The following is a 230,686-nucleotide window of genomic DNA, read 5'->3' as shown; positions in this document are numbered from 1 at the left end:
CAGCGTCAGGGCATTTTAACCGCCCGCAGCGATTTCGCCCTGAACGTCGCGCCGTGGCACGTCAACGACACCATTTTCGCTAACGGCTACGCCTGGAACACGCTGACCGATGACAATAAATGGGTGCCGACGCTGGCGCAGGTCTCCACCCGCGCGGTATTTGGCCTCTGGGCGCTCTGGGACACGCCGTTTACCGATGCGCTGATGCGCACCACCCGGCTGCAGTACGATCCGGCGCGCGGCTGGTATGAAGGCCGCACCGAGGCGACCGGGGATTACAACCGCGCTATCACGCTCTCTACCAACGCCACGGTACTGGAAGCGCTGCTTTTCAAAACCCACATGAAGCCGCTGATCGACAGCAGAAATAGCGAGAACCGCCAGTTTTTCCGTCAGCAGCTGGCCGATCCGTTCCGTGTGCCGCAGCGCTGTCTGCCGGTCACCGCCCCGCTGGCCGAAGAATAAGGAGAAACTGATGCCGGAAAGCCTGTTACCCAAAGCGCTCGATTCCCTGCGCGCCGCGGTGCTGATGTATGACGCACAGGAGCGGCTGGTGGCGTATAACCAGCAGGTAGTCTGTTTCTACCCCGGAATGGAGCAGCGGATCCGCGTCGGCATGACGCTGACCGAGCTGGCGCAGGATTTTATCGCTTCCGCCTACATGACAGAGGATGACCGCAGCCGTCAGGCGATGATCGATAACCTGATAAGCCGCTGCCGGCTCGACAATCACAGTGAGATGCGGCGCATCGCTAACCGGCAGGTGTTTGTCCAGCATAACCGCACGCCTGAAGGCGGCATCGTCAGTCTGCATATTGACGTCTCGGGCTATACGCTGATTGACGCATCGCGGCGGCAGCTGCACGCCGACTTTGTGCTGGCGGCAGAATCGACCCAGATTGGCATCTGGGACTGGCAGCAGCAGCACGATCTGCTGCAGGTCAACGATGCGCTGCTCAATATGCTGGGCTATCCGCGTGAAACCTGGCACTACAGCGCCACTTTTCTCGATACGCTGCTGCACCCGGACGATCGCGAGCCGCTGCAGCAGCTGTTTGCCTCCGCCAGCAACAAACAGCTGCCGGTATTTGAACGGGAAATTCGCCTGCTGCACCGCAGCGGCAACTATCGCTGGATGCTGCTCTCCGGTCAGGTAGCCAGCGTCACGGTCAGCGGCGAGACGGAGCGCGTCATTGGCACGCTGCAGGATATTACCAAGCGCAAAGAGGCAGAGCAGCTCTCGCTGCAGGCGATTGCCGCTGCGCACGCGGCCAATGAAGCCAAAAGCGCGTTTCTGGCGAACATGAGCCATGAGATCCGCACGCCGATGAACGGCATTCTGGGGATGACCCAGCTCTGTCTCGACACCCGGCTGACTGCGGAGCAGCGCGAGTACATGACGCTGGTCTATCACTCAGCCCACACCCTGCTGCGCATCATTAACGATATTCTCGACTACTCCAAAATAGAGGCGGGAAAAATTGAGCTGGATGAAGAGCGGTTTGAGATCCGCCCGTTCCTGCACGCCGTGGCGCGGCCGCTGATGCCGGCCGCCAGCGAAAAAGCGCTGGAGCTGCTGATTAACGTCACCCCGGATGTTCCCGCCACCTTTCTCGCTGACACCGTACGCCTGCGCCAGATCCTGACCAATCTCATCAGCAACGCGCTGAAGTTTACCCATCAGGGCGAGGTTGAACTGGCCGTGACGCGCGATGCCACGCACAACCGGCTGCGCTTTCAGGTGCGCGACACCGGCATCGGTATTCCACCGGAGAAGCAGCAGCTTATATTTGAATCGTTCAGCCAGGCAGACACCTCGACCACCCGCAAATATGGCGGCACCGGGCTCGGGCTGACCATCTCTGCCCGGCTGGTGGAGCGGCTGGGCGGTTCGCTGACCGTACAGAGTGAACCGGGGCGCGGCAGCACGTTTACCTTCTCTCTGCCGTTGCCGGCAGAGACAGAGAGCGATCCGGTGCGGCATTCGCCGCGCCTGGCACCGTTACCGGTACTGGTGGTGGATGACAACGCCACTAACCGCCATCTGCTGAGCGACATGCTGCGCAATATGGGTCTGCGGCCCAGCCTCGCCGCCAGCGCCGCCGATGCGCTGGCGCTGCTGCAGGCGCAGCCGGACTTTCCGCTGATCCTGCTGGATGCGCAGATGCCCGATCGGGATGGCCTTGACCTGGCGCGGGAGATCCGGGCAAACCCGCAGCTGGCAACCAGTCAGATTATTATGCTCAGTTCAATGAGCCGGGCGATGGATGCAGAACAGCTGCGGCAGCTCGGCGTGAATAAGTTTCTGGCTAAACCGATCGATCAGCGTGAGCTCTATGACGCGCTGGCGGGTGCCTCCGGGCAGCGCCAGCCCGCCAGCAGTGCGGAAAGTGCGCCGGCCAGCCCCGTGGCCGACCCCGCCACGCAGGCGCTGCGCATTCTGCTTGCCGAGGACAATCTGGTGAATCAAAAGCTTGCCGCCCATTTCCTCACCCGGCTTGGTCATGAGTTCGCCATCGCCGGTAACGGGCTGGAGGCGCTGACGCTGCTGGAGCAGGATGGCTGGGACCTGGTGCTGATGGATCTGCAGATGCCGGAGCTGGATGGTGAAAAAGCGACGCGTCTGATCCGCGAACGTGAAGCCGCCGCATCGCCGCCCCGCCACCAGCGCATCATTGCCATGACGGCGCACGCGATGAAAGGCGACCAGGAGTACTGCCTGCAGAATGGCTTTGATGGCTACGTCGCCAAGCCGGTGAGCCAGGAGATGCTGCATCAGGAGATCAGCCGGGTCATGGCGCTGCCTGACCCGGCGGCAGGCGACACGCCTGCGCCAGCCGGCAACGCCGCCGCGCTGGCGCAGCAGCTTGGGCTGGACGCGACGCTGCTGCACGAACTGCTGCTGCTGTTTGCCGATTCGCTGACGGAGATCGAAACGCAGCTGCTGACCGCGCTGAGTGAAGGCGACTGGACGAGCGCGTCACGCCACTGCCACAAGCTGCGGGGCGAAGCCGCCATATTTGGATTCACAGACTTAACCCATACGCTGCAGGCCGCTGAAACGCAGATCCGCCGGGGTGACGCCATCGATGCCGCCCGGCTGCGCGCAAACCTGATACAAGAGTGTACGCAGGTGCGTCAGCAGCTGCGTGCCCTGCTGGAGGAGAAGTGATGCGTGGTTTACTGCCCCTGTTACTGATAGTCAGCCTGCCCGCTGCCGCGGCCAGTGAGGCGCCGGTCAGCTGGTCGCTGGCCGGCCAATGGCGCGTGCATGACGCAAATATCCCCGGCTTTGAGGGCTGGCGCGAAGCGGACAGCAAATGGCCGACGCTGCGCGTCCCCGCCAACTGGTATAGCGCCGGTCGCGATCATCAGGGCGCGCTCTGGTACCGCCATGAGTTCTCTCTGCCGTCGCTGCAGGCGGACCAGCAAGCAACGCTGGAGTTTGACGGGGTCGATTACCTGGCTGACGTCTGGCTCAACGGCCGGCGGCTGGCGCAGCATGAGGGATATTTCCAGCGCTTTGCTGTCGATCTCACTGACAGCCTGCGCCGCTACAACCGGCTGGCCGTGCGGGTCGACAGCCCGCGCGAGGCGACGCCGGGCACCTGGCCGCTGCACAAGAACCTGATGAAAGGGATCCTGAACCAGCACGATACGCGTCCCGGCGGGGCCTGGAGCGATCGCGGTCAGGAGGCGAACTCCGGCGGCATCTGGGCGCCGGTGCGGCTGCGCATCAGCCGGGGGGCAACGATCGATCGGCTGATCCTGCGTCCCGACTGGTCTCAGGGGCTGGCGCAGCCGCAGCTCTCTGCCGGGCTGCACTACCGCGCCCCGGTCGCGGCTGACGTCACGCTGACCCTGCGCGCCGCACCGGATAACTTTCCCGGCCAGGCGTTTGAGCTGCAGCAGCGCGTGCGGCTGGAGGCGACCGGCGATACGCCCGCGCATCTGCAGGTCACGCTGCCGATGCCGGCGGCGCGGCTGTGGTGGCCTGTGGGCTACGGCAAACCCCATCTTTATCAGGTCAGCGCCACGCTCCGTGACGATCGCGGCGTGATGGATCGGCGCAGCAGCCGCACCGGTCTGCGCAAGGTGGAGGCGCTGGAAAATAATCAGGGCTGGCGCATCAACGATCGGCGGGTCTTTGTTCGCGGCACCAATTACATCGGCTCGCCGTGGCTCAGCACCATGAACAAAGCGCGCTATCTGCGCGATTTTACGCTGGTGGAGAAGATGAACGCTAACGCTATCCGCGTGCATGGTCACGTGGCGGGCCGGGCGCTTTATGAGGCGGCTGATGAACGCGGTCTGCTGATCTGGCAGGATGTGCCGCTGCAGTGGGGGTATAATGACTCTGCCGCCTTTGCGGATAACGCGGTGGCGCAGACCCGCACCATGACCGCACAGTTTGGCAACTCGCCGGCTATCGTAGTCTGGGGCGGCCAGAACGAGCCGCCGTTTAACTCGCCGTGGATGGAGAAGCGCTTTCCCGACTGGCATAAAGATCTTAACCGCACCCTGACCCGGCGTGTGGCAGAGGCGCTGGCGGAAGATCGCAGCCGCATTGTGCATCCTTACTCTGCTGTGGAAGAGCACTACTGGGCAGGCTGGTATTTTGGCACGCTGAATAATCTGCTTGAGACGGCGAAAACGGCCACCGTCACGGAGTTCGGTGCGCAGGCGCTGCCCGATCTGGCCACCCTGAAGAGCATCATTCCGCGCCGCGAATGGTGGCCAGCCTCAACCGAACCCGGCGATCCGCTCTGGACGCGCTGGAAATATCACAATTTCCAGCCGATCCAGACGTTTAAAAACGCGGGCATCAGCCGGGGCAAGAACATCCATGACTTTATCAAAAACACCCAGCGCTATCAGGCGCAGCTGGTCGCCGTGGCTGCCGAGAGCTACCGGCGGCAGCGCTTCCAGCCGGTGACCGCGTTGTTTCAGTTTATGTTTGTGGAAACCTGGCCCTCAATCAACTGGGGCGTGGTGGATTACCTGCGTCAGCCGAAAGCGGGCTATTACGCCCTGCAGCGCGCCTACCAGCCGCTGCTGCCCTCTATCGATCCCCATACCCTGAACTGGCAGGCCGCCAGACCTGGCGCGCTGTCACTCTGGGTGATTAACGATCTGCCGCAGGCGTTTCCGGCGCTTACGCTGCGCTGGCGCGCCACTCAGCAGGGTCATCTGCTCGCGCGCGGTGAACGGCAGGTCGCGGCGGCGGCTGATACCGGCAGTAACGTGCTTGATGTGCCGCTCACCCCCGTCAGCGCTACTCCGCTGCGGGTGCAGACCTGGCTTATCGACGCACAGGGTAAAACGCTGGCAGAAAACCAGCTGGAGCTGGAGGTGGCACCCGCCGACGCCAGATAACTGCCCGCCCGGCACGGCAGCGGGCGTGGCGGTTTACTCATCGTTGGTAAAGCGACCGACGCGGGTGGCGCCGGCGAGCGCGTGACCTTTAAGCTGAGCGATCAGCGCATCATGCGTCAGCCCGGCCGGCAGCCTGTCCGGCGGCAGATCGGTGGCGATAATCACAAAGTTGTAGTGATGCATGCCGCTGCCCGCAGGCGGACAGGGTCCATAGTAGTGCGCCGTGCCTGGGCTGTTGGTGCCGCCGGTATAACCGGTTCCCCTGCTCAGCTCGCCGCGCGCAAACTGCTGCCGCTCCGCCGGAATGTTATAGGCGACCATATGCACCACGCCCAGCCCTTTCGCACCCACCGGATCGGTCATCAGCAGCGCAAAGCTGCGTGTGCCCGGCGGCGCATCGCGCCAGCTGAAGGCGGGTGAGAGGTTCTCGCCGCTGCACGCCGGATTGCCCGGTTTATTGCCGGCAAACGCCTTCTGCAGCATACCGCCATCCTGAAAATCGGGCGACTGCAGGGTAAATACCGGCGCGGCCAGCGCGCTGACCGGCAGCGCCAGCGCCAGTAACGCCATTTTTACGCTGTTCATAACAAGCTCCCGTAATAAATCGCTGAGCATCAAGTATATAACCTGTTCAGCCGCGCGCGGGCGACTACACTGCTAATCGCGCCCTCTTACCCGCAAGGAGTCCGGGATGTCTGTCCCACCGCTGTCGCACTTTCTACCCGCCACGCGCCTGTGGTTTACACAGACGTTCGATCAGGCGACGCCGGTTCAGCAGGCGGCCTGGGAGGCGATCGCCGGCGGCAGCCATACGCTGGTTGTGGCGCCGACCGGCTCCGGCAAAACGCTGGCGGCGTTTCTGCACGCCATCGATGCGCTGTTTCGCGAGCGCAGTCCGGATGCCGCCGTTGCGCACGAAGAAACCACGCGCGTGCTTTATATCTCGCCGGTTAAAGCGCTGGCCGCCGACGTGGCGCGCAACCTGCAGCTGCCGCTGGCGGGCGTCAGCGCATGTCGTCAGCAGCAGGGCGAGCCGGCCATCACGCTCCGTTGCGGGATCCGCAGCGGCGATACCCCGGCGCGCGAGCGGGCAGCGCTGCGCCGCCATCCGCCCGATATCTTAATCACCACGCCGGAGTCGCTCTATCTGCTGCTGACCTCGCAGGCGCGCGATACGCTGCGCGGCGTCACCAGCGTCATCGTTGATGAAATTCATGCGCTGGCGGGCAACAAACGCGGCGCCCATCTGGCCCTGTCGCTGGAGCGGCTCGATGCGCAGCTGGCCCGGCCGGCGCAGCGTATCGGGTTATCCGCAACGGTAAACCCGCCGGAGACCGTGGCGCGCTTTCTGGCCGGTCGCCGCCCGGTCACTCTCGTCAACCCGCCGCTGCCGCGCCCGCTGCAGCTCCGCGTCACGGTCCCGGTGCCGGATCTCACGGCTCCCCCGCCGCTGCCGGGGAGCGAAAGCGAAGCCGGCGCGCTCTGGCCGCATCTGGAAGCGGGAATACTGGCCGCGGTGCTGCGCCATCACACCACGCTGGTGTTTACCAATTCGCGCGCGCTGGCAGAGAAGCTGACGGCGCGCCTTAACGCCCGCTGGCAGCAGCAGCAGCGCGATGACGCTGCAGAGATTGCACGTGCGCACCACGGCTCCGTTGCCCGGGAGCAGCGCCTGCTGATCGAGAGCGCGCTGAAGAGCGGTGCGCTGCGCTGCGTGGTGGCCACCTCCAGCCTGGAACTGGGGATCGATATGGGCAGCGTCGGACAGGTGATTCAGGTCGGTACGCCGCCGTCGGTCGCCAGCGCCCTGCAGCGCACCGGACGCGCCGGACACCGGCCGGGCAGCACGCCGCAGGGGGAATTCTGGCCCCGATCGCGCAGCGATCTGCTGCAGACGGCGGTGATCGTCACGGCGATGCTGGCGGGCGAAACGGAGCCGCTGACCGTGCCGGAAAACCCGCTGGATATTCTTGCCCAGCAGACCATCGCTGCCGCCGCCATAGCGCCGCTGGAGGCTGGCCGCTGGTTTAAGCAAGTCACGCGCAGCGCGCCTTTTCTGACGCTGTCGCGGCACGATTACGATGCGGTGCTGGCGATGCTGACGGGACGCGACGACACTGACGCTTTCGCCCTGCTGCGCCCGCGGCTGATCCACGATCCGCAGACGGATCGCATCACGGCCCGGCCCGGCGCAAAGCTGCTGGCGATTATGCACGCCGGCGCCATTCCCGATCGCGGCAGCGTCAGCGTGATGCTGCCGGAGGGTGAGGCGCAGGCCGGTACCCGCCGCGTGGGCGAGCTGGATGAGGAGATGGTTTACGGCTCGCGCGTCAATGACATCGTGACGCTGGGAGCCACAACCTGGCGTATTCAGCAGATTATGCGCGACCGGGTGATTGTCACACCGGCACCGGGACGCACCGCACGGCTGCCGTTCTGGCAGGCGGATGCGCCCGGACGCGCCGCATCGCTCGGCGCGGCGCGCGGCCGCTATCTGCGTCAGGCCGCAAACGGCACGGCAGAAGACCCGGCGCTGGACGCGCACGCCCGGCGTAATCTGCAGACGCTGCTGCGTGAGCAACGGATGGCGACCGGACAGCTGCCGGACGATCGCACGCTGCTGATTGAGCGCTGTGCGGACGACAGCGGCGACTGGCGCATTATTCTGCACTCGCCGTGGGGCAGACGCGTACACGCGCCCTGGGCGCTGGCGCTGGCCGATCGGCTCGCGGAACAGCACGGCATAACGGCTGACGTGGTCGCCAGCGACGACGGCATTGTGACGCGTCTGCCGCCGCATGCCACATTTTCACTTTCCGACTGGCTGCAGTTTACGCCGGATGAGTTACAGCAGCGGGTCAGCCGCGCCGTCAGCGGATCGCCGCTGTTTGCCGCCCGCTTTCGCGAATGCGCCGCCCGCGCCCTGCTGCTGCCGGGTCAGCGTGCCGGGCAGCGCACCCCGCTCTGGCAGCAGCGGCTGCGCGCCGCAGAGCTGTTTGACGCCGTGCGGCCGTTCCCGGATTTTCCGCTGCTGCGGGAAACCGCGCGTGAATGCCTGCAGGATGTCTATGATCTGCCCGCGCTGCAGCAGCTGATGGCGCAGATCCGCGCCGGAGAGGTGCAGCTGCGCGAGATGACAACTGACGCGCCCTCGCCCTTCGCTGCCGCGCTGCTGACCAGCCATCTGGCTGACGCCGACCGCCGGGCGGTGCCGCAGGCTGAGCAGCTGGCCGCACTGCTGGCGCTGGATACGTCACTGCTCAGCGAGCTGATCGGGGCGCTGCCGCCAGAGCAGCTGCTGGACGCAAACGTCATTGCGCAGACGGAAGCGCTGCTGCAGCGCCTGACGCCAGCACGCCAGGCTACCGGCGAGGAAACGATGGTGGATCTGCTGCGCGAACTGGGGCCACTCAGCGCCGGAGAGATAGCCCGGCGCTACCGGGGCGCGTCGCCGCTGGCTGACGTACTGGAGACCCTGCAGCAGGCGGGCCGGATCCTGCTGGTTACGTCTGGTGCGCAGGCCTGTTTTGCGGTCGCAGAAGATGCCGCCCGCCTGCAGGCGCTCTCCGGTGGCGGCAGCGCAGTGCCGGAGAGCGCGGTTCGCCCGCTGCAGGGGCTGGTCAGCCGCTATCTGCAGACACACACGCTGGTAAGAGCCAGCCAGGTCGCCCGGCATTTTGGCCTCGACGCCGGCACGGCAGAGAGGCTGCTGGCGGAGACGCCGGGTGTCGTCAGAAGCGAACCCGCCTCCGGCGGGGTGCAGTGGATCGCCGCGCCGGTATTCCGGCGTCTGCGGCTGGCATCGCTGCAGGCGGCGCGTGAGGCGACCCAACCCGCTGCGCCGGCGGCATGGGTGCAGGCGCTGACGGAGCGCCACGCGCTTACCGCCCCGCTCAGCGGTACAGAGGGTCTGCGCCGGGTGATCGCGCAGCTGGCCGGCGTGGCCCTGCCTGCCGGGCTTTGGGAGAGCCAGATTTTTCCGGCGCGTATCGCTGATTACCAGCCCGCGCTGCTGGATGAACTGCTGGCGAGCGGCGAGGTGCTCTGGCGCGGCAGCCGCGCAGCCGGCACGCGACAGGAGCGGGTGGAACTCTGCCCGGCTAACGCCGCTGCCGCAATCATGACGCCACCGGCGGAGACGCAAACCGTGACGATGTCACCTCTGCAGCAGCGGATCGTGGCGCACCTGCAGCAGCACGGCAGCGCAACCTTCCGGCAGCTGCAGCTCGCCACCGAGAGCGACGCCGGTGATGGTGCGTCACCGGAAACCGACGCGGCGCTGTGGGATCTGGTGTGGCGTGGCTGGATCACGTCGCAGAGCTGGCAGCCGCTGCGGATGCCGCCGCTGCGCAGCAAACCGCGTCCGGCACGCCGTCGCCGCATGGCCGGACGCCATTTTGGCGCGGCACCCGGCGGCGCCGGGCGTCCGGCCCTGGCCGCCACCGTGACGCTGCCCGGCAGCTGGACGCTGCTGAATATCAGACCGGCGTCCGATACGGTGCGGGCGCTGGCGCTGGCCCGCGCCCTGCTGGACCGCAGCGGCGTGGCAACGCACGGCGCCGCCCGCAGCAGCGCGATCCCCGGTGGTTTTCCGGCGCTGCAGCCGGTGCTGCGCGCGATGGAGGATGCCGGACACCTGCTGCGCGGGCGCTTTGTCAGCGGCATGGGGGCCGCGCAGTTCGCTGAGCCGGCGCTGATTGAGCGTATCCGTCAGCTGCAGCGCGCGCCGTCCGCTGCGACGCTGGCGCTGGCTACGCTGGATCCGGCTAATCCGTTTGGCACCCTGCTGCCGTGGCCGCTGACCCTCTCCGGGACGAAACCGCTGCGGCGCAGCGGCAGCTGGGTGGTGCTGTTTCAGGGAGAGCCGCTGCTCTGGCTGCCGCCCGGCGGTAAACAGCTGCATACGTTTATGGCCGGTATATCGCCGGAGATCCTGCAGCAGGCGCTTGGCGCGCTAGCCGCGGCCCTCCGGCGCGAGCCGCGCCTGCGCTTTACGCTGGAGCAGATTGATGGTTCTCCGGCCAGCCAGTCGCCGCTGACGGCGCTGCTGAAACCGGCAGGCTTTGCGCGCGTACCGGGCGGCTACAGCTGGGATGGCTGAGCGCGCAGGCGCAGAGCGTGCTGCTGCAGGGCGGCGCGCTGGCCGGCGGTCGCCTCCGGCCACGCCAGCTGCGGAAACAGATAGAGCCGGACGCTGAACAAATGAAACAGCGGCGTAAACAGGCGTTCATCGTCCAGCGCCAGCGCTTCCAGCTGCAGCAGCAGCAGATCCAGCGTCTGCTGCAGTTCAGCGTGCGGGGCGCTCTGCAGCGACTTCAGCCGCTGCTTCAGAAAGCGTCCCAGCTCATAGAAAAACGCCCCGCTGTCGAGCAGGTAATTACCCAGCAGCACCCGATGCCGCGCATAGTAGTCGAAGCTGTTGACGCCCAGCCACACCTCATTAAGCAGCATACCGGCGCTGCTCATATCTGACTGCGGATCGAGACGCAGACGCGGCAGCACCATGTTGACCTTATCCAGCATCAGGCTGATAAAGCGCTGCCGGGCCGGCAGGGATGAGCCGTTGCGCTCAATCTCCTTAATAAAGCGCAGCAGCTCGCGCAGTCCGCGCCGCACCGCGCGCCGCGCACTCCACGACGGCCGCTTGTTGCGCATAATGGCCGTGGCGATCGCGGCAAACAGGACACCGGTCACCGAGGCGATGGCGTTATTCACCAGCAGCACCAGATCCGGCTTCAGATGGTGACCAAAACCGATCAGTCCCGGGATCTGAATCGCCACGCTCAGGCCAATCAGGTTGGTTGCCGGGCGGGCGATCGTCAGCGCCAGCATAATAAGCCCCGGCGCCATGCAGATTATCAGCGCCTCAAACGAGGTCGCCTGCGGCAGCAGCAGCGCGACATACACCAGGCTGATGCCAATGGCGATCAGCACGCCGCGCACGAACAGCTTCATCGAGGTGAGCGGCGTATCGAGGCTGGCGAAAAAAGAGCTCAGGATCGCCGCCATAACCGGGGCAGACGCACCGTCGCGCCACCCGCTTCCCATCCACAGCAGGCAGCTGCCAAAGGTGGCGCAGAAAGCGGTCAGCGCCGAAAGACGGATAAGCCCGCGATCAAAGAAGCGGTGGGTGCGTCTGCCGCGCGCCAGTGCGGTGTCACCCGACAAATCGCTCACCATGCCACTGACGCTCTGATACGCCCCGGCGATGCGCACAAAGTCGATCATGCGCTCCAGCAGACCGCTCAGCAGCAGGCAGTGTTCCACCGGCAGCTCGCCGGCGCGCCACGCCGCGTTGATCTGCGCCTGCCGGTGGGTCAGCTCCAGCTGAATGCCGATCACATCGCCCGGCGCCTCTCCGTCGCTGAGCCACTGCAGGAACTGCTGAAATCCCTGCGCCACATAGTCAGGCAGCAGGATATTGCGTGCGGCCAGGCGCTGCAGGCGCAGCTCGATGGCGGTCAGCGTCGGGATAAGATAGGAGAGATGCTGATACTGCGCGCTGACTAAGCGGATCAGCCGCCGGGCAGCGTCACCCTCATAGACGCAGTGGGTGATCAGAATTTCCACCTGCTGCGGTGCGGTAGCCATCTGCGTCAGGATCGCTTCCCGCTCGGGCGAGACGGCGCTAACCGGCCCGGAGAGCAGATCGTGACAGAGCCGGCGGCCGGTGAGATACCACTGCGTCACGCTCTGCTCCAGCAGGCTGCGCATGGAGACCGGAAACAGCAGGCCGTGTATCAGGCTGCTGCAGACAATGCCTAAGGTGATCTCTTCAATACGCGACAGCACCGTACTGGTAATGCCCCACGGCGTGTAAACTTCCGGAAACCCCATAATCGCCGCGCTGTAGCCCGCCAGCATAAACACATAGCTTTTGGGCGTCCGATCATGCAGTGAGAGCCAGAGACAGCCGCTGACCCAGAGTGAAATCACCAGGCTGAACAGCAGCGGATGCGCCACCGTCAGCGGAAAAATCAGAAAGATAAACAGGCCGCCCAGCAGCGTGCCGAGCAGACGAAACAGCGATTTAGAGATGGTCGAGGCGGAGTAGAGCTGCGAAGCGACAAACACCGTCGTCAGCGCCCAGGCGGGGCGATCCAGGTTAATCTCCAGCGCCAGCCAGAGCGCCAGAAACGCAGCGAGCGTGGTTTTTAAGGCAAAGAACAGAGCGGGTCGGGTAAGCCACGGCATGTCACAGGGACCAGAAGGCACTAAGTGCGGCGTATCCTGCCAGATTGCTGCCTGCGCTCACGCAGATAACTACGACAAATTGTTTCGTCATCAAAATTTATGCTGGATGATACGCCCCGCGTGTGCGGTTATCCGTTAACGCCGCTTATCGAAGCTGCCGGTGCCGCAGCGGCCAGCGTAGTGGCTGCACGGCACCGGAGGGAATCGTCCGGTTAACAGATAAAATGTGTCGGCGATCACATTTCTCAGCTGTGCGGCGGCTCCATAAAATTATTTTGTGCAGACCGCCGCCTGCACAGCCGTCAGTAGTGCACGATCGTCACCCAGTTGGCATCGCTGCCCACCGGCGCTTCACCGGTGCGCGTCAGCGCCCCGCTTTGCGGATCGATGCGGTAACTGCCAATCACCGCGCTCTTCTCGCCGCTGACCACCAGCCCGCGTCCGTCCGGGGTAATGGCAAACCCGCGCGGCTGCTTCTCCACCGGCCAGCTGCCCGCTAACGTCAGCGCCCCGCTCTCTGCATCTACCCGGTAGCCGCTCAGCGTACTGCTGGTGCGCTCGCTGACGTAGAGAAAGCGCCCGTCCGGCGTGAGATGAATATCGGCGGCCCAGATACGCGGCGTGGGATCGCTGTATCCCGGCGGCCGTTCGCGCCCCTCTGCCAGATGATAAGAGGCGGCAACGGCGCTGGGGAATTCAGCAACTTTTACCAGCGCCCCGTTCGCCTCACGCCGGAACTGCGTGATCACCCCGCCCATTTCGCCAATGTTATACAGAAAGCGCCCGTCTGCGGACATTACCGAGTGGCGCGGGCCGTTGTTTTTAGCCGTAGCGACATACCCGCCGCCGAGCGCGGCCAGCGTGCCGCTGTCGCTCAGCGTCAGCTGCAGCACGCGGTCGGTGCCGAGGTTGCCGACATACACCGTTTTGCCGGCTGGATCCGCAATGGCCGAGTGAGCGGCAGGCCCGGTGGCGTACCGGCTCACCGGCGGTGCGCTGAGTGTCGCTTCCGGCGTCAGCCGGTATACATCAACGACGTTACCATCATACGAGGCCGCCAGCAGAAAACGCCCCTGCGGCTCAGCGACGATCCAGGGATAACTGGCGGCGGCGGGCACCTGCTGCTTCTGCGTCAGGTCGCCGCTGCGGCGATCAATCACCCAGCTTGCCAGCTGCAGCGGCTTGCTGCGGATCGCCGCATAAAGATGGGTTTTATCGGTGCTGAGCGCCAGCGGCATCACCTTGCCGTCCGCCGGAGTATGGCCCAGCAGGTGCAGAGCGCCGTGCTGATCCAGACTGTAGCGCGCAATCGTGCCGTCGCCGGCTTCTGAAACATAGACGTAAGTCTGCGCCAGCAGCGGCGTACTGCCTGCCAGCGGCGCCAGCAGCAGCGCGGCGCGTAACGGTTTTATCATAACAATCTCCGGGTCAGGAAATGGCACATGCGAAGCAGCACGGTCCGGGGGGATCTGGCAATCGGTCGCTCTTATATAACACCCTTCCGCGAATGAGTGACAAACTATTGCGGCAGACCGGCCGCGCAATATCCGCTAACGGCAGTGCGCTTATCCTCAGCTACACTTGCCTCACCCGTTTGTCATAAGAGAGGTAACTATGTCGCAACACGCTGTATCAAACCAGGCCTGGCTGCTGGCTTCCCGTCCCGAGGGCGAACCGGTAAAAGAGAACTTCCGGCTGGTGGAACAACCGGTGCCGGAGATCAAAGAGGGTGAGATGCTGCTGCGCACGGTGTGGCTGTCGCTGGATCCCTATATGCGTGGCCGCATGGATGACGGTAAATCCTATGCGCCGCCGGCGGAACTCGACCAGCCGATGGTTGGCGGCACGGTGTGTCAGGTTGAGTCATCAAAGCACAGCGATTTTAAAGCGGGCGACTGGGTGCTGGCCCAGAGCGGCTGGCAGACCTATGCGGTTTCTGATGGCGAAGGCGTGGCAAAGCTCGGCGAGCTGGCTCACCCCTCCTGGGCGCTCGGCATTCTCGGCATGCCCGGTTTCACCGCCTATATGGGGCTGATGGACATTGGTCAGCCTAAAAAGGGCGAAACGCTGGTAGTGGCGGCGGCGACCGGTCCGGTCGGCGCGACCGTGGGCCAGCTGGGCAAGCTTAACGGCTGCCGCGTGGTGGGCGTCGCCGGGGGTGAAGAGAAGTGCCGCTATGCGATTGAAAAGCTCGGCTTCTCCGCCTGTATCAATCACCACAGTGATGACTTTGCCGACCAGCTGGCTGCGGCCTGCCCGGACGGTATCGATATCTATTACGAGAACGTCGGCGGTAAAGTGTTTGACGCGGTATTCCCGCTGCTGAACACCGCTGCCCGCGTTCCGGTCTGCGGCCTCGTCTCGGGCTACAGCAGCCGCGACCTGCCGTCGGGACCTGACCGCACGCCGCTGATCATGGCGGGGATCCTGAAACGCCGTATCCGCATGCAGGGCTTTATCATCTTCCAGGACTACGGCGACCGCTATCCTGAGTTTCTGAAAGCGATGACGCCGCTGGTTGAGCAGGAGAAGGTGCACTATCGCGAGCATGTGATTGAGGGGCTGGAGAATGCACCGCAGGCGTTCTTCGATATGCTCAATGGCAAAAACTTCGGTAAAACCGTGGTGAAAGTCAGCTGATACCTCCCGCCCGGGTGCCGCCACGGCACCCGGTTTTACCTCACGGCAATAACGGTAAAACGCACCGCTACCCGGCCTGCTACGCTCTCTCCCCCACAACAGGAGGCAGCATGAGTTCCATTATCGATCTTTTCGCTCAGCATAAGAGTGAGCGCAGCTATACCGATCAGCCCGTAGAGGATGCGGTACTTGAGCGAATTATTTCAGCGGCGTACTACGCGCCTACCTCGGTCAACTCCCAGCAGGTATCCGTCGTCGTCACCCGCGACGCCGCGCAGCGCCAGCAGATTGCCGCCATTGCCGGCGGGCAGCCGTGGATCGCGAAAGCGCCCGTGTTTCTGACCTTTGTCCTGGATATGCATAAGTCGCGCCTGGCGATAGAAGCCAGCGGCCGTGAGCAGATTGCGCAGCAGAGTATTGAAAGCGTGGTCTCCGGCGCCACCGATGTGGGCATTGCGCTGGGATCGGTCATGGCCGCCGCGCGGGCTGAGGGGCTGGGTATTGTGCCGATTGGCGGCATCCGCCGCGATCCGGAAGCGATGATCGCGCTGCTGGATCTGCCCGACTATACCTTCCCGGTTGCCGGGGTGGTCATCGGCCACGTCGACCAGCCTGCGCACCAGAAGCCGCGTCTGCCGCTGCCGACTTTCCGCCACGAAGAGCGTTATCAGCAGGCGGATCTGCCGCAGCATATCGCTGATTACAACGCGCAGCTGGTGCAGCACTGGCAAACTACCGGCCGCAGCGATGGCGAGAGCTGGAGCGACAGCGTCAGCGGCTACTACCAGCACATTTACTTCCCGCACGTGCTGGTGGCGCTCCATAAACAGGGGTTTGGCACCGATAAATAATCCGATCCGCCCGCAGGCCGGGCGGATAATCCGGGGCTTAACGCCCCTTTTTTTTGCGGCCGGGCTGGGTAAAGCGTTTGCGGTTCGCGCCCTGGCCCCCCGCTTTATCGCCCTGCTTTGCAGCCGCAGCGGGCGCTTTTTTCGCCGGTGACGCCGTTTTTTTCTTCGCCTGCGCCTGCCGGGTTTTAGTATCTTCTGATGACGAATCCTCAATCAGCTTAAACAGATCGATCAGTTCATCATCGGTCAGATCGCGCCACTCGCCGAGCGGAATCCCCTTCAGGCTGACGTTCATGATGCGCGTACGCTCAAGCTTCGTCACCTCATAGCCAAAGTGTTTGGTCATGCGGCGGATCTGGCGATTGAGCCCCTGCACCAGAATAATGCGGAACACAAACGTCGACTCTTTTTTAACTTTGCACTTTTTTGTTACCGTGCCCAGCATCGGCACGCCACCCGCCATGCCCGCGATAAATTCATCAGTGATCGGTTTATCAACCGTCACCACATACTCTTTTTCGTGGTTATTACCGGCGCGCAGAATTTTGTTAACCAGATCGCCGTGGTTGGTGAGGAAAATTAACCCCTGCGAATCTTTATCCAGCCGGCCGATAGGAAACACGCGCTTGCTGTGGTTCACAAAGTCGCCGATATTGTCGCGCTCACCCTCTTCCATGGTGGTAACAATGCCGGTGGGTTTGTTAAGCGCAATCAGCACCAGATCGTCGGCGTCACGCGGCTCAATCAGCTGGCCATTCACCCTGACCTCATCTCCGGCGTACACCTGAGCACCGACGGCGGCGCGTTTACCGTTAATAAATACGTTGCCCTGTTCGATATAGCGATCGGCATCGCGGCGCGAGCAGATTCCGCTCTCGCTGATGTATTTGTTCAGGCGGGTAGATAAGTCAGGCAGCATGGTTCCTCCGAAAAAAAACGGACTATACCTCAACTGCCGCCGTTGCGTAAGGCTGTCGCACCTTCCGCGTACGCGCATAAATCCCTGCAGACTGCAGGGTTGTTTAGCGTCAGACGCCAGGCGACAATCCCCGGCCACTGTTTCTGGCTTCTCACGGATTTTCTATGACACAACCGCAACCGGCGAGCCGACTGGCCTCGCTGCGCCTGTTTCTGGCCCGCTTCTGGCCACATCCCCTGCCCGTGGCGCGCAGACAGCGCCTGCTGGCCAGCCTCGGAGCCGGGCTGGGCCTTATGCTGACGAGTCTCATCAGCCACTGGATGCTGGGTGCGGTAAACCTGTGGTTTGTCGCGCCAATGGGAGCGTCTGCGGTGCTGCTGTTTGGCCTGCCCAATAGCCCGCTGGCGCAGCCGTGGTCGATTATTGGCGGTAACCTCGTTGCCGGCGTTATTGGCGTGACCACGGCACTGCTGATCCCGCAGCCGGCACTGGCGTGCGGAGTAGCCGCCTGTCTCGCTATTGCGGTGATGTTTCAGCTGCGCTGTCTGCACCCGCCCAGCGGCGCGGTGGCGCTGACGGCGATTCTCGGCGGCGGCAGCGTGGCGCAGCTCGGCTACCACTTTGTGCTGACGCCGGTGATGCTTAACTCTGTCTGCCTCGCGCTGCTGGCGATCGTATTTAATAACCTCGCCGGACGCCGCTATCCTCATCCGCTGGCGGCCGCCGAGGCGAAACCGCAGCCGGTGGCGATGCCGGTTCCGCTCACGCGCGACGACCTGCATCAGGCGCTGGAGAGCGGGCCCCTGCTGGATATTGATGAGGACGATCTGCAGCTGCTGCTGCAGCGCGCCGAAGAGATTGCAATCCGGCGCGTTCAGATACGCTAAAGCGCGCTTTAGCGCGCCTGTACCAGGCTCAGCACCGTGCGGATATTCTGCGCCGAGGTCGCGATGATATCGATGGCCCCGGTGCGCAGCGCCCCGAGTATCGCCATCGCCTTGGTATTCTCTGCGGCTATCGCGATCACGCACGGGATCCGGCGCAGCTCATCAATGCTCAGCCCGATCACGCGCTCATTCATGACCGTCTCCACCGCTTCACCGCGGGCGTTGAAAAAGTCATAGCCGGCAATATCACCGGTCACACCCTGATTAACGCTGGCGTCGATAATTTCACGCGGGGTAAACCAGCCCAGCTTCACCATGTAGCTGTTCTCATTCATATCCCCGATCCCCACCAGCGCCACATCCGCTTTACGCGCGCGATCCAGCGTCTCTTTTACCGTACCGTTCTGCATAAAGCTGTCGCGCAGCGCGCGGTTCTCCACGTAGGCGGGGGCATAGAGCGTTTCGCTGCTGCCGCCAAACTTCTTTGCCAGCCGGCGGCTGATGTGATCGGCGTTGATGGCGTCGCCCGGGCGGTGCGTGCCGCCAATACCGCTGATAAACAGGCAGTTGCGGTCGGGCACCTGACCCGGATGATCGGCCACCGCCGCCACGTTACGCCCCTGACCGACAGCGACGATAGCGTTATCTTTCAGCGTCTGCGCCAGATGGGCAGACACCAGCGCGGCTACCTGACGGCGCTGCTCGTCGCTGTCGGCGGAATCCAGCGCAATCAGCGCCCGCTGCAGGCGCGGAAAAGAGCGCTGCAGCTGCTGCTCCAGCCGTGTACTGAAAACCGGATGGTAGCGCACGCTGATTTCCACAATGCCCTCTTCGCGCGCGCGTTTAAGCAGTCGCCCGACCTTGATGCGCGAGATACCAAATTTACGCGCGATCTCCTCCTGCGTGATGGCATCCTGATAGTAGGCGACGGCAATCTCGGTCAGCAGCTCAGCATCCTGACCCGGCGTGGTATTCTCCATCTCTTCTCTGTCCTGTGTAACGCGGTCGTAAGCAGCCGTAAGTTATAGCACTCATCGCGGCCGCCCCGCTATGCTCTGCCACCGGCGAGCGCGCTGGCCTCTTCAATAATCTGCGCCAGCGCCTGCGGGTCGTGAGCAAAGCGGCCAAGAAACAGGCCATCCACATCACTGCCCAGCCGCTGGATCAGACCCGGTCCGGCGCTGCCGCCGTATATCACCTTCAGCGTAATACCGGCGGGCAGCGGCAGCGTCCGCAGCCCGGCGCAGACGGTACGAATATAGCTGTCGGGGGCCGGCTGCGGCGCGCCAATGGCCCACTGGGGTTCATAGGCAAACAGAATCTCGCCCCGCAGGCGATGCGCCGCCGCCTGCGCCAGCGCATCGTTAAGCTCTGCGGCACAGAGCGCAATCGCCTCCGCGGGCGTGCCCTGCTCCGACTCGCCAATACAGAGCACCGGCGTCAGCCCGTGCTGTAGCGATATCGCCACTTTGGCGGCAATCTGCGCCGCATCCTCGCGGAAGTGTCGCCGCCGCTCCGCATGACCGATTTCAGCCAGCGAACAGCCCAGCTCCTGCAGCATGCTGGCGCTGACTTCACCGGTCCAGGCGCCATTTTCCGCCTGGCAAACATCCTGTCCGCCAATGCGTACCGGCGTGCCCGCGAAGATCTCCGCTACGGCAGGGATCGCCGGATAGGCGGGCAGGATAAACAGGCCGACCCTGCCGCTTCTGATCGCCGGGTGATCGGCCAGGCTGGCGACCTCGCGGCACCACGCCAGCGTTTGCTGATAGCCAAAGTACATTTTGAGACTGACACCAAGTAAGCGTTGTGGCTGAGACATCATGCAGCTCCCGGTTATAGCGCGCCCTGACCCTGATGGTCATTTGTTCATATGAACAGTAAATGAATTAATGAACCTGTTTCAATGCGCGTTTAGAGGATCTGTGACCTGGCGCAAGGCCCTGTCGCGCCTTAAAACCTGCCACCTGACTCATCTATCGCGATCGCGCTCACAAAACCACCATATTACAAATGAACATGCATTGAACAAATGTTTAACCCTGTGGCACGCTGTGATCCACGCCTGGATGCAGGCCCTTTTTCTTTACCGGAGAACCGCTATGAAAACGATTGCAATCGGTGCTGATGATGCGGCTGTCGATCTGAAAAATATCATTAAGACGCTGCTGGAAACGCAGGGTTATACCGTGACAGATTTTACCAACGATGCTGATAACGCCCGCCCTATGTACCCGGATGTTGCCTGGGCGCTGGCGACCGCGATTCAGCGGCAGGAGTTTGCGCGCGGCATCCTGCTCTGCGGCACCGGTATTGGCGTAGCCATCGTGGCCAATAAAGTGCCCGGCGTGCGGGCAGCGCAGTGTCACGACACTTTCTCTGCCGAGCGGGCGCGTAAAAGCAATAATGCCCAGATCATGACGCTGGGCGCGCGCGTGGTGGGTCCGGAGCTGGCAAAAAATATTGTGAATGCGTGGCTGGCGGCGGAGTTTGAGGGGGGCGGTTCTGCGGCAAAAGTAGAAAAGATAGATTTTTACGAGCACGCGGCGCAGCGCTGATCGCCCCTTCTGCCCGGCGCGCGGGGTGTTCCGGACAGGGTGAGTGGCGCTCGCTTCAGATTGCGTAACTAATCAGGCAAGCGCAGCGCATGCTGCTACGCTTAAAGGCTGAGATTACCCTTACAAAATCTGGAGATATTATGAGCAGTGATAATCGCAAACCGACCACCACGGATGCGGGCATTCCGGTAGCCAGCGATGAACACTCCCTGTCGGTCGGGCCTGATGGTCCGCTGGTGCTGCACGATCACTATCTGATTGAACAGATGGCCAACTTTAACCGCGAGCGTATTCCGGAGCGTCAGCCCCATGCAAAAGGCAGCGGCGCATTTGGCCATTTTGAAGTGACAGAAGATGTCAGCCGCTATACCAAAGCCGCCGTTTTCCAGCCCGGGACCCGCACTGATGTGGTGATGCGCTTCTCCACCGTAGCCGGTGAACGCGGCAGCCCGGATACCTGGCGCGATCCGCGCGGCTTCTCTATCAAGTTTTACACCACCGAAGGCAACTACGACATGGTGGGCAATAACACGCCGGTGTTTTTTATCCGCGACCCGATGAAGTTTCAGCACTTTATCCGCTCGCAGAAGCGCCGGGCGGATAACAACCTGCGCGATAACGATATGCAGTGGGATTTCTGGACCCTCTCACCCGAATCTGCGCACCAGGTGACCTGGCTGATGGGCGACCGCGGCATTCCGAAAAGCTGGCGCCACATGAACGGCTACTCCAGCCATACCTATATGTGGGTTAACGCCGCTGGTGAAAAGTTCTGGGTGAAATATCATTTTAAAACCGATCAGGGCATTGAGTTCCTGACGCAGGAGAATGCCGACACGCTGGCCGGTCAGGATGGCGACTACCATACGCGCGACCTGTTTAATTCTATCAAAGAAGGCAATTTTCCGAGCTGGACGCTCTATATGCAGATCATGCCGTTTGCAGAAGCGGACAGCTACCGCTACAACCCGTTTGATCTGACCAAAGTCTGGCCGCACGACGACTATCCGCTGATCAAAGTCGGTAAACTGACGCTGGATCGCAACCCCACCGATAACCATGCCCAGATTGAACAGGCGGCGTTTGAGCCGAATAACCTGGTTCCCGGTATCGGCCTGAGCCCGGACAAAATGCTGATGGGCCGTATTTTCGCCTATGCAGATGCGCACCGTGCACGTCTTGGCGTTAACTATAAGCAGATCCCGGTGAACGCGCCGCAGGCGCCGGTCAACAGCTACAGCAAAGATGGTGCGATGCGCATTAATCCGGTCTCCGATCCGGTCTATGCGCCTAACTCCAAAGGTGGTCCGGTGGCCGATGGCGAGCGCTACCCTACCGATTCCACCTGGCAGTCGCAGGGCGATATGGTGCGTTCACCTTATACGCTGCGCAAAGATGACGATGATTTCGGCCAGGCGAATCAGCTGGTGAATAAAGTGATGGATGATGCCGCACGCGATCGTCTGGTAAACAACGTTGCCGGTCACCTGCTTAACGGCGTGGAGGAGCCGGTGCTGTCGCGCGCTTTCACCTACTGGCGTAATATCGACAAAACTATTGGCGATCGTATTGCGCAGAAAGTGCAGAGTGAACGTGCGAAAGCGTAATCTCTGATGCAGCGTCCCGCCGGGCGGCGGGACGCTGGTTAACCCTGGTGTGATACGTCCTTCTTTACTTCAGACGAAACGCCACCACGCTGTCGCCCGCTTTGGTGCCGAGCGATCCGTGCCCCCCCGCCGCGATTACTACATACTGCTTGCCATCTTTACCCATATAGGTTGACGGCGTGGCCTGTGCGCCTGCGCTGAGTTCGGTCTGCCACAACAGCTCGCCGGTGGTGCTGTCATAGGCGCGGAAGAAGTTATCTGCCGTAGCACCGTGGAACACCAGATCGCCAGCGGTCAGCAGCGGCCCACCGTGTGCCACCATCCCCATCGGGAATCCCAGCGGGAAGCGGCCTGGCAGGAAAGTGGTTTTCAGGTTCTTCGTGGTGCCGATACGACGCAGCCACTCCGTTTTCCCGGTTTTCAGATCAACCCCCACCAGGCGGCCCCACGGCGGTGCAATGCAGGGAATACCCAGACCCGACGCGAGCTGCTGAATGTGGATCGCATAGTCGCCGTGAAAGTTTTCATTCCAGTAAGGCTGACCATCTTTGGTGAACAGGCGCTCGGTCGCCGTCTGCGGCGTGCGCTTGATCAGATTATATTTATACGCCAGGCGTACCGGCGCAGCGATCAGCATCTGGCGCTCCGGATCGACCGCGACGGATCCCCAGTTAAAGACGCCAATATTGCCCGGGAACACCAGCGTGCCCGCCTCGGTAGCTGGCGTCCACGGATTGCCATCATAACGCAGACGATGAAAATCGATCCGGCAGGCGATCTGGTCAAACGGCGTAATGCCCCACATCGATTTTTCCGTCAGCGCCTGCGGAATAAAGTTCAGGCTGGAGACCGGCTGCGTGGCGGCAAATTTTTCGCCGGGAACGCCGCCTTCAGTCGAGACTTTCACTTCGTTCACCGGATAAACCGGCTGGCCGGTCAGACGATTCAGCACAAACAGGTTGCCGGTTTTGGTCGGCAGGATCACTACCGGCTGCTTCTGGCCCTGATAATCGATATCCAGCAGTGAAGGCTGTGACGGGTTATCGCGATCCCACAAATCGTGGTGCGAGCTCTGATAGCGCCACTTAAACGCACCGGTCTGCAGATCCAGCGCCACCAGCGTGTCGCGGAACTTCTCGGTGTTACTGTCAGCGTCGCGTTCAATCCCCACTTCATCCGGTGATGCATTACCAAAGGGAACGTAGACCAGGCCATTTTTGACATCGGCGCTCAGCGTTGCCCAGGCAACCGGCGTATCCTGCGGATAGCGCTTATCTGCGGCAATCGGCGCGGTCACATCCGGCGTGGCCGGATCGAAATTCCACACCAGGCGGCCACTCTGCGCGTCATAGGCACGAATGACGCCGGAAGGATTGCCTTTCTCAAAGCCGTTATCCATGACCGATCCACCCACGATCACCAGATTACCGGCCACCAGCGGAGCAGACGTCTGCATCAGCGCGTGCGGGCGGATCTCACCCATGTTTGCGCGCAGATCCACCACGCCATCGCGGCCAAAATCAGGGCAGCGCTTGCCGCTGTCGGCATCCAGCGCAATCAGGCGCGCATCGGTGGTGGCGTTGAAGATACGCTTACGGCAAAGCGCAGGCGCACTGCTGCTGGTTTGTGCAACCGGTGCGGCGTAGTAGCTGACGCCGCGGCATGTCTGATGCTGCTGAAGATAAGAGCGGTTTTTCTCCGGCGTATATTTCCATTTCACCGCCCCGCTTTCCGGATTGAGCGCGTGGACTTCATTATGCGGCGTGCAGAGATAGAGCATATCGTTGGCTTTCAGCGGCGTCGCCTCAAACGTATACTCGGTGGCATCGCTCTCCTGACGCATATCACCGGTATGATACTCCCAGGCGACTTCAAGGTTACTGACGTTCGCTTTGCTGATCTGTTTCAGCGCTGAGAAGCGTTGCCCCGCTGGCGTACCGCCATAGGCAGCCCACTCATTTTCTGCGCCAGGCTCGTTTACCGGCTCGCGTGCATTGGTGATGGTACCGGCCTGCGGCAGCGGATCGTAAAAACAGAGACCGATGACGACCAGCACCATAATCGCCACGGTGCCGCCGAGCAGCGGATGAAAACGGCGTTCGCCGCGGGTAAGCGGCCTGACAACCCACGGCATCGCCAGCCACAGGCCGATCACGCCAAACAGGTCGCCGCGCGGGATCCACTGCCACTTATCAAATCCCGCTTCCCAGACGATCCACGCCAGCGTGATCCACATCAGTACCGCATAGAGCGTCAGCGCACTGCGCTGTTTGCGGAACAGTAAAACAGCCGTCAGCAGTAATCCTGCCCCCATCATCGCGTAGAACGCGCTGCCTCCATTGAGTAACAGCTGACCACCCATATAGAGCAGCGCTATCGCCAGTATCGCCATTACGATACTGGTGAGTTTTGTTATCATGCCAATCCCTCAGTTTTGTTCATTAATTTATGCCGTTACGACATCGCAGCAATTCCAACAAAATATTAACTTATGTAAGCACTGTGTAAAAACCCGTGAGTTTATGTGTTGTCAGATCCGCTAATGAATCAAGCGTTGCTTAAGGCTTGCCGTCAGCGGCAGGCTCACCATGTGACTGAAATCACGTTTAATTTTGATAGATTTAATTAATCATTGCCGCAGCGATTGCGCACCTTTTGCTAACTCACTGGCATAACAGATGGCGTGAGCGCGTGCACGATAACAGGCCCGGCATCATAAAAATGATTACCGTCAGGCTCGCTGAATGGCTTAAATGAGGGGCAATAGGGCCTGCAGCACGCTTTGATGAAATTGATTAACGGGTCCGCGCAGCCGGTATACGAATTATCCTGGCGTAAATTGCCTGCTGCCATTTAATTTGCCGCTACGCCTGACAATTCTTCCGATTGGTTTTACGTTGAGCTGGGGTTTAATCATTAAATAATGCAGCGTGATTTCAGTTTGGGAATTTCCTCAGCCTCTGTTTTTTCAGGAAGAGTGATATAAATCACCTGACTGCTCTATAGCAGATCCGCAGATAAAAAGAAGGTTATTATGATCAGCGCAGATTCCCTTTATCGTAAAATACGGTTTCCATTTAAATTTACACACGCAGCGTTAAAATTCCCGGTTGCCCAGGCACATGCGCGGCAATATCAGGTGATGTCACCTGAACAGACGATCGATTTGCTGCTCAGTAACGACAGGTTATCCGTATGCCGGTATGGGGATGGAGAACTGGAGATGACACTGTTTAAAAATATTGGCTTTCAGTCATTTGATGAGCGTCTTTCTATCAGACTGAAAGAGATCATGCGGCGCGGTACGCGTGACGATAACCCCTGCCTGCTCTGCATGCCGGATGCTTTTCGCTCCACCCGCAATATGCGTTTTGGCTCAGCCCTGTTCTGGTTTTTTCATAAAGCCTTTTTCTTTCGCCGCTATGAGCCTTTATTAAAAAAAACGTATCAGTATGGAAATACTTCGGTGACGCGTCCTTATCATGATTATATTGATAAACAGCAGGCGACCCGCGTATTTGCTAAATTCAAACAGCTTTTTTACGACAAAAAAATATTGATCGTTGAAGGCAGCGGCACCCGGCTGGGTATCGGCAACGATTTAATGGACGGCGCACGCGAAATAAAGCGTATTACCACGCTAAACCGTAATGCATTTTCAGTCTATAACCAGCTCTATACCAGTGTGCTGGCGCATGCCCGCGAGTATGACTTAGTGCTGATTTCGCTGGGTCCGACGGCGACCGTGCTGGCTTACGATCTCAGTCAGCAGGGGATCCGCTGTATTGATACCGGGCATATCGATATTGAATATGAGTGGATGCGCAGTGCGGCGCGTACCAAAACGGAAATTGCGGGCAAGAATGTCAATGAAGCGGGCGTGTTGCTGAGCGACGATCAGCACGACACGGATGAGCACTATCGTGGTCAGATTTTACTGCATGTCGGATTACCTCAGGAGCCGATGGTGAATGGCGTGATCCTGCAGCAGCCCGTGGTGTAATTCTGCACCCTCAATGCACGCTTAAGCATCCAGTCTGGTGCAGCGCAGCAACCTTTACGTTTCCCGAAGCATAAAGTGCTTGCTGTTCTGCCCGGTTTTATCCCTCTTCGCGCTGATATGACCCGGCTCAGAGATTCTGGCATTACCTTTGCTTACTCATTCCTGTGTTCTTCACAGGAGTTATGCCATGAAAGCCTCTGCTGTCCGCTACCGTATCTTTTCATTATTGTTCCTTATTGCGCTGATTAATTACGTTGACCGCGGTGCACTCTCCTTCGCTGCGCAGGCCATTTCGCAGCAGTTCCATTTCAGTAAGGTCGAGCTGGGCGCCGTGCTGGGGTACTTTGGTTTTGGCTATCTGTTTGGCTCGCTCTGCGGCGGTTTTCTCGCCGACCGGTTTGGCACGCGCAAAGTGTGGCTGATGGCCGGCGTGCTCTGGTCGCTGCTGGAGATCGCCACGGCCTGGGCAGGTGAAATTGGCGTGGCGCTGTTTGGCGGCTCCGCCATCATGGGGTTCGCCGCGCTGCGCGTACTGTTTGGCTTTGCCGAGGGTCCTGCCTACGCGCTGATGAACAAGACAATTGCGCACTGGGCGCCGGATAATGAACGCGGCATGGCGCTGGGTATCGGCCTGCTGAGTACGCAGGTAGGCTCGCTGCTGACCGCCCCCATCGCGGTTGGCCTGCTGCTGCTGACCAACGACTGGCGCATGATGTTTATCCTGCTTGGCGTCTTTTCGCTGCTGGCGATGCTGCTGTTTGCCCGCTACTTCGCCGATACGCCGCAGCGGCATCCGGCGGCGAACGACGCTGAGCGTGCGCTTATTGTACAGGGGCAGCGTGCTGAAGCGCATGATGAGCGCCCGTTACCCTGGTGGCGCTTTTTCACCAGCCGCACGCTGGTGTGTAATGCGCTGGGCTATTTCAGTTTTCTCTATATCACCTTTACGCTGGTCACCTGGCTGCCAAAATATCTGCAGGATAATTTTCATTATGACCTGCACTCGCTCTGGTATATCGCCATGATCCCGTGGAGCGGAGCCTGTCTGACGGTGCTGCTCGGCGGACGCCTCGCCGATCGTTTGCTGGCGCGAACCGGAAATCTGCGGCTGGCCCGCAATGGCTTTGCGGCGATTACGCTCTGCGCCACCGCCTGCTGCTTTATGGCCATCCCGTTTGCCGGTTCGGCGGCCGCGATCATCGCCCTGATGACGCTGGGAAACGCACTCAATGCGCTGGTCAATAATGTTTACTGGTCGGTGGTTATAGACGTTACGCCAAAGGCGTCGGTGGGTGCATTCAGCGGGATGACGCTGGCAATTGCTAACCTGGCCGCCATTATTTCACCCATGCTGTGCGGCTGGCTGGCGGAGTATTACGGCTATAACGCCATGTTTACCGTGACTGCCGTTATCGCCTTTGTCAGTATGCTGGCCATGACATTGCTGCAGCCAGAGAAACGCCTGCAGCCAGCCCCCGCCGTTTCGTCAGCACCGGCCGCCAACGTCATTTTGTAGGGGCGCCATTTATGGCGCCCTGGCGTCCACCTTCACGGGCCGCCTGAGCGGCCACGAAAAAAGGCGGAGGGGTGAGCTCCGCCTTGTTTCAAGTTCCGGTCAGTGCGCCTGACCGGTCAGTTGCAAAAGGGCAACGATGATTTGCAGGATGATCCGGACGATGTCCAGGAGTAATCGTACAAGTTCCATCACTTTCCTTCTCCTCTGGCAGGAGCGCGCGCCGTTCAGCGGCCGGGGCCCTGACCCTACCCGCCGGCCGCCTGAGCACATCTGTGAGGAGCGCTGAGCGGCACTCATTGCTAAAGCCACAGGCCAGCACCACCTGGAACCTGCCGGGATTTGACTATCCGCGCCCCTGAGAGTCATCAGAAAGCAACGATACTCCGCCCGCACTCAACACTGTATAACCATACAGTAATTTCCTGAAACTTGAAATATTTCCCGTCACATTTTATGATTCGCTGTGTGAGGAGTGCTGAGCACCCCGTTCGCCGCGCGGTTACCCGCCGCTTAAGCGAACCAAAAAAAAGGATTTGGCTAACCAGCCAAATCCTTTTTTATTTTTACCGGTAAAAATTACTGCGCCGCGCTGATGCGCCAGATCGCATCCCCCGCATCGTCCGCTATCAGTACCCCACCCTGATTATCCGTTGCCAGTCCCACTGGCAGACCACGCACGTTCTTCTCATCGTCCGTCAGGAATCCGGTGACTACCGGCTGTGGCTTACCGACCGGCATGCCGTTTTCAAATTTAACCCATACTACTTTGTAGCCATTAAGCGGCGTCCGGTTCCAGCTGCCGTGCTCGCTGATAAACGCGCCGCCGCGATACTGCGGCATATTGTCCGCGCCGTAGAACAGCAGTCCGAGCGGTGCAACGTGCGAGCTCAGGGCGTAGTCCGGCTTGATCGCTTTCGCCACCATGTCAGGCCGCTGCGGCCGGACCCGGTCATCCACGTGCTGGCCAAAATAGCTCCAGGGCCAGCCGTAGAAGCCGTTATCCTGCACGGAGGTCATATAGTCAGGAACCAGATCGGACCCGATTTCATCGCGCTCATTCGCGATCGCCCACAGCTTGCCGCTCTGCGGCTCCCACTGCAGTCCGGTAGGATTGCGGATGCCGCTGGCGTAAATGCGGCTCGCCCCGCTGGCGGCATCCACCTCCCAGACCGCTGCGCGCTGATACTCCGCACCCAGTCCGTTTTCGGTGATGTTGCTGTTAGACCCGACGCCAACATAGAGTTTACTGCCATCCTGGCTGGCGAGCAGCGCCTTGGTCCAGTGATGGTTAAGCTCGCCACCCGGCAGCGCCGTGACCTCTTCCGGCGCGGTGCGGATCTCCGTCTGCCCGGTCTGATAAGGGAACTTCACCAGGCTGTCGGCATTGGCAACGTAGAGCGTGTTGCCAATCAGCTGCATACCAAAGGGCGCATTCAGGTTTTCGATAAAGAGATGCTGCTCCCATTTACCGTTAACGTTACGCAGCAGTGAGATACGGTTGCCGCCCGGCGCACCTTTGCCTGAGGATTTCTGCACAATGCCCATAATAAGCTGCTTCGGCGCCGTGACCGGATTTTTTACCCCGTTGGCCTCGGCCACCAGCACATCTCCGTTTGGCAGTACGTAGAGCTGGCGCGGGTGCATCAGCTTCGCCGGGATCCGCTCTATCTTCAGTCCGTCCGCCACCTTTGGCGTTTCGCCGGTTTTCCACGGCGTCCCTTCCGGTACCTGCATAGGCGGCATGAAAAAGTTCTGCGCTTTAGGCAGCTCGGGATTGGGTCCGGTCTGTTTTTGCGGATCGAGAGAAGATCCGCTGTCGCAGGCGCTCAGTAGCGCAGCAAGACTGACAGCACTTAGAATGCGCAGTTTCATGGACGACCTCCCGGGATACGGCGCGCGCGCAGCGCCAGCTGTACGTTGGCGATCAGCAGCAGCGCCACCACGATGGTCGACAGCGTGACGCCCATGGGCACCACCGCATACGCATCACGGCTATGGATAAAGGCGTTAACTATGGCCACCAGCACCGCCAGCAGCGAAAGCCAGAAATGCGTTTTCTCACCGGCAGTGACGCCGCGAAACAGATGAATCAGGCTGATAATTCGCGGCAGAATAGCCAGCAGCAGACCAAATACAATCAGCCAGCTGGCGGCTTTGGTCCACATCACCACAAAGGTCTGCAGATAGAGGATGTCAAACAGCCAGGCGGCAAAAAAAAAGCCCAGCGGCAGTGGCTCCAGCAAGGCATACAGCGTAATGCCGAACGCCGACTTTCCCGAGGTATGAAACATGGCACGCTCCCTTTAGAGTTTTCAGACGGCGGCGAGCCGACAAGCTTCGCGACGCCGCCAGAGAAATATTAGTAAAGATAAAGGGTAATGCGCAGAAAACCGGCAAAAAAGCTAACAGTGTGGCCGGTAGTGTGCCAGTTCGCGCGCATCGTGGCTGCAAAACAGCGCAACACCGCTTTGGGGCTGCAGCGAGAGTTCGCGCAGCCGCTGCTGATTAATACGCCACGCTTCGCGATCGCTGCACATTAGCCGCTGATAGGCGCGCAGGCCCGGCGTACAGTGCCGCTGGGTGTGATGCATCTCTCCGCGATAAAACCAGGCGTCTCCCCCATGCAGCAGCCAGCCACCGCCGTGGCGGATCGCCACGCCTGCGTGTCCGGCGGTGTGTCCCGGCAGCGGCACCAGCAGGATCTCATCGCTGAGATCGTCAATCGCTCTCACCGCATCAAACCCGAACCAGCGTTCACCCTCGCTGGCGTAGCCGCGCCAGCCATCGTGCGCGGTCCACTGCTGTGGCCGGAAGCGCTGACGCGCCAGCCAGCTCTGCTCACGTCCGCTGCGTACCGTATCAAGCTCACGCTGCAGAAGATGGATCCGCGCCGCCGGAAAATCACTAATGCCGCCTGCGTGATCAAAATCGAGATGGGTCAGAATAATATGACGCACATCTTCCGCCTGAAAACCCAGCAGCTGAATTTGCGCCAGCGCGCTCATCTGCTCACTGTAACGAATATTATTCAGCAGACGAAAAAAACCAGAGAGCCGGCGTTCCGGATAGCGCATATCATTAATTCCCAGTCCGGTATCCACCAGAATCAGGCCGTGGCGATCGCTTTCAATTAACAGACAATGACACACCAGTTCAGCAAAGGGACCCCGGCTGAAGCCATCAAACAGCGCCCCGCCCAGCGGGCACATGCAACCACAGTTCAGATGATGAATACGCATACTCTCCCTCACTGCGGCGCCCGAAAATATCCCGCCGCGATAATCATAAATTAGTCTGTTATTCAGGTATGCATCAGTTGCGGCATTATTGCAAAAATTTAATTGCTGCCTTAAATAAATCCAGCCGCAAAAAAATAAAATAACCGCAGCGCCGGGATAATTGTCCGGATAATTATTACTTTCCTGTTTTAAAGATTATTAATCAGCGCAAATTGAACCAGCTATTATTAAAAAAGGCGCCCGCAGGCGCCCTCTGTTATCCGCTGAACTGTTCAGCCCACCATAAACGCAGCAGCAGTCCCCAGCGGCTGCTCCAGCCGCTGGTGGTACTGACAACCCGGCCCTGATAGAGCACGATAAACGTCGGCGTGGCGGCGATTTGCCAGCGCTGGCCCAGCTCGCCGCGCGCGTCGTTAACGGCTAACCCCTGCAGGCCTTTTTTTGCCAGCCACCGGGTCACCTGCGTATCAGAACCCGAGCGCAGCGCCACGCTGACTACCGGCACGCCCTGCTGGCTGAGCTTCGCCACAACCGGCGTGGTCAGTTTGCAGACGCCGCACCAGCTGGCCCAGACGTAAACCAGCACCGGTTTCGATGCGCTCAGCCCGGCCAGGCTCTGCTCACCCTGCAGCGTAGTAAGCGGCTGCTGGGCCAGATCGGCAGGCAGCTGCGGCGCGCGCAGCCAGTCGACCGCCAGCATAATCAGCACGCCTGCCAGCAGCAGCCAGAGCGCTTCACGCAGCCAGCGCTTCAGCCGGCTCACGGTGCCGCCTTCAGCGCATCTTTCACAGCCGCCTCCAGCTGGGCATAAGGCACCGCACCGCTGATCAGCTGATTACCCACCAGCGTGGCCGGGGTTCCCTGCACGCCCAGCTGCTGCGCCAGCGTCAGGTTGTGATTAATGGTATCCAGGCTCGCTTTGCTCGGTGTCGACAGGCTGATACCGGTTTTTTTCAGCGCGGCGCTGATGCTGGCCTCGTCGTGATTGCCTTTTTTCGCCATCAGCTTTTCATGCAGCTTCAGAAAGTTTTTTGGCTGCTGCTCCCAGACCGTCAGCGCCAGCCGCGCTGAACTCAGCGAGCTTTCGGCACGATAAGGCAGCGGCTTAATGACCACCGCAACCTGCGGATGCGCTTTCAGCAGCGTGGTGATATCACCCTCAAATTTTTTGCAAAATACGCAGTTGTAATCGGTGAAGTAGACCAGCGTCAGCGCCGGTTTTTCAGCGCCGATGCGGGGTGAACCGGCATCGCTGAACAGCATGTCACGATTTTTTTCAACCATTTGCGCCACCACGTTCTGCTGCTGTCGCGCGGCTTCTTTATCAAAGGCATCAGCGGCCTCAGCCAGTATGGCGGGATTCTGTACCAGCGTTTCGCGGATCAGCGCTTTGATGCGCGCCTCCTGCTCCGGCGTAAAAGGAGCGGCAGCCAGTACCGGTGCGCTCAGCAGCAGCATTGCAAACAGAGATTTTTTCATTATTTTTTCGCCTTACTCAGTGTGGAAAGCACCGCGTCGCGACTCAGCAGCGGTGACAAAATCTGACCCTGCGGCAGCGCCGGGCCATAAATCTGATTAAACGGAATCGCCGCCCGATCGCGCTGGCGCAGAAAGTCGCCAATGGCGGGGTCGGGCTGTGTCCAGTCGCCGCGCAGCAGCACGATATCGTCAGCGCTCAGCGCGGCGCGAACGTCAGGCTGATTCAGCACCCGGGACTTATTGACCTTGCAGGTAATGCACCAGTCAGCGGTGATATCGACAAACACACGCCGGTTCTGCTGCAGCGCCGCGGCGATAGCCTGCTCTGACAGCGGCTGCCAGCGCAGTTCACCGGCATCCTCTGCCGGACGCATCAGCAGGAACAGCGCGCCCGCTACCGTCAGCGCGATGGCGACGGCGCCCGCCTGCTGCAGCGCGCGGCGGCGCAGCAGCCAGATTAGCAGCAGCAACAGCAGCGCGGCGGCCAGCAGGCCTGCTGCACCACTGCCCCAGTGCGGGATCAGCAGCGTAACCAGCCAGAGCGTCGCCAGCAGCATCAGAGTGCCCAGCAGCGTACGCAGATGCACCATCCAGCGTCCCGGACGCGGCAGCCAGCGTGCGACGCCCGGCAGCGCGGCCACCAGCAGCCACGGTACGCTCATGCCGATACCCAGCGCCGCAAACAGCAGCCAGAGCTGGGGCAGTGGCGCGGTCAGCGCATAGGCTACCGCCGTGCCGAGAAATGGCGCGCTGCAGGGCGTTGCCAGCAGAGTGGCAAACGCACCCTGCGCAAAATGCCCCGCTAATCCGTTCCCCTGGTGCGTGGCCAGCCGGGTGTTGAAGGCGGAGGGCAGACGGAAATGCAGCAGATCAAACAGACTGGCGCTGAACAGAAACATGACGCCGGTCATCAGCAGCAGGAATCCGCTGCTCTGGAACTGTATGCCCCAGCCCAGCGCCTGACCGCTCAGGCGCAGCGCGCTCATCAGGAGTGCCAGCAGCAAAAAGGAGAAGAGGATCCCGGCGCTGGAGGCCAGAAACTGCAGGCGCGTCTGGCGGCGCGTCTGACCCTGCTGCTGCACCAGACCGCTGAGCTTGATCGCCATGACCGGCAGCACGCAGGGCATCAGATTCAGCACCAGGCCGCCGAGCAGCGCCAGCAGCAGCACCGACCAGAGCGTCGCGCGCGTCCCGCCGCTCAGCAGGGGCTCTGCCTCAATAGTCACCTGGCTCTGCTGCGCCAGCCCCTTATCACCGATCACCAGCGACAGCTGGCGGCCGCGCAGGTCGGGTGCCGCATCGCCCCATTCATCGGTCACGGCCACGCGCGCGCTGAGCGTGTTGCCCTGCACGCTGATCACCGGTGCTGCCAGCATGCTGCCCGCCGGATAGTCAAAGAAGAGTTCCGGCGTGCTCCAGCCCGCCTGACGTACCGCGCGGATCTGCAGCTCACCGTTAACAAAACTGGCATTGAGCTGGTCAGTCAGGCCGGAGTCAGGCGGAACCTCTCCCATCGCGCGGGCAAAGTCGCGGTCAAACGCCGCCGCGGGCGGCCGGGTCAGATCGAGGCTGAACGGAAAATCCGTCAGGATACAGACGTCGCTGCACGTAGAGAGCGTCAGCGTGCCGGTAAGCGTATCGCTGCCCGGCGGGCGCTGCAGCACGATCGGCAGCGTGACAGTGCCTTTATAGCCCTGCGTGGTCAGCCCGCTGACGTCAAAGCGCGCCGGTACAGGCCAGAACCACTGAGCGCTAATGCCGGGCGTCTGCCAGGCGATGACGGGTGCCACGCCGCCTTCTCCCGGCGTGCGCCAGTAGGTTTTCCAGCCGGGTTCCAGATGAATATCCAGCAGCAGCCGGGTGTCGCCCGCCTGCGGCGCGGCGCGCAGGCGCACCTCAGCGTGGCTGTTTTGCGCGTTGCGCAGCCAGCCGGTATCCGCAGCCTGCGCACTCAGCACGCAGCCTGCCAGCAGGAGCAGCAGGCTCCTGATTAAAACAGTCATGATAAATTCTCCGGTAAATAACAGGGGGTACGCGAAACAGCGTGCGGTGTTATTCCCGGAAGACGCAGAGCGTAAGATGTCGCCGTCGCAGCGGCGGACGGTGCGACTGATGACGCCAGAAGAAAGAGAGGCGTTGCGGAACGGCAAGCGCGGCGACCAGCGCCATGACAAGCATCAGCAGCGGCAGCGCCGCATCAAAGACCGGCGTGCTGGCGCTGAGGGATTTTGCGCTCAGCGCACAGTGCTTGTCACTGCTGGCGGAGGCATCCTGCGCGCCGGACTCACTCAACACGGCAGAGACGGTAACAGGCTGAACGGGCATACTGAAGCTGCGCTGTACCAGACAAAATGCCAGCACCAGACAGGCGAGTGCCAGGATCCACGTTGCGCGTTGGGGCGATATCATCATGCCGCAGCCTCAGAGAAAAGTGCGGGCATTTTATGTAACGCCGCCGCAAACGCCAAGTTTTGCCGTGTAAACTTTTGTCGGGACAGGCAGCGGCGCCGGTGTGTACCGGTTTAGTGCCGGTTGATCAGCAGCCGCCAGCGCCGCCGCTGACGCACCAGCCGCCGGAAAAGCTGCTGCATGCGCGGCAGCGTCAGGGCAGAGACCGCCTCAGGCGTCAGGATCGCGCCGCCCGCTTCGCGCCGCAGCAGATCCTGCGCCACCTGCCGGTTAGCGTACGGCTGGCAGCGTTCCCGCAGCGTCTGCTGCCATGCGTGCAGCATTTCGGCATCACACTCGCTCAGCGCCGTCTTCATATCCAGCAGAAAGCGCCGGCAGTGGGCCAGCAGGCGTACCCAGTCGATATCGGGCGACTGCAGCGCAAACAGCAGTCCATCCACATCGGCGCAGCGCTCATAGCGCGCCGTGACCACGTAGCCTATCTGCTGATCCACGCGCAGCCGCTGAAAAAAGCGCGGCGCCAGAAACAGCCCCAGCGCCTGCAGCGCCGCCAGGCTGATATCATCCGGCGTCGTCAGAGGAATAAACAGCAGCAGCGCCTGGTCGCGCCCCTGGCAGGCGACGGGCGTAATGCCGCGCCGCAGCGGTGGCGGCGCAGAGGGCGCTGTCTGTTGCCTGAGGCTCGCCAGGCTCTGCGCGACGCAGTGATTCAGCTGCCGATCGTGCCCGCACCACGCCGCCTGCCAGCAGCGGGCTGCCGCCGGATACAGCAGCTGAGACGGCAGCGTCTGCAGCAGCTGGCGGATAACAATGGTCGCGGGTTCAGGCGGGTCGCCGGCCTCATCCGCTGCGCTCAGCTGCGCCGTGATGGCCGGCAGCAGCTGCCAGGCCACGGCGGCGTCGGCCGGAATATCCAGCAGCAGCTGCCAGATCCCCTGCTGCTGCTGCCAGACGCCACGCCCACCCAGATGACGCAGCTCTGCCAGCAGCGGCCGCAGACGCCGCTGACAGGCTATTCCTGCGTGGTCAGCAAGCGGCTGATAGCATGCCGGTCGCAGCAGCAGCGTCTCAGCAGGCTCAACCGGCAGCGCCTGCGGTAACGCGGCTGCGCTGCCGCAAAAACCTGCCGCGGCAGCCTGCAGGGCGCGCGGCGGAAACTGCCAGCGCACCGCCGCCGGTAAGTCACCGCAAAGCACGCTGCTGCTGCAGCGCAGCGTAAATCCCTGCGTGATGCAGGTCAGAGCATCGCTCAGCGGCTGCCGGGTCAGCAGGCGCAGCCGGCCAGCCTGCGTCAGCTGGCGGATCGCCAGGACAAGGTCAGGAGGCAGATCGGCCGCAGGCGCTTCTGCTGCCGCCCGCAGCCGCAGCTGACGCAGCGGCGTCTCAGCGCGGAAGTCGCGCTGCGCCAGCTGCAGATAGTGCTGATGCTGGCGCTGCGTATTGTGCTGCACGGCCTGCAGATGCTGCCAGACGCGCTGCTCTATATGTCGGGCCTGCGCAGGTGAGATCTTTGCTGCACTGAAGCGCAGCGCGAGCAGCGCGTGCCGGGTATCCTGCCACAGCCAGCTGACCTGCAGCGTGTCACACGCGTCCTCACTGCGCAGCTGATGCAGCAGGCCGCCTTCAGCCTCATCGAGCCAGTAGCTGCGCAGCAGAGTGACACTGTCACTAAGTGTGCGATCGAAGGGGGTTAAAAGCGTCAGCCAGAATGCGTTCTCACCCGGCAGCTCAAGCTGCGCGAGCGCATGGCTGTCGGGCTGCCGGGGCACCACCGGCAGCGCCGGTACCTCGCCGCCCGGCAGGCGATCAAAAGCTGCGGCCAGCGTTGCCAGCTCATCCAGCGACTGCGGCCCGGAGAGCCAGAGCTCCAGACTATTTGCCGTAAAGCGGGTCTGATGGAAGTGGCGCAGCGCACGCTGCAGCTCCGTGACGTTGTCACCAAAAGCCGCCCTGCTGCCGGCGCGAAAGCGCCTGAAGCGCCCGCCCAGCGCGTGCAGCAGCGCCGCCTCGCTCAGCGTCTCGCTGTGGCTCTGCAGCAGCTGATACTCAGCATCGATAACGGCGCACTCCTGGCGGATGGCGTCAGGCGCGAGGTTCGGGGCGATCAGCATATCCGCCAGCCGCGTAACGCCGCCTTCCAGCGCGGCGGCCGGCAGCTGAAAAAACCACGCGCTGCGGCTGAGCTGGGTGGTGGCGTTGACCTCGCCGCCCTGTTGCTGCACCCACGGCATCAGGCGCTGGCTGCCACTGAAGCGCGCGCTGTCGCAGAACAGCAGATGTTCGAGCAGATGCGCCAGTCCGGGCCAGCGATCGGGCTCATGCAGGCTGCCGGCCCCGACCTGCACCAGCGCCGCGGCTTCGCGGGCGTCAGGCTGGTGATAAAGGTGGCAGCGCAGGCCGCTGGCCAGCGTCAGGGTGCGCTGCATCATCAGAGACGCTGTTTGACAATCAGCGCAGAGTTGGCCCGGTTGCGGAACTGCAGCTGGGCAATTTTAATATCGCTGCAGTTTGCCTCACGCCGCGCCTCGAGGATCTGCCCGTGATGCGGCGATTTGCTGCAGACCGGATCGGTATTATCAGCGTTACCGGTCAGCATATACGCCTGACAGCGGCAGCCGCCGAAATCTTTCTCTTTCTCATCGCAGGAGCGGCACGGCTCCGGCATCCAGTCAAAGCCGCGGTAGCGGTTAAAACCAAACGAGTCATACCAGATCGACTGCAGGCTCTGCGTCAGTACGGAGGGAAATTCAACCGGCAGCTGGCGCGCGCTGTGACAGGGTAACGCGGTGCCTTCCGGGGTTACGCTGAGGAAGATTGAACCCCACCCGCCCATGCACGGCTTGGGACGCTCTTCATAATAGTCCGGCGTCACAAACAGCAGATTGGTCAGGTTGCCGCTCTCGCTCATGCGCGCCCGGTAGCGCGCCACCGTCTCTTCCGCGCGGGCGATCTGCTCGCGCGTCGGCAGCAGCCCCTCGCGGTTCAGGTGCGCCCAGCCGTAAAACTGGCAAGTTGCCAGCTCAACGTCATCGGCATCCAGCTCGATACAGAGGTCGATGATTTTATCGATCTGATCGATGTTATGGCGATGCAGTACAAAGTTCAGCACCATCGGATAGCCATGCTTTTTCACTGCCCGCGCCATCTCCAGCTTCTGCTGAAACGCTTTTTGCGAGCCAGCCAGCGCGGCGTTCAGCGTTTCATCGCTGGCCTGAAAGCTGATCTGAATATGGTCCAGACCGGCGTCCGCAAAGGCGTCGAGCTTTTTCTCTGTCAGGCCAATGCCGGAGGTGATCAGGTTGGTGTAAAAGCCAAGGTCGCGCGCGGCGCGGATCAGCTCGGGCAGATCTTTGCGTACCAGCGGCTCGCCGCCGGAGAAGCCGAGCTGTACGCTACCCATGGCACGCGCCTGGCTGAACACCTCAATCCACTGTTCGGTGGTCAGCTCTTTCTCCTGCTGCGCAAAATCGAGCGGATTAGAGCAGTAAGGACACTGCAGCGGGCAGCGATAGGTCAGCTCCGCCAGCAGCCAGAGCGGCGCATTGACGGCAGGTTTATTCGGGTTCACGACACTGGATCCATTTCTGTTCAACGGCTGACTGCAGGAAATCTTTCACGTCGTCGCCGACGCCGCCAGCCTCGGGAAAACGGGCGTCAAGCGTGCTGACGATCGCGGCCACATCCTGCTTACCGGTCACCAGCTCCAGGATGGCCGCTGCCGTTTCATTCAGTTTCGCCATGCCTTCCGGATAGAGCACGACGTGGCTCTGCTGCGCGGCTTCCCACTGCAGACGATAACCGCGCCGGAAAGCGGGGATCAGGGTATCTTTCATGCGCTTACACCAGTCTTGTTGTGTGCCAGGCCGCCCGATCGGTGACCGTATGATAAGGCGGACGCTGCAGCACATAGGCCATAGTCATGGCGTCAAGCATCGTCCAGAGAATATCGAGTTTAAACTGCAGGATCTCCAGCATGCGGTTCTGCTGTTCCGCCGTGGTAAAGCGCTCCAGCGCCAGCGCCAGCCCGTGCTCAACGTCGCGGTTAGCCTGGCTCAGGCGGCTGCGGAAGTAGAAATACCCCTCCTCTTTGATCCACGGATAGTGCTGCGGCCAGCTGTCGAGGCGCGACTGATGGATCTGCGGCGCAAACAGCTCGGTCAGGGAACTGCACGCCGCTTCCTGCCAGTCAGCGCGCCGGGCAAAATTGAGATAGGCGTCAACGGCAAACCGTACGCCGGGCAGCACGTGCTGCTCCGACAGCAGCGCCTCACGCGTCAGGCCTACTGCCTCACCCAGCTGCAGCCAGGCTTCAATGCCGCCATCGCCATCGTGACTGCCGTCGTGATCGAGAATGCGCTGTACCCACTTACGCCGCGTGGCCGGATCGGGGCAGTTGGCCATGATCGCGGCATCTTTCAGCGGAATGGTGGTCTGGTAATAGAAACGGTTTGCGACCCAGCCCTGGATCTGCTCGCGCGTTGCCTCACCGTTATGCATCGCTTTATGGTAAGGGTGATGAATATGGTAGTAAGCGCCTTTGGCGCGCAGCGCCTGTTCAAACGCCTCGGGGGTCAGAGCGTCGGTGATCACGATGCGGACTCCTGCAGATGGATCGCCATCCCGTCCTGGCTCACTTCAATGCCCTGCTGCGTCAGAAACTGGCGCTGCGGCGAGTGTTCGTCGAGGATCGGATTGGTGTTGTTAATATGAATAAGAATTTTGCGCTTTGCCGGCAGCGCGGCCAGTAGCGCCATCAGGCCCTGCTCTTCAGCCAGTGCCAGATGGCCCATCGCACGCCCGGTATTTTTGCCGACGCCGGTGGTCAGCAGTTCATCATCCTGCCAGACGGTGCCGTCAATCAGCAGGCAGTCCGCTTTCTGCAGCCACGGCATGATCACCCCATCCGGTTCGCCCAGACCCGGCGCATAGAGCAGCGTCTGTCCGCTGGCGCGGTTTTCTATAAACAGCGCCACGTTGTGCCCCGGCAGCGGCCGGTCGCGGTACGGAGAGTAAGGGGGGGCGTTGCTGAGAATCGGGATCGCAGTAAACTGCAGATCGGGACAGACCGCCACGCTGAACGGCTCAAGCGGCGTCAGCGCATGATGCTTCAGGCCGCCGTTCCAGTGCTGCAACATGGTAAAGACAGGAAAACCGCTGGTAAGGTCGGCATGCACTTCAGGGGTGCACCATACCTGATGCGGACAGCCTTCGCGCAGGCTGAGCAGCCCGGTGGTGTGGTCAATCTGACTGTCGGTCAGAATAATACTGCCGATCGCGGTGCCGCGCAGCACCCCTTTTTTCACCAGCTCAGGCGTCTGCGCAATCTGCTGACTGATATCAGGCGAGGCGTTGCATAACACCCAATTTTCTCCGTCATCACTGACGATAATTGAGGACTGGGTGCGCGCCTGCGCCTGAATGGTGCCGTTACGCAGACCGCTGCAGTTGGCGCAGTTACAGTTCCACTGCGGAAAGCCACCGCCTGCCGCTGAACCGAGAACTTTAATAAACATGTGAAAGACCGAAGCAGAAAAAGAGAATGCCCGCACGAGCGGCGGGCAGAGAGTCTTAGCGGTTGGAGATGTACAGTGTCACTTCCAGGCCCAGACGCAGGTCAACAAACTCAGGTTTTTTCCACATAGTGTTCTTCCTCATCAATGAAAACGCAGAGCAGGCTCTGCCATAAATGCCGCTGGCGACTGCAGGCAGTACACCAGGCGCGGCGATGTTGCGCCAATGTCGCGCGGAGATCAACCCTGATTCATCAGGGAAACGCGGTTCAGGCCTGCCAGATCTGACGCAGCACGCGCTGCCAGTTGCCCCACGCGAGCTGTTCAGTCAATGCCTGATCATAGCCGAGACTTTGCAATAGCGCATAGAGCCGCGGTAAACCGGTAACATCTTTTAACGTCGCCGGTACGCTGATGCCGTCAAAATCCGATCCCAGCGCCACGTGATCGCGGCCCATAATAGCGATCAGATGCGCGGCGTGTTTAACAATTTCCGTCAGCGCGGTGCTGTCATCGCGTTTTCCGTCACTGCGCAGGAAGGCGTTGCCGAAATTTATCCCCACCACGCCGCCGCTGTCGCGAATGGCGCGCAGCTGATCGTCAGTCAGATTGCGCGGCTGTGCGCAGAGCGCGTGCGCGTTGGAGTGCGTGGCGACCAGCGGCAGCGTGCTGAGCCGCGCCGTCTGCCAGAAGGCTTTTTCATTCATATGCGAGAGATCGATAACCATACGCTGCTGACAGGCCAGCGTAATCAGCTGCTCCCCCTCCTCCGTCAGCCCGTCACCGCTGTCGGGCGATCCGGGAAACGCGCCGGTGACGCCGTGACCAAAGCGGTTAGGCAGATTCCAGAATGGCCCGATGCTGCGTACGCCAGCCTGATAAAACGCCTGCAGATCTGCGCCGGCACCGTCGAAACCGTCGGCGCCTTCGATATGCGCCACCAGCGCCAGTACGCCATCGCGCCGGCAGGCGGCAATCTCCTCCGCGTTCAGGCAGAGCCGGGCGCGTCCGCCTGATTCCGCCGCCAGCGTTTTCAGAATCGCGAGCTGCTGCCAGAGAATGGTGAGCGGCGGCAGCTGCTCCCCGGCGCGCTCAGGCGCCACCTCGCTGAGATAGCCAGCCGGGGGCACAAACAGCGCAAACAGCCCGCCGCCAAAGCCGCCCTGCTGCATGCGCGGAAAGTCGAGATGCCCGGTTTCTGTACCGGAGAAAAATGCGCGCGCCGGATCGTCGCGATGATGCAGCCAGAGCCGCAGTAACAGGTCGTTGTGACCGTCGAACGTAATAAATGACATAGCCTGCCTGAGCCGGAAACCGTGCCGCTATGCTACGCGCCCGCACCGCTTTCGCCAACCTGTCCGTTTTGCACGCGTGGTTGTCCGCTACGCGCAGGCGGGCAGCGATCCACCTGCGCCACACTACAGGCTCTGCTAAAGGAGACGACGATGCTGACTCACCCTGCTGATAAATATTACCCGACCCCTGTGCTGCCGCTGGCCGATCGCCAGTGGCCGTCGCGCCAGCTCACTCACGCGCCGCGCTGGCTCTCAACGGATCTGCGCGACGGCAACCAGGCGCTGGCGGTGCCGATGGACAGCGCCCGCAAGCTGGCGTTCTGGCAGCTGCTGCTGCGCTGCGGCTTCAGCGAAATTGAGGTGGCCTTTCCTGCCGCATCGCAGACCGACTATGCGTTTGTGCGGGAACTGATCGAGAAAGATCACATTCCGCCCCATGTCACCATTCAGGTGCTCACCCAGGCGCGCAGCGATCTGATCGATCGCACGTTCGACGCGCTGACGGGCGTCCAGCAGGCGATTGTTCATCTCTACAACGCCACCGCCCCGCTGTTTCGCGAGCGTGTGTTCTGCCAGAGCAAAGCGGAGATTGTCGCCCTGGCGTGCAGCGCCGCCCGCCAGATCCGCGACCGCTGTGCCGCGCAGCCTGATACGGCGTGGACGTTTCAGTATTCACCGGAAACGTTCTGCTTTACCGAGCCGGACTTTGCGCTGGAGATTTGTGAAGCGCTAGCGGCGATCTGGCAGCCTGGCCCGCAGCGACCGATGATTATCAACCTGCCCGCCACGGTGGAAGTGAACACCCCTAACGTCTACGCCGATCAGATTGAATACTTCTGCCGCCACTTTAGCCAGCGTGCGGCGGTGACCATCAGCGTACATCCGCACAACGATCGCGGTACCGGCACCGCCTGCGCCGAGCTGGCGCTACTGGCGGGGGCCGATCGCGTCGAGGGCTGCCTGTTTGGCAACGGCGAGCGCACCGGCAACGTTGATCTGGTGACGCTGGCGCTGAATCTCTACACCCAGGGCGTGGCGCCGGGGCTTGATTTCAGCGATATGCAGCAGGTGATTGAGACGGTGACGGCGTGTAATCAGCTGCCGCTGCATCCGCGCCACCCTTATGCCGGTGAGCTGGTCTTTACCGCCTTTTCCGGCTCCCATCAGGACGCCATCCGCAAAGGCTTTACCGAACGTGCAGCGCGGCAGGAAACCCGCTGGCAGATCCCCTACCTGCCGCTCGATCCGCGCGACATTGGCTGCAGCTATGAAGCGGTGATCCGGGTCAACAGCCAGTCGGGCAAAGGCGGCAGTGCCTGGCTGCTGGAACAGAACCACGGACTGCAGCTGCCGCGCGCGCTACAGCAGGATTTCAGCCAGCGGGTGCAGCAGCAGACTGACACGAACGGCGGCGAGATGACGCATCATGCCCTCTGGCAGCTGTTCTGCCACCACTACGGCCTGACGCAGCCGGCGCGCCAGCTTGACACGGCGGAGAGCCAGAGTGACGAACGGACAACGTGTATCCGCCTGCAGTTTACGACGGCATCGGGCGGGCGCATGCTGAATGGCAGCGGTAACGGCCTGCTTTCCGCCGCCGTCAGCGCGCTGCAGCAGCACTACGGGCGCGCAATCGCCATTGAGGATTACCATGAACATACGCTGGGTAAACGCAGCGACAGTCGCTCGGTTGCCTATATCTGCTGTACTGACGCAAACGGCAAACGCGCCTGGGGGGTGGGAATCGACAGTGACGTAACGCGCGCCTCGCTGCAGGCGCTGCTCAATGCGGCGAACGCCTTTCTGCCGGCGGAAAGTAGCCCGCCGGTGAAACGCCCAGCACGCGGCGAAACATCGCGCTGAACGCACCCGGACTCTCGTAGCCGAGATCCAGCGCCACCCGCAACACGCTCTCTCCCTGCGCCAGCCGCATCAGCGCCTGGCTCAGCCGGGCGCGCCGCAGCCAGTCGCCAAAGCGCAGTCCGGTTTCGCGGCTGAAATGGCGCGACAGCGTGCGCTCTGCCACGCAGAGTTCCGCCGCGGCCTGCGTCAGCGTCCACGGCTCTCCGGCGTTCTGCTGGATCCGGGTACAGAGCGCCAGCAGGCGCGGGCTTTGCGGCATCGGCAGGTCAAACGGCAGCACATTCATCACCCTGATCTCATCGAGGATCAGCTCATAAATGCGTTCGCTGCGGCTGCCGGGAGAGTAGCCCTCCGGCAGCGACAGCGCGCTCACGATCAGTTCACGCAGCAGCGCGGAGATCTGCACCACCTGACAGCTGGCCGGCAGATCAGCGCGCGCCAGCGGATCGATAAACAGCGTGCGGGCAGCGACCTGGCCGCCCGTCTGCAGCGCATGCCGCGTGCCGGCTGGCAGCCAGACCCCGCGGCTGGGCGGCACCATCCAGCTGCCGTGCGCCGTCTCCACCCGTATCACGCCGCTCAGAGTATGGATCAGCTGCGCACAGGTGTGATAGTGCCACGGCTCGCGGGCACCGTGCGCGTAATCGTGCGCAAAGGGTATCAGCGGGCGCCGGGAAAAATCGAAGCTTATCTGTTTACTCATCTCCGCGCTTCAGCCAGGCGTAGACGGAGGCCAGATCCTGTTCGCCGTAGCCCGCCTCCACCGCCTGCTGCCAGAGCTGCGCAATGTTCTCCAGCGCCGGCAGCCGGGTCTCTCCCGCCGCCTCCAGCGCCAGTTTCGCATCCTTCAGTGCCCAGGTAAGCTGCATCTGCGGGGTGTAGTCGTCGCTGGCAATCGCGCCGAGTTTGACCTTCGCGTAGGGGGCCGCCAGCGGACCGCCCTCCAGCACCTGCCACAGATCGTCAGTGCTGAAACCAAACTGCTCTGCCAGCCGCGTGCTCTCGGCCAGGCTCTGCATCAGGCCAATCAGCCAGCTGTTCACCACCAGCTTCATGCGCGAGCTGGCGCCCGCCTCGCCCAGCCACTGCGTGCCTTTGCCGATCGCGGCAAACACCTGTTCTGCATCCTCAGCCCGCGTGCGGTCACCGCTGGCCAGCACCAGAATCTGGGCGTTTTCCGCCGGCGCTTTGGTGCCGGAGACCGGCGCATCAATAACGTTGATATCGGGACGCGCCGCGGCGATCTGTGCGATCAGCGCGTCGGTTGCCGCGACGCCAATGGTGCCCATCTGTACCAGAGTGGCATTCTGCTTCAGCACCGGCGCGATGCGCGCCGCCACGTCGCGGGTGGTATCTCCATCGGCCAGCATCGTGATCACCACATCCGCCTGCGCAGCAGCAGCTTCCGCGCTGCCGCTCAGCTGCAGGCCTGCCGCCTCCAGATCTTCTCCTTTAGACCGGGTACGATTCCAGCCCTGCACGCGAAACCCTTTTTTCAGTAAGCTGGCGGCGAACGCATGGCCCATCGCTCCCAGACCCAGTACGGCTACAACCGGTTGCTGACGCATTTTCTCTCCTGATGATGTAAGCACTTCTCTTTACAGTGACAGAAAGCGTAGTACGCAGCCAGAGGTGCGTGGCGCGACGATAACGTTTTCATCATACCGGCCACGATCCGCGCGGTTTTTTACGCTTTTCAATCAAATGACATAACCGGTAACATACCGCTCACTGAGCTTTTCTGATTTCTCTCTTTTTCTGACGGTTTTGATTATGAATATTGCTTTACTGCGTCAGGCGCTGCTGCTGCCGGCGCTCCTGCCGCTGCCGCTGCTCGCCGCAGATAACGCAGAGCGTACGCTGGTGGTCAGCGCGGCACCCGCGGCCAGCGGCCTCTCTGAACTCGATACGCCCGCTGCGGTAAGCGTCGTGAGCGGCGAGGATATGCGCCGGGCCGCGCCGCGCGTCAATCTGTCAGAGAACCTCGCCAGCGTGCCTGGCCTGCAGATCCTCAACCGGCAGAACTACGCCCAGGATCTGCAGCTCTCGGTGCGCGGCTTTGGCTCGCGCTCAACGTTTGGCGTACGCGGCGTTCGTCTTTACGTCGACGGTATCCCCGCTACCATGCCGGACGGCCAGGGGCAGACATCGAATATCGATATCAGCTCGGTGGCGCACGTGGACGTGCTGCGCGGCCCCTTTTCAGCGCTCTATGGCAACGCATCAGGCGGCGTGATTAACGTTGAAACCGCCAGCGGCGAACAGCCCCCTGTGCTGGAAGCGGGCAGCTGGTACGGCAGCTTTGGCAGCTGGCGCAACAGCATAAAGGCCAGCGGTGCGACGGGAGACGGCACGCAGCCGGGCGACGTCAGCTACACCCTTTCCGCTTCACGGTTTACCACCCACGGTTATCGCGACCACAGCGCCGCACAGAAAAACCTCGGTAACGCAAAGCTCGGCGTGCGCATTGATGAGGTGAGTACCCTGACGCTGCTGTTTAACAGCGTGCATCTGGAGGCGCAGGATCCGGGCGGCCTGACCGACGCACAGTGGCGCGATAATCCGCGTCAGGTTGCCAGTAATGTCTCTCTCTATGACGCCCGCAAAAGCGTGGATCAGACCCAGGCGGGCGTGCGCTATCAGCGCGAGATGAGCGAGCATGACGACCTGAGCCTGATGCTCTGGGCCGGCGAGCGTGAAACCACGCAGTATCAGTCCATTCCGGTTGTGGCGCAGAACAGACCCGGTCATCCCGGCGGCGTGATTGCGCTGACGCGCCACTATCAGGGTATCGATACGCGCTGGACCCATCGCGACGCGCTGTTCAGCGTGCCGGTGACGCTGACCGGCGGTCTCGACTATGAGACCATGACGGAAAAGCGCAAGGGCTACCGCAACTTTACCCCGGACGGCACGCTGGGCGTGCAGGGCGAGCGCCGCCGCGATGAGCGCAACCGGATCTGGAACCTCGATCCCTATTTACAAAGCGCCTGGCAGCTGACGGACGCGTGGTCGCTGGATGCGGGCGTGCGCTTCAGCACGGTCAACTTTACCTCGGACGATCGCTACGTTACCGAAAGCGATCCCGACGACAGCGGCAGCCGTCGCTATCACCGCTGGCTGCCGGCCGCCGCGCTGAATTACGCTATCGATTCGGGCTGGAACGCTTACCTCTCCGCCGGACGCGGCTTCGAGACCCCCACGCTGAATGAGCTCTCCTATCGCACCCGCGGTACCAGCGGCCTGAACCTGGATCTGCAGCCCGCCACCAGCGAGACGCTGGAACTCGGCACGAAAAAACGCCTCGGCAACGGCCTGCTCAGCGCCGCGCTGTTTCAGACCGATACCCGCAATGAGATTGTTTCAGCCGGCAGCTATGAAGGACGCTCAACCTTTAAAAACGCCGGTGAGACGCGCCGCCGCGGCCTGGAGCTGGCGTTCGATCAGCAGATTAGCTATGACTGGCAGCTGAAAGCGGCGTGGACGCTGCTGGACGCCCGTTACCGCAGTAACGCCTGCGGTGACGAGAGCTGTCGCGGCCATCGTATTCCGGGCATTGCGCGTAACATGGCCTATGCAGGCATAGCGTATGCGCCGGAACAGGGCTTTTACGCCGGGGCTGACGTGCGCTATCTGAGCGATATTGCGGCCAATGACGAGAACAGCGTGCGGGCACCCGCCTACACGCTGGCCGGTCTGAACAGCGGCTACAAGTGGCACATCAGCGACTGGACGCTGGATCTGTTTGGCCGCGTGGATAACCTGCTGGATCGCCACTATATCGGCTCGGTGATTGTGAATGAGAGCAACGGACGCTACTACGAACCGGCGCCGGGTCGTAATTACAGCGCCGGTCTTAATGTAAGCTACACCTTTAACTGACCGCCCGGTGCCTAAATCAGGCACCGGCAGGCCTTACTCCGCCAGCAGCGCCAGTACCTCTGCGGTGCTGCCGGTCTCACCCAGACGCGGAAAAATGCGCGTGACGCTGTTTTCATGCGTGTGCGCATCGAGGCAGGTCATGGCGTCGGTGGCCAGCGTCACGTTATAGCCGAGCGCATACGCCTCGCGCGCGGTCGACTCTACGCCAATGCTGGTGGCAATGCCGCACACCACCACCTGCGTGACGCCGCGCTGCTGCAGCTGCGCGTGCAGGTCGGTCTGATGAAATGCACCCCAGGTTTTTTTCGTGATGCAGATGTCATCCGCTTGCGGCTGCATCTCCGGCACCAGATCTGCCCAGTCGGCAGGTAAATCAGCGTCATGGCGCGGCATCTCATTGCGCCCCGGCGCGCCGCCCGCGACGTTAACCCGTACGACCGGCAGACTGCGCGCGTGAAACGCGCCAGCCAGCTCACCGGCGCGCGCAATCACGTCGTCAGCGCTCAGCGGTGCCACCGGCAGACGGACAATGCCGTGCTGCAGGTCAATGATAATCAGGGCGGTGTGTGCATCAAGCGTGGTTAGTGCCATGGGGACTCCTCGTCAGTTCGTTAGCAGAGAGATAGTGTATCAGACTGTGGAAACGCAGCGGCGTGGCGAGCGGATTCGCGTAACTGTGCGGTTTATCGGCGGCAAACTGATACGCCTCACCCGCCCGCAGCCGCTGCGCGCCCTGCTCCAGGCCCAGCAGCAGCTCGCCCTCCAGCACCACCACCTGTTCAATGACCCCGGCCTCGTGGGCAGAGGAGCTGCTCTGCGCGCCGCCGGCGAGCGTCACCTCAAGCAGATCAACCCCTACCCGGCTATCAAACGGCAGCAGCGGGCGAACCTGCATCTGTGCGCTGGCCTCGCTGAATACCGTGGTGCTGGCGGAGTGTGGCGCGCTGCCGTGGATAAAGCGGGAGAATGGCACGTTGAAGCCGGTCACGATCTTCCACAGCGTAGCTACCGTGGGGCTCGATTCGCCGCGCTCAATCTGTCCCAGCATCGCTTTACTGACGCCGGTACGGGCGGCCGCCAGCGTCAGGCTCCAGCCCCGCTCCTGACGCAGCTGCTTCAGCGTCTGGCCTAACTCGTGTTGCAGATTATCCATATCGTCTCCTGAAAGCGTACCCTCCAGTGTATCACTTGTCGCGGCAGGGCACGCGTGCCACAATGTGCGTTATAACGCACAACAGGACGTTTTCTATGCATCTGGCTGACACCCGCTCTCTCCCGTTTATTCCGCTGCTGGTCGCCGGTTTTGTCGCCGTGCTGGTCGGCTACAGCAGCAGCGCTGCCATTATCTGGCAGGCGGCGCAGGCGGCGGGAGCCACACCGGCGCAGACCGCCGGCTGGTTTACCATGCTGGGGCTGGCGATGGGGGTGGCCACGCTGGCGCTCTCGCTGCGCACCCGCCTGCCGGTTATTGCGGCCTGGTCAACGCCGGGTGCAGCGCTGCTGGCGACCAGCGTGGAGGGGCTGAACCTGAATGAAGTCATCGGGGTGTTTGTGGCGGTTAACCTGCTGATCCTGCTGAGCGGCGTAACCGGGATATTTGCCCGGCTGATGCGCTTTATTCCGCCCGCGCTCGCGGCGGCGATGCTGGCGGGTATTTTACTGCGCTACGGCATCGGCACCTTTACCGGCCTGGAAAGCAACGCCGTGCTGTGCGGCACCATGTGCCTGGTCTGGCTACTCTGTCGCCGCTGGCTGCCGCGCTACGCCATTATTCTGGCGCTGATCGCCGGGGCGGGCGTCACACTGCTTCAGCAAAGCGTGATCCTGCCGCCGGACTCCTTCAGCTTTGCCCTGCCGGCATTTGTGATGCCGCACTTTACGCTTGCCGCTCTGACCGGCGTCGCGCTGCCCTGTTTTCTTATCACCATGGCCTCACAGAATGCGCCCGGTATCGCCACGCTGCAGGCGCACGGCTATCAGCCGCCGGTCTCCATGCTGACCAGCTGGACCGGGGCCATCGCGCTGCTCTGCTCGCCGTTTGGCGGCTTTTCGGTCTGCGTGGGGGCGATCTCAGCCGCTATCTGTATGGGCGATGAGGTCGACCCCGATCCGGCGCGCCGCTGGATCGCCGCCGTCTGCGCCGGGGGGTTCTATCTGCTGGCCGGGCTGTGCGGCGCGCTGATTGCAGCGCTGCTCGGCGCGCTGCCCGCCGTGCTGATTGCGACGCTGGCGGGTCTTGCGCTGCTTAATACCCTCGCCGGCAGTTTGCAGCGCGCGCTGCAGGAGCCGGATCAGCGCGACAGCGCCATTATTACCGTGATGATCACCGCCAGCGGCATCTCTCTGGCCGGTATCGGCTCCGCCTTCTGGGGCATGGCGGGCGGCGTGCTGGTCCATCTGCTGCTGACCGCTCGTCGCCGCGGTTAATCCGTAACCACTTCATACCGGAGCCGGGGAAAAACAGCCTGTTTACCCCCTCTTTTCGCGCCTTTGATTTTCCGTATTTGGCTTAAGATCACTTTTACGCCATCAATACACGATGTTTTGCACGTGACCTCCATCGATAAGGGCCAACGAGTGGCAAAAACTTTTCTGCGCAGCGGCAAGCTGGATTCAGTACTGGCTCTGGGTGAGAGCGGCCAGCCGGTATGGATCTCCGCGCTGCAAATTCGCGAAACGCTGCGGCTGCGTCATCAGGATGCGCTCGCCAGCTGTCTCGCTATTCCGCAAGCCAGCGACAGCGGCGATCGCCTTGACTGGTACGCCCCGCACGCGGGTAAGGTCAAATCCTGGCTCGCCGCCAGCGACAGCGAGCGGCGCCGGGCGCTGGAGCTGCTGACGCAGTACCAGCAGGCGCTGCAGGCGCTGAGCGAACGCGCGCGCGCGGCGGACAAGCCGGCGCTGCGTCTGTTTGGTGCGCTGCTGGGCAAAAGCTTTCAGTTTCCCGATCAGCAATATGTCTATCTGGTTGATGCTAAACCGGTGATCACCTTCTGGGGCTTTGTGGATCCGCTGGCGCGCACGCGCGATGACGCCCTTGCCTGCCTGCGCGACACGCTGGAGCTGACGCTGCCGGCACTGGTAGCAGAACCTGAGCCCTCCGTCATACCGGAGCCGGTGCGTACTGAACCGGTTGCTGAGCCTGAACCAGAAACTAAACCTGAACCTGAAGCCGTTACGGCGTCTGAGCCGGTATCGCCTGAGGCACCGCCGGTGGCAGAACCGGCAGCGCCCGCTCCGGTCCGCCGCCCGTCCCGCCTGCGCCCGCTTGCCCTGCTGCTGCCGGCGGCGGCAGTAGCCGCGGGCGTCACGCTCTGGATGCAGCGCAGCGAAACGCCTGCGCCCGCGGCTGACCTGACGGCAGCCGTAGCCCCCGCCCCGGTCAGCGCGCCGGTTCTGCCCGGCGTACTGGTCAAAGCTGCGACGCTCTCCGCGACGCTGCCGCAGCGTATGGCTGCGGCTCCCGCGGCACCGGCGGACGCCGCACCGCCAGAAATTGTGGCGGAACATACCGAAGCGGCAAAGGCGGATGACCTGGTTATGACCACGGATGACGCCCGCCTCGGCTCGGTGAAATTTATCGACGGCACCTGGCGCGTGACGCTGCGGCAGACCAACCTGCCTACCGGCAAACCACCCAGCCTGCGTTATAAAATCCGCAACGGCAAAGGCACCGCCTGGATCAGTCAGGGCGATAATATTCGCTGTAAAGCGGATATCACCGCTGCGATGACCAGCGCCGGAACCATGGTGGTACGCAGCCGCTATACCGCCAGCTGCAGCGACAAGTCGCGCTATCGCATGCCGGAGCTGATATGCAAAGCGGGCGACGGTATTGCCAGCTGTAACGCACAGTATGGGGCTGAACAGGCCTTCCCGTTGACGATTAAGCGTGAGAGTAAGTAACCATGTTGGCTCCTCTGATTGATGACAAACAGAAAATCACGCTGATTGAAGCGAGCGGCGTGCAGTTTCTCGACTTTGGTCTGCGCCTGCCTTCTGCTCAGGCGCGCCGCCAGTTTGTGCGCCAGACCGCCAACGGTCCGCTGCTGCGCCTGCACGTGGATGGCAATAACGGTAAATTCCTGCTCTACCCGGAGGAGGGAGGCGCGGCCGAGGTCGTACGCCCGGAGTCGGATGTCGCCCTGACCGACTCCCTCGCCCTGCTGGCTAATCAGTGGCTGCCACTGCCGGTGCTGCGCTGCACCAGCGGTCGCCGCTTTATCGGCGGTCCCGATAACTGGGCGCGCGCCCGCCTTGCGCCGCTCAGCGAACCGGATGCAGCGGGCCATACGCACCGCATTACCCTCGCCTTTGACACCCGGCTGGTAACGGAAGCAGAAGGCGGTGAACAGCTCGGCCTGAGCGCGGCCGACGCGCAGAACGGCGTGAGTTTTGCGCTGGCGTGGCACAACTATGAGCTGGGCGAGTTTCTTGACCTGACCTGGGTCGACGGCTGGCTGCGTGAGACCTTTGTGCAGCGGGCGGTCGCGCTGGAATCGCGCGGGGAGCTGGCGCTGACGCAGGCGCTGCGCGAGTTTGAGTATCAGGCGCATTATCTCAATCTGCTGGAGCTGCTGGGTGAGCAGCTCGATCTGGCGGAGATCGCTATTCAGGCGGCGTCGCTGCAAACCCCGGCGGTCAGTGTGGATCTCATTCTCGATGTCGGCAACTCGCATACCTGCGGCATTCTGGTGGAGGATCACCCGGAAGAGAGCAACGGCCTGCGTCAGACGTATGAGATGCAGCTGCGCGATTTATCGCAGCCGCACCGCGTGTATAACGAACTGTTCGACAGCCGGCTGGAGTTCGCAGAGGCGAGCTTTGGCAAAGCGAGTTTCTCACTGCAGAGCGGGCGCGATAACGCATTTATGTGGCCTTCGCTGACCCGCGTGGGGCGCGAAGCGAGCCGTCTGGCGCTGCAGCGCGCCGGCACGGAAGGCAGCACCGGTATCTCCAGCCCGCGTCGTTATCTGTGGGATGAGGCGCGCTATCAGCCAGGCTGGCGCTTTAACGCTGGCGGTCAGAGCGAAGAGGCGCAGGCTATTGCGCTGCCCTTTACGCTGATGATCAACGATGAGGGAGAGCCGCTGCAGGCGCTGCCGGAAGAGGATCGCCTGCCGGTGTTTTCCGCCAGCTACAGCCGCAGCGCGCTGATGACCTTTATGCTCTGCGAGCTGCTGGCGCAGGCGATGATGCAGATGAACAGCGTTGCACAGCGCCAGCGCATGCCGCAGAGCCAGGCGCCGCGCCAGCTGCGGCATGTGATCCTGACGCTGCCCTCCGCGATGCCCAAGCCGGAGCGGGAGATATTTCGCCGCCGCATGCAGGAGGCGCTCGCCCTGGTGTGGCAGGCGGAGGGCTGGGACACAGCGCCCGCGCACCGCCCGCTGCCGGATGTGCAGATGGAGTGGGACGAAGCCACCTGCGGCCAGATGGTGTGGCTGTTTAATGAAACGCAGGTGAACTTTGCCGGGCGGGCGGAAGATTTTTTCAGCAGTATGGCGCGCCCCGATCGCCCGCGTGAGAGCGATGAGCTGCCGGGCAAAAGCCTGCGCATCGCCTCAATCGACATCGGCGGTGGCACCACCGACCTCGCGATCACCCAGTACCGGCTGGATGATGGCCAGGGCAATAATGTGAAAATTACGCCGCGCCTGCTGTTTCGCGAAGGCTTTAAGGTTGCCGGCGATGATATTCTGCTGGATGTGATCCAGCTCTGGATCCTGCCGGCGCTGCAGCAGAGTCTGCAAAAAGCGGGCGTCACCCTGCCCGAGCCGCTGATGCAGAAGCTGTTTGGCCACGACAGCCGGATGGATGGACAGGCGACGCTGCGTCAGCAGGTTACGCTGCAGCTGTTTATCCCGCTGGCGCAGGCGGTGCTGGAGCGGTATGAGAACTGGGATCCGCTCGACAGCCACAGCGAGATCAACGCGCTGTTTGGCGAACTGGTGCCGCAGCAGCCGGCAGGCGCGGTGCTGGCGTTTGTGAATGGCGAAATTCAGCGCACGCTGGGCAGCGAGAGCCGGTTTGATCTGCTGCAGGTGCCGCTGGTGGTCAGTATGGCGCAGCTGCACGGCGAATTTTTGCAGCACCGTATGGCTATTATCCCGGCGCTGCGCGCCATGTGCGAAGTGGTGTCGCTCTATCAGTGTGATGTTCTGCTGCTGACCGGCCGGCCGTCGCGTTTCCCCGGTATCCAGGCGCTGGTGCGTCACCTGCAGCCGCTGCCGGGCAGCCGTATTCTGTCGCTGGAGGGGTATCACACCAGCGACTGGTATCCGTTTAATAAACAGGGACGTATCGATAACCCGAAATCAACCGCGGCGGTGGGCGCGATGCTCTGCCTGCTGGCGCTCGATCTGCGTCTCAGCAGCTTCTGGTTCCGCGCCGGTGATTTTGAGCCCTATTCGACCATTCGCTATCTTGGCGTTCTGGATGAAAATGCCACGCTCAGCGATGATAATCTCTGCTACAGCGAAATCGATCTCGACAGCAGCAGTTTTGCCCTGGATCGCAAAAGCAGCTTTCGCATTCGCGGCAACGTCTGCCTCGGTTTTCGTCAGCTGGAGAACGACCGCTGGCCGGCGTCGCCGCTCTACAGCCTGAGCATTACCGACCCGCAGCTGGCGCGCAAAGTCGCGGGCGAAAGCGTGCTGCGTATTAAGCTGGCAGCAGAGCCGGGACCAGATAATAACGGGCCGGAGCGGCTGATCCTCAGCGACGCGCGGCTGGATGATGGCACGCGGGTGCCGCTGGAGCAGCTGAGCCTGAAGCTTAATACACTTTCCGGCAGCGGCAATGCCAACGCGCAATACTGGATTGACAGCGGGAGCGTCTGTAAACGATGAGAACGACCAGAAAAACCACCGCCACCCCGGCTAAGCGACTGAGCCTGCTGCGGGAAACGCTGGACAGCGCGCTCGGCTGGATCGATGCCCAGCAGCCGCACTCGCCGCGCCTGGCGCTGGAAGCAGATACGCTGCGCCTGCAGCTGCGCCGCGCGCGCGCTGAGAGCCAGGCGCTGGCGCTGCAGCTGGCGCGTCCGGTTACGCTGGCGCTGTTTGGTCAGTCGCAGGCGGGTAAAGCCTGGCTGCTGAGTGAGATGGTGGGCGACGCGCAGGGTCAGTTGATGACCCGATTCAGCGACAAAGTGCTCAACTATTTTCAGCATATCAATCCCGGTAATCTCGATTTCGCTGCGGCCACGCGCTTTAGTCACCAGCGTGAAGCGACCTCCGGCACGTGGCCGGTTGAGCTGACCCTGCTTAATGAAGCGGAGCTGATCCGATTGCTGCTCGCCAGCGCCCGCATTGAGCGTGACGGCGCGGATATCCGCACCATTGAGACCACGCTGCAGCGCCTGCAGCGTCACCGCCAGAGCGAGCCACAGCCCGGCGCAGAGAGCGACGCGCTCATCACCCTGTGGGGATGGAGCCGCCGTCATCATCGTCACGCGGAAGCGCTGGATCGCCATTTCTGGCCCCAGGCCGCCGAGCTGGCACCCTGGCTGAGCGTTGACGATCGCGTACAGCTTTATGCCCTGCTCTGGCCCGGTCAGCCCGCCCTGAGCGACACGCTGCGTCCGCTGCTGCACCTGCTTCAGCAGCTGCGCCACGCGCCGCGCGTGCTGGCGCCGCTCTCGCTGCTGGTAGATGATGCGCAGCTGCCGGCTGAAAAGCTGATCGGTCACGACGCCGATCTGCAGGAGATGATTGAGGTCTGTCCGGTGGTAGCCAACCGCAGCGGTAAGCCACAGCGGGTCGCGCTCGGCGAGCTGGCGCTGCTGACGCTGGAGCTGACCATACCGCTCAGTTCCACGCCGCGTCAGGCGCTCTATGATGAGGCGGACATGCTGGATCTGCCTGCCCCCGGCATGCTTCCCGATCGCCAGCTGCAGGAGGAGCAGGCACAATTGCGTCTGCGCGATCCGCTGCGTGCGCAGCTGCTGGAGCAGAAGCGTGCCCTGCTGCCCGGTTTTTACGCCACGCGCCAGGGCATTGACCTGATGCTGATCTGCACCGCTGCCAGCCAGCGCCACGACGCCGATCCCGCCGCCAGCGCGCTGCGCGAGTGGCAGATGCAGCAGAGCGTAAGCAGCGGCAGCGAAAAACCGCGTCTGATCTGGGCGATAACCCCTTACGATGCGCGCTATCAGGCGCAGCAGATCAATGTCGACGAGGCGGTGCAGCGTCAGATTGGCCAGCCGGGTCAGAGCTGGGGCTCAATGCTGGCGCAGGATCGCGCAGGCGTCGATCGCATGAGCAGCTGGCTGCAGGAAGAGATGCAGCCCGAGGCGCGTCGCGACCATCTGGCGCTGCTGACGGGCGCGCTGCAGCAGAAAGTCGCGGCCCGGCTGCAGCCGTGGACAGAAGCCAGCGCCTCGCCCGAGCAGGCGCTGCGTAAACAGACCATCGCCGATACGCTGCTGAAATGTCTGCAGCACCGCACCGGCCTGCACGGTGAGCTGCTGGAGCGGCTGCAGCCGTCGCGTGATGCCGTGCGCCAGCTCTGGCTGAGTCAGAGCAGCGGCGCGGTAACGGCGCACAGCGGCAAGCCCGCTGCGGAGCAAAGCTATTTTGGTATCGGCTTTGAGTTCGATCTGTTCAGCGACGCGCCCGCTCCCGCCGGCGAGCCGCAGCATACGAGCGTCCGCAGCGAGCAGCAGTTTCCGCAGCAGGTTCTGACGCTGTGGCTGGCGCATCTGCGCCAGCTGCCTGAGAACCGCAGCCTGCTGACGCTGCTGAACGTCGACAAGCCCACCATGGAGCTGCTGACCGAGGAGCTGATTGCGGCCAGTTTTCGTCTTAAGCTGCTGGCAAGGCTGCAGAGTGCGCTGAATGAGCCGGACAGCAGCACGCATGAAGCACGCACCGATCGTCAGGTTTCGCGCGCCATGACGGTGCTGGGTGATTTTGTCGCCTGGCTCGGTTTTTTACAGCGTCCGGAGAGCGAGCGCCCTGAAAGTCGCGTAAACCGGGGGCAGACGATTTTTTCCCGTCCGCCCGCGCCGAGCGTCAGCTTCTCGTCAGGCCAGCGCCTGACGCGCCTGACGGCTGCGCCCGCTAATCATACGGCGTTCTACATCTATGACTGGCTGGTCGGACTCAACCAGCTGATTGTGGAGAATAATGGTTATACGGGCGGCAGCGATCTGCCCGCCGGCGCGCGGCAGACGCTGTCGGTGCTGCTGCTGCCGCTGCACGCCTGATCAGCGCCAGACCAGGCGCAGCTCGCCCTCCAGCAGCTGCGCCGCCTCCTCAAGCAGCGCCAGTACCGGCGCAAACTCCGCCTGCTGCGCGGCCTGCTCTGCATGTATCAGGCAGATCGTTGCCGGCAGCGCCATGCCGCCGGTCAGCCAGTCCCACAGCGCGTCCAGATTTGCGCCGACAGCAGCAGGCGCACCGCTCTGCGCATTCAGCGCCTGATAAAACGCCGCGCGGTCGCGCAGCGTGGCGAAGTCGATATCTATAGTCAGCACGCTCAGTGCACCTTTCTGAAACTGCGATAGTGATCGCGGGTGAGGTAGATCAGCCCGTCGGAGGAGTAGATCAGACGGTCAGCGCCGCGGCGCCCGCAGCGATAATTGACGTCCGCCTCATACCACTGCCGTCCCGCCTGACGCGGCAGCTGCTGTTCGCGATTGCTGAAGCGGTCACCGCCGATGGCGCGTCCTGGCAGAACCTCGCACAGATTGCCTTTATCCGGCTCCCAGCCCTGACGGCGCGCGGCCGCTTTGGTCAGGTAAAAATCGGGTAGACGCTGATGCTGCACCAGCCAGTCCGCAACGCGTTCAGCCTGCGTCAGCGCATCAATGGTGGCAGAAGAAGAAGCCGTGGCGTGGCCAGTCGTGGGATCGGCAGGCGGAGTGCTAACCTGTGGCCGCAGCGCGGTCCAGCAAACAATGACGATCGCCAGCAGGCTGATCCAGCGTAATATTGACATCGCGACACCCCTGAAAAAAGGAGGTCAGCATAGCAGATTCAGGCGGGAAATTGACGCGGGCCAGCGTGGCTGGCCCTGGCGGAGAACTTACTGCATGGCACCGGGTGCATGTGAAGCGTGACGACGCCACGCGCCGGGCGCTACGCCATACTGGCGCTTAAAGCTGCGGTTAAACGACTGCTGTGAATCAAAACCCAGCGAAATCGCTACGTTCAGAATAGGCTCGTTAGTCGTGGTGAGCCGGTCCGCTGATTTTTTCAGCTTTTTCGCCCGGATATATTCGCCCAGCGGATAACCGGTGTGCTCTTTGAACATACGCTGCAGGTGCCATTTGGAGTAGCCCGCCCGGTCAGCCACGGTATCAAGATCCAGCCGTGCTTCGATATTGTTATCGATCCAGTCAATCAGATCGTGCATAAACGCGTCGCTCATCATCCCATTCTCTCCCGTCGCCGTTACGAACAGTATCAGTATCAGTATCAGTTGCAGTTACACTTTAAGGGTGACTGACTATCGCACTTAATGCAAGTTTTATTATTACATTAAATGCCGCACATAAAGCAGGGTTTTTCTCTCTGCGCTGAGCGCCCGTCAGACCGCACATAAAGTGTATCAGATATTCTTGCAGATGCACTTCGCCGCGACCTACACTCCTCCCGATTAATGCAATCGTTAAAGTTGCATATTTTTACGTCGTCTTTCGTGCTTCATCAACGTGGAATAACAATAATGTCCGGAAAAAAAGACAGGGTTCGTCAGGCTATTAGCCTGGCAGGCATAGCGCTGCTGGCAGGTTTGCTGGCGGGTTGCGATCGCGGCGTGGCGCAAAACGCCCCGCCGCCGCCGCCGGAGGTGAGTGCGGCACAGGTGATCCGGCAGCAGGTCAGCGAATGGGATAACTTCAATGGCCGGATCGAGGCGGTCGAGAGCGTTCAGCTGCGCCCGCGCGTTTCCGGCTATATCGACCGGGTAAACTATCGCGAAGGCGATGAGGTTAAAAAAGATCAGGTGCTGTTCACCATTGATGACCGCAGCTATCGTGCCGCGCTGGCACAGGCTGAAGCGCAGCTCGCCGGCGCGCGGACGCAGGCGGCGCTGGCGCGCAGTGAATCGGATCGTACCGATAAGCTGATCAACAGCCAGGTGGTATCCCGCGAGATCTGGCAGCAGCGTCGTTCGGCCACGCAGCAGGCGCAGGCGAGCGTGCAGGCGGCGCAGGCGGCGGTTGATATGGCCCGCCTCAACCTGAGTTTTACCCGCGTGACCGCCCCGATTAATGGCCGCGCCAGCCGCGCGCTAATCACCGCCGGCAATCTGGTCACCGCAGGCGACAGCGCCAGCGTACTGACCACGCTGGTTTCCCAGGATCGGATGTATGTCTGGTTTGATGTCGATGAGGCGACATTTCTGCACTATCAGCAGCTGGCGCGCCAGGGCGAACAGCGCGGTGCCCTGCCGCTGCAGGTTTCCCTGACCGGCGAACACGGCTATCCGCATCGCGGCACGGTGGATTTTCTGGATAACCAGCTTACTGCCAGTACCGGCACCATTCGCATGCGCGCGCTGCTCGATAACCCGCAGCGCGAACTGACGCCGGGGCTGTTTGCCCGCGTCCGGCTGCCGGGTCGTGCCGATTTCACCGCGCTGCTGATTGATGACAAGGCGATTCTCACCGATCAGGACCGCCGCTATGTCTACATTGTTGATGCCGAAGGCAAAGCGCAGCGGCGCGATATCCAGCCTGGCGATCTCTCTGGCGGACTGCGTATTGTTCAGCAGGGTCTGCAGCCAGGCGATCGCGTGATCGTAAACGGTCTGCAAAAAGTCTTTATGCCCGGCATGCCGGTACAGGCTCACTCAGTCGCGATGCGCCCCGCTCCTTAACCGAGACCCTACTCTATGGATTTCTCTCGTTTTTTTATCGACCGTCCCATTTTTGCGGCGGTGCTGTCGATACTGATTTTTGCCACCGGGTTAATTGCGATCCCGCTGCTGCCAATCAGCGAATATCCGGATGTGGTGCCGCCCAGCGTGCAGGTACGCGCCGAATATCCTGGCGCTAACCCAAAAGCGATCGCGGATTCCGTGGCGACCCCGCTGGAAGAGGCGATCAACGGCGTTGAAAATATGATGTACATGAAGTCGGTGGCCGGCTCCGATGGCGTACTGGTCACTACCGTGACCTTCCGCCCCGGCACCGATCCCGATCGGGCGCAGGTACAGGTGCAGAACCGCGTGGCGCAGGCTGAGGCGCGTCTGCCGGAAGCGGTACGCCAGCTGGGGCTGACCACCCAGAAAATGTCGCCCACGCTGACGCTGGTTGTGCATCTTTTCTCCCCGCACGGCAAGTATGATTCGCTCTACCTGCGCAACTACGCCACCCTGAAGGTGAAAGATGAGCTGGCACGCCTCCCCGGCGTCGGCCAGATTCAGATCTTCGGCGCGGGTGAGTATGCGATGCGCGTCTGGCTCGATCCCAACAAAGTCGCCGCGCGCGGCATGACGGCCGCAGAGGTGATTACCGCCATGCGTGAGCAGAACGTACAGGTCTCCGCCGGACAGCTTGGCGCGGAACCGAACCGCAAAGCCAGCGATTTCCTGCTCTCTATCAATACCCAGGGTCTGCTGGAGAGCGAAGAGCAGTTTGGTGACATTATCCTGAAAAGCACGGCTGACGGCTCTCTGGTACGGCTGCGCGACGTGGCGCGCATTGAGATAGGCTCCGGCAGCTACGCCCTGCGCTCTCAGCTGAATAACAAGGATGCGGTCGGCATCGGTATTTTCCAGGCGCCGGGCGCGAACGCTATCGATCTCTCCGACGCGGTGCGGGCCAAAATGAACGAGCTGGCCACGCGCTTCCCGGAGGATGTGCAGTGGGCTGCACCTTACGATCCCACGGTGTTTGTTCGCGACTCTATTCACGCCGTGGTGCAGACGCTGTTTGAAGCCATTGCGCTGGTTGTCCTGGTTGTGATCCTGTTTCTCCAGACCTGGCGCGCGTCGATTATTCCGCTGCTGGCGGTACCAGTTTCCGTGGTTGGCACCTTTAGCGTGCTCTGGCTGCTGGGTTTCTCACTCAATACGCTCAGCCTCTTCGGGCTGGTGCTGGCTATCGGCATCGTGGTGGATGACGCCATCGTGGTGGTTGAGAACGTTGAGCGCAATATCGAACAGGGTCTGACGCCGGTGGCCGCCGCGCACCAGGCGATGCGCGAGGTGTCCGGTCCGATTATCGCCATTGCGCTGGTGCTCTGCGCGGTGTTTGTGCCGATGGCGTTTCTCTCCGGCGTGACCGGGCAGTTCTATAAGCAGTTTGCCGTGACCATCGCTATCTCGACGGTGATCTCCGCCATTAACTCGCTGACGCTCTCGCCGGCGCTGGCGGCTAAACTGCTGAAAGCCCATGACGCGCCTAAAGATCTGCCTGGCCGGCTGATTGACCGCCTGTTTGGCTGGCTGTTTCGCCCGTTCAACCGTTTTTTCCAGCGCAGTGCAACAGGCTATGAATCCCTGGTAGGCACCACGCTGCGCCGGCGCGGCGCGGTGTTTGCGGTTTATCTGCTGCTGCTTGCCGGCGCAGGCCTGCTGTTTCACAGCGTGCCGGGCGGTTTTATTCCCACGCAGGATAAGCTCTATCTGATTGGCGGCGTAAAAATGCCGGAAGGCGCTTCGCTGGCGCGCACCGATGCGGTGATCCGCGAGATGAGCGAGATTGGCATGCATACTGACGGCGTCGCCTATGCGGTTGCGTTTCCCGGCCTGAACGCGCTGCAGTTTACCAATACGCCTAACGCCGGCACAGTGTTTTTTGGCCTGAAACCGTTCAGCGAACGGACGCGCAGCGCGGCAGAGATCAACGCGGAGCTGAATGCAAAAATTGCTAAGATTCAGCAGGGCTTTGGCTTCTCAATTATGCCACCGCCGATTCTGGGTCTGGGCCAGGGATCGGGGTATTCGCTTTATGTGCAGGATCGCGGTGGCCTCGGCTACGGCGCACTGCAGGAGGCTATTAACACCCTCTCCGGTGCCGTGATGCAGACGCCGGGCATGATGTTTCCGATCTCCTCCTATCAGGCCAATGTCCCGCAGCTGGATGTGCAGGTCGATCGCGACAAAGCCCGTGCACAGGGCGTGGCGTTACCCGATCTCTTTACCACGCTGCAGGTCTATCTCGGCTCCGCCTACGTGAACGATTTTAATAAATTTGGCCGTACCTGGCGCGTGATGGCGCAGGCGGACGGCGATTTCCGTGACAGCGTTGAGGATATTACTTCGTTGCGTACCCGTAATGACCGGGGCGAAATGGTGCCGGTCGGCAGCATGGTGCATGTCGCCACCACCTACGGCCCCGATCCGGTGATCCGCTACAACGGCTATCCCGCTGCGGATCTGATTGGCGATGCCGATCCGCGCGTGCTCTCTTCCGCGCAGGCGATGACGCAGCTGGAGATGATGTCAGAGCAGATGCTGCCCAACGGTATGAATATCGAATGGACTGACCTGAGCTATCAGCAGGCGACCCAGGGCAACAGCGCACTGATCGTTTTCCCGGTTGCGGTCCTGCTGGCGTTTCTGGTACTGGCAGCGCTCTATGAGAGCTGGACGCTGCCGCTGGCGGTGATCCTGATTGTCCCGGTCACCATGCTTTCCGCGCTGGCGGGCGTCTGGCTGACCGGCGGTGATAATAACGTGTTTGTCCAGGTCGGGCTGGTGGTGCTGATGGGGCTGGCGTGCAAAAACGCTATTCTGATTGTGGAGTTTGCACGTGAGCTGGAGATGCAGGGTAAAAGCGTGACCGCTGCCGCGCTGGAGGCGTGTCGTCTGCGCCTGCGGCCGATTGTGATGACCTCGATTGCCTTTATCGCCGGTACGGTTCCGCTGATTCTGGGTGAAGGGGCTGGCGCAGAAGTGCGCGGTGTGACCGGTATAACCGTGTTTGCCGGGATGCTTGGCGTGACCCTGTTTGGCCTGTTCCTGACGCCGGTGTTCTACGTTACGCTGCGCAAGCTGGTAACGCGCCGCACGCGTGCGGAAAGCGCAACGTCACTTTAAAAGCGGTACAAATGGAAAAGCCCGGCTGAAGCCGGGCTTTTTATATCCTCTTGACCGTCGGACGCGCATGCAGTGCCGGTATCAACGGGTTTTCTGGCAGAGTCCGGCGGGTTCAGCGTCCGGCAGCGGTTCGCAATTGCTGGTATCGTTGCTTTTCAGTTCGTTCAGCGCATCCGCCACGGTGCGCGTCTCCAGCACTTTCAGCGATGCTTCCTCCGCCTCCTGAGCAATCGATTTGAAATACCAGCAGAGGTTGGCGCTGACCAGGCAGCGCGGTGCAACATCCGGCCGCGACGCCCACAGTTTTTTGTCTTCAATGACTGACGTATAGATATCGCGTAGCGTGATCTCTGCTGCGGGCCGGCCCAGGTGAATGGAGCCGGTGCGACCCAGCGTCGAAACAATAATGCCGTCGCGCGTCAGCGGAACCATCAGCTTACGAATAAAGCTGGGATTCGCCTCCAGACCATACGCCAGAATAGCGCTGGTCGAGCGTTTTCCCAGTTGCTCCGCCATCGCGACGCTTAAAACCATCTGCAGAGCTGTCGGGAAGCGATAATCTAACATTTCAATATCCTGAGTTGCGGCTTATCTTTTTGTTTTTATAGCGCGTCAATGAGTGAACAATGAGCAATAAATATAACAAACACTGTTGCTTTTTAGAAGCAACCCCAACCGCACAGGGCACGGATTCCCCATCTGCGGCCCGGTTAGCGCACAAGCTGCTTAGTTTTGCACGGACGACGCCTGCGCCGGTAACTGCTGCTTAAGCAGCGCCACCAGCACAACGTTTATACCCGCCAGCCCACACAGTACCCAGAGAGTCACGTCAGCGCCGGCATGCGCCGCCAGCCAGCCCCCCGCCAGTGGCGTCAGCGCCTGTCCGATCAGCGCCGGGCGCGCCATACGACCGGTGATAACGGCATACTGTTCCGGTCTGACAACGGCCAGCGGCAGCGTACCGCGCACGATGGCCCGCAAACCGTTTCCTGCGCCATAGAGCACCATAGCGATCAGCGCCATTGCCGGAAACAGCGCCAGCAGCAGCAGCCCTGCTGCCACCAGTCCCACAGAGAACAGCGCGGTCCATATGGGATGACTACGTTTAAACATTACATCCAGAAGCCGCGATCCAATCTGACAGGGACCGAGAACGGCACTCAGCGCCAGCGCTGCGCTCAGCGAATAGCCCCCGGACTGAAGCAGCGTAATAAGCTGAACCGAGATGGCGGTCATAATAACCGAAGCGAGGGTAAAAATGGCGCACAGCAGCCAGAAAAGTCGCGGCGAGAGCGCGCTCTGCAGAGTGTCAGAGATCGCGCCGGTCCGGCCTCCCCTGCTCCCGGTTTGCGTGACCGGCGCCGGCAGCGCATAGCGGTAGGCGGGAAAGACCAGCAGAGTAAGCAGCGCAGCAATGATGAAACAGGCATCACGCCAGCCGGCGAGCGCAATCAGCCATGCCGTTCCCGGCCAGACCAGCGTGGTGCATAAGCCCGAAATCAGCGTCACGCCGGTGATAGCGCTGCGCGCCTGTCCGCCATAGAGCGTGCCGAGCGTTGCAAACAGCGCATCGTAAAGGCTCATTGCCATTCCTGTGCCAATCAGCAGCCAGGCGGCAAAAAACCAGCCAGGCTGGTAGCTCATCCCCATCACCACCAGCCCTGACGCCATTACCACACCGCCGCCTGCCAGTATCAGCGGCCCGTAACCACGGGCAATCAGTCGTCCGCTGAGTGGCGCCAGCAAGCCGGAGACCAGAATACCAAGCGACAGCGCCCCATAAACCCACTGCTGAGACCAGCCGGTTTCAGCGATAATCGGAGCGGCCATCACCGCCATCAGGTAGAACGACCCGCCCCAGGAAAGGATCTGAACCGCACCCAGCGTAATAATGGCGGGTATCGCGGGTTTTGAATGATAGTGCACGGACGCTTTCCGTATCAGATAAAGCATTGTTATATCATGGATATTCTGCAGGCTGAACCTTCTTCTTGTCAGGCCATTATTGGTCTCCGGGGCTGATCCTGGTAAAACTTAAATTTTAAAAGTTTGTTGTAACTAAACTGGGAGCTTGTCAGCGGCGCAGGCACAGGTACATTAAGTATGTTGTAACAAAGGAGAAGATTATGGCTCGCTACGATTTAGTCGCTGATTTACATGAGTGCGTTAACACGCTGGAACAGCGCCTTGGTGCGCTGCGCACCAGCATTGAGCAGCAGCCGCTGCTGGTGGCGCGCGTGTTCAGCCTGCCGGCAATTGAAAAAGGTCACGAACATGATGAGATTGACAAAATAGCGGTGACGCAGCATCTGGGTAAGAGCGCGCGCGAAATGGCCCTCACCCACTACTGCCGGCTGTTTATGCAGCATCAGTCAGAAAAGATCAGTACCAAAGCGGCCGTGCGGCTGCCGGGAGCAATCTGTATTGAGGCGGACGAGCAGGCCGCTGAGCAGATCGCGCAGCAGGTCAGCGAAATCAACGCGCTTAAACAGCGGCTGGAGCAGCTCATCACCGTAGAGTCCGGCTTGCCGAGCGAGGCCCGCTTTGAATTTGTGCATCAGCATCTGCGCGGGCTGATTACGCTGAACGCCTATCGCAGCGTGCCCCTGCTCAATGCGCCGGATACGCTGCGCTTTGGCTGGGCGAACAAAAACATCATTAAAAATCTGACGCGGGAAGCCGTTATTGAGCAGCTGGAACGCAGCCTGAAAGCGAATCGCGCTCAGGCTCCCTGGACGCGGGAGCAGTGGGCAGAAAAAGTTCAGCTGGAGCTGGAACTGGTGCGATCGCTGCCCGCAGGCGCAAAGCTGAAAATCAAGCGGCCGGTTAAAGTGCAGCCTATTGCCCGCGTCTGGCGCGCCAGTGAAAAGAAACAGACGCAGCTGGCCTGCCCCTCTCCGCTGCTGGTGCTGTGTCGTGATAAAACCCAGGTGCCGGTGCTGGGCGAACTGCTGGATTATGATGCAGAGAATATCGCCCACCGCTATAAGCCGCTGGCGCAGCCGCTGCATCTGATCATCCCGCGCCTGCACCTCTGGAGCGACCGCCTCGCCTGATGAAGCGGCCGCCACCTGCAGGATTACGCTTTCATGCTGCCAACCATCTCTTCCGGGCGCACCCAGGCATCAAACTGCGCCTCATCGAGATAACCGAGCTGCAGCGCGGCTGCTTTAAGCGTCAGCCCCTCTTTATGGGCCTTTTTGGCAATTTCGGCTGCTTTATCATAGCCAATGTGCGTGTTCAGCGCGGTCACCAGCATCAGCGACTCATTCAGCAGCTGATCGATACGCTCCCGCACCGGTTCAATACCGGTTGCACAGTGATGATTAAAGCTGTCCATGCCGTCGGCCAGCAGCCGCACCGACTGCAGGAAGTTATGGATGACCATAGGACGGAATACGTTCAGCTCAAAGTTGCCGGACGCGCCGCCCATATTGATCGCTACGTCGTTACCCAGCACCTGACAGCAGAGCATGGTCATCGCCTCGCACTGGGTCGGATTGACTTTGCCCGGCATAATGGAGCTGCCCGGCTCATTTTCCGGGATACTGATTTCGCCGATGCCGCAGCGCGGGCCGGATGAGAGCCAGCGGACGTCGTTGGCAATTTTCATCAGCGACGCCGCCAGACCTTTCAGCGCGCCGTGCGCGTGCACCAGCGCATCGCAGGTCGCCAGCGCTTCAAATTTATTGGGTGCGGTGATGAACGGCTGACCGGTCAGCGCGGCCAGCGCCTGCGCCACGCGGACGGCATATTCAGGATGCGTATTCAGGCCGGTGCCTACGGCGGTGCCGCCCAGCGCCAGCTCGGTCAGATGGGGAATGCTGTTTTCAACGTGCTTCAGATTATGCTCCAGCATCGCCACCCAGCCTGAGATCTCCTGTCCCAGCGTCAGCGGCGTGGCATCCTGCAGGTGCGTACGGCCAATTTTCACAATATCACTGAATGCATCCGCTTTACCGGCCAGCGTGGTTTTCAGCACCTCCAGCTGCGGAATGAGCTGCTCGCGCAGTGCCGTAACGGCCGCCACGTGCATAGCGGTAGGAAAAACGTCGTTAGAGCTCTGGCTTTTATTGACATCATCATTAGGGTGCACCAGCCGCGCCATACCGCGCTCGCCGCCGAGGATCTCGCTCGCGCGGTTAGCCAGGACTTCATTCATATTCATATTGGTCTGCGTGCCGGAGCCGGTCTGCCAGATCGCCAGCGGAAACTGATCGGCGTGCTGGTTTGCCAGCACTTCATCCGCCGCGCGGATAATTGCTGTCGCGCGATCGTCCGGCAGCAGCTGCAGATCGCGGTTAACCTCTGCCGCTGCCCGCTTGGTCTGCGCCAGCGCGCGGACCAGCTCAACCGGCATTTTCTCGGTTGAGATACGAAAATGCTCCAGCGAGCGTTGCGTCTGTGCGCCCCAGAGTTTATCTGCCGGCACATCAACAGGACCCATTGAATCTTTTTCAGTGCGACTGGCTGCCATAGCCCTCTTCTCCTTTCTCAGTAGTGAAAGCAATCCCCGGGCGCGGCCTCTTACCGCCCCGCTTCAGGCCGGATTGTTATCCGAATCAATAAAACAGTATGCGGGCACATCGCGTTTCCTGCACACAGGTCGCGCTAATTGCTGAAATTTTCTGCTTTACTGGGCAATAACTGTTCAGCTGAGGGCGCAACATGCATAAATTGAACAACTCACTGCAGTACTACGACTGGGGCAGCACAACGGCGTTAACGGAACTTTATGGTATTGCCGATCCGCAGGGCCGGCCGCTGGCAGAGCTGTGGATGGGCGCGCATCCGAAAAGCCCGTCCACGCTGATTGTTGACGGCCGGCACGCCTCGCTGCGCGATTTCATTGCGCGCGATCCGGTCGCCATGCTGGGAAGCGCCGTTGCCGACCGGTTCGGTGAACTGCCGTTTCTGTTCAAAGTGCTCTGCGCGGCGAAAGCGCTCTCGGTGCAGGCGCATCCCGATAAGCGCGCAGCTGCCGCCGGTTTTGCCCGTGAAAATGCAGCCGGCATTGCGGTGGATGCGCCGCAGCGCAGCTATAAAGATGCCAGCCATAAACCGGAACTGCTCTATGCGCTGACCCCTTTTCAGGCGCTGAACGGCTTCCGCGAGCGGCCCGAAATGGTATCGCTGCTGAGCGCAGTAGCGGGCGCCCATCCGCAAATCGGGCACTTTATTGAGCAGGCCAGCCCGGACGCCCTTGCCCGCCTGTTTGCCACGCTGTTCTCGCTGCAGGGGGATGAAAAAAGGCGCGCGCTGGCGATCCTCTGTTCAGCGGCTGCGGCACACGATGAGGAGCCGTGGCTGACTGTGCGGCAGCTGGCGGCTGATTACCCGGATGATAACGGCCTGTTTGCACCACTGCTGCTTAACCTGCTGCTGCTGCAGCCCGGCGAAGCGATGTTTCTCTCTGCCGGCACGCCGCACGCTTACCTGCAGGGCACTGCACTCGAGGTCATGGCTAACTCAGATAATGTGCTGCGCGCCGGCCTGACGCCAAAATTTATCGATATGCCGGAGCTGCTGGCTAACCTGAACTTTACCCCCCGCGCCGCCGATACGCTGCGGCTGCAGCCTGAGCGCGATGCGCAGGCGCTCTGTTTCCCGGTGCCGGTTAATGATTTTTCCTTTGCCATCCACCTGCTTTCTGCCGTAGCGCAGCCGCTGGCACCGGCCAGCGCCGCCCTGCTGTTCTGTATTGAGGGAGAAGCGCGGCTCGCCAGCGCGGATAGCCAGCTTGTCCTGCAGCCAGGCGAATCCTGTTTTGTCGCCGCCAGCGAGCCCCCGGTTGCGGCCTCAGGCAGCGGACGCCTGGCGCGCGTCTTCAGTATGCTTACTGCAGACGGCTGACGCTGCGCGCGTTAACTGCTATTCTTTCAGACTATTACTTTAAACGCCTGCGGGCGTTTTTCTTCACCCGGCGCGTCACCCCGACGGGACGCGGACGCAAGGATAAGGATGACTCAGCGATGAAAAAGACTCAGGTTGCAGCAGGTGTGATTGTCGCGCTCGGTGTGGTTTGGACCGGCGCAGCGTGGTTTACCGGCAAGCAGATTGAGAGCCACAAGGATGAGATGCTGCAACAGGCCAACAGCCAGATTAACGCCTGGTCCCCCAACAGCCGCCTGACGCTGAGCTATCAGGACTATCAGCGCGGCCTGTTCAGCAGCAGCACGAAACTGGTTGTGCAGGCGAGCTCCCAAACGGTGGATAATCCGCTGCTTAAGCCGGGCCAGACCATTGTGCTGAATGAGACCATCGATCACGGTCCTTTCCCGTTTGCGCAACTGAAGCGCGGTAATATTCTGCCCGCGATGGCCTCGGTGCATTCCGAGCTTGCCAATACCGATGCGGTGAAAAAGCTGTTCGCGCTGACCGACGGTAAATCACTGGTTGCCGCCGATACGCGCATTGGCTACAGCGGGGCTACCGACACTGCACTGACGCTGCTGCCGGTGGATTACAGCAACGCGCAGACCGGTGACCGGCTGGCCACCAACGGCGGCAAGCTCGACGTCAGCGCCGACAGCAAAGGCGATAAAGTCAGTCTGAAAGGTGAGTTCTCCAGCATCGCCGTCACCAGTAAAAACCAGCTGGAGCAGCCGGTGCTGTTTACGCTTAACGGTCTGGCGCTGGGCGGTGATACTCACCTGAGTCCGGAAGGCGTGCGCGTGGGCGATCAGACCATCACGCTGGATAAACTGGAAGCCAGCATCAACGGCCAGCAGGGAATGACGCTGCAGAAAATTGACGGCAAATCCTCTTTTGATAATAAAGAGGGCAAGATTGGCGGCACTATCGATTATAAAGTGGGCGATATCAACCTGCAGCAGCAGCCGTTTGGTGAAGCGCGTCTGGCGATGAAGTTTTCGCAGTTTGATGCCCAGGCGGTGAAAACCTTCTCCGACACCTACAACGCGCAGATGCAGGATCTGCTGCGCCAGCCGGGTGTTGCCGACGATCCGATTCGCTATCAGGCCAGCGTGCAGACCATTCTGCGTAACAATCTGCCGCTGCTGCTGAAAGGTGCGCCGGCGGTCAGCATTGCCCCGCTGAGCTGGAAAAATGATAAGGGTGAGAGCACGTTCAACCTGAATATCGGCTTCAACGATCCGGCCGCCGTCAGCGGCGAGGCGCAGAGCCTGGGTGCCGCGGTAGATCGCATGCTGAAAACGCTGGATGGCAAACTGAATATCAATATGCCGATGGCGACAGAAGCGATGCGTCATGTCGGCCTGGCCGAAGGATATCAGGGCGATGATGCGCAGAAGCTGGCGGATCAGCAGGTCAAAGGCGTGGCTGCGATGGGCCAGATGTTCCGTCTGACGCAGCAGCAGGATAATAACATTGTGACCAGCCTGCAGTATGCAAACGGGCAGGTAACGATGAACGGCGACAAGATGTCACTGGAGCAGTTCCTCTCCCGCTATATGCTGGGTATGCCAACCAGTGAAGGCATGCCGCAGTAACCGGCACTGTGCGCCGCTTCATCCTGCGGGAAGAAGCGGCGCTTTACCGCTTTAATATTCACCATCTGCACCCTGCTTTGCGCAAATCGCTGGCGCAGTTGCGCAAGATATTTTTATAATGCTCTGCACTTTATTCCTGACAAGCGAGTGCGCCATGATCGACCAGCAGCTTCCTCTTACCGATATTCACCGCCACCTTGATGGCAATATCCGCGCCCAAACTATTCTCGATCTCGGCCGCCAGTTTAATCTCTCTCTGCCCGCCAGCTCTCTTGACGCGCTGCGTCCCCACGTGCAGGTCACCGCGAACGAGCCCGATCTGGTGAGTTTTCTGCAAAAGCTCGACTGGGGCGTCAAAGTGCTGGGCGATCTTGACGCCTGCCGCCGCATTGCGCTGGAAAATGTCGAAGATGCGGCGCGTGCCGGTATTCACTATGCAGAACTGCGCTTCTCGCCGGGCTATATGGCGATGACCCATAACCTGCCGGTGGCGGGCGTGACAGAAGCGGTGATTGACGGCGTACGCGCAGGCGTGAAGCAGTACGGTGTGGATGTTAATCTGATTGGCATTATGAGCCGCACCTTTGGCGAAGAGGCGTGCCTGCGCGAGCTGGAAGGATTGCTGGCCCATCGCGACGGTATCACCGCCGTGGATCTGGCCGGCGATGAGCTGGGCTTCCCCGGCAGTGAGTTCCTGAGCCACTTCAACCGGGCGCGTGACGCTGGCTTCCGTATTACCGTACACGCCGGCGAAGCGGCGGGTCCGGAGAGTATCTGGCAGGCGATTCGTGAACTGGGCGCGGAGCGTATCGGTCACGGCGTTAAAGCGATAGAGGATCGTGCGCTGATGGATTTCCTGGCTGAGCAGCGCATCGGCATCGAATCCTGCCTGACCTCAAACATTCAGACCAGCACCGTCTCCTCGCTGGAGAAACACCCGCTGAAAGCGTTTCTGCAGCATGGCATTCTGGCCACGCTGAATACTGACGATCCGGCGGTTCAGGGCGTGGAGCTGGCGCATGAATATGAGGTGGCGGCCCCTGCAGCCGGCCTCTCTGCGGCAGAGATCCGCCAGGCGCAGGAGAATGGCGTGGCGATTGCGTTTCTGAGCGAAGCGGAGAAAACGGCGCTGCGCCAGCGCGTAGCGGGCTAAGGCTGAACACGCGCCGCCGCTGGGCGGCGCGCAACATCAGCGTGGTGACATCGTCTGACGCTTCTCTGCAGACTGCAGACCCAGCTCAATCAGCTCCATGACCTGTATCGCCTCTTCAGCCCGCACCGGGTTCTGCCCCGTGCCGGCTATCGCATCGCGGATTGCCGCATAGTAGGCCGGATAGTTACCCGGCTGCGTCAGCAGCTCCTGCTCCACCAGCATATCGCCTTCTGCCAGCGTCAGCGTGCCGTTACGCATGTCGTAGCCCCACTCCTGCTGCGGCGGTCTGGCACCCGATTTCAGACGATCCTCCTGCGGATCGAGGCCATACTTTACGTAGCTGCCACGCGTGCCGTGTACCACAAAGCGCGGTGACTCTGCTGCCACCAGCATGCTGGCGTGTAGCACCACGCGACGCGTCGGATAGGTCAGCACCGCATGAAAGTAGTCAGTGGTTTGCGCGCCAGGGCGCAGCTCTGCCATGTCCACGTTGATCGCCACCGGCATGCCAAACAGCTGCAGCGCCTGATCCAGCACGTGCGGGCCGAGGTCAAACCAGATACCGCTGCCCGGTCCTTTCATTTCGCGCCAGCGCTGGCGCACTTCCGGGCGGAAGCGGTCAAAATGCGACTCCAGATAGCGTACCTCGCCCAGCGTGCCCTCGCCGAGCAGCGTTTTTAGCGTCAGAAAATCGCTGTCCCAGCGGCGGTTATGGAAGACCGACAGCAGCAGCCCTTTCGATTTTGCCAGCTGATCAAGCTCACGCGCCTGCGAGAGCGTGACGGTAAAAGGCTTGTCGACGACCACATGCTTGCCGGCATTCAGGGCCGCTTTGGCCAGCGGAAAGTGGGTGTCATTGGGGGTGGGGATCACAATCAGCTGCAGGGTGGGATCGTCCAGCAGCGCCTGCGGATCGGCAAAGACCTGTACAGAGGGCCAGTCAGCGTGCACTTTACCGGCATCGCTGCTGGAGATCGCTGCCAGTTCCATTTCAGCTGTTCCGGCGATTAAAGGGGCATGAAAGGTTTTACTGGCAAAGCCATAGCCTATCAGGCCGACACGTAGTTTATCGCTCATTCTCACTCCTTTTGTCATATACCCGACTGATTTAAGACGAATCAGCCGGTGAGAACAAGGCGGAATCAGCTGAAAGAGATCGCCCGGCCGGGTTCCGGCCAGTTCTGCTGTGCTTCAAGCGCGTCGTGCGCATCCTGGCTGCGGCGGCGAAAATCACTCGGGCTGACGCCTGTGCGTTTGCGAAACACGCGTGAAAAGTAGAGCTGATCGTCATAGCCCACTTCCCGCCCCACGGAGGCGATAGGCTCCTGCGTGGTCTGCAGCAGCAGCTTGGCGCGGATCACCCGCTGGTCTTCTCGCCAGCGCAGCAGATTAATGCCCATCTGTTCGCGAAACAGATGCGCCAGCCGCGAAGGAGATAAACAGACATGCCGTGCCACCTCCTCAATTTTGACTTCGCTGGCAAGATGGTTGGTCACGTACTGGCAGGCTTCAATTACGCGCGGATCGCGAATCTGCTGATGGCTGCGCGGATCCTCTTCCACCGCGCGCAGCAGCAGACGTTCCAGCAGGTTCATGGCCAGCTCTTCAGCAAAGCGGCGACCGGAATTGTGGGTCTGCTCAATACTGGCAAACAGGCGATCAAACTCGCCGCATAACGCTTCAGTCAGGCGCAGCCGGCCCACGCCCTGCTTCTGCTCCTGCCACTCCAGCCAGTCAATCCAGTAGGCGCGCGGCCGGAAATAGACCCAGCGATGGTGCCAGCACGGGCTGTCGGGCGACCGTCCATAATAATGGGGTGTTTTCGGCTGAAACAGCAGCAGATCGCCCGGCTCACAGTCAAAGGCGGATTCGCCGTCAAAAACCCGGCCTTTACCGCGAATGGTGAGGTTAAGAATATAGCCCTTCATCCCCAGCGGGCGGTCGATAAAAAAATCGAGCGGCTCCTGCGCGTTAATCGGCGTGAGTCCCGCGACCAGCCAGGCGTTAAACGGATAGCCCGGCAGCAGGGGGTTCTGTTGTTCACTGGGGGGTTCGCGATGGTACATAGTGCCCTCACTCTCTGCATGACGCGCGGCGCAACACCCGTTGCGCCGACGGAATCAAACGGCTCTGTTTTTCTGTTTGTAGCGATCGAAAATCACTGCGGCTAACAGTATCAGACCACGCACGACATACTGTGAGAATGGCGAGATATTCAGTAAATTCATCGCATTCTCTACGGTACCCAGGATCAGAACCCCCGCCACCACATATGAAATTTTACCGATGCCGCCTTTCAGCGAGACGCCGCCCAGCACGCAGGCAGAGATCACAATCAGCTCATAGCCCAGCGAGGTCATGGGCTGACCGCTGGTCATGCGCGAGGCCAGAATAATGCCCGCCGCCGCTGAAACCAGCCCGGAAAGGATAAAGATAATGATGCGGGTCCGCACCACCGGCACGCCGGCCAGCCGGGCGGCTTCTTCATTGCCGCCAATCGCCAGCGTGTTGCGGCCAAAGGTGGTTTTATTCAGCAGGAAGCCAAACGCGATCATGGTGGCAATCGTGAGCCAGATAGGCGCCGGCACGCCGAGCCAGTTGGCATAGCCCAGCGCAAAAAAGCGCTCATCTTCAATCCCTACCGCTTTACCGTCAGAGAAGATATAGGCCAGGCCGCGCACAATCTGCATCGTTGCCAGCGTGGTGATCAGGGCATTAATTTTCAGCCGGGCGATAACAAATCCGTTAACAAAACCGGTTGCCATGCCAAGCAGCAGCCCGGCAGCCACGCCAATCCACAGGCTTTCGGTCATGTTGATCACCACCGCCGTCACTACGCCGGCGCAGGCGATAACCGAGGCGATGGAGAGATCAAAGTCGCCCGATGCCAGGCAGAACAGCATGCCGCAGGCCACCATGCCGGACATCGACATCGCCAGGCCCAGCCCTTTCATATTGATAAAGGTGCCGAAGTTCGGCACAAAAATGGCGCAGACAATAAACAGCAGTGCAAAAACCACCAGCATGCCGAAATTATCCCAGATACGCCCCAGCTGCAGGCCGCTGCGCTGCACCGGTGGCGTGTTGGAAGTGGTAGATGAAGCCATTGTTGCTCTCCTGTACATCAGGCCACGGCGGCCGTTTGAGGGGTTTTCGGCATCGCCAGACTGAGCGTCAGCTGTTCGGTTGCCGTGTCGTGCGTCAGTTCTCCGGCAATTTCACCTTCGCGCATGACAATAATGCGGTCGGCGAGGCCCATGACTTCGGGCAGATCGCTCGATGCAAACAGCACCGCAATCCCTTTGCCTGCCAGTTGATAAATCAGGTTGTAGATCTCATGTTTTGCGCCAACGTCAATACCGCGCGTCGGCTCATCCAGCATGATCACGTTCATCTCTTCTGAGAGCCAGCGGCCCAGAATGGCCTTTTGCTGGTTGCCACCGGAGAGATTCATGATCAGCTGGTGCGGGCCAGGCGTTTTGATATTGAGCGAACGGATGTGGCTTTCTGCATTTTTTGCCTCCCAGCCGGGCCTGATCAGGCAACCCGCCGTGAGGTTATGCCGCCGCGCGCTGATATTGATGTTCTCCCGCACGGAGTGCACCGGAATGATGCCTTCCGCTTTACGATCTTCGGGACAGAGCATAATGCCCGCCCGGATAGCGTCGATCGGCTGACGGATCGCGAGCGGCCTGCCATCAAGTGAAACCGTGCCGCTACGCAGCTGCGTGGCGCCAAACAGCCCTTTCATCAGCTCGCTGCGTCCGGCGCCCACCAGACCAAACAGTCCTACAATTTCTCCGGCGCGCACGCTGAACGAAATGGGCATGCGCACCCCTTTCGCCTCGACCTGGTCGAGCTGAAGACGCACGGCGCCCAGCTCGCGGGGCGCATAGCCATAGATGTCACCCAGGTTGCGCCCGACCATCGCCTCGACCAGATCGTCATGATGGGTATTGGGCATATCCGTAAAGGTGCGCACATAGCGGCCATCTTTAAACACGGTAATCGCATCGCTCAGGGCAAAAATCTCCTCCATGCGGTGCGATACATAAAGCACCACCCGTCCTTCAGCGCGCAGCTGACGGATAACGCGAAACAGATGCTCAATTTCACGGGCTGAGAGTGAGCTGGTCGGCTCATCAAAGGCGATAATGCGGGCATTGCGCGCCAGCGCCTTGGCGATCTCCACCATCTGCCACTGACCCAGCGACAGATATTTCAGCGGCATGTCGGGATCGATATCCATCCCGAGATTTTTCAGCTGCAGGCCCGCTTCGTAGCGCAGCAGCTTGCGGTTTACCAGGCCGCGTTTATGCGGCAGCTGGCCGAGATAGATATTCTCTGCCACGCTCATTTCCGGCACCAGGTGTAGCTCCTGGTAGATAATGGCCACGCCGGCATCCAGCGCCTCAACCGTATTACTGAAGCGCTTCGCCTCGCCTTTGATGCGGATTTCACCGCTCGTGGGCTGGTAGCTGCCGCTGAGAATTTTCAGCAGCGTCGATTTTCCCGCGCCGTTTTCGCCCATCAGCGCGTGCACCTCACCGGCGCGGCACTCAAAACCGATATCCTGCAGGGCTTTTACGCCAGGAAAGGTTTTGCTGATGCCATGAAAAGAGAGAAATGCCTGATCGGTCTCCATGGATACTCCTGATAGTGCCTGTCGGATTTCAGGTGCGCATAAATGCGCACCCTGTGCGTTACATCAATCCTTTCTTCGCCAGTTCGGTTTTGAAGTTATCGCGGGTGATCAGCACCACATCTGTCACCTCAGTAAATCTGGCGGGCTCTTCGCCTTTAGTGACCCAGTTGTAGAGCATCTGGCTGCTCTTATAACCGTGAACGTCCGGGCTGGGCAGCAGCGAACCATAGAAACCGGTCGCAGAGCCTTTAGAGAGTTCGCTGATCGCATCCACGCCGTTGATGCCGATACCGATCACATCTGCTGCTTTAAAGCCCTGACCTTCTGTGGCGCGCACGCCGCCCAGCACGGTGTTATCGTTCATACCGACAATCAGCCAGTGTTTGACTTCCGGGTGCTGCACCAGCAGGGAGTTACCGGCATCAAACGCGCCGGGGATATCGTTGGATTTGGTAGGAACCTGATAAATCTGCTTCTCAGGGAAGCCTGCTGCTTTAATGGCCGCCATAGAGCCGCCGGTACGACGACGCGCCGTATCCAGCTCGTTAGCAGTGATCGCCATTACCGCGGTCTCTTTAACGTCCCAGCCGCGCTTCTGCATCTCTTTATAGAGTTCCTGACCCTGGCGCTCGCCGATCTTCGTTGCCGCCATCATCACCAGCGGAACGGTATCCATCGGCTTGCCTTTCGCTGTGACAAACTGGTCATCTACCGCGATCACTTTCAGATCGTAGCTGCGCGCTTTTGCCATAATGGCCGAACCGAGTTTGGGATCGGGGGTGCAGATGACAAAACCTTTTGCGCCGCTGGCCGCCAGGCTGTCGATGGCGTTAAGCGTTTTTTCACCATCCGGTACAGCAATTTTAATCACTTCAAAACCCAGATCTTTGCCCGCTTTATCGGCAAATTTCCATTCGGTCTGGAACCACGGCTCCTCTGGCTGTTTAACGAGAAAACCGAGCTTCATCGTCTCGGCGATAGCGGAATGTGACATAACCGCGGCGAGGCTGACGGCCGCCAGCGCTTTAGTGAATTTATGCATGATGCTCTCCGGCACAATGGTGTTTTATCGCTGTTATTAACGTTTTTGTGTAAACGCTACCATCTGAATTCTGCTTTCGTGTACAGCGCAAAATCAGCGCGTTAGCTCAAGAGTTGCTGAAAGGCTGTGCAAACGCTGGGCTAGTTGTAGCGAGAAACGCGGCGCAAAATGTAGAGCGGTATCACATAGCAAAACGAAGGCAAAAATATCCATATATTCAGCAAAATTAACCGGTGTCTGACTTTTGCGGCCGATCACACAACCTGTCCGATGACAGAAAAGTACATATTCTCAGCCGCTGATGACTAACGGCTTATGGCATTGCCTCGCAGGATAGAACCCAGATAACTCACACAGGAGAATCCCGATGGGTGCTGGCGCCATAACAATTGGGCTGGATTTTGGCAGTGACTCAGTGCGTGCGCTGGCGGTTGACTGCCACAGCGGCAAAGAGCTGGAAAAAGCGGTGGTCAACTATCCGCGCTGGGCGCAGGGCCAGTTCTGCGACGCGCACGCCAACCGGTTTCGTCATCATCCGCAGGACTATATCGATGCGCTGGAGCAGGCGCTGGTCAGCGTGATTCAGGCGTTAACACCCGCGCAGCGCGCAGCGGTTGCCGGGATCGGCGTGGATACAACCGGATCAACACCGGCCCCTGTCGATCGCAACGGCAATGTACTGGCGCTGCGTCCGGAGTTTGCGGCGAATCCCAACGCCATGTTTGTGTTGTGGAAAGATCACACCGCGATTGAGGAAGCTGAAGAGATCACCCGTCTCTGCCACAGCGGGCGCTTTACCGACTACACCCGCTATATCGGCGGCATTTACTCATCTGAATGGTTCTGGGCCAAAATCTTACACGTCTCGCGGGAGGATGCTGCCGTGCGGGAGGCGGCGGTCTCCTGGGTTGAACTCTGCGACTGGGTGCCGGCGCTGCTAAGCGGTACGACCGCCCCCGATAAGCTGCGCCGCGGGCGCTGCGCCGCCGGGCATAAATCGCTCTGGCATCCGGAGTGGCAGGGTCTGCCGGACGTGGCCTTTCTCAACGCGCTTGATCCGATGCTGACAGAACAGCTCGACTCGCCGCTGTTTACCGATACCTGGACCGCTGACCTGCCGGTTGGCACGCTGAGCGCTGAATGGGCTGCCCGCCTTGGGTTATCTGAACAGGTGGTCATCTCTGGCGGCGCCTTTGACTGCCATATGGGTGCGGTTGGTGCCGGTGCTCAGCCCTATACGCTGGTTAAAGTCATCGGTACATCGACCTGCGATATTCTGATTGCAGACAGCGAAACCGTCGGCGATCGTGCTATCCGGGGCATCTGCGGCCAGGTTGACGGCAGCGTCGTTCCCGGCGCCATTGGCTGTGAAGCGGGCCAGTCTGCTTTTGGCGATATCTACGCCTGGTTCAGCCGCCTGCTCGGCTGGCCTCTGCAGCAGGCTGCGCAGCGCCACCCTGAGCTGCAGCCGCAGCTGGCTGCGCTGCAGCAGGATCTGATCCGCGAACTCACCGAAGCGTGGGCCGCTAATCCGCAGCTCGATCATCTGCCGGTGGTGCTGGACTGGTTTAACGGACGCCGCACCCCGGATGCAAACCAGCGGCTAAAAGGTGTGATCACCGATCTCAACCTGGGCACCGATGCGCCGGCTTTGTTTGGCGGTCTGATCGCCGCCACCGCTTTTGGTGCGCGGGCGATTATGGAGTGTTTTGAACAGCAGGCGATCCCGGTAAAGAGCATCCTGACGCTGGGGGGAATTGCCCGCAAGTCCCCTGCCATTATGCAGGCGTGTTGCGATGTGATGAACCGCCCGCTGGATATTGTCGCCTCAGACGAGTGCTGCGCGCTGGGCGCGGCAATTTTTGCGGCCGTGGCGGCGGAAGTCTATCCCGATGTACCTGCCGCGCAGCAGGTGATGGCCAGCCCGGTTGCCGTCACGCTGCAGCCCGACGCACAGCGCGTAGCGGCATATGAGCAGCTCTATCAACGTTATCAAAACTGGTGTGAGGCAGCTGAACCGCAGTACGCGCCGCGCACCCTATCCGCACAGTAAAGGAGTGGTTTAATGGAACAGCATAACGCACAGCAGGTGTGGTTTGTTATCGGTACACAGCACCTCTACGGCGCGGAAACGTTGCGCCAGGTGGAAGAGCACGCCCGTCAGGTGATGGAAGGACTTAATCAGGCTGGCACGCTGCCGGTGCCGCTGGTGCTGCAGCCGCTGGTCAAATCGCCGGATGAAGCGCTGGCGCTCTGCCGGGCAGCGAATCACGACAATCAGTGCGTCGGCATCATCACCTGGCTGCACACGTTTTCGCCGGCAAAAATGTGGATCGGCGGATTGAGCGTGCTGAATAAACCACTGCTGCAGTTTCATACTCAGTTCAACGCAGAGATCCCGTGGGACAGCATGGATATGGATTTTATGAACCTGAACCAGACCGCACACGGCGGCCGCGAGTTCGGTTTCATCGGCGCCCGCATGGGACTGCAGCACAACGTCATCACCGGCCACTGGCAGGATCGCACCAGCCAGCAGCGTATCGGCCGCTGGATCAACGCGGCGCTGGCAAAACAGGCAAGCCAGCAGCTTAAGGTTGCCCGCTTTGGCGATAATATGCGGGAAGTTGCCGTAACCGAAGGCGACAAAGTTGCCGCACAGATCCAGTTTGGCTACGCCGTTAACGGCTGGGGCGTGGGCGATCTGGTTGAGGTGATCAATGGCGTCAGCGACGGTGACGTCAGCGCGCTGATCGATGAGTATGAAAGTCAGTATCTCTTCAGCGAGGCGGCAGCCGTTAACGGCGACAAGCGGCAGAACGTGCTGGACGCAGCGCGCATTGAGCTGGGCCTGAAGCGCTTCCTGGAGGATGAAGGATGTAAAGCGTTCACGACCAACTTCCAGACGCTGCACGGTATGACGCAGCTGCCGGGACTGGCGGTGCAGCGTCTGATGGGCCAGGGCTATGGCTTTGCCGGCGAAGGTGACTGGAAAACCGCAGCGCTGCTGCACATTCTCAAAGTGCAGGCGGGCGCACGTGCCGGCGGCACCTCCTTTATGGAGGATTACACGTATCACTTCTCTCCGGGCAACGATCTGGTACTGGGTTCGCACATGCTGGAAGTCTGCCCTTCCATTGCCAAAGAGGAGAAGCCGCTGATTGACGTCCAGTTCCTGGGAATTGGCGGTAAAGCCGATCCGGCGCGTCTGATTTTCTCAACGCCTGCCGGACGCGCGATCAATGCCAGCGTAATTGATCTTGGCGATCGTTTCCGCCTGCTGGTTAACGTAGTGGATGCGATTGAACAGCCTGAACCGCTGCCGAAGCTGCCGGTTGCCCGCGCGCTGTGGCGCGCCCAGCCGTCGCTGGCAACTGCGTCAGAAGCGTGGATCCTCGGCGGCGGTGCGCACCATACGGTATTCAGTCAGGCGCTGGATCTGGAGGATATGTATCTCTACGGCGAACTGAACGGAATTGAAGTGATGGTGATCGATGAAGAAACCCGCCTGCCTGCGTTTAAGGATGCGCTGCGCTGGAACGAAGTTTATTACCGTTTAGCCCGCTGATTCCGATTACTGATCCAACGCTAAGCCGCGCATCGTCGCGGCTTTTTAATGCCTGAAATTCCCGGTTTAAAACCGGCCAGGGAGCCGATCTCGGCCAGGGGCGCATGAATGCGCCCCCCTACGGGGAGAATGGTGATGCTGTGCTGTAGGGGCGGCATTTATGCCGCCCTGGTTGCAGCGGATACCTGATGTGTAAAGATTGGGCTCTGGCAACGAGCGAGAATGCTGGCAGGCCGGTGAAGCCCGGGGCGAAGAGCAAAGCGTCCGCGCCAGGGATGGCGCGGACGATCGGCAGGACGCCGGGTTCCTTTGCGATCGCCCCGGGCTTTACTGACCGTGGTAGTCGGCCAGGGGGCGTATAGCCCGGGAGCCGATCTCGGCCAGGGGCGCATTAATGCGCCCCCTACGAGGCAGAATGGTACTGAATGCGCCCCCTACGAGGAAGAATGGTGCTAAATGCTTCCCCTACGGGGTGAGGCGTTTTACCGGGGCGTTTTGCTGGCGATCCCACATTACGGTTAACATGCGCTGCAGCGCGATAAAAGCAAACAGCAGGATGCCGATAGCAATCTTGGTCCACCACGAACTTAGCGTGCCGTCGAAATTAATCCACGTCTGGATCAGTCCCTGAATCAGTACCCCAAACAGCGTGCCGAGCACGGTGCCAACGCCGCCGGACAGCAGCGTACCGCCAATCACTACCGAAGCAATCGCATCCAGCTCTACGCCCAGCCCGGCCAGCGCGTATCCGGCGGAGGTATAAATAGAGAACACAATACCGGCCAGGGTCGCCAGCGTCGTAGAGAGCATATACACCTTAATGGTCGTCGCGCGGGTCGAAACACCCATCAGCTGCGCCGAGGTAAGATTGCCGCCAATGGCATATACCTGATTTCCGAACCGGGTACGGTGCGCCAGAATAATCCCTCCTGCGACCACCACCAGCATAATTACCGCCAGCAGGCTCAGCCGCCCGCCGCCGGGGATTTTCCAGGCCAGGCCTGACAGCGTGGCGTAAAGAGGATGATCAATCGGAATAGAATTCTCTGACACCAGGTAACTGCAGCCGCGCAGAAAAAACATCCCTGCCAGCGTAATAATAAACGCCGGGATCTTCAGCGCATCAATCAGCCAGCCCATCATGGCGCCAAACAGCGCCCCCAGCGCAAGAATCAAGGCAAACGCCAGCAGCGGATCAAGGTGGAAATCACCGATAATGCGGGCCAGAAACACGCCGGTAAAGGCGATTACCGCGCCAACGGAGAGGTCGATCCCGCCGGACAAAATCACAAAGGTCATGCCTACGGCGATAATGCCAAGAAAAGCGTTATCCGTCAGAATATTGCAGATAACCCGTGTTGATGCGAAGCCCGGAAACTGGCTCAGACAGAACAGATACCCCGCCACAAACACCAGCAGCGTAATCATCAATGGCAAATGACGCTTTATCATTTTGAACGCCTCCCCTTCAGCATGGCGATAAACCGCGGCGACTGCAGCAGCAGCACGCACATCACAACCACCGCTTTCACCACCTGGTTCAGTTCCGGCGGGAACCCTGACAACAGGATCCCGGTATTCATCGACTGGATAATCAGTGCGCCAATCAGCGACAGCACCAGATTAAAGCGACCGCCCATCAGCGAGGCTCCGCCAATCACCACGGCCAGAATGGCATCCAGCTCCAGCCACAGGCCGGCGTTATTGGCGTCAGCACCCCGGATATCAGCCGCGACAATCAGCCCGGCCACCGCTGCACATAAGCCGCTAATCACATAGGTCGACATCACCACCAGCCAGCCGTTAACGCCTGCGTTACGCGCCGCGCGCAGGTTGATACCTACCGCTTCGATAAACAGGCCCAGCGCTGTTTTGCGCGTCAGCAGCCAGACAGCCAGCGCCACCAGCAGCGTGATCCACACCGGCACCGGCAACCAGAGCAGCGAACCGCTGCCAAACCACGCCAGGCTTTCGCTGTTAAACGTCACGATCTGCCCCTGCGTAATCAGCTGCGCTACGCCCCGCCCCGCCACCATCAGAATCAGCGTGGCCACAAACGGCTGAATTTTCAGCAGTGCCACCAGTATCCCATTCCACAGGCCACATAGCAGACCGGTGCCGAGCGTTGCCAGCACAATCACGCCCAGGCTATGTCCGGCAACGGTCAGCGTGGCTGCGGTTGCGCCCGCAATAGCCATTACCGCGCCCACAGAGAGATCGATCCCGCCGGTAGCGATGACCAGCGTCATGCCCACGGCGAGCAGCGCTACCGGCGCGGCGCGGTTCAGAATATCGATCGGGCTGCCAAACAGACGACCATCCTGAATATGAATGGCAAAAAAGTTATTCGCCACCAGGCTGTCAATCAGCAGCACCAGAATCAGTGCCACAAGCTGTGGCATACCCGGAGGCAGCTTCAGCTTACGTCTTTCAGGTTTTGACTGTGTCATAGACGATTCAGGCATGTTGTGCACCTCCCTCGGCGATCGCGTTCACAATGGACGCCACGGAGAGCTGCTCGAGTGGGATTTCAGCCACCTGCTTCAGATCGCGCATAATCAGGACGCGATCGGCGTAGCCAACCAGCTCTTCCAGTTCAGAAGAGATGACCAGCAGCGCCAGACCATCCGCGCAGAGCGACTCGATCAAACGAATAATCTCAGCGTGCGCACCGACATCGATGCCGCGCGTTGGCTCATCCAGGATCAGAAACTGCGGTTTGGTCACCAGCCAGCGCGACAGCAGCACCTTCTGCTGATTGCCGCCTGACAGCAACTCGATCGGCTGGTCGGCATGCGGCGTACGGATGCCGAGGCTTTTAATGAAACGTTCGGCAATCGCCTGCTGCTCGCGACGCTTAATCGGACGCAGCCAGCCGCGCTGCGCCTGCAGCGCCAGAATAATATTCTCACGCACGGAAGCCGCACCAATAATGCCATCCGTTTTGCGATCTTCAGGACAGAATCCCATACCCAGGCGGGATGCCTGCGCCGGCGTGCGAATAGTCTGCAGCTTGCCTTTAATACGCGCGGTGCCGCGATCGGCACGCCGGATGCCAAACAGCACCTCTGCGGTTTCAGTACGGCCTGAACCCAGCAGACCCGCCAGACCCACCACCTCGCCTGGCCTGACCTGCAGGCTGAAAGGCTCAATGGTGCCTTTCCTGCCATAATCCTCAAACGCCACTACCGGCTGATCGCTGCGCAGGGTGCTGCCCTGTCGCTGCAGCGCGGTCTCCAGCAGCTCGCGCCCCAGCATCAGTTTAATCAGCTCTATCTGTGGTAGCGAAGCGGTATCACGCGTGGCGATAAACTGGCCGTTGCGTAATACGGTAATGCGGTCGGTAATACGATACACCTGGTCAAGAAAGTGGGTTACAAAGATCAGACTCATGCCTCTGGCACGCAGCTGCGCCATGAGCGTAAACAGCATCTCTACTTCACTGGCGTCCAGACTGGCCGTAGGCTCATCCAGAATCAGTATCTGTGCCGACAAATCGACCGCGCGGCAGATAGCGATAATCTGCTGCATGGCGACAGAGTAATGTCCGAGCGGGCGCGTCACATCCAGCGCAAAGCCGTAATTGCGCATCAGTGTATCCGCATCACGGTTCATTTTCCGGCGATCGACCATGCCAAAGCGCTTTGGCTCACGGCCGATATAGAGGTTATCTGCTACCGACATATTTGGCAGCAGGTTAACTTCCTGATAGACCGTACCGATCCCGGCGCGCTGCGCATCCGCCGTACTGTGGGGCGTGATTGCTTCTCCGTTAAGGGTGATGCTACCGGCATCGCGTGAATAGACGCCGGTCAGCACTTTAATCAGCGTTGATTTGCCGGCGCCGTTTTCACCCAGCAGCGCCATAATCTCGCCTTTGCGGATAGTGAATGACACATTATCCAGCGCTTTTACGCCGGGAAATCCTTTACTGATGCCGCTCAGCGTGAGCAGCGGTGTATCATCAATGGTGCTCATCAGGCTCTACCTCGCTGATGTCAGCAGAGCCGCCCCGCAGGGCGGCTGCGGGGATCAGTAACCCATGTTTTTCTTTTTATCGAGTTCTGTCTGGGCATCCGCCGGCAGGAAGAGCTTCGACTCCGTTTTAATGATTTTAGGCGGCATGGTGCCATCTTTCTTAAACTTCTCCAGCGCATCAAACGCCGGGCCAGCCATATCCGGCGTCAGCTCGACGTTGGCATTTGCCTCACCGGCCAGCATCGCTTTATAGATATCCGGTACGCCATCGATTGAACCAGTCAGAATATCTTTGCCCGGCTTCAGGCCCGCTTCTTTTATCGCCTGAATGGCACCGATTGCCATATCATCATTGTGGGCATAGACCATGCAGATGTTTTTGCCGTTATTTTCAGCTTTAATAAAGCTCTCCATCACCTCTTTACCTTTACTGCGGGTAAAGTCACCAGACTGGGAACGGATCACCTTAATGTTGTTATGTCCGGCTATCGCTTCGGCAAACCCTTTTTTACGATCGATGGCCACACTGGCGCCGACCGTTCCCTGCAGCTCTACGACGTTACACTGCTTGTCGCCCACGGTTTTCACCAGCCAGTCGCCAATCAGCTTGCCTTCCAGCACGTTGTCCGCCGTCACCACAGCCATATAGAGAGATTTGTCCTTAACAACAATGGCGCGATCCAGCAGGAAAACCGGAATTTTGGCATCTTTTGCTTCTTCAAGTACCGGTTCCCAGCCGGTCTGCACCACCGGCGCGATGAAGATGGCGTCCACCCCCTGAGCAATAAACGAACGTACTGCTTTAATCTGGTTTTCCTGCTTCTGCTGACCATCAGCAATTTTCAGCGTAATGCCGCGCTTTTTAGCCTCGCTTTTTGCGACGCTGGTTTCGGCAGCACGCCAGCCCGATTCTGAACCAACCTGCGAGAATCCCACTGTCATATCAGCGGCCAGCACCGGCGTGCTGAGCGCGGCGCTTACCATGGCGGTCAGGAGTAAACGTTTCCACATAGTTTTCATTCCTCTGAAGGGAGTGTGTAGTCGGGGTACAAACGCAGATTAAGCCTGACGTAATTCAGGTAAAACTAGCGCGACATAACTCACAAAACAGAATGATTTAAAGGGGTTACGCCTAAATAGCATCATCAGCTCGCGGCAGGTTTATGGATAAAACAGCTGAGTTTTAATATCCGAAGGGGCAAATAACTGTAATAAACAGAACTGGTTAGATTTGAACGGGCTGGAAGCGATTACAACCGCTGCGTAAAGAATGGTTATGCTGTTGTTCATAAAGCAATAAGCAATTTTGTGATAACCCGCACACTCTATCAGCGGCTACGCTGGCTTAATTATTTTATTTTGCATTTAAGACTTAATTACCGGCGAAAAATAAATGCAAAAAATGTTGCCGTTATCATCTGTTAGATTTTCTCACAGCATCGGAAATAAGGTGTCTGTGAAATAGATGTTTGGCTGTTATACCCCGAAACATCCCTCAAAAAATCGCTGCTGATGAAGTAATTACTCCACCTGGTCTGAATTTTAAATTTTTTTAACACCGATATATAGACAGCAGCAGCGCGCTCCCTATACTTGAGCCTTCTTTCGTTCTTTCTGTTCAATGGCAATCATGACTGCGCTGGATTACCTGCTAAAATTTCGCAAAGTGAATAATCTTGAGAGTCTGGAAAAACTCTACGATCATCTCAACTATTCGCTGACTGATGATAACGACATCATCAATATGTATCGTGCTGCCGATCATCGCCGCGCTGAACTGGTCTCTGGTGGCCGATTATACGATCTGGGCTGCGTGCCTAAATCAGTGTGGCGCTATGTGGTTTAATTATGTCTGAATCTGTTCACTCACCGCGCATTGGGGGCTGGCTGTTACTGCCGCTGGCCTGGCTGATTATGACCATGCTAACCAGCGCGCTGGTTGTCGCGCTTTATCTGCGCCCCCTGTTTGACAGCGAGCTGCGTACCACGCTGTTTTCACACGCTAATCTGCTGTTATCACAGTGGCTGGTCTCCCTGCTGACGGCCGCTGCGGTCTGGCTCTACAGCATCTGGGTATGCTGGATATTCTGCAGACGTTCGCGACGCCTGCCACGGCACTACACCATCTGGCTGCTGATGACCGTCGTGCTGGCGCTGAAAACCTTTGCGTTCACGCCGGTTGCAGACGGCAAAGCGCTGCAGACCCTGCTTCTGACGCTGCTGGCCGCGGCCCTGTTTGTGCCCTACTTTAAGCGCTCCCGACGGGTTAAACAGACCTTCACCGCTCTGTAATGATGCGTTATTCGTCAGGAATTTAATTCTGCGTGCTCTCAGAGCTGCTCTCGCCGGGGTAAAGGTTGAGATGTAGCTCTCATTTCCGGATAATAAACGCCTTTAGGCTTCCCGGGTTAAACCATGACCGATTACTTGCTTCTCTTTGTTGGCACAGTGCTGGTGAACAACTTCGTGTTGGTCAAATTCCTCGGCCTTTGCCCGTTCATGGGCGTGTCAAAAAAACTGGAAACGGCCATTGGCATGGGGCTTGCCACTACGTTTGTTATCACGCTCGCTTCGGTGTGCGCGTGGCTGGTTAACCATCTGATTCTGATCCCGCTGGATCTGGTTTATCTGCGTACGATGGCCTACATCCTGGTAATTGCCGTAGTGGTGCAGTTCACAGAAATGGTGGTGCGGAAAACCAGTCCGTCACTCTACCGGCTGCTGGGGATCTTCCTGCCGCTGATCACCACCAACTGTGCGGTACTGGGTGTGCCATTACTGAGCGTCAATCTCAACCATACGTTTCTGCAGGCTGCGCTCTATGGCTTTAGCGCCTCGCTGGGTTTTTCACTGGTGATGGTGCTGTTTGCCGGCATGCGTGAACGTCTGGTGCTGGCTAACGTGCCGGCACCGTTCAAAGGTAACTCTATCGCCCTGATCACCGCTGGCCTGATGGCGCTGGCGTTTATGGGCTTTACCGGTCTGGTGAAATTCTGATATGACCGCTATCTGGATAGCAATCGCTGTACTCAGCGCGCTGGGGCTGATTTTTGGTGGCCTGCTCGGCTACGCTTCGCGCCGTTTTGAAGTTGAAGAAGACCCTATTGTCGAACAGATTGATGCCGTACTGCCACAAAGCCAGTGCGGTCAGTGCGGCTACCCCGGATGTCGTCCCTATGCGGATGCTGTCGGCAACAACGGGGAAGCGATTAACAAGTGCGCCCCGGGTGGCGAGCAGACCATGCTCAGGCTGGCGGAGCTGCTGAACGTTGAGCCGCAGCCACTCGATGGCGGTGCCGAAATCCTTACGCCGGTACGCACCGTGGCGTGGATCGACGAAGAGAACTGTATCGGCTGCACCAAGTGCATTCAGGCGTGTCCGGTGGATGCGATCGTCGGCGCCACGCGCGCCATGCATACCGTGCTCAGCGACGTCTGCACGGGCTGCGACCTGTGTGTGGCTCCCTGCCCGACTGACTGCATTGAAATGCGCCCGGTCGCCACCACTCCAGCAAGCTGGAAGTGGGATCTCAACACCATTCCTGTAAAAGTGATCCCGGCAGAACATCATGCTTAATCTGTTAAATCTGTTTCGCAAAGAGAAGCTGTGGGATTTTCAGGGCGGTATTCATCCGCCGGAAATGAAAACACAGTCTAACGGTATGCCGCTGAGCACGCTGCCGCTGCCTGAACAGTTTGTTATTCCCCTGAAACAGCATATTGGCCATGAAGGTGAGATCTGCGTCTCGCCAGGCGATCGCGTGCTGCGCGGCCAGCCGCTCACCTTTGGCAGCGGACGCATGCTGCCGGTACACGCGCCAACCTCAGGCACTATAGAGGCTATCGCGCCACATATGACGGCGCACCCGTCCGGGCTCTCAGAGCTGTGCATTTTCCTGCGCGCTGACGGTGAAGATCGCTGGATTGAACGTGATGCGCAGCCCGACTACCGTGCGCTGAGCCGGGAAGAGGTTATCCGACGCATTCACAGCGCCGGCGTAGCGGGCCTGGGCGGCGCCGGGTTCCCCACCGCCACTAAACTGCGTGGCGGCCTGCAGGGTGTCAAAACGTTAATCATCAATGCCGCAGAGTGCGAGCCTTATATCACCGCTGACGATCGGCTGATGCAGGATTACGCCGCTGAAGTGCTGGAAGGCTGCCGGATCCTTGCCTGGGTACTGCAGGCGGAACGCGTTCTGGTGGGTATTGAAGATAACAAACCTGAAGCGATAGCTGCCCTGAAACAGGCGCTGCGCGGCGAGCGCGATATTGAGATCCGGGTTATCCCGACAAAATATCCCTCTGGCGGGGCCAAACAGCTGACCAAAATCCTGACCGGGCGGGAAGTGCCGCACGGCGGACGCTCAACCGATATTGGTGTGCTGATGCAGAACGTCGGCACCGCCTGGGCGGTTAAGCGTGCGATCGTTGATGGTGAACCCATCACCGAGCGCGTGGTCACGCTGACCGGCGACGCGATTGCGCAACCGCGCAACGTCTGGGGGCGTCTTGGCACCCCGGTGAGTCATCTGCTGCGTCAGGTCGGTTTTCAGCCGGGGCCGCGTCAGATGGTGATCATGGGCGGGCCGCTGATGGGCTTTACCCTGCCTTCCCTCGACGTGCCGGTTGTGAAAATCACCAACTGTATTCTGGCGCCTGCCGCCAGCGAAATGGCAGCGCCGCAGGAAGAGCAATCCTGCATTCGCTGCAGCGCCTGCGCCGACGCCTGTCCGGCGAAGCTGCTGCCGCAGCAGCTCTACTGGTATAGCCAGGGCGGCGATCATGAAAAAGCGCGCGCGCATAATATCGATGACTGTATTGAATGCGGGGCCTGCGCTTACGTCTGCCCGAGTAATATTCCGCTGGTTCAGTATTACCGGCAGGAAAAAGCTGAGCTGCGTGCCATCGATCTTGAAGCGAAGCGCACGGCGGAGGCTAAGGCACGCTTTGAGGCGCGTCAGGCGCGGTTAGAACGTGAGAAACTGGCGCGCGAGGCGCGTCATGAAGAGGCGAAGCAGCGCGTTGCACGCAGCGATAACGGTGAACGCGACGCCGCTGCTGCACGTATTAAGGCGCGTCAGGCGAAAACGCCAGAGCAGGAACTGGCCGAACGCGAAGCGCGTCACGCACAGGCGCTGGCGCAGCAGGCAGCAACCCAGGCAGAGACGCAGCCGGTTACCCGTCAGACAGGCGACCCGCGTAAAGCGGCGGTGGAAGCCGCGATTGCCCGGGCGAAAGCGAAAAAAGCGGCTCAGCCAGAGAGCGAGACTGCGGCAGAGAGCGACCCGCGTAAAGCGGCTGTGGAAGCCGCGATTGCGCGGGCAAAAGCGAAAAAGGCGGCAACCGAGCGTCCTGAGGCCACTCCTGCTGCGATGCCAGCAGCAGAGGCACCTGAGCCGGTAACGGAAGACGATCCGCGCAAAGCCGCCGTCGCCGCCGCCATTGCCCGCGCCAAAGCGAAAAAAGCGGCCGCGCAGGCCACAACCGCGGACGAGCCGGTCGCCGCAACGCCTGAGCCGATAACGGAAGACGATCCGCGCAAGGCCGCCGTCGCCGCCGCTATTGCCCGCGCCAAAGCGAAAAAAGCGGCCGCGCAGGCCACAACCGCAGACGAGCCGGTCGCCGCAACGCCTGAGCCGGTAACGGAAGACGATCCGCGCAAAGCCGCCGTCGCCGCCGCCATTGCCCGTGCCAAAGCGAAAAAAGCGGCCGCGCTGTCGGAAAGCTCGCTGCCGCCGGCGGTATCCGCTGAACCTGAACCTGAAGACCCACGCAAAGCGGCCATCGCTGCGGCGGTCGCCCGTGCTAAAGCGCGTAAAGCGCAGCAGCAGCCTTCGACCACTGAGGAATAAATGGCCTTTCGTATCGCAAGCTCTCCCTATACTCATAACCGGCGCAGCACCGGTAACATTATGCTACTGGTGGTACTGGCGGCCCTGCCCGGCATGGCGGCGCAGTGGTATTTCTTTGGCAGCGGTTTTCTTATCCAGGTTGTGCTGGCTATTGCGACGGCGCTGCTGACCGAAGCGGCGATAATGCGGTTGCGCCACAGCGCCGTAAAGCCGGTGCTGGCAGATAACTCAGCCCTGCTGACGGCGCTGCTGCTCGGGATCAGCCTGCCGCCGCTTGCCCCCTGGTGGCTGATTGTTCTGGGCACCCTGTTTGCGATTCTGATTGCCAAACAGCTCTATGGCGGCCTGGGCCAGAATCCGTTCAACCCGGCAATGGTCGGCTACGTTGTGCTGCTGATCTCTTTTCCGGTGCAGATGACCAGCTGGCTGCCGCCCGATGCGCTGCAGGCGGTAAAACCGGATCTGATGGATTCACTCAGTATGGTGTTTCGCGGCCATACGCTGGCCGGCGATACCATGCAGCAGCTGCAGCTCGGGGTGGATGGCATCAGTCAGGCCACGCCGCTCGATACGTTTAAAACCGGACTGCGCGCCGGCCACAGCGCCGAAGAGCTTCACGCTCAGCCAATCTACGCCGGGGTACTGGCGGGACTGGGCTGGCAGTGGGTCAACCTGGGTTACCTGCTGGGCGGCATGCTGCTGCTGGCAAAAAATGCGATTCGCTGGCATATCCCGGCCAGCATGCTCGCCTCGCTGGCGGTATGCGCCACGCTCGGCTGGATCTTCTCGCCTGAGACGCTTAATACACCGCTCACCCACCTCTTTTCGGGTGCGACCATGCTGGGCGCATTCTTTATCGCTACCGATCCGGTTACCGCCTCCACCACTAACCGGGGGCGTCTGATCTACGGTGCGCTGATCGGTCTGCTGGTCTGGCTGATCCGCAGCTTTGGCGGCTATCCGGATGGCGTGGCGTTCGCCGTGCTGCTGGCAAATATCTGCGTGCCGCTGATTGACTACTATACTCAGCCGCGCGTTTATGGTCACCGGAAGGATTAAGGTATGATCGACGCTATTCGCAAAAACGCGGTAACGCTGGGGATGTTTGCAGTGGTGACGACCGGCGTAACCGCCGTGGTGAACTATGTGACCAAACCCACCGTTGAGCATCAGACTGCGCTGCAGCAGAAAAACCTGCTGGATCAGGTGGTACCGACCGCGCTGTACGATAATGCTATTCAGCAGGAGTGTTATCTGGTGCACAATGCGGCGCTGGGTAATGAGCAGCCGCATCACCTCTATATTGCCCGTAAAGGCGACAAGCCGGTGGCCGCAGCGCTGGAAAGTACCGCCCCCGATGGCTACTCCGGCGCCATTCAGCTCCTGGTAGGCGCTGACTTCAGCGGTACCGTGCTGGGCGTGCGCGTCATTGAACACCATGAAACGCCCGGGCTGGGTGATAAAATTGAGCTGCGCATCTCTGACTGGATCAACAGCTTTAATGGAAAACAGATTAAAGGGGCCGATGACCCGCATTTTGCCGTGAAGAAAGATGGCGGCGATTTCGATCAGTTTACCGGTGCGACCATTACGCCGCGCGCGGTGGTTAACGCCACTAAACGCACGGCGCTCTATATTGAAACGCTGCCAGCGACGTTGCGTTCGCTGCCGGAATGTGGAGAAACACCATGAGTGAAGCGAAAAATCTGCTGATTGGCGGTTTATGGAAAAATAACTCTGCGCTGGTACAGCTGCTGGGACTCTGTCCGCTGCTGGCGGTGACCTCCACCGCAACCAATGCGCTGGGGCTGGGGCTGGCCACGACGCTGGTGCTGACCATTACCAACAGTGCAATTTCCGCCTCACGCCGCTGGGTACCGGCAGATATCCGTATCCCGATTTATGTGATGATTATCGCCTCGGTTGTCAGCTGCGTTCAGATGCTGATCAACGCTTACGCCTACGGTCTTTATCAGTCGCTGGGGATCTTTATTCCGCTGATCGTTACTAACTGTATTGTCGTGGGCCGTGCTGAAGCGGTAGCGTCAAAAAGCAGTATCCCGCTATCCGCGCTGGATGGGTTCGCTATCGGTATGGGAGCGACCTGCGCCATGGTCACGCTGGGATCCATTCGCGAACTGATTGGCAGCGGTACGCTGTTCAACGGTGCCGATCAGCTGCTCGGCCCGTGGGCAACCTCACTGCGCATCGAAGTCGTGCACTTTGATTCACCGATGCTGCTGGCTATGCTGCCACCCGGCGCCTTCATCGGTCTGGGTATGCTGCTGGCAGGAAAGTATCTTATCGATCAGAAAATGAAACAGCGCGCCGCGCTGCGCGCTGAAGCGGAAGCTAAAACAGTGGCTGCGCCAGGTGAAATCGGGAAAGCGGTGTGAATAAAGAGAAGCGCCTGCAGATCCTGACCCGTCTGCGCGATAACAACCCGCATCCGACCACTGAGCTGCAGTTCAGCTCGCCATTTGAACTGCTGATTGCGGTACTGCTTTCGGCTCAGGCGACCGATGTCAGCGTGAACAAAGCCACGGCCCGGCTCTATCCGGTCGCGAACACCCCGGCGGCCATGCTGGCGCTTGGCGTCGACGGCGTCAAAGAGTACATCAAGACAATCGGGCTGTTTAACAGCAAAGCGGAAAACGTGATCAAAACCTGCCGCATATTGCTGGAACAGCATGGCGGCGCGGTGCCGGAAGATCGTGCCGCACTTGAGGCGCTGCCGGGTGTCGGGCGTAAAACCGCTAACGTGGTGCTGAACACCGCCTTTGGCTGGCCCACCATCGCCGTCGACACGCATATCTTTCGCGTCAGTAACCGCACGCGCTTTGCGCCGGGTAAAAATGTGGAAGAGGTTGAAGAGAAACTGCTTAAAGTGGTGCCTGCCGCGTTTAAGGTCGACTGCCATCACTGGCTGATTCTGCACGGGCGTTATACCTGCATAGCACGCAAGCCGCGCTGCGGCGCCTGCCTGATCGAAGACCTGTGCGAATACCGTGATAAGACGGAGATCTGAGCGCGGTGCCGGGGTCAGCGGCACCGCATTCTCCTGTCTGGTTACGCTTCCGGATGGCTCAGCGTAGCCCGTACATGCGGCAAACACTGCGGATAGTGCTGCTGAATAAACTCAATCATCTTTTCCCGCACGTAGCAGCGTAAGTCAAACGCGGTAGGCGAGTTATGTGCCGTCATCAGCAGCCTGATCGTCATGGTTTTTTCGGTTGTTTCCGTTACCTGCAGCACCTGCGTTTCCCGATCCCAGAGCCGGGTTTCATTGAGCACCTTCTCAAAATGCTCGCGCAGCGGTTCCAGCGGCATAGAGTAATCAAGATAAAGAAAGACGGAACCTAAAATCTGTGCGTTATTACGCGTCCAGTTCTGGAACGGATTTTCTGTAAAGTAGGTTATCGGCAATACCAGCCGGCGCAGATCCCAGAGACGCACCACAACATAGGTCAGATTAATTTCTTCAATCCAGCCCCACTCTTTTTCTACCACCACCGCATCATCAATTTTTATCGGCTGCGTAAATGCAATCTGAATACCGGCAAACAGATTGACCAGCGATTTCTGTAATGCAAAGCCAATAATAATACCGGCAACGCCTGCCCCGGCGAGAATCGTCGTGCCAAACTTACGCACACCCGGAAAGCTAAGCAAAATCAACGACAAACAGAGCGTTACCAGCACAACAATCACAACTTTTTTTACATACATGATCTGCGTGCGGATTTTTCGCGCGCGCAGGTTATTTGAGATATTAATGTCATAACGGATAAAGAGCATGTCCTGCGCGACATTGATCATCCTGATCATCAGCGAGCAGAAGGATAATATAATAAAGATGTGCAGAGCGGCATTAATAAAGCCCAGCGACTCCGGCTGAATATTCACATAATCTACGCCGGCGCTGATGAATAACAGCGGTAAAATAAGAAACATCGAGCCGCGCAGATGTTTTTCGAGAGATTTAAACAGTTTTTTATCCCGTCCCTGCCAGTAACGAATCAGGCTGAGAAGGATATATCGCGCCAGAAAGCCCATTGCGAGCGACAGTGTGACGAGTAATACAGCAGGCACCCATTGCGGAGCACCAGATAACTCACCCAGTATCAACGGCATCATCTTCCCTCATGGTTTACTGACGGCACTGCACCGCCAGTACGCTGAACATCTGGCCGGTTTCACGCCGGCCCCCGGAATTGTACTGACATGAGTATATGAAATTTATGATAAACCGCGTCTGCCCACGGCTGTTTATTCGTCTGAAAGGATGAGTTGATGTTTCAGTTAAGCCGTGAACAGCGTTCAGCGCTGGCTGGCCTCAGCGTTTTTGTTCGTTCCCTCAATAAAAAGAGATTTGCTGCACGAACAGCGCGCCATTTCTTTTTTCATGCGGCTAATTAATTGGAGAATTTGTGCGCTGGATCAACTAATTAGCTTTCCGGAAACCCCGCCCTGCTCTTTTAGTTCAATAATCAACCTATTATGCTCATAATTCACGCGAAAACAGCAGCATATATCGTATAAATATTCAGCAACAGTCTGTTATTCCGCTTTATGCCTCTCAGGCGGTTTGTTTCAGCAAAGGGGTTTACCAAACTTATGCGCTGCGTGTTTATTCTGTTACAATCGTTTTACACCCTATTAAACACTAAACCATCGCGCTTAGCCGCAGAGATTGCCCTGCCGGCATTCGCTACGCCAGCGTGTAAAAAATGCTTGCCCTGTGGCCCCGATTCAGCCAAATTAGGCGCCGTTTTTCCTTTCTAATAACAATGTTGCGCGGGATGACCCAGACCGACGCAGACTTAATTCCTGTTACAAAACAGGCGATGTATAAACTGAGGTATACGTGTCAACTGCAAACAAACACACTGACGAGGCAGTAAGCCTCAACGCCTTCCGGCAACCTAAAGCATTTTATCTGATCTTCTCTATCGAGCTGTGGGAGCGTTTCGGCTACTACGGCTTACAGGCCATTATGGCCGTCTATCTGGTCAAACAGCTGGGGATGTCTGAAGCGGACTCCATTACGCTGTTTACCTCCTTTAGCGCCCTGGTTTACGGTCTGGTGGCTATCGGCGGCTGGCTGGGTGACAAAGTACTCGGCACCAAGCGCGTCATTGTGCTGGGCGTCATGGTGCTGGCACTCGGCTATGCGCTGATCGCATTTTCCGGGCATGACACCACGCTGGTTTATGTCGGCATGGCGACCATTGCTGTGGGCAGCGGCCTGTTCAAAGCGAACCCCTCTTCGCTGCTCTCCACCTGCTACGCCAAGGACGATCCGCGCATCGACGGCGCATTTACCATGTTCTATATGTCGATCAACATTGGCTCGCTGTTCTCAATGATGCTGACGCCGTGGCTGGCAGCAAAATATGGCTGGGGTGCCGCTTTCTCTCTCTCCGTCGTGGGGCTGGTGATCACGCTGCTTAACTTCCTGTTCTTTAAACGGCTGGTGAAAGAGTATGGGTCAAAGCCCGATTTTGCTCCGCTGCAGGTGGGTAAACTGCTGCTGACCATCGTGGGCGTTGCGGTGCTGATCGCACTCGCCACCTGGCTGCTGCATCATCAAAGCATTGCGCGCATAACGCTCGGCGTTGTCGCACTGGGCATTGTTCTGATCTTTGCCAAAGAAGCGTTCACGCTGCAGGGTGCCGCGCGCCGTAAAATGATTGTGGCGTTTCTGCTGATGGTGGAAGCGATTGTCTTCTTTGTGCTCTATATGCAGATGCCGACTTCGCTCAACTTCTTTGCGATCCGCAACGTTGAACACGCCATTTTCGGCATCGCGTTTGAGCCGGAGCAGTTCCAGGCGCTGAATCCGTTCTGGATCATGGTCGCCAGCCCGCTGCTGGCCGCAGTCTATAACAAGCTGGGCGATAAGCTGCCGATGCCGCACAAATTTGCCATTGGCATGGTGCTCTGCTCCGGCGCGTTTCTGGTGCTGCCGCTCGGCGCCGGCTTTGCAAATCAGGCAGGCATTGTCTCCGTTAACTGGCTGATCCTGAGCTATGCCCTGCAGAGTATCGGTGAGCTGATGATCTCCGGCCTGGGTCTGGCCATGGTCGCGCAGCTGGTGCCACAGCGTCTGATGGGCTTTATCATGGGCTCATGGTTCCTGACTACCGCAGGCGCAGCGATGATCGCCGGTAAGGTGGCCAACCTGATGGCGGTGCCGCAGGATGTCACCGATCCGCACACTTCCCTGGCGGTCTACAGCCAGGTATTCCAGCAGATTGGTATTGCCACCGGTGTGATTGCCCTGCTGATGCTGGTTACCGCCCCGCTGCTCAACCGCATGACGCAGGATACCGCTGAAGGTGCGCTGAAGCGCGCCGGCGCCAGCGAATAACCGCATCCGGCTCCGCGCTGCGCACGCCTGTTACTGCGCACCGGAGCCGTTTTTCAGCTGATAAGTCCCTTCCCATCTCTCTTTTTCCCTTGTAGTTTACTCAGAGTCCGCTATCCGGCGTGCCATGTTTGTCACGTCACTCATATCATTTGTTGAGGAGATGCAACAATGAAACTCTATTGCAAGCCCGGCGCCTGTTCCCTCTCCCCCCATATCGTCGCCCGCGAATGCGGCCTCGACTTTACGCAGGTTAATGTTGATCTGCAGAAGAAACTGACGGAACAGGGTGAGGATTACTGGCAGATTAACCCTAAAGGTCAGGTTCCGGCGCTGCAGTTTGATGACGGGACGATACTGACTGAAGGCGTGGCGATTGTGCAGTATCTGGCGGATCTCAAACCTGATTACCATCTGCTGGCTCCGACCGGCAGCCTGACGCGCTACCATACGCTGGAGTGGCTGAGCTTTATCAGCAGCGAGCTGCATAAAGGGTTTTCGCCGCTGTTCCGCCCCGATACGCCAGACGCGTACAAACCGCAGCTGCGTGCCCAGCTGGAGAAGAAGTTTCAGCTGGTCAATGCGGCGCTGGAAGACAAGCAGTGGCTGCTGGGCACGCGCTATACCGTAGCCGATATCTATCTGTATGTGGTGACGCGCTGGGCGAAAGCGGTGAAGCTGCAGCTGGATGAGATGCCGGCGCTGGACGCGTGGTTTGCCCGCGTGGGTGAGCGTCCGGCGGTTCAGGCGGCGCTGCAGGCAGAGGGGCTGGCGTAAACAGTGCGACAGGCCGGCGCTGAAACCGGCCTGCCGTGCAGTCAGAGTTTTTCTGCCGCGAAATGCTGCTGCGGCTGCGCGATAGCGTCCTGTGCCGCGACCAGCTGCAGCTCATACTCTCCCATTTCATGGGTTTTCAGCATCACTTCATATACCGCTGCAGTAACATGCTCCAGCGCCTGCTGCAGCGATTTGCCGTGCAGCAGATCTACCAGCAGCAGACCGCTGGTCAGATCGCCTACGCCTACCGGCTGACGCACGCCAAAGTCCACCAGCGGACGGCTGATATGCCAGCACTCATCAGCGGTAACCAGCAGCATCTCAAAGCGGTCGCTGCGCCGGCCGGCACGGGCCAGATGTTTAACCAGCACCACTTTCGGTCCCTGCGCAATCAGCAGACGCGCCGCATCTACCGCCTGCTCAACGTCAGCCACCGTCTGTCCGCTCAGCATCTCCAGTTCAAGCAGGTTAGGTGCAATCAGATCGCTGGCGGGCAGCGCCTGTTTGCAGTGAAACTCCGCTACGCCCGGCGCCACAATACAGCCTTTCTCAGGATGCCCCATCACCGGATCGCAGAAAAACCAGGCGTCCGGGTTGGCGGCTTTGACTTCACGCACAATCGCCAGAATCTGCTCGCCCTGTTCGGCTGAACCCAGGTAACCGCTGAGTACGGCATCACAGGTTTTAAGGCGATCGATGGCGGCGATACCTTTGACGATATCGGTCAGATGGCTGGCCGGCATCACCGTACCGGTCCAGTGACCATACTGCGTGTGATTAGAAAACTGAACGGTATTAAGCGGCCAAACGTTTGCGCCCATGCGGCGCATCGGGAACTCTGCCGCGCTATTACCGGCGTGGCCAAACACCACGTGAGACTGAATTGCGAGAATATTTTTCATTATAACCCTGTACTGCCTTGCCATGAAAAAGGGCCGGAAACCGGCCCTGACACCTTACTGCCAGTTTATCAGGCAGTAGTGTTTTTTGCCGCGACGCAGCAGCGTAAAGCGGCCAAACAGCTTGTCGCTGTCGCTGAAACGATACTCGGCATCCGCCTGTTTTTCTCCGTTCACAGAGACCGCATTAGAGCCGATCATCGTCCGGGCCTGGCCGCGCGACGGCACCAGCTCTGCGGCAACCAGCGCCTGCTGCAGATCGTCTTCCGCGCTGAGCGTGATAACCGGCATGCCGTCCTGTGCCAGCTGCTCAAAGTCTGCTTCGGTCATGTCGCTCAGGCTGCCTGAGAACAGGCTCTCGGTGATCCTTCTGGCCGCAGCCAGTCCTGCATCACCGTGCACCAGGCGCGTAACCTGCTCGGCCAGCACGTACTGGGCGCGTGGCGCTTTGCCGCTGTTTTTGTCCTCTTCTTCGAGCGCGTTAATCTCATCCAGGCTCATAAAGGTAAAGAACTTCAGGAAGCGGTAGACATCTGCGTCAGCGGTGTTGATCCAGAACTGGTAAAACTTGTAAGGACTGGTTTTTTTCGCATCCAGCCAGACCGCGCCGCCTTCTGTTTTACCGAACTTGGTGCCATCTGATTTTGTAATAAGCGGCACGGTCAGGCCAAAGGCCTGCTGCTGATGCAGACGACGGGTCAGGTCGATACCGGAGGTGATATTTCCCCACTGATCGGAGCCGCCAATCTGCAGCACCACGCCATAACGCTTGTAAAGCTCGGCAAAATCGTAGCCCTGCAGCAGGTTGTAAGAGAACTCCGTGTAGGAGATCCCCTGATCCTCACGATTCAGACGCTGTTTAACCGCTTCCCGGTTGATCATCTGATTAACAGAGAAGTGCTTGCCGATATCGCGCAGGAAAGTCAGCACGTTCATGCCACCAAACCAGTCGTAGTTGTTAGCCGCGATAGCGCTGTTATCGCCGCAGTCAAAGCTAAGGAACGGGGCAACCTGGTTGCGGATCTTCTCTACCCACTCGCCTACGGTTTCACTGGTATTGAGTTTACGTTCCGCGGCTTTAAAGCTGGGATCGCCAATCAGACCGGTGGCTCCACCCACCAGCGCAACCGGCTTGTGGCCGGCATCCTGAAAACGCTTCAGGCAGAGCAGCGGCACCAGATGGCCCAAATGCAAGCTGTCGGCGGTAGGGTCAAAGCCGCAATAGAGGGCAATTGGCCCTTGCGCCAGTCGCTCTGCTAACGCTTCTTCATCCGTTACCTGGGCCACAAGGCCACGTTCCTGCAATTGTTGTATCAGGTTACTGCTGGTCATCACTGACTCCAAATTGATCGGGCTGCACCTGGGCTGGTACACAGCTTTCCGCTACGATGCGGAGACGAAAAAAAAGAGGGCTATAGCATAAAGCGCTGACGCTCACGGCGCCAGCGCTGAAACGGGGAAAAGCGGGTTTTACGGTGCTAACCGGTCAATCGTCCAGCCATTCTCACTGCGCTGATAGAGAAAACGATCGTGCAGCCGGTGTTCGCCGCCCTGCCAGAACTCAATGGCAGAAAACCGCACGCGGTATCCGCCCCAGAACGTGGGCAGCGGGACGTCGCCCTGCTGAAATTTCTGCGTAAGTTCCAGAAACTTGCTCTCCAGTACGCTGCGCGCAGAGATACGGCTCGACTGTTTAGAAACCCAGGCACCAATCTGGCTGTCGCGGGGGCGGCTATGGAAATATTTTATGACCTCCAGCGGCGAGAGCTTCTCCGCCTCGCCCAGCACCATCACCTGACGCTCCAGAAAGTGCCACGGGAGATGCAGCGAGATGCGCGGGTTTTCTGCCAGCTGCAGCGCTTTACGGCTGCCAAGGTTGGTATAAAAGACAAAGCCTGCAGCATCGTAGTGCTTGAGCAGCACAATGCGCTGATAAGGCTGACCGCTGCTGTCTACCGTCGCCACCGTCATGGCGGTGGGATCGGGCAGCTGCGCGGCACACGCCTGCTGCAGCCACTGTTCAAACAGGACCAGAGGATCGTCCGGCAAATCTTTGCGCCGCAAGCCGCCGCGGGTATATTCCCGGCGCAGATGGGCAATCTGTTGCAGGCTGTCGCTGTCGCTCATAGCGTCTCTCTTAATCGTATTAAGACCGGTTGGTGTTCGCCGCGTCCTGCAGTTCGCAGTCGTTGATAATGATTCTGTCATTGCGCTCAACAAAAGCGCTGTTGCCTTTCGACCAGAAAACGTAGTGGTCGTCACTGTAGCGCGCGCCCGACGCGGAGACGGTCTGTTTCAGCGTCAGCGGCTTGCCATCAAGAATAAAGCTGACCTCTTCTTTGCTGTTATCCAGCGTGACCGTCAGCGGCAGCGTGCCGCACTGGTAGTGCAGCGTTTCGGGCTGCGGGGCCGGCTTCTGCAGCATACCGCAGCCGCTCAGTGCCAGGCAGCCCGCTGCCAGCATATATCTCTTCATTACTTCTCCTTATCGTGTCGGCCGGCTATTTGCCGGATAGATAGCACCCAGCACGCTCATTTCACGCGCCCCGGTGACCGCAGGCAGATTGCCTGGCAGGCCAGAGAGGGTCCGGAACGCCAGCCAGGCAAAGGCCAGCGCTTCCATATCATCGCCGCTGACGCCCGCGGCATCGGTAGTGGTCACCTCGGTGCCGGGAAGATGCGCCGCGAGCCGCGCCATGAGCAGCGGATTGCGGCCACCTCCGCCGCACACCAGCAGACGGTCACAGCCGTTACTGAGCTGGATCTGCTGTGCAATTGTCAGCGCCGTCAGTTCGCTTAGCGTAGCCTGCACATCCTCCGGTGCCAGCGCAGGAAAAGCCTGTAGCTGACGCTCTATCCAGTCAGGATTAAAGTACTCACGCCCGGTGCTTTTCGGCGGCGGCAGCGCAAACCAGGGATCGTTCAGCATCTGCTCCAGCAGCGCGGGTACCACCTGCCCGCTGGCGGCCCAGGTCCCGTTATGATCGTAGCTTACCCCCTGATGACGCCAGATCCAGGCATCAATCAGCATATTGCCGGGTCCGGTATCAAAGCCCCGCACCGGCTGCCCCGGGATCAGCAGCGACAGGTTAGCGATGCCGCCAATATTCAGCACCATGCGGCGTTCACTGCTGTCCATGAGCAGCGCCTGATGAAACGCAGGCACCAGCGGCGCACCCTGCCCGCCCAGCGCCATATCGCGCCGGCGAAAATCGCCGACTACGGTCACGCCGGTGGCGGCGGCAATCTGGTTATTATCGCCAATCTGCAGCGTATTAGGGGCGAAGCTGCCGGGTTCATGCCAGACGGTCTGACCGTGGCAGCCGATGGCCACAATGTCATCGGCTTCCAGCGCCTGCTGACGCATCAGGGTGACCACCGCTTCAGCAAACAGCTTACCCAGCTCGGTGTCCAGCTGCCCGAGCTGCGACAGCGTCAGCGGCTGTCCCTGGCATATAGCCAGTACCCGCTGCCGCAGTGCGGGCGGAAACGGGTGACAGTAGCTCGCCTGCTGCGCCACCATGTGACGGTCGATCGCCGCCAGCACCACGTCCACGCCATCCAGACTGGTGCCTGACATCACTCCTATATAGCGTCCTGACTTTATCACGATAGCTCCTCGTTATCCGGCGGGTGCCGGCGCCGGCACTCTGCTGATGCCGCCTTTCTAATATGATGATAACTTTCTGCTTTTCACTCTGCCATGCGCAGTGCAGCAGAGCAGAAATATTTTTACCGGCGGATTGAATTTTTGTTGATGAGGCATACTCTATGCTGCGACTCTGGTACTGATTGTGCGGCATGGCATCCATGCGTCGCTTTCTGTCTTATACTCTGTGCAGAGCAGGATGAGAACATGGCGTTTTTTATAAAGGAGCTTTCTGATGATTAAGCGTTTCATAGCCGTGGCCCTCGCTGGTGTAACGCTGGCAGGCTGTGTCAGCAATGACACCCTCTCAGGCGATGTTTACAGCGCCAGTGAAGCCAAGCAGGTCCAAAATGTGTCATACGGCACGCTGGTGTCAGTGCGCCCGGTTAAGATTCAGGGTGGCGATGACAGCAATGTCATTGGTGCAATTGGCGGTGCGGTGCTGGGTGGTTTCCTGGGTAACACCATCGGTGGTGGTGCAGGTCGCAGCCTGGCGACGGCAGGCGGTGCGGTACTGGGCGGCGTTGCGGGCCAGGGCGTACAGGGTGCCGTTAACAAATCTAACGGCGTTGAGCTGGAAATCCGCAAAGATGATGGTAATACCATCATGGTCGTGCAGAAGCAGGATGCGAGCCGCTACTCACCAGGCCAGCGCGTGGTACTGGCCTCTAACGGCAGCCAGGTCACAGTCTCTCCGCGCTAACTCTGACGCGCAAAAAAACCGACGCCTGGCGTCGGTTTTTTATTTTTCGCGATGCTGTAATTCGAGAATATTTTTCTCAAGCCGCGCAATCAGCGTGACCATCTGATTGATCTCTTCGGCGCTGATGCCAGCCAGGATATCGTCGCGGGTTGCATCAATAACGTGCTCTACCTGCCCGATAATCGGTGCGGCTTCTTTGGTCAGCCTGATGCGTTTCGCCCGCCGATCGTTTGCGCAGGTGGAGCGGGTGATCAGTCCCTTCTCTTCCAGCTGATCCAGCGTGCGCACCAGCGAAGGCTGCTCAATACCGATCGCTTTAGCCAGCTGGATCTGCGACTGTTCTGGCGGAAGTTGATGAATATTATGCAAAGTCACCCAGTGCGTTTGTGTCAGCTCCAGCGGCTTCAGGCGCTGATCGATTAACGCGCGCCAGATGCGCACCAGGCGCGACAGGTCGGTTCCAAGTGGCGTATCCATTTCATCTCCTTATAATTAGCTTGCTAGCTATCAAGCCAGATTTTACACTATTTTGCGAGTTTACAGGACAAAATACAAATAGCAGGCCAGACGTAGTGGATATCGCTACGCTTATCATGACATTGCCTGAGTCAACAAAGGATGATGACACATGCCCACCCCTGATTTTCCTGCAGCAGCGCCCCTGACCGATCTGGTCTTTGGTGCCTCACTGCTGTTTCCGCCGCTGTTTAAGGCCGTGCTGCTCGGCTTTTTTTTCTGGCTGCTGATCCATCCTCTGCTGCGCGACCGGCTCTATGCCGGTGATATCTGGCACCCCACTCTGCTGGATCTCTCACTGTTTGTGCTTTGCGTGTCAGCCGCGCTGTGGCTGGTGCAATATGGATAACCGACCATGACCTTTAATCCCCTGAAATATTTCTCGACCCTGATTGTTTTTGCGCTGGCGCTGCTGGCCGCCTGGTGGATGTGGAATACCTACATGCAGGCGCCCTGGACACGCGACGGCAAAGTGCGCGCTGAACTGGTTGATGTGACGCCTGAGATCTCCGGCCGCATTACTCAGCTGCGGGTGCGGGACAATCAGCGCGTACACAAAGGCGACGTGCTGCTTGAGCTTGATGCAAAACCGTGGCAAATCGCGGTAGCGAGCGCTGAAGCACAGCTGGCGAAAGCACAGAGCGATCTGGCAAAAGCGCAGCATGAAGCGCGGCGGCGGGCAGAACTGCCGCGTAATGTTATTTCAGCAGAAGATCGGGATATCGCTCAGCTAACCGCTGAAGCGGCTGCCGCTACGGAGAAAGCGGCGCAGGCGACGCTGGATCAGGCGCGCTGGAATCTGCAGCAGACCACACTGACGGCTCCCACCGATGGCTGGATAACCAATCTGACGCTGCGTCCTGGCAACTATGCGACGGCGGGAACACCGCTGTTTGCACTGGTTGACAGTCATTCATGGTATGTCGTGGGCTATTTTGAAGAGACTAAACTGCGCCATATCCAGCCTGGTGCCGCAGCGCGAATTGCGCTCTATAGCGATGGCACCCGGCTGCAGGGAGAAGTAGAAAGCATCGGCAGCGCTATCTACGACCAGAGCGTAGCGACCGACAGCGGCCTGGTGCCGGATATCAAACCCAATGTTCCCTGGGTGCGGCTGGCGCAGCGGGTACCGGTACGTATCCGGCTGACGCAGCTGCCCGCTAATGTCCGGCTGGTTGCGGGCACCACCTGTACCATCTCTGTTGCGCACTGAGGCGAGCATGAAACTGCACTGGCTGGCGTGGCATAACCTGCCCTGGATCAGAGCCACACGCGGTGAATGGCGGAGCGCCCTGCGCATTAGCCTGGCGATGTGCCTGGCCCTGACTATGGCGTATCTGCTGCAGCTGGATGAGCCCTACTGGGCGATGACGTCGGCGGCGGTCGTGAGCTTTCCCGGACTGGGGGGTGCAATCAGTAAAAGCCTGGGGCGGATCGCCGGCAGTCTTACCGGCGCGCTCGCCGCGCTGCTGATTGCCGGTCACACGCTAAATGAGCCATGGCTGTTTGCTTTTTTTATGGCCAGCTGGCTGGCGCTCTGCACCTGGATCGCCAGCCATTATCAAAACAATGTCGCTTACGCTTTTTCCCTCGCTGGCTACACCGCCGCTATCATCGCGTTCAGCAGCGTTAACGTCAGCGACACGGCTGAGCTCTGGACGATTACCCAGGCGCGCGTCTGTGAAGTCATCACCGGTATTCTCTGTGCGGGCATAATGCTGATGCTGCTGCCCGCTACCTCAGATGGCAGCCATCTGATGCGCTCGCTGCAGCAGATGCATCAGCGTCTGCTGCAGCACGCACGTTTGCTGCTGCAGGAGCGCGGCGAAACAGCCCATCTTGCTCATGAGCAGGTTATCAGTGAAATTCTGACCATGAATCTGCTGCGCATTCAGGCATTCTGGAGCCATTACCGCTACCGCCGGCAGAATAGCGTGCTGAACTATGTGCTCCACCAGCAGCTGCGGCTGACCAGCATGCTCTCAGGCCTGCGCCGTATGCTGCTCAACTGGCCCGATGCACCGGACGACGTGCAGGAGGCGTTAGCGCAGGTGCTGGAGCAGCTTACCGGGCCGCAGTGCGATAAATATTGCATCGCGCGCATCCTGAGCCGCGTGACGCCGCCTGACAGCGGTGATTTTCGTCAGCGCGCTTTTGTCACGCGTCTGCATACCTTCTGCCGCCTCTGGCTGGACGTGCAGCGCTGGATCCGTCTGCTGCAGCACCCCGAAACCGGCGTCCGTTTTCAGCCACCGCGCGTTCCGGCACTGTCGCGTGAAGCTGACAGCGTTGAGGCGGCCTGGAGCGCCCTGCGCACGTTTACCGTTATTATGCTGGGCTGTGCTTTCTGGATTGTTACCCGCTGGGAATCGGGTGCCGCAGCGCTGACGCTGACGGCTATCGCCAGCGTACTTTACGCCTCAGCCCCTTCGCCCGGCGGCAGCGTTCTGCTGCTGCTGCGTACTCTGCTCTGGCTGTCGCTGTTCAGTTTTCTGTTTCAGTATGGATTGATGGTGCAGATCAATGCGCTGGGCGGGTTTTTAGCCGTGCTTTTTCCGCTACTGCTGACGCTGCAGCTCTTCAGGTTACAGCAGAAAAAACGGGCGGCGCTGTGGGGGCAGTTCATTGTGTTCATGGGATCGTTTATCGCCGTCACCAATCCGCCTGAGTGGGATTTTCAGCGTTTTATTAATGACAACCTGGCAAAGGTGTGCGGCGTGTTGCTGGCGTGGATGGCCTTTCAGCTGCTGCGGCCGGGTTCTGATATGCGCCGCAGCCGCCGTTATATCCACGCTATTCGTTACGCTTTTCTCGACCAGCTGCGCAGACGACCACGCCTGAGCGAATATCGTTTTGAATCACATATCTATCACCATATCGGCCAGCTGACGCAGAGCCGCGATGCGCAGGCCCGTCTCTGGCTGCTGCGCTGGGGCGTTGTTCTGCTGAACTGCTCGCATATTGTCTGGCAGCTGCGCCAGTGGCAGCCTGCGGATAGCGCGCTGGCGCAGCTGCGCGACCAGAGTATTCAGGATCTGCACCCGATCATGAGCCGGCGCGGCGTGCAGCATCGCGCCCTGGAGCAGACGCTGCAGGCGCTTGATAAACAGATATCCCGGCCCGGTTCAGAGGTCAGCGGTGAAGCAAATACGCTGGCAGGCATGTTATGGCAGCTTCGCTGTGCGCTGGCTCAGCTGCAGCAAGCGCTGCCGGAGTAATTACCGGCAATATTTTGCCCACTGATTCTGAAAATCGGTTTGCAGCTGCGCCAGCGTTTTACGATCTTCAAACCGGCTTTTATCCTGTTCGCTCTCCGGCCTGATCACCAGCGCTTTTTCATCATAAGAGTAGATAAAGCGGCGGGTCAGCGTGGTTCCGGTAAAGCTGCGCCCCTGAATTGAGCCGCAGACCACCGGGATAGTCTGCGTATAGATCGCCGTATTGAGGAAATTGGTTTCGCTGGCGCTACGCAGCACGTTCTGGCAATGGTGCTTTTCCAGCTGCTGCACGCTGTGCGGCGTCAGCCACTCCCGGCCGCGGGCGATATGCTCGCAGCTGGCGCGCAGCGGACTGGTATCTATATTGCGCTGCAGCTGACGGCTGGCGTCGAGACGCAGCTGCGTATCCCTGGGCCGATCGCACCCTGCAAGTAACAGTGCCAGCAGCACTATCCCTAAGCTTTTCATTCCTGCCCCTGAGTGGTTCCCTGACTGTATCGCTATGATAGAGCGGAATAATCGTCCTGAGTAGCATTAAACGGTGTCAGAATTTTATTGCAGCGGGCAGCCCTTGCTGCGCTACCCGCGGTTGATCAGATTACGCCACAGGCAAGACGCGCCCCTCCGCCTCCCAGCGGTTCAGGATGATCGGCATGGTTATCACCGCCCACGTGAACCATCAGCGCCTTACCTTTAATATCACTGAGCGATTTCAGACGCGGCGCAACCACCGGATAGCTGGCTTTGCCGTCATCTGTAACATAGAGGGCCGGCAGATCGCCGAGGTGCCCGTCGGCATAAGGACCGAGATGTTTGCCGCTGTTCTGCGGATCAAGATGGCCACCCGCAGCGCCGGCTGCCACGGTTTTCCCCTGCGACTCGCCAGGTTCACAGCTGCCTTTAGCATGCACATGGAAACCATGGATGCCCGGTTTCATACCGGATAACGCCGGGGTAAATTGCAAACCGTAGTCCGTTTCCGTAATGGTCACTTTACCCACGGCCTCGCCGACGCCCTGGGTGGAAACCTGATGCAGCGTGACCTCCTGAGAAGCAGCGCTGGCACCGGCCGAACAGGCCAGCGTAATAAGAGCAATAAGCGTTCTTTTCATAACGTCTCCTTACGGTTGATAGACCCGATAAGTCTGGACGCTTTTTGCCCGCGCTGCTGCAGTTTGACGAAGCTTTACGCTTCAGGGCACATCGTAGCCGAGCGCGGCTTTACGGATACGGAACCACTGCTGGCGATTAAGCGTCAGCGCAGCCGCCTCTGCCGCCTGACCGATGCGGCCGGTTTTACCGGAGCCGATGATCGGCAGTGGCCGGGATGGCAGCATCATAATCCAGGCATAGACCACCTGCTCAATCGTGGCCGCACCGATCTCCCGCTGAACCTGGCTCAGCTCGTCGCGCAGCGGCTGGTAGTGTGGATCGCTGAACAGACGGCCGCCGCCGAGGCAGGACCACGCCATAGGACGCATCCGCGCCTGCTGACACTGATCGAGCGTGCCATCCAGCAGCGCGGTCTGCTCCAGCGGCGAGATCTCCAGCTGGTTGGTCACCAGCGTAAACGGCAGGCGCGACTGCAGCAGCGAAAACTGCGCCGGGGTAAAATTTGAGACGCCAAAATGACGCACTTTACCGCTCTGGTGCAGCTGCATAAACGCTTCGGCCACTTCATCGGCATCCATTAGCGGATCGGGACGATGGATCAGCAGCAGGTCGAGGTAGTCAGTCGCAAAATGCGTGAGCGAGTTTTCCGCACTGCGAAGAATGTGGCTGGCATCGGTGATGTAGTGTCCGATCTGATGCTCAGGTTTGGCCCGCGTTGCGATGCCGCACTTAGTCACAATCTGCAGCTGTTCGCGCAGCTGTGGCGCCAGGCGCAGCGCAGCGCCAAACGCCGCCTCGCACTGATAGTCACCGTAGATATCCGCATGATCGACCGTGGTCAGCCCGAGGGAGAGATGATACTCAATGAATGAGACCAGCTGCTGTGGTGTCATCCCCCACTCCATTAACCGCCAGTAGCCGACCACCAGAGGAGAGAACGCCGGCCCCTGAGGGGAGATAGCCTGTGGTTGTAACATAACAAAACTCCCTGCATTGAATGTTAAAAAAGGGAGTATAACGAAATGAGGACAGAAGCGGCGTTTAAAACAGCGAGGGCTGCTGCGGATCCTGATCCGCATCCGGTTTTTGCTGACGCTGCAGGCGCAGATAGCGCTGCCGGCACAGCCTTAGCACTTCACGCTTCTGCGCATCGCTGAAGCGCATCCAGTTAAAACGCTCTTCACGACTTCGCAGGCAGCCGCGACAATAGCCGCGCGCATCGGTCTGACAGATGCCGCGACAGGGGCTGGGTACCGGGAAAAACTCGAGTTGTTCAGCCACATCTGCCTCTGATTCGCTACTGGATAACATAGTGATAACAGTTTCCGCGTGAACTGCAAGCTGCGGTGCCAAAAGAAAGCGTGCCTGCCCGGCTCTCTGATCTAATCAATAAGTGTTATTTAACTTTAACAATAACGTCATCTGAAGTGCGTTTAAGGTTATCCTCAGATTTCTTCTCTACTGTGCGTCCATTCTGACTTGATAATGAACCTCAATGAAACCTGCCATTAAGTTACAGTGTCACGAAAACCGGTTTAATGTGCTGGCTGCCCTGCTGTTCGCGCTGATTCTGAACGCGCTGTTTCTGCAACAGGCGTGGAAAATCATCACCTATACCCGTCTGCACGACTACCTTTTTGCTGCCAGCATGCCGGTCGTGCTGACGGCCGCATTTTATCTTCTGTTTTGCCTGTTTGCCTGGCCATGGGTTCGCAAGCCACTGCTGATCGTACTGGTACTGATCAGTGCAGCAGCCAGCTACTTTATGTTCAGCTTTGGGACGGTAATCGACACCAATATGGTGGCCAACGTCTTTGAATCCAGCGTACAGGAGGCGGGTGCGCTGGTAAGCCCGCGCTGGCTGGTCTGGATGCTGCTGATGGGGTTGCTGCCGGTGCTGCTTATCGTCTTCGTGCGCGTCAGGCGCAGTCAGCGCTGGTGGTGGAGCATCCTGCAGCGGCTGGCGGGAGCGCTGGGGGCGCTGTTGGTGATCCTGCTGATGGCTGCCCTGTTCTACAAAGATTATGCGTCGCTGATCCGTAACAACAAAGGGCTGGTAAAAATGATCACGCCAGCCAATGTGATTAGCGGTGCTGGCCATTATGTCGATAAGCGCTATCTGCAGGGCAGCCAGGCGCTGATTAAAATCGGGCAGGATGCCCGCAAAGGCCCGCTGATCGCGCAGGCAGCTAAAAAAACCCTGGTGGTGCTGGTTGTGGGAGAAACGGCACGCGCGGAGAACTTTTCGCTGGGCGGCTATGCACGCCAGACCAATCCGGAGCTGCAGAAGCAGCAGGTGATTTACTATCCGCATGCGACCTCCTGCGGCACCGAGACGGCGGTTTCTGTACCCTGCATGTTCTCGGTGATGCCGCGCGAGCATTACGATGCTGACCTGGCACATCACCAGGAGGGCGTACTGGATGTGCTGGCGCACGCCGGAGTCAGCGTATTGTGGCGCGAGAATGATGGTGGCTGTAAAGGCGCCTGCGACCGCGTGCCGCACACTGACATGACGCAGTGGTCGTTACCGCAATACTGCCATAGCGGATTCTGCCTCGATGACGTGCTGCTGCACCGCTTCGATAATTACGTTGACAGTTTACATAACGACAGCGTGATCGTGCTGCATCAGATGGGAAGCCACGGCCCGGCCTACTATCTGCGCTATCCGGCTGCGTTCCGTCGTTTTACACCCACCTGCGACAGTAATCAGATTCAGGATTGCGATCCGCAGGCGCTGGTCAACACCTATGACAATACCCTGCTTTATACCGACAGCATGCTTAGCCAGACTATCGACAAGCTAAAAGCGCTGAGCGACCGCTTTAACGTGGCGCTGGTTTATCTTTCGGATCATGGTGAGTCGCTGGGCGAACACGGTATGTACCTGCACGGCGCGCCCTGGATGCTCGCCCCGTCACAGCAGACGCATATTCCGCTGCTGATGTGGTTCTCACCCGGCTATGCCAGCGCGTTTCATCTGGATGAAAGCTGTCTGCGGCGGCAGGCCGCAACGCAACCGGTCTCCCAGGATAACCTGTTTCATACGCTGCTGGGCCTGTTTGACATCCGGACGCAGGTTTATCAGCCGCAGCTGGATATGATCAAATCGTGCCAGCAGAAAAGCTGACGCTTGCATTAGACCGACTGGTCTACTAGGCTTTTGCTCATGAATAAAAGTGTGCAACGTAATGAAACCCGTGAACACCTGCTCGCTACCGGCGAGCAGGTTTGTCTGCAGCGCGGCTTTACCGGAATGGGACTTAACGAAGTACTCACGCTGGCGGCCGTGCCGAAAGGGTCCTTCTATTACTATTTCCGCTCTAAAGAGGCGTTTGGCGTTGCGCTGCTGGAGCGCTATTTCGTCAATTATCTGCAGCAGATCAATCAGCAGCTGACGCTGCCATCCCTGCCTGCACGTCAGCGGCTGCTGGCGCATTTTCGTTCAGGCCGGCAGCTGTTTGCTGAGCAGGGGCTTATTATGGGCTGCCTGGGCGTCAAGCTGTCGGCTGAGGTATGCGATCTCTCAGAGCCGATGCGCGATGCGCTGCAGCGCGGCGCCAGCGCCATTATTGCCGCTTACGCACACTGCCTGACCGAGGCTGCGGCTGAACAGCCGCTGCTATTTAATCAGACTCCGGTGCAGCTTGCGCAGCGTTGCTATCTGCTCTGGCTGGGCGCCAGTCTGCAGAGCAAAATTTCCCGCGAACCAGATCCGATTAATCTGGCACTCAGCACTATCGAACAGTGGCTTAACGGCCCGCATTTTTAAAACAGATGTTTATAGACGACCGGTCTAATAGAGGAATTACTATGGCGAGCAAACAGCTATTTTCCCCGCTGAAAGTGGGTGCAGTTACCGTTCCTAACCGCGTATTCATGGCACCGCTGACGCGGCTGCGCAGCATTGAGCCGGGTGATGTTCCCACGCCGATGATGGCTGAGTACTACCAGCAGCGTGCCGGAGCGGGCCTGATTATTACTGAAGCGACGCAGGTCTCTTTTCAGGCTAAAGGCTATGCGGGCGCACCAGGCCTGCATACGCAGCAGCAGATTGATGCATGGAAGATGATCAACGAAGGCATTCACGCTGCTCAGGGCCACGTTGCGGTCCAGCTGTGGCATACCGGCCGCATTTCACATTACAGCGTGCAGCCAGAAGGTAATGCACCGGTTGCGCCTTCTGCCCTGCCAGCCGGTACCCGTACCTCGCTGCGCGCCGCTGACGGCAGCGTGTATCGCGAAGAGACCTCCGTGCCGCGCGAACTGACCGTCGATGAAATTAAACAGATTGTGCAGGATTTCGGCCAGGCTGCAGCCAATGCCCGCGAGGCTGGCTTTGACCTGCTTGAGCTGCACTCAGCGCACGGCTATCTGATGCACCAGTTCCTGTCGCCTGACTCAAACAAGCGCGACGACGAGTATGGCGGCTCGATTGAAAAGCGCGGCCGCTTTGCGCTGGAAGTTGTGGATGCAGCGATCGCCAACTGGTCTGCCGATCGCGTCGGGATCCGCGTTTCACCTGTCGGGGCGTTCCAGAACCTGGAAAATGGCCCGGACGAAGAGGAAGCTGCGCTCTGGTATATCAGTGAACTGGGCAAACGCGGCCTGGCCTATCTGCACCTTTCTGAGCCAGACTGGGCGGGTGGCAAACCTTACACTGATGCGTTCCGCGAAAAAGTCCGCACGGCTTTCCCCGGTGTGATCATCGGTGCCGGCGCCTACAGCGTGGAAAAAGCGGATGATTTGATCGCGCGCGGCCTGATTGATGCCGTGGCGTTTGGCCGCGACTTTATTGCCAACCCGGACCTGGTTGCCCGCCTGCAGCAGGATGCTCCGCTTAACCCGCAGCGCCCGGAGAGTTTCTACGGCGGCGGTGCGGAAGGTTACATCGACTACCCGACGCTGTAACCGGCAGCTGCCGCATAACGATGCGGCAGCCCCGTCACCCGCTATACTTGTACTGTTTCTGCGTCAAAATCTGACCATGTTAAAAAAGAGGATGTTATGCGTTTACTTCACACCATGTTACGCGTTGGCGATCTGCAACGCTCAATTGACTTCTATACCCGCGTACTGGGTATGCGCGTGCTGCGTCAGAGTGAAAATGCAGAATATAAATATACTCTGGCATTTGTTGGCTACACCGAAGAGAGCGAAGGTGCGGTCATTGAGCTGACCTATAACTGGGGTACGGAAAAATATGACCTTGGGAACGCCTATGGTCACATCGCGCTGGGCGTAGACGATGTCGCCGCAACCTGCGAGCGCATCCGTAGCGCGGGCGGCAACGTAACCCGTGAGGCGGGCCCGGTTAAAGGTGGCAGCACGATTATTGCATTTGTTGAAGATCCCGATGGCTATAAAATTGAGCTGATTGAAAACAAGCATGCCGGTAATGGCCTTGGTAACTGATGCCTGACGCCAGCCCGCAAATTTGCGGGCTGGTTTTTCTCATCTGCTGCACCCTCCCGCCTTTTTTGCCATAATGCGCGCTGCCCTTTTCACTGCTATGAGATCCTGATGTCTGAATCGAACGCCCAGAACGCCCTTAACCAACGCTTTCGCGGCTTTTATCCGGTAGTTATCGATGTCGAAACCGCCGGTTTTAATGCGCAGACTGATGCGCTGCTGGAGATTGCCGCCACGACCCTGAAAATGGATGAGGATGGCTGGCTGCAGCGTGACGAAACCCAGCATTTTCACATTGAACCCTTTGCAGGTGCCCTTCTTCATCCTGAAGCGCTGGCGTTTACCGGTATCGATCCTGCGAACCCGCTGCGCGGCGCAGTGAGCGAATATGAAGCGCTGCACGCCATCTTTAAACAGGTGCGCAAAGGGCTTAAAGAGAGCGGCTGCAACCGGGCGATTATTGTGGCGCATAATGCCAACTTTGATCACAGCTTCGTTACGGCGGCGGCTGAGCGCGCCAGCCTGAAACGCAACCCCTTTCATCCGTTTGCCACCTTTGATACGGCGGCGCTGAGCGGGCTGGTGCTGGGACAGACGGTGCTGGCAAAAGCGTGCAAGGCGGCAGGTATCGATTTTGACAGCACGCAGGCGCACTCGGCGCTTTATGATACAGAGCAGACGGCAATGCTGTTTTGCGAGCTGGTAAACCGCTGGAAACGTTTAGGTGGCTGGCCGCTGGCGCTAAATGACGCTGAGGCAGAGAGCGAAGCGTCAGGCGAAAGCGCGGCAGAGTAAGAGAATGAAAAAGGCCGGCACAGCGCCGGCCTTTTAATTTATTCCGCTTCTTTGTGTTTCTCAGCGGTTTCTTTGATCAGCGGCTGAAGTTCACCGCGCTGGAACATCTCAACGATGATGTCGCAGCCGCCGACCAGCTCCCCATCCACCCACAGCTGCGGGAAGGTTGGCCAGTTAGCGTATTTTGGCAGTTCAGCACGGATATCAGGATTCTGCAGGATATCAACATACGCGAAGCGTTCGCCACAGGCAGAGAGCGCCTGAACAGCCTGAGCTGAGAAGCCGCAGCTTGGCAGTTTTGGCGATCCTTTCATATACAGCAGGATCGGGTTTTCTGCGATCTGGCGCTGAATTTTTTCAACAGTACTCATTTTTGCCTTCCTTAATTCTTCACTTCGTGTTTGTTTATTGTAGCGACTTCATCCCGCGACTGAAATCGGGAATTTGCCTCGCTGCGGCATGAATCGCCATGTTTGTTAAGTTTGCCGCCACGGGCGTATGACGAAGTGTGTATTAATACACGATTAGCAATAAATATGCTGCGTTAACCGCCTGAAACCGCTCATTTTTGCTGCACAGCCCTTGTGTTGATGGATTTAATAAAAAAGACCTTACCTTTTGTAAAAAAAGTGGATTAGAATCAATCCGGCGCTGATCGCTGATCAGAATTTTCTAATATTGCCGCGGTCTGCTTCTGCAGCCTGCCGAACCTGTAACCGGACTATGCGTTTACTGATTACGCTTTTCATACTGGCTTTTGCTCAGCTGTTTTTTAACGTGGCCGCTGCTTCACCGCACAAGCCGGTTAACGCCAGCCTGCAGAAAGCGGAGAAAAAGAGTGCGCGCGACGATGAGCGCCGCAAACGACGTCCGGTTAAAACCTCGGCTAAAAAAACACGCGTCACGCCCGTACAAAAAGTTAAATCGAAAAAAAGCCTGCACGCAGAACCGCCTGCGACTTCCCGTACCGCCCGTAAAAAAGCGCCCGCCCTCTCCGCCAGCAAAAAATATGGTCATCAGCGTACCAGCCGGAAAATAGCGGCCGCGGAAGAGAGTACCGATGCGCTGACCGGTATCAGGCTCAGCAAATCCCACCGTCTGCGCTACCAGAAGGCGCGTGAAACCGCCATGACTAAACTTATGGGCCAGCTGGGCAAACCTTATCAGTGGGGTGGCACCTCTCCGCTTACCGGATTCGATTGCAGTGGCCTGGTCTGGTACGCCTACAAAGATCTGGTCCGTTTCAAACTGCCGCGCACGGCCAACGAAATGTATCATCTGCGCGATGCCGCTCCCATCAAGCGCGAAATGCTGGAGAAAGGGGATCTGGTGTTTTTCCGCATCAATAATCGCGGTACAGCCGATCATGTTGGCGTTTATCTGGGTAACGGCAAATTTATTCAGTCGCCGCGTACCGGCAAGGATATTCAGATCAGCGCGCTGGGTGAAGATTACTGGCAGAAGCACTATGTTGGCGCACGCCGCATGATGACACCTAAAACCATTCGTTAGCGGTTGCGCAACACGCCGCGCGCGTTTTGGCCTGAACACATACCGGCTGCCGTAATCTAAATATTTTCGCCTGACCTCAGGTAAAAATCTCGTTTTATGCCCCTCACCTTGCTAGAATCGCCGCCTTTCGTTGCGCAACACCTTTTGCGCACGCTGCTGTCATTATCTGTTACGGTTAATTACTCGCCTTAAATCAGCCATTTTTATGCTGAAACCGGGCAGAAAACCCTGCGCAGACGCAAACGTTTAACACTATACTTATCATAAAGTTGCGATAGGTTTAAGAGGTCCATTTTCATGGCAACAATTAAAGATGTGGCAAAACGCGCTGGCGTATCAACGACCACGGTTTCGCACGTCATCAATAAAACGCGCTTTGTCGCTGAAGAGACGCGTAATGCCGTGTGGGAGGCGATTAAAGCGCTGCACTACTCTCCCAGCGCCGTGGCGCGCAGCCTGAAGGTTAATCACACGAAAACATTGGGTCTGCTGGCGACATCCAGCGAAGCCCCCTACTTTGCTGAAATCATTGAAGCGATTGAAAACCACTGCTTCGCTCAGGGCTATACGCTGATTCTGGGCAATGCGCACAATGACCTGCAAAAACAGCGCGCCTATCTGTCGATGATGGCGCAAAAGCGGGTAGATGGCCTGCTGGTGATGTGCTCTGAGTATCCGGACGATCTGCTTCAGATGCTGGAAGAGAATCGCAATATTCCGATGGTGGTCATGGACTGGGGCGCTTCCCGCGGGGATTTTACCGATACCGTGCAGGATAACGCCTTTCAGGGCGGCTATCTGGCCGGCCGTTACCTGATCGAGCGGGGTCATCGCGATATTGGTGCTATTCCGGGCCAGCTGGAGCGCAATACCGGCGGCGGACGGCACGCCGGCTTCCTGCAGGCGATGCAGGAAGCGGGGATCGCGGTGCGTGCGGAGTGGATCGTACAGGGCGATTTTGAGCCGGAGTCGGGTTATCAGGCGATGCAGCAGATCCTGAGCCAGAAGCAGCGGCCTACCGCTGTGTTCTGCGGCGGCGATATTATGGCAATGGGCGCCATCTGCGCTGCCGATGAGATGGGCCTGCGCGTACCGCAGGATATTTCGGTGATCGGCTATGATAATGTGCGCAACGCCCGCTACTTTACGCCGGCGCTGACGACGGTGCATCAGCCCAAAGCTCAGCTGGGTGAGAAAGCGCTGGAGATGCTGCTGGACCGCATTACCAGTAAACGTGAAGAGCCGCAAACAATTGAAGTTCAGCCCAGTCTGATTGAGCGTCGCTCCGTCGGGGATGGTCCGTTTCGCGACTATCGCCGCTAAGCGCGGCGCTCGCTGAGCCACTCATGGTTTAGCGTCTCAGCATCACCCAGGTATTCCAGCAGCCAGGTCAGCGCCGGCGACGCCCGCTGCTCGGCCCAGCTGACGCAGCAGGGACTCTCCGGAAAGGGCTGCGGTAATATCAGCTCCACCAGCGCGCCGCTATCCAGTAGCGGCCGCGCCAGATGTCCCGGGATCATCCCCACGCACAGGCCAGCCTGCAGGCAGTCGATTCCGGTTTCCCACTCCGGCACCACCAGCCGGCGCTGATTATCCAGCGTCCAGGTCATACGGCGCGGCAGCGCGCGCGACGTATCTTCCAGCACCAGCGACGGCCAGGCGCGCAGCGCCTCTTCGTCAGGATGCGCGCTCTGCGCCAGTGGATGATCCGGACTGACCACGCAGCGCCAGTTAAGGGCGCCCATATCCTGAAAAGCAAAGCGTCCGCCAACCGGGATCGCCTGCGTGGCGCCGATGGCTACGTCAACCCGGCCATCGGCCAGCGCATCCCATACGCCGTTAAACACTTCATAGCTGATGATCAGCTCCATATCGGGAAAGTGGCGATAGAAATCTTTCACCAGCTGGCGCGTGCGCTGCGGCTTGACGATACAATCAACGGCAATAGTGAGCTGGCCGCGCCAGCCGTTGGCCAGCTGCTGACACTGGCGTCGCGTTGCCAGCATTTTTTTGATAACAGAGCGGCCTTCTCGCACAAAATGCTCGCCGGCCGGCGTCAGGACCACCTCCCGATGCTGGCGTTCAAACAGCTCCACGGCAAGCCAGCTCTCCAGCTGCCTGATGGTATAGCTGATAGCAGAAGGCACGCGGTGCAGCTCCTGCGCTGCCGCGCTGAAACTGCCGGTGCGGGCGACGGCATCCGCCACCTCAAGTGCATATTCAGACCACATATTTTTGCCTTCAAAAAATTTAACAGCACTCTGCAAATATTAGCGTTTCACAAAGCTGACTGCACCCTTTTACACTCCTTCGCGTTTCCCTGCCGAATGAGAAAAATAGTGATGTCATCTAAAGGATTTCTGCCCTATCTGGCGCTGCTGAGCATGCTCGGCTTTCTCGCCACGGATATGTATCTGCCCGCATTCAGCGACATGCAGCGTGATTTTGCCACCGCTCCGGGTGTTATCAGCGCCAGCCTGAGCCTGTTTCTGGCGGGCTTTGCCTGTGCGCAGGTGGGCTGGGGACTTCTCTCTGACCGCATTGGCCGCAAACCGGTTTTACTGGCGGGCCTCTCAATCTTTGCCCTGAGCTGTCTGGCCATGCTATGGGCCGACAACGTCTGGCTGATGCTGGCGCTGCGCTTTATTCAGGCTGTGGGCGTCTGTGCCGCCGCCGTGAGCTGGCAGGCGCTGGTTATCGATCGCTACCCTAAAGCGCAGGCCAATAAAGTGTTTGCCACTATCATGCCGCTGGTGGCGCTCTCTCCTGCTCTGGCTCCGCTGCTGGGTGCCTGGCTGATGAGTCATTTTCACTGGCGCACTATTTTCCTGGTGCTGACGCTGATTACCCTGGTGCTGCTGGCAGGTACCCTCAGACTTCGCTCGCCGCGTATCTCTCAGGCGGCGCGCGGCGATCAGCCTGGCTGGCTGACGCTGCTCGCTACCCGCGCCTACAGCGGCAACGTGCTGATTTACTCCGCCTGCTCTGCCAGCTTCTTTGCCTGGCTGACGGGTTCACCCTTTATTCTGGCGGCCGCGGGCTTAACCCCGGCCGATATCGGGCTCAGCTATGTGCCGCAGACGATTGCCTTCCTTATTGGCGGTTTTGGCTGTCGTGCGCTGCTTAATCGCTTTCAGGGCGCGCAGCTGCTGCCCTGGCTGCTGCTGATTTACAGTCTGAGCATTATGAGCCTCTTTGCCGTTGCGCTGCTTCCCGCGCCGTCGCTTTTTGGCCTGCTGCTGCCTTTCTGCGGTATGGCGCTGGCAAACGGCGCTATCTATCCGATTGTGGTTGCCAGCGCGCTGGCGCCGTTCCCGCACGCCAGCGGTAAAGCTGCAGGTTTACAGAATCTGCTGCAGCTTGGCTTATGCTTCCTTGCCAGCCTGATTGTCTCGGCTGGTTTGCAGCAGGCGCTTTATCACACTACGCTGGTAATGGTAAGTACGGTGGTGCTCGCCTGGATGGGCTTCGTCTGGCAGCGCGCAACGGCTAAATCAGCCGATATCGCCCATCCCTGCGAAGACAACGCATAAGCCGGTCTGGTGCTATTTTGCCAGAGAGCGATCCGCCCGCATTCGCGCCGCGGGTCGCTATCTCTTCTGACATTCATAACAATAACAGCGCTCCCGGTCTTTCCGGGACAGCATCTGCGTGCGGCCAGGCCGCTGCGCATTGCGTGAGTCCGGACTATTCATACCTCTGTTAATGTGGTTTAGTTGCGCATGGCACCACCCTGCGTTCTTTCACAGACCTGATGCAGACCCTTCTGTTTCCCAGGTCATATTTACAAGGTGATGGAGAAGCTATGAGTTCATCATGTGCAGAAGCAGTCACTCCTGAAGAGAATCCGTGGTTTCGTATTGCCCGGGAGTTACTTGAACAGGCAGATATTCGCGTTAATGGTTCACGACCGTGGGATATTCAGGTTCATCATGCTGACTTTTTTAAGCGCGTGATGCAGGAAGGCTCACTGGGTCTGGGCGAAAGTTACATGGATGGGTGGTGGACGTGTGAACGACTGGATATGTTTTTTCATCGCGCGCTCAGACATCATCTCGATCATCAGCTGCCGCACCACTTTAAGGATACGCTGCGTATCGCCGCTGCCCGGCTGACCAATCTGCAATCAAAAAAGCGCGCCTGGCAGGTCGGCAGAGCGCACTACGATTTGGGTAATGACCTGTTCAGCCTGATGCTGGACCCGTTTATGCAGTACTCCTGCGGCTACTGGCCTCATGCGCAAACGCTGGAAGCGGCGCAGGAAGCCAAGCTGGATCTGATCTGCCGCAAACTGCAGCTTGAACCCGGCATGTCTCTGCTGGATATCGGCTGCGGCTGGGGCGGGCTGGCGGAGTTTGCTGCCCGCCGCTACGGTGTCAGCGTATATGGCGTCACTATCTCCCAGGAGCAGCAAAAGATGGCTCAGCAGCGCTGCGCCGGACTGGACGTCACGATACTGCTGCAGGATTATCGCGACCTTGAGCAGCAGTTTGACCGCATCGTTTCCGTCGGGATGTTTGAGCACGTTGGCCCGAAAAATTATGCGACCTACTTCAGGGTGGTTAACCGCAACCTGAAACCCGGCGGCCTCTTTCTGCTGCACACCATCGGGGCGGTAAGAACCGATATGCGGGTAGATCCGTGGATCGATAAATATATTTTCCCGAACGGCTGCCTGCCCTCTGTGCGACAGATAGCGGACGCCAGCGAGCCTTATTTTATTATGGAAGACTGGCACAACTTTGGGACCGATTATGACACCACGCTTATGGCGTGGCATACGCGTTTCCTGGCGGCGTGGCCGCAGCTCTCTGCCCGCTATGATGAGCGTTTTAAGCGTATGTTCAGCTACTATCTCAATGCGTGTGCAGGTGCCTTTCGCGCCCGGGATATTCAGCTGTGGCAGGTGATGTTCAGTCGCGGCTATGAAGGCGGGCTGCGCGTTGCGCGCTAGGTTAAAAAGGCGCGCTGCGCGCCTTTACTAAAGTTTATTCTGCCGGTCCGGCCGGCGCTGTTGCTGCGGCAATCAGGGCGGCTTCACGCTGCGCCATAACGCGCTCAACGGTATCCACAATCGCCTGCGTTTGCGGATCGATTTCGATATTGACCTTATGCCCCAGCTTTTTGCTTCCCAGCGTGGTGCGCTCCAGCGTTTCCGGGATCAGGTGGACGCAGAATTTGGTTTTGGTCACATCGCCGACCGTCAGGCTGATGCCATCAATACCGATATAGCCTTTGCGCAGAATATATTTTATCTGTTCTGCATCCTGCAGTCTGAACCAGACTTCGCGGTTATTTTCCGACTGAATAATTTTGCAGATTTCAGCGGTGGTCATAATATGACCCGACATCAGGTGTCCGCCAATTTCATCGCTGAATTTAGCCGCACGCTCAATATTGACTCTGTCACCCACCTGCAGCGCACCCAGATTGGTAATGCGCAGCGTCTCTTTAATCAGGTCAAAGCTGACCCGATCCTCTTCGATGGCCGTTACGGTCAGGCAGCAGCCGTTGTGCGCTACAGACGCCCCCAGCTCCAGCCCTGGCAGCAGGGCTGCATCAAGACGTACAGTATGAGTGCGAAACAGCTCTTTCTCTTCAATGGCGACAATTTCCGCCACGCCCTGCACAATACCCGTAAACATAACTATCCTCTCCACGCGTTTGTCTTAGCTTATCACAGCCTGCCAGCACAACTTAATTTGCGCATGCGCAATGGTTGCATAAAAGGCAAATAAATTTGTTATCATTATTTGTTCCGCGAGCGGGCTCTGGCTGCATTGAGCGCGCATTCGCCGGGAATAGTCTCTCTTTCTCTTAATCAAACAGGTGATACGTGCAGAAGTATTTAACAGAAGCGCGTCAGCTGCTGGCCCTCGCAATCCCGGTGATCCTCGCTCAGGTAGCCCAGACTGCGATGGGATTTGTAGATACCGTTATGGCCGGTGCGGTAAGCGCCACGGATATGGCCGCCGTTGCTGTTGGCACCTCTATCTGGCTTCCCGCCATTCTTTTTGGTCACGGTCTGCTACTGGCACTGACGCCAGCCGTTGCGCAACTCAACGGGTCCGGACGACGTGAACGCATTGCCGAGCAGGTGCGCCAGGGGTACTGGCTGGCACTGGCCGTTTCGCTTGTCATTATGGTTGTGTTATGGAACGCGGGCTATCTTATCCGCGCAATGCATGACATTGACGCCGATCTGGCCATTAAAGCGGAAGGTTACCTGCATGCGCTGCTCTGGGGCGCACCGGGCTATCTTTTTTTCCAGGTGGCGCGTAACCAGTGCGACGGTCTGTCTAAAACCAAACCCGCCATGCTGCTGGGCTTTCTCGGACTGCTGACCAACATTCCGCTGAACTACATCTTCATTTATGGCCACTTTGGTATGCCGCGTCTCGGCGGCGTGGGGTGCGGCGTGGCAACCGCCTCCGTCTACTGGGTGATGTTTCTGGTTATGCGCTTCTGGCTCCGGCGTATGCCGGCGATGCGCGATATTCGCATGGCCTCACGCTGGTCAGCGCCCTCGCGCGCTATTCTCACGCGGCTCTTTTCGCTGGGGTTACCGGTAGCGCTGGCGCTGTTCTTTGAAGTTACGCTGTTTGCCGTAGTGGCGCTGCTGGTTTCACCACTGGGCATTGTGAATGTCGCAGGACACCAGATCGCGCTCAACTTCAGCTCACTGATGTTTGTCCTGCCGCTGTCGCTGGGGGTAGCCACCACGATTCGCGTGGGTTACCGGCTGGGTGAAGGCTCGGCGGAAGGTGCACGCACCGCCGCCTGGACCGGTCAGGGCGTGGGCATCGCCATGGCGGCCTGCACTGCCCTGTTTACCGTCACGTTCCGTCACGATATCGCCGCGCTCTATACGGCGAACCCTGCGGTCATTACGCTGGCTGCCCAGCTGATGCTGCTGGCTGCGATCTATCAGTTCTCCGATTCGATTCAGGTTATCGGCAGCGGGATCCTGCGCGGTTATAAAGATACCCGCTCGATCTTTTTCATTACGCTGATCGCTTACTGGGTATTAGGACTGCCGGCAGGCTATATCCTGGCGCTGACTGACTGGATTGTTCCGGCGCTGGGTCCGGCCGGATTCTGGTGCGGGTTTATTGTGGGCCTGACCTCTGCCGCCGCGATGATGATCTGGCGTATTCGCCGTATGCAGCGTCTGCCTGCAGAGGTTATTCTGGCGCGGGCGGCGCGCTAAGTGGCTGAGCGGGCGTTTATCTGGCCCGCAATGCTGAAAAAAGCGACGCTTCGCACAGATGCTGGTCAGTCGTCCCGATTTTCTGTTTTTTTCCCTTGCCAGGTTTCCGGCGTACCGTTAATATTCGTCCCCGCTGTCGCCCTGACAGCGTGTTGCGCTCTTAGCTCAGTTGGTTAGAGCACCACCTTGACATGGTGGGGGTCGATGGTTCGAGTCCATTAGAGCGCACCAAGTGCGTCCGTAGCTCAGTTGGTTAGAGCACCACCTTGACATGGTGGGGGTCGGTGGTTCGAGTCCACTCGGACGCACCAGTTTGCTGTATTGCGCGCTCTTAGCTCAGTTGGTTAGAGCACCACCTTGACATGGTGGGGGTCGATGGTTCGAGTCCATTAGAGCGCACCACTTCGCTGTATCCTCTTCTTGCGCAACGTCGCTTTCCTTGATTCAGGTCGATATCCCCTGCTGCTTTTATATTGGTTTTCGCATACTTAGCGATTATACTATGGCTCGTTGTTTCACCTGAAAGGTTTCAGCGCTGACGTGCCTATGCCATCAATGTCTCTGATTTGCGCAACGCCGCCCTGCCGGCCTGCTTCTGCAACGCATAACTTCCCTGCACGCTCAGTTCCTGTCACCTATTCTTACTTCTGTATTATCCGTAGCCACAATCGTCACATTTTCACTTCGGTGCTCCGCGCATCGGATACCGACCTTTATCATCCATCACAACATACAGATATCTGACATGAAAAAGACCAAGATTGTTTGTACTATCGGGCCGAAAACCGAATCAGAAGAGATGCTGACCCAGCTGCTGGAAGCAGGCATGAACGTTATGCGTCTCAACTTCTCGCACGGTGATTACGCCGAACATGGTCAGCGCATCGCAAATATGCGTGCCGTCATGGAAAAAACGGGGCATCAGGCCGCGATTCTGCTGGACACCAAAGGACCGGAAATCCGCACCATGAAGCTGGAGGGTGGCAACGACGTTTCACTCAAGGCGGGCCAGACCTTTACCTTTACCACCGATCAGTCTGTGATTGGTAATCATGAACGCGTCGCTGTTACCTATGCCGGTTTTACTGAAGATCTGAAAATTGGCAACACGGTTCTGGTCGACGATGGCCTGATTGGCATGACCGTTACTGAAGTCACGGAAAACAGCGTAGTGTGTGAAGTGCTGAATAACGGCGACCTCGGCGAAAACAAAGGCGTTAACCTGCCTGGCGTCTCTATCCAGCTGCCTGCACTGGCAGAAAAAGATAAGCGCGATCTGATTTTTGGCTGCGAGCAGGGAGTGGACTTTGTCGCCGCGTCGTTTATTCGTAAACGCTCTGACGTGCTGGAGATCCGCGAGCATCTGAAAGCGCATGGCGGCGAAAACATCCAGATCATCTCTAAGATCGAAAACCAGGAAGGCCTTAACAACTTCGATGAAATTCTCGAAGCGTCTGACGGCATCATGGTTGCGCGTGGCGATCTGGGCGTAGAGATCCCGGTTGAAGAGGTTATCTTCGCGCAGAAGATGATGATCAAAAAGTGCAACAAAGCCCGCAAAGTGGTCATCACTGCTACGCAGATGCTCGACTCCATGATCAAAAACCCGCGCCCTACCCGTGCTGAAGCGGGCGACGTGGCTAACGCCATTCTTGACGGTACTGACGCCGTGATGCTGTCTGGTGAGAGCGCCAAAGGCCGCTATCCGCTGGAGTCGGTCACGATCATGGCCACCATCTGTGAGCGTACCGATCGCGTGATGAAGTCACGCATCGACGAGCTGAAAGATTCCCGCAAGCTGCGTATTACGGAAGCTGTCTGCCGTGGTGCCGTTGAGACCGCAGAGAAACTGGAAGCACCACTGATTGTTGTAGCCACCGAGGGCGGTAAATCAGCAAAATCAGTACGTAAGTACTTCCCGGATGCAACCATTCTCGCCCTGACGACCAATCAGACCACTGCCCGTCAGCTGATCCTGAGCAAAGGTATCGAGACTCGCCTGGTCGCCCGCATTGAATCAACCGATGATTTCTATCGCATTGGTAAAGAGCTGGCGCTGGAAAGCGGCTACGCGCAGAAAGGTGATGTGGTCGTGATGGTTTCAGGTGCCCTGGTGCCAAGCGGAACTACTAACACCGCTTCCGTGCACGTGATTTGATTTAACGTCACACTTTATTTAAACAAGCGCCTTAACCGGCGCTTTTTTTATTCCATCGCTAATCTATAATCAGAAAAATTCAAATCGAAAATAACTATTCAATATGTTGTGGAATTAAGGTTAATCCGATTAAATCCCTCTGTTTTCGCTAAATATTTTCATCATATTCTGCCAGGTGCTGCTTCTTTGAGCGAACGATCAAATTTAAGCATGTTCTCATCAAAAATTTATTCTCAACTTAAAAAGCTTTGTGCAATACTTGTAACGCTACATGGAGATTAACTTAATCTAGAGGGTATAAAATGAAACGTACTAAACTGGTACTGGGCGCGGTAATCCTGGGTTCAACTCTGCTGGCTGGTTGCTCAAGCAACGCTAAAATCGACCAGCTGTCTTCAGACGTTCAGACTCTGAACGCTAAAGTTGACCAGCTGAGCAACGACGTGAACGCAGTGCGTTCTGACGTTCAGGCTGCTAAAGATGACGCAGCTCGCGCTAACCAGCGTCTGGACAACCAGGCTCACTCTTACCGTAAGTAAGAGTTCTGGTTTGAAAAATGGTGCCCTGGTGGCACCATTTTTTTTGTGCTGATTCCAGCGCCCGGTGGCGCTGTCTGACCGGCTGACTTCAGCCCTGCGGCTCTGCTGCAACCTGCTCTGCCGTCTCTGCGGCAACCGGCTCGCCGCTGCTGACCAGCACCGGCATACCTGAACGGCGCGTCATCGCCTCCTCAATCAGCGCACTGTCGCTTTTCGCACTGCGGCTAAAGGCTTTCAGAGCGGTGCTGCGCACCAGCGGCTGCGTCTGCGGATCATCTTTTTCACTGCGCGACAGCGGCTGATGAACCTCAATATAGCGTTTACCGTCTGGTTCGATGGCGTACTTCACCGGCTGATTAACAATCTGAACGCGCGTGCCTGCCGGGACGCTGTTGAACAGCGCTTCAATATCAGCGGGACGCAGGCGAATACAGCCGGAGCTGACGCGCATGCCGATGCCAAAGTCAGCGTTAGTGCCGTGAATCAGGTAGTGTCCCTTGCCATACGCCAGACGCAGGGCGAACAGTCCCATCGGATTGTCAGGGCCGGCCGGAACCGTCACCGGCAGCGTCACGCCCTCTTTCGCATAGCGCTTGCGAATATTTGGCGTCGGTGTCCAGGTCGGGTTGGGAATTTTCTGGCTGATACGCGTCACCATATCGGGCGTCGCAGCGCCTAACTGGCCAATGCCGATTGGATAGACCACCACGCGGTTTTCTCCCGGCGGATAGTAGTAGAGGCGCAGCTCAGCCAGATTAACCACAATCCCTTTGCGCGGCGCATCCGGCAACAGCATTTGCAGCGGCACGGTGATCTGCGTACCTGCCGCCGGCAGCCAGGGATCAACGCCGGGGTTTGCTTCCAGCAGGCCGAGCAGTCCTGTGCTGTAGCGCGCTGCCACGCTCTCCAGCGGCTGTTTGTTATCAGAGATAGTGGTCAGAACGTTTTCGCCGATCAGGCGGCTGTCGTCGGCAGGGAGAGGATATTCAGTAGCCATTGAAGGTGCAGAGAGTCCAAAGCAGGACAGCAGCAGTGCACCAGCTAAACGTAACGCAGGTTTCATGCAGGTTTCTCTTTCTGGATGGAAAAGACCCCGGCTAAACCGGGGTCTGAAGAGTGTACCTTAGCAGAGCTGCTGAGCGTTATGCCGGATAGCGCGGATCATCGCTTCCAGCCCCTGAGAACGCGTTGGCGTCAGGTGCTGAGTCAGCGCCAGTTCCGCAAACCAGTGGCGCACATCCAGCTCGAGGATCTCCTGCGGCTTCAGCCCCTGATAGAGGCTAAATACTACTGCAATCAATCCCTTAACAATAGCTGCGTCGCTATCCCCTTCAAACGCCATCGATCCGTCCGCCTGCGGCGTCATGCGGATCCAGACCTGGCTCTGACAGCCTGAAATGACATACTCAGGCTGATGCAGGCTTTCAGAGGATTCTGGTAATTTTGCACCCAGCTCAATGATGTAAAGGTACTTCTCTTCCCAGTTAGCGCAACGATTAAAGTTGCGCACCAGCTTCTCTTTTTCCGGCAGGTTCGCCATCTGTTACTCCTGAAATCTGCTTAGCCCAGCAGGCGATGGATACGCGTCAGGCCAGCGGCCAGCCGATCTGCCTCATCTTCGGTATTATAGAGCGCGAAGGAGGCGCGACACATCGCCGGTACGGCATAGTGGCGCATCAGCGGCATCGCACAGTGGTGACCGGTGCGAATGGCAATACCATACTGATCGAGGAAGCTGCCAACGTCAAAGGCGTGATGTTTACCCAGGTTAAAGGCGATTACCCCGCTGCGCTGCGCTGGACCATAAAGCACGATGTCCGGTACTGAAGCGAGTTTGTCCAGCGCGTAACGCATCAGCGCGCTTTCGCGTGCATGAATAGCATCAAGACCCAGTTCACTTACCCAATTCAGTGCAGCACCCAGACCGATGATACCGCCGGTATTAGGCGTACCCGCTTCAAAGCGCCACGGCGCGCTGTTCCAGGTGGTTCCCACCGGCAGCATGACCTGGTCAATCATGGCCCCCCCGCCTTCCCACGGCGGCATCTGCTCCTGTAGCGCTTTACGCGCATAGAGTACGCCGATACCGGTCGGACCGTAAATCTTATGTCCGGAGAAAACGTAGAAATCACAGTCGATATCCTGCACGTCAACGGCGTGATGCATCACCGCCTGCGCGCCATCAATCAGTGTGACCAGGCCGGCTGCTTTCGCCTGAGCGACCAGCGCCTTAACCGGGTTAACGGTGCCCAGCACGTTAGAGACGTGCGTGACCGCCAGCAGCCGGGTACGGCTGTCGATAAGCGTAGCAAGCTGCTCTGTAGCCAGTTCACCGCTATCGCTGAGCGGCAGGACGCGGATCTCAGCACCGGTGCGCTGTGCCACCATCTGCCACGGCACGATGTTAGCGTGATGCTCCATCTCGGTAATGATGAGATTGTCACCAGGCTGCAGCTGACTGCCGCCCCAGCTATTGGCTACCAGATTAATGCCTTCGGTTGTGCCTTTAACAAAGATAATCTCTTCATGCGAAGCCGCATTCAGAAAGGCCGCAGCCTGCGCGCGTACCGCTTCCATATCGCTGGTGGCCTGCGCGCTAAGCGAATGGATGCCGCGATGCACGGCGGCGTAGCCGTGCTGGTAAAAATGACTTTCCGCGTTGATTACCGCGAGCGGACGCTGCGCGCTGGCCGCGCTGTCAAGGTAGGCCAGCGGGTGTCCGTTGACCTCACGACTCAGGATCGGAAACTCCGCTCTGACTCGTTCGGAATCGAAACTCATGAATGTACTCCAGGGAAACGCTGTGAGATGCGTGCCAGCACCGCCTGACGCAGAATGTCATCATCCAGCGTTTCGGTCAGTTCGGCGGCAAAAGCGTGGATGATCATCTGCTGCGCCGCTTCTTCAGCGATACCGCGCGAGCGCAGATAAAACATCTGCTCATCATCAATGCGGCCGATGGTGGCACCATGGCTGCATTTTACGTCATCGGCGTAGATCTCCAGCTGTGGCTTGGTATCGACTTCCGCCAGCCGGCCCAGCAGCAGATTATTGTTGGTCATCTGGCCATCGGTTTTCAGCGCGTGCTGTGCCACTTTGATGTGACCATTGAAGACGGCACGGCCTTTTTCGCGCGAAATGGTTTTATGCAGCTGACGACTCAGGCAGTGGCCTTTGTTGTGCTCCAGATAGCTGCGGGTATCTGCGATTTCGCTGCCCACCGGCAGGACCAGGCTGTTCATTGCCAGCTCGCTGTTTTCGCCATTCAGCTGCGTGCTGGTGTTATGACGTGACAGGCCGGCGCCCAGCAGGAAGCTGGTGCTGCTGACGCGCGCATCCTGACCCATCACAATGTCATTATGCGCAAAGTGATAGCTGCTGCTGGTTTCAAAGGCGAGCTTGGTATGTTTCAGCTGCGCATTATCCGCTACGGCAAAGGTGATCCGCGCGCCGGTAAAGTGCGCCGCGTCATTCAGCGTGACATAGTGCTCAACGATTTCCGCTACCGCACTCTGCTCCAGCTCTACATGATGACGATGGTGCACGGTATTGAGCGCATCTGCCTGACCGCTGGTGATATGCAGCAGGTAGAGTGGGCGGGTAGCCGCTTTGCCGCGCGCCAGACGAATCGTCGTCACCTCTTCTGCCAGGCTCTCTGTCAGATGCAGGAAGATCTCCGGCTGTACCGGCGCCGGCAAATCGCGACGCTCCGCTGCCTGAACGTGCTGGATCTCAAACAGATCGGTTTCCGTGCTGCTCAGCGCAGGCTGGAAGCGGCCATCAACAAATACCAGTCGTACCGCGTCCAGCGGCAGCGCCAGCGCATCCGCCTGCTCACGGCTGAGACTCTGCGCGGAAGGCAGCACAAAGTGCTGTCCCAGCAGGCTCTCCAGCGATGTATATTTCCAGTTTTCATGCTTGCGGGTGGGCAAGCCTTCACGCATCAGCTGCTGCCAGTGCTGCTGCGCCTGCAGCGAGCGCTGCTCGCCGCGAGACTCAAACAGATGGTGCCACTGCTGCAGGGCATTATCACTCTTCGTCGGTAAGCCAGCCATAGCCTTGCTCCTCCAGCTGTTTCACCAGTGAAAAGTCGCCAGACTTAACGATTTTACCCTGATAAAGAACGTGCACGTGATCCGGCTTAATGTAATCCAGGATACGCTGATAGTGCGTTACGATGATGAAAGAGCGCTTACCGTCGCGCAGGCTGTTAACGCCCTCAGACACGATTTTCAGGGCATCAATATCCAGACCCGAATCGGTCTCATCGAGAATGCAGAGTTCCGGCTCCAGCGCCGCCATCTGCAGAATATCATTGCGCTTCTTCTCACCACCGGAGAAGCCGACGTTAACTGAACGCGTCAGCAAATCTTCCGGCATTTTCAGCAGCTTGATCTTATCTTCGATAAAATCCTGGAAGTCGAAGCGATCCAGCTCTTCCTGCTCGCGATATTTGCGTACTGCATTAACGGAGGTCTGCAGGAAAAACTGGTTGCTGACACCCGGGATCTCTACCGGGTACTGGAACGCCATAAAGATGCCTTCTCCGGCACGCTCTTCAGGTTCCAGCGCCAGCAGATCTTTCTCTTTAAAGGTGACGGAGCCACCGGTGATCTCGTAATCTTCGCGACCCGCCAGCGTTGCTGAAAGCGTACTTTTACCTGAGCCATTCGGGCCCATAATGGCGTGGACTTCACCTGGTTTAACTTCCAGGTTCAGACCGCGCAAAATCTCTTTATCTTCAACGCTAACCTGTAAATCTTTAATACTTAACATACTTATTCCTTCACATTGCTTCCGGCAACGCGTGTGGCATCAGCCGACACTGTGCTCAAGGCTGATCGCTAACAGTTTTTGTGCTTCCACGGCAAATTCCAGTGGCAGCTCGGAGAAAACATCTTTACAGAAGCCGTTGACGATCATAGAGATCGCATCTTCTTCGCTGATGCCGCGCTGCAGGCAGTAGAACATCTGATCTTCGCCAATACGTGACGTAGTGGCTTCATGCTCAAGCTGCGCTGTGTTGTTGCGCGTTTCTACATACGGGAAAGTATGCGCACCGCAATCGGGACCAATCAGCATCGAGTCACACTGCGTAAAGTTACGCGCATTGGTTGCCGTCGGCATGATTTTCACCAGACCGCGGTAGGTATTCTGGCTTTTACCCGCCGATATCCCTTTAGAGATAATGGTCGATTTGGTGTTTTTACCGATATGGATCATTTTGGTACCGGTATCCGCCTGCTGGCGACCGCTGGTCAGGGCAACCGAGTAGAACTCACCTACGGAGTAGTCACCGCGCAGGATACAGCTTGGATATTTCCAGGTAATCGCAGAGCCGGTCTCAGACTGCGTCCAGGACATCTTGCTGTGATCGCCTTCGCACAGGGCGCGCTTGGTAACGAAGTTGAGGATACCGCCCTCACCTTCGCCGCCAGGGAACCAGTTCTGTACCGTGGAATATTTCACTTCAGCATTTTTATGGATGATGACTTCAACGACCGCTGCGTGCAGCTGATAAGTGTCACGTACCGGCGCCGAGCAGCCCTCGATATAGCTGACATAGCTGTCTTCATCTGCAATCAAAATGGTGCGCTCAAACTGACCTGTTTTCGCCGCGTTGATGCGGAAATAGGTCGACAGCTCCATCGGGCAGCGTACCCCTTTCGGGATATAAACAAAGGTGCCATCGGAGGCTACCGCTGAGTTAAGCGCAGCAAAGAAGTTATCGTTGTGTGGCACGACAGTACCCAGATACTTCTGTACCAGTTCCGGATGGTCATGGATCGCTTCACCAAATGAGCAGAAGATAATGCCCTGTTTGGCCAGCTTGTCACGGTAGGTGGTTGAGACCGACACGGAATCGAAAATCGCATCGACAGCGACCTCTTTACCTTCACGTACCGGAACACCCAGCTGATTAAACGCGTCTTCCACTTCCTGAGTCAGGTAGTCACTGGAGGCCACGCTGCCCGACGCCTGGGTTGCACCCGGCTCAGATGCGCAGCTGTCGTCACAGTTCCCGCATGATGGCGCAGAAAAGTAGCTGTAATCCTGATAGTCGAGCTTGTCATAGTGCGCTTTTAACCAGTGCGGCTCTTCCATTTCAAGCCAGGCACGGAAAGCCTTGAGCCGGAACTCAAGCATCCATTCGGGTTCGTTACGTTTAGCCGAGATCGCACGCACGACATCTTCATTAATGCCGTGTGCCAGTTCGTCGGTTTGTAACCGGGTAAAGAAGCCCTCTTTGTAGTTGAGCTTGCCTTCCCAGGTCTGTACATCATCAGATGCTTCGCTATGTCGTGACATATTTCACTTACTCGACGCCAAAGCTTTCACCGCACCCGCAGGCGTGCTGAGCTTTAGGGTTATTGAATTTAAAGATCTGGTTCAGGCCTTCACGGACGTAGTCCAGCTCGGTGCCGTCGACAAACGGCATTGCCTGAAGCGGCACAAAGAGTTTTGCGCCAAACTGCTCAAACTGCAGATCGTCATCGGCTGGCTCTTTTACCAGATCCATGACATAACCAAAACCGGCACAGCCAGATTGTTTCACGCTCAGTTTCAGACCCTTTACTTCCGGGTCCTGTTCAACCAGAGTCAGGATCTGTTTCGCTGCCGACTCGGTCAGCGTAAGTCCTTTCCAGACAAAATCGTCAGGCGAAAAGGACGCGGCGTTTACTGATGACATCGTTGTACCTCGCAAGTCTGGACCTTCTCAGGCTATCCCCCTATGGTAGTGATATCGCCTATCACTTCAACCTCTTGTTTTGCAGGGATAATCATCTCGTGCTGTTTTTTCTGCTTAATTATTAAGCATAGTCCCTTTAGTACGGCCTGTAACAGACAGTTTTTATTCGGGACAAATATTACAACCTATTGATATCGTAACATTTTATAAAAACCGGCCCTAAAGCAATTAACCTGTATACAGGTTACGCCTTTACCGAATGTAAAGAGATTGTTATTGCCGATTTTAGTAACAGGTTACAGACATCAATATATTTCTTTAGCGGGAATTGCATTCCTGACGCAGTTTAATATGATAATGATTATCATTAACTATTTAGGCGGCGCTATGACACGTACCGTTTCAGCCTGGTTACAACACAAAATCAGCGACTACCGATTTGCCGTGCGCGACATCACCGTAGATTTTTATCTGGCCGAAGCCAGACTCAACCGGCCAGAGTGCTCACTGGAGCAGCTGCGCCGGTTTAACGATACCTGCCTGGATATGGCGGAAATCTGCGATATCAACGGCGACGATCGCAGCTATCTGCACGCCTTAGGCAAGCTGCACCATCGCCTGATTCAGGAGATGGGCAACGATGACCGTGACCGGCTGTTTCGCCTGCAGGCGTATCAGTTCGCCCGCCAGTCGCTGACGCATTTATGCCAAAAGCTTGCACAAAGCGGCGACTGGGACCAGATAACGGGCCTGCAGCGTGATTTTGTCCGCCACGCTGGCTGGATATTCTAATCCAGCTTTGTGACGGCTCCTACATTTTGTTTACATCAATTCCAGCAGCGCCTGTAAAGGATGACGCATGCCGTTGCCTTCGGCACGTTTCACCTGGCTGCGACAGGAAAAGCCGGTCGCCAGACAGCGCTGGCGCGGCAGCCGCTGCAGCTGCGGATGCCAGGAGAGCGCATAGATGCCGAGCGAGTTCTCCAGATGCTGCGCCTCGTGGCCATACGTCCCCGCCATGCCGCAGCAGCCGGTATTGATATTTTCCAGCCGGGCACCGAAGCGGGCAAATATCTTCTGCCATTGATCCGGCGTAGCGGGCAGCGCGGTCACTTCCGTACAGTGCGCAAACAGATACCAGGGCTCGCCGCTGACCGGCTGATTTACGCCATCAGCCAGCGCCTGCTGCAGCCACTCATGCACCAGTAGCACGCTGAAATCACCGCGCTTGCTTTTCAGTACCTGCTGATACTCATCGCGATAGCAGAGCACAGTGGCCGGGTCGACCCCGACCATCGGGATCCCCAGTTTTGCCACCCGATTGAGCAGTTCAGCAGTTTTCGCTGCGGTACGGGCGAAACGCTGCAGAAACCCCTTAACATGCTGCGCTTTGCCGTTGGGAGAGAAAGGCAGCAGCACCGGACGGTAACCCAGCTTTTCAATCAGTGAAATAAAGTCGGTCACCAGCTGCGCTTCGTAGTAGCTGGTAAACGGGTCCTGCACCACCAGCACGCACTGCTGCCGCGCTGCGCTATCCATCGCTTCCAGCTGCTCCAGCGTCAGGTTCATTGCCGGATGCCCGCTCAGACGCTGTTTAAGGTTAGGTGCGGAGAGCTGAGGCAAATCCACCATACCGATATGCGTTTTGCTGAATTCGCGCATCCACGGCTGCTGCAGGAAGAAATTGAACACCTTTGGCGCTTTCGCCATCAGCGGCGCATAGCTCTCTACGCTGGCCACCAGGTGATCGCTGACCGGTCGCAGATAGCGCGTATGGTAAAGTTGTAAAAAGCGCGCGCGGAAATCGGGCACATCGATTTTAATCGGGCACTGGGTCGAACAGGCTTTACAGGCCAGACAGCCCGACATCGCCTCTTTTACCTCATGGGAAAAATCGTACTCTCCGCGGTTAGCGTGCCAGCTGTTACGCGTACGCTGGATCAGCATACGCAGGCTGGCTCCCTGCTGCGGCAGCGCCTGCTCAAGCTGGTCAGGATCAACGCCCTGCTCCGACAGCAGGCGCAGCCATTCACGCGTCAGCGTCGCGCGTCCTTTCGGCGAGTGAATACGATTGCGGGTGATTTTCATCGACGGACACATCGGGCTGCGCACATCAAAATTGAAGCAGAGGCCGTTGCCGTTGCACTCCATCGCGCCGCGCCAGCTGGTGCGTACCGTCAGCGGGATCTGACGATCCAGATCGCCGCGCATCGCGCCATTCACCTGCATCATCGGCGCATCGCTCTCCAGCGGCGTGCAGATTTTACCCGGATTCAGCCGGTTATCGGGATCGAACGCGCGTTTGATACGACGCAGCTCGGTAAACAGCGTTTCACCGAAAAAGGCCGGACTATACTGCGCGCGGAAACCTTTGCCATGCTCCCCCCACAGTAACCCGCCGTAACGGGCCGTCAGCGCGACCACTTCATCTGAAATCTGCTTCATCAGCAGCACCTGCTGCGGATCGCACATATCCAGTGCCGGACGCACGTGCAGCACGCCCGCATCAACATGGCCAAACATACCGTAGCTCAGGCCGTGGCTATCCAGCAGCGCGCGAAACTCACCAATATAATCGGCCAGCTGCTCCGGCGGCACCGCCGTATCTTCCACAAACGGAATTGGCTTGGCGCGCCCCTGTGCATTGCCCAGCAGGCCAACCGCCTTCTTACGCATCGCGTAAATACGCTCGACCTCAGCCAGTTCATTACAGATCTGATAACCTATGACGCCACCCTGCCGCTCAGTCATCAGCGTATCCAGCCGGTCGCAGAGACGGGCGATTTGCTGTTCGATAAGTGCGCCATCATCGCCGGCAAACTCCACGATATTCAGTCCCAGCATCGTTTTATCCGGGATATCGGTGATCAGTTCTTTAACGGAGTGCCAGACAATATCTTCCCGCGCCAGATTCAGTACTTTTGAATCCACCGTCTCCACTGACAGCGCCTGCGCTTTTACCATAAATGAAGCGTTGCGCAGCGCGGAGTCGAAAGACTCATATTTAACGTTAACCAGACGACGGACTTTGGGGATTGGCGTGATATCAAGACGCGCTTCCGTAATAAACGCCAGCGTGCCCTCGGCACCGCACAACAGCCGCGTGAGATCGACCTGCTGCATGTCATCACTGAAGACGTGGCGTAAATCGTAACCGGTCAGGAAGCGGTTAAGCTTTGGAAATTTTTCAAGGATCAGCGCGCGCTGCTCACGACAGCTTTGCAGCACCGTCTGGTAGATGCGGCCCTCAGGCGTCGGCGTTGCGGCGAGCTGCTCCGCCAGCGCCACCGGTATGGCGCGCGTATCAAGGATATCGCCGCCCAGCAGCACCGCGCGTAACCCCTCGACATGATTGGAAGTTTTACCATATACCAGCGATCCCTGACCTGAGGCATCGGTGTTGATCATGCCGCCCAGCGTGGCGCGGTTACTGGTGGAGAGCTCCGGGGAAAAGAAGAAACCGTATGGCCGGAGCCAGGCGTTGAGCTGATCTTTCACTACTCCCGCCTCAACCCGCACCCAGCCCTGTTCGGTGTTGATCTCCAGAATGCGGTTCATGTAGCGCGACATATCAACCACAATGCCCTGATTCAGCGACTGTCCGTTAGTGCCGGTGCCGCCGCCGCGTGGCGTAAACGTCAGGCTGGCAAAAGCGTCCTCACCGGCGAGCCGCGCAATCAGAGCGATATCTGCGGTCGAACGCGGAAACAGTGCCGCATCCGGCAGAAGCTGATAGATGCTGTTATCCGTAGAGAGTGAGAGACGGTCGGCATAGCTGGTAGCGGTATCGCCGGTAAAACCCTGCTCTTTGAGCGCCTGCAAAAAGGCGAGAACTTGCTGAACCAGGCCAGGAGCCTGCGGAATTTGTGGGATCATGGTGTCGTGACCGGGATGTTGTAAACGTTTGCGTAGTAATTTTTTAACGTCTGGTTGTATCACATTTTTTTCCTGTCTGCTGGCATTTCCCTTCCCCGCTTCTGTGGCCCTGCTTTTCCTGTTTAATTTTCAGGAAATAGCGCATGATGATCCCGGGCCAGGGGCCCTTCCTGAAGGATTAACTGAGGTTAAATCGCTGTTATGAAAAGCCTGCAACGCGGTGTGGATCTGCCGCAACTGCTGTTCTCACTGATGTTTATTTTGCTGATGATTATCGCCTGTCTCTGGGTGGTACAGCCTTTTATTCTGGGCTTTGCCTGGGCAAGCATGGTTGTTATCGCAACCTGGCCACTCATGATTCGCCTGCAGCATCTGCTGTGGGGACGCCGCTCCCTGGCCGTTATCGCCATGACGATTCTGCTGCTGCTGCTGTTTATCATTCCGATTGCGCTGCTGGTCAGCAGCCTGATTGACAACAGCGCCCCGGTTATCGCCTGGGCTACTCAGCGCCATCTGCTGATGCCGGAATTCGCCTGGCTGCGGGAGATCCCGTATGCCGGCAACAAGCTCTATGTCAGTTACCATAAGCTGGTGGATGGCGGCGGTTCAGCGATCATGCGTCAGGTGCAGCCCTATATTGGTCGCACCACGGGCTTCTTTGTCGCACAGGCGGGACATTTTGGCCGCTTTATGCTGCATCTGGCGCTGATGCTGTTATTCAGCGTGCTGCTTTACTGGCGCGGTGAGCAGGTGGGACAGGGTATCCGCCACTTCGCCTACCGTATGGGGGGGCCCCGTGGCGATGCTGCGGTGCTGCTGGCCGGACAGGCAATACGGGCCGTTGCGCTGGGTGTTGTCGTCACGGCGCTGGTGCAGGGGGTATTAGGCGGGATCGGACTGGCGATCTCGGGCATACCTTATGCCACGCTGCTGACGGTGCTGATGATCCTGACCTGCCTGGTCCAGCTGGGTCCGCTGATTGTTCTGGTACCTGCGATTATCTGGCTCTACTGGAGCGGTGATACGACGTGGGGCACGGTGCTGCTGGTCTGGAGCTGTATTGTCGGCACGCTCGACAACGTGTTACGTCCGGTGCTGATTCGCATGGGTGCCGATTTACCCATGATTCTGATCCTCTCAGGTGTTATCGGCGGCCTGATCGCCTTTGGCATGATTGGCCTGTTTATCGGCCCGGTCGTGCTGGCGGTCTCTTATCGCCTGGTTTCAGTCTGGATGCACGAGGCTCCGGCGCCGGATGATGATGTGGAAACGGCAATTGAAGCGCTGACAGAGCATGAAGAGCTGCCCTGATACCTCTGATGGTCGCAGCGGCCTGAACATTCATGCCCGGGCATTTTTCAGGCACGCTGTTTTTCATAAACGGTTTTTAAGAAAAAACGCGATTTTTAGCGCTTAACGACGTTTCGCTGGCTGGAATGATTATTTTTCATACTGAATCGCCCGATGCAGCGGGCAAAAGAGGCGATAAAAGATTATCAGCTTTAAACTAATAAGAGGATTCTTAAAGACTATAGCAGGCGCAATAAATAATATGTTTCTCATGTTGGAAATCAACCTACTGATTTTTAAACAACCTTTTTCCCCTGAGTAACGTAAAAGAATTGCTGTGTGTAGTCTTTGCCCATCCCCTGTGATGGGCTTTTTTTTGGCCTGCATTCAGCGCCCGCTGTAGCACTGCGTGCTATCTGAACAGGCGGGATGCTTAGCAGCTAAAACTCAGGGTTATTATGCTGAAACAGTGGCTCATCCGCAGCTTAAGCCTGCATGAATCATGACGCGTACGGTATAACCTTACGCGTCATGCTCAGAGGTTAAGCGCGCTGAGCAGAGTCAATCTCAGCCAGGCTCAGCCAGGTTTCAACCACCGTATCCGGATTAAGCGACAGGCTGTCAATGCCCTGCTCCATCAGCCACGCGGCAAAATCCTGATGATCTGAAGGACCCTGTCCGCAGATACCGACATATTTGCCCTGTTTTTTTGCGGCCTGAATCGCCATCGAAAGCAGCGCTTTCACCGCTTCATTGCGCTCATCAAACAGAGCAGACACCACGCCAGAATCGCGATCCAGCCCCAGTGCCAGCTGCGTCATATCGTTGGAACCGATGGAGAAACCGTCGAAGTGCTGCAAAAACTGTTCTGCCAGCAGCGCGTTTGACGGGATTTCACACATCATAATCACCTTCAGACCCGCTTCACCGCGCTTCAGCCCGTGCTTCGCCAGTTCAGCCACGACCGCTTCCGCCTGGTCAACGGTGCGCACAAAAGGCACCATGATTTCAACGTTACTCAGCCCCATCTCGTTGCGCACCCGCTTCACGGCTTCGCACTCCAGCGCAAAACAGTCGCGGAAGCTGTCAGCAACGTAGCGCCCGGCCCCCCGGAAACCAAGCATCGGGTTCTCCTCTTCCGGCTCGTAGCGCTCTCCGCCGACCAGATTGGCGTACTCGTTCGATTTAAAATCGGACAGGCGTACAATCACGCGCTTCGGCGCAAAGGCGGCGCCCAGGGTAGCAATCCCCTCCGTCAGGCGCGCGATATAGAACTCAACCGGATCGTCAAAGCCTTTCATCATCTGGCGGATCTGCTGCTGTAGCTCCGGCGTCTGCTGATCAAACTCCAGCAGCGCTTTAGGATGCACGCCGATCATGCGGTTGATAATAAACTCCAGCCGCGCCAGGCCCACGCCCTCGTTGGGCAGACAGGCGAAGTCAAACGCGCGATCGGGATTACCGACGTTCATCATGATCTTAAGCGGAAGATCGGGCATCGAGTCGACCTGAGAGCTGGCGATCTCAAAATCGAGCAGGTCATTGTAGACGTAGCCGGTATCGCCTTCGGCGCAGGAAACCGTCACTTTATGCCCGTCACGCAGGTGATCGGTGGCATCACCACATCCCACCACCGCCGGGATCCCCAGCTCACGTGCAATGATCGCCGCATGGCAGGTGCGTCCGCCGCGGTTGGTCACGATAGCCGACGCTTTTTTCATGATAGGTTCCCAGTCCGGGTCCGTCATATCGGTGACCAGCACGTCGCCCTTCTCAATGCGGTGCATTTCGCTGATATCGTGGATCACCTTGACTTCACCCGCACCGATACGGTGACCGATGGCGCGTCCTTCAACCAGCACCTGGCCCGTGCCCTGCAGGCTGTAGCGCTCCATCACCTGACCATTCGAGCGTACGGTTTCCGGTCGCGCCTGTACGATATAGAGCTTGCCGGTATGCCCGTCTTTTGCCCACTCGATGTCCATCGGGCGCTTGTAGTGCTGTTCAATCAGCACCGCCTGGCGTGCCAGCGCCTGTACTTCGTCGTCGGTCAGGCTGAAACGATCGCGCGTTGCCTGCTCCACATCCTCAATGCGCACCTGCTCGCCATGCGTCTGAGAATCGGCATACACCATGCGGATTTTTTTAGACCCCATCGTCCGCCTGACAATAGCCGGGCGGTTTGCCGCCAGCGTCGGTTTATGCACGTAAAACTCATCCGGGTTGACCGCACCCTGTACCACCATCTCACCCAGCCCCCAGGCTGAAGTGATAAAGACGACCTGATCAAAACCTGACTCAGTATCAATGGTAAACATCACGCCAGAGGCGGCAAGATCGGAGCGAACCATACGCTGCACCCCGGCCGAGAGCGCCACGCCGCGATGATCGTAGCCCTGATGCACGCGGTATGAGATAGCCCGATCGTTAAACAGCGAGGCGTATACGTGCTTAACCGCCACCAGCACGGCATCAAACCCCTGTACGTTGAGGAAGGTCTCCTGCTGCCCGGCGAATGAGGCGTCAGGCATATCCTCGGCAGTCGCGGATGAGCGGACGGCAAAAGAGGCGTCGGCATCATCAGCAGAAAGCTGCTCATAAGCAGTACGAATAGCCGCTTCCAGCGCCGGCTGAAACGGCGTGTCCACGACCCACTGGCGGATCTGCTTGCCCGCCTGGGCCAGCGCCGCCACGTCATCAATATCCGTGATATCCAGTAGTGCATAAATGCGCTGGTTCAGTCCGCTTTGGTCGAGAAACTGATTAAACGCGTCAGACGTCGTGGCAAAGCCGTTCGGGACGGATACGCCCAGCGACGACAAATTGGTAATCATTTCTCCAAGAGAGGCATTTTTGCCTCCCACCCGATCAACATCATGCATGCCAAGCTGGTTATACCAGAGCACTAGCGATTGTTGGTCTTGATTGGACATTGAGATGATCCTTTTAAATGATTAGGGCACATGGAACATTTTGCTATTCGCCACAGCAGCCTGGCATAACTGGTTTATAAAGACTAAGTGTTGAATCGTTAAAGCAAAAAAAGAGAGACAAAATCAGACTATTACCTGCCGGGGCTGACGTTGCGCAAACGGCACTATTATTACTAACAGCTTGCTGTAATAACGAATTTTCCATTTTTATAGCATTATCAGCGGATTGCTGTTGCGCAAACGACATCAGACAGAGTCTGCGCGTCATTTATGAAAGTGTGGCGGGCGCGGACGTTTATTTATCGCTTTTTCTTTATGATGCTATTAACGTCAGGTATGACACTATTCTGGTCTGAGCACGGCGGCATATGGATATTTCATTTCGATTTAATTTGAAATGAAATCGGTTAATTCACTATTCACTCAGAGAGCACTTTTCAATGAGCACTGAACGCAGCGTGTTTTATATTTCAGACGGCACCGCCATTACAGCAGAAGTGCTGGGCCACGCGGTGCTCTCGCAGTTTCCGGTTGATACGCACAGCGTTACCCTGCCGTTTGTAGAAAACGTGCAGCGGGCCCAGGCGGTCAAAGCGCAGATCAACGCGCTCTGGCAGCGCAGCGGCGTGCGGCCGCTGGTCTTTTTTTCCATCGTTACGCCTGAGGTTCGCGACATCATTCTGGAGAGTGAGGGGTTTTGTCAGGATATTGTGCAGGCGCTGGTGGCTCCCCTGCAGAGTGAACTGGGCGTCTCCTCTATGCCGGTGGCACACCGCACTCACGGGCTGACCGCGAATAACCTGGGTAAATATGATGCGCGTATCGCCGCGATTGACTACACCCTGGCGCATGATGACGGGATCTCACTGCGCGGACTCGAAGATGCTCAGGTGATCCTGCTGGGCGTTTCGCGCTGTGGCAAAACCCCGACCAGCCTCTATCTTGCCATGCAGTTTGGTATTCGCGCAGCCAACTACCCCTTTATTGCCGATGATATGGATAACCTCAAGCTTCCTCCTGCGCTGCGCGCGCATCAGCACAAGCTGTTCGGGCTGACCATTGATCCGGAACGGCTGGCGGCCATTCGCCAGGAACGGGCGGAGAATACCCGCTACGCCTCGCTACGCCAGTGCCGGCTGGAAGTGGGTGAAGTGGAAGCGCTGTTCCGTACACATCAGATTCGCTACCTCAACAGTACCAACTACTCGGTCGAGGAGATTGCCACCAAAATCCTCGACATTATGGGGCTGGAGCGACATATGTACTGACTGATGCGCTAAGCGGCCCGCGTATTTATTATCTCTGTGATTTTGCTGGTTGAATTCAGGACGCATTGGTTTATTGTGAACCTCATCACTTCCCGGTATATCACCGCTGCGAAGAACCTGTTTGAGAGCCACTATGAATAAAACTGATGAACTGCGTACGGCGCGAATTGGCAGCCTGATTACGCCCGCCGCGCTGGCCAGCCAGCACCCGCTATCGTCTGATATCGCAGAGAGCGTTACGGCCGCGCGCCAGCGTATTGCGCGCATTCTGACCGGCGAGGATCCGCGCCTGCTGGTCATAATCGGGCCCTGTTCGCTGCATGACCCGCGCGCTGCGCTGGATTATGCGGCACGCCTGCAGCAGCTGCGCGAGCAGTATCAGGACCGGCTGGAAATCGTCATGCGCGCCTATTTTGAGAAACCGCGTACCGTGGTGGGCTGGAAAGGGCTGATTTCCGATCCCGACCTTGACGGCAGCTTTGATGTCAATCGCGGTATTGCTATCGCCCGCAAGCTGCTGCTGGATATCAACGCGCTGGGTCTGCCAACGGCGACTGAATTCCTCGATATGGTCATCGGCCAGTTTATAGCCGATCTCATCAGCTGGGGTGCCATTGGCGCCCGCACCACTGAAAGCCAGATCCATCGCGAAATGGCCTCTGCGCTCTCCTGCCCGGTAGGGTTTAAAAACGGCACGGACGGTAACGTACAGATCGCCGTCGACGCCATTCGTGCTGCCCGCGCCAGCCATATGTTCCTCTCGCCGGATAAAGCGGGCCAGATGACCATTTATCAGACCAGCGGCAATCCGCACGGTCATGTGATCCTGCGTGGCGGGCGTCAGCCAAACTATCATGCGGAAGATGTGGCGGCGGCGGCAGCCAGCCTGCGTGAGTTCAGCCTGTCTGAGCAGATGGTGATCGATTTCAGTCACGGCAACTGCCTTAAGCAGCATCGTCGCCAGCGTGATGTGGCGCGCGATATCGCCGCGCAGATCCGCGCCGGTTCGCGAGCGGTAGCAGGCGTTATGATTGAGAGTTTTCTGCAGGAAGGAAACCAGAAAGTGGTGGCTGGTCAGCCGCTGGTGTACGGCCAGTCGATTACCGATCCCTGCCTCGGCTGGGACGATAGCGCGGCGGTACTGGCAGAGCTGGCTGCCGCCGTCGACAGCCGTTTCTGATATCAGCTGGAGCAGCTGACCTCCAGCGTTTTACTCCACTCCGGCGGCCGCTGGCGCAACGTCGCGCTGCTGGCCGCTTCATCAAAGGGGTGCTGCAGCGCCAGATGCAGCTCTTTAAGGGCCGCAGTCTCGCCCCGCTCCACCTCTTCAATCACCTGCTGGGCAAGATAGTTGCGCAGCACGATGGCGGGGTTGGCCGCCTGCATCACCGCCTGCCGTTCGCTGTCGCTGGCCTCATCCTGCAGCAGTCGCTGCTGATAGCTGCTATACCAGCGATCAAACGCGTCGCGATCGATAAACTCATCGCGCAGCGGCGAACGCCTTTCCTGCTGTTCGGTATAGCTGAGCTGACGAAACGTAAAGGTGTAATCGCTGTGCTCATTGCTCATCAGCGCCAGCAGGTTGCTCAGAATCGTATTATCCTCTGCCTGCGGCGTCAGCAGGCCAAGTTTCGCCCGCATGCGCTCTCCCCAGACGCGCATCAGTTCAGGCTCATAGTGGCTCAGCGCCTGCTTCAGCTGCTCCGTGGTCAGCAATCCCGACAGCGCGTGCGCCAGCCGGTTGAGGTTCCACAGGCCAACCGTCGGCTGATTATTAAACGCATAGCGCCCCTGATAGTCACTGTGGTTGCAGATAAAGGCGGGATCGTACTCATCAAGAAAGCCGTAAGGACCGTAATCCAGCGTCAGGCCGAGAATCGACATGTTATCTGTGTTCATCACTCCGTGAGCAAAGCCTGCGCTCTGCCACAGTGCGATCAGGCGGGCGGTACGTTTTGCCACATCCGTGAACCACAGCAGATAGCGATCCGGTTCCGCCTCAAGGTGCGGCCAGTGATGACGAATCGCATAGTCTGCCAGCTGGCGTACTTTATCCGTCTCCCCTGCGTAATAGAAGTGTTCAAAGTGACCAAAACGCAGATGGCTCTCCGCAATACGCATCAGCATCGCGCCGCGCTCCTGCGTTTCGCGCAGCACCGGTTCGTCACCGATGGCCAGCGCCAGGGCGCGCGTCCCGGGGATACCCAAATGGTGTAACGCTTCTGAAGCGAGAAACTCCCGCACGCTTGAGCGGATCACCGCCCGTCCATCTCCCATACGGGAATAAGGGGTTAAGCCTGCGCCTTTCAGATGCCAGTCCAGCTTGCGCCCATCTTCCAGCTGCTGCTCACCCAGCAGCAGGCCGCGTCCGTCACCCAGCTGCCCGGCCCAGACGCCAAACTGATGGCCGCTATACACCTGAGCGAGCGGAGCCATGCCTGGCAGCAACGCCTGACCGCTCCATACGCCGTGGCCGTCGCCGGCAAACAGCTCCGCATCCAGCGCCATTTCCGCCGCCAGCGGCGCATTATGATAAAGGAGACGTCCTCCCGCCAGCGGCGTGGGCTGCAGCGATGTGTAATATCCGGTCAGCTCCTGCTGCCAGCTATTGATAAATTGCATATATACTCCAGAGGTGCTTAATAATGCAGCACCAGGATAGCGTGTAGAGAGTAAAGGATAGTCTGGCACGGGGCGCCCGGGAAAAACAGCGCCTGAATTACTGCTGCGAGGGTGTGGTCTGCGTCAGAAAAGGAGTGATGAGATCTTCTAACCGTTCCGCTTTAACCACCGGGAACACGTTACCCTGAATATGCACGCCGCTCAGATCGCTGACTTTGCTCAGCAGGCGCGCATCATCGATACCAGAAATAATAATTTGCTGCGTATAGCCGCTGAAATTATCGATAACCGTCTGCATAAAAGGGATAAAGGAGGCGCGCTTCGCCAGATTCTGGATAAATAATTTATCCAGCTTCAGGACGCTAAACAGCGAATCATAGACTGCCGTTGCCGGGGCTTTGCCAGCTCCGAATTGTGAAAGCGATAAACGGAATTGATGATTAAGTCGGGATAAAACCGGATGCGCTTTGCCGGCAGATAATTGCGGAAACGTTTCGCTGATATCCATTACGATAAATGGCAGCTGTTTAAATTTCCTTAACAGAATTTCACTCTCTAACAGCGTTTCAGCCAGCGATTCGTCAATTCTCATTAGCGCATCAACATGATTACGCTCAAAGAAAGCGCGGTGCTTTTCCAGGATTAAAAGCTGAGCCTGCAGCAGCCTTAACTGCTGACTGGCATCGAGCTGCGGCAACAGTAAATCCTGTGGCAACGTAATTGGCGCACTGTCATGAACAAATTGTGTAACCAGCTCAACCGCAGTGAGCTGGCCCTCCAGCGTATAAGCCGGATAAAACCAGGTTTCCGACTGATAGTCGGCCGAAATATGGACTTTCATTTTTTACAGCCAGAGGCAGTGGCAATGAAGGCATCGTATATCAATGAAAAGAGTCAGGCAATAGCACCAAACGCCGGAAGAGAAGGTGTTTTAGCGCCTAATGCAAGCTATTAATCATTAAATTATACTTAAGCCAAATACGCCGTGTTAATATCCACAATGATAAAATCTTTAGCTCTATTTTTAGTAGTAATTTGTCAGGTGGTAAAGTACCAATTTTAATGAGAGCTTTATTTCAGCAAAAAAAGAACCCATTGTGCGAATTAAGCTCTCTTTTCGCCGCGCTATTTCATTCATCCAGAATGCAACTTGTCATATTCTGCGCGCCTGCCAGAAGACCCTCTGCCAGTAAACATTATTGAGCGAAGAGCGAATAACGCCTTTGCTGGTAGAGGCGTGTATAAAGGTGTTGTTGCTGGCATAGATACCGACATGCAGCCCGTTTTCGCCGCTGCCGGTTTTGAAAAACAGCAGATCGCCAGGCAGCAAATCACGTGGATCGATACGGTTGCCGATTTTTGTCTGAGCGCGTGTGGAGCGTGGCAGCGCGATGTCAAAGCGATCGCGGAACGTCAGCAGGACAAAGCCGGAGCAGTCAACCCCACGCGGACTGAGGCCACCATAGCGGTACGGCGTGCCCTGCCAGCGGCTGAGCTGATAGTTGAGCCGGGTCTGCACTGCGGCAGGATCTGAGAGACGGGAATCAGGCGGAGGCGCATGATGACTGCACCCTGTGACCATCAGCACGAATAGCAGAATAAGTAACCGCATAGCCTGTTCCCTGTCAGCCCGATCCGGCAGACACTGTAGCCGTAAACGCGCGCGGTGTGCAAGTCAGGAGAGCAGCAGCAGACGCCCCTGCGGTGTATCCACCTCTGTCACCTCTGTCTGAAACAGCGGCGCAAGCCGGGCGGCCGTCAGCACCTCATGCGCCCTGCCCTGATATTTCAGCTCTCCCTGATGCAGCAACCAGACGCGATCCGCGTAGCGCAGCGTATGATTCAGGTCGTGACTGCTGGTGATCACGCCGATGCCGGCGGCGCAAAGCTGCTGCAGAAGCCGGGTGACGCCCTGCTGCTGCGCCACATCCAGCGCGCTCATCGGCTCATCGAGCAGCAGCAGGCTGCCCTGCGGATTGATGTCAGGATGGATTTGCAGTATCACCGCCAGCAGGCGCACCCGCTGCCACTCCCCTCCGGAGAGCTGCGTCAGAGCGCTCTCCAGCTTGTGATGCAGACTCAGCTGCGACAGCAAACGCGCCAGCACGTTATTCAGCTCTGTGCCAGCACCACGCGGCAGATGCATCTGCAGGTAGTGCCAGACCGGCATCGCGCCGGGCGCAGGCTGCTGCTGAGGCAGCCAGCCACGCTGCTGAGCCAGCGCCTCTCCTGACAGCGCAGCAACAGCGGTGCCGTTAAGCAGCAGCTCTCCGCGCGGAGTCGCAAGACCGCTGAGCGCCTCCAGCAGGGTGCTCTTTCCGGCGCCGTTAGCGCCCACCAGATGTACCCACTCCCCGCGCGCGAGAGCGAGATCCAGCGGCGCCAGCCGGCCGGGGCAGCTCAGACCGTGACACGCCAGCAGCATGTCAGGCGGTCAGCGCCTGCTCAATACGCTTAAGCACCTGCGGCGCATCCGGAGCCATATCGGGTGAAAAACGGGCGATAATGTTACCCTGTTTATCGACCAGGAACTTCTCGAAGTTCCACAGGATATCGCCGGGTTCTGCCGGCGCCCGGCCTTTCGCTATCATACGCTCAAGAAAACCGCTCTCCTCCGGACGTTCAGCTTCCGGCTGGGCGCTGACCAGCGTGCGATAGAACGGATGGCGCTGCGCGCCGTTAACGTCCGTCTTATCAAACAGAGGAAACGTCACGCCATACGTGGTGCTGCAAAACGTCCGGATCTCTTCGTTAGTGCCCGGCTCCTGCTCCAGGAACTGGTTGCAGGGAAAGCCCAGCACGCTAAAGCCCCGCGCCTGAAACGCTTTATGGAGTGACTCAAGCTGCTCATACTGCGGCGTCAGTCCGCAGCGGGAGGCGACGTTCACTACCAGCAGTACGCGGTCACGCCAGGCCTCCAGCGTAGTGGCGGTACCATCAAGGGTTTTTAGCGGGATCTGATACAACGTCATGGTGTTCTCCTGTGTCCGTCAGATAACGCCAGCCGCAGCTAGCGTGAAGATTTTACTAAAAGCAGAATAAACAGCGGTGCGCCCAGCGTCGCGGTCACCACGCCTATCGGCAGCTCAGCAGAGGTCAGCAGCAGCCGCGCAAGAATATCCGCCGCCAGCAGCACTGCCGCACCCGCCAGTGCTGCTGCAGGCAGCAGATAGCGATGATCGCTGATGCCGCTCAGCCGCAGAAGATGCGGGACAACCAGCCCGACAAAGCCGATCGCCCCCGCCAGCGCCACGCTGACGCCTGTCAGCCAGCCCATGGCCAGCACCAGCAGGTTACGCCACAGCTGCAGCGGTAAGCCGAGCTGCCGCGCAGACGTCTCGCCCAGCGCCAGCAGATTCAGCGTGCGCGCACTGCACAGCAGCGCGGCGATTACCGGCATCAGGCTGAGTATCAGCCAGCCATAGCGCCAGTCAACGCCGCCAAAGCCTCCCATCATCCAGTACATCAGCTGACGCAGGTCGAGCGTGGTACTGAAGTAGACTGCCCACGTCATCACAGCGCTGCAGATAATACCCAGCGCCACACCGGTAAGCAGTAAGCGACTGCTGGCGAGCTGACGATGGGCAAAATGCAGCAGGATCAGCGTAATTGCCAGGGCGCCAGCCATCGCCGCCAGCGCCAGGCTCCACAGGGAGCCGCTGCCGAGCAGCACGCCCAGTACTACTCCCACGCCGGCACCGTTAGAGACGCCGAGCAGTCCCGGCTCAGCCAGCGGATTTGTAAACAGCGCCTGCATAACGGTACCGCAGAGCGCCAGCGCGGCGCCTGTCGCAATAACGGCCAGCGTACGCGGCAGACGGATCTGCCAGACAAACAGCTCGCCCTGCGGGGTAAACCATTCGGCAGGCAGCAGCCAGCGCTCGCCGGTACACAGGCTGAGCAGGCTGAGCAGCAACAGCAGCGCGGCGAGCAGCAGCAGTGTACGCCGGCTACGGCGACCGGTCTGACGGGCAAGCTGATCGAGCAGAGTCATAAGCGAGGCAGTTAAGCAGGAGAATGTCACGATTGTAGAGGGATTATGGCAAAAAGAAAGCCATCCCCTGCAGGCTGGCACAGTAATAAAAAAGGCCGCTGAGCGGCCTTTTTATCATACTGAAATCAGTCAGCATCCTTCGGTGACGCGTTTTCAACGCGGCTTTTCAGCTTTTGCCCCGGACGGAAGGTCACCACACGGCGCGCGGTGATAGGAATATCCTCTCCCGTTTTCGGGTTACGGCCCGGACGCTGGTTTTTGTCGCGCAGATCAAAGTTACCAAATCCGGACAGCTTAACCTGTTCTCCATTTTCCAGCGCGCGGCGAACTTCTTCGAAAAAAAGCTCGACCAACTCTTTGGCGTCGCGTTTGCTCAACCCGAGTTTTTCAAACAGATATTCTGACATTTCAGCTTTTGTAAGCGCCATAGGTTCAATCCCTCAAGGTTGCCTGGAATCGCTCTTTTAATGCTGCTACACATCTGGCAACGGTCGCAGCAATCTCCTCTTCTTCGAGTGTCCGGCTGGTATCCTGCAAAATCAGGCTAATCGCAAGGCTCTTTTCGCCTTCGTTCACGCCTTTACCACGGTACACGTCAAACAAGTTTACGCCAACTACCTGATTTACGCCAACTTTCTTACACTCTGCGATGATATCTGCTGCAGGGACGCTTTCTGCCACCACAACAGCGATATCACGGCGGTTAGCCGGGAAGCGTGAAATCTCACGCGCGTCAGGCAGGACGCGGTCTGCAACCTTATTCCAAAGCAGTTCAAACACTAAGGTACGACCGTTGAGATCCAGCTTGCGTTCCAGCTCCGGGTGAACCACCCCGATAAATCCGATTTGTTCATTGTCCAGCCAGATAGCCGCTGTTTGTCCGGGATGCAGCGCCGGATTGGCAGCCGCGCGGAATGAAATCGCTTCAGATTTGCCGGTTAATTCCAGCAGCGACTCTAAATCGCCTTTCAAATCATAGAAGTCAACCGGCTGACGCGCCAGATCCCAGTGCTCTTCGTCACGATGACCGCTGATTACGCCCGCCAGCATAAGATCCTGGCGAATGCCGAGATCGGCCTGCGTATCAGGCACAAAGCGCAGACCGCTCTCGAACAGGCGCACACGCCCCTGCTGGCGATTCTGGTTGTAAACCACTGAGCTGAGCAGACCGGTCCAGAGTGACAGGCGCATTGCTGACATATCGCTGGAGATAGGGCTTGGCAGGATAAGCGCCTCTTCCCCCGGATGCAGCAGCTGCTGCACTTTAGGATCGACAAAGCTGTAGGTGATCGCTTCCTGATAGCCTTTGTCTGTCAGCAGCGTTTTCGCCCGCTTCAGCGACAGGCTGGCTTCACGATGCTGCGTCATAATCAGGCTGGCTTTTACCGGCACATCAGGGATGTTGTTGTAGCCGTAAACGCGGGCAACCTCTTCAACCAGATCTTCCTCAATCGCCATATCAAAACGCCAGCTCGGTGCCACCGCTTTCCACTCGCCTTCGCCCTGCGTGACCTCGCAGCCGAGACGGGTCAGGATATCTGTCACCTGTTCGTCGGCGATAACGTGGCCAATCAGGCGATCGAGTTTTGTACGGCGCAGCGTAATCGTGGCGCGCGGCGGCAGTTTACAGGCATCAGTCTGATCGATAACCGGACCGGCTTCACCACCGCAGATATCCAGCAGCAGGCGGGTCGCACGTTCAATCGCTGTATGCTGCAGCGCCGGATCGACACCACGCTCATAGCGATGTGACGCATCAGTATGCAGTCCGTGGCGGCGTGCGCGGCCGGTAATGGCCAGCGGATCAAAGTAGGCGCACTCAAACAGCACGTTACGTGTCGCTTCATTTACGCCTGAGTGCTCACCGCCAAAAATACCGCCCATCGCCAGCGCCTGCTGGTGATCGGCAATAACCAGCGTGTCATTCTGCAATTTTGCTTCGGTGCCATCCAGCAGGGTCAGCGTCTCATTCTCCTGCGCCATACGCACCACAATGCCGCCGCTGATGCGGTCGAGATCGAAGGCGTGCATCGGCTGACCCAGCTCAAGCAGCACATAGTTAGTGACATCGACCACCGGGTCAATTGAGCGAATGCCGCAGCGGCGCAGTTTCTCACGCATCCAGAGCGGCGTTTCAGCTTTGACATTGATACCTTTAATTACGCGTCCCAGGTAGCGCGGACAGGCGTCGGTAGCGTCGATGCGGATTGGGAATGTATCGGTAATGGTCGCCGCAACCGGTTCTGCTGCAGGCGCCGTCAGCGGCAGTCCGTTAACCACGGCCACATCACGCGCCACGCCGGCGATGCTCAGACAGTCCGCACGGTTTGGCGTCACGCTGATCTCGATAGTATTGTCATCCAGCTTCAGGTAGTCGCGAATGTCGCATCCTACTGGCGCATCGGCTGGCAGTTCGATAATACCGTTGTGATCGTCGGAAATACCCAGCTCTGAGAAGGAGCAGAGCATGCCTTCAGAAGGCTCGCCGCGCAGTTTGGCCGCTTTGATTTTGAAATCACCTGGCAGTACGGCACCCACGGTAGCCACTGCCACTTTCAGTCCCTGGCGGCAGTTAGGCGCGCCGCAGACGATATCCAGCAGACGATCGCCGCCGACATTGATTTTGGTTACGCGCAGTTTATCCGCGTTCGGGTGCTGGCCGCACTCCACCACTTCACCCACGACTACGCCATGAAACGCGCCGGCAACGGGATCAACACCATCAACCTCAAGGCCTGCCATGGTGATCTGTTCAGACAGCGCAGCGCTGTCCAGGGCTGGATTTACCCATTCGCGTAACCAGAGTTCACTGAATTTCATTGGATAACCTGCCCTTATTTAAATTGTTTGAGGAAACGTAAATCATTTTCGAAGAAAGCACGCAGATCGGTGACGCCATAGCGCAGCATGGTCAGACGTTCCATTCCCATACCAAAGGCGAAGCCGGAGTAAATTTCCGGATCGATGCCGACGTTACGCAGTACATTCGGATGCACCATGCCGCAGCCCAGTACTTCCAGCCATTTGCCATTTTTGCCCATTACATCCACTTCCGCTGAAGGTTCAGTAAAGGGGAAGTAGCTCGGGCGGAAGCGGATCTGCAGATTCTCTTCAAAGAAGTTATTCAGGAAATCGTGCAGCGTTCCTTTCAGGTTGGTAAAGCTGATGTCTTTATCGACAATCAGGCCTTCCATCTGGTGGAACATCGGCGTGTGGGTCTGATCGTAATCATTACGGTAAACGCGGCCCGGCGCGATAATGCGGATCGGCGGCTGCTGATTTTTCATGGTGCGGATCTGCACGCCTGAGGTCTGCGTACGCAGCAGGCGCGTGGCATCAAACCAGAAGGTGTCATGATCGGCGCGGGCCGGATGGTGACCCGGAATATTCAGCGCGTCGAAGTTATGATAGTCATCTTCAATTTCCGGTCCGGTCACCACGGCAAAACCCAGCTCGCCGAAAAAGTTTTCGATGCGGTCAATGGTGCGCGTTACCGGATGCAGACCGCCGTTTTCGCTGCGGCGTCCGGGCAGTGAGACATCAATCGTTTCTGCCGCCAGGCGCGCATTCAGCGCCGCACTCTCCAGCGTATTTTTACGGGCGTTAAGATGATCCTGTACCTGCTGTTTTGCTTCGTTAATCACCGCACCTGCCGCCGGGCGCTCTTCAGCCGGCAGTTCACGCAGGGTGGTCATCTGCAGGGTAAGGTGCCCTTTTTTACCCAGAAATTCGACGCGTACAGCGTCCAGAGCGGCGATATCCGACGCCTCGTCGATGGCGGCCGTGGCACGGGCCACCAGGTCTGCGAGTTGGGACATGATTTCCTCTTCTTCCAGCCGGGCTGGTCAGTTCTTGTTGGGATCCGGGATCCGATTAAGTCTCGCCAGAAACAAAAAAGCCTCCACGAGGGAGGCTTTCAGCGCGATTTTTCGTTTCTTTTCTTATGCGCACAAGCCCCTGATGTTCAGGCGCTAAAGTAAAAAAAGAAACGGAAAAGAGCAGCGTGCATGCTTGCATTACCTTGAGAAAATTAAAAACCGCCCTATTGAAATGCCCGGCGGCGAAAATGTCAATCTTTTGCGTGAGTTGCAGGTAATAAAAAAGGGAGCAAGCTCCCTTTTTTACCTGACTTACGCCAGAGCTGATTTCGCTTTTTCTACCAGAGCAGCGAAGGCTGCTTTGTCGAATACAGCGATGTCAGCCAGGATTTTACGGTCAATCTCAATGGACGCTTTTTTCAGGCCATTGATGAAACGGCTGTAAGACATACCGTTCTGACGCGCCGCTGCGTTGATACGCGCGATCCACAGCTGACGGAACTGACGCTTACGCTGACGACGGTCGCGGTAAGCATACTGACCAGCTTTGATAACAGCCTGGAAAGCAACGCGGTAAACACGTGAACGTGCACCGTAGTAGCCTTTAGCTTGTTTTAAGATTTTTTTGTGACGTGCGCGAGCAATTACACCACGTTTTACGCGAGCCATGAGCTCTCCTTAATCATATTCTGTTTTGCCGGTGCTCTGCTGGCGATAAGCCTTACAGCGCGACGGGCGAATTAAAAAAAATTTACTTATGCGTACGGCAGGCAGGCAATAACCAGACCCAGATCGCCTTTAGACACCAGGCCTTTTGGACGCAGGTGACGTTTACGCTTAGTAGACTTTTTGGTCAGAATATGACGCAGGTTTGCGTGCTTACGCTTGAAGCCGCCAGAGGCGGTCTTCTTGAAGCGCTTAGCCGCGCCACGTACAGTTTTAATCTTTGGCATTTTTACAAATATCCACTTCGCATTGTTAAAAAAATGAACCAGACAGGCGAATAATCCCGCACAGCGCGAACGCTGCGCGGCATCATTACTTGAAAGCCTACTGTTTCTTCTTAGGTGCGAGCACCATAATCATCTGGCGGCCTTCGATCTTCGAAGGGAAGGACTCGACCACTGCCAGATCGATATCTTCACACAGATCTTTACGGACGCGGTTAAGCACTTCCATACCGATCTGCTGGTGCGCCATCTCACGACCGCGGAAACGCAGCGTGATTTTGGCTTTATCGCCCTCTTCCAGAAAGCGCATCAGGCTGCGGAGTTTTACCTGATAGTCGCCATCATCGGTACCAGGACGGAATTTAATTTCCTTAACCTGGATAACTTTCTGCTTCTTCTTCTGTTCCTTAGAAGACTTACTCTTTTCATAAAGGAACTTGCCGTAATCCATAATACGGCATACCGGCGGTTCGGCGTTCGGGCTGATTTCAACTAAATCTACGCCAGCTTCTTCAGCTTTCTCAATCGCTTCGCGTAGAGAGACAATGCCAAGTTGCTCGCCGTCAACGCCAGTGAGGCGCACTTCGGTGGCTCGGATTTCGCCGTTAATACGGTTTGGACGCGTCGGTTGTACTCGTTTTCCGCCTTTAATAACCTTATTCCTCTAATTGGTGAAGATGTCGGCTGCGAATCTCTTGTTGCAGCTTCTCAACAAACACATCTACGTCCATGCTCCCGAGGTCTTTACCACGGCGGGTGCGCACGGCAACTTTGCCTGCTTCCACCTCTTTCTCACCGCAAACCAGCATATAAGGGACGCGACGCAATGTGTGCTCGCGGATTTTAAAGCCTATCTTCTCGTTTCTCAAGTCTGCTTTGACACGAATGCCAGCATTTTGCAGTTTCTTTGTCAGTTCACTGACATATTCTGCCTGACTGTCAGTGATATTCATCACTACAGCCTGTACCGGTGCCAGCCAGCTCGGGAAGAAACCAGCGAACTCTTCAGTCAGAATACCGATAAAGCGCTCCATAGAGCCCAGAATCGCACGGTGAATCATCACCGGTGTCTGACGGTCGTTGTTTTCACCCACATAGGTGGCATCAAGACGTTTTGGCAGAGAAAAGTCTAGCTGAACCGTGCCACACTGCCAGGCACGATCGAGACAATCATACAGGGTGAACTCGATTTTCGGGCCGTAGAATGCCCCTTCACCCGGCTGATACTCAAAGGGGATATCATTCTCTTTCAATGCTTCGGCCAGGTCAACCTCTGCGCGATCCCACATCTCATCGGTACCGATGCGTTTTTCCGGACGGGTAGACAACTTCACGACGATTTTTTCAAAACCGAACGTGCTGTACATGTCGTACACCATACGAATACAGCTGTTTACTTCGTCGCGCACCTGATCTTCAGTACAGAATACGTGAGCATCATCCTGCGTAAAGCCGCGTACGCGCATCAGACCATGGAGCGCACCCGATGGCTCGTTACGGTGGCAGCTACCGAACTCTGCCATACGCAGCGGCAGATCGCGATAGGACTTCAGACCCTGATTGAAGATCTGCACGTGACCCGGGCAGTTCATCGGTTTAATGCAATATTCGCGGTTTTCTGAAGAGGTGGTAAACATCGCCTCTTTGTAGTTTTCCCAGTGGCCGGTTTTTTCCCACAGCACGCGGTCCATCATAAACGGGCCTTTTACTTCCTGGTAATCATACTCTTTCAGTTTGGTACGGACAAAAACTTCCAGCTCGCGGAAAATCGTCCAGCCGTCATTGTGCCAGAACACCATGCCCGGCGCCTCTTCCTGCATATGGTAGAGATCGAGCTGTTTACCAATTTTGCGATGATCGCGTTTTGCTGCTTCTTCCAGGCGCTGCAGATAGGCTGACAGCTGCTTCTTATCTGCCCAGGCCGTGCCGTAAATACGCTGCAGCATTTTGTTATCGCTGTTGCCGCGCCAGTAAGCGCCCGCAATTTTCTGCAGCTTAAAATGGTGGCAGAAGCGCATGTTCGGCACGTGCGGACCGCGGCACATATCCACATACTCTTCATGATGATAGAGGCCAGGACGATCGTCGTGACTGATATTCTCATCAAGGATTGTGGTTTTATAGCTTTCGCCACGCGCAGCAAAGACGTCGCGCGCTTCCTGCCAGCTGACTTTTTTCTTTACCACGTTGTAATTGGTTTCAGCCAGCTGGTGCATACGCTTTTCCAGCTGTTCCAGATCTTCCTGCGTCAGCGTGTGGTCGAGATCGACGTCATAATAGAAGCCGTTATCGATGACCGGGCCAATCGCCATTTTGGTATCAGGCCACAGCTGCTTAATAGCATGGCCCAGCAGGTGCGCGCAGGAGTGCCGGATAATCTCCAGACCCGCTTCATCTTTTGCGGTGATGATTGCTACCTGAGCATCGTCGGTGATGGGATCAACCGCATCTACCAGCTCACCGTTTACGCGACCGGCGATACAGGCTTTCGCCAGGCCGGGACCAATATCCAGCGCAATATCCATTACGCTGACCGGGTGGTCAAAAACGCGCTGGCTGCCGTCAGGAAGAGTAATTACTGGCATTTTATATCCTTAAATTGCAGTGGTAAGCCACACGAAAGCCTACATGCAACACTGTGTTTGGTGTGTGTACCCGGCGTGATGTCAGACCCACATTGTCGGAATGACGCCAGGCGCATAAAGCGGCAAATATGATAACAGCTTTCACCCTGCAGCAAAACCCGCCTTGCGGGCTAAGTCTAAGCAAACACGAAAAAAAACCGCCGTGCAGCCTGAGCCGGACGGCGGTTTTCTGGTATGGCAGTTACATTGCGTAGGAGAGCTGAATCGTGGTTTTGGTATCGGTACGATCGGGCGCGGACTCTGGCGGATTGTTGTTCCAGGTCACGTTGTAGCCCATCTTCAGCGCAAAGTGCTCATTGATGGCGACCTGCAGGGCCGTTTCTGAGTTCACCGTAGTATCTTCGCCGAAGCTGCTCAGCACGGATACACCCTGAATGAATTTCGTGGTATCCGTCAGCTGCCACTGATAGCTGACTGCGCCATAGCCCAGCGCTTTGGTCTCATGCCCGCCGTCGTGAAAGTCGTCGTAACGTACGCCCGGACCAAATTCCGCGCGCAGAGAGTGCACCGGACCGTTGAGGATCTGGCGACCATAACCGGCCGTCAGGACGTCGCGGGAATCGTAACCATTCAGACGATCGCTCAGCCAGCTGGCCTGACCAAACAGATAATCAGCGCTGTTCATGTTGTAGCGGCTGCGGCCACCGATATTGTAGGTTTCAGATGAACGCTCATCGTTGGATGAGGTGTTCGCCGCGTTGCCCCACAGGCTGTAAGCCGTTGAGGTCTGATACCAGGTCATGCTGGTTGAAGCCGTCAGCGAAGAGCTGGTGGTGTTACCGGTTTGCGCCAGGTAACCGGCTGATGCGCTGCCTTCAAACGGCTGTTTGGCCGTTGAAGGATCATCCATTGAGGTGAAGACAGCGTTATCAGCAAAAGCCTGGTGACAAAATGCTCCGGCAGAGAGCAGAAAAATAGCGGACAGCTTATTAAGAACTTTCATTAAAGGGTGATCCGTGCGGCAATTTAAAAACAGGTGAGTCTGCAGCGTTTTTACCGGCAATCAATGCAATTTACTGTAAGTTTTGTAAAAAATTATGAGGCGGCATCAGGCCGTTCCCTGCATCAACCAGCATGATACGTTGCAGACGCGTTCACTAACGGCGCGCATTATAGGTGCCGTTCAGAGAAATAACAGCCCGCAATTATCAGGAATTTTGCCGCTGCTGACACAGCCTTAGGCTGCAACTGAACAAAATTCGCTCTCAGCTGTGGGGTGGACTACGCTGAAATCTGTTTGGTTACAGTGAGGTGAGAAAATGAGCACGCTGGACGTTATGAGTTACGTTGTCACTTTCCACTATCAGGAGTCGGGGCTAAGCGATCTTCAATCGCTGACCAGCGCTATGGTCAATAGCGGATATAGCACCACCCTGCACGATGCTGAAGGACATCCGCATGAACTGGGAACCAACAGCTTCGGCATTGTCAGCACGCTGACGCCTGAAGCGGTTTCGGAGCAGGCTGCGCGTATTGCAGAGGTGGCATTGCATCAGTCTCCGCAGACAAAGGTTACAACGCTGCAGCAATTTTTGCAGAACCCTGTCTGAGGCCGCCGGTAAAACTGGCCTTGCCTATTTTTTGCGCACTACAATTGCAGCGATATCGCGATTAACGAGGAGCCCGCCATGTGGTCAGCCATCAGCCGCCTGTTAAGCGAACAGACTCAGCCAGCAGAGATTACGCAGCGCGAGCCCCTGCCCGGCGGGGATATCCATCCCGCCTGGCGTATCCGCTACGGCGATATGGATGTCTTCGTCAAGTGCAACACCCATGACCGGCTGGACCTGTTCCGCTGGGAGGCCGATCAGCTCAGTCTGCTGGCGCGCACGCAGACAGTCCGGGTGCCGACCGTCTACGGCGTCGGCAGCACGCGCGACGCCAGTTTTCTTCTGCTGGAGTATATTCCGCCACAGCCGCTCAGCGCGGAAGCGGGTTATCAGCTCGGGCAGCAGCTGGCGCGCCTGCATCAATGGAGTGAGCAGCGCCAGTTCGGACTCGATTTCGATAATAATATTACCACTACCCTGCAGCCCAATAGCTGGCTGCGGCGCTGGTCGCTGTTTTTTGCGGAGCAGCGTATCGGCTGGCAGCTGCAGCTGGCAGCGGAACGCGGTGTGACCTATGGTGACATGAATCATATTATTGACAGCGTTCAGCAGGCGCTGGCTCATCATCATCCGCAGCCTTCGCTACTGCATGGCGATCTCTGGCCTGCCAACTGTGCAGATAGCAGCAGCGGGCCATGGATTTTCGATCCTGCCTGCTACTGGGGTGACCGCGAATGCGACCTGGCGATGCTGAGTTATTACCATGAACTGCCGCGTGAGATCATGCAGGGCTATCACGCAGAGTGGCCGCTGGCAGAGGGATTTTCGCAACGCCAGCCTGTATATCAGCTCTATTACCTGCTGAACCGCGCGAACGTTTTTTCCGGCCAGTGGCAGGAGGAGGCGCAGTTTGCCGTCAGTCAGCTGCTTAGCGACGACAAACTGGCGCAGGATCGGGCCAGACCGGCCTGATGATTTAAAGCATGCCCAGCAGCGTCAGTAAAAAGTAGCCGGCAACAGCAATAATTACTGGCAGGATATAGAGCGGAAAAATCTGCAGCAGAATAGTGTGGTGCGGGACGCGGATTTTTTCCTCAAGCTGCGCGCGCGTGCGGCCTTCGCTGCCCTTTGCCTGCTCCAGAATCAGCTGATCTTCAATGCCCTCTTTAACATGCCGCGACTGGCGCCACATGCGCGCACCCGATGCCTGTAAAGCCATGCCGATAAAAATCAGCGCATAAACGATCCAGAAACCGATATTTGCCCCGCCGTGAAAATCGGGCACCGGCGAGTTGTGCCAGAACGGATTGAGAAACGACGTATTGAATTTAAGCATGTCCACCATGACATGGATAAAATCCAGCAATACGGCATCCAGTCCGGGCTGCTTTACGCTGTGCTGATATAAATAACCGAGCATGGAAACAATTGTCGACAGCAGTGCCGGAATGAAAATGATCCAGCCAGCCACGCGCTTAAGGATGGCGACCTGGCCAGCCTGTTGGTATGTCATGCAGACTTCCCTATACAGATAATTATTTTGCCCTAAGTCTACCTGCAGTCGGCGATTTTTTCCTGAAAAATGCGTTACCTGTCGCGTCCTTGTTTTCGCACTCTGGCGTGATAAGGTGGCGCAAACCGCTAAGAAGGATATTGTCATGCGCTATCGTCGTCCGGTGTACGCCGCTATTTTTGATATGGATGGTTTACTGATTGATTCTGAACCGCTGTGGGATCAGGCTGAGATGGAGGTACTGGCAAGCCTTGGCGTTGACGTCAGTCGTCGCGCGGAGCTGCCTGACACGCTTGGCCTGCGCATCGATCAGACCGTACGCATGTGGTATGAGGCACAGCCGTGGCAGGGTGCGACTCAGGCCGACGTCACGGCGCGTATTATCGATCGTACGCTATCGCTGATCGAAGCGCAGCAGCCGCTGCTGCCCGGTGTCGATCAGGCGCTGCAGCTCTGTCAGCAGCAGGGGCTGCGGATTGCGCTCGCTTCCGCTTCGCCGCTGGCCATGCTGGAGCGGGTGCTGGAGATGTTCCGGCTGCGGCCCTGCTTTTCCGCCCTCGCCTCCGCTGAAGCGCTGCCGCTGAGCAAACCTCATCCGCAGGTCTATCTGAATGCGGCAGCGGCGCTTGATATCGATCCGCTTAACTGTGTGGCGCTGGAAGACTCCTTCAACGGCATGATCGCCTGTAAAGCGGCGCGCATGCGTTCTATTGTGGTGCCTGCGGCTGCACACTACGCGGATGCCCGCTGGGCGCTGGCAAATGTGCGGCTGCCGAGCCTGACGGAACTGCGCGCAGAGCATCTGTTTAACTGACCGCAGGATGTATGGCGCAGTCTGATACAGCGGTCAGCCAGCGCGAAAATAATTCACTCTTCGTTACAGCGTCACCGTTCTCATTTACTGGATAAATCCCTATACTGGATGCATTGACAGTTTTGTATCCGGATTTAATCATGACGGCCGAAGGCCATATAATTTTTGCTATCGCCAGCGCTATTTTTGCCAAGCGTGCTGAGCTGACACCGGTTCTGGCTGCGGCGGACTGGTGGCATCTGGTTCCCGCTACGCTGCTGACCTGCCTGCTGCCGGATATCGACCACCCCCGATCCACGCTGGGCCAGCGTTTTCGCTGGCTCTCTCAGCCCATCGCGCGGGCGTTTGGACATCGCGGTTTTACCCACAGTTTGCTGGCAGTGGCTATCAGCCTGTGGCTGTTTAAAGTGAACGTGCCGGCAGACTGGTTTCTGCCGGCGGATGTGCTGCAGGGACTGACGCTGGGCTACCTGAGCCATATCGTGGCTGACATGCTGACGCCAGCTGGCGTTCCGCTGCTGTGGCCCTGCCGCTGGCGCTTTCGTCTGCCTATTCTCAGAAGCCAGAGCGGTAATCAGCTGGAGCGGATACTTTGTCTGGGACTGGTGGTTGCGGCGCTCTGGTTTCCGGCTGGCATGCCTGCTTTTGGTGCAAACGGCTGGCCGCAGCAGCTGTTTGATACACTGCAATCCAGCGTGAACCGGTTAATTAATCCGCTAAACGGCTAATAATTACGCCATATTAAACAAAAAGTTATAACCCATACTTTTTGGGTATAAGCCTGCACTTAATTGTGCTGCTAACATCCCTGACATTCTCTGATAGAAATTTACGTTACGCTATGCCGCCTGCACTTTGCAGGACGGCATCTTTCTGGAGTTAAGTATGGATTTCCCTCTTATTATCAACATAGTGGTCTTTGCCGCTCTGCTGGTGCTGCTTAACCGCATTGGCAACCAGAGCTGGAGCCTGTCAAAGCGCGTACTGACCGGCCTGGTGCTGGGCGTGCTGTTTGGCCTGGCGCTTCAGGCGGTTTATGGCGAAAACAGCGCAGTGGTTAAGGATTCGATCGGCTGGTTTAATCTGGTCGGTAATGGCTATGTACAGCTGCTGCAGATGATTGTTATGCCGCTGGTATTCGCCTCAATACTGAGCGCGGTGGCGCGTCTGCATAACGCCTCCTCGCTGGGCAAAATCAGCGTGCTGACCATCGGTGTACTGCTGTTTACCACGGCTATCTCCGCGCTGGTCGGCGTGATGGTGACCGGCCTCTTCCACCTCAGCGCTGAAGGGCTGGTGCAGGGTGCGCAGGAGACCGCGCGTCTGAATGCTATTCAGAGCAACTATGCGGGTAAAGTCGCCGATCTCAGCACGCCGCAGCTGCTGCTCTCTTTCATCCCTAAAAACCCGTTTGCCGATCTGGCAGGCGCGAACCCGACCTCCATTATCAGTGTCGTTATCTTTGCTGCTTTCCTCGGCGTCGCTGCACTGCATCTGCTGCGCGATGATAAAGTGAAAGGTGAACGCGTACTGGCCGCGATTGATACGCTGCAGTCCTGGGTGATGAAACTGGTGCGCCTGATCATGAAGCTGACGCCATATGGCGTACTGGCTCTGATGACCAAAGTGGTCGCCGGCTCTAACCTGCACGATATCGTTAAGCTGGGCAGCTTTGTTCTCGCCTCCTATCTTGGCCTTGCGATTATGTTTGGCGTGCATGCGCTGCTGCTGTCGATCAACGGCATCAATCCGCTGCGCTTCTTCCGCAAAGTATGGCCGGTGATCACTTTCGCTTTCACCAGCCGCTCCAGCGCGGCCAGCATTCCGCTGAATGTGGAAACGCAGACGCGCCGTCTCGGCGTGCCGGAAGCGATTGCCAGCTTTTCCGCCTCCTTCGGTGCCACAATTGGTCAGAACGGCTGTGCCGGACTCTATCCGACAATGCTGGCCGTGATGGTTGCTCCTACTGTCGGTATTAACCCGTTTGATCCGGTCTGGATCGCCACGCTGGTCGGGATCGTCACCCTGAGTTCCGCTGGCGTAGCCGGTGTGGGCGGCGGTGCTACCTTTGCTGCGCTGATTGTGCTGCCGGCAATGGGGCTGCCGGTGACGCTGGTCGCGCTGCTGATTTCCATTGAGCCGCTGATTGATATGGGCCGTACCGCGCTCAACGTGAACGGTTCAATGACGGCCGGTTCGCTGACCAGCCGCTGGCTGGGTCAGACCGACAAAAAAATTCTGGAGAGCGATGAGCACGCCGAACTGGCGCATCGCTAAGCGCTGACTTCAGCATGAAAAAGGGCCCGTCTCAGACGGGCCCTTTTTTATTCAGCAAAAAAGAGTTACTGCGCAACCTGCGGATCGGTGTCGTACTCTTTGCAGCTCTGGAAGCCGTAGTTCATCACGCGACCGGTATCGTTGTAGCTGACAAAATAGGTCTGCATTTTGCCATCGCGCTCGCCGATAACGTAAGTCTGGCAGGTGCCACGCGCGTGCGCCATGGTCACTTCGGTCGAAGCCGGACCCGCAATCTGACGCACCTGTTCACGCGTCATGCCTTTTTTAACATCTTTTACCACCGGTTTGGTGACATAACTTTCCGCGCGATCATAAGTGGTACAACCAGACAGAGCAGCCAGCGTCATAGCGGCAGCGATACATCCCAGCACTTTATTCATTTTTTGTTCCTCATACTTTGTCCATGTCGGAATAAGCCTGGAACACAAATTCAGATTTATCAACCTGGTGGCGACGCTTTTAGATGCGTTCATCGCAATATATCCGGAGTAAAAAAGCTGTGCTGCTGCGCCCTGCTCCGTATAATCGCGCGGTTAACTTTTTACCCGGCTCAGAGGCCCCATGACATCTGCACACCCTAACCGGCTGGTTTACGCCATCACGCTCGGACTTCTGGCGGCGCTCGGACCGCTCTGTATCGACCTCTATCTCCCCGCGCTGCCTGAACTGGCGCGCGATCTGCACACGCAGACCTCCACCGCTCAGCTCAGTCTGACTGCTGGCCTGCTGGGCCTCGGGGCGGGACAGCTGCTATTTGGTCCCATGAGCGATAAATTTGGCCGCATCTGGCCCCTGCTGCTGTCGCTGCTGCTGCTGTTTATTGCCTCTGTCGGCTGCGCGCTGGCAAAAGATATCCATTCGCTACTGATTGCCCGCCTGTTTGAGGGGCTGGCTGGCGCTGGCGGTGCCGTGCTGTCGCGCGCTATCGCCCGGGATATGTATAGCGGACACGAGCTGACGCGCTTTTTTGCGCTGCTGATGCTGGTCAACGGCCTTGCACCGGTGGGAGCGCCGGTACTGGGCGGCGCGCTGATGACAATCATGAGCTGGCGCGGCATTTTTCTCGTACTGGCGGCGATCGCCATTCTGCTGATTCTGCTGGCGCGCTGGCAGCTGCATGAGACGCTGCCGCCTGCACGCCGTAGCCAGGGCTCTCTGTTTTCCGCCTGGGCGGCGCTGGGCCAGGTCGTTACGCATCGGCCCTTTATGGGTTTTTGCCTGACGCAGGGCTTTATGATGTCAGGCATGTTTGCCTATATCGGCGCCTCACCGTTTGTGCTGCAGCAGATCTACGGCCTCTCGCCTCAGGCGTTCAGCCTCTGCTTTGCTGCCAACGGGTGCGGCCTGATTATCGCCTCACAAACCAGCGCACGGCTCTGTCCGCTCTGGGGCGAATACCGGGTGCTTAAGGGCGGGCTGACGCTGGCATTTGTCGCCTCCGCCACCCTGCTGACCGCCGCGCTGAGCGACGCCGCCCTGCCGGTTATTCTGGTGGCGCTATTTTTCTCTATTGCCAGTAACGGTGTAATCGCAACCACCGCCGCATCGCTGGCGATGCAGAGTCAGGGGCACCGTGCCGGCAGTGCTTCTGCGGTTATCGGCGTCACCATGTTTACGCTGGGCGCCATCAGCGTGCCGGTTAGCGGCGTGGGCGGGACCTCGGTTATCAGCATGAGCGCCACCATTTTCGGCTGCTTTATGCTGGCAATCCTGATGTTTACCCTGCTGGCGCAGCGGCCTGAAAGCGCCTGATTCAGCAGCAAACCGTCTGCGCCAGTCGCCGTTTGGCTTGTTGTTTTGCGGCCAAGGCGTTAGCTTTAGCTGATGTTACGCATCATGCCGTCAGGCTTCTGACTTGAGGAGAGGTTCATGTCACTGCAGCAGGAAATTATTCAGGCCCTTGGTGTTAAACCCGCTATCGATCCGCAGCAGGAGATCCGCGTCAGCGTCGATTTCCTGAAAGCGTACCTGAAAGCGCATCCTTTTCTGAAAACGCTGGTGCTGGGCATCAGCGGCGGGCAGGACTCAACGCTGACCGGTAAGCTGGCGCAGATGGCGGTCAGCGAGCTGCGTCATGAGACCGGCGATAAAGAGTACACCTTTATTGCCGTGCGCCTGCCGTATGGTAAACAGGCCGACGAGCAGGATTGTCAGGATGCGCTGGCGTTTATTCAGCCCGATCGTACCCTGGTGGTGAATATCAAAGAGGCGGTGCTGGCGAGCGAGCGCGCACTGCAGGAAGCGGGTATCGCGCTGTCAGATTTTGTCCGCGGTAACGAAAAGGCGCGTGAACGCATGAAGGCGCAGTACAGCATCGCCGGCATGACCAAAGGTATCGTGCTGGGCACCGATCACGCGGCGGAAGCGGTGACCGGTTTTTATACCAAATATGGCGATGGCGGCAGCGACGTGAACCCGATCTTTCGCCTTAACAAAGGCCAGGGTAAACAGCTGCTGAAGGCGCTGGGCTGTCCGGAGCACCTCTGGATGAAACATCCCACGGCCGATCTTGAAGACGATCGTCCCGGCCTGCAGGATGAGGTGGCGCTTGGCGTAACCTATCAGCAGATCGATGATTATCTGGAAGGCAAAACCATCAATGCCGAATCGGCAAAAATTATCGAGGGCTGGTACACCAAAACCGAACATAAGCGCCGTATGCCGGTGACTGTGTTTGACGACTACTGGAAAAAGTAGCCCCTCCCTGCGACTCTCCCTCTGCGGAGAGAGAGTCGCGCCTCGCTTGCCACTGGCGATAAAATCAGCACGCTGATACACTGTATACAAAACCAGTAAGCGGAGCATTCTTTGGTCAGACGAGCAACCAGCCATCGCCTCGACTTTGACGCGGCGGCAATCTATCAATATCCCGAACACCTGCGCCAGTGGCTTGAAGGGCTGCCTAAAGTGCCCGGCGTCTATACCTTTCACGGCGAGAGTGAAAATCTGCCTCTTTATATCGGCAAAAGCATTAATTTGCGCAGCCGGGTGATGGCGCATTTTCGCACCACGGATGAAGCGAGCATGCTGCGTCAGGCGCGGCGCGTAAGCTGGATCCCCACCGCCGGCGATATTGGCGCGCAGCTGCTGGAAGCGCAGATGATTAAAACGCAGCAGCCGTTATTTAATAAGCGCCTGCGCAAAAATCGTCAGCTCTGCTCACTTCAGCTGGGAGAAGGCGCGCCGGAAGTGGTCTATGCAAAAGATGTCGATTTCTCTCGTTCACCCGATCTCTACGGGCTGTTTCGCAGCCGTTTTGCCGCGCTGGAGAAGCTTAAAAGCATGGCCGATGAGCTGCAGCTCTGTCACGGCCTGCTTGGGCTGGAGAGCCTGCGGCCAGGGCGCGGCTGCTTTCGCGCAGCACTGAAGCGCTGTGCCGGCGCCTGCTGCGGAAAAGAGAGTGTTGAAGCGCACCAGCAGCGGCTCCGCGAGGGGCTGGAACGCTTTCGCGTGGTGTGCTGGCCGTGGGAAGGCCCGGTTGGCATGGTGGAGCGCGGCGCTGAGATGACACAAATCCATGTGATCGATCACTGGTTCTGGCTGGGTTCTGTTGCCACTGAAGCGGAAGCGCGCCAGCTGCAGCGCGCGCGCCAGGGGTTTGATCACGACGGCTATAAAATTCTCTGCCGTCCGCTGCTTTCCGGCGAGTTCCCGCTGATAGAGCTATAAAAAAAACCGCCGACGCTGTTCAGGGCGGTACTCTGCCCTGAACAGCGCCGGCGGTCTTAATCCGGATCGATCACGGTGTGTGTTTACTCACCGTCAGCAGGCGGTGGTGGCATTTTACCATCGTGTGGCGCTTTTTCCGTCAGGCGCGTTTCGAAATTGGCGTTGTACTGCTTTTTCTGTTCCGGCGTCAGTACGTTGTAGATTTTGTTCTGGGTTTCCATCATGCGTACCGCATTCTCTTTGGCGTTTGCGGTCATCTTCTCAGCCTGTGCTTCCGCTTTGCTGCGATCGAAGCTGTCGGCGGCAATGATGGCATGGTTCGCGCGGCGCGCCTCCGGCGACGGGCGCTGCATCTCTTTATGACCATCCTGCATGATGGTGCGGATCTGTGTTTTCTGCGCATCGGTCAGAGTAATGCCTTTGAACATCTCCATACCGTGATGACGCATCGGCTTATGCATCGGCTTTTCAGTGCCGGCCGGCGGTGGCGTCAGGTTATCGGCCGCAGCGTGGACGATATTGGCGGCACCCAGTGCCATTGCGGTAGCCAGAAAAACAGAAGTCAGTTTACGCATAATATTGTCCTTTCTTGTCAGTTATATGACGACAGCCTGTGTCGCGTCTTCGGAAACAAGCATACGACGCTGAACGTCAACTACTCAGAACCTGAGTAAAGCCCTGAAAGCATAGAAGATAGATATCGTGCGATCGTGGAGAGATTGCGAAGAATTACGTGAGAAAATGCAAAAAAGTATGACAATAGCGGGAAAATGGCAGGAATTAAGGAGGAGTGTAATGAGTTTGCCCGCGCCGGGAAAGCAAAATGTTAAGCGATCGCTATCAGCATGGCTGACGCCATCAGGCGTCAGCCATGCTGCAGCCGTTTATTGCGCCGGCATCTGTGCGTTCTCTTCCGTCAGCATCAGCCCGGCGCGTAATCCCGGCGCCACCTGCGGATTGGGAAACAGTACATATTCCCGCGCCTGCTGTACGTAATAGCGAGTGTCGCCCTCTTCTGCCAGCAGCGTGCCCTGGGGAAACGCGGTGAAATTCAGCGTGTCCGCGCTCATATGCAGCGTAAATCCCTCTCCCTGACGGGTGATTTGTTGTGAAACGTGATAGCGCCGCGGCTGCGTATGCGGCTGCGGCCACGTTTCGCCCTCCAGCAGCGCAGCGAGTGCCCGCTGCACTGCCCTGAACTGCGTGAGATCATTTTCACCAAACGGCAGCGCCTTACCCAGTTCCAGCGTCGAACTCGCCGCATGATGATGCTCACAACTATAGTGGGTGAAGGTGCCGCCCGGCGCACGATGAAAAACCAGCGCCTCCAGCTCAGCTGCGGCCAGCCACTGCATAAACGTATCCGGCCACGGTCGCGCGTTCGCGGGCATAACGGCAAAGCGTGGATAATAAGAGCCACGAATAGCGGTATGCAGATCAAGATGCCAGCGCGACGTCTGCCTGTGGCAGCTGCGCCAGAATCGCTCCATCACCTGTTCCAGCTGCAGGGCGCGCTGTGCCTCACTGGTTTCACTGACCCGCTGCCAGCGGCCACCAAACAGCCGGTTGAGATCGTACTGCTGATAGCGACGGCCGCTGCGCAGCGCCGCCGGATTACCCAGTATCACCAGCAGCCGCACCGCCAGCGGTTTTTCTCCGCTAAGCAGCGGCGCCAGCAGCTGCTCCACTATCTCCACCGGCGCGGTTTCATTGCCGTGGATCCCGGCTGACAGCACCAGCGCCCGGTCGCAGTGCGTCAGCGGCGTCAGCAAGAGGATCCCTTCCGCCTGCCACTGCCAGCGCAGATAAGCTGTCTCGCCCTGCGTGACGGCAGGCGGCGTGCCCGCCAGCGTCTGCTGTAAAAAACTGCGCATATTTTCTCCTTAATCCTGCCTCAGCCTCAGCGCTGAAAGGCGTAGACGCTGCCCAGCTTCAGCAGCTGCGTCAGCGCATCCAGAGCGTCACGCCCCTCCTGCAGCAGCGCCGGATCGGCTAAATCCGCCTGCGTGAGATAGTCGCGATAGTGGCGTTCTGCCCACTGGCTGAGCTGCGTAAACAGCTGCTCGTTCATCATTACCGCCGGGTTGACCGCCCGCTGCTCTTCTGCCGTCAACACAACCCGCAGGCGCAGGCAGGCTGGCCCGCCGCCGTTGCACATGCTTTCACGCAGATCGAATACCGTGAGCTCCCGAATCGGTCCGCCGCTCTCTGCCAGCTCCGTCAGATAAGCCCAGACGCCCGGATGCTGCCGTGCCTCTTCGGGCAGTATCAGCCGCATACCGCCATCGGGGTGCTGCAGCAGCTGACTGTTGAAGAGATAGGTCGCCACCGCGTCGCTGACGGATACGCGCGCGCGCGGCACCACGATGGCGGTAAACCCCGGCACCCGCTCTGCCAGCTGCTCCAGCAATGCAGGCTGATTGACGAAAGCCTCTTCGTGACAGAACAGCACCTGCTGATTACTGACGGCAATCACGTCGTTATGGAAAACGCCCTGATCGATCACCGCCGGGTTCTGCTGCACGAAGAGCGTGCGCGCCTCGTCAAGCTGATGCAGACGCGCGACCGCTCTGCTCGCTTCCAGCGTCTGGCGCGCCGGATAGCGTTCCGGCGTGATGCCGGCGTGCTGCCCTTCGCGCCCATAGACGAACAGCTGCAGGCCGGCGTCGCCGTAGCGCGCTCCGAAGCGATTATGATTCGCGGCCCCTTCGTCACCAAACAGCGCCACCTGAGGCAGCGCGTCATGCACGCAGAAACGCTGCGGGTCGCGGAAGATCGCCCGCAGCAGATCAGCCGTTTCCGGTGCTTCAATGGACCGGTGAAACTTATTATTCAGATTGGCAACGGTAAAATGAACGCGTCCGTCACCGCTGTCTGCCGAGGGCGATACGGTGGCCGCGTTGGCAACCCACATCGCCGAGGCTGAACTGGCGGCTGAGAGCAGCTGCGGCGCCTGCTGCGCAGCGCGCGCCAGCACCTGCGCGTCACTGCCGTAAAAACCGAGCTGGCGCAGCAGCGGCAAATTAGGTCGCTCGTGCGGCGGGATCACGCCCTGCAGATAGCCGAGATCGGCCAGCGCTTTCATTTTGCGCAGTCCCTGCAGCACCGCCAGTCTGGGATTAGAGGGCTGCAGCTGATTGCGGGTTGACGCCTCATTACCAAATGAGAGGCCCGCGTAGTGGTGCGTCAGGCCAACCAGTCCATCAAAATTGACTTCAGCTGCGTTCATGGCGCGCTCCCTGAGCAGAGAAATCGAGACCCGGCGAGAGCGTATCGGGCAGGGCCAGACTGCTGCTCTCCAGGGTTGCCATCGGCCAGGCGCAGTAATCCGCAGCGTACCAGGCGCTGGCGCGGTGGTTGCCGGAGGCGCCAATGCCGCCAAACGGCGCGGTGCTGGCCGCACCGGTCAGCGGCTTGTTCCAGTTGACAATACCGGCGCGCGCCTCCAGCAGCAGCTGATCAAACTGCGCCCGCTGCGGTGAGATCAGACCGCATGAGAGGCCATAGCGCGTGGCGTTAGCCAGCGTAATCGCCTCACTGTAGTCGTCATAACGGATGATTTGCAGCAGCGGTCCGAACACCTCCTCATCCGGCAGCGCACTTGCATGGGTCATATCGATAATGCCTGGCGTAATAAGTGCGCGCTGGCGATCCGGCCACTGCATATTCAGCAGCACTTCACCGCCCAGCGCCACGCGCTGCTGCCACGCCTGATAGATCTGTCCGGCCGCCGCAGGCGAAATGACGCTGCCCATAAATGGCTGTGGCTCAGCATTCCACGCTGCGGGCTGCAGCCGGGCGCTGACAGCCACCAGCCGCTGCAGAAACGCGTCCCCCGCCGCGCCACGTTTTACCAGCAGGCGACGTGCGCAGGTGCAGCGCTGCCCGGCAGAAATAAAAGCTGACTGGATGGCGATATGTACGGCGCCATCAATATCGGCCGGATCTTCCACAATCAGCGCATTATTGCCACCCATCTCCAGCGCGAGCATCTTCTCCGGCTGGCCGGCAAACTGCCGGTGCAGGTGATACCCGGTAGCCGCGCTGCCGGTAAACAGGACGCCATCAATCTGCTCTGCCTGTGCCAGCGCCTGGCCGCTTTCCCGTCCGCCCTGCACCATATTGATGACCCCCGCCGGGAGCGCTGCCTGCTCCCACAGCTGCACGGTGCGTTCCGCCGTCAGCGGCGTCAGCTCGCTCGGCTTAAACACCACGCAGTTTCCTGCCAGTAGCGCGGGCACAATGTGGCCATTTGGCAGATGCCCCGGAAAATTATAGGGCCCGAATACCGCCAGTACACCGTGCGGACGATGGCGCAGTGCGCTTTCACCCGACTGCTGTTCGCCGGTACGGGCGTGATACGCTTTCACTGAAATGGCAATTTTATTGATCATCGCCTGCACTTCCGTCAGCGTTTCCCAGCGCGGCTTGCCGGTTTCCTGTGAGATGATCTCCGCCAGCTCCACCTTATGCTGCTCCAGCAGCGCGGTAAAGGTTTCAATCCCTGCCTGACGTGCCGTGAACGGCAGGCGCGCCCAGTGCGGGAACGCTGCGCGGGCTGCCGCACAGGCGGCGCTGACCTGAGCCGCAGAGGCGGCGTTGCCCTGCCACAGCTGTTCGCCTGAGACCGGATCGGCTTTTGTGAAGAGGTCACCGTCGCCGCGCAGCCACTGATTATTAATAAAGTGCGTCATGCCTGTTTCTCCTCACGGCAGAGTGTTACAACCCGTAGCGCATCACCATATTCACAGCGCAGCGCCTGACGCTGGCTCTCACTGAGGCAGACGTGACCGGCGGCGATATCCACCGGCAGTAGCGTGGCGCGAAACTGCTGATAGTTGCTGTTAGCGACCAGGCAGAGCGGCCAGTGCGCCTGCGCGTCACCGGCGCCTGCCGGCAGCAGCGTACTTTTGCGAATGGCCCGGATACGATCAATTTCACACTCCAGCGTCGGTCCGCCATCAAAGATGTCGACATAGTTCTGATAGCGAAAACCTTCCGCTTCCAGCACCGCGCGCGCCGGCGCCGTTTTCGGGTGTACTTCACCAATGACGCGCTGCGCTGCCTCGCTGAGATAGTGAATATAGAGCGGATGTTTCGGCATCAGCTCTGCGATAAACGCTTTCTGACCGGTACCGCTGAGAAAATCAGCCTGGCGAAACGGCATAGAGAAGAAATGGCTGCCCACGCTCTCCCAGAAAGGGGAATGACCGCTGTCATCACTGACGCCGCGCATCTCTGCCACCACGTTGCGCATAAAGCGATCGCGGAAGTTCGCCATAAAAAGAAAGCGTGATTTAGAGAGTAAATAGCCGTTTCTGCCGTCGCGGTAGTCGGGATCGAGAAATAGCGTACAGAGTTCGCTGCTGCCGGTGTGATCGTTGCTGAGCGACAGCACTGGCAGGCTGGCATACACGTTCAGCTCTCTGGAGGCGTGTACCTGCGTGCCAACCCGGAAGTTGTACCACGGCTCCTGCAACCCGACCGCCACTTCAATCGCGCAGATCCCCACGGCCCGGTTATCGTCACTGTCGGCCAGCACAAAGACGTAACCCTGTTCAGCGCGCGGCAGCGCCCCCTGCCAGGTCAGCAGTGAACGCTCAATACGCGCCTGCAGCGTGGCGCTGTCTTCCGGCAGCGAGGTAAGGCCGCCGCCGGTTTTACCCGCCAGCAGAAGCAGCTGCGCCAGGTCATCATGTTCAACCGGGCGGATCACCATCATGATGTGGCTCCTCTGAGAATACGTTCACAGGCGCGCTCAAAACGCGCCAGCCCCTGCTGCACCTCCTCCTGGCTGATGTTTAGCGCGGGCGCAAAGCGCACGACGCTGGCACCGGCAATCAGGACCATGACGCCCTCTTCGGCGGCCGTCAGGTTGAACTGTTTGGCTTTTCCGGCGAAATCGTCGTTGAGTACGGCGCCAATCAGCAGCCCGAGGCCGCGAATAGTTTTAAACACTGGCAGCCGCTGGTTAATCGCCTGGAGCCGATCAACAAACCACTGATGCCGCTCGGTCACGCCAGCGAGGAAAGCGGGCCGGTTGACCAGCTCCAGTACTTTACCCGCTACCGCGCCTGCCAGCGGGTTACCGCCATAAGTGGTACCGTGGGTGCCCACCCCCATTACCTGCGCCAGATCCTCACGCGTCAGCATGGCACCAATCGGAAAGCCGCCGCCCAGCGCTTTTGCGGTACTCAGCACATCCGGCGTAACGCCATAGTGCATATAGGCGTAAAGCGATCCGGTGCGTCCCACACCGCTCTGCACTTCATCAAAAATCAGCAGCGCCTGATGGCGGTCGCACAGCTCCCGCAGGCCGCGCAGGAAGGCTGCATCGGCAGGTAAGACGCCGCCCTCGCCCTGAATCGGTTCAACAATCACGGCGCAGGTGCTGTCATTAATCAGCGCGGCGGCCGATTCCAGGTTATTAAACTGCGCATGCTGAATGGCCGGCGGCAGCGGCGCAAAGTCGCGCGAATAGGCGGGCTGGCCGCCAGCCGACACCGTAAACAGGGTGCGGCCATGAAAAGCGTTAGTGAACGCCACAATGCCGCTTTTTTGATCGCCGAAACGGTCGTGTGCCACTTTGCGCGCCAGCTTAAGCGCAGCTTCGTTCGCCTCAGCGCCGGAGTTGCAGAAGAAAACGCGGTCGGCAAAGGTGGCATCAATCAGCTGTTTTGCCAGCCGCAATACCGGCTCGTTGGTATAGCCATTGCCGGTATGCCACAGCTTTGCCGCCTGCTCTGTCAGCGCCTGCTGCAGCGCCGGGTGTGCATGACCCAGCGCATTCACTGCGATCCCGCCAGCAAAATCGATATACTCTTTGCCCTGTTGATCCCACAACCGCGATCCTTCAGCCCGTACCGGTATAAAGGTTGCGGGTGCATAGACCGGCATCATCCATTGATCAAAATCGTGACGTGTAACCTGCAGTGACATAGCCGGATCTCCTGCCTCACCCCGGGTGAAGCTATTGTTTTAAAATTGTTAAGAGTGCGTAATCAGCAGCCCGACTATAAGGTGCAGCAAGCGTGCCAGCCAGAGGGAATAATGCATAAAAGGGAGTCAGCGACGAAATTTCAATGGGTTACGGCAGGATGCTATTCACTTATTTTGCATAAAAAGTGAATATTACGGTTGCGCCGCCGCTAAGGCAGCAAATTATTTAGCGGATTTATGCATTTATGGAAGGAAATGTTGCTTTTGTGATCGCACAGCAAATATTTCGCCATAACAGGGCAGATGGCGCGCGCTGGCAGCGCAGCACGCGCTATCGTGGTGCGAAAAAGCGCCTTCGCGCACGGGGGCGATCAGGGCGCCATGATATCGAAGCTGTCCTGGTTTTGTGGCGCCAGTGCCACCGGCGGCTGCAGCTGAAGATCGATCCAGTTTGACGTCACCCGCTGCTGTTTGCTGTCTTCAACCGTTACCGACAGACGATAGTGATTCGTTGCGCCTGGCGACGTGTCCCAGGCGGGCATAATAATACTCCAGCCCTGCGGATCGTCAGGCCGGGCCCCCGGCGTCAGGCTCAGCGCCTGCGTGTCGCCCTGCCAGCTTACTTTACGTACCGGATTCGCGCTGCGGATCTGCACTTTCAGCGACAGACTCTCACCAGGATTCAACTGCCACGGCGGCGTGGCGAGAAAAACAGAGAAGGTTTTTCGCTGGCGAAAAGCCAGAACCGGCGTCGAGCTGCGCGTCACCGTATCGTAGCGGCTGCCGCGCAGCGAACGGGTGGCTGCAACGTTATCCGGGCTGAGCTGCTGACTGAGCGCCACGCCGAACCGGTAGTTAAGGTGCAGCCCGAGCTGATCCTGACTCTCCCCTTCGCTGCTGGTTTTGTGGCTGGCGGAAACGGTGACCAGCGGCACTGGCGTATAAGAGAGGCCCAGCGTCAGCGCAGAGGGGTTGTGATACGTGTTGCCGGAGTTAAACAGATCGACATTGTTGCCCAGATACTGCTGCCAGCTAACGGAGACGCCCAGCTGACGATAAAACGGCAGATAGCCGCGCGTGGTAACGTCATAACCGCGCGCCAGCCGCTGCTGCTGAAACGGATTGCGGTTGCGCCAGCCTGAGAGCGGCGTGTAGTAGTTGGCTGAAAAGCGCAAAAAGTCAGACCAGGCCTCCGTACCCACTGATGCCCGCTGCAGCCCGCTGTCGAACATACGATCGACAAATCCGTTATAACCAAGCAGCCAGTTGCCCGCCACCCAGCGCTGACCCAGGCCAGCATTACCAATCAGCCCGTTATCCGTCTGATGCACGCCCAGCTCGCTGAAGGTCAGATAGTTATAGCGATCGGCCCACGGCGTCAGCAGCGACGCCCCGCTGCCGCTGAAGTTACCTTCCATGTCGACATTAAGATCGATCTGCGCCTGCCCGTAGGGCGACAGCAGCAGCTGCCCTTCATCCGCCACCCGGGTGGCCACCTCATCGCGAAAGTGATTAAACGCCCAGATCCCCGCCTGCTGCCCGAGCGACGTCTCACTGTCACCGTTCTGGCTCGCTTCGCCGATGCTCTTTGCGATGGTCGCCAGTTTTTTACTTAAGACGTCGCTATCAGCGTTATAGCCCAGCGCCGGCAGGTCATCGGCCATTTGCCGGAAGTGAGCGGGATCGGTAAAGGGCGCGTCAGCCACGCGGGTAGCGGTCGTCAGCGCCAGCGCAGGCAGCGCTACGCCAGTCAGGCAGAATGGCAGAAGTGTGCGGATAAGCAGTGGCAACATAAAATCAGCTATCGTTTCGGTAATAAAGTAGACGGCGATCACAAAACGGCAGATCTAACCTTATCACACTCTGCTGATTCTGCAGGCAATTTAGGAGGATTTACGGAAAGCGGTGCGGGCGTATGGCAGAGCAGTGCAGAGACAGACCGGGTGCCTGTCTCTGCGCTGCGGTTAAAAACCTAAGCTGTCCAGCAGATCATCAACCTGATCCTGACTGGAGACCACGCCAGGGGCATTAGCGTGGATCTGCGGGCCGTTCAGCAGGCTGGTGGCCTCTTTGCGCGCCGCCGCGTTTGCCTCTGGCATGTTCTCCAGCAGCACCATCAGCAGCTGCCGTTCAATTTCCTGGATGACATCCATCATGCGCTTGATCACCTGACCCGTGAGGTCCTGAAAATCCTGCGCCATCATAATATCCAGCAGCTGCTTGTTGGTGAATGACGTATGCTGCGGCACCTCAGCGAGAAACTCACGCGTATCCGAAACCAACTCGCGCGCATCAGCAAGCTCAATCGGGTTTTCAAACCACGCATCCCAGCGCCCTTTTAACTGCGTGGCACCCGCTTCCATCTTATCCTGATGCGGCTGTGACGCTTCCACGCTGTTCAGCGCACGTTCTGCTGCCTGCGCCGTCATCTGTACTACATAATCCAGACGATCGCGGGCATCCGGGATCGCTTCTGCGGCTTCGGCAATCGCCTGATCCAGCCCGAGTTCACGCAGGCTGTCGCGCAGCATACGCGTCAGCGAGCCAATTCGGACAATAATGTCGTGTGCCGAGGCTTCTTCAGTTGATTTCGGAAGGTCGCTCATCACATCTCCTTACATGCCCAGTTTTTCGAATATTTTACCCAGCTTCTCTTCCAGCGTGGCGGCGGTGAAAGGTTTCACTACGTAGCCGCTGGCGCCAGCCTGAGCGGCAGCAATAATGTTCTCTTTCTTCGCTTCTGCCGTCACCATCAGCACCGGCAGCTTGCTCAGCGTGGCGTCGGCGCGAATGGTCTGCAGCAGCTGCAGGCCATCCATGTTTGGCATGTTCCAGTCAGAGACCACGAAGTCGAAGCCGCCTGCGCGCAGTTTATTCAGCGCATCAACGCCATCCTCGGCTTCTTCAACGTTATTGAAACCCAGCTCTTTCAGCAGGTTGCGGACGATGCGACGCATGGTGTTAAAGTCGTCCACTACCAAAAAGCGCATATTTTTATCAGCCATATCTACTCCTGTGTTGTCTCGTCCGGCAGGACGGGCTCGTTAAATTCGCAATGCCTGTCCGGCGCTAATTTTTGCCAGCATATGCTGGCTGATGTGGCCCAGATCGACCACTTCACTGGTGCCGCCCATCGCTATTGCTTCGCGCGGCATGCCAAATACCACACAGCTGGCTTCATCCTGCGCGATGGTCCAGGCGCCTGCGCGATGCATTTCCAGCATCCCGGCCGCGCCGTCATTTCCCATCCCGGTCAGAATGACGCCCACTGCATTTCGTCCTGCATTGACGGCCACCGAGCGAAACAGCACATCCACAGAGGGTTTGTGCCGGTTAACCGGCGGGCCATCATTAAGTTTTACAACGTAGTTCGCTCCGCTACGCCCCAGCTCCATATGCATTGCGCCTGGCGCGATATAGGCGTGACCCGGCAGAATACGTTCGCCATCCTCCGCCTCTTTCACGGTGATCTGGCAGAGCTTGTTCAGCCGCTCGGCAAACGAGCGGGTAAATCCCGGCGGCATATGCTGCGTGATCAGCAGCGCCGGACTGGTCGCCGGCAGCGGCTGCAGTACATGGCGGATCGCTTCCGTACCGCCGGTGGACGAGCCGATCGCAATCAGCTTTTCACTGCTGAGCAGCGGACCCGCTTTCAGCGTGACCGGCGCCGGCGACACGGTGCGTGTATGCAGCTTCGCCCGCGCCGCGCCGCGAATTTTGTCGGCGATCATCTGGCTGTAAGCCAGCATGCCCTCGCGGATCCCCAGCTGCGGTTTCGTGACAAAATCCACCGCGCCCAGCTCCAGCGCGCGCAGCGTGACTTCCGAACCCTTACCGGTGAGAGAGGAGACCATCACCACCGGCATCGGCCGCAGACGCATCAGTTTTTCCAGAAAGTCGAGGCCATCCATACGCGGCATCTCAACATCCAGCGTCAGCACCTGCGGGTTGTACTGTTTGATTAAATCCCGCGCTACCAGCGGGTCCGGTGCCGTCGCAACCATCTCCATATCGGGATGGCTGTTGATGATCTCCGTCATCAGCTGGCGCATCAGCGCCGAGTCATCCACGCACATCACGGTGATTTTGCTCATCGTCTTTCCTTAGTCAGCCCATACACGGTCTGCCCGCGCAGCCAGAACTCTTTGCTGATCTGGCTGAAGTTTTCTGAATGCCCGGCAAACAGCACTCCGCCCGGCTTCAGCAGCGGAACAAAACGGCGCAGGATTTTTTCCTGAGTCTCTTTATCGAAGTAGATCATTACGTTGCGGCAAAAAATAGCGTCAAACGGGCCAGGCAGCGCCCACTCATTAGCCAGCAGATTAAGCTGCGAGTAGTGCACCATACCTGCCAGCTCAGGGCGGACGCGCACCATGCCTTCATGCGGGCCGGTGCCGCGCAGAAAGAAACGCTGCAGCTGCGATTGCGACAGCGTGCGCAGCTCCTCCTGGCGATAGACGCCCGCTACCGCTTTCTCCAGCACCTGCGTGTCGATGTCGCTGGCGTGAACCTGAAATTTGCCAGGTCCGGTGCCCAGCGTTTCAGCCAGCGTCATCGCAATGGAATAGGGCTCTTCGCCGGTTGACGCGGCCGTACTCCAGACGCTGTAGCTGCCGCTGCGTTTCCGGGCGTGTTCTGCCAGGATCGGGAAATGATGCGCTTCGCGAAAAAACGAGGTCAGGTTAGTGGTCAGCGCATTGATAAACGCCTGCCACTCCGCGCTGTTTGGATCCTGTTCAAGCAGCGCCAGATAGCGGCCGAAATCGTCGATATTCAGCGTCCGCAGCCGGCGAACCAGGCGGTTGTAGACCATCTCACGCTTATGATCGGCCAGGACAATACCCGCGCGCTGATAGATCAGCTGGCTGATACGACGAAAGTGCGTATCGGAAAGCGGCAGACGCTGTACCATCTGCGCAAGCAGCGTGGTCGGCTCATTTTGATCGAGGAACGTCGATTTCTTCATCTCGGGCCATCCGGCAACAAACTGTTAAGTGATAGTTCTCTGATTGCTACGCTGCTGCCGGTACTTACCGGGTAAGCGGGCCGCCCAAAGCGGCCCGGCTGCATTAAAAGGTTTCCCAGTTATCATCAGCGCCGCGTGCGCCAGTAGCGGGTGCCAGCGCTTTTTGCGCAACCGGCGATACCTTTTTTAACGCTGTAGATACGTTAACGGCCTGCGCGACAAATTCTTTACCAATATTGAACACGGCAACGGATTGTTTCAGGCGGCTGGCCTGCTCTTCCAGAGCGGCAGCGGCCGTCGCAGACTCTTCAACCAGCGCGGCGTTTTGCTGTGTTACCCGGTCCATTTCCGTCACGGCCACGCCCACCTGGTCGATACCTTTGCTCTGCTCATCGGAGGCGGAGGCGATTTCACCCATGATATCGGTCACTCGCGTTACGGCGCTGACGATCTCACTCATGGTTTCACCTGCGCTTTCGACCAGCACCGAGCCGGTGTTAACGCGGCTGACAGAGTCTTCAATCAGCGCTTTGATCTCTTTCGCCGCCTGAGCGCTGCGTTGTGCCAGACTGCGCACTTCACCTGCAACCACCGCAAACCCGCGTCCCTGTTCACCGGCGCGTGCCGCTTCTACGGCAGCGTTCAGCGCCAGGATATTGGTCTGGAATGCGATACCGTCAATAACGCTGGTGATGTCCGCAATTTTCTTCGAGCTGCCGGCGATATCTTTCATGGTGCTCACCACGCCATCCACCACTTTGCCGCCCTGCTGCGCGGTCTCTGAGGCGTTAAGCGCCAGCTGCGAGGCCTGACGTGCATTTTCTGCATTCAGTTTCACCGTGGCGGTAAGCTGCTCCATGCTGGCAGCCGTCTGCTCCAGCGAAGCTGCCTGCTGTTCGGTACGGGAAGAGAGGTCGTTATTGCCCATCGCGATTTCACTCGCGCCGGTATAGATAGCGTCAGATCCATCGCGTACGGTACGCACCGTGCGCGCCAGCTCCTGCTGCATCTCTGCCAGCGAACTGAGCAGATCGCCCACTTCGTTACGTACGCTGACGTCAATACTCTGGGTCAGATCGCCCCGCGCAATGTGGCGGATATGTTCAATGCTCTGCTTCAGCGGCCGGATCAGCGCTGAGCGCATTCCGCTCCAGACCAGCATAATCACCAGCAGCGTCACCAGCAGGGTGCCCAGCACCAGCATAATGGCGTGACGATATGCGCTCTCATTGGCGTCAACGCCCTGCTGCGCCAGGCCCAGATTAGTAGTGAGCCAGGCGTTGTAATCCTTTTCAAATTTGTCCTGCAGACTCTGCGTAGGCTGATCGACAAACCCTTTGAAGTTGCCTGAGCCGAGGAAAACCACCAGCTCAGCCAGCGCATCGCGGTAGGCTTTATAGTTGGCCTGCAGCGCCAGCACGTTCGCAGCGCTTTTGCCCTGCTCCGAAAGGCTGGCATTAAAATCGGCAAAGCCCGCATCGGCGGTTTGCAGCTCCTCATTGGCGAGCGCAACCAGCTCTTTCACCGTGGCCCCCGATCCTGCCATCTGGCTATCCTGTAAATAGCGAATACCGGCGCGGTTTAGCGTATTACGCGCCTGCACCAGCGATACCCAGGAGGTGCCCATGGCGCGCTGCAGGGTACTGAGGCGCTGGTTATAGGCAAAATTATCTTTATCAGCTTTTACCGTTGAGAAGAACATCCCACCGGAAAAGAGCTGCAGCAGCGCAAACAGCGCCAGCACGCAGAGCAGGCCGGAAACAACACGAATACGACTAAACATAAACACCTCATTGGTTGGCGGATCGCTGTAGTTATCGGCGTGGATGAGGGGATCTTTATGCACGCGGCGCGCAGTTTATGCGTTGGGTGCAGAGGTGGCAGTAAGGCAGACCGGGCCAGGAGCGCATTAATGCGCTCCCTGCGGGATTAACGGGCTGGCATTCATGCCGGTGTCTGATTAGCCGTGAATGCGCAGTGTATAAGCATGCAGGGTCGGCATTTATGCCGACCTGGTAAAATCCCTTAAAACGTTTCCCAGTTCGTATCGCTGGCCGGGGCGGCGGTAGCGGCTTTGCGCGCCGGGCTGCGCAGCGGCTGCGGTTTTCTGCTCTCTGTCAGACGCTGAGCGGCCGGCGCTGCAGTACGCGGAATATGAAACACGGCAACCGACTGACTCAGCCTGCTCGCCTGCGCTTCCAGTGATGCGGCGGCGGCGGCGGACTCCTCGACCAGAGCGGCGTTCTGCTGCGTCACGCGATCCATCTCAGTGACCGCGTGACCCACCTGATCAATACCGCGACTCTGTTCATCTGACGCCGAGGCGATCTCGCCCATGATATCGGTGACGCGCGTGACGGCACCGACAATATCGCTCATGGTGTCACCGGCGGTACCGACCAGCTGCGAACCGGCGTTAACCCGCGTGACCGACTCTTCGATCAGCCCTTTGATCTCTTTCGCCGCCTGAGCGCTGCGCTGTGCCAGACTGCGCACCTCACCCGCCACAACAGCAAAGCCGCGGCCCTGCTCACCGGCGCGTGCCGCTTCAACAGCAGCGTTGAGCGCCAGAATATTCGTCTGGAACGCAATGCCGTCGATAACGCTGATAATATCGGCAATCTTCTTTGAACTGCCGGCAATATCACTCATGGTGCGCACAACACCTTCCACCACGTCACCGCCTTTACGGGCAGTATCAGAAGCGCTCAGCGCCAGCTGCGACGCCTGACGGGCATTTTCAGCGTTCTGTTTTACCGTAGCGGTCAGCTGTTCCATGCTGGCAGCCGTCTGTTCCAGCGAGGCCGCCTGCTCTTCGGTGCGGGCGGAAAGGTCATTGTTGCCGGCAGAGATTTCGCTGGCACCGGTGAAAATCGCATCGGAGCCGTCGCGCACATCGCTGACGGTACGCACCAGCGACTGCTGCATCTCATGCAGACTGGCCGCCAGCTGGCTCATCTCATTGCGTCCTTCCACCTGAATCGGCTGGGTCAGGTCGCCGGATGCGATATGTCGGATATGCCCCAGCAGCGCGTGCAGCGGACGGATCAGCACCACCCGCAGGCCAAACCAGCAACCTGCAATCACCGCGATCACCACGACCATCACCGCGGCCAGCAGCCACATCATGGTGGTAAAGGCGCGCTGGTTCTGGACGACGCCTTTCGCCGCGAGTTCCGCCTGGGCAGTACGCCACTCTTCATAGGTCGCTTTCATTTTGACCTGGCGCGCCTCAATATTCTGCGCAAACATACCCTGCAGATCGTTGGCTTTCAGGCGTTCGAGCATCGCTTTCAGGCCGTCGTTAAACGCGTTGTAGTCAGACTCCAGCCGTTCGGTTAAGGCTTCCGGCAGGCCCGGTGTGGAAGGAAGGTTGTAGTAACGCTGGTAGTGCTCTGCGGCCACGCTCAGCTGCTTTTCCGTCTGGGCAATCAGCGCATTGAGCTGTCCGCCGTTGGTTTGCGCTGCCATACTGCCCTGCATACGCAGCATGGCGCGGTTGAGCACGGTGCGGGTCTGATTAAGCTCAATCCACGCATCCGACATAGCGGCAACATTATTGGTAGAGGTCTGTGCGACGGCAAACGCCTCTTTATCTTTGTTCAGCGCTGACCAGAACAGGCCGCCCGAGAGCAGCTGCAGCGCGCCAAAAATCAGCAGCACGGCGATCAGACTGGTAACGACGTTGATACGTTTTAACATGGTGTCTCCAGGAAGAATTTTGACACCCTATTATCGACGCCAGCCGCAATTAATTGAGGCGGTTTACGCTTCTTTGCGCCAGTCCGGTCCTATTGAAGCTTTTGAGCCTGATTAATAACTAAAGAAACTGCCCTCCGTCACGCATGACAGAGGGCATAACGACACTCAGAAGGTTTCCCAGTGGCTCTCTGCGCCTGTGGTCGTGGCCGCACGACGCGGTGCGGCAGCAACTGCAACTGCAGGCGGGGCAATCTGCGGATGACGCACGCCAGTCACCTGCGCAGCGCCTCGCGTAATGCGGAACAGCGCCACCGACTGGCTGAGGCGGCTGGCCTGCGCCTCCAGTGAAGCAGCAGCTGAGGCCGACTCTTCAACCAGCGCCGCGTTTTGCTGGGTGACCCGATCCATTTCAGTGACCGCGTGACCCACCTGATCGATACCCCGGCTCTGCTCGTCAGACGCTGAAGCAATTTCGCCCATGATATCGGTGACGCGCGTCACCGCACTGACTATCTCACCCATGGTCTCACCGGCGCTCTCTACCAGCACGGAACCACTGTTAACGCGCCGGACTGAGTCTTCAATCAGCCCTTTGATCTCTTTGGCCGCCTGAGCGCTGCGCTGCGCCAGACTGCGTACCTCACCGGCCACAACGGCAAAGCCGCGGCCCTGCTCGCCAGCGCGGGCGGCTTCCACCGCAGCGTTAAGCGCCAGAATATTGGTCTGAAATGCAATGCCGTCAATGACGCTGATAATGTCAGCGATTTTCTTTGAACTGCCGGCAATATCTTTCATTGTCGAGACTACGCCCTCGACAACCGTGCCGCCTTTCTGCGCCGTGCCTGAAGCGGTCAGCGCCAGCTGCGACGCCTGACGGGCATTTTCAGCATTTTGCTTCACCGTTGCCGTCAGCTGCTCCATGCTGGCCGCCGTCTGCTCCAGTGATGCAGCCTGCTGCTCGGTGCGCGCCGAAAGATCGTTATTACCGGCGGAGATCTCACTCGCCCCGGTAAAGATCGCATCCGCGCCGTCGCGCACGTCGCTGACCGTGCGCGTCAGCGCCTGCTGCATCTCATGCAGGCTGGTGGCCAGCTGACTCATCTCATTGCGCCCGGTGATGGTAATCGGCTGGGTAAGATCGCCCTGCGCAATATGCCGGATATGCTGGATGCTCTGATTAAGCGGCTGGATGAGTATCCGGCGCAGCCCGAACCAGCACAGAACACCAACGGCAATCACGACGGTCATAACGGCACCAATCAGCCAGAGCATACGGGCATAAGCCGCGCTGTTTTCTTCTGCGCTAGCCTGCGTAAGACGGTTCTGGTCGGCCCGCCAGCGCGTGTAATCAGCGTAAAAGGCGCTCTGGCTGGGCGCTACCGGCGCTTTATAGGCCTGTACCATATCTTTATTTTGCAGCGCGGCCTGCATTGCAGCCAGCGCCTGACTGTAAGCGCTGTAGCTCTGCTCCAGCTGCTGATTAAGCTGTTTATCCAGCCCCGGCGTATCAGGCAGATTACGGAACAGAGTAAAGTTGTCCGCAGCTCGCTGCTGGAAATCCCGACTCTGTAAGTAAAGTTCGCTGACATCAGCCTCTTTCCCCTCCAGTTTACCGGTAGTGATGCGCAGCAGCATACGCGTCAACACCACCCGGCTCTGGTTAAGGCTCATATAAGCATCGGTGATCGCCGCAAGATTCTGCGCAGAGAGCTGTGAGGCAGAAAAACTGGTTTTGTCATGATGCAGTGCGCGGATAAACAGCGATCCGGACGTCAGCTGCAGGGCAGCAAAAAGTACCAGTACCACCAGCAGGCTGGTGACAACACGAATTCGGGTAAACATAATGGGGTCCATCGAAACAGGATAGTGGTAAAGAAAACGGGCCGCTCTGAGGCGGCCCGGCGGTAAGGTTTATACGCTGCGCAGCGTATCCATCAGCGCCATCTCTTCGCTGCTGAGCAGCTTTTCAATGTCGACCAGAATCAGCATGCGCTCGCCCAGCGCGCCGAGTCCGGTCAGATACTCGGTAGACATCGTCACGGCGAACTCCGGTGCCGGCCGGATCTGCTCATGCGTCAGTGACAGCACATCGGAAACGCCATCCACCACAATGCCGACCACGCGATGCTCCAGATTGAGCACAATCACCACGGTGTTATCGTTGTACTCGACGTCCGGCTGCGAAAACTTCACGCGCAGGTCGATAATTGGCACGATGACGCCGCGCAGGTTGGTCACCCCTTTGATAAATTCCGGCGTATTGGCGATGCGCGTGACCTGATCGTAGCCGCGGATCTCCTGTACTTTAAGAATATCGATGCCGTACTCTTCATCACCCAGGGTGAATACCAGAAACTCCTGGCCGACGGTTTCGCCAGCGATTTTGGTCACGGTTGCCATGTCAGTCATTTTTTTGCCCTTTATTTATCAGTTATGCTGCGGCACCGGCCACACGCTTTTCACGGTTCAGCGACTGCAGTGCGGAGACGTCCACAATCAGCGCTACGCTGCCATCCCCCAGAATGGTGGCAGCAGAGATACCCGGCACTTTGCGGTAGTTACTCTCCAGGTTTTTCACCACCACCTGATGCTGACCGATTAACTGATCGACCAGCAGCGCATAGCGGCGGCCCGCACTCTGCAGAATAACCACGATCCCCTGCGTCGCATCGGTTTTGGCATTCTGCACATCAAAGACGTTCCACAGCTCAACCAGCGGCAGATATTCGCCGCGCACTTCCAGCACGCGCTCTCCGCCAGCCAGCGGCTTCAGCTCTTCTGCCGTTGGCTGCAGCGACTCCATGACGGCGTTCAGCGGCAGGATAAAGACTTCATCCGCTACGCGTACCGACATGCCATCCAGGATTGCCAGCGTCAGCGGCAGCAGAATACGAATGGTTGTGCCTTTGCCCTGTTTTGACGCAATCTCGACATGGCCACCCATCTCCTGGATATTACGTTTCACCACGTCCATACCCACGCCGCGTCCGGAGACATCGGTGACCTGCTCAGCGGTAGAGAAGCCGGGAGCGAAGATCAGCATGCCGACCTCTTCATCACTCATGCTGTCGCTGACCGGCAGCCCTGAAGAGAGCGCTTTAGCCAGAATGCGCTCGCGATTCAGGCCAGCTCCGTCGTCGATCACCTCAATACAGATATTGCCGCCCTGGTGCTCAGCAGAGAGCGTCAGATTACCCGTGGCGGTTTTATTGGTTGCCAGGCGTTTTTCCGGTGTTTCGATACCGTGATCCAGACTGTTGCGCACCAGGTGAGTTAACGGATCGATAATGCGCTCAATCAGGCTCTTATCCAGCTCGGTTGAGCTGCCCAGCAGCGTCAGCTCAACTTCTTTACCGAGCTTGCTCGCGAGGTCGCGTACCAGACGCGGGAAGCGGCTGAACACATACTCCATCGGCATCATACGAATCGACATCACCGACTCCTGCAGGTCGCGCGCGTTGCGCTCCAGCTGGCCCATGCTGTTGAGAAGATCGCCATGGGCGACCGGATCCAGCGCACCGGAACGCTGCGCCAGCATCGACTGGGTAATGACCAGCTCGCCGACCAGGTTAATCAGCTGATCCACTTTCTCCACCGCCACGCGAATACTGCTGGATTCGCTCGCTTTGGCCGGCGCCGCTGCGCGCTTGCTTTCGCGTTTTACTGCCGGTGTGATATCCGTTACCGTCGCGCTCTGCGGCGGCGCGGTTACCGTTTCAGCTGCTGCTTCTGCAAGCGGGGCGGCGGCCTCTGCCTGCGGGAAGCGGATCTGCGCTTCATCGATGACAAAGCAGAGCACCGCAACGATGTCATCTTTATCCACACCTTCAATCGTGGCTTCCAGCGAATGCGTGCCTTTAACGACGTCGGTGACGCTGCCGAGGTTGCTCAGCTCCTCCAGCATCAGCTCTGGCTCTTTCTCTTTAAGATCGACCAGCTGCAGGCGCAGGCCGCGGCTGGCAGCCTTCGCCGCTGCAGGGATATCGACTACCGCAGCAGCAGGCGCTTCAGGCAGAATACCTTTCGCTTCCAGTGCCAGTTGACGCAGCGCCTCGCAGATGTAGTTAAAGCTCTCCGCATTAGGCTCCTGCGCAGTTTTATACGCATCGAGCTGTTCCTGCATAATATCTTTGGTTTCCAAAAACAGGTTGATGATGTCGGTGCTGAGCTGCATTTCGCCGCGGCGCGCACCATCCAGAATGTTCTCCAGGATATGGGTAGTCTCCTGTAAAACCGTAAAGCCAAACGTGCCCGCCCCGCCCTTGATAGAGTGAGCGGCACGAAAAATGGCATTTAACTGTTCGGCATCGGGCTCCTGGGGATCCAGTCCCAACAGGTGTTGCTCCATGTCCGCTAACAGCTCATCGGCCTCGTCAAAAAACGTCTGGTAAAAATCGCTGATGTCCATGCTCACGGGATCACCTCGGCTGTGAGGGTTGGTCTGGTGTTACCGCACCCGCAGCGGGCGCTGCGGTGACGGCGGGCGCTGCCGGAGCCGCCGAAGCGGTCGGTGCGGTCGCTGCCGACGCAGCCGGTCCGGCTGGTGCAGTGATAGTGGGAATCATATGTGCCGGATCGCTGACCTGAACGGCATCGCTTTCGGCATTCTCTTTTTCTATGGCGGCTTCAGTATCATGATTTAATACCAGCAGGCTGATACGGCGGTTGACCGCATCATCAGCGCCACGGTTTTTAAGCTTCATCGTGGCGGCCATCCCCACGACGCGCAGCATTTTGTTGCTGTCCAGCCCCCCGATAACCAGCTCCCGGCGGGACGCATTTGCCCGATCGGCGGAGAGCTCCCAGTTACTGTAGCCGCGTTCACCGCTGGCATACTGAAAGTCATCGGTGTGACCAGAGAGGCTGATTTTGTTCGGAATATCGTTCAGCAGCGGCGCAACCGCGCGCAGAATATCGCGCATATAGGGTTCAACCTCGGCGCTGCCGGTTTTAAACATCGGGCGGTTCTGGCTGTCGATAATCTGAATACGCAGCCCCTCCTCCACCATGTTAATAATCAGATGCGGCCGCAGCGCTTTCAGGCGAGGATCGGCTTCAATCAGCTGATCGAGCTTTTCGCGCAGCCGGTTAAGACGGATCTCATCCAGCTGGCGCTTTTGTGCATCCATATCCACCTGCTTTCTGACTTCGCCTTTCTGCTGGGTCGGATCGTCTCCGCCCCCCGGGATCGGGCTCTCGCTGTCGCTGCTGCGTGGTCCGCCCGTAACCGCAACTTTAAGCGGGGTTTTGAAATACTCGGCGATCTGAACCAGCTCCTGCGGATTGGCAATTGAGATCAGCCACATCACCATAAAGAACGCCATCATCGCCGTCATAAAGTCGGCATAGGCAATTTTCCATGAGCCGTGGCTGCCTTCATGCTTTTTATGTTTGCGCCGTTTAACCAGCACAATCGGGCGATTGTCGTGCTTCATGAACTCTGGTCCGAAGTCTGTTTAGCCGGGTTTTTAGCGTTGCGCACGTGCTCTTCCAGTTCAGTAAACGAAGGACGCTCTGTGGAATAAAGCGTTTTACGTCCAAACTCGACGGCGATCTGCGGGGCGTACCCGTTCAGGCTGGACAGCAGCGTAACCTTCACGCACTGCATCATCTTGGTGGTCTCGGCGCACTTCTGACGCAATACCGACGCGAGCGGTGAAATAAAGCCGTAGGCCAGCAGGATGCCGAGGAAGGTGCCCACCATGGCGTGCGCAATTAGCGCGCCCAGCTCTGCCGCCGGACGATCGGCTGACGCCAGCGCATGCACGACCCCCATTACCGCTGCAACAATGCCGAATGCCGGCAAGCCATCGCCGATGGCAGATAAACTTTGCGCTGGTACTTCGCACTCATGCTCATAGGTCTCGATCTCTTCATCCATCAGCGCTTCAATTTCAAAGGCATTCATGTTTCCGCTGACCATCAGACGCAAATAGTCGGTAATAAAATCCACTAACTGTTTATCGGTTAAAATACGCGGATAATTAGCAAAAATTTCGCTCTGCGAGGGATCTTCAATATCGCGTTCCAGCGACAGCATGCCCTGCTGACGGGATTTCGCCATCAGCCGATAAAGCAGCGCCATCAAATCCATATAGACCGCTTTATTATATTTAGAGCCGCGCATCAGCAGCGGCAGCGCCTTAAGCGTCTTCTTAATAGACTTACCGTTATTACCGACCAGAAATGCGCCGATACCTGCCCCCCCAATGATCAGCAGTTCAGATGGCTGATAAAGCGCCCCTAAATGGCCGCCGACCATCAGATAACCGCCCAGCACGGAACCAAGGACCACGATATAACCCAGAATAATCAGCACAAAAACATCCTTACGTCCGTAACGTGTTGGTGGAAGTTAAGCCAGAGGGCCGCAGGCGATATTCACAAATCGGAGGCAAAAAAAAGCAGCGGGGGTAACCCGCTGCTGGATGGCTTCCACAATGCGAACATACTTAAACGGCGCGTTTAACCTGTTCATCCAGCAGTTGTGGAAAGGTATCGGCAGTATCTGCAGAAAGTTTACGTCTTTTTACGGCACGTGAAGGCGGCTGGCACAGGCTGCAGACAAAGCTGCCCGCGGGCTGATGTGCATGATTAATAAAGCTGCCGTGACAGCTTTTGCAGTCAGAGAGTTCCAGCATCCCACTTTCAACGAATCGCACCAGGGTCCAGGCGCGCGTCAGCGCCAACAGCGGGCCCTCGTCCGATTGCGGACACTGCTCAAGGTAGAGACGGTAGGCCTGGATAACAGCCTCCACGCCGCTGCTTAAGCCGGTTTTGAGTAAAAACTGCCAGGCGTTACAGAACATCGAGGCGTGAATATTCTGTTCCCACGTCATGAACCAGTCGGTAGAGAATGGCAGCATACCTTTTGGCGGCGGCGCACCGCGCAGCTCTTTATATAATTTAATTAAGCGACCACGACTTAATTGCGTTTCACTCTCCAGCATCTGCAGACGGGCACCCAGCGTGATCAGCTCCATAGCCAGCTGAATATCACGCGCTTCCTGAACGATACTTTTATCGCTCATTATACTGCCCTCTTTTTGGTGCTGGTTTCAGTTTTTGAAACGCTGCGCAGCAGACGGCTGGATAACAGGATCCCGGTGTGAATTTGCTGCAGATCGTCGACACGTGATTCCTGCGTGAGACGATTAATTAAATTGTGATCGGTAAAGCGGAACTGACATACCAGCTGATTCGTTTCAGCCAGCTTTACCATTTCAGGTAAGGTTAACTGAGCGAGTGCATCTGCCATTGCTTCATCAATACCCAGACGAAACATAGCTGAAGGTTTTTCCTGGTTAATTAAGCGCTGCGCGAGCAGTAAATATGACAGATTGATGTCATATATATGTTTTAGTAATTCTGATGTTCCCATTTTTTCCATCCTGATAGACGCGGCATATATACGGCCACAGAATTTAATCTCTATGGTTCGGGTTGCTGGTTGGTAAATCTAAAGATGGCAAAAAATAAAATCAGGCATAAGCCAACATATATTTAATTGTTTCATTTCCTACCGGGACATTCAGTAGTAGCAGTCAAAATTCCAGGCCATTTTTTCCTGAGTCTTAACCTTCTTCCCTGATGTCTTTTTATCGTTTTTTAAGACTAATCTGAAAACAACGCAAATCTATATGGTCTCCATCCGACATACAACGTGACCGGACCGGAATTTTAGATAAAGTGTGATCTGCGTCACACTTTTAAGGCAAATTTTTTAACCGAAGCTTCAGGGATGCTTGCGTTTTGTCTGTTTTTTGCTCAATTTTCAAATTTTTCGCTAATCTTTTGCCAAAAAATTCTCATATTTCCATTTAGTCGACACAGGTCACGTTATGCCGATCCTTTTGTTGCCATGTTGCGGTTATCTCATCACAACCCACTACCCCGGACCTCTGTTGCAGCACAAAACACCAGAAACACCCTTATTTTATAAGTTTTAAATTAATCACTTACAGGGAATATTGCCAGGTGGCATCACTCCCGCATCGTAAACAGCATGTAAAACGTGATGGCGCCTGACAAATGAAGTGTCAAGACAACGTCAGCAAAGGTGAGAAAACGGGTATGGATGTAACTGGCTGTTACATTAGCAAAATGAATGGGTGGTACAGAAAACGCACTGATGTATAACTATCATCGGCATGACCAGAGAAAACTTTAGCTCTGATAACAAAACTTACAAAATCATGGCTGTTTTTGCGCCAGATCCCGCATATTGCTCGCTCATCAACCGGTTAGCGGCACGACATATGAAATCGATTTCTTCTGTATTGCCGCTTCGGTTTCATCGCTTTTTACCGGCGCGCATGCGGATAAGCCGATCGGTAACAGTGAACGGGATGACAAATATGCTTAGCCGGGTTTCTCTTTTTAATAACGCTTTTTGGCGGGCGCACGGCAATAAAAAAGGGAGTGCATTAATGCACTCCCCCATAATCGCTTTCAGCTACCGGTTATGCCAGCTTCTGAAACGTGGCAACTTTATTTGCCGTCCCGTGATCGTCGCCGCGCGCGGGCAGCGCATTGAGATCGTGCAGGAACGTTTCGCGCCAGTGTGAAATATCCTGTTTACGCAGCACCGCCATCATATCGTTATAGCGGGTAATGCGTTCCGTACGTGACATGGTGAGCGCCTTATCCAGCGCCGCAGCCACTTCGTCACGATCGTAAGGATTCACAATAAGCGCCGAGGTCAGCTCGTTCGCTGCACCGGCAAAGCGTGACAGAACCAGCACGCCCGGGTCATCCGGATCCTGTGCCGCCACATACTCTTTCGCAACCAGGTTCATCCCGTCACGCAGAGGTGTCACCAGGCCAACATCGGTGAGACGGAAAATTTTCATCAGCAGACGGCGATCAAAATGCTGGTTGAGATAGTAAAGAGGCGTCCACCCCAGCGTGCCATATTTGCCGTTGATGCGGCCCGCTTCGGTCTCCAGCTGGTGGCGGATGTCCTGATAGGCCTGCACATCGCCCCGCGAGGTCGGCGCAATCTGCGAGTAACGTATTTTCCCGCGATGCTGCGGGAAGTTTTCCAGCAGCGCTTCATAAGCCAGAAAACGCTCGGGCAGACCTTTGGAATAATCGAGGCGCTCACAGGCGATGATGTTTTTGGCATCGCCCAGTTCACGCTTCATTGCAGCCATCTTAGGTGGCAGCGGCCCTTCCGCCATCTCTTTGATCGCGTCAGGTTCAATACCAATTGGATAGACTTCGGTCATAAACGTATTGCCGTAAGCCCGATGCTTTTTCTCGCCTTTGTTTTGCAGCTGCGTCTGCTGGCTCAGGCTGTCAAGAAACGCAACCCGATCAGATTCGGTCTGGAAGCCCAGCAGATCATAATCGCTCAGCATCTCCAGCAGCTCCTGATGCGGCGGCAGCGCATTGAAGATTTCCGGCGTCGGGAAAGGAATATGTAAAAAGAAACCGATTCTGTTCGTCACGCCCAGCTTACGCAGCTCGGCTGCAAACGGCAGCAGATGATAATCATGGATCCACAGCACATCATCAGACTGAATCAGCGGTTTGAGACGATGAGCCAGCGCCGTATTGACCCGGCAGTACCCTTCCCAGGCTTCACGCTGATATTGCACCAGATCGAGCCGGTAGTGGAAAGCGGGCCAGATCACTGTGTTAGAGAACTGGCAGTAGTATTGATCATAATCGTTCTGGTTGAGCGGGAAAGAAGCATAGGTGATCCCATCGTGCTCCAGTTTTGCCAGCGGCTCTTCCTCTTCACCCGAATATTCGCTGATCTCTCCGTTCCAGCCAAACCACAAACCACCGGTATTTTTAAGCGCATCAAGAATACCTACGGCCAGGCCGCCTGCGCTGCTTTTGCTTCCGTCGGGGATAGCAATACGGTTAGATACCACGACTAAACGACTCATAACCTGAACTCCTTACCAATATTGTCATGCTCTAATTGTAATAATAGTTGCTCCAGCCACTGCCAGACAGCGTTGGTGTCCGGCAGCCGGTAGCGCGCTTCACTGGGGCCTTCGCCAACTTTGACAGAGATGCCCTGTAGCGCATTGACCGCAAGAAAGCCTTTTTCATCGGTGAGATCGTCACCCACAAACACCGGAATACGTCCTGCAAAAGGCGCTTCCTGCATAAAAGTGTTAATGGCCGCACCTTTATCGATTCCCTGAGGTTTGATTTCGACCACGCATTTGCCCGGCTGCAGCGTGAGCTCAGAGAAGCGGCTAACAATCTGTTCCGCCAGCTGCATAATTGCCTGCTCATGCTCAGGGGCGTTGCGGAAATGCAGCGCAAACGCCATGCCTTTAGCCTCCAGCACTGCCCCTGGCCACTGGCTGAATGCCTGTTCCAGCTCATCATGCAGCGCTGAGGCAACCGTATCCGGCAGTGCATGACGATGAATCTGACCGGTTGCATCGCGGCGCTCTGCGCCGTGCACGCCCGCCGCCGGCGCTTCAAGCGGCGCTGCCAGCTTATCCAGCTGGGATATTGGCCGTCCGGAGACCAGCGCCAGCGCACCGTGGCTGAGATTAGAGATCTGCTGCAGATGCTGACGAACGCGGGCGGGAATGGTGACCTGATCGGGCTGTGCTTCAATGGCTGCCAGCGTGCCGTCAACGTCAAAAAAGAAGGCGTAAAGGCCGCCGCTTAACGACGGCAGGGTATTGATCTCGCTTACCACAGATGTCACGTCTCCTCCTTTTAAGGGTAAAAATCAGGATGTTCAGAGGCGTGCTGCAGATAAAACGCTTAGGGTAAACCACTAATAAATGCGCAACCTTTCCGGGTTAACGCCATGTATAACTGCATAACCTGACGCACAATGAACATCGGCAGCAATAAGTGTAGACCTTATTACGCTTTTTGCCATAAAAGTTGCTGGCCGGAGAAAATAGCATCCGGTTTACCGCTCTGCCCTGCATTTTAATAATCAAAGAAACGACAATAAAAAAATAATAAATGTGTACGGCAGCGGTAAATATGTATGACTTTTTCCTCTGCACTAATTCAGATTATTCCTGTAGCCAGCAGCGGCGTCCTGTAAAAATTAACACAAGAATGAATCCCGGAATGAGAACCGCTTTATCCCGCATAAAGAAATTCTTAAAAAGAGCTGCGCATCCCGTTTTTTTACCGCTTCAGTTGCAGCGGAATTGACCTGAATGATGCATTTATGCACACTGACGCGGGTCAACGATATCGATGATAAAGAGCGATATAATGGTGCAAAACTACAGTCAGCGCGTCCATTTTTACTACTGCATTCTGGTTGCGCTTAAAATCCATGCTCAATCCAAAAAAAGCGCTCATCTGCGGGGGAAAAATAATTTCCTGCTGAAGTGGCTGCGTAATGCGCAGAACAATACGATTTTCCATCCGGATATTACCAGCGAAATTGAGTGGCTGCGTAGCAAGATCATCAGCGCCGGACCCGATGCCGATCTGGAGCCGATGCTGCAATACGTATATGAAACGGCGAAACGCGCGGAAAGTTTACGTTACGGCCTCTGAGGCCGCCTCCGGCCTGCGTTAAGAGAGACGCAATTTAATGAGTTTATTTGCCTGCAGAAGCTTATTCACCCGCGATAAAAACGCAGGCGAATAAAAGCGGTTTCAATATTTACGTCACTCCCTGTTTTGCGCTACCGCAGCGCTGACCAGCTACTCCTGCCAGTCATTATTTTCAGCCTGCCGTCGTGCAAAAAGTGATACCGCTTAAACCCTTATTGCGCGGTTTCAGCAGATCGCTATCACATCCCGCACGCCATTCGCGTATTATCGCCCGTCAGGAGTGTGTACCACTCTGCGTCGCACGTGGCGCAGACTTCATGGAGAATCCGCATAATGGCATTGACTATTCGCCACGCCCGGCCGGAAGACGCCGGCTTACTGCAGCAGCTGGGGCGTATGACCTACAGCGCGCACTTTAAACACCTGTGGGTCTCTGCAGATGAAATGGATGCGTTTATCAGCAAAGAGTACGGCATGGATGCGCTTGCCAGCAGCCTGACCGATGCCAGTGAAAGCTGGCTGATTGCTGAGTCAGCGCAGCCTATCGGTTTTGCCAAAGTAAAGTGGAGTGTGCCGGTGCCCGATTCCGGGATGCGGGGTGCTCAGCTTTGCAAGCTCTATCTCGATCCGCAGGAAACAGGCAAACACGTCGGAAGACGGATGTTTGAGAGCATCATTGCCAGCGCGCGCAGCCGGCAGGAAGGCTACCTGTGGCTGGAAGTGATGGACGCTAATGTCAGAGCCAGAAAATTCTATGAGGCGTTTGGCATGCAGCATATTAAAGATATTCCTTTTGTCACCGCCTCACAGCAGAGCGTGCTGCAGATTCTGGGGATGCTGATTTGATCCGCCTGCCCTGCGTATCTGACTCAGGGCGAAAAGCCTCTCTGGCTCACATATCTGATTAATTTTGCCAATTATTCCGGATAACCGCCTTAAACCGCTCCGACATCACTGGCCTGTTTAATTCGCTATGCTGCTAATTTGATGACGCTTTTTAATTCTGGCTGCAGCTTTTATATTTTGTGCGCCATAAAAAAATCTTTAAAAGTGCTTTAAAACAATTACTTAATTATATTTTCCGCTTCGCTTGCAGAGACTGCATTCACCATTATTCTTTAAAACGTACCACGCACATAACTGCAATGATTCATCATGTTATTAAACACTCTTCAAGAGGCTATATCATGACTCAGCACAGAGGCGGTTCAGGTAACTTCGCAGACGATAAGCAGAAAGCATCTGACGCGGGCAAAAAAGGTGGACAGAAAAGCGGCAGCGGAAGCGGCGGCAGCTTTAAAGATGACCCTAAAAAAGCATCTGAAGCAGGCAAAAAAGGTGGCCAGAGCAGCCGTAAAGGTTCCTGATTAGCCAGCAGCACAGGGATGTGCTGCAGTTCACCTCTTCGCTCTCTTCTCACTCTCCTCGCTTTAATCTGCCGTTACGCTTGCTGTTTCTCCTGCCGCAGACAACTCTTAAAGTCGTTTTACTTTCCCGGTTTTGCTCCAGACTTAACTTTTAATACTGAAAGGATTTACGCCCGTCATGAAACGTTTTTTATGCTCGCTGTTCAGCAGCCCTGAATCCTTACTGCAGGTCATGACACAACAGGATGTCACTGAGTCGATGGAGGATGGTGACAGAATTATAATCGATGAAGATGGCAACGCCTCGGTCAACCCGCTCAGTCCTGAAGTCCATAAAGATTTTGCTGAACACGTTTCAACTCTGAAGGAAATTTAAATGGGCACGGCGATTTTCATGGTTCTGATGGTATGCGGTTACTGGTATACCAGCCGCGATATGTCCAGCCGGCTAAAAATAAAGCGCTCATTCGGCTGGGACGTCTATTTTCTGATTGCCCTTTACGGCTGCATTTTTGTTGTACAAGGGGTGCTGGCAACGGCTATTGTCTGGCTCCTGCTGCTGGGCGCCTCGTTTGCGAATAACACGTTCGGCCTGAGTGCTGAACATCATGCTAACTGGCACGTCGATTTTATGACCTGGAGCTTTCTGGGCATCCAGGCACCGGTGGTCATTATGCTGACCTTTGCGGTGATATTTTGTGTTTACCGCTCCAACTGGGCCGGCAGCGCCCGCCTGACACCCGGCAGCCGTAAAGAGTTATATCAGCGCCTCTCGCGTTCTAACGGTATTGAACAGCTGCTGCTGCACTGCATGGAAGAGGGTGAACTGGCATGGGTTACGCTGAAGTCCCGCCGGATTTACATTGGCATGATCCACGCCGCCACGTTTGAATTTCCCGGCACGGCAAATATCGTGATGATCCCGATGCTGAGCGGCTATCGCGATGCGCGCACGCTGAATCTTGCGATTGAGCACAACTATAGCCGCTGGTATCACGAGCATGAGATCAGTTTCCTCTCCTCGCCGAAAAGCGCCCTCGATTTTCGTAAGGTGCTGATGGTTGATCAGATTGAGAGCCTCTCCCTGTTCGACCCGGCCAGCGCCTCCGCGCTGGCTCTGGGGAAAAAACGCTATCAGCGCCGCCGTATGCCGCCTAAACACCCCTGAGAGATGACGCTGAGGACGCAGCGGCCCGCCAGCGCCAGTTGCGTACCTCAGGCACATCTTCACCATACTCCCGCACCCAGGCGTGATGCGCCGCAAGACGCGCCTGCAGATCGTCCAGCAGATCCGGATGATCTTCAGCCACGCCGGGCACATGCAGCAGCGCAGCCTGCGCCAGATGATAGCGATCGAGCCGGTTCAGCACGGTCATATCAAAAGGCGTGGTGGTAGTGCCCTCTTCGTTAAATCCATGCACGTGAAAATTACGATGATTATTACGCTGATAAGTCAGACGATGGATCAGCCCCGGATAGCCGTGGAAGGCAAAGATTACCGGCTTGTCAGCGGTAAACAGGTGCTCAAACTCCGCCTCGCTTTTGCCATGCGGATGCTGCTCATCACTCTGCAGCGCCATCAGATCAACAACGTTTACTACGCGCACGCGCAGCGACGGCAGTAACTCCCGCAGCAGATCGACCGCCGCCAGCGTTTCCATAGTCGGTACATCGCCTGCACACGCCATCACCACGTCAGGTTCATCTGTGCAGCTGGCCCACTGCCAGATGCCCATGCCCGCTTCACAGTGCGCAATCGCGCTATCGATATCGAGCCACTGTGGTGAGGGCTGCTTACCCGCCACGATGACATTGATGCGATCCCAGGTACGCAGACAGTGATCGCCCGTCCAGAGCAGGCAGTTGGCATCAGGCGGCAGCCAGACGCGCACTATGTCTGCCTTTTTGTTCACAACGTGATCGAGAAAACCAGGGTCCTGATGGCTGTAGCCGTTATGATCCTGACGCCAGACGTGAGACGAAAGCAGATAATTCAGGGAAGAGACTGGCTGCCGCCACGGCAGTTTGCGCGACACTTTCAGCCATTTAGCGTGCTGGTTAAACATGGAGTCGACAATATGAATAAACGCTTCATAGCAGTTGAACAGGCCGTGACGCCCGGTAAGCAGATAGCCCTCCAGCCAGCCCTGACATTGATGCTCGCTCAGAATCTCCATCACGCGTCCGTCGCGTCCCAGCTGTTCATCCCACGGCTCCAGCGGCGCCATCCAGCTGCGGCTGGTGGCGTCAAATACCGGCGACAACCGGTTTGAAGCGGTCTCATCCGGACCAAAAAGACGGAAATTATCGCTATTGAGGCGAAAAATTTCGCGCAGATAGAGGCCAAACTGATGCGTCGCTTCGCCCTGCTCTGCGCCCGGTGCGCTGAGCCCGAGCGCAAACTGCCGGATATCAGGCGTGGCAAGCGGCCGCCGCAGCCGCCCGCCGTTGGCGTAAGGGGTCGCACTCATCCGTTTATCACCCGCCGGAGCCAGCGCCCGTAGTTCAGCGTTTAAACGTCCACTGGCGTCAAACAGCGTTTCAGGCTGATAACTGCGCAGCCACGCTTCGAGGATCTGCCTGTGCGCCTCATCCTCGCGGCATCCGGCGACCGGCACCTGATGCGCGCGCCAGAATCCTTCGACCCTTTTGCCATCAACCTCTTTGGGTCCTGTCCAGCCTTTTGGCGTGCGCAGCACGATCATCGGCCAGCGCGGTATCTCTTCACTATGGGTGCCACTGCGCGCCCGCTGCTGGATGGATGCGATAGTATCAAAAGCGCGATCCAGCGTAATGGCCATCTCCTGATGCATGCGCTGTGGATCATCGCCACAGACAAAGAGCGGCTCATAGCCATACCCGCTGAAGAGCTGCTGCAAATCTTCGTCGCTGGTGCGCCCCAGCAGCGTCGGATTAGCGATCTTGTAGCCATTGAGGTGAAGAACAGGCAATACGGCCCCGTCACGCTGCGGATTAAGAAAATGGATCCCGTGCCAGCTGGCGGCCAGCGGACCGGTCTCTGCTTCACCGTCACCAATAACGCAAGGCACAATTAAATCCGGATGATCGAATGCGGCGCCAAAAGCGTGCGAGAGCGAATAGCCCAGCTCTCCCCCTTCATTGATTGAGCCTGGCGTTTCAGGCGCCGCATGGCTCGGAATGCCGCCGGGAAAAGAGAACTGTTTGAACAGACGCTGCATACCCTGCTCATCTTCACTGACCTGCGGGTAGATTTCACTGTAGGTTCCCTCCAGCCAGCTATTGGCCACCATACCGGGGCCGCCATGCCCGGGGCCGCAGACGTAAAGCAGGTCAGCGTTGCGCTGGCGAATAACGCGGTTGAGGTGGGCATAGATAAAGTTGAGTCCGGGCGTGGTCCCCCAGTGTCCCAGCAATCTTGGTTTAATGTGCTCAGGCAGCAACGTTTCACGCAGCAGCGGATTCGCCATCAGGTAGATTTGGCCCACAGACAGATAGTTCGCGGCTCGCCAGTAGCGATCAAGCAGTTCCAGTTCAGCCGTGGTCACAGAGTCGGTCATCACCTCTTCTCCTCGTTACAGGGTAATAACTAACCTTAATCGAGAAAACAACATGCTGCGAATCAGCCCGCCGACAATATTCATCTGATGCTTCAATAAATTAATTGTTAACCGAAGCGCATAATTATATTTAAGCGATGCGGTAATTGTCGCTGCGCTTAAATATAATAAAGACTACAAAATCAGACTCTGCAGATAATTCTTATAAGCACATAATCAAACCGTCCCGCTTGCAGATTAAAGAAACGCGATTACTATTAAATACGCAGCTCGCACATGATTGGTCATTCAGATCATGTCATTATCAACTCATGAAGAGGAAATATATTATGACTCAACATCGAGGCGGTTCAGGTAATTTCGCAGACGACAAACAGCGGGCATCTGAAGCGGGTAAAAAAGGCGGACAGCATAGCGGCGGAAGTTTCGGCAACGACCGTGAAAAGGCGTCTGACGCTGGCAAGAAAGGGAGTCAGAGCGGCAATCGCGGCGCCTGACAGCTTATTTCAGGGATGAACTCTGCGGCGCAGTGATTGCGCGTTTAATGACTATTCCGCATCAGAGAACGCTAACCTCTGCTGTCTGAAATCTCATATTAATGAATAAACTGCATACGTCATTCGACGTCTGCTTTGCTGTTTATTACTGCATGGAGAACGCTTATGAAAGTTGAATCTTTGCTCGACCTTTTTATTCACGATCTTTCAGATGTTTATAGTGCAGAAAAACAGATTACCCGCGCGCTGCCCAAAATGGCGCGTGCAGCTTCTGATGAAACGCTTAAAGCAGCTTTTAAACAACATCTGGAAGAGACTCAGGGACAAATTGATCGTCTTGATCAGGCAGTGGAAGCGCACGAAGAATTACGCATTAAACGCATGAAGTGCCATGCGCTGGAAGGTCTGGTAGAGGAAGCGCAGGAGCTGATTGACGCGACCGAAGCGGGCCCGGTGCGTGATGCTGGCCTGATAGGCGCGGCGCAGAAAGTTGAACACTACGAAATTGCCACCTACGGCACGCTGGTGGCCATGGCCAAAAAGCTGGGCCTCGATCAGGCCGCCAGTCTGCTGGCAGAAACGCTGGCTGAAGAAAAATCTACCGATGAAAAACTCACAACCATTGCGGAACAGCAGTAACGCATTATTACAAAGGCCAGCCTATCGGCCTGACTGTTAACACTGAGGTGAGCCATGTTTCGACACGTTAAAAAATTGCAGTACACCGTCAGGGTAAGTGAACCGAATCCCGGACTGGCCAATCTGCTTCTGGAGCAGTTTGGCGGCCCGCAGGGCGAACTGGCAGCTGCCATGCGCTATTTTACTCAGGGTCTGGGAGATGACGATCTCGGACGCCGTGACATGCTGATGGACATTGCGACCGAAGAGCTGAGCCATCTTGAAATTATCGGTTCGCTGGTAGGTATGCTTAATAAAGGGGCCAAAGGCAAGCTGGCTGAAGGCACGGAAGCGGAGGGCGAACTTTATCGCTCTATTACCGGTGCGGGTAATGACAGTCATCTTACCTCTATTCTCTATGGTGGCGGCCCGCCACTGACAAACTCAGGTGGCGTGCCATGGACCGCAGCGTATATCGATACTATTGGCGAAGTGACGGCGGATTTGCGCTCCAATATCGCCGCGGAGTCACGCGCTAAGATTATTTATGAACGCCTGATTAATGTGACTGATGACGTCGGCGTAAAAGATGCACTGGGCTTTCTGATGACGCGTGAAGCCGCCCACCAGCTCTCTTTTGAAAAGGCGCTCTACTCTATCCGCAATAACTTTCCGCCGGGTAAACTGCCGCCAATCGAAGAGTATGCGCATACTTATTTCAGTATGTCTGACGGGGATGATGTACGCGGCAGCTGGAATTCAGATGAGAACTTCAACTATGTCGCCGATCCTCAGCCTGCCGTAGATGGCGGCGATGGTCACGCCTCAGTGGTGCTCTCTGCGGATGAAGCGGCAGCGCTGAAGGCTATGGCCACCAGAACCGCCTCGAATCCTGATGTTAATCCGGAAACCGGTGCTGAACTGGGTAGTGAAAAGCCACAGACGTAACCCGTAAGGAGAGACCAATGCATCATAAACCTCTACAGCGTGCTCACGCAGGTTATCAGCCTGGTAAAGATGAGCCTGAACTGCCTGATGATGATGCGGGCAGTGCGCCAGAATCGGGTGATAAGCAGCCTGAATAGACGCCCCTCCTTCTGACCGCCTTCGGGCGGTTTTTTCATCTTAAAAGCAATTTTTTTAACGGCGTAAGCCAGCCTCAGGCGCAAAAATAATAAGCGAGACGGTAAAAGCGCGTTAATTAACGCAGCAAACTCAGCACGTTAAAATTTTTATTTTTTTATTCTGGCGTTTTTCTGATTCTGGTCTATGTTCCTTTAGTCACGTTAGTACCAATAATCACTATAAGAAGTTAAGGAACTTTTATGGATTTCGCTCGATTTAAAACACGGTTACAGCAATGGGAGCATTTGCACTTTACCAGCGTAGAATTACAGCAGCGCGATGGCCGCTTTGAAATCTACGCTACTGCAGCAGAGCATCAGACGCTCAGCCAGCTCTTTATCTGCAATGTCAGCAATGAATCTGCCGCGCAGGAAGAGATAAAACAGCTGCAAAGCTGGCTGCAAAAAATTAAGTCCGGCAGAAGTAAGCGTCTGAATGCGCGCCCGGTTCGTCAGGTCACGGTAAATGTTCCTGGAGTGAGCCTGAGCCGTTAAGCAACCGAATAGCTATTTCAGCGTTAATCAGGCAGATGTACAACTTTAAACTGAATGACGTTAATTAAGCGCGCTGCTTTTAATTAACTGTACAACTCAGCTAAAAGTGTACAGAAAAGAAAGAAACGCATGAGCAGGATTGAAAGGAAAATGGGAGAAGCTCTTCACGGATGGAAGAGCAGAAAGCGTGGTCAGGCATCGTCTGGCGTATAGCCAACAACAATTTCCAGTGTGCGACGCAGAACGTCAGCTTCAGCGCTGCCACTGGCCGATTCCAGCGCCATAATCAGGTAAAGAATAATCGACTTATTAGTCACTCGTCCCTCAGTAGCAAGGATGCTGCGTATTACCCCATCCAGCACCTGTGACTCATCGCTTAACGCATGGCCGGCATCGCGAAAATGCGCAGCCAGCTCATTATCAGGCAGCACATTGTATAAGTTTTGAAAATCTGCCATTTTCCGTCTCAAACTGTTAAAGATAAGGCCGCAGTATACCTTATCGGGCTGGATTAATGTTTACGGCTATTGCCGGATGACTGGTCATTGCCAAACAGGGGATGAACGTTATCTTTTTCCGGTTCGTTTCGTTGTTGCTGACCAAAAGAAATGCTGGTCCGGACCTCTTTCAGGGCCATGCTGATTGCGGTGCGATACTCTTCATCGGTGGCCTGCATCTGCATATTCTGCAGCTCTGCCATCAGCGCGTGGGTATTAACAGGCCCGGAGCGCTGAAGCAGCGTCAGGGCAGCTTCACCGATGATTTCGTCTATACTCTTCTGGTGTTTGCTCATCTTCATAGTGAATCTCTGTTTGCCGCCACTTCAAGATGAAGTACGACAGTAAAACAGCGCCACGCAGTGCGTGGCGCGATACAGCTGGTCACAGGTTATACATGAGGTTGTGCACTCTTCCCTGTTTACTTAGTCTGAATATAACCCGGTCGTAAATCTGGTATTAGCTTTCCCGCTCAAACAGCAAGCCGATAAGCTGATGATAATGCTGCTCTTCTTCTGCTTCTGTTGCCAGTTCAAGGCGACGTAACAGCTTAGTGCAAATGGATTTGCGATTCAGGTTGCGGCCTTCACGCAGAATCTCCACGACAATCTGTCCCAGCGTTTCCTGCTGAGACGGCAGCGATGCTTTACTAAAGTAGTTGGCAATCGCCTCAACTGAGTTCGGAGCATATCCGTTCTGGCGCATAAGTGACTCCCGTAAAATGTTAAAATTAACAATAAAAAAGTGGAAATCTAACCTGTTGTACAGGATTTCCAAAAAACTTGTACAGAGAATAATGAATGGTGAGGTAAGTTTTTTTTGCAAAAAGTGCTATCAGATGAGGATTGAGACAAATTTACGCACATTTTCAGACGGGAGATCAGCGGGAAGTGCGCTCATCGCCGCCACAGGCTGACGATGAGCAGGGAGCTTAATGGCGGCGTGCACCGTTACCGGTGCCGGCAACGGTAACGCTATCCGATCGCTCTGACAGCGCTTTTAACGGCGAATCAGAACGACGGTCGGCCTGCTCTGTAGAGCGATAGTCCAGCAGCCACTGCTGCGCCTCATGGATCTGGCTGTCGCGCACCGCATCTGTTTCGCGGCAAGCCATCTGATGCAGTTCAGCCGTGAGGGATGCCAGAGTCACATCTGCACGGCGCATCATTAACGCCCAGGCGGCTTCCCCAATAACCGGATACTCATTTTTCATACTTTACCTCCTGAGAATGTGAGCTTGCGCCAGGTTCTCAGGTTTCAGTATAGACCACTACTGGCAAATGTCGTCCGTTATAGCTACACGCCCGGCGGCATTGCGCCATACGATATTTATCCCTTTGCCAGATCTGTTATTTATCGCCCTGCCCTAGCCCCGCTACGCTTATATTTTCATGCAGAATCCGTAATTACCATACGACAGAACCCCTGCCTGATTAATAATCAACCCCTTCGGATTGACCCGCCCCGCTTAATATATTCTTCTGCTGAGTTCATATTAACCAGATAAAACGGACTCACCATCTATAATAATTATCATCCGGCAACGTTTATTTAATCGAAGCGTGGCTGGCTGACATTTAAATAATAAATCGGGATGCATATATGAATCGGGAATTAATCGAAACGGCAACTATTCTGGGCGATCTTCTGCTTGAAAGAAAACTGACTGTCACCACCGCAGAATCCTGTACTTCAGGCTGGGTCGGCTCTACCCTCGCGGCCGTCGGCCAGAGCAGCCAGTTTTACAGCAGCGGCTTTATTACTTATACCGATCAGGCGAAACATCGGGTGCTGAACGTAAGTGAAGAGACGCTGGCACGTGACAGCGCCGTCAGCGAAGCCGCCGTGCGTGAAATGGCCGCAGGCGCAAAAGCGCTTTCCGGCGACGATAGCAGCATTGCAGTGAGCGGTTATGCCGGACCAGATGGCGGCGAGGATGGTACACCAGCCGGCACCGTCTGGTTTGCCTGGGGCCTGCCTGATGGCACTATTCAGACCTGTTGTCAGCGTTTTTCCGGCGAAAGCGAAGAGGTCGTCCGGCAGGCAACAAAATATAGTCTTGAGCAGCTGACGGCACGACTCCAGGCTCTGCTCAGCCAGTCCGCCCCGGACAGCTGAGTACGTTTTACCTGAACAGCCTGTGCGGTCTGCGATTATCGGGTTGAATTCCGCTCCGTTCACCCGCACTCTTAAGCTTTCGACCTGACAGGAGTAAATGTAATGGCAACCGAATATGCGATCGTTGCGGGCGGCTGTTTCTGGTGTACCGAAGCCGTTTTTAAAGATGTAATTGGTGTTGAATCGGTTGAAAGCGGCTATACCGGCGGGGAGCGCCCTGATCCGACTTATGAGCAGGTATGCAGCGGGGCAACCGGTCATGCTGAAGCTATCCGTATCGGGTTTGATCCGGCGCAGATAAGCTACGGCGATCTGCTGGATATCAGTTTTGCCACGCACGATCCTACCCAGCTTAATCGTCAGGGAAATGATATCGGAACGCAGTACCGCTCAGCGATTTTCCCTGCTAATGCTGAACAGGAAGCAGAAGCGATTGCAGCCATTGCGCGCGCGCAGGAAGATCATGATGTGCCGGTGGTGACAACCGTAGAACCGCTCAAAGCCTGGTATCCGGCGGAAGCCTACCATCAGGACTACTGGGAAGGTGCGGGTCAGCGCAACGGCTACTGCATGGCAGTCATCCCGCCTAAACTGCAGAAGCTGCGTAAAAGCTTCGCCAGTCGTGTGAAAACCGCTTAAGTTCTGCATACCGTCTTATCTGCAGGCCATTATTCAGAGTGGCCTGTTATATTTTCCGCAACCGCGCCGCCATTATCCGTCATAATAGGCCCCTTTTCCGCTAAGTGAACGCCACCATGACGCCTTCAGTCCCTGCTACGCCGATGCGCCGGCGGACAATGAAACTTAATACGCTGGTCACGCTGATGCTGAGCGCCGTGATTGTCCTGGTGCTGTGTACCGTGCATATGTTCTATTTCTTTCAGATTGGTGCCTCTACCCGGTCACAGCTGGAAGATAAAGCGATGGCCGTCGCGCGTACGCTGGCCACATCGCCAGATGTTCAGCGAGCGCTGCTGCTCTCCCCCGCTGAAGCTCATCTGCAGCCGGTCGCAAAAGCGGTTGAGACCAGCAATAATCTGCTGTTTATCACGATCACTAATATGGCGGGCATACGCTACTCCCATCGTAATCCGGAACTGGTTGGTCAGCATTTCATCGGCAACGATATTCAGCCTGCGCTGCGCGGTCAGGAAAATGTCTCTGTTAATCAGGGCTCCCTGGTTCGGGCACTGCGTGTTTTTACCCCGGTGTTCAATGCCCAGCATCAGCAGATTGGGGTGGTGGCTATCGGTATCTCACTGGATGCCGTCACCGATCAGATTAACCAGAGCCGCTGGATCATCCTCTGGACTATTCTGATCGGCGCGCTGGCGGGCGCGCTGGGTACGCTGATCCTGGTGCGCGTGCTGAAACGTATTCTGTTCGGGCTGGAACCTTATGAGATTTCTACCCTGTTTGAGCAGCGTCAGGCCATTCTCAATTCCGTCAAAGAGGGCGTGGTGGCGATGGACGATCGGCATGAAGTGACGCTGATCAATCAGGCTGCCTGCCATCTGCTGAGCGACGCAGCACAGACGCAGCGCGCGCCTGATGAAAGCTGGCGCGCTGACACCACCGCCGTCGAACCGCAGCTGCGCAGCGTGCTGCAGAGCGGACGGGCGCGGCGCGATGAGGAGATTAACGTGAATGGCCGACTGCTGCTGACCAATACCGTTCCGGTACGCACGGCGGAGCGGATTATTGGCGCGGTCTGTACGTTCAGGGATAAAACTGAGATCAGCCAGCTGATGCAGCGCTTAAGCGGCATGGTAAACTATGTCGACGCCCTGCGTGAACGCTCGCACGAGTTTATGAACAAGCTGCATGTGATCCTCGGCCTGCTGCATATGAAAAACTATGCGCAGGTTGAAGCGTATATCCTGAAAACCGCCAATAACTATCAGACAGAGATCGGCTTTTTGCTGGATAAGATTAAATCCCCGGTGATTGCGGGGATCCTGTTAAGTAAAATCAATCGCGCCTCAGACTGCGGGCACCGGCTCACTATCAGCGACGCCAGCTACCTGCCAGACAGCGGCAGCGAAGCGCAGATGGCGGCGCTGATTACCGTAACCGGCAATCTGGTCGAGAACGCGCTTGATGCGCTGCGCGAGCAGACCGAAGGAGAGATCCACCTGATGCTCCATTATCAAAACGGCTGGCTGACTTGCGAGGTGAGCGACGACGGTCCGGGCATTGATGCTGCGCATCTGGCGACCATTTTTGACAAAGGTTTCTCCACCAAAGGTGAGAACCGCGGAGTCGGATTGTTTCTGCTTAAGCAGCAGGTGGAAAGCCTTGGCGGCAGCGTCAGCGCAGAGTCTGAGCCCGGCGTATTCACGCAATTTTTAGTCCAGCTACCCTGGGATAAAGGAAATTAAACCGCATGATTAATGTTTTAGTGGTTGACGATGATGCCATGGTTGCCGAACTCAACCGCAGTTTTATCGGTCAGGTACCCGGTTTTAACTGCTGTGGTACGGCGGCAACGCTGCAGCAGGCGCGCGATTTTTTATTCAATAGCGACACGCCGATCGATCTGCTGCTGCTGGATATCTATATGCAGCAGGAGAATGGCCTGGATCTGCTGCCTGAGCTGCGAAAAGCGCAAAGCCCGACAGAAGTGATTATTATCTCCTCTGCGGCTGATGCAGAAAATATCAAAACATCGCTGCACTACGGGGTGGTGGATTATCTTATTAAGCCGTTTCAGTTTCCGCGTTTTGAAGAGGCGCTTACCAGCTGGCAGCAGAAAAAATCGCTGATGGATAACCACCAGCACTATCAGCAATCTGACGTCGATCTGCTGATCCACGGCAATCCGGCAACGCATCACGACAATAAGCGTCTGCCCAAAGGCCTGACGCCACAAACGCTGCGCACGCTCTGTCAGTGGATAGATGCGCACCCCGCACAGGAATTCTCGACCGATGAGCTGGCTGCAGAGGTGAATATTTCACGCGTCTCCTGCCGCAAATATCTCATCTGGCTGGCGCAGATCAATATTCTGTTTACCAGCATTCACTATGGCGCCACCGGACGTCCGGTCTATCGCTATCGTCTGCAGCCGGAATATCGCTCGCTGCTGCAGCAATATTGTCAGTAGTGCAGTTTCCACGTGGTATCAGCTGGCCGGAATCGGTAGTGACGCGGTGAAGAGCAGACGATCTGCCGATCGCGGGTGACAAAAATGGCATCGATGTCGGACTGGCTGGCGAGCCAGTTCAGTCCCTGTTCTGTGCCCATGCCATACAGTAGCGTGGTATAGATGTCGCCATCCAGCGAGCGGTCACTTATCACCGTCACGCTTAACAGTTCATTATCCAGCGGATAGCCGGTACGCGGGTCAAAAATATGGTGCCAGCAGCGCCCCTGCTGTTCAAAGTAACGCTCATAGATCCCGGACGTGACGACTGATTTCTCCCGCACCTCGATTACGCCGAGTAACGCGTTATCGTCAGCAAAGGGCTTTTTCAGCCCAATTTGCCACCCCTGCGGTTCATGCGGGGGCGCACCCAGCGTCTGCACATTGCCGCCAAGATTGATCAGCGCCTGCGTCACTCCCTGCTGACGCAGCCACTGCTGCACCCGATCGGCAATATAGCCTTTGGCTATGGCACCGAGATCGATCTCCATACCGCGCTGCGGCAGATAAACCGACTGCGCCGCAGCGTCCAGCACGACCTGATGCGGGTTGGTAAGGGGCAACAGCGCGGTGATGTCAGCGGCAGCGGGCACGCTGTTGCCCTGAAAACCAATTTTCCAGCGCTTAACTATCGGACCAATGGCGAAGTTGAACGCGCTGTCCGGCAGCGTGCTGACCGTATGGGCCACCTGAATCAGATTAAACACTGCGGGACTGACCGCCACCGGTCGCTCGCCAGCGGCATGGTTAATTGCCATGACCTCTGACTGCACCCGGTTGACGGTAAACAGATTCTCCTGCTGTGCAATCAGGCGAAACACCTGCTGTGCCAGCGCGGCGTTATTTTCAAAGAGTTTCAGCAGCACAGGCGATCCCATCTGAACGGCTGAATAGCTGTAGACACCTGCCTCGTTAGCCATAGTTGCCTCATTACTACCGGTGCCCGCGCAGACGGGCACCGGTGCAGGTTAATTACCTAAGGCGAGTTTAGCGGCGTTATGCCCCGCTTTGATACCAAAGATGATGATATCCGCTACGGCATTCCCGCCGATGCGGTTGGCGCCGTGAATACCGCCGACCACTTCCCCGGCAGCCCAGGCGCCGGTGATCGCCTGGTTCTGTGCATTCAGCACTGCGGTTTCCGTGTTGATGGTGACGCCACCCATGGTGTGATGAACGCCAGGCGCCACGCGAATAGCGTAGTAAGGCCCCTGATTCAGCGGATGGCGCAGCGCCGTTTTGCGGCCAAAATCTTCGTCATGCTGGTTAATCACACACTCATTGTAGCGACCCAGCGTACTCTGCAGTGATTCCTGGTCCATATTGAGCTTAACCGCCAGCTCGTGCGGCGTGGGTGCGCTGATGACAAAACCTTTGGCGATATATTCATCAGCGGCTTTGTTATTACGGCGCACCTGCTCATCGAAGATGATCCAGGCACTTTTCTCCGGCAGCGCAATAATCTCCGCAGAGACTTTATCGCGCGTCTCCATTTCGTTATAGAAACGCTTGCCCGCCTGGCTTACCAGAATTGCCCCGCCGCCACGCATCGCTTCTGAAATCAGATAGGAGGTGGTCTGTTCAACCGTAGGATGGATCTGAATCTCGCCCATATCAACCGTACCGGCGCCAATATGCTGCAGCATCGCGATGCCGCTGCCGGTGGCGCCGGCGTGGTTAGTCGTGACAAAGCCATCCAGTTCCGGGCGATATTTCACTACCATCTCCCGGTTGGCGCTGAAGCCGCCGGTGGCAACAATCACACTTTTTGCGTTGAGAATGCGGCTGTCGTTATACTCATCCACCACCTTAACCCCGGTTACCACGCCGTTTTCACACAGAATTTCAGCGACTGAGGTCTCAAGTAGCACCTCAATGTTGCGCTGGTTAACATTTTTCACCAGCCCGCTGATCAGGAAGCCCCCTACCGCTGAGCGATCTTCAGGCCGGTGCGTACGGTCAATGCTCATTCCGCCCGTGATAGTGATATCGCTGAGCTCAATCTGCTTCGCTGCCAGCCACTCGATAGCTTCCGGCGCGCGTTCGACAAACTCATGCAGCAGTTGCGGATTATTTTTACCTTTACCGCCTTTCAGCGTCTCTTCATAAAACAGCGCTTTGCTGTCTTCAATGCCTTTCAGCCTCTGATAGCGCGTCTCGGCGGCGTTCATCCCTACTGACGCCTTAATGGTATTTCCGCCAATGGTGGGCATTTTTTCAATCAGTACCACGCGGGCGCCGTCGTCATGTGCCTGAATAGCCGCCGCGAGACCTGCGCCGCCGGTGCCGATGACCACAACATCGTAATTGACCGGCGCGTTCGGGTTGCCCCCTTCCTCAATCACATACTCTTTGCTGGAGGTTGCCAGCGCACGCGATACCGCTTTTTTCAGCGCCTCGCTTTGCGTAGTGGCCCCGGTAACCGCATCGACGTGCGGACTGTTTGCAACCAGAATGCGCTCGCGCAGGCTTTCAAACGTACTGGTGAAGTCAACATCCAGCGCTGGATCCGGCACCAGTTCGATGTCGGTAATACGATCGGTATCCAGCGTGACGTTGATTTTCAGCTTCAGCGCTTCCGCCTCTACCTTCGCCTGATACACACCGGCTTTATATTTGCGATGGCCGTCGCTGACGTCGCGGATCATGGCGTCCACCAGCGAGAAGCGCCAGAGCGGCTCCGGAATTGTCAGCTCCTCGCGTTTGGTACTGTCGATGTAGAGTTCAAGGTGCTCATTGTTAATAATGCGATCCGCCCAGTTGGGCCAGGCGATACAGGCTTTCCCGACGGCAACCAGATCGAAGCCCGATTCCAGCGCCAGTTCGGCATCCTCTTTATTCACCACGCCGCCGACGCCAATAACCGGAATGCGGGCCAGCTGTGCTGAACGCTGCGCAATGTATTTGGTAATCAGAGGCGTGGGGTCGCTGGTGTCAACAATGGAAGGACGCAGCAGCTGACCGACGGAGAAGTGCACGTAATCAAGGCCGCGCGCGGCGAGCTTCTCCAGCAGATAGAGGGTGTCATCCCAGCGGATACCGGGCACTTCAATCTCTTCCGGTGAAAAGCGATAGCCGATAATAAAGTCTGCGGCAGCAAAGCGATCGGCCATCTGATGCGTGATTTCCAGGACCTCCAGCGGAAAGCGCGCCCGGTTATCGCGACTGCCGCCCCATTTGTCGCTGCGCTGGTTGGAGTTAGGCGAATAGAACTGCTGGATCAGATAGGTATTGGCACCGTGAATTTCCACGCCATCAAAACCCGCTTTGATGGCACGGTTCACCGCATCACCAAACTTTTTGATCATGACATCGACTTCATCTGCGGTCAGCGCCTGCGGTGTGGTGGCCCCTTCGCGCGGCGCCGCGATGGCGCTGGGCGCGACAGGCGTTTTCCCGCCAATCAGCGCCGGCTCAACCATGCGGCCACCGTGGTAAATCTGCAGGATAGCTTTAGAACCCTGAGATTTGATCGCGTGGGCTATTCTGGCCAGTCCCGGGATCTTGTTGTCGCTGTCGATGGCGATGGCGCCAGGAAATGCCGGACCACGATTATCGATAAACGCACACTCTACGATGACGGTGCCGATTGTGCCGGCACGCACCCGATAGTAGTCAACCAGATCGCTGGTGACGCCACCGTCGTAATAGCCGGTACATGTTGTCATGGGTGCCATCACCAGACGATTTTTCAGCACGGCACCTTTAGGCAAGGTAAGGGGTTTTAGCAGCGGGGTAAGCGTGTTCATGATAAGCGACTCCGAAAATCAAAAATGAAATTCAATTCCTGGCAGTGTGACCGGTTAAATAATTAAAGTGGTCCGACTTCATGCTGTAAATATAACATTTAATTTAGTTACATAACTTATATCATTAGTTATATAAACTACCGATAAGGAAAGCCTATTTTCAGCAGGGAAGGAGCGTAACGCGTTCCGCTAAGTTTCGTTCAAAACTTGATTAAAATCAAAGTTAATTCAACTCACAAAAATAAACTATATATTTCATTGACTTAAAAATCACACGCCTGCCAGATATTGGAAAGAAAGCGCTTCACATCGTGCATTATATCGTGAGGCACGCCCTGAATAAGCGTCATAACACACTGAAAATAACGCAGATAAAAATAAGCGCTTTATTTTATTGATCTGGATCAAAATAGGTATTTTAATTAATCGCATCATAACGGCATAAATTAGATAATTCGCGAAACAAAATTGCTTTCTGCTTTAACACAAGCGTCATGAACTTCCTGTACTGATGCCGCAAAATGGATCATCCAGGTATAAAGGCACTGGTACTGATATCGCATTCTTCTCAACGTGCAGACAAAAACTATGAACCTATCAACGCAATCGCATGAACCCACCAAAGCGCCGCCTGCGGCGCCGGGTAAAAAAAATCGCCTGCTGATGCTCTGCCTGCCGGTACTGGTTGCACTCCTGTTGCTGCTGGTGCCGACGCCTGCCGGACTGGAGCCCTACGCCTGGCACTTCTTCGCCATTTTTGTCGGTGTTATTGTCGGCCTGATTTTTGAGCCGCTGCCGGGCGCCGTGATTGGGCTTACCGGCGTGGTGGTCATCGCTCTGTTTAGCCAGTGGGTGCTGTTTAGCCCGGCAGAGCTGGCCGACCCGGCATTTAAAACGGCAGCGCAGTCGTTCAAATGGGCAGTCAGCGGCTTCGGCAACTCTACGGTCTGGCTGATTTTTGGCGCCTTTATGTTTGCAGCCGGCTACGATAAAACGCAGTTTGGCCGCCGGCTGGCGCTGATTCTGGTAAAATATCTCGGTCGCCGCAGTCTGACGCTGGGCTACGCGATTACTTTCGCTGACCTGCTGCTGGCGCCGTTTACGCCGTCTAACACCGCCCGCAGCGGCGGGACTATCTATCCGATTATTGCCAACCTGCCGCCGCTCTATGGCTCTAAGCCTAATGACCCCAGCGCCCGCAAAATCGGCTCTTATCTGATGTGGGTGGCGATTACCGCAGCCTGTATCACCAGCTCGATGTTTCTCTCTGCGCTGGCCCCTAACCTGCTCGCACTGGCCCTGGTTAAGAGCGTTATTGGTTTCGATATCAGCTGGGGGATGTGGTTCCTCGCTTTCCTGCCGCTGGGGATCCTGCTGATTCTCACCATGCCGCTGCTGGCTTACTGGCTCTATCCGCCGGAAGTCAAAGTCAATGATGAGGTACCGCGCTGGGCGACCGCCGAGCTGGAAAAGCTGGGCCGCCTGTCGCGCAATGAGATCCTGCTGCTGCTGTTTGTCGTCGCGGCGCTGATGATGTGGATTTTCGCAACGGCATGGATAGAGCCCGCTATGGCCGCGCTGCTGGTGATTGTGCTGATGCTCTGGACCGGCGTACTTAACTGGAGTGATATCACCAGCAATAAAGCCGCCTGGAACACCTTTGCCTGGTTTGCCACGCTGGTGGCGCTGGCCGATGGTCTGGCACGCGTCGGTTTTATTGCCTGGCTGGGCAAAGAGGGGGCGGTGCTGCTACAGGGTTACGATCCTCAGGTCTCCGCAGTGGTGCTGCTGATTGCCTTTTATCTGCTGCACTATCTGTTTGCCAGCACCACGGCGCATACCACCGCCCTGCTGCCCGCCATGCTGACTATTGCCGCCTCAATTCCAGGCATTAATATGCCGGTGTTCTGCCTGATGATGTGTACCTCGCTGGGTGTGATGGGCATTATCACCCCTTACGGTACCGGCCCAAGCCCTATCTATTACGGCAGCGGCTATCTGCCGACCAAAGATTACTGGCGGCTTGGCACCATCTTTGGCGCCCTCTTCCTGGTGGCGCTGATGGTTATCGCTTATCCCTGGATGGTCATGATGTTCTGATGATGTTGCTTTGATGTTAAAAAACGCAGCCGCGTCAGCCTGTTTCAGTGTTACTATGCTCGCCAGTCAGCTCCTGATACGGGCTGGCGAGAGAAAATAGCACCACAGATCGCCTAATTTGCCGCCCGCCGCGCAGGCGGGCAACACGAAGCTAAGTGAGCCAACATGTCGAACAAACCCTTCTATTACCAGAACCCCTTTCCTCTCGCCAAAGATGATACTGAATATTACCTGCTGAGCCGCGAGCACGTTTCGGTCGCCAGCTTTGAGGGCGAGGAGGTGCTGAAAGTCGCACCAGAAGCGCTGACGCTGCTGGCGCAGCAGGCGTTTCATGACGCCTCTTTTATGCTGCGCGCCTCACACCAGCAGCAGGTTGCCGCTATTCTGGCGGATGATGAAGCGAGTCAGAATGACAAGTATGTCGCGCTGCAGTTTCTGCGTAACTCAGAAATCGCTGCTAAAGGCGTACTGCCAACCTGCCAGGATACCGGCACCGCGATTATCATGGGTAAAAAAGGCCAGCGCGTCTGGACCGGCGGCGGCGATGAAGCGGCGCTGTCGCAGGGCGTCTATAACACCTATATCGAAGATAATCTGCGCTACTCGCAGAACGCCCCGCTGGATATGTATAAAGAGGTCAATACCGGCACCAACCTGCCGGCCCAGATCGATCTCTACAGCGTGGATGGCGATGAGTATAAGTTCCTCTGCATCGCTAAAGGCGGTGGTTCAGCGAACAAGACCTACCTCTATCAGGAAACCAAAGCGTTAATCACGCCGGCAAAATTAAAAAACTACCTGATTGATAAAATGATGTCGCTCGGCACCGCTGCCTGTCCGCCCTACCATATTGCATTTGTGATCGGTGGCACCTCTGCGGAGAGCACGCTAAAAACGGTTAAGCTCGCCTCAACGCATTACTATGACTCGCTGCCAACGGAAGGCAACGAGCACGGTCAGGCGTTTCGCGATATCGTGCTGGAGCAGGAACTGCTGGAAGCGTCGCAGCAGCTCGGACTGGGCGCGCAGTTTGGCGGTAAATATTTCGCTCACGACATTCGCGTGGTCAGACTGCCGCGTCACGGTGCCTCCTGCCCGGTAGGCATGGGCGTCTCCTGTTCTGCTGACCGTAACATCAAAGCTAAAATCAACCGCGATGGCATCTGGATTGAGAAGCTGGAAGATAATCCGGGACGCTATATTCCGGAAGCGCTGCGCCAGCAGGGCGAAGGCGAAGTGGTGCAGGTAGATCTTAATCGCCCGATGCAGGATATTCTGGCCCAGCTCTCCGCTTATCCGGTGGCTACCCGCCTGTCGCTGAACGGCACCATTATTGTGGCGCGCGACATCGCTCACGCCAAACTCAAAGAGCGTATCGATAATGGCGAAGGGCTGCCGCAGTACATTAAAGATCATCCGGTCTACTATGCCGGTCCGGCCAAAACGCCGGAAGGACACGCGTCCGGTTCCCTCGGCCCTACCACCGCAGGCCGGATGGACTCTTATGTCGATCTGCTGCAGTCGCACGGCGGCAGCATGGTAATGCTGGCCAAAGGTAACCGCAGCAAACAGGTGACTGACGCCTGCCATAAGCATGGCGGATTCTACCTGGGCAGTATTGGCGGCCCGGCAGCGGTACTGGCGCAGCAGAGTATTAAAAGCCTTGAGTGCGTTGAGTATGCCGAACTGGGCATGGAGGCGATCTGGAAAATTGAAGTGGAAAATTTCCCGGCGTTTATTCTGGTCGATGACAAAGGTAACGATTTCTTCCAGCAGATCCACAATCAGTGCTCTGCCTGCGTAAAGTAAAGCGCTGAAGCAGACCCTGTAAAAAATCCGCGGCACCAGGCTGCGGATTTTTTTATTAATCTGAGAGCGCTTTCTTATGCGCGCAGCGACATTTCCCGCGCGGCGTCGCGCTCGGCACTCTGCTGGCGCGCATGCTGCAACGCATCATAAGTGGGCAGATTGACGCTGATAATGTCCTGTTCGACCGCATCCAGCACCTCATCGTGCTGCTCCATATAATCATATCCTGCGTTCATGATCTCTCCTTTGCGCAGAGGCGTTTCTCATATCCTGTCCTGCAAAGATGACAGGTTTATGAAAATATAGCCTCTGCAGCGACCGCCGGTACGAAAATCAGAAGAACCCGAGCGGCTGTGTGCTGTAGCTCACCAGCAGATTTTTAGTTTGCTGATAGTGATCCAGCATCATTTTATGCGTCTCCCGCCCGATGCCCGATTTCTTATAGCCGCCAAACGCAGCGTGAGCCGGATAGAGATGGTAGCAGTTAGTCCAGACGCGTCCGGCTTTGATTGCTCTCCCCATACGGTATGCGCGGTTGATATCCCGCGTCCAGACGCCAGCGCCAAGCCCGTAAATCGAATCATTAGCAATGGCCAGCGCCTCCGCTTCATCTTTAAACGTCAGTACGCCGACCACCGGTCCGAAAATCTCTTCCTGAAATACGCGCATGCTGTTGTTGCCTTTCAGCAGCGTGGGCTGAATATAGTAGCCGCCGCTGAAGGCTTCGCCAATCTGCTCAACGTTACCACCGTGCAGCACTTCCGCCCCTTCCTGCTGCGCAATCTCAAGATAAGAGAGGATCTTATCAAACTGCTGCTGCGACGCCTGAGCGCCAATCATGGTTTCCGTATCCAGCGGATCGCCACGTTTAATGGTTTTGATGCGCTTCATCACGGCCGCCATAAAGGGCTCAAAAATCGATTCCTGCACCAGCGCGCGCGACGGACAGGTACAGACCTCACCCTGGTTCAGGAAGCCGAGCACAACCCCCTCGGCCGCTTTCTCAATAAAGCTCTCCTCCGCCTGCATGATATCTTCGAAAAAGATATTTGGTGATTTTCCGCCCAGCTCCACCGTGGACGGGATCAGGCTTTTTGCCGCCAGCTCCAGAATATGGCCGCCGGTCGCTGTTGAGCCGGTAAATGCGATCTTGGCAATGCCCGGATGCGATGCCAGCGCTTCGCCCGCCTCTTTGCCGTAGCCGTGCACCACGTTAATGACGCCGGGCGGGACCAGATCTTTGATCAACTCAACAAACAGCGTGATGGAAAGCGGCGTCTGCTCGGCCGGTTTCAGCACCACGCAGTTACCTGCGCCCAGCGCCGGTGCCAGCTTCCAGGCGGCCATTAGCAGCGGGAAGTTCCACGGAATGATCTGCCCCACCACGCCCAGCGGTTCATGGAAGTGATAGGCAGCCGTGAACTCATCGATTTCGGCGGCGCTGCCTTCCTGCGCCCGGACACAGCCGGCAAAATAGCGGAAATGGTCCACCGCCAGCGGCAGGTCAGCGGCCAGCGTTTCGCGTACCGGCTTGCCGTTATCCCAGGTTTCATTAACGGCGATATATTCCAGATTTTGCTCCAGGCGGTCAGCAATCTTCAGTAACACCAGCGAGCGCGCCTGCGGTGAGGTCTTGCCCCACTGCTCTGCCGCCGCCTGAGCCGCCGCGACCGCATTATCAACATCTGCCCGATCGGAACGCGGGAATTCGCCGATTGCGCTGCCATTAACCGGTGAGGTGTTGGTAAAATAGTGACCGTTAACCGGCGCAGTAAACTCGCCGTTGATAAAGTTGCCATACTGCGATTGCAGAGTGATCAGAGAACCCTGTTCTCCCGGAGCAGCGTAACGCATGGTATTTCCCCTTACAGAGCGAATGGAAGTTAACAACTTTTAAACTGTTGATTAACATTGCGCGATCGTTTTTAGCCTGTCAGGTCTGCAGGCGGGAAACTGTGAGCCGACGCGGGAAATCGGTGTTAAAGCGGGACAGAATCATTTGTGCCGGAATGTTCTGAGTTTGGCTTTTTTGCCGCGCTAAAGCGAAACCTGAGCGTTATCTGTGGTCAATACCCTGCAGACCACAGATTCAGGAGAGAAAGATGCTGGCTTCAGCCATGATGCTAATGCGGGCCAAAGCGAACTTTGTACAGCAGTTTATTCGCGATCCGCGCACAATCGGCAGCGTCACCCCTTCATCAGCGGCGTTATGCCGCTGTATGTGCAATGCGGTAGAGTGGGATAGCAGCCTGCGGGTGGCTGAACTGGGCGCCGGCGATGGCGTGCTGACCCGCCAGCTGCTGTCGCGTATGGTACCGGCCGCGCAGCTTGACGTGTTTGAAATTAATCCGCAGCTGGCAGCAGAACTGCGTCAGTGGCACGATCCGCGCATGCAGGTCCAGGCACACTCAGCGGAGCTGCTGCAGGGTGAATATGACGCTATTTTTTCCGGCCTGCCGCTGCTGTCGCTGCCTGCGGCCACGCGTCACACCATTCTGAGCGCGGTGCATAATGCGCTGGCGCCCCAGGGCGTATTTGTCCAGTTTCAGTACACCTCGCTCACCCGGCACGATCTGTCGCGCTATTTTGTCTGGCAGCGGCAGCGGGTGCTGAAAAACATGCCGCCCGCCTGGGTCTATCGCTGTCAGCGCTGCGACGCTTCCTGATCCCGGGGCCGTACCTGCTGCCAGAAGCGCTGCAGCAGCGTACGCGCCCAGTCAGTATCCCCCATTACCGCGCTATCCGACTGTACGTCAGCCGGTGTACAGGCCGTCATGATCTCGCGACTGAACTCCGGATGAAACTGAACGGAAAATGCCTGCGGCGAGTAGCGTAACACCTGACACGCATCCAGCGCTGAGCGCGCCAGAACCGTGGCCTGCGGCGGCGGGGCCAGTACCGACTGCCGGTGCGACAGCCAGGCGGAAAAGTGTGCCGGCAGTCCGTTCAGCCAGGCATCCGAAGCGGTCCGCGTCACGGTCTGAAGCCCGCGCTCCCAGCCGCGGGGATTATCGCCCACCTCACCCCCCAGCGCATACGCCATCAGCTGATGGCCGTAGCAGACGCCAAGCAGCGGCAGCTGCGCCTCTATTGCGCCGCGTATCCAGGCCGCAGTGCGCTCACTCCATCCTGCGTGGTCGGTTACCATCGCCCAGGAGCCGCTGAGGATCGCCCCGCTAATCTCCTGCCAGCCGGGAAGTGCGTCACCCCGGTGCGGACGCACGATAATATAGTCATCCGCCTGCAGCTGCAGCGCGTCAATAAACCACGCAGGCTGTTCGCCAATTTTCGCCACCACCTGCGGGGGCGGAACTTCAAGCTGTATTAATGCCAGGGGTAAAGTATAACGCTCCGTCATTGCCGGCATGCTCCTCTGCTGCGTCCGCTGTTAAGCTCTACTGTGACAGCAATTGCCAGCCGTGTCTTATGTTATTCCGCAACATGCTTATGCAGAAGCGGATGTCAGGATAGCGCTCAGATAATAGTATGTTGTAATTATAAGGTGGCGATTTTGCTGTTGAGTGCTAAACCGCCAGGTTGATGTGTCCTGTGCGGCAGGCTTCATGCCATTATTAAGCGTAAGTTCATTTTTCTGTGAAGGATAACAGCGTGGCCGTACGGCATTTTTTTCTGATTCTGTTTGTGGTTTCAATCTGGGCGTTTAACAACGTGGCGGTTAAATGGGGCCTTCTGGAGCTGCCGCCGCTGTTTCTGACGTGGATGCGCTTTGTCGTGGTCGCTCTGATTCTGGTGCCCTTTTGCCGTGTCACGCGCGCGCAGCTGCCGTGGCTCATTACCCTCGCATTTACCTTTGGCTTTATGCATTTCTCGCTGCTGTTTGTCGGCATGCGCTATACCGATGCCGGTACGGCGGCTATCGTTGTACAGCTGGGCACACCCATTGCGATGCTGCTGGCGATGGCAATCCTGAAAGAGAAGCTGCGGCTGGTGCAGCTGTGCGGCATCGCTATCTCTCTGAGCGGCGTGGCCGTGCTCTCGGGCAGCCCGACTATCCCTGCCTGGTGGGTACTCTGTATCCTGCTGTGCAGCGCGTTTGGCTGGGCGGTCAGCAACATGATTGTCAAAAAGTCGCCGCCTATTAGTCCGCTGACGCTGACCGGCTGGATCTCATTCCTCGCCGTGCCGCTGGTTGGCGCTGCCTCATGGCTGACAGAGTCGAATCAGTTCAGCGCCCTGCAGGCGGCGGGCTGGCACGGCTGGTTCGGCATTCTTTACAGCGCTATCGCCTCTTCGATTGTTGCCTATACGCTGTGGTACGCCCTGCTGAAAAAATATAATGTTAATCTGATCATGCCCTATTCGCTGCTGACGCCGGTGCTGGCTGTCATCATGGGCGTGACGGTGCTGGGCGACAGCATGAACAGTTTCAAAGTATTTGGCGCATCGCTGGTGGTGCTGGGCACCGCCATTGCCGTGCTTAACCTGCGCAATCTGCGCATGCACGCACGTTTTCCGCGTCTGCGCCGGCGTTAGTCTCTCTTGGCTTAACCTGCATCCGCCGGAGTCTGCAATCTTTAGCCGCACGTCACTGCTTGTTGTGCAGCTGCAGCGAACGCCTCCGGCAGCCGCTCCCCCTGCGGGGAACGATTACGCCTGCGGCGTATCGTCTTCGCTCAGCTCATCATACATCGTCTGGATCGCCTCGCGGCTCAGCTCAGCCAGCGTACGATAAAACGCCGTGGTGGCGTGCGCTTCAACTTTGCCGAGGAACGCACCGCACCACGGCAGCAGATAAGATTCAAACAGCGCGCGCTGCGCGTCTGATTCATCTTCTGCAGACTGATCTTCCAGCCACGACGCCGCCAGCAGCAGTACGCCAAAGTGATCGGCAGGCGCGTCACTGAGCGGCATGCCGCGCGCGCTGAGAAACGCCCGGATCTCCGCTTCCGGCGCGCCTTCCGGCCACTGTGACGCGTAAGGCGGCACGCTGCACTCCTGACCGACAAACAGCGCGTTGTAATCCGCTGCCAGCGCCTGCGGATCGCTGCTCTGCTGCAGACGCGTCAGCAGCGCATCCTGCTCCAGCGGCCACTGTGCCTGCATTTTGCCTTCGCGCAGCAGCGTAAACAGCGGCATCAGCAGCGGATCCTGGGGCTGACGGTTAAACAGGGAGCCGATCACCCGGCAAAGCATAGAAAATTCATTCATCTGGCAGCATTCCTCACTACAACATTAAAAATCCAGTAATTCCGCGATCCGTTTACCGCTGCGCTGCTCCAGAAAATCGAGCAGGCGGCGCGGCGTGACATTTAACACCCGATCTTCAGGGAAATCCACCTCGCGCGTAATGCGCAGGCAGTGCTCAAAATGCCCCAGCGTAAAGGCGGTATGGGAATCGGAGCCAAATGCCAGCTGTCCGCCCGCGTCACGCACCGCCTCCGCAATCGCGCGGCAGTTAGGTTCACTGCCCGGACGCGAATGGGTAAACGAGGAGTTATTGATCTCCAGCGCCACGTTGTAGTGGGCTGCGGCTTCGGCAATGGCGCGAATATCCACCGGGAATTTGGGGTTGCCCGGATGGCTGATGATATGCACCAGCCCGCCTGCCATCGCGGCGATCATCGCCTCGGTATGGTGTGCTTTATCGCGCGGCGTGTAGACCGGCTCGTGAAAGCCCGCCACGATCAGATCCAGGGCATCCAGCATCGGCCCGCTGCAGTCGATCTCGCCCTGCTGATTCTTAATGTTCGCTTCAATTCCGCGCAGGATGCCGACGCCGTCAACAACCCGCGGCCAGATACGCATATTAATGAAATGCCAGTGATGCGGCGCATCCGCCATATCGGGGCCGTGGTCGGTAATGGCAAATAGCTTCAGGCCGTTCTGTTTCGCCTGGGCGACATAGTCATGCAGCGTGCTGTAGGCGTGCGTGCTGGCAACGGTGTGCATATGCAGATCAACGGGATACATATTTTGCTCCTCTGAGATAAGTTAATAGCCGCGCTGGCGATCCACGCGCCCCGGGGGCTGCTGCCCTGTTTCCAGCTGCTGAATGGCGCTGGCGATGGCGTCCATCGCCTGCTCCGGCAGCGTAATGGCGGCACTGTGTGGCGTGAGGGTAACGTGCGGATGCTGCCAGAGCGCATTTTCCGCCGGCAGCGGCTCCTGCTGAAAGACATCCAGCGCGGCGGCGGCAAGTTGCCCGCTGTTGAGCGCTGCCAGCAGGTCCGCTTCAACCACGTGCGCGCCGCGCGCCAGGTTAAGAAAGTATGCGCCGTGCGGCAGCGCGCGCAGGAAATCAGCGTTGATAAGATCGGTGGTTTCCGGCGTGGCGGGCAGCAGATCAATCACGACCTGACAGCCGGCAAGGAAGTCGTGCAGCGCGGCGGCACCGTGGAAGGCGTGCACGCCAGGCAGGCTCTTCGGCGTGCGACTCCAGCAGCGCAGCGGGAATCCCCACTGCTGCAGGCTCTCCAGCACGCTGCGGCCCAGTACGCCCGCGCCAAGCACGCCAATGGTGAAGGCGTCGCGCGCCGGCAGCGGCAGCGGCTGCCAGCAGTGCGCCTGCTGCTGGCGCTGATAGTCAGCAAAGCGGCGATACCAGCCCAGCACGCACCAGTTCGCATACTCCTGCATCTGCTGTGCCATGCCGGTATCCTCAAGGCGATACAGCGGCGCCTGGGCGCTGAGCCTGTCAGAATGCTGACGCTGCTGCTGCAGAAGTTCATCGACGCCCGCTCCCATCGCGAACACTCCCTTCAGGCTTCGCTGCGCCAGCATCTCCACCGGCGGCGAACGTACAACGGCATAATCTGCACGACCACTATCGCCCGGCTGCCACAGCCGGACTTCCGCGTCCGGCAGCCGCCGGCCGAGGCCCGTGAGCCAGCGCTGCACGTCCATTGACGGGTGATACCAGATAATCTTCATACGCCTCCTTATTTTCTTTCAGCCTCCGGTAAACCGCGCGGCGGAGCAAGTAAAAACCGTCAGCGGCAACAATTTCCCACGTAATTACCCGGCAGCGCTTCACATTTCCATCGCCCTGCAGCGCCAGCCAGCACGATAGCGACTAAAGTTGGTTGAGTGGTCAATACGTTAGCGCACCACGTTTTCGGACAAGGAGAAAAACCGATGAGAAAAAATGTCATATTGATGCCCGCGCGCCTCTCTCTGCTGCTTACCACTGCCCTGCTGGCAACCAGCACGCTGGCCCATGCCGAAACCGGAAGCCGGATGCTGAGCCAGCAGCCGCAGCCGCCCGATGTACGCCTGGGGCCGCTCTTCAGCGCCGTGCAGAAAGCGCAGTTCTATCCCGATCAGAAAACCTTTGCTGACGCGATCCCGAAATACGATCCCGCCTCGATTCTCGCTGACTGGCAGATGCAAAAGAAGCAGCGCAATTTCGATCTCAAACGCTTCGTTGACATGAACTTTACCCTGCCCAAAGAGCAGGATAAATATGTACCGCCCGCCGGGCAGAGCCTGCGTGAGCATATCAACGGTCTGTGGCCGGTGCTGACGCGCAGCACGCCTGATGCCAGCCAGTATGATTCACTGCTGCCGCTGCCGAAACCTTACGTTGTGCCGGGCGGGCGTTTCCGCGAGGTCTATTACTGGGACAGCTATTTCACCATGCTGGGCCTGGCGGAAAGCGGTAACTGGGACCGCGTGCAGGATATGGTCGATAACTTTGCCACCGAACTCGATCGCTACGGGCATATCCCTAACGGCAACCGCAGCTATTATCTCAGCCGGTCACAGCCGCCGTTCTTTAGCCTGATGGTGGACCTGCTGGCCACGCATAAAGGCGATGAGGTTTACCGGCACTATCAGCCGCAGCTGCAGAAAGAGTATGACTACTGGATGGCTGACAGCGACAGCGTGGCGGCCGGTCACGCCAGCAAGCGGGTGGTAAAGCTCTCCGATGGCACCCTGCTTAATCGCTACTGGGACGCACGCGACGTGCCGCGTACAGAATCCTGGCTGGACGATGTGAAGACGGCAGAAAAAACCCCGGAACGTGACAAACCGCAGCTCTGGCGCGATCTGCGCGCCGGCGCGGCGTCGGGCTGGGATTTCAGCTCGCGCTGGTTTACCGATGCGCATAGTCTCGCTTCGATCCGCACCACAGCGCTGGTGCCGGTCGATCTCAACAGCCTGCTGTTTCATCTGGAGCAGACGCTGTCAAAATCAGCCAGGCTGGCAAAACAGGATGACCAGGCAAAAGCGTTTGCCGCGGCGGCAGAAAAACGCCAGGCCGCAATCAATCGTTATCTGTGGGATGAGAAACAGGGCTGGTATGCTGATTACGATTTCAGTAAAAAACAGGTTCACAACCAGCTAACGGCGGCCGCTCTTTTCCCGCTCTATATGCAGCTGGCCGGAGATAAACAGGCTGAACGTACCGCCTCTGCAGTTGAAAAACAGCTGCTTAAACCTGGTGGTCTGGTGACAACCACGGTCAATAATGGCCAGCAGTGGGATGCACCTAATGGCTGGGCTCCGCTGCAGTGGGTAGCGGTAGAGGGGCTGGAGCATTATAACCAGCCGCAGCTGGCACGACAGATTGGCCAGCGCTTTCTGCAAAACGTCCAGCAGACCTATGACAAAGAGCATAAGCTGGTAGAAAAATATGTGGTTGAGGGCGCGCAGCTGGGCGGTGGCGGTGGCGGCGAATATCCGCTGCAGGATGGCTTTGGCTGGACCAACGGCGTGACGCTGATGCTGCTGGATAAATATTGCCCGAAAGAAAAAACCTGTAACAGCGCCAGTGATATCCCTGATATGCCGGCGCTGCAGCGTGCGAATTAATTTCGCACCGGCTACAGCCGAAAAAAAACCGCAGCCCCGGGGCCGCGGTTTTTTTTATGCGGGCAGAATTAACTGCGCACTTTACGGTAGATAAACAGCACGACAATGGCGCCGATCACCGCAACAACAAAGCTGCCGAAGTTGAACCCGTCAACTCTGCCAAAACCAAACAGGGTACTGATCCAGCCGCCGACAACCGCACCGATAATACCCAGTACCACGGTCAGGATAAAGCCGCCGCCATCTTTACCTGGCATAATCCACTTAGCGAGAATACCGGCGATCAGACCAAAAATAATCCATGAAAGAATACCCATTTGTTGCTCCTTACGTTATGAATCAAGGTGTTCACTGCGATAAGTATAGACGGGATTTTTTTCCCTGCAGCGCGACTGCCGCTTTAATCATCAGCCAGCCGCTAAAGCTTCAGAGCGTTACGCCGATAATCGTCGCATAACGATGATATGCGCAGCAGCGGGGAGCAGGATGTGAAAGATGCCGATAACGAACAGTATCTCAAGCGGGGTACGTTAGCGGTTTTGAATGTGATGAGGGATCTGTCGCGCTACCAAACTCCGCTAATGGTGACCTTTAATCGCGGGCAGTTTATCAGCCGCCTGCTGGTTGCCGATGAGGAGTGCATCATTTTCGATCTGGGCAGCAATGCGCTGAGCAATGAGTGGGTGCTGGAGAGTCCCGACTTCAGCGTCTGCGCCGAAACCTACGGCGCCAAAATTGAGTTCACCCTCGCTGCCCTGACGCTGGTTGAATATGAAGGCTTACCCGCATTCAGCGCACCGCTGCCGGCGTGCGCCTGGCAAATCCAGCGCCGCGAATTTTTCCGTATCAACGCCCCGCTGGAGCCGGTTTTCTGGTGTTACACCCGGTGGCCGGACGGCAGCCCGGCGCGCTTTCGCCTGCAGGATCTTTCGCTGGGCGGGGTCGGGGTATTGCCGGAAGGGCCGCTGCCGGAGGGCCTTACCCGGGGGGATAAGTTCAGCCAGCTGCGGGTTGAGCTGGGTGAATTTGGTCAGTTTGAGGTCACCGCAGAGCTGCTGCATATTGGCGAGCGCAGCGTAGTCCGTAAAGGCGAAGCCTGCGTAATACCGCGGCTGAGCTTTCGTTTCACTGCCATTGAGCCCGTGCAGGAGCGCCAGCTGCAGCAGGTGATCTTCGCGCTTGAACGGCTGGCACGTGATAAGGCGAGCCGCTTTCAGTAACTGCCGTTACGCCTGCAGGATATCTCAGACAGGCTATGCTTCTCCTTGCCCTTTATTTTAACCAGCGCCCGGCAAGGAGAAACTCCCCCATGGAAAACTGGCTTTCAGCCTCTGGCTGGCAACGCATTTTTCTTAATCAAACCGTCTGGATCAACAGCGCTATCATCCTCTTTGGCACCCTTATCGTCTGGTGGCTGCTGCGCACCGCTATCCGCTTTGTGTCGAATCGTATCGCCCGCTACAGCGAACAGCGCCACGTGCGCTTCACCGCCATTCTTGTTGAGATCCTGCGCAGCACCAGCCAGTCGCTGCTGCTAATCTTCTCCCTGCTGATTTCGCTGAAGTTTGCGGACCTGCCGGCCAACTGGAGCGTGGCGATTGCCCACAGCTGGTTCCTCGCGCTGATTTTGCAGTTCACCCTCTGGATCGACTGCGGCATCCGTTTATGGCTGAAAAGCATGCTGCGCGATCCGCTGCACGTGCGTAATCCGGTCACCACCGTGATCCTCGGCATTCTGCTGCGGGTGGTGGTATGGGTAATGATGCTGCTGGCGATCCTCTCCAACATGGGGATCGACATTACCGCACTGGTGGCCAGTTTAGGCGTCGGCGGTATCGCCATTGCGCTGGCGATTCAGACCGTGCTGAGCGATGTGTTTGCGTCGCTGGCGATCGGCTTTGATAAACCGTTTGAGCACGGTGATTTTATAGTTTTCGGCGATATCGCGGGTTCCATTGAGCACATCGGCCTGAAAACCACGCGTCTGCGCAGCCTCGGCGGCGAACAGATTGTCTGCTCAAACACCATTCTGTTACAGCAGACGATCCACAACTACAAACGGATGCAGCAGCGGCGCATCGTGTTTAAGTTCGGCATTAACTACGGTACGCCGGCGGAGAAAGTGCGGCAGATTGGCGGCATGGTGAAAACGATTATCGAAGGCGTGCCCGACACCCGTTTTGACCGGGCGCACTTTCTCTCGTTTGATGAGTCGCAGCTGACGTTCGAAGTGGTCTATTTCGTGCTGAGCGCGGATTACAATGTTTATATGGATATTCAGCAGGAGATTAACCTGCAGCTGATGGCGCAGCTGGAGCAGAAGCAGATCCGCTTCGCCTTCCCGATGCGCCGCGTCGAGTTTACCGGTGGGGTACTGCCGCGTATCAATCTCAGCGATGCGTCCAACGAAGCACCGGCACAGAGTGCGCAGCGCTAAGCTGCGCACCGCGCGCTAGCCAATTGTGCGGTAGGCGGTGGTCACTTTCCACAGATAGCGCGGTGCCTGCGCGGCCGGATGTTTGTTTTGCACGTGCTGGTAAAACTCATCCGGCGACATCGCGTTAATCATCGCAATGGCGCGGTCGCGGTCGCGTGAGAAGGTGCGCAGTAGCGCACCGGCTCCATTGGCATAGGAGACAATGGTGGCGTAGCGCAGCGTCAGCGGATCGCGGATACCGGCCAGCGCCGACTCCTGCAGAATACGCAGATAGGCGACCCCGATATCGATGTTTTTAGCCGGATCGCGCAGCTCGGCCGTTGAGGGCTGCCCGTGACGGCCCTGCACGCGATAGACTTCGCGCCCCGCCGTCGAGGCTTTGATCTGCATCAGACCCACCGCGTTAGAGCGGCTTACTGCAGCAGGATTACCGCCCGATTCGACACTGATAATGGCGCTGATTAACTTCTCATCAACGCCATAATGAGTGGCAGCATCTTCTGTAAACAGCGCCCAGGCATCATTAATTTTTGAGGGCGGAGCCTGAGTGAGAGGCGTATTGCGCTCAGGCACTCTGGGTTTTTCCGGTTCACTGGCACAGCCTGCCAGCAGTAAAGCAGAGAGCATAAGTAGTCGAAATTTCACTGTTTTTCAGGTTCCGCTATAAGAGAGGCGCAGGCTATCATAGCCATGACGGCCGGCAGTAAAATTACCGTTATTCTGAAAATGACAAAATTCATTTTGCTGTCGTGACGCCGTTCACGCAGTTTGTCACTATGCACACTTAAGCAGAGAGCAGGAAAAGCGCAATGCACCCAGCCCGTTCCTTTCGTTTAATCGCCCCTTCTGGCTATTGCCACAACCAGGATGCTGCCCGGCGCGGCATTGAGCGGCTTCAGCATGCAGGCCACCGGGTGGAGAATGGCGCAGTGGTTGCCCGCCGCTTTCAGCGCTTTGCCGGTACGGACGCAGAACGTCTGGCGGATATCAATGCGCTGGCTGCATCAGACCCGCTGCCGGACATTATTCTGGCAGTGCGCGGTGGCTACGGTGCGACCCGCCTGCTGGACAAGCTGGATTACCGCAGTATCGCGCAGCGTCTCAGCAGTGAGCCAGTCGCGCTGTGCGGCCACAGTGACTTTACCGCTATTCAGCTGGCGCTGCTGGCGCAGACCGGCCTGATAAGCTTCAGCGGCCCGATGCTGGCCGGTAATTTCGGCGCGGATCCCGTTTCAGCGTTTACCGAACACCATTTCTGGCAGGCCATTTCCTCTCCGGAACTGAGAGTAAACTGGCAGAGTGAAAGCCCGGACTGCGGCAGCTGGCAGGGCCGCCTGTGGGGCGGTAACCTGGCGATGATCTGCGCGCTGATTGGTACGCCGTGGCTGCCGCAGATTGAAGGCGGCATTCTGGTGATTGAAGATGTCAATGAACATCCGTTTCGCATCGAGCGCATGCTGCTGCAGCTGCAGCAGTGCGGCATTCTGGCGCGTCAGCAGGCGATTATTACCGGTAGTTTTACCAGTACCTCCCTCAGCGCCTATGATAACGGCTTCGGTTTCGACACTGTCTGGCAGCGCCTGCGCGATGAGTATCAGCTGCCGGTGATAAGCGATCTGGCGTTTGGACATGCGCCTGATACCGTCACGCTGCCGCTGGGTGCGCATGCTACGCTTGATATGAGTGCCGGCAACGCGCGGCTCAGCATCACCGGACATCCGGTGCTGCGATAATATGACATGCAGGAGATCGCCCTCTGAAGCCGCTTTATGAAGACTTATGGATCTCCACACCGGAATTTCCCGCTGAAGAGACCGCTAATGACCTGATGATGCATGGCTTTATGCTGCGGCATCCGCGCGGCAACCTGCTGATTGGCCGGGTTGAGAATCCGCTTGATCATGAGTTTCTGGCAGAGGCGGGTGGCGTTATTCGTCACTATCTTACGCACTGGCATGAGGCGGCGCCGGGAGCACGGCTTATTCAGCAGCGCTTCAGCAGTGCGCTTTACTGCCACAGCCGCTCGCTGGGGCCGGTTAGCCTGGTGGTTGAGCCGGATGAAACCTTTAGCCGCAGGGAGGTGCATTTTGGCGACTTCCATCTGCTGCCAACGCCGGGCCATACGCCGGGCAGCAGCAGCTATCTTTACCACTCTCCGCTCGGGCAGACCTATCTGTTTGTCGGCGACACCCTCACCTGCGACTACAACCGCTGGATCAGCGTGCTCAAGCCTGACAGTAATTCTGCCGAGCTGCAGCAGTCGCTGGAACTCTACCGCACGCTGCGACCCGATGTGGTGCTGATGAGCACCACGCGGGGTCACCTTTCATGGGTAAAGACAGACCTGTCCGGCTGGCTGGCAGCGATTGACGAAGCGGAGCAGTCGCCACTGGATCTGCGACAGCAGCCGCTGCTGTAGTCAGAGAGCTTTGGTGAGATAGTGGCGCTGATGATGGCGCGGATAGTTATTCAGGCTGAACCGGAGCTGATAACCCTGTTTTTCATAGAACGGACGCGCCTGAAAGCTTGCCGTATCCACCTGCGCATAGACGCAACCCCGCGCCCGCGCTTCGTTCTCTGCTGCCGTTATCAGCCGGGTGCCGGCCCCCTGCCCGCGCAGCGCGTCACTGACCCACAGCATGTCGATACGCAGCCAGTTACCGCAGGTTGATCCTGTCAGGCCTGCTATTTTCCCGCCGTCTGCATCATGAATAAACACGCCCAGCACTTTGATCTCGCTGACGTCAATAAAGCGGCTGTTGAACGCGTTAAGACCCTGTCTGATATCGTCGAGATCCTGCGCAGTAACGCTGTCGGTAACGCTGAGTGACATGGTGTTGTTCCTGTCGGTGTTAAGAAGAGGCGTGCTGACGATCGTCATAACGATCGAGAGAGACGATGGCGGCATCGCGCTTCACTGAACGCTGACAGGGAACCAGTTTGTCGCTCTGCGCATAAACAAAAAAGGTTTCACCGCTCTCTTTATTGATGACCAGCCGGTCGCCGTTGCGAAACCGCGTGATGGCAACGCTGTCGCCCCCTTCAAGGTGGAAACGCTGTTGTCCGGCGGCCACCTGAAAATGCCGCTTCGGCCACATCAGCGTGCTGAGCCCGTAACTGGCGCGGGATACCGTCATCGTGGCCCGCCCCGGACAGGTGATCTGAAATTCACTTTCGCTCCATGCCGGCGCAATCTGACAGGCCAGCAGGCCCGCGGCTATAACCAGAATTTTCATGCTGTTTTCGCCTGAGTGTGATGTAAAGGTTCGCAGGGTAACATAGCGGGAAGCAGATTAATGCATGGCGTGCCGTGCATCAGAGCGGGCGCGCCGAACATCTACATAGTAATAAAGCAGAAACAAAGCCGATATTGCATCGGCCTGAAGCTTACTCTGCGGCCACCTGAGCGGCCACCAGCATCAATGCCAGTCCGGCATCTTCTGGATCGAATTTATGCATCACATTGTGGATCGCCGTAACACAGTTTATGACCTGTTTTTTCTTATCGGCGTCCAGCTGATCTATCGCCTGCTGAAGAATCATTAAGCTGGCTTCTTCTTCTCTCATTCAATTACCCTGTCTTTTTCCTGTCTGGTGCACTGCGCTGGCAAGAATACCGTTTATCTGCTACCAAAGTCACCCCCTTACCTGCTTACCGCTTAACAGTTAAACAAAATGCAAATGGGAAGTGCAGCCAGACCTGCTATGCTCATATAAGCGATACGCGTTATCGTGCCACTGTCAGACAGGGAAAGAACCAGGAACAGGACCATGTTAAGACTGACTTATTTCATCATTATTATTGCGCTGACAGGCTGCAGCTCGACGCCAAAAGGGGTGGATTGTCCCGGTGAGGTGACCACGATTTATGGTCAGTCGCTGGGAAACACTCACGCCTGGATTTTTGATCTGGCGACCGCTTTCTCCGTCAGACGTGACAACGTCACGGTTAGCAGTGGCCCGCTCCACTCGACCGATCGCTTCCGCTATATCCCCTCTGCCATTACGACCGAAGGTTTTTATGCCCAGCGCCTGAGCGATAAACAGTTCCGGCTTATCAATCCTTACGAAAACACCATGATCACCTGGCAGTGTCCATAGCCCGTGCACCCCGCCGCGGGATAGTTTATTGTCAGGGTTTACGCTTGCGGCAGATACCGATAATGGAAAAGAGTCTCGATAATAACGGCTACATCGATTTCCCCTTCCGGGCCACCACCAATGAAGATGGCTCAGTGAATCCCTGCGGGTTTGATCTGACGCAGCAGCCCGAGCGGATCGACGAAATTAAAGCGGGTAATGATTCTGAAAATATGCGCCGGCTGCTGGAAGAGGTGAATCTGCAGGAGGGACTCTTTATGACGCTCGCCTGCGATCGTCAGCAGCGTGAAGACAGCGTCTGCGGATTTATCGACATCGCTTTTCGTCCGGATGTACTGCATACGCATGATGAAGCTGAACAGCTGGAAGCACGCTTTGAGCACTACCTCGGCTGTCAGGAGAGTCAGCATGAGATGCCTGCCGGCTCGCTGGTCAACTATGCGCGCGCCGTGCTGGACTGGGGCTGGTCGCCGCTGCACCTGCGTCAGCAGCGCTATGAAAAAGTGACCGTCCGGTTTTACTGCCAGCAGCCCGAGGATGCTGAGTGGTGTTTTGATCATTTACGCCACTTCCTGGTAAGCTGGTACCCCTCCTGGCGCTGCCGTCAGGGGTAAACCGTTCCTGAACAAGCGTCGTTAAACAGAGATTGTTACATAACCTTTACCGCTGTCGGGTTGCCGGTCCGCCATTCTCTGACTACGCTGAAAGTGACATTCACCACTATCAGGGAGTCAACATGACTGACAAAGCGGAAGCAAAATTGAATGAAGCAGCAGGTGCAGTTCAGGAGAAATTTGGCGAACTGACGGGTTCTTCCCGTCATCAGGCAAAAGGTGCAGCACGGCGCTATCCGGCGCAGGCGAGCTATGCCGTACAGGATGCAGCTGATTGCGTGGTGAGGTCGGTCCGTGACAACCCGACTACGGGTCTGGCCGTGGCTGCCAGCATCGGCGTGATCGTCGGTTTCCTGCTGGGCCGCAAATAATCTGGTCAGCGGGGCCAGCCGGCCCCGCTGTTCCTGCGCTTACGCCGCCGCGCGTCGTGCTTTATAGCGCGCTACCATGGTACGCAGCGCCTGATAGATTAATCCCGCATACAGACTCATTACCACTGCCATGCCCGGTTCTTTTCCCTGCGCCTGCCAGGAGACAAACCACATAAACACGCCCCACAGCAGTGAAAAAAGTAGCCAGCCTTTCACAAACTTCACGATACCCTGCATAGTCTCTCCCCCGATACTGAGCGCTGACGATAGCGGCTTCTGCTGCAAAAGGCACGGCTATCCGGTTCAGGATGTTAACTGCTTCAAACTATGAGACTAGCCAGCGCGCAGATGGCACGGGTAATTATCTGATGCCGCTCGTCAGTCAGGCGGGCTTAGTGGTATAACTGCAGCCGACAGTCAGCGGTGCTGAACTATTTTCTGACTGACACCGCAATTGCGCACGCGTCGCTTATCGCCCCGTACGGCTTTATGCTTGAATTCCCGCCACCCCGGACCGGCTACTGATTAACATGAGCTACTTCTATACATTCCAGAATTTTCTTGCCGGTGACACGGCGCTTGCGGCAACGGTCAGCCTGCTGCTGCTGGTCGCGGCGGCGATGATTGCGCACTTTATCTGTAAATTTTTTGTGGTAAAGGTGGTGCGTAAAGTCTTTTTCAGCGCGCATAAAAATCAGGTACCGCTGGATAAAGATGTCCGCCTGTCGGAAAAACTCTCTAATTTTATTCCGGTCATTATCGTCTACTATCTGCTGCAGTTTATGCCGGGTCTGCCGCAGCATCTGCAGATTGCGGTCAAGACCATCTGCGGCATTCTGTTTTTTATCTATCTTTCGCTGTTCTTTACGGAAGTGCTGGAGATCATCAACATCTCCTATACCAAAAAGTCGCGGCGTAAAAATCACTCGATTAAAGGCTATATCCAGATCGGTAAGATTCTGGTGCACATCCTCTCTGCGATCATGATCCTGGCAATTATGTCGAATAAGTCGCCGGTGATTATTATTTCCAGTCTGGGTGCGGTGGCGGCCGTTCTCATGCTGGTATTTCAGCACACGCTGCTGTCGCTGGTGGCCAACATTCAGGTTTCATCCAATGATGTGCTGCAGCTTGGTGACTGGATTGAGATGCCGGATAACGGCATCAGTGGTGAGGTCATCGATATTGCGCTGCACACCATTACTATTCGCAACTGGGACAACACGCTGTCGCGCATTCCCACGAAGAATTTTCTGACCGAAACCTATACCAACTGGCAGGCAATGTTCTCCTCCGGTGCGCGGCGTATCATGCGCAGCTTCTATCTTGACCAGACCTCAATTCGCTTTCTGGACTATGAGCTGGTGCAGCAGATGATGCAGATACGCGGGGTCAGTGAGCAGCTTTCCGTGCTGATGGATGGACGTGAACCCAGCGCGCCAGGCGACCGCTGGTTTGCCGAAAATGGCCTGACTAAT

211 protein-coding genes, 3 tRNA genes, 1 other RNA gene and 1 other annotated feature (2 of these 216 only partly in view) are annotated in these 230,686 nt (G+C 57.7%); of the genes, 94 read left to right on the top strand and 121 right to left on the bottom strand.

Annotated elements, in window-relative coordinates; genetic code table 11:
- The 3 genes in view from B4M48_RS09080 to B4M48_RS09070 are tightly spaced (at most 10 nt apart) and all read left to right on the top strand, a layout consistent with a single transcriptional unit that may run on beyond the window.
- Nucleotides 1-465 carry the final stretch of a DUF3131 domain-containing protein gene (locus B4M48_RS09080; protein ID WP_288656454.1) on the top strand. The gene continues 933 nt to the left of window position 1, outside the view, so 465 of the gene's 1,398 nt are visible here — the last part of the coding sequence; its start codon lies beyond the left edge, outside the window; its stop codon occupies nt 463-465.
- Between the two features lie 10 nt (nt 466-475).
- Nucleotides 476-3,172, top strand: coding sequence for a response regulator (locus tag B4M48_RS09075; RefSeq protein WP_288656453.1), 2,697 nt, complete (start codon nt 476-478; stop codon nt 3,170-3,172).
- Nucleotides 3,172-5,376 (top strand): glycoside hydrolase family 2 protein, encoded by a 2,205-nt coding sequence (locus B4M48_RS09070; protein ID WP_283341255.1) that lies wholly within the window; start codon nt 3,172-3,174, stop codon nt 5,374-5,376. The genes B4M48_RS09075 and B4M48_RS09070 overlap by 1 nt, the downstream gene beginning before the upstream one ends.
- Before the next feature lie 33 nt (nt 5,377-5,409).
- Here B4M48_RS09070 and B4M48_RS09065 read toward each other — a convergent pair whose 3' ends face one another.
- Nucleotides 5,410-5,961, bottom strand: a complete 552-nt coding sequence (locus B4M48_RS09065) for a YbhB/YbcL family Raf kinase inhibitor-like protein (protein WP_039384342.1) — start codon at nt 5,959-5,961, stop codon at nt 5,410-5,412.
- Between the two features lie 106 nt (nt 5,962-6,067).
- Between B4M48_RS09065 and B4M48_RS09060 the strand changes: the two genes are divergently transcribed.
- On the top strand, nt 6,068-10,477 hold the full coding sequence (locus B4M48_RS09060) for a DEAD/DEAH box helicase (RefSeq protein ID WP_288656450.1): 4,410 nt from the start codon (nt 6,068-6,070) through the stop codon (nt 10,475-10,477).
- Here the strand turns inward: B4M48_RS09060 and B4M48_RS09055 are convergent.
- Together B4M48_RS09055 and B4M48_RS09050 are read right to left on the bottom strand one after the other, a co-directional pair.
- Nucleotides 10,459-12,570: an FUSC family protein gene (locus B4M48_RS09055; protein ID WP_039384337.1), complete on the bottom strand. Its 2,112-nt coding sequence runs from the start codon at nt 12,568-12,570 to the stop codon at nt 10,459-10,461. The two genes, B4M48_RS09060 and B4M48_RS09055, sit on opposite strands and share 19 nt — an antisense overlap.
- Nucleotides 12,571-12,872: 302 nt before the next feature.
- A complete protein-coding gene (locus tag B4M48_RS09050) occupies nt 12,873-13,985 on the bottom strand; it encodes a lactonase family protein (RefSeq protein WP_039384335.1) in 1,113 nt (370 codons plus the stop codon).
- Between the two features lie 199 nt (nt 13,986-14,184).
- On the opposite strand from B4M48_RS09050, the gene B4M48_RS09045 reads away from it, so the two are divergent.
- Nucleotides 14,185-15,210, top strand: a complete 1,026-nt coding sequence (locus tag B4M48_RS09045) for an NADP-dependent oxidoreductase (protein ID WP_039384332.1) — start codon at nt 14,185-14,187, stop codon at nt 15,208-15,210.
- A gap of 110 nt (nt 15,211-15,320) precedes the next feature.
- A complete protein-coding gene (locus B4M48_RS09040) occupies nt 15,321-16,061 on the top strand; it encodes a nitroreductase family protein (protein ID WP_039384330.1) in 741 nt (246 codons plus the stop codon).
- Between the two features lie 37 nt (nt 16,062-16,098).
- On the opposite strand, the gene rluF is transcribed toward B4M48_RS09040, so the two are convergent.
- Nucleotides 16,099-16,980, bottom strand: a complete 882-nt coding sequence (gene rluF, locus B4M48_RS09035) for a 23S rRNA pseudouridine(2604) synthase RluF (RefSeq protein WP_039384328.1) — start codon at nt 16,978-16,980, stop codon at nt 16,099-16,101.
- 164 nt (nt 16,981-17,144) lie between these two features.
- Here rluF and B4M48_RS09030 point away from each other — a divergent pair, with 164 nt between their 5' ends.
- Nucleotides 17,145-17,867 carry an HPP family protein gene (locus B4M48_RS09030; RefSeq protein WP_039384326.1) on the top strand — a complete coding sequence of 241 codons (723 nt, stop codon included), beginning with the start codon at nt 17,145-17,147 and terminating at the stop codon, nt 17,865-17,867.
- 8 nt (nt 17,868-17,875) lie between these two features.
- Here the strand turns inward: B4M48_RS09030 and B4M48_RS09025 are convergent, their stop codons facing one another.
- Both B4M48_RS09025 and B4M48_RS09020 read right to left on the bottom strand, forming a co-directional pair.
- Nucleotides 17,876-18,847: a sugar-binding transcriptional regulator gene (locus B4M48_RS09025; RefSeq protein WP_039384324.1), complete on the bottom strand. Its 972-nt coding sequence runs from the start codon at nt 18,845-18,847 to the stop codon at nt 17,876-17,878.
- A gap of 68 nt (nt 18,848-18,915) precedes the next feature.
- Nucleotides 18,916-19,689: a triose-phosphate isomerase family protein gene (locus tag B4M48_RS09020; protein WP_039385861.1), complete on the bottom strand. Its 774-nt coding sequence runs from the start codon at nt 19,687-19,689 to the stop codon at nt 18,916-18,918.
- A gap of 280 nt (nt 19,690-19,969) precedes the next feature.
- On the opposite strand from B4M48_RS09020, the gene B4M48_RS09015 reads away from it, so the two are divergent.
- On the top strand, nt 19,970-20,425 hold the full coding sequence (locus B4M48_RS09015; protein ID WP_039384323.1) for an RpiB/LacA/LacB family sugar-phosphate isomerase: 456 nt from the start codon (nt 19,970-19,972) through the stop codon (nt 20,423-20,425).
- Between the two features lie 140 nt (nt 20,426-20,565).
- Entirely contained in the window at nt 20,566-22,032 is a 1,467-nt protein-coding gene (locus B4M48_RS09010; protein WP_039384321.1) for a catalase, read from the top strand.
- Nucleotides 22,033-22,096: 64 nt separating this feature from the next.
- Here B4M48_RS09010 and B4M48_RS09005 read toward each other — a convergent pair whose 3' ends face one another.
- Nucleotides 22,097-24,451 (bottom strand): membrane-bound PQQ-dependent dehydrogenase, glucose/quinate/shikimate family, encoded by a 2,355-nt coding sequence (locus B4M48_RS09005; RefSeq protein ID WP_071668808.1) that lies wholly within the window; start codon nt 24,449-24,451, stop codon nt 22,097-22,099.
- A 615-nt stretch (nt 24,452-25,066) separates the two neighbouring features.
- On the opposite strand from B4M48_RS09005, the gene B4M48_RS09000 reads away from it, so the two are divergent.
- Nucleotides 25,067-26,035: a GT-D fold domain-containing glycosyltransferase gene (locus tag B4M48_RS09000; protein ID WP_039384317.1), complete on the top strand. Its 969-nt coding sequence runs from the start codon at nt 25,067-25,069 to the stop codon at nt 26,033-26,035.
- A gap of 187 nt (nt 26,036-26,222) precedes the next feature.
- On the top strand, nt 26,223-27,551 hold the full coding sequence (locus B4M48_RS08995; protein WP_071668807.1) for an MFS transporter: 1,329 nt from the start codon (nt 26,223-26,225) through the stop codon (nt 27,549-27,551).
- A 576-nt stretch (nt 27,552-28,127) separates the two neighbouring features.
- Here B4M48_RS08995 and B4M48_RS08990 read toward each other — a convergent pair.
- The 14 genes from B4M48_RS08990 to B4M48_RS08925 form a co-directional block, all read right to left on the bottom strand.
- Nucleotides 28,128-29,423: a PQQ-dependent sugar dehydrogenase gene (locus B4M48_RS08990; RefSeq protein ID WP_071668806.1), complete on the bottom strand. Its 1,296-nt coding sequence runs from the start codon at nt 29,421-29,423 to the stop codon at nt 28,128-28,130.
- Nucleotides 29,420-29,842 (bottom strand): DUF2231 domain-containing protein, encoded by a 423-nt coding sequence (locus tag B4M48_RS08985; RefSeq protein ID WP_039384314.1) that lies wholly within the window; start codon nt 29,840-29,842, stop codon nt 29,420-29,422. The genes B4M48_RS08990 and B4M48_RS08985 overlap by 4 nt, the downstream gene beginning before the upstream one ends.
- A 111-nt stretch (nt 29,843-29,953) precedes the next feature.
- Nucleotides 29,954-30,790 (bottom strand): MBL fold metallo-hydrolase, encoded by an 837-nt coding sequence (locus tag B4M48_RS08980; RefSeq protein ID WP_071668805.1) that lies wholly within the window; start codon nt 30,788-30,790, stop codon nt 29,954-29,956.
- A gap of 256 nt (nt 30,791-31,046) precedes the next feature.
- Entirely contained in the window at nt 31,047-31,553 is a 507-nt protein-coding gene (locus B4M48_RS08975; protein WP_071668804.1) for a protein disulfide oxidoreductase, read from the bottom strand.
- Entirely contained in the window at nt 31,550-32,269 is a 720-nt protein-coding gene (locus B4M48_RS08970) for a DsbA family protein (RefSeq protein ID WP_071668803.1), read from the bottom strand. The genes B4M48_RS08975 and B4M48_RS08970 overlap by 4 nt, the downstream gene beginning before the upstream one ends.
- Nucleotides 32,269-34,272, bottom strand: a complete 2,004-nt coding sequence (locus B4M48_RS08965) for a protein-disulfide reductase DsbD family protein (RefSeq protein ID WP_039384283.1) — start codon at nt 34,270-34,272, stop codon at nt 32,269-32,271. The genes B4M48_RS08970 and B4M48_RS08965 overlap by 1 nt, the downstream gene beginning before the upstream one ends.
- Nucleotides 34,273-34,321: 49 nt before the next feature.
- The gene (locus B4M48_RS08960) at nt 34,322-34,681 is read right to left on the bottom strand and encodes a hypothetical protein (RefSeq protein WP_288656440.1); all 360 of its coding nucleotides are present in this window, start codon (nt 34,679-34,681) and stop codon (nt 34,322-34,324) included.
- Between the two features lie 110 nt (nt 34,682-34,791).
- The gene (pqqF, locus tag B4M48_RS08955) at nt 34,792-37,107 is read right to left on the bottom strand and encodes a pyrroloquinoline quinone biosynthesis protein PqqF (protein ID WP_288656438.1); all 2,316 of its coding nucleotides are present in this window, start codon (nt 37,105-37,107) and stop codon (nt 34,792-34,794) included.
- Nucleotides 37,107-38,246, bottom strand: a complete 1,140-nt coding sequence (gene pqqE / locus B4M48_RS08950) for a pyrroloquinoline quinone biosynthesis protein PqqE (RefSeq protein WP_039384272.1) — start codon at nt 38,244-38,246, stop codon at nt 37,107-37,109. Before pqqE ends, pqqF begins: the two co-directional genes overlap by 1 nt.
- Nucleotides 38,233-38,511, bottom strand: coding sequence for a pyrroloquinoline quinone biosynthesis peptide chaperone PqqD (pqqD, locus tag B4M48_RS08945; RefSeq protein ID WP_039384271.1), 279 nt, complete (start codon nt 38,509-38,511; stop codon nt 38,233-38,235). Before pqqD ends, pqqE begins: the two co-directional genes overlap by 14 nt.
- Before the next feature lie 4 nt (nt 38,512-38,515).
- Nucleotides 38,516-39,271, bottom strand: coding sequence for a pyrroloquinoline-quinone synthase PqqC (gene pqqC / locus B4M48_RS08940; protein WP_039384270.1), 756 nt, complete (start codon nt 39,269-39,271; stop codon nt 38,516-38,518).
- Nucleotides 39,265-40,191: a pyrroloquinoline quinone biosynthesis protein PqqB gene (gene pqqB / locus B4M48_RS08935; RefSeq protein ID WP_039384267.1), complete on the bottom strand. Its 927-nt coding sequence runs from the start codon at nt 40,189-40,191 to the stop codon at nt 39,265-39,267. The genes pqqC and pqqB overlap by 7 nt, the downstream gene beginning before the upstream one ends.
- A gap of 55 nt (nt 40,192-40,246) precedes the next feature.
- A complete protein-coding gene (gene pqqA / locus B4M48_RS08930; RefSeq protein WP_010617686.1) occupies nt 40,247-40,318 on the bottom strand; it encodes a pyrroloquinoline quinone precursor peptide PqqA in 72 nt (23 codons plus the stop codon).
- A 139-nt stretch (nt 40,319-40,457) separates the two neighbouring features.
- Nucleotides 40,458-41,483: a dipeptidase gene (locus B4M48_RS08925; RefSeq protein ID WP_039384263.1), complete on the bottom strand. Its 1,026-nt coding sequence runs from the start codon at nt 41,481-41,483 to the stop codon at nt 40,458-40,460.
- 150 nt (nt 41,484-41,633) lie between these two features.
- On the opposite strand from B4M48_RS08925, the gene leuA reads away from it, so the two are divergent.
- Nucleotides 41,634-43,346: a 2-isopropylmalate synthase gene (gene leuA, locus B4M48_RS08920; RefSeq protein WP_288656435.1), complete on the top strand. Its 1,713-nt coding sequence runs from the start codon at nt 41,634-41,636 to the stop codon at nt 43,344-43,346.
- Here leuA and B4M48_RS08915 read toward each other — a convergent pair.
- Nucleotides 43,267-44,049, bottom strand: coding sequence for an AraC family transcriptional regulator (locus B4M48_RS08915; RefSeq protein ID WP_039384257.1), 783 nt, complete (start codon nt 44,047-44,049; stop codon nt 43,267-43,269). The genes leuA and B4M48_RS08915 overlap by 80 nt on opposite strands.
- Nucleotides 44,042-44,914, bottom strand: a complete 873-nt coding sequence (locus tag B4M48_RS08910) for an NAD(P)-dependent oxidoreductase (protein ID WP_071668798.1) — start codon at nt 44,912-44,914, stop codon at nt 44,042-44,044. Before B4M48_RS08910 ends, B4M48_RS08915 begins: the two co-directional genes overlap by 8 nt.
- A gap of 205 nt (nt 44,915-45,119) precedes the next feature.
- Between B4M48_RS08910 and pqqU the strand changes: the two genes are divergently transcribed.
- Entirely contained in the window at nt 45,120-47,228 is a 2,109-nt protein-coding gene (pqqU, locus tag B4M48_RS08905) for a TonB-dependent receptor PqqU (RefSeq protein WP_288656433.1), read from the top strand.
- 33 nt (nt 47,229-47,261) lie between these two features.
- Here the strand turns inward: pqqU and B4M48_RS08900 are convergent, their stop codons facing one another.
- Together B4M48_RS08900 and B4M48_RS08895 are read right to left on the bottom strand one after the other, a co-directional pair.
- Nucleotides 47,262-47,819 (bottom strand): isochorismatase family protein, encoded by a 558-nt coding sequence (locus B4M48_RS08900; protein ID WP_039384252.1) that lies wholly within the window; start codon nt 47,817-47,819, stop codon nt 47,262-47,264.
- Entirely contained in the window at nt 47,800-48,381 is a 582-nt protein-coding gene (locus tag B4M48_RS08895; protein WP_039384250.1) for a helix-turn-helix domain-containing protein, read from the bottom strand. The genes B4M48_RS08900 and B4M48_RS08895 overlap by 20 nt, the downstream gene beginning before the upstream one ends.
- Before the next feature lie 95 nt (nt 48,382-48,476).
- Here B4M48_RS08895 and B4M48_RS08890 point away from each other — a divergent pair, with 95 nt between their 5' ends.
- The 4 genes from B4M48_RS08890 to B4M48_RS08875 all read left to right on the top strand — a co-directional run bounded on the left by B4M48_RS08890 (nt 48,477) and on the right by B4M48_RS08875 (nt 56,439).
- Nucleotides 48,477-49,655 (top strand): benzoate/H(+) symporter BenE family transporter, encoded by a 1,179-nt coding sequence (locus B4M48_RS08890; RefSeq protein ID WP_039384248.1) that lies wholly within the window; start codon nt 48,477-48,479, stop codon nt 49,653-49,655.
- A 150-nt stretch (nt 49,656-49,805) separates the two neighbouring features.
- On the top strand, nt 49,806-51,134 hold the full coding sequence (locus B4M48_RS08885) for an SrfA family protein (RefSeq protein WP_039384246.1): 1,329 nt from the start codon (nt 49,806-49,808) through the stop codon (nt 51,132-51,134).
- 2 nt (nt 51,135-51,136) lie between these two features.
- Complete coding sequence (locus B4M48_RS08880) at nt 51,137-54,079, top strand: virulence factor SrfB (RefSeq protein ID WP_039384244.1); 2,943 nt, start codon at nt 51,137-51,139, stop codon at nt 54,077-54,079.
- The gene (locus tag B4M48_RS08875; protein WP_288656429.1) at nt 54,076-56,439 is read left to right on the top strand and encodes a virulence factor SrfC family protein; all 2,364 of its coding nucleotides are present in this window, start codon (nt 54,076-54,078) and stop codon (nt 56,437-56,439) included. The genes B4M48_RS08880 and B4M48_RS08875 overlap by 4 nt, the downstream gene beginning before the upstream one ends.
- Here the strand turns inward: B4M48_RS08875 and B4M48_RS08870 are convergent, their stop codons facing one another.
- From B4M48_RS08870 to B4M48_RS08860, 3 genes are all read right to left on the bottom strand, one after another.
- On the bottom strand, nt 56,440-56,709 hold the full coding sequence (locus tag B4M48_RS08870; protein WP_039384240.1) for a barstar family protein: 270 nt from the start codon (nt 56,707-56,709) through the stop codon (nt 56,440-56,442).
- 2 nt (nt 56,710-56,711) lie between these two features.
- On the bottom strand, nt 56,712-57,173 hold the full coding sequence (locus B4M48_RS08865; protein WP_288656427.1) for a ribonuclease domain-containing protein: 462 nt from the start codon (nt 57,171-57,173) through the stop codon (nt 56,712-56,714).
- A gap of 87 nt (nt 57,174-57,260) precedes the next feature.
- Nucleotides 57,261-57,608 carry a helix-turn-helix domain-containing protein gene (locus B4M48_RS08860; protein WP_039384236.1) on the bottom strand — a complete coding sequence of 116 codons (348 nt, stop codon included), beginning with the start codon at nt 57,606-57,608 and terminating at the stop codon, nt 57,261-57,263.
- A 294-nt stretch (nt 57,609-57,902) separates the two neighbouring features.
- Between B4M48_RS08860 and B4M48_RS08855 the strand changes: the two genes are divergently transcribed.
- The gene (locus tag B4M48_RS08855) at nt 57,903-59,057 is read left to right on the top strand and encodes an efflux RND transporter periplasmic adaptor subunit (protein WP_288656425.1); all 1,155 of its coding nucleotides are present in this window, start codon (nt 57,903-57,905) and stop codon (nt 59,055-59,057) included.
- A gap of 15 nt (nt 59,058-59,072) precedes the next feature.
- A complete protein-coding gene (locus B4M48_RS08850) occupies nt 59,073-62,225 on the top strand; it encodes an efflux RND transporter permease subunit (protein ID WP_288656421.1) in 3,153 nt (1,050 codons plus the stop codon).
- An 81-nt stretch (nt 62,226-62,306) separates the two neighbouring features.
- Here B4M48_RS08850 and B4M48_RS08845 read toward each other — a convergent pair whose 3' ends face one another.
- Nucleotides 62,307-62,792: an RrF2 family transcriptional regulator gene (locus B4M48_RS08845; protein WP_039384233.1), complete on the bottom strand. Its 486-nt coding sequence runs from the start codon at nt 62,790-62,792 to the stop codon at nt 62,307-62,309.
- Nucleotides 62,793-62,951: 159 nt separating this feature from the next.
- Nucleotides 62,952-64,151, bottom strand: coding sequence for an MFS transporter (locus B4M48_RS08840; protein ID WP_250340964.1), 1,200 nt, complete (start codon nt 64,149-64,151; stop codon nt 62,952-62,954).
- 200 nt (nt 64,152-64,351) lie between these two features.
- Here B4M48_RS08840 and tus point away from each other — a divergent pair, with 200 nt between their 5' ends.
- Nucleotides 64,352-65,281: a DNA replication terminus site-binding protein gene (gene tus / locus B4M48_RS08835; protein WP_094111278.1), complete on the top strand. Its 930-nt coding sequence runs from the start codon at nt 64,352-64,354 to the stop codon at nt 65,279-65,281.
- 23 nt (nt 65,282-65,304) lie between these two features.
- On the opposite strand, the gene fumC is transcribed toward tus, so the two are convergent.
- Nucleotides 65,305-66,702 (bottom strand): class II fumarate hydratase, encoded by a 1,398-nt coding sequence (gene fumC, locus B4M48_RS08830; protein ID WP_071668791.1) that lies wholly within the window; start codon nt 66,700-66,702, stop codon nt 65,305-65,307.
- 191 nt (nt 66,703-66,893) lie between these two features.
- On the opposite strand from fumC, the gene manA reads away from it, so the two are divergent.
- The 3 genes from manA (at nt 66,894) to add (ending at nt 70,850) form a co-directional block, all read left to right on the top strand.
- Entirely contained in the window at nt 66,894-68,078 is a 1,185-nt protein-coding gene (gene manA / locus B4M48_RS08825) for a mannose-6-phosphate isomerase (protein ID WP_104084809.1), read from the top strand.
- Between the two features lie 119 nt (nt 68,079-68,197).
- A complete protein-coding gene (locus tag B4M48_RS08820) occupies nt 68,198-69,697 on the top strand; it encodes a YdgA family protein (protein ID WP_039384229.1) in 1,500 nt (499 codons plus the stop codon).
- A gap of 154 nt (nt 69,698-69,851) precedes the next feature.
- Nucleotides 69,852-70,850, top strand: a complete 999-nt coding sequence (gene add, locus B4M48_RS08815; RefSeq protein WP_039384227.1) for an adenosine deaminase — start codon at nt 69,852-69,854, stop codon at nt 70,848-70,850.
- 36 nt (nt 70,851-70,886) lie between these two features.
- Here the strand turns inward: add and B4M48_RS08810 are convergent, their stop codons facing one another.
- The 5 genes from B4M48_RS08810 to B4M48_RS08790 all read right to left on the bottom strand — a co-directional run bounded on the left by B4M48_RS08810 (nt 70,887) and on the right by B4M48_RS08790 (nt 76,537).
- Complete coding sequence (locus tag B4M48_RS08810) at nt 70,887-71,927, bottom strand: oxidoreductase (RefSeq protein WP_288656417.1); 1,041 nt, start codon at nt 71,925-71,927, stop codon at nt 70,887-70,889.
- Between the two features lie 65 nt (nt 71,928-71,992).
- Nucleotides 71,993-72,916, bottom strand: coding sequence for an arabinose operon transcriptional regulator AraC (gene araC, locus B4M48_RS08805; protein WP_039384223.1), 924 nt, complete (start codon nt 72,914-72,916; stop codon nt 71,993-71,995).
- A gap of 54 nt (nt 72,917-72,970) precedes the next feature.
- Nucleotides 72,971-73,957 (bottom strand): L-arabinose ABC transporter permease AraH, encoded by a 987-nt coding sequence (gene araH, locus B4M48_RS08800; RefSeq protein WP_039384220.1) that lies wholly within the window; start codon nt 73,955-73,957, stop codon nt 72,971-72,973.
- Between the two features lie 17 nt (nt 73,958-73,974).
- Nucleotides 73,975-75,495: an L-arabinose ABC transporter ATP-binding protein AraG gene (gene araG / locus B4M48_RS08795; RefSeq protein ID WP_071668788.1), complete on the bottom strand. Its 1,521-nt coding sequence runs from the start codon at nt 75,493-75,495 to the stop codon at nt 73,975-73,977.
- Nucleotides 75,496-75,553: 58 nt separating this feature from the next.
- Nucleotides 75,554-76,537 (bottom strand): arabinose ABC transporter substrate-binding protein, encoded by a 984-nt coding sequence (locus B4M48_RS08790; RefSeq protein ID WP_071668787.1) that lies wholly within the window; start codon nt 76,535-76,537, stop codon nt 75,554-75,556.
- A gap of 367 nt (nt 76,538-76,904) precedes the next feature.
- Between B4M48_RS08790 and B4M48_RS08785 the strand changes: the two genes are divergently transcribed.
- Entirely contained in the window at nt 76,905-78,590 is a 1,686-nt protein-coding gene (locus tag B4M48_RS08785; protein WP_094111271.1) for a ribulokinase, read from the top strand.
- Nucleotides 78,591-78,602: 12 nt separating this feature from the next.
- Nucleotides 78,603-80,105 (top strand): L-arabinose isomerase, encoded by a 1,503-nt coding sequence (araA, locus tag B4M48_RS08780; protein ID WP_071668785.1) that lies wholly within the window; start codon nt 78,603-78,605, stop codon nt 80,103-80,105.
- Between the two features lie 465 nt (nt 80,106-80,570).
- Here araA and yjfF read toward each other — a convergent pair whose 3' ends face one another.
- From yjfF to ytfQ, 4 genes are read right to left on the bottom strand one after another with little or no spacing between them, the layout of a single operon-like run.
- Nucleotides 80,571-81,557 carry a galactofuranose ABC transporter, permease protein YjfF gene (gene yjfF / locus B4M48_RS08775; RefSeq protein WP_039384209.1) on the bottom strand — a complete coding sequence of 329 codons (987 nt, stop codon included), beginning with the start codon at nt 81,555-81,557 and terminating at the stop codon, nt 80,571-80,573.
- Complete coding sequence (gene ytfT, locus B4M48_RS08770) at nt 81,554-82,570, bottom strand: galactofuranose ABC transporter, ATP-binding protein YtfT (protein WP_104084805.1); 1,017 nt, start codon at nt 82,568-82,570, stop codon at nt 81,554-81,556. Before ytfT ends, yjfF begins: the two co-directional genes overlap by 4 nt.
- A complete protein-coding gene (locus tag B4M48_RS08765) occupies nt 82,563-84,083 on the bottom strand; it encodes a sugar ABC transporter ATP-binding protein (protein WP_071668783.1) in 1,521 nt (506 codons plus the stop codon). Before B4M48_RS08765 ends, ytfT begins: the two co-directional genes overlap by 8 nt.
- Nucleotides 84,084-84,137: 54 nt before the next feature.
- Nucleotides 84,138-85,094, bottom strand: a complete 957-nt coding sequence (gene ytfQ / locus B4M48_RS08760) for a galactofuranose ABC transporter, galactofuranose-binding protein YtfQ (RefSeq protein ID WP_071668782.1) — start codon at nt 85,092-85,094, stop codon at nt 84,138-84,140.
- A gap of 619 nt (nt 85,095-85,713) precedes the next feature.
- On the opposite strand from ytfQ, the gene ydgT reads away from it, so the two are divergent.
- The 9 genes from ydgT (at nt 85,714) to nth (ending at nt 92,963) form a co-directional block, all read left to right on the top strand.
- Nucleotides 85,714-85,929: a transcription modulator YdgT gene (ydgT, locus tag B4M48_RS08755; RefSeq protein ID WP_039384201.1), complete on the top strand. Its 216-nt coding sequence runs from the start codon at nt 85,714-85,716 to the stop codon at nt 85,927-85,929.
- A gap of 2 nt (nt 85,930-85,931) precedes the next feature.
- Nucleotides 85,932-86,375 (top strand): DUF2569 domain-containing protein, encoded by a 444-nt coding sequence (locus B4M48_RS08750; protein WP_039384199.1) that lies wholly within the window; start codon nt 85,932-85,934, stop codon nt 86,373-86,375.
- A gap of 123 nt (nt 86,376-86,498) precedes the next feature.
- On the top strand, nt 86,499-87,080 hold the full coding sequence (rsxA, locus tag B4M48_RS08745; protein WP_039384196.1) for an electron transport complex subunit RsxA: 582 nt from the start codon (nt 86,499-86,501) through the stop codon (nt 87,078-87,080).
- A gap of 1 nt (nt 87,081) precedes the next feature.
- Entirely contained in the window at nt 87,082-87,660 is a 579-nt protein-coding gene (gene rsxB, locus B4M48_RS08740) for an electron transport complex subunit RsxB (RefSeq protein WP_039384193.1), read from the top strand.
- Entirely contained in the window at nt 87,653-89,935 is a 2,283-nt protein-coding gene (gene rsxC, locus B4M48_RS08735) for an electron transport complex subunit RsxC (protein ID WP_288656413.1), read from the top strand. The genes rsxB and rsxC overlap by 8 nt, the downstream gene beginning before the upstream one ends.
- Nucleotides 89,936-90,994 (top strand): electron transport complex subunit RsxD, encoded by a 1,059-nt coding sequence (gene rsxD / locus B4M48_RS08730; RefSeq protein WP_071668779.1) that lies wholly within the window; start codon nt 89,936-89,938, stop codon nt 90,992-90,994.
- 3 nt (nt 90,995-90,997) lie between these two features.
- Nucleotides 90,998-91,627, top strand: coding sequence for an electron transport complex subunit RsxG (gene rsxG, locus B4M48_RS08725; protein ID WP_039384184.1), 630 nt, complete (start codon nt 90,998-91,000; stop codon nt 91,625-91,627).
- Complete coding sequence (locus B4M48_RS08720; protein ID WP_039384182.1) at nt 91,624-92,331, top strand: electron transport complex subunit E; 708 nt, start codon at nt 91,624-91,626, stop codon at nt 92,329-92,331. Before rsxG ends, B4M48_RS08720 begins: the two co-directional genes overlap by 4 nt.
- Nucleotides 92,328-92,963 carry an endonuclease III gene (nth, locus tag B4M48_RS08715; RefSeq protein WP_039384179.1) on the top strand — a complete coding sequence of 212 codons (636 nt, stop codon included), beginning with the start codon at nt 92,328-92,330 and terminating at the stop codon, nt 92,961-92,963. Before B4M48_RS08720 ends, nth begins: the two co-directional genes overlap by 4 nt.
- A 41-nt stretch (nt 92,964-93,004) precedes the next feature.
- On the opposite strand, the gene B4M48_RS08710 is transcribed toward nth, so the two are convergent.
- Complete coding sequence (locus B4M48_RS08710; protein ID WP_039385834.1) at nt 93,005-94,069, bottom strand: mechanosensitive ion channel family protein; 1,065 nt, start codon at nt 94,067-94,069, stop codon at nt 93,005-93,007.
- A gap of 733 nt (nt 94,070-94,802) precedes the next feature.
- Between B4M48_RS08710 and dtpA the strand changes: the two genes are divergently transcribed.
- Together dtpA and gstA are read left to right on the top strand one after the other, a co-directional pair.
- Entirely contained in the window at nt 94,803-96,308 is a 1,506-nt protein-coding gene (dtpA, locus tag B4M48_RS08705) for a dipeptide/tripeptide permease DtpA (RefSeq protein ID WP_039384176.1), read from the top strand.
- 168 nt (nt 96,309-96,476) lie between these two features.
- The gene (gene gstA / locus B4M48_RS08700) at nt 96,477-97,082 is read left to right on the top strand and encodes a glutathione transferase GstA (protein ID WP_039384173.1); all 606 of its coding nucleotides are present in this window, start codon (nt 96,477-96,479) and stop codon (nt 97,080-97,082) included.
- A gap of 41 nt (nt 97,083-97,123) precedes the next feature.
- Here the strand turns inward: gstA and pdxY are convergent, their stop codons facing one another.
- The 5 genes from pdxY to anmK all read right to left on the bottom strand — a co-directional run bounded on the left by pdxY (nt 97,124) and on the right by anmK (nt 101,588).
- Nucleotides 97,124-97,984 (bottom strand): pyridoxal kinase PdxY, encoded by an 861-nt coding sequence (gene pdxY / locus B4M48_RS08695; RefSeq protein WP_039384169.1) that lies wholly within the window; start codon nt 97,982-97,984, stop codon nt 97,124-97,126.
- 54 nt (nt 97,985-98,038) lie between these two features.
- Nucleotides 98,039-99,313 carry a tyrosine--tRNA ligase gene (gene tyrS, locus B4M48_RS08690; protein WP_039384166.1) on the bottom strand — a complete coding sequence of 425 codons (1,275 nt, stop codon included), beginning with the start codon at nt 99,311-99,313 and terminating at the stop codon, nt 98,039-98,041.
- Nucleotides 99,314-99,451: 138 nt separating this feature from the next.
- Entirely contained in the window at nt 99,452-100,108 is a 657-nt protein-coding gene (pdxH, locus tag B4M48_RS08685; RefSeq protein ID WP_039384163.1) for a pyridoxamine 5'-phosphate oxidase, read from the bottom strand.
- Between the two features lie 19 nt (nt 100,109-100,127).
- Nucleotides 100,128-100,457 carry an MliC family protein gene (locus B4M48_RS08680; protein ID WP_039384161.1) on the bottom strand — a complete coding sequence of 110 codons (330 nt, stop codon included), beginning with the start codon at nt 100,455-100,457 and terminating at the stop codon, nt 100,128-100,130.
- A gap of 9 nt (nt 100,458-100,466) precedes the next feature.
- Entirely contained in the window at nt 100,467-101,588 is a 1,122-nt protein-coding gene (anmK, locus tag B4M48_RS08675) for an anhydro-N-acetylmuramic acid kinase (RefSeq protein WP_039385830.1), read from the bottom strand.
- Between the two features lie 277 nt (nt 101,589-101,865).
- Between anmK and slyB the strand changes: the two genes are divergently transcribed.
- Nucleotides 101,866-102,333, top strand: coding sequence for an outer membrane lipoprotein SlyB (gene slyB, locus B4M48_RS08670; RefSeq protein WP_039384159.1), 468 nt, complete (start codon nt 101,866-101,868; stop codon nt 102,331-102,333).
- Between the two features lie 39 nt (nt 102,334-102,372).
- On the opposite strand, the gene slyA is transcribed toward slyB, so the two are convergent.
- The gene (gene slyA / locus B4M48_RS08665) at nt 102,373-102,810 is read right to left on the bottom strand and encodes a transcriptional regulator SlyA (RefSeq protein WP_039384157.1); all 438 of its coding nucleotides are present in this window, start codon (nt 102,808-102,810) and stop codon (nt 102,373-102,375) included.
- A 151-nt stretch (nt 102,811-102,961) separates the two neighbouring features.
- Between slyA and B4M48_RS08660 the strand changes: the two genes are divergently transcribed.
- Genes B4M48_RS08660 through B4M48_RS08650 form a run of 3 tightly spaced genes read left to right on the top strand, consistent with a single transcriptional unit; the run spans nt 102,962 to nt 106,067 of the window.
- Nucleotides 102,962-103,198 (top strand): DUF1656 domain-containing protein, encoded by a 237-nt coding sequence (locus tag B4M48_RS08660; protein WP_039384154.1) that lies wholly within the window; start codon nt 102,962-102,964, stop codon nt 103,196-103,198.
- Between the two features lie 6 nt (nt 103,199-103,204).
- Nucleotides 103,205-104,062, top strand: coding sequence for an HlyD family secretion protein (locus tag B4M48_RS08655; protein ID WP_039384152.1), 858 nt, complete (start codon nt 103,205-103,207; stop codon nt 104,060-104,062).
- Between the two features lie 7 nt (nt 104,063-104,069).
- Nucleotides 104,070-106,067: an FUSC family protein gene (locus B4M48_RS08650; RefSeq protein WP_288656408.1), complete on the top strand. Its 1,998-nt coding sequence runs from the start codon at nt 104,070-104,072 to the stop codon at nt 106,065-106,067.
- On the opposite strand, the gene B4M48_RS08645 is transcribed toward B4M48_RS08650, so the two are convergent.
- The 4 genes from B4M48_RS08645 to B4M48_RS08630 all read right to left on the bottom strand — a co-directional run bounded on the left by B4M48_RS08645 (nt 106,068) and on the right by B4M48_RS08630 (nt 108,491).
- Nucleotides 106,068-106,535, bottom strand: coding sequence for a hypothetical protein (locus tag B4M48_RS08645; RefSeq protein WP_039384148.1), 468 nt, complete (start codon nt 106,533-106,535; stop codon nt 106,068-106,070). It lies immediately after the preceding gene.
- Between the two features lie 125 nt (nt 106,536-106,660).
- Nucleotides 106,661-107,179, bottom strand: coding sequence for a superoxide dismutase family protein (gene sodC, locus B4M48_RS08640; RefSeq protein WP_039384146.1), 519 nt, complete (start codon nt 107,177-107,179; stop codon nt 106,661-106,663).
- Nucleotides 107,180-107,260: 81 nt separating this feature from the next.
- Nucleotides 107,261-108,157 carry an aldo/keto reductase gene (locus B4M48_RS08635; RefSeq protein ID WP_039384145.1) on the bottom strand — a complete coding sequence of 299 codons (897 nt, stop codon included), beginning with the start codon at nt 108,155-108,157 and terminating at the stop codon, nt 107,261-107,263.
- A 64-nt stretch (nt 108,158-108,221) separates the two neighbouring features.
- Entirely contained in the window at nt 108,222-108,491 is a 270-nt protein-coding gene (locus B4M48_RS08630) for a DUF1289 domain-containing protein (RefSeq protein WP_162287178.1), read from the bottom strand.
- 184 nt (nt 108,492-108,675) lie between these two features.
- On the opposite strand from B4M48_RS08630, the gene eptA reads away from it, so the two are divergent.
- From eptA to rnt, 5 genes are all read left to right on the top strand, one after another.
- Complete coding sequence (gene eptA / locus B4M48_RS08625) at nt 108,676-110,313, top strand: phosphoethanolamine transferase EptA (RefSeq protein ID WP_288656407.1); 1,638 nt, start codon at nt 108,676-108,678, stop codon at nt 110,311-110,313.
- 39 nt (nt 110,314-110,352) lie between these two features.
- Nucleotides 110,353-110,955 carry a TetR/AcrR family transcriptional regulator gene (locus tag B4M48_RS08620; protein WP_039384141.1) on the top strand — a complete coding sequence of 201 codons (603 nt, stop codon included), beginning with the start codon at nt 110,353-110,355 and terminating at the stop codon, nt 110,953-110,955.
- Nucleotides 110,956-110,996: 41 nt separating this feature from the next.
- The gene (locus B4M48_RS08615) at nt 110,997-112,094 is read left to right on the top strand and encodes an alkene reductase (RefSeq protein WP_039384139.1); all 1,098 of its coding nucleotides are present in this window, start codon (nt 110,997-110,999) and stop codon (nt 112,092-112,094) included.
- A 96-nt stretch (nt 112,095-112,190) separates the two neighbouring features.
- A complete protein-coding gene (gene gloA, locus B4M48_RS08610; RefSeq protein WP_039384137.1) occupies nt 112,191-112,598 on the top strand; it encodes a lactoylglutathione lyase in 408 nt (135 codons plus the stop codon).
- 108 nt (nt 112,599-112,706) lie between these two features.
- Nucleotides 112,707-113,390 (top strand): ribonuclease T, encoded by a 684-nt coding sequence (rnt, locus tag B4M48_RS08605; protein WP_039384135.1) that lies wholly within the window; start codon nt 112,707-112,709, stop codon nt 113,388-113,390.
- Nucleotides 113,391-113,428: 38 nt separating this feature from the next.
- Here the strand turns inward: rnt and B4M48_RS08600 are convergent, their stop codons facing one another.
- A complete protein-coding gene (locus tag B4M48_RS08600; RefSeq protein WP_021506217.1) occupies nt 113,429-113,761 on the bottom strand; it encodes a Grx4 family monothiol glutaredoxin in 333 nt (110 codons plus the stop codon).
- A 352-nt stretch (nt 113,762-114,113) separates the two neighbouring features.
- On the opposite strand from B4M48_RS08600, the gene B4M48_RS08595 reads away from it, so the two are divergent.
- Both B4M48_RS08595 and purR read left to right on the top strand, forming a co-directional pair.
- Nucleotides 114,114-114,902 carry a C40 family peptidase gene (locus tag B4M48_RS08595; RefSeq protein ID WP_039384133.1) on the top strand — a complete coding sequence of 263 codons (789 nt, stop codon included), beginning with the start codon at nt 114,114-114,116 and terminating at the stop codon, nt 114,900-114,902.
- A 297-nt stretch (nt 114,903-115,199) separates the two neighbouring features.
- Entirely contained in the window at nt 115,200-116,225 is a 1,026-nt protein-coding gene (gene purR / locus B4M48_RS08590; RefSeq protein WP_039384130.1) for an HTH-type transcriptional repressor PurR, read from the top strand.
- Here the strand turns inward: purR and punR are convergent.
- Nucleotides 116,222-117,133 (bottom strand): DNA-binding transcriptional activator PunR, encoded by a 912-nt coding sequence (gene punR / locus B4M48_RS08585; protein WP_094111259.1) that lies wholly within the window; start codon nt 117,131-117,133, stop codon nt 116,222-116,224. The two genes, purR and punR, sit on opposite strands and share 4 nt — an antisense overlap.
- Before the next feature lie 108 nt (nt 117,134-117,241).
- Here punR and punC point away from each other — a divergent pair, with 108 nt between their 5' ends.
- Both punC and cfa read left to right on the top strand, forming a co-directional pair.
- Nucleotides 117,242-118,435 carry a purine nucleoside transporter PunC gene (gene punC, locus B4M48_RS08580; RefSeq protein WP_039384127.1) on the top strand — a complete coding sequence of 398 codons (1,194 nt, stop codon included), beginning with the start codon at nt 117,242-117,244 and terminating at the stop codon, nt 118,433-118,435.
- Between the two features lie 272 nt (nt 118,436-118,707).
- Complete coding sequence (gene cfa / locus B4M48_RS08575; protein WP_071668774.1) at nt 118,708-119,856, top strand: cyclopropane fatty acyl phospholipid synthase; 1,149 nt, start codon at nt 118,708-118,710, stop codon at nt 119,854-119,856.
- Between the two features lie 34 nt (nt 119,857-119,890).
- On the opposite strand, the gene B4M48_RS08570 is transcribed toward cfa, so the two are convergent.
- Complete coding sequence (locus B4M48_RS08570; protein ID WP_039384122.1) at nt 119,891-120,547, bottom strand: riboflavin synthase; 657 nt, start codon at nt 120,545-120,547, stop codon at nt 119,891-119,893.
- A gap of 191 nt (nt 120,548-120,738) precedes the next feature.
- Between B4M48_RS08570 and B4M48_RS08565 the strand changes: the two genes are divergently transcribed.
- The 6 genes from B4M48_RS08565 (at nt 120,739) to B4M48_RS08540 (ending at nt 124,809) form a co-directional block, all read left to right on the top strand.
- Nucleotides 120,739-122,112, top strand: a complete 1,374-nt coding sequence (locus tag B4M48_RS08565; protein WP_039384121.1) for an MATE family efflux transporter — start codon at nt 120,739-120,741, stop codon at nt 122,110-122,112.
- A gap of 154 nt (nt 122,113-122,266) precedes the next feature.
- Nucleotides 122,267-122,343: transfer RNA gene (locus B4M48_RS08560), tRNA-Val, on the top strand.
- 3 nt (nt 122,344-122,346) lie between these two features.
- Nucleotides 122,347-122,423, top strand: a tRNA-Val gene (locus B4M48_RS08555).
- Nucleotides 122,424-122,437: 14 nt separating this feature from the next.
- Nucleotides 122,438-122,514: transfer RNA gene (locus B4M48_RS08550), tRNA-Val, on the top strand.
- Between the two features lie 343 nt (nt 122,515-122,857).
- On the top strand, nt 122,858-124,270 hold the full coding sequence (gene pykF, locus B4M48_RS08545) for a pyruvate kinase PykF (protein WP_039384119.1): 1,413 nt from the start codon (nt 122,858-122,860) through the stop codon (nt 124,268-124,270).
- A gap of 302 nt (nt 124,271-124,572) precedes the next feature.
- Nucleotides 124,573-124,809, top strand: coding sequence for a major outer membrane lipoprotein (locus B4M48_RS08540; protein ID WP_039384115.1), 237 nt, complete (start codon nt 124,573-124,575; stop codon nt 124,807-124,809).
- A gap of 88 nt (nt 124,810-124,897) precedes the next feature.
- Here the strand turns inward: B4M48_RS08540 and B4M48_RS08535 are convergent, their stop codons facing one another.
- From B4M48_RS08535 to sufA, 7 genes are read right to left on the bottom strand one after another with little or no spacing between them, the layout of a single operon-like run.
- Nucleotides 124,898-125,872, bottom strand: coding sequence for a L,D-transpeptidase family protein (locus B4M48_RS08535; RefSeq protein ID WP_039384113.1), 975 nt, complete (start codon nt 125,870-125,872; stop codon nt 124,898-124,900).
- Between the two features lie 60 nt (nt 125,873-125,932).
- Nucleotides 125,933-126,349 (bottom strand): cysteine desulfuration protein SufE, encoded by a 417-nt coding sequence (gene sufE, locus B4M48_RS08530; protein ID WP_071668772.1) that lies wholly within the window; start codon nt 126,347-126,349, stop codon nt 125,933-125,935.
- 20 nt (nt 126,350-126,369) lie between these two features.
- Entirely contained in the window at nt 126,370-127,590 is a 1,221-nt protein-coding gene (gene sufS / locus B4M48_RS08525) for a cysteine desulfurase SufS (protein ID WP_039384108.1), read from the bottom strand.
- Complete coding sequence (gene sufD, locus B4M48_RS08520) at nt 127,587-128,864, bottom strand: Fe-S cluster assembly protein SufD (protein WP_039384107.1); 1,278 nt, start codon at nt 128,862-128,864, stop codon at nt 127,587-127,589. Before sufD ends, sufS begins: the two co-directional genes overlap by 4 nt.
- On the bottom strand, nt 128,839-129,585 hold the full coding sequence (sufC, locus tag B4M48_RS08515) for a Fe-S cluster assembly ATPase SufC (protein WP_039384106.1): 747 nt from the start codon (nt 129,583-129,585) through the stop codon (nt 128,839-128,841). The genes sufD and sufC overlap by 26 nt, the downstream gene beginning before the upstream one ends.
- 39 nt (nt 129,586-129,624) lie before the next feature.
- On the bottom strand, nt 129,625-131,118 hold the full coding sequence (sufB, locus tag B4M48_RS08510; protein ID WP_039384104.1) for a Fe-S cluster assembly protein SufB: 1,494 nt from the start codon (nt 131,116-131,118) through the stop codon (nt 129,625-129,627).
- A 7-nt stretch (nt 131,119-131,125) separates the two neighbouring features.
- Nucleotides 131,126-131,500 carry a Fe-S cluster assembly scaffold SufA gene (sufA, locus tag B4M48_RS08505; RefSeq protein ID WP_039384102.1) on the bottom strand — a complete coding sequence of 125 codons (375 nt, stop codon included), beginning with the start codon at nt 131,498-131,500 and terminating at the stop codon, nt 131,126-131,128.
- A gap of 387 nt (nt 131,501-131,887) precedes the next feature.
- Between sufA and B4M48_RS08500 the strand changes: the two genes are divergently transcribed.
- Complete coding sequence (locus B4M48_RS08500; protein WP_039385821.1) at nt 131,888-132,292, top strand: hypothetical protein; 405 nt, start codon at nt 131,888-131,890, stop codon at nt 132,290-132,292.
- 30 nt (nt 132,293-132,322) lie between these two features.
- Here B4M48_RS08500 and ydiJ read toward each other — a convergent pair whose 3' ends face one another.
- On the bottom strand, nt 132,323-135,376 hold the full coding sequence (gene ydiJ, locus B4M48_RS08495) for a D-2-hydroxyglutarate dehydrogenase YdiJ (RefSeq protein WP_288656402.1): 3,054 nt from the start codon (nt 135,374-135,376) through the stop codon (nt 132,323-132,325).
- Nucleotides 135,377-135,577: 201 nt separating this feature from the next.
- Between ydiJ and ydiK the strand changes: the two genes are divergently transcribed.
- The gene (gene ydiK, locus B4M48_RS08490; protein WP_039384098.1) at nt 135,578-136,687 is read left to right on the top strand and encodes an AI-2E family transporter YdiK; all 1,110 of its coding nucleotides are present in this window, start codon (nt 135,578-135,580) and stop codon (nt 136,685-136,687) included.
- A 250-nt stretch (nt 136,688-136,937) separates the two neighbouring features.
- Nucleotides 136,938-137,046, top strand: an RNA gene (gene rprA, locus B4M48_RS08485) — antisense sRNA RprA.
- A gap of 162 nt (nt 137,047-137,208) precedes the next feature.
- Here the strand turns inward: rprA and ppsA are convergent.
- On the bottom strand, nt 137,209-139,599 hold the full coding sequence (gene ppsA, locus B4M48_RS08480; protein ID WP_071668771.1) for a phosphoenolpyruvate synthase: 2,391 nt from the start codon (nt 139,597-139,599) through the stop codon (nt 137,209-137,211).
- 440 nt (nt 139,600-140,039) lie between these two features.
- Here ppsA and ppsR point away from each other — a divergent pair, with 440 nt between their 5' ends.
- Both ppsR and B4M48_RS08470 read left to right on the top strand, forming a co-directional pair.
- Nucleotides 140,040-140,867 (top strand): posphoenolpyruvate synthetase regulatory kinase/phosphorylase PpsR, encoded by an 828-nt coding sequence (ppsR, locus tag B4M48_RS08475; RefSeq protein WP_039384092.1) that lies wholly within the window; start codon nt 140,040-140,042, stop codon nt 140,865-140,867.
- A gap of 133 nt (nt 140,868-141,000) precedes the next feature.
- Complete coding sequence (locus B4M48_RS08470; RefSeq protein WP_039384089.1) at nt 141,001-142,047, top strand: 3-deoxy-7-phosphoheptulonate synthase; 1,047 nt, start codon at nt 141,001-141,003, stop codon at nt 142,045-142,047.
- Nucleotides 142,048-142,049: 2 nt separating this feature from the next.
- Here B4M48_RS08470 and B4M48_RS08465 read toward each other — a convergent pair whose 3' ends face one another.
- The 15 genes from B4M48_RS08465 to B4M48_RS08395 all read right to left on the bottom strand — a co-directional run bounded on the left by B4M48_RS08465 (nt 142,050) and on the right by B4M48_RS08395 (nt 155,839).
- Entirely contained in the window at nt 142,050-143,489 is a 1,440-nt protein-coding gene (locus B4M48_RS08465; RefSeq protein WP_071668770.1) for a protein adenylyltransferase SelO, read from the bottom strand.
- A 97-nt stretch (nt 143,490-143,586) separates the two neighbouring features.
- Entirely contained in the window at nt 143,587-144,330 is a 744-nt protein-coding gene (locus tag B4M48_RS08460; protein WP_039384082.1) for an EAL domain-containing protein, read from the bottom strand.
- A gap of 312 nt (nt 144,331-144,642) precedes the next feature.
- Nucleotides 144,643-145,101, bottom strand: coding sequence for an NlpC/P60 family protein (locus B4M48_RS08455; protein WP_039384078.1), 459 nt, complete (start codon nt 145,099-145,101; stop codon nt 144,643-144,645).
- Between the two features lie 63 nt (nt 145,102-145,164).
- The gene (gene btuD / locus B4M48_RS08450) at nt 145,165-145,914 is read right to left on the bottom strand and encodes a vitamin B12 ABC transporter ATP-binding protein BtuD (protein ID WP_071668769.1); all 750 of its coding nucleotides are present in this window, start codon (nt 145,912-145,914) and stop codon (nt 145,165-145,167) included.
- Between the two features lies 1 nt (nt 145,915).
- The gene (locus B4M48_RS08445; RefSeq protein ID WP_288656398.1) at nt 145,916-146,461 is read right to left on the bottom strand and encodes a glutathione peroxidase; all 546 of its coding nucleotides are present in this window, start codon (nt 146,459-146,461) and stop codon (nt 145,916-145,918) included.
- Nucleotides 146,462-146,499: 38 nt separating this feature from the next.
- On the bottom strand, nt 146,500-147,483 hold the full coding sequence (btuC, locus tag B4M48_RS08440; RefSeq protein ID WP_286876529.1) for a vitamin B12 ABC transporter permease BtuC: 984 nt from the start codon (nt 147,481-147,483) through the stop codon (nt 146,500-146,502).
- Between the two features lie 125 nt (nt 147,484-147,608).
- Nucleotides 147,609-147,911: an integration host factor subunit alpha gene (ihfA, locus tag B4M48_RS08435; RefSeq protein ID WP_021506246.1), complete on the bottom strand. Its 303-nt coding sequence runs from the start codon at nt 147,909-147,911 to the stop codon at nt 147,609-147,611.
- A gap of 4 nt (nt 147,912-147,915) precedes the next feature.
- A complete protein-coding gene (gene pheT / locus B4M48_RS08430; protein ID WP_039384067.1) occupies nt 147,916-150,303 on the bottom strand; it encodes a phenylalanine--tRNA ligase subunit beta in 2,388 nt (795 codons plus the stop codon).
- Nucleotides 150,304-150,317: 14 nt separating this feature from the next.
- Nucleotides 150,318-151,301: a phenylalanine--tRNA ligase subunit alpha gene (gene pheS, locus B4M48_RS08425; protein WP_039384066.1), complete on the bottom strand. Its 984-nt coding sequence runs from the start codon at nt 151,299-151,301 to the stop codon at nt 150,318-150,320.
- A gap of 70 nt (nt 151,302-151,371) precedes the next feature.
- Nucleotides 151,372-151,497 (bottom strand) — a sequence feature (Phe leader region).
- Nucleotides 151,448-151,492, bottom strand: a complete 45-nt coding sequence (pheM, locus tag B4M48_RS08420; protein ID WP_139074214.1) for a pheST operon leader peptide PheM — start codon at nt 151,490-151,492, stop codon at nt 151,448-151,450. Its footprint overlaps the feature before it by 45 nt.
- Before the next feature lie 116 nt (nt 151,498-151,613).
- A complete protein-coding gene (rplT, locus tag B4M48_RS08415; RefSeq protein ID WP_039384062.1) occupies nt 151,614-151,970 on the bottom strand; it encodes a 50S ribosomal protein L20 in 357 nt (118 codons plus the stop codon).
- 86 nt (nt 151,971-152,056) lie between these two features.
- A complete protein-coding gene (gene rpmI, locus B4M48_RS08410) occupies nt 152,057-152,254 on the bottom strand; it encodes a 50S ribosomal protein L35 (protein ID WP_010275699.1) in 198 nt (65 codons plus the stop codon).
- A gap of 97 nt (nt 152,255-152,351) precedes the next feature.
- Entirely contained in the window at nt 152,352-152,903 is a 552-nt protein-coding gene (infC, locus tag B4M48_RS08405; protein ID WP_039384061.1) for a translation initiation factor IF-3, read from the bottom strand.
- A gap of 4 nt (nt 152,904-152,907) precedes the next feature.
- Nucleotides 152,908-154,836 (bottom strand): threonine--tRNA ligase, encoded by a 1,929-nt coding sequence (gene thrS / locus B4M48_RS08400; protein ID WP_039384058.1) that lies wholly within the window; start codon nt 154,834-154,836, stop codon nt 152,908-152,910.
- 241 nt (nt 154,837-155,077) lie between these two features.
- Nucleotides 155,078-155,839 (bottom strand): DUF481 domain-containing protein, encoded by a 762-nt coding sequence (locus tag B4M48_RS08395; protein WP_039384056.1) that lies wholly within the window; start codon nt 155,837-155,839, stop codon nt 155,078-155,080.
- A gap of 316 nt (nt 155,840-156,155) precedes the next feature.
- On the opposite strand from B4M48_RS08395, the gene ghoS reads away from it, so the two are divergent.
- Together ghoS and B4M48_RS08385 are read left to right on the top strand one after the other, a co-directional pair.
- Nucleotides 156,156-156,446 carry a type V toxin-antitoxin system endoribonuclease antitoxin GhoS gene (ghoS, locus tag B4M48_RS08390; protein ID WP_039384054.1) on the top strand — a complete coding sequence of 97 codons (291 nt, stop codon included), beginning with the start codon at nt 156,156-156,158 and terminating at the stop codon, nt 156,444-156,446.
- Nucleotides 156,447-156,524: 78 nt separating this feature from the next.
- Complete coding sequence (locus B4M48_RS08385; protein ID WP_039384052.1) at nt 156,525-157,418, top strand: fructosamine kinase family protein; 894 nt, start codon at nt 156,525-156,527, stop codon at nt 157,416-157,418.
- Nucleotides 157,419-157,422: 4 nt separating this feature from the next.
- Here the strand turns inward: B4M48_RS08385 and B4M48_RS08380 are convergent, their stop codons facing one another.
- Entirely contained in the window at nt 157,423-157,959 is a 537-nt protein-coding gene (locus tag B4M48_RS08380; protein ID WP_039384049.1) for a YniB family protein, read from the bottom strand.
- 145 nt (nt 157,960-158,104) lie between these two features.
- Between B4M48_RS08380 and hxpB the strand changes: the two genes are divergently transcribed.
- The 3 genes from hxpB (at nt 158,105) to B4M48_RS08365 (ending at nt 161,050) form a co-directional block, all read left to right on the top strand.
- Nucleotides 158,105-158,773 (top strand): hexitol phosphatase HxpB, encoded by a 669-nt coding sequence (gene hxpB / locus B4M48_RS08375; RefSeq protein ID WP_288656396.1) that lies wholly within the window; start codon nt 158,105-158,107, stop codon nt 158,771-158,773.
- A gap of 140 nt (nt 158,774-158,913) precedes the next feature.
- A complete protein-coding gene (locus tag B4M48_RS08370; protein WP_039384043.1) occupies nt 158,914-159,501 on the top strand; it encodes a metal-dependent hydrolase in 588 nt (195 codons plus the stop codon).
- Between the two features lie 157 nt (nt 159,502-159,658).
- Nucleotides 159,659-161,050, top strand: coding sequence for an L-cystine transporter (locus B4M48_RS08365; protein WP_071668767.1), 1,392 nt, complete (start codon nt 159,659-159,661; stop codon nt 161,048-161,050).
- Between the two features lie 65 nt (nt 161,051-161,115).
- Here B4M48_RS08365 and osmE read toward each other — a convergent pair whose 3' ends face one another.
- Nucleotides 161,116-161,451 (bottom strand): osmotically-inducible lipoprotein OsmE, encoded by a 336-nt coding sequence (osmE, locus tag B4M48_RS08360; protein WP_039384034.1) that lies wholly within the window; start codon nt 161,449-161,451, stop codon nt 161,116-161,118.
- Nucleotides 161,452-161,632: 181 nt separating this feature from the next.
- On the opposite strand from osmE, the gene B4M48_RS08355 reads away from it, so the two are divergent.
- From B4M48_RS08355 to cho, 3 genes are all read left to right on the top strand, one after another.
- Complete coding sequence (locus B4M48_RS08355; RefSeq protein ID WP_288656394.1) at nt 161,633-162,823, top strand: multidrug effflux MFS transporter; 1,191 nt, start codon at nt 161,633-161,635, stop codon at nt 162,821-162,823.
- Between the two features lie 117 nt (nt 162,824-162,940).
- Nucleotides 162,941-163,768: an ammonia-dependent NAD(+) synthetase gene (gene nadE, locus B4M48_RS08350; protein ID WP_039384028.1), complete on the top strand. Its 828-nt coding sequence runs from the start codon at nt 162,941-162,943 to the stop codon at nt 163,766-163,768.
- A gap of 111 nt (nt 163,769-163,879) precedes the next feature.
- On the top strand, nt 163,880-164,740 hold the full coding sequence (cho, locus tag B4M48_RS08345; protein WP_039384025.1) for an excinuclease Cho: 861 nt from the start codon (nt 163,880-163,882) through the stop codon (nt 164,738-164,740).
- Between the two features lie 83 nt (nt 164,741-164,823).
- On the opposite strand, the gene spy is transcribed toward cho, so the two are convergent.
- The 22 genes from spy to otsB form a co-directional block, all read right to left on the bottom strand.
- Nucleotides 164,824-165,315, bottom strand: coding sequence for an ATP-independent periplasmic protein-refolding chaperone Spy (spy, locus tag B4M48_RS08340; protein WP_039384024.1), 492 nt, complete (start codon nt 165,313-165,315; stop codon nt 164,824-164,826).
- Between the two features lie 309 nt (nt 165,316-165,624).
- A complete protein-coding gene (astE, locus tag B4M48_RS08335) occupies nt 165,625-166,614 on the bottom strand; it encodes a succinylglutamate desuccinylase (protein ID WP_288656392.1) in 990 nt (329 codons plus the stop codon).
- A gap of 26 nt (nt 166,615-166,640) precedes the next feature.
- Entirely contained in the window at nt 166,641-167,969 is a 1,329-nt protein-coding gene (gene astB / locus B4M48_RS08330) for an N-succinylarginine dihydrolase (RefSeq protein WP_039384020.1), read from the bottom strand.
- On the bottom strand, nt 167,956-169,434 hold the full coding sequence (astD, locus tag B4M48_RS08325; protein WP_288656391.1) for a succinylglutamate-semialdehyde dehydrogenase: 1,479 nt from the start codon (nt 169,432-169,434) through the stop codon (nt 167,956-167,958). The genes astB and astD overlap by 14 nt, the downstream gene beginning before the upstream one ends.
- Complete coding sequence (gene astA, locus B4M48_RS08320) at nt 169,431-170,462, bottom strand: arginine N-succinyltransferase (RefSeq protein WP_039384017.1); 1,032 nt, start codon at nt 170,460-170,462, stop codon at nt 169,431-169,433. Before astA ends, astD begins: the two co-directional genes overlap by 4 nt.
- Nucleotides 170,459-171,679, bottom strand: coding sequence for an aspartate aminotransferase family protein (locus B4M48_RS08315; protein WP_071668765.1), 1,221 nt, complete (start codon nt 171,677-171,679; stop codon nt 170,459-170,461). Before B4M48_RS08315 ends, astA begins: the two co-directional genes overlap by 4 nt.
- 371 nt (nt 171,680-172,050) lie before the next feature.
- On the bottom strand, nt 172,051-173,472 hold the full coding sequence (locus tag B4M48_RS08310; protein WP_288656389.1) for a YchO/YchP family invasin: 1,422 nt from the start codon (nt 173,470-173,472) through the stop codon (nt 172,051-172,053).
- A 171-nt stretch (nt 173,473-173,643) separates the two neighbouring features.
- Complete coding sequence (gene cheZ, locus B4M48_RS08305) at nt 173,644-174,285, bottom strand: protein phosphatase CheZ (protein ID WP_039384014.1); 642 nt, start codon at nt 174,283-174,285, stop codon at nt 173,644-173,646.
- Nucleotides 174,286-174,294: 9 nt separating this feature from the next.
- Nucleotides 174,295-174,684 (bottom strand): chemotaxis response regulator CheY, encoded by a 390-nt coding sequence (gene cheY, locus B4M48_RS08300; protein WP_039384013.1) that lies wholly within the window; start codon nt 174,682-174,684, stop codon nt 174,295-174,297.
- Between the two features lie 39 nt (nt 174,685-174,723).
- Nucleotides 174,724-175,773 (bottom strand): protein-glutamate methylesterase/protein-glutamine glutaminase, encoded by a 1,050-nt coding sequence (locus B4M48_RS08295; RefSeq protein ID WP_039384011.1) that lies wholly within the window; start codon nt 175,771-175,773, stop codon nt 174,724-174,726.
- Nucleotides 175,770-176,645, bottom strand: a complete 876-nt coding sequence (gene cheR, locus B4M48_RS08290) for a protein-glutamate O-methyltransferase CheR (protein WP_039384010.1) — start codon at nt 176,643-176,645, stop codon at nt 175,770-175,772. The genes B4M48_RS08295 and cheR overlap by 4 nt, the downstream gene beginning before the upstream one ends.
- A 103-nt stretch (nt 176,646-176,748) precedes the next feature.
- Nucleotides 176,749-178,428, bottom strand: coding sequence for a methyl-accepting chemotaxis protein (locus B4M48_RS08285; protein ID WP_039385812.1), 1,680 nt, complete (start codon nt 178,426-178,428; stop codon nt 176,749-176,751).
- A 242-nt stretch (nt 178,429-178,670) separates the two neighbouring features.
- Nucleotides 178,671-180,347 (bottom strand): methyl-accepting chemotaxis protein, encoded by a 1,677-nt coding sequence (locus tag B4M48_RS08280; RefSeq protein ID WP_166713830.1) that lies wholly within the window; start codon nt 180,345-180,347, stop codon nt 178,671-178,673.
- 165 nt (nt 180,348-180,512) lie between these two features.
- Nucleotides 180,513-182,189, bottom strand: coding sequence for a methyl-accepting chemotaxis protein (locus B4M48_RS08275; protein WP_288656387.1), 1,677 nt, complete (start codon nt 182,187-182,189; stop codon nt 180,513-180,515).
- A gap of 69 nt (nt 182,190-182,258) precedes the next feature.
- Nucleotides 182,259-182,756 (bottom strand): chemotaxis protein CheW, encoded by a 498-nt coding sequence (gene cheW / locus B4M48_RS08270; protein ID WP_039384003.1) that lies wholly within the window; start codon nt 182,754-182,756, stop codon nt 182,259-182,261.
- Nucleotides 182,757-182,778: 22 nt separating this feature from the next.
- Nucleotides 182,779-184,755 (bottom strand): chemotaxis protein CheA, encoded by a 1,977-nt coding sequence (cheA, locus tag B4M48_RS08265; protein WP_175540470.1) that lies wholly within the window; start codon nt 184,753-184,755, stop codon nt 182,779-182,781.
- Between the two features lie 10 nt (nt 184,756-184,765).
- Nucleotides 184,766-185,782, bottom strand: a complete 1,017-nt coding sequence (motB, locus tag B4M48_RS08260) for a flagellar motor protein MotB (RefSeq protein ID WP_039383998.1) — start codon at nt 185,780-185,782, stop codon at nt 184,766-184,768.
- On the bottom strand, nt 185,779-186,666 hold the full coding sequence (motA, locus tag B4M48_RS08255) for a flagellar motor stator protein MotA (RefSeq protein WP_039383995.1): 888 nt from the start codon (nt 186,664-186,666) through the stop codon (nt 185,779-185,781). The genes motB and motA overlap by 4 nt, the downstream gene beginning before the upstream one ends.
- 133 nt (nt 186,667-186,799) lie before the next feature.
- Nucleotides 186,800-187,378, bottom strand: coding sequence for a flagellar transcriptional regulator FlhC (gene flhC / locus B4M48_RS08250; RefSeq protein ID WP_071668763.1), 579 nt, complete (start codon nt 187,376-187,378; stop codon nt 186,800-186,802).
- Nucleotides 187,378-187,728: a flagellar transcriptional regulator FlhD gene (gene flhD / locus B4M48_RS08245; RefSeq protein WP_065649518.1), complete on the bottom strand. Its 351-nt coding sequence runs from the start codon at nt 187,726-187,728 to the stop codon at nt 187,378-187,380. The genes flhC and flhD overlap by 1 nt, the downstream gene beginning before the upstream one ends.
- A gap of 1,081 nt (nt 187,729-188,809) precedes the next feature.
- Nucleotides 188,810-190,246 carry an alpha,alpha-trehalose-phosphate synthase gene (gene otsA / locus B4M48_RS08240; protein WP_039383988.1) on the bottom strand — a complete coding sequence of 479 codons (1,437 nt, stop codon included), beginning with the start codon at nt 190,244-190,246 and terminating at the stop codon, nt 188,810-188,812.
- On the bottom strand, nt 190,243-191,031 hold the full coding sequence (otsB, locus tag B4M48_RS08235; RefSeq protein WP_039383986.1) for a trehalose-phosphatase: 789 nt from the start codon (nt 191,029-191,031) through the stop codon (nt 190,243-190,245). Before otsB ends, otsA begins: the two co-directional genes overlap by 4 nt.
- 530 nt (nt 191,032-191,561) lie before the next feature.
- Here otsB and B4M48_RS08230 point away from each other — a divergent pair.
- The 5 genes from B4M48_RS08230 to B4M48_RS08210 all read left to right on the top strand — a co-directional run bounded on the left by B4M48_RS08230 (nt 191,562) and on the right by B4M48_RS08210 (nt 194,387).
- Complete coding sequence (locus tag B4M48_RS08230; protein WP_039383983.1) at nt 191,562-191,852, top strand: DUF2913 family protein; 291 nt, start codon at nt 191,562-191,564, stop codon at nt 191,850-191,852.
- A 333-nt stretch (nt 191,853-192,185) separates the two neighbouring features.
- Nucleotides 192,186-192,698 carry a GNAT family N-acetyltransferase gene (locus tag B4M48_RS08225; protein ID WP_039383980.1) on the top strand — a complete coding sequence of 171 codons (513 nt, stop codon included), beginning with the start codon at nt 192,186-192,188 and terminating at the stop codon, nt 192,696-192,698.
- Nucleotides 192,699-193,039: 341 nt separating this feature from the next.
- Nucleotides 193,040-193,219 carry a KGG domain-containing protein gene (locus B4M48_RS08220; protein ID WP_039383978.1) on the top strand — a complete coding sequence of 60 codons (180 nt, stop codon included), beginning with the start codon at nt 193,040-193,042 and terminating at the stop codon, nt 193,217-193,219.
- Between the two features lie 178 nt (nt 193,220-193,397).
- The gene (locus B4M48_RS08215) at nt 193,398-193,595 is read left to right on the top strand and encodes a hypothetical protein (protein WP_039383975.1); all 198 of its coding nucleotides are present in this window, start codon (nt 193,398-193,400) and stop codon (nt 193,593-193,595) included.
- A complete protein-coding gene (locus B4M48_RS08210; protein WP_039383973.1) occupies nt 193,596-194,387 on the top strand; it encodes a hypothetical protein in 792 nt (263 codons plus the stop codon).
- On the opposite strand, the gene B4M48_RS08205 is transcribed toward B4M48_RS08210, so the two are convergent.
- Nucleotides 194,374-196,758, bottom strand: coding sequence for a phosphoketolase family protein (locus tag B4M48_RS08205; RefSeq protein WP_203025460.1), 2,385 nt, complete (start codon nt 196,756-196,758; stop codon nt 194,374-194,376). The genes B4M48_RS08210 and B4M48_RS08205 overlap by 14 nt on opposite strands.
- A 329-nt stretch (nt 196,759-197,087) precedes the next feature.
- Between B4M48_RS08205 and B4M48_RS08200 the strand changes: the two genes are divergently transcribed.
- The 4 genes from B4M48_RS08200 (at nt 197,088) to B4M48_RS08185 (ending at nt 199,492) form a co-directional block, all read left to right on the top strand.
- On the top strand, nt 197,088-197,255 hold the full coding sequence (locus B4M48_RS08200) for a general stress protein (protein WP_094111797.1): 168 nt from the start codon (nt 197,088-197,090) through the stop codon (nt 197,253-197,255).
- 165 nt (nt 197,256-197,420) lie between these two features.
- Nucleotides 197,421-197,894 (top strand): ferritin-like domain-containing protein, encoded by a 474-nt coding sequence (locus B4M48_RS08195; RefSeq protein ID WP_039383968.1) that lies wholly within the window; start codon nt 197,421-197,423, stop codon nt 197,892-197,894.
- 54 nt (nt 197,895-197,948) lie between these two features.
- Entirely contained in the window at nt 197,949-198,821 is an 873-nt protein-coding gene (locus B4M48_RS08190) for a manganese catalase family protein (protein WP_039383967.1), read from the top strand.
- Between the two features lie 377 nt (nt 198,822-199,198).
- Nucleotides 199,199-199,492: a hypothetical protein gene (locus B4M48_RS08185; RefSeq protein WP_052246483.1), complete on the top strand. Its 294-nt coding sequence runs from the start codon at nt 199,199-199,201 to the stop codon at nt 199,490-199,492.
- Between the two features lie 191 nt (nt 199,493-199,683).
- On the opposite strand, the gene B4M48_RS08180 is transcribed toward B4M48_RS08185, so the two are convergent.
- The 4 genes from B4M48_RS08180 to B4M48_RS08165 all read right to left on the bottom strand — a co-directional run bounded on the left by B4M48_RS08180 (nt 199,684) and on the right by B4M48_RS08165 (nt 201,202).
- On the bottom strand, nt 199,684-199,950 hold the full coding sequence (locus B4M48_RS08180; protein ID WP_039383965.1) for a biofilm development regulator YmgB/AriR family protein: 267 nt from the start codon (nt 199,948-199,950) through the stop codon (nt 199,684-199,686).
- A gap of 53 nt (nt 199,951-200,003) precedes the next feature.
- Nucleotides 200,004-200,291 carry a hypothetical protein gene (locus B4M48_RS08175; RefSeq protein ID WP_071668759.1) on the bottom strand — a complete coding sequence of 96 codons (288 nt, stop codon included), beginning with the start codon at nt 200,289-200,291 and terminating at the stop codon, nt 200,004-200,006.
- A gap of 157 nt (nt 200,292-200,448) precedes the next feature.
- Entirely contained in the window at nt 200,449-200,694 is a 246-nt protein-coding gene (gene ycgZ, locus B4M48_RS08170; protein WP_039383960.1) for a regulatory protein YcgZ, read from the bottom strand.
- 226 nt (nt 200,695-200,920) lie between these two features.
- On the bottom strand, nt 200,921-201,202 hold the full coding sequence (locus B4M48_RS08165) for a hypothetical protein (RefSeq protein WP_094111798.1): 282 nt from the start codon (nt 201,200-201,202) through the stop codon (nt 200,921-200,923).
- Between the two features lie 389 nt (nt 201,203-201,591).
- Between B4M48_RS08165 and B4M48_RS08160 the strand changes: the two genes are divergently transcribed.
- The 4 genes from B4M48_RS08160 (at nt 201,592) to dcuR (ending at nt 205,213) form a co-directional block, all read left to right on the top strand.
- Complete coding sequence (locus tag B4M48_RS08160) at nt 201,592-202,107, top strand: CinA family protein (protein WP_039383954.1); 516 nt, start codon at nt 201,592-201,594, stop codon at nt 202,105-202,107.
- A gap of 102 nt (nt 202,108-202,209) precedes the next feature.
- The gene (gene msrA, locus B4M48_RS08155; RefSeq protein WP_283341233.1) at nt 202,210-202,746 is read left to right on the top strand and encodes a peptide-methionine (S)-S-oxide reductase MsrA; all 537 of its coding nucleotides are present in this window, start codon (nt 202,210-202,212) and stop codon (nt 202,744-202,746) included.
- A 116-nt stretch (nt 202,747-202,862) separates the two neighbouring features.
- Complete coding sequence (locus tag B4M48_RS08150) at nt 202,863-204,488, top strand: sensor histidine kinase (protein WP_039383951.1); 1,626 nt, start codon at nt 202,863-202,865, stop codon at nt 204,486-204,488.
- Between the two features lie 5 nt (nt 204,489-204,493).
- Nucleotides 204,494-205,213, top strand: a complete 720-nt coding sequence (gene dcuR / locus B4M48_RS08145) for a two-component system response regulator DcuR (protein WP_039383949.1) — start codon at nt 204,494-204,496, stop codon at nt 205,211-205,213.
- Here dcuR and B4M48_RS08140 read toward each other — a convergent pair.
- Both B4M48_RS08140 and B4M48_RS08135 read right to left on the bottom strand, forming a co-directional pair.
- Entirely contained in the window at nt 205,207-206,172 is a 966-nt protein-coding gene (locus B4M48_RS08140) for an FAD:protein FMN transferase (RefSeq protein ID WP_071668757.1), read from the bottom strand. The two genes, dcuR and B4M48_RS08140, sit on opposite strands and share 7 nt — an antisense overlap.
- A gap of 48 nt (nt 206,173-206,220) precedes the next feature.
- Complete coding sequence (locus tag B4M48_RS08135; RefSeq protein WP_145339120.1) at nt 206,221-209,001, bottom strand: flavocytochrome c; 2,781 nt, start codon at nt 208,999-209,001, stop codon at nt 206,221-206,223.
- 588 nt (nt 209,002-209,589) lie between these two features.
- Between B4M48_RS08135 and B4M48_RS08130 the strand changes: the two genes are divergently transcribed.
- Together B4M48_RS08130 and fumA are read left to right on the top strand one after the other, a co-directional pair.
- Nucleotides 209,590-211,101: an anion permease gene (locus B4M48_RS08130; protein WP_039383942.1), complete on the top strand. Its 1,512-nt coding sequence runs from the start codon at nt 209,590-209,592 to the stop codon at nt 211,099-211,101.
- A 165-nt stretch (nt 211,102-211,266) separates the two neighbouring features.
- Nucleotides 211,267-212,910, top strand: coding sequence for a class I fumarate hydratase FumA (gene fumA, locus B4M48_RS08125; protein WP_071668755.1), 1,644 nt, complete (start codon nt 211,267-211,269; stop codon nt 212,908-212,910).
- 74 nt (nt 212,911-212,984) lie between these two features.
- On the opposite strand, the gene B4M48_RS08120 is transcribed toward fumA, so the two are convergent.
- A complete protein-coding gene (locus B4M48_RS08120; RefSeq protein ID WP_158086449.1) occupies nt 212,985-213,146 on the bottom strand; it encodes a hypothetical protein in 162 nt (53 codons plus the stop codon).
- A 97-nt stretch (nt 213,147-213,243) separates the two neighbouring features.
- Complete coding sequence (locus B4M48_RS08115; RefSeq protein ID WP_039383936.1) at nt 213,244-214,764, bottom strand: aldehyde dehydrogenase family protein; 1,521 nt, start codon at nt 214,762-214,764, stop codon at nt 213,244-213,246.
- 248 nt (nt 214,765-215,012) lie between these two features.
- Here B4M48_RS08115 and B4M48_RS08110 point away from each other — a divergent pair, with 248 nt between their 5' ends.
- The gene (locus B4M48_RS08110; protein ID WP_039383934.1) at nt 215,013-215,576 is read left to right on the top strand and encodes a class I SAM-dependent methyltransferase; all 564 of its coding nucleotides are present in this window, start codon (nt 215,013-215,015) and stop codon (nt 215,574-215,576) included.
- Here B4M48_RS08110 and B4M48_RS08105 read toward each other — a convergent pair.
- Nucleotides 215,555-216,268 (bottom strand): glutamine amidotransferase, encoded by a 714-nt coding sequence (locus B4M48_RS08105; protein WP_250340976.1) that lies wholly within the window; start codon nt 216,266-216,268, stop codon nt 215,555-215,557. The genes B4M48_RS08110 and B4M48_RS08105 overlap by 22 nt on opposite strands.
- Before the next feature lie 251 nt (nt 216,269-216,519).
- Here B4M48_RS08105 and B4M48_RS08100 point away from each other — a divergent pair, with 251 nt between their 5' ends.
- Entirely contained in the window at nt 216,520-217,404 is an 885-nt protein-coding gene (locus B4M48_RS08100) for a DMT family transporter (protein WP_039385807.1), read from the top strand.
- A gap of 114 nt (nt 217,405-217,518) precedes the next feature.
- Here B4M48_RS08100 and B4M48_RS08095 read toward each other — a convergent pair whose 3' ends face one another.
- The 3 genes from B4M48_RS08095 to ghrA are packed head-to-tail and all read right to left on the bottom strand — an operon-like array spanning nt 217,519 to nt 219,801.
- Nucleotides 217,519-218,079, bottom strand: coding sequence for a TorD/DmsD family molecular chaperone (locus tag B4M48_RS08095; RefSeq protein ID WP_039383933.1), 561 nt, complete (start codon nt 218,077-218,079; stop codon nt 217,519-217,521).
- 24 nt (nt 218,080-218,103) lie between these two features.
- Nucleotides 218,104-218,841 carry a phosphatase gene (locus B4M48_RS08090; protein ID WP_071668754.1) on the bottom strand — a complete coding sequence of 246 codons (738 nt, stop codon included), beginning with the start codon at nt 218,839-218,841 and terminating at the stop codon, nt 218,104-218,106.
- 21 nt (nt 218,842-218,862) lie between these two features.
- Nucleotides 218,863-219,801: a glyoxylate/hydroxypyruvate reductase GhrA gene (ghrA, locus tag B4M48_RS08085; RefSeq protein WP_288656379.1), complete on the bottom strand. Its 939-nt coding sequence runs from the start codon at nt 219,799-219,801 to the stop codon at nt 218,863-218,865.
- A gap of 204 nt (nt 219,802-220,005) precedes the next feature.
- Here ghrA and treA point away from each other — a divergent pair, with 204 nt between their 5' ends.
- Nucleotides 220,006-221,685 (top strand): alpha,alpha-trehalase TreA, encoded by a 1,680-nt coding sequence (treA, locus tag B4M48_RS08080; protein ID WP_052246482.1) that lies wholly within the window; start codon nt 220,006-220,008, stop codon nt 221,683-221,685.
- A 68-nt stretch (nt 221,686-221,753) separates the two neighbouring features.
- Here treA and B4M48_RS08075 read toward each other — a convergent pair whose 3' ends face one another.
- Complete coding sequence (locus B4M48_RS08075; protein ID WP_039383925.1) at nt 221,754-222,002, bottom strand: GlsB/YeaQ/YmgE family stress response membrane protein; 249 nt, start codon at nt 222,000-222,002, stop codon at nt 221,754-221,756.
- A 171-nt stretch (nt 222,003-222,173) separates the two neighbouring features.
- Between B4M48_RS08075 and B4M48_RS08070 the strand changes: the two genes are divergently transcribed.
- A complete protein-coding gene (locus tag B4M48_RS08070) occupies nt 222,174-222,905 on the top strand; it encodes a flagellar brake protein (protein ID WP_071668912.1) in 732 nt (243 codons plus the stop codon).
- 89 nt (nt 222,906-222,994) lie between these two features.
- Complete coding sequence (locus tag B4M48_RS08065; protein ID WP_039383923.1) at nt 222,995-224,122, top strand: mechanosensitive ion channel family protein; 1,128 nt, start codon at nt 222,995-222,997, stop codon at nt 224,120-224,122.
- A gap of 15 nt (nt 224,123-224,137) precedes the next feature.
- Here the strand turns inward: B4M48_RS08065 and emtA are convergent, their stop codons facing one another.
- Nucleotides 224,138-224,767 carry a membrane-bound lytic murein transglycosylase EmtA gene (gene emtA, locus B4M48_RS08060; RefSeq protein ID WP_082032656.1) on the bottom strand — a complete coding sequence of 210 codons (630 nt, stop codon included), beginning with the start codon at nt 224,765-224,767 and terminating at the stop codon, nt 224,138-224,140.
- Nucleotides 224,768-224,931: 164 nt separating this feature from the next.
- Here emtA and ldcA point away from each other — a divergent pair, with 164 nt between their 5' ends.
- A complete protein-coding gene (ldcA, locus tag B4M48_RS08055; RefSeq protein WP_039383921.1) occupies nt 224,932-225,855 on the top strand; it encodes a muramoyltetrapeptide carboxypeptidase in 924 nt (307 codons plus the stop codon).
- Nucleotides 225,856-225,878: 23 nt separating this feature from the next.
- Complete coding sequence (locus B4M48_RS08050) at nt 225,879-226,541, top strand: MBL fold metallo-hydrolase (RefSeq protein ID WP_288656948.1); 663 nt, start codon at nt 225,879-225,881, stop codon at nt 226,539-226,541.
- On the opposite strand, the gene B4M48_RS08045 is transcribed toward B4M48_RS08050, so the two are convergent.
- From B4M48_RS08045 to B4M48_RS08035, 3 genes are all read right to left on the bottom strand, one after another.
- Nucleotides 226,542-226,955 carry a GNAT family N-acetyltransferase gene (locus B4M48_RS08045; protein ID WP_039383918.1) on the bottom strand — a complete coding sequence of 138 codons (414 nt, stop codon included), beginning with the start codon at nt 226,953-226,955 and terminating at the stop codon, nt 226,542-226,544.
- A 19-nt stretch (nt 226,956-226,974) separates the two neighbouring features.
- A complete protein-coding gene (locus tag B4M48_RS08040; protein WP_039383917.1) occupies nt 226,975-227,358 on the bottom strand; it encodes a hypothetical protein in 384 nt (127 codons plus the stop codon).
- 151 nt (nt 227,359-227,509) lie between these two features.
- The gene (locus tag B4M48_RS08035; RefSeq protein WP_039383915.1) at nt 227,510-227,689 is read right to left on the bottom strand and encodes a hypothetical protein; all 180 of its coding nucleotides are present in this window, start codon (nt 227,687-227,689) and stop codon (nt 227,510-227,512) included.
- A 204-nt stretch (nt 227,690-227,893) separates the two neighbouring features.
- Here B4M48_RS08035 and B4M48_RS08030 point away from each other — a divergent pair, with 204 nt between their 5' ends.
- The 3 genes from B4M48_RS08030 (at nt 227,894) to B4M48_RS08020 (ending at nt 229,208) form a co-directional block, all read left to right on the top strand.
- A complete protein-coding gene (locus tag B4M48_RS08030; RefSeq protein WP_039383913.1) occupies nt 227,894-228,223 on the top strand; it encodes a hypothetical protein in 330 nt (109 codons plus the stop codon).
- 62 nt (nt 228,224-228,285) lie between these two features.
- Nucleotides 228,286-228,837: a hypothetical protein gene (locus B4M48_RS08025; RefSeq protein WP_039383911.1), complete on the top strand. Its 552-nt coding sequence runs from the start codon at nt 228,286-228,288 to the stop codon at nt 228,835-228,837.
- A 122-nt stretch (nt 228,838-228,959) separates the two neighbouring features.
- The gene (locus tag B4M48_RS08020) at nt 228,960-229,208 is read left to right on the top strand and encodes a DUF883 family protein (protein ID WP_065649559.1); all 249 of its coding nucleotides are present in this window, start codon (nt 228,960-228,962) and stop codon (nt 229,206-229,208) included.
- Nucleotides 229,209-229,247: 39 nt separating this feature from the next.
- Here the strand turns inward: B4M48_RS08020 and B4M48_RS08015 are convergent, their stop codons facing one another.
- The gene (locus B4M48_RS08015) at nt 229,248-229,445 is read right to left on the bottom strand and encodes a DUF6404 family protein (RefSeq protein WP_039383907.1); all 198 of its coding nucleotides are present in this window, start codon (nt 229,443-229,445) and stop codon (nt 229,248-229,250) included.
- A gap of 293 nt (nt 229,446-229,738) precedes the next feature.
- On the opposite strand from B4M48_RS08015, the gene B4M48_RS08010 reads away from it, so the two are divergent.
- Nucleotides 229,739-230,686 carry the 5' portion of a mechanosensitive ion channel family protein gene (locus tag B4M48_RS08010; RefSeq protein WP_039383905.1) on the top strand. Its footprint extends 309 nt past the window's final position, so the window shows 948 of its 1,257 coding nt (coding positions 1-948); the start codon lies at nt 229,739-229,741; the stop codon falls past the right edge of the window.

It is taken from the genome of Pantoea sp. UBA6567, from assembly GCF_002434165.1.
Taxonomy (GTDB): domain Bacteria; phylum Pseudomonadota; class Gammaproteobacteria; order Enterobacterales; family Enterobacteriaceae; genus Pantoea; species Pantoea eucrina.
Note: the sequence above shows the minus strand (reverse complement) of the source record. Positions and strands in the feature narration are given on the sequence as shown.

Coding starts and splice junctions, on each gene's coding strand:
- B4M48_RS08065 (WP_039383923.1), top strand. CDS start 222,995: ATGGAAAACTGGCTTTCAGCCTCTGGCTGGCAACGCATTTTTCTTAAT.
- hxpB (WP_288656396.1), top strand. CDS start 158,105: ATGCGCTATCGTCGTCCGGTGTACGCCGCTATTTTTGATATGGATGGT.
- B4M48_RS08720 (WP_039384182.1), top strand. CDS start 91,624: ATGAGTGAAGCGAAAAATCTGCTGATTGGCGGTTTATGGAAAAATAAC.
- gloA (WP_039384137.1), top strand. CDS start 112,191: ATGCGTTTACTTCACACCATGTTACGCGTTGGCGATCTGCAACGCTCA.
- B4M48_RS08370 (WP_039384043.1), top strand. CDS start 158,914: ATGACGGCCGAAGGCCATATAATTTTTGCTATCGCCAGCGCTATTTTT.
- araH (WP_039384220.1), bottom strand. CDS start 73,957: ATGGCTTCATCTACCACTTCCAACACGCCACCGGTGCAGCGCAGCGGC.
- B4M48_RS08900 (WP_039384252.1), bottom strand. CDS start 47,819: ATGGCACTAACCACGCTTGATGCACACACCGCCCTGATTATCATTGAC.
- pykF (WP_039384119.1), top strand. CDS start 122,858: ATGAAAAAGACCAAGATTGTTTGTACTATCGGGCCGAAAACCGAATCA.
- B4M48_RS09040 (WP_039384330.1), top strand. CDS start 15,321: ATGAGTTCCATTATCGATCTTTTCGCTCAGCATAAGAGTGAGCGCAGC.
- B4M48_RS08615 (WP_039384139.1), top strand. CDS start 110,997: ATGGCGAGCAAACAGCTATTTTCCCCGCTGAAAGTGGGTGCAGTTACC.
- B4M48_RS09005 (WP_071668808.1), bottom strand. CDS start 24,451: ATGATAACAAAACTCACCAGTATCGTAATGGCGATACTGGCGATAGCG.
- B4M48_RS08445 (WP_288656398.1), bottom strand. CDS start 146,461: ATGACGTTGTATCAGATCCCGCTAAAAACCCTTGATGGTACCGCCACT.
- cfa (WP_071668774.1), top strand. CDS start 118,708: ATGAGTTCATCATGTGCAGAAGCAGTCACTCCTGAAGAGAATCCGTGG.
- gstA (WP_039384173.1), top strand. CDS start 96,477: ATGAAACTCTATTGCAAGCCCGGCGCCTGTTCCCTCTCCCCCCATATC.
- B4M48_RS08230 (WP_039383983.1), top strand. CDS start 191,562: ATGGTGCAAAACTACAGTCAGCGCGTCCATTTTTACTACTGCATTCTG.
- B4M48_RS08855 (WP_288656425.1), top strand. CDS start 57,903: ATGTCCGGAAAAAAAGACAGGGTTCGTCAGGCTATTAGCCTGGCAGGC.
- rnt (WP_039384135.1), top strand. CDS start 112,707: ATGTCTGAATCGAACGCCCAGAACGCCCTTAACCAACGCTTTCGCGGC.
- B4M48_RS08630 (WP_162287178.1), bottom strand. CDS start 108,491: ATGTTATCCAGTAGCGAATCAGAGGCAGATGTGGCTGAACAACTCGAG.
- B4M48_RS09055 (WP_039384337.1), bottom strand. CDS start 12,570: ATGCCGTGGCTTACCCGACCCGCTCTGTTCTTTGCCTTAAAAACCACG.
- B4M48_RS08015 (WP_039383907.1), bottom strand. CDS start 229,445: ATGCAGGGTATCGTGAAGTTTGTGAAAGGCTGGCTACTTTTTTCACTG.
- B4M48_RS08355 (WP_288656394.1), top strand. CDS start 161,633: ATGACATCTGCACACCCTAACCGGCTGGTTTACGCCATCACGCTCGGA.
- B4M48_RS09060 (WP_288656450.1), top strand. CDS start 6,068: ATGTCTGTCCCACCGCTGTCGCACTTTCTACCCGCCACGCGCCTGTGG.
- B4M48_RS08105 (WP_250340976.1), bottom strand. CDS start 216,268: ATGACGGAGCGTTATACTTTACCCCTGGCATTAATACAGCTTGAAGTT.
- B4M48_RS08990 (WP_071668806.1), bottom strand. CDS start 29,423: ATGAAACTGCGCATTCTAAGTGCTGTCAGTCTTGCTGCGCTACTGAGC.
- B4M48_RS09045 (WP_039384332.1), top strand. CDS start 14,185: ATGTCGCAACACGCTGTATCAAACCAGGCCTGGCTGCTGGCTTCCCGT.
- pqqF (WP_288656438.1), bottom strand. CDS start 37,107: ATGATGCAGCGCACCCTGACGCTGGCCAGCGGCCTGCGCTGCCACCTT.
- B4M48_RS08850 (WP_288656421.1), top strand. CDS start 59,073: ATGGATTTCTCTCGTTTTTTTATCGACCGTCCCATTTTTGCGGCGGTG.
- slyA (WP_039384157.1), bottom strand. CDS start 102,810: ATGGATACGCCACTTGGAACCGACCTGTCGCGCCTGGTGCGCATCTGG.
- B4M48_RS08865 (WP_288656427.1), bottom strand. CDS start 57,173: ATGTCAATATTACGCTGGATCAGCCTGCTGGCGATCGTCATTGTTTGC.
- B4M48_RS08020 (WP_065649559.1), top strand. CDS start 228,960: ATGACTGACAAAGCGGAAGCAAAATTGAATGAAGCAGCAGGTGCAGTT.
- B4M48_RS08035 (WP_039383915.1), bottom strand. CDS start 227,689: ATGAGAGAAGAAGAAGCCAGCTTAATGATTCTTCAGCAGGCGATAGAT.
- eptA (WP_288656407.1), top strand. CDS start 108,676: ATGAAACCTGCCATTAAGTTACAGTGTCACGAAAACCGGTTTAATGTG.
- B4M48_RS09025 (WP_039384324.1), bottom strand. CDS start 18,847: ATGGAGAATACCACGCCGGGTCAGGATGCTGAGCTGCTGACCGAGATT.
- ppsA (WP_071668771.1), bottom strand. CDS start 139,599: ATGTCCAATCAAGACCAACAATCGCTAGTGCTCTGGTATAACCAGCTT.
- astD (WP_288656391.1), bottom strand. CDS start 169,434: ATGACGCACTTTATTAATAATCAGTGGCTGCGCGGCGACGGTGACCTC.
- B4M48_RS08455 (WP_039384078.1), bottom strand. CDS start 145,101: ATGCGGTTACTTATTCTGCTATTCGTGCTGATGGTCACAGGGTGCAGT.
- ghrA (WP_288656379.1), bottom strand. CDS start 219,801: ATGAAGATTATCTGGTATCACCCGTCAATGGACGTGCAGCGCTGGCTC.
- rsxD (WP_071668779.1), top strand. CDS start 89,936: ATGGCCTTTCGTATCGCAAGCTCTCCCTATACTCATAACCGGCGCAGC.
- B4M48_RS08925 (WP_039384263.1), bottom strand. CDS start 41,483: ATGTCATTTATTACGTTCGACGGTCACAACGACCTGTTACTGCGGCTC.
- btuC (WP_286876529.1), bottom strand. CDS start 147,483: ATGACTCTGCTCGATCAGCTTGCCCGTCAGACCGGTCGCCGTAGCCGG.
- B4M48_RS08500 (WP_039385821.1), top strand. CDS start 131,888: ATGACACGTACCGTTTCAGCCTGGTTACAACACAAAATCAGCGACTAC.
- sodC (WP_039384146.1), bottom strand. CDS start 107,179: ATGAAAAGAACGCTTATTGCTCTTATTACGCTGGCCTGTTCGGCCGGT.
- B4M48_RS08165 (WP_094111798.1), bottom strand. CDS start 201,202: ATGAAAAATGAGTATCCGGTTATTGGGGAAGCCGCCTGGGCGTTAATG.
- pqqB (WP_039384267.1), bottom strand. CDS start 40,191: ATGTTTATTAAAGTTCTCGGTTCAGCGGCAGGCGGTGGCTTTCCGCAG.
- B4M48_RS08660 (WP_039384154.1), top strand. CDS start 102,962: ATGCCCACCCCTGATTTTCCTGCAGCAGCGCCCCTGACCGATCTGGTC.
- cheZ (WP_039384014.1), bottom strand. CDS start 174,285: ATGAGCGACCTTCCGAAATCAACTGAAGAAGCCTCGGCACACGACATT.
- sufD (WP_039384107.1), bottom strand. CDS start 128,864: ATGGCTGGCTTACCGACGAAGAGTGATAATGCCCTGCAGCAGTGGCAC.
- rsxB (WP_039384193.1), top strand. CDS start 87,082: ATGACCGCTATCTGGATAGCAATCGCTGTACTCAGCGCGCTGGGGCTG.
- cheW (WP_039384003.1), bottom strand. CDS start 182,756: ATGACTGACATGGCAACCGTGACCAAAATCGCTGGCGAAACCGTCGGC.
- ydiK (WP_039384098.1), top strand. CDS start 135,578: ATGAAAAGCCTGCAACGCGGTGTGGATCTGCCGCAACTGCTGTTCTCA.
- rpmI (WP_010275699.1), bottom strand. CDS start 152,254: ATGCCAAAGATTAAAACTGTACGTGGCGCGGCTAAGCGCTTCAAGAAG.
- araG (WP_071668788.1), bottom strand. CDS start 75,495: ATGGAGACCGATCAGGCATTTCTCTCTTTTCATGGCATCAGCAAAACC.
- B4M48_RS09070 (WP_283341255.1), top strand. CDS start 3,172: ATGCGTGGTTTACTGCCCCTGTTACTGATAGTCAGCCTGCCCGCTGCC.
- astA (WP_039384017.1), bottom strand. CDS start 170,462: ATGATGGTGATCCGCCCGGTTGAACATGATGACCTGGCGCAGCTGCTT.
- B4M48_RS08535 (WP_039384113.1), bottom strand. CDS start 125,872: ATGAAACCTGCGTTACGTTTAGCTGGTGCACTGCTGCTGTCCTGCTTT.
- B4M48_RS08880 (WP_039384244.1), top strand. CDS start 51,137: ATGTTGGCTCCTCTGATTGATGACAAACAGAAAATCACGCTGATTGAA.
- B4M48_RS08465 (WP_071668770.1), bottom strand. CDS start 143,489: ATGCAATTTATCAATAGCTGGCAGCAGGAGCTGACCGGATATTACACA.
- thrS (WP_039384058.1), bottom strand. CDS start 154,836: ATGCCAGTAATTACTCTTCCTGACGGCAGCCAGCGCGTTTTTGACCAC.
- B4M48_RS09075 (WP_288656453.1), top strand. CDS start 476: ATGCCGGAAAGCCTGTTACCCAAAGCGCTCGATTCCCTGCGCGCCGCG.
- B4M48_RS08655 (WP_039384152.1), top strand. CDS start 103,205: ATGACCTTTAATCCCCTGAAATATTTCTCGACCCTGATTGTTTTTGCG.
- B4M48_RS08820 (WP_039384229.1), top strand. CDS start 68,198: ATGAAAAAGACTCAGGTTGCAGCAGGTGTGATTGTCGCGCTCGGTGTG.
- ytfT (WP_104084805.1), bottom strand. CDS start 82,570: ATGCCTGAATCGTCTATGACACAGTCAAAACCTGAAAGACGTAAGCTG.
- B4M48_RS08965 (WP_039384283.1), bottom strand. CDS start 34,272: ATGACTGTTTTAATCAGGAGCCTGCTGCTCCTGCTGGCAGGCTGCGTG.
- B4M48_RS08680 (WP_039384161.1), bottom strand. CDS start 100,457: ATGAAGAGATATATGCTGGCAGCGGGCTGCCTGGCACTGAGCGGCTGC.
- pheS (WP_039384066.1), bottom strand. CDS start 151,301: ATGTCCCAACTCGCAGACCTGGTGGCCCGTGCCACGGCCGCCATCGAC.
- B4M48_RS08650 (WP_288656408.1), top strand. CDS start 104,070: ATGAAACTGCACTGGCTGGCGTGGCATAACCTGCCCTGGATCAGAGCC.
- B4M48_RS08140 (WP_071668757.1), bottom strand. CDS start 206,172: ATGGCTAACGAGGCAGGTGTCTACAGCTATTCAGCCGTTCAGATGGGA.
- B4M48_RS08620 (WP_039384141.1), top strand. CDS start 110,353: ATGAATAAAAGTGTGCAACGTAATGAAACCCGTGAACACCTGCTCGCT.
- B4M48_RS08810 (WP_288656417.1), bottom strand. CDS start 71,927: ATGAGCGATAAACTACGTGTCGGCCTGATAGGCTATGGCTTTGCCAGT.
- B4M48_RS08595 (WP_039384133.1), top strand. CDS start 114,114: ATGCGTTTACTGATTACGCTTTTCATACTGGCTTTTGCTCAGCTGTTT.
- B4M48_RS08985 (WP_039384314.1), bottom strand. CDS start 29,842: ATGTTTCATACCTCGGGAAAGTCGGCGTTCGGCATTACGCTGTATGCC.
- B4M48_RS08160 (WP_039383954.1), top strand. CDS start 201,592: ATGAATCGGGAATTAATCGAAACGGCAACTATTCTGGGCGATCTTCTG.
- motB (WP_039383998.1), bottom strand. CDS start 185,782: ATGAAGCACGACAATCGCCCGATTGTGCTGGTTAAACGGCGCAAACAT.
- fumC (WP_071668791.1), bottom strand. CDS start 66,702: ATGGCAGCCAGTCGCACTGAAAAAGATTCAATGGGTCCTGTTGATGTG.
- flhC (WP_071668763.1), bottom strand. CDS start 187,378: ATGAGCGATAAAAGTATCGTTCAGGAAGCGCGTGATATTCAGCTGGCT.
- ydgT (WP_039384201.1), top strand. CDS start 85,714: ATGACTGCGCTGGATTACCTGCTAAAATTTCGCAAAGTGAATAATCTT.
- B4M48_RS08910 (WP_071668798.1), bottom strand. CDS start 44,914: ATGCGTCAGCAACCGGTTGTAGCCGTACTGGGTCTGGGAGCGATGGGC.
- punR (WP_094111259.1), bottom strand. CDS start 117,133: ATGTGGTCTGAATATGCACTTGAGGTGGCGGATGCCGTCGCCCGCACC.
- rluF (WP_039384328.1), bottom strand. CDS start 16,980: ATGCTGCCTGACTTATCTACCCGCCTGAACAAATACATCAGCGAGAGC.
- B4M48_RS08470 (WP_039384089.1), top strand. CDS start 141,001: ATGAATAAAACTGATGAACTGCGTACGGCGCGAATTGGCAGCCTGATT.
- rsxC (WP_288656413.1), top strand. CDS start 87,653: ATGCTTAATCTGTTAAATCTGTTTCGCAAAGAGAAGCTGTGGGATTTT.
- astE (WP_288656392.1), bottom strand. CDS start 166,614: ATGCGCAGTTTTTTACAGCAGACGCTGGCGGGCACGCCGCCTGCCGTC.
- tus (WP_094111278.1), top strand. CDS start 64,352: ATGGCTCGCTACGATTTAGTCGCTGATTTACATGAGTGCGTTAACACG.
- B4M48_RS08995 (WP_071668807.1), top strand. CDS start 26,223: ATGAAAGCCTCTGCTGTCCGCTACCGTATCTTTTCATTATTGTTCCTT.
- B4M48_RS08075 (WP_039383925.1), bottom strand. CDS start 222,002: ATGGGTATTCTTTCATGGATTATTTTTGGTCTGATCGCCGGTATTCTC.
- pdxY (WP_039384169.1), bottom strand. CDS start 97,984: ATGAAAAATATTCTCGCAATTCAGTCTCACGTGGTGTTTGGCCACGCC.
- B4M48_RS08205 (WP_203025460.1), bottom strand. CDS start 196,758: ATGACCGACTCTGTGACCACGGCTGAACTGGAACTGCTTGATCGCTAC.
- B4M48_RS08185 (WP_052246483.1), top strand. CDS start 199,199: ATGGATTTCGCTCGATTTAAAACACGGTTACAGCAATGGGAGCATTTG.
- pqqD (WP_039384271.1), bottom strand. CDS start 38,511: ATGAAAGATACCCTGATCCCCGCTTTCCGGCGCGGTTATCGTCTGCAG.
- rplT (WP_039384062.1), bottom strand. CDS start 151,970: ATGGCTCGCGTAAAACGTGGTGTAATTGCTCGCGCACGTCACAAAAAA.
- B4M48_RS08285 (WP_039385812.1), bottom strand. CDS start 178,428: ATGTTTAGTCGTATTCGTGTTGTTTCCGGCCTGCTCTGCGTGCTGGCG.
- dcuR (WP_039383949.1), top strand. CDS start 204,494: ATGATTAATGTTTTAGTGGTTGACGATGATGCCATGGTTGCCGAACTC.
- spy (WP_039384024.1), bottom strand. CDS start 165,315: ATGCGTAAACTGACTTCTGTTTTTCTGGCTACCGCAATGGCACTGGGT.
- B4M48_RS08115 (WP_039383936.1), bottom strand. CDS start 214,764: ATGCGTTACGCTGCTCCGGGAGAACAGGGTTCTCTGATCACTCTGCAA.
- sufC (WP_039384106.1), bottom strand. CDS start 129,585: ATGTTAAGTATTAAAGATTTACAGGTTAGCGTTGAAGATAAAGAGATT.
- B4M48_RS08380 (WP_039384049.1), bottom strand. CDS start 157,959: ATGACATACCAACAGGCTGGCCAGGTCGCCATCCTTAAGCGCGTGGCT.
- B4M48_RS08570 (WP_039384122.1), bottom strand. CDS start 120,547: ATGTTTACGGGTATTGTGCAGGGCGTGGCGGAAATTGTCGCCATTGAA.
- B4M48_RS09000 (WP_039384317.1), top strand. CDS start 25,067: ATGATCAGCGCAGATTCCCTTTATCGTAAAATACGGTTTCCATTTAAA.
- B4M48_RS08280 (WP_166713830.1), bottom strand. CDS start 180,347: ATGTTAAAACGTATCAACGTCGTTACCAGTCTGATCGCCGTGCTGCTG.
- B4M48_RS08385 (WP_039384052.1), top strand. CDS start 156,525: ATGTGGTCAGCCATCAGCCGCCTGTTAAGCGAACAGACTCAGCCAGCA.
- B4M48_RS08220 (WP_039383978.1), top strand. CDS start 193,040: ATGACTCAGCACAGAGGCGGTTCAGGTAACTTCGCAGACGATAAGCAG.
- B4M48_RS08090 (WP_071668754.1), bottom strand. CDS start 218,841: ATGTATCCCGTTGATCTGCATATGCACACCGTTGCCAGCACGCACGCC.
- B4M48_RS08045 (WP_039383918.1), bottom strand. CDS start 226,955: ATGTCACTCAGCGTTACCGACAGCGTTACTGCGCAGGATCTCGACGAT.
- B4M48_RS08095 (WP_039383933.1), bottom strand. CDS start 218,079: ATGAATGAATTTTCTATGCTTTGCCGGGTGATCGGCTCCCTGTTTAAC.
- ycgZ (WP_039383960.1), bottom strand. CDS start 200,694: ATGCGCCAGAACGGATATGCTCCGAACTCAGTTGAGGCGATTGCCAAC.
- rsxA (WP_039384196.1), top strand. CDS start 86,499: ATGACCGATTACTTGCTTCTCTTTGTTGGCACAGTGCTGGTGAACAAC.
- leuA (WP_288656435.1), top strand. CDS start 41,634: ATGCTGACTCACCCTGCTGATAAATATTACCCGACCCCTGTGCTGCCG.
- btuD (WP_071668769.1), bottom strand. CDS start 145,914: ATGCTGCTGGCGTGTCACGGTCTGAGCTGCCCCGGCCGGCTGGCGCCG.
- B4M48_RS08150 (WP_039383951.1), top strand. CDS start 202,863: ATGACGCCTTCAGTCCCTGCTACGCCGATGCGCCGGCGGACAATGAAA.
- tyrS (WP_039384166.1), bottom strand. CDS start 99,313: ATGACCAGCAGTAACCTGATACAACAATTGCAGGAACGTGGCCTTGTG.
- B4M48_RS09020 (WP_039385861.1), bottom strand. CDS start 19,689: ATGTCTCAGCCACAACGCTTACTTGGTGTCAGTCTCAAAATGTACTTT.
- pheT (WP_039384067.1), bottom strand. CDS start 150,303: ATGAAATTCAGTGAACTCTGGTTACGCGAATGGGTAAATCCAGCCCTG.
- B4M48_RS09065 (WP_039384342.1), bottom strand. CDS start 5,961: ATGAACAGCGTAAAAATGGCGTTACTGGCGCTGGCGCTGCCGGTCAGC.
- slyB (WP_039384159.1), top strand. CDS start 101,866: ATGATTAAGCGTTTCATAGCCGTGGCCCTCGCTGGTGTAACGCTGGCA.
- B4M48_RS08200 (WP_094111797.1), top strand. CDS start 197,088: ATGACTCAACATCGAGGCGGTTCAGGTAATTTCGCAGACGACAAACAG.
- sufS (WP_039384108.1), bottom strand. CDS start 127,590: ATGAGTTTCGATTCCGAACGAGTCAGAGCGGAGTTTCCGATCCTGAGT.
- B4M48_RS08765 (WP_071668783.1), bottom strand. CDS start 84,083: ATGAGCACCATTGATGATACACCGCTGCTCACGCTGAGCGGCATCAGT.
- fumA (WP_071668755.1), top strand. CDS start 211,267: ATGTCGAACAAACCCTTCTATTACCAGAACCCCTTTCCTCTCGCCAAA.
- B4M48_RS08960 (WP_288656440.1), bottom strand. CDS start 34,681: ATGATGATATCGCCCCAACGCGCAACGTGGATCCTGGCACTCGCCTGT.
- B4M48_RS08845 (WP_039384233.1), bottom strand. CDS start 62,792: ATGTTAGATTATCGCTTCCCGACAGCTCTGCAGATGGTTTTAAGCGTC.
- B4M48_RS08110 (WP_039383934.1), top strand. CDS start 215,013: ATGCTGGCTTCAGCCATGATGCTAATGCGGGCCAAAGCGAACTTTGTA.
- araA (WP_071668785.1), top strand. CDS start 78,603: ATGGAACAGCATAACGCACAGCAGGTGTGGTTTGTTATCGGTACACAG.
- B4M48_RS08785 (WP_094111271.1), top strand. CDS start 76,905: ATGGGTGCTGGCGCCATAACAATTGGGCTGGATTTTGGCAGTGACTCA.
- B4M48_RS08915 (WP_039384257.1), bottom strand. CDS start 44,049: ATGAGTAAACAGATAAGCTTCGATTTTTCCCGGCGCCCGCTGATACCC.
- B4M48_RS08635 (WP_039384145.1), bottom strand. CDS start 108,157: ATGTTACAACCACAGGCTATCTCCCCTCAGGGGCCGGCGTTCTCTCCT.
- astB (WP_039384020.1), bottom strand. CDS start 167,969: ATGAACGCAGCTGAAGTCAATTTTGATGGACTGGTTGGCCTGACGCAC.
- B4M48_RS08460 (WP_039384082.1), bottom strand. CDS start 144,330: ATGAAAGTCCATATTTCGGCCGACTATCAGTCGGAAACCTGGTTTTAT.
- B4M48_RS08025 (WP_039383911.1), top strand. CDS start 228,286: ATGGAAAAGAGTCTCGATAATAACGGCTACATCGATTTCCCCTTCCGG.
- treA (WP_052246482.1), top strand. CDS start 220,006: ATGAGAAAAAATGTCATATTGATGCCCGCGCGCCTCTCTCTGCTGCTT.
- ghoS (WP_039384054.1), top strand. CDS start 156,156: ATGAGCACGCTGGACGTTATGAGTTACGTTGTCACTTTCCACTATCAG.
- ytfQ (WP_071668782.1), bottom strand. CDS start 85,094: ATGTGGAAACGTTTACTCCTGACCGCCATGGTAAGCGCCGCGCTCAGC.
- add (WP_039384227.1), top strand. CDS start 69,852: ATGATCGACCAGCAGCTTCCTCTTACCGATATTCACCGCCACCTTGAT.
- manA (WP_104084809.1), top strand. CDS start 66,894: ATGCATAAATTGAACAACTCACTGCAGTACTACGACTGGGGCAGCACA.
- purR (WP_039384130.1), top strand. CDS start 115,200: ATGGCAACAATTAAAGATGTGGCAAAACGCGCTGGCGTATCAACGACC.
- B4M48_RS08710 (WP_039385834.1), bottom strand. CDS start 94,069: ATGCCGTTGATACTGGGTGAGTTATCTGGTGCTCCGCAATGGGTGCCT.
- B4M48_RS08875 (WP_288656429.1), top strand. CDS start 54,076: ATGAGAACGACCAGAAAAACCACCGCCACCCCGGCTAAGCGACTGAGC.
- rsxG (WP_039384184.1), top strand. CDS start 90,998: ATGATCGACGCTATTCGCAAAAACGCGGTAACGCTGGGGATGTTTGCA.
- araC (WP_039384223.1), bottom strand. CDS start 72,916: ATGTACCATCGCGAACCCCCCAGTGAACAACAGAACCCCCTGCTGCCG.
- B4M48_RS08210 (WP_039383973.1), top strand. CDS start 193,596: ATGGGCACGGCGATTTTCATGGTTCTGATGGTATGCGGTTACTGGTAT.
- B4M48_RS08040 (WP_039383917.1), bottom strand. CDS start 227,358: ATGAAAATTCTGGTTATAGCCGCGGGCCTGCTGGCCTGTCAGATTGCG.
- B4M48_RS08970 (WP_071668803.1), bottom strand. CDS start 32,269: ATGAAAAAATCTCTGTTTGCAATGCTGCTGCTGAGCGCACCGGTACTG.
- sufA (WP_039384102.1), bottom strand. CDS start 131,500: ATGTCATCAGTAAACGCCGCGTCCTTTTCGCCTGACGATTTTGTCTGG.
- B4M48_RS08120 (WP_158086449.1), bottom strand. CDS start 213,146: ATGAACGCAGGATATGATTATATGGAGCAGCACGATGAGGTGCTGGAT.
- B4M48_RS09015 (WP_039384323.1), top strand. CDS start 19,970: ATGAAAACGATTGCAATCGGTGCTGATGATGCGGCTGTCGATCTGAAA.
- B4M48_RS08315 (WP_071668765.1), bottom strand. CDS start 171,679: ATGTCACTGCAGGTTACACGTCACGATTTTGATCAATGGATGATGCCG.
- B4M48_RS08275 (WP_288656387.1), bottom strand. CDS start 182,189: ATGTTTACCCGAATTCGTGTTGTCACCAGCCTGCTGGTGGTACTGGTA.
- B4M48_RS08225 (WP_039383980.1), top strand. CDS start 192,186: ATGGCATTGACTATTCGCCACGCCCGGCCGGAAGACGCCGGCTTACTG.
- B4M48_RS08365 (WP_071668767.1), top strand. CDS start 159,659: ATGGATTTCCCTCTTATTATCAACATAGTGGTCTTTGCCGCTCTGCTG.
- B4M48_RS08310 (WP_288656389.1), bottom strand. CDS start 173,472: ATGTTGCCACTGCTTATCCGCACACTTCTGCCATTCTGCCTGACTGGC.
- B4M48_RS08135 (WP_145339120.1), bottom strand. CDS start 209,001: ATGAACACGCTTACCCCGCTGCTAAAACCCCTTACCTTGCCTAAAGGT.
- B4M48_RS08180 (WP_039383965.1), bottom strand. CDS start 199,950: ATGGCAGATTTTCAAAACTTATACAATGTGCTGCCTGATAATGAGCTG.
- B4M48_RS08215 (WP_039383975.1), top strand. CDS start 193,398: ATGAAACGTTTTTTATGCTCGCTGTTCAGCAGCCCTGAATCCTTACTG.
- sufE (WP_071668772.1), bottom strand. CDS start 126,349: ATGGCGAACCTGCCGGAAAAAGAGAAGCTGGTGCGCAACTTTAATCGT.
- B4M48_RS08190 (WP_039383967.1), top strand. CDS start 197,949: ATGTTTCGACACGTTAAAAAATTGCAGTACACCGTCAGGGTAAGTGAA.
- B4M48_RS08540 (WP_039384115.1), top strand. CDS start 124,573: ATGAAACGTACTAAACTGGTACTGGGCGCGGTAATCCTGGGTTCAACT.
- osmE (WP_039384034.1), bottom strand. CDS start 161,451: ATGAATAAAGTGCTGGGATGTATCGCTGCCGCTATGACGCTGGCTGCT.
- msrA (WP_283341233.1), top strand. CDS start 202,210: ATGGCAACCGAATATGCGATCGTTGCGGGCGGCTGTTTCTGGTGTACC.
- pqqU (WP_288656433.1), top strand. CDS start 45,120: ATGAATATTGCTTTACTGCGTCAGGCGCTGCTGCTGCCGGCGCTCCTG.
- B4M48_RS08750 (WP_039384199.1), top strand. CDS start 85,932: ATGTCTGAATCTGTTCACTCACCGCGCATTGGGGGCTGGCTGTTACTG.
- B4M48_RS08030 (WP_039383913.1), top strand. CDS start 227,894: ATGTTAAGACTGACTTATTTCATCATTATTATTGCGCTGACAGGCTGC.
- cheA (WP_175540470.1), bottom strand. CDS start 184,755: ATGGACATCAGCGATTTTTACCAGACGTTTTTTGACGAGGCCGATGAG.
- B4M48_RS08890 (WP_039384248.1), top strand. CDS start 48,477: ATGCATCTGGCTGACACCCGCTCTCTCCCGTTTATTCCGCTGCTGGTC.
- B4M48_RS08980 (WP_071668805.1), bottom strand. CDS start 30,790: ATGCGTATTCATCATCTGAACTGTGGTTGCATGTGCCCGCTGGGCGGG.
- B4M48_RS08395 (WP_039384056.1), bottom strand. CDS start 155,839: ATGAAAGTTCTTAATAAGCTGTCCGCTATTTTTCTGCTCTCTGCCGGA.
- nadE (WP_039384028.1), top strand. CDS start 162,941: ATGTCACTGCAGCAGGAAATTATTCAGGCCCTTGGTGTTAAACCCGCT.
- B4M48_RS09010 (WP_039384321.1), top strand. CDS start 20,566: ATGAGCAGTGATAATCGCAAACCGACCACCACGGATGCGGGCATTCCG.
- sufB (WP_039384104.1), bottom strand. CDS start 131,118: ATGTCACGACATAGCGAAGCATCTGATGATGTACAGACCTGGGAAGGC.
- B4M48_RS08895 (WP_039384250.1), bottom strand. CDS start 48,381: ATGGATAATCTGCAACACGAGTTAGGCCAGACGCTGAAGCAGCTGCGT.
- B4M48_RS08645 (WP_039384148.1), bottom strand. CDS start 106,535: ATGAAAAGCTTAGGGATAGTGCTGCTGGCACTGTTACTTGCAGGGTGC.
- B4M48_RS09030 (WP_039384326.1), top strand. CDS start 17,145: ATGACACAACCGCAACCGGCGAGCCGACTGGCCTCGCTGCGCCTGTTT.
- pdxH (WP_039384163.1), bottom strand. CDS start 100,108: ATGAGCGACAGCGACAGCCTGCAACAGATTGCCCATCTGCGCCGGGAA.
- otsA (WP_039383988.1), bottom strand. CDS start 190,246: ATGAGTCGTTTAGTCGTGGTATCTAACCGTATTGCTATCCCCGACGGA.
- B4M48_RS08195 (WP_039383968.1), top strand. CDS start 197,421: ATGAAAGTTGAATCTTTGCTCGACCTTTTTATTCACGATCTTTCAGAT.
- yjfF (WP_039384209.1), bottom strand. CDS start 81,557: ATGATAAAGCGTCATTTGCCATTGATGATTACGCTGCTGGTGTTTGTG.
- ppsR (WP_039384092.1), top strand. CDS start 140,040: ATGAGCACTGAACGCAGCGTGTTTTATATTTCAGACGGCACCGCCATT.
- ldcA (WP_039383921.1), top strand. CDS start 224,932: ATGCACCCAGCCCGTTCCTTTCGTTTAATCGCCCCTTCTGGCTATTGC.
- B4M48_RS08790 (WP_071668787.1), bottom strand. CDS start 76,537: ATGCATAAATTCACTAAAGCGCTGGCGGCCGTCAGCCTCGCCGCGGTT.
- B4M48_RS08175 (WP_071668759.1), bottom strand. CDS start 200,291: ATGAAGATGAGCAAACACCAGAAGAGTATAGACGAAATCATCGGTGAA.
- flhD (WP_065649518.1), bottom strand. CDS start 187,728: ATGGGAACATCAGAATTACTAAAACATATATATGACATCAATCTGTCA.
- cheR (WP_039384010.1), bottom strand. CDS start 176,645: ATGAAGAAATCGACGTTCCTCGATCAAAATGAGCCGACCACGCTGCTT.
- B4M48_RS08130 (WP_039383942.1), top strand. CDS start 209,590: ATGAACCTATCAACGCAATCGCATGAACCCACCAAAGCGCCGCCTGCG.
- ydiJ (WP_288656402.1), bottom strand. CDS start 135,376: ATGATCCCACAAATTCCGCAGGCTCCTGGCCTGGTTCAGCAAGTTCTC.
- B4M48_RS08600 (WP_021506217.1), bottom strand. CDS start 113,761: ATGAGTACTGTTGAAAAAATTCAGCGCCAGATCGCAGAAAACCCGATC.
- ihfA (WP_021506246.1), bottom strand. CDS start 147,911: ATGGCGCTTACAAAAGCTGAAATGTCAGAATATCTGTTTGAAAAACTC.
- B4M48_RS08860 (WP_039384236.1), bottom strand. CDS start 57,608: ATGATGAGCGACGCGTTTATGCACGATCTGATTGACTGGATCGATAAC.
- B4M48_RS09050 (WP_039384335.1), bottom strand. CDS start 13,985: ATGATAAAACCGTTACGCGCCGCGCTGCTGCTGGCGCCGCTGGCAGGC.
- B4M48_RS08295 (WP_039384011.1), bottom strand. CDS start 175,773: ATGAGCAAAATCACCGTGATGTGCGTGGATGACTCGGCGCTGATGCGC.
- cheY (WP_039384013.1), bottom strand. CDS start 174,684: ATGGCTGATAAAAATATGCGCTTTTTGGTAGTGGACGACTTTAACACC.